Annotated in this window: 220 protein-coding genes, 5 tRNA genes, 3 rRNA genes, 4 pseudogenes and 1 other annotated feature (2 of these 233 only partly in view); of the genes and pseudogenes, 137 read left to right on the top strand and 95 right to left on the bottom strand. The window is 55.1% G+C overall.

All coding sequences use genetic code 11. The features are described 5' to 3' along the window. The 6 genes from araB to rluA form a co-directional block, all read left to right on the top strand. On the top strand, positions 1-1271 hold the 3' portion of the coding sequence (gene araB / locus H7R76_RS19855) for a ribulokinase (RefSeq protein WP_182966223.1). The gene continues 436 nt to the left of window position 1, outside the view; the window shows 1271 of its 1707 coding nt (coding positions 437-1707); the start codon falls outside the window, past its left edge; its stop codon occupies positions 1269-1271. Between the two features lie 11 nt (positions 1272-1282). Then, positions 1283-2785: an L-arabinose isomerase gene (araA, locus tag H7R76_RS19850; protein ID WP_182929478.1), complete on the top strand. Its 1503-nt coding sequence runs from the start codon at positions 1283-1285 to the stop codon at positions 2783-2785. A gap of 109 nt (positions 2786-2894) precedes the next feature. Continuing rightward, positions 2895-3590 (top strand): L-ribulose-5-phosphate 4-epimerase, encoded by a 696-nt coding sequence (gene araD / locus H7R76_RS19845; protein ID WP_106925353.1) that lies wholly within the window; start codon positions 2895-2897, stop codon positions 3588-3590. A gap of 163 nt (positions 3591-3753) precedes the next feature. After that, entirely contained in the window at positions 3754-6111 is a 2358-nt protein-coding gene (polB, locus tag H7R76_RS19840; RefSeq protein WP_227673922.1) for a DNA polymerase II, read from the top strand. Between the two features lie 130 nt (positions 6112-6241). Next, a complete protein-coding gene (gene rapA, locus H7R76_RS19835) occupies positions 6242-9148 on the top strand; it encodes an RNA polymerase-associated protein RapA (RefSeq protein WP_106925351.1) in 2907 nt (968 codons plus the stop codon). 12 nt (positions 9149-9160) lie between these two features. Then, complete coding sequence (gene rluA, locus H7R76_RS19830; protein ID WP_106925349.1) at positions 9161-9820, top strand: bifunctional tRNA pseudouridine(32) synthase/23S rRNA pseudouridine(746) synthase RluA; 660 nt, start codon at positions 9161-9163, stop codon at positions 9818-9820. Positions 9821-9923: 103 nt separating this feature from the next. On the opposite strand, the gene djlA is transcribed toward rluA, so the two are convergent. Further along, entirely contained in the window at positions 9924-10748 is an 825-nt protein-coding gene (gene djlA / locus H7R76_RS19825) for a co-chaperone DjlA (protein WP_106925347.1), read from the bottom strand. Between the two features lie 183 nt (positions 10749-10931). Here djlA and lptD point away from each other — a divergent pair, with 183 nt between their 5' ends. The 6 genes from lptD to apaH are packed head-to-tail and all read left to right on the top strand — an operon-like array spanning position 10932 to position 17670. Next, positions 10932-13295, top strand: a complete 2364-nt coding sequence (gene lptD / locus H7R76_RS19820; protein WP_182929479.1) for an LPS assembly protein LptD — start codon at positions 10932-10934, stop codon at positions 13293-13295. A gap of 53 nt (positions 13296-13348) precedes the next feature. After that, complete coding sequence (gene surA / locus H7R76_RS19815; protein WP_106925342.1) at positions 13349-14635, top strand: peptidylprolyl isomerase SurA; 1287 nt, start codon at positions 13349-13351, stop codon at positions 14633-14635. Beyond that, on the top strand, positions 14635-15624 hold the full coding sequence (gene pdxA, locus H7R76_RS19810) for a 4-hydroxythreonine-4-phosphate dehydrogenase PdxA (RefSeq protein ID WP_106925340.1): 990 nt from the start codon (positions 14635-14637) through the stop codon (positions 15622-15624). The genes surA and pdxA overlap by 1 nt, the downstream gene beginning before the upstream one ends. Next, entirely contained in the window at positions 15617-16438 is an 822-nt protein-coding gene (rsmA, locus tag H7R76_RS19805; protein ID WP_182966221.1) for a 16S rRNA (adenine(1518)-N(6)/adenine(1519)-N(6))-dimethyltransferase RsmA, read from the top strand. The genes pdxA and rsmA overlap by 8 nt, the downstream gene beginning before the upstream one ends. A gap of 3 nt (positions 16439-16441) precedes the next feature. Beyond that, positions 16442-16819, top strand: a complete 378-nt coding sequence (gene apaG / locus H7R76_RS19800; RefSeq protein ID WP_106925336.1) for a Co2+/Mg2+ efflux facilitator ApaG/CorD — start codon at positions 16442-16444, stop codon at positions 16817-16819. A gap of 2 nt (positions 16820-16821) precedes the next feature. Then, positions 16822-17670, top strand: coding sequence for a bis(5'-nucleosyl)-tetraphosphatase (symmetrical) ApaH (gene apaH, locus H7R76_RS19795; protein ID WP_106925334.1), 849 nt, complete (start codon positions 16822-16824; stop codon positions 17668-17670). 103 nt (positions 17671-17773) lie between these two features. On the opposite strand, the gene folA is transcribed toward apaH, so the two are convergent. From folA to H7R76_RS19775, 4 genes are all read right to left on the bottom strand, one after another. Continuing rightward, positions 17774-18253 carry a type 3 dihydrofolate reductase gene (gene folA, locus H7R76_RS19790; RefSeq protein WP_182934518.1) on the bottom strand — a complete coding sequence of 160 codons (480 nt, stop codon included), beginning with the start codon at positions 18251-18253 and terminating at the stop codon, positions 17774-17776. 155 nt (positions 18254-18408) lie between these two features. Further along, complete coding sequence (gene kefC / locus H7R76_RS19785) at positions 18409-20277, bottom strand: glutathione-regulated potassium-efflux system protein KefC (RefSeq protein ID WP_106925330.1); 1869 nt, start codon at positions 20275-20277, stop codon at positions 18409-18411. Then, positions 20270-20803: a glutathione-regulated potassium-efflux system oxidoreductase KefF gene (kefF, locus tag H7R76_RS19780; RefSeq protein WP_106925328.1), complete on the bottom strand. Its 534-nt coding sequence runs from the start codon at positions 20801-20803 to the stop codon at positions 20270-20272. Before kefF ends, kefC begins: the two co-directional genes overlap by 8 nt. 195 nt (positions 20804-20998) lie before the next feature. Beyond that, positions 20999-21232, bottom strand: coding sequence for a YgdI/YgdR family lipoprotein (locus H7R76_RS19775; RefSeq protein ID WP_106925629.1), 234 nt, complete (start codon positions 21230-21232; stop codon positions 20999-21001). A 199-nt stretch (positions 21233-21431) separates the two neighbouring features. Between H7R76_RS19775 and H7R76_RS19770 the strand changes: the two genes are divergently transcribed. Continuing rightward, the gene (locus tag H7R76_RS19770) at positions 21432-22295 is read left to right on the top strand and encodes a MurR/RpiR family transcriptional regulator (RefSeq protein WP_182966220.1); all 864 of its coding nucleotides are present in this window, start codon (positions 21432-21434) and stop codon (positions 22293-22295) included. A 128-nt stretch (positions 22296-22423) separates the two neighbouring features. On the opposite strand, the gene H7R76_RS19765 is transcribed toward H7R76_RS19770, so the two are convergent. Together H7R76_RS19765 and H7R76_RS19760 are read right to left on the bottom strand one after the other, a co-directional pair. Beyond that, complete coding sequence (locus H7R76_RS19765; protein ID WP_035896012.1) at positions 22424-22819, bottom strand: RidA family protein; 396 nt, start codon at positions 22817-22819, stop codon at positions 22424-22426. Further along, entirely contained in the window at positions 22819-24276 is a 1458-nt protein-coding gene (locus tag H7R76_RS19760) for an N-acyl-D-amino-acid deacylase family protein (protein ID WP_182966219.1), read from the bottom strand. Before H7R76_RS19760 ends, H7R76_RS19765 begins: the two co-directional genes overlap by 1 nt. 202 nt (positions 24277-24478) lie before the next feature. Here H7R76_RS19760 and H7R76_RS19755 point away from each other — a divergent pair, with 202 nt between their 5' ends. Then, entirely contained in the window at positions 24479-25699 is a 1221-nt protein-coding gene (locus H7R76_RS19755; RefSeq protein WP_182966218.1) for an amino acid deaminase, read from the top strand. Between the two features lie 58 nt (positions 25700-25757). Here H7R76_RS19755 and H7R76_RS19750 read toward each other — a convergent pair whose 3' ends face one another. After that, positions 25758-26837, bottom strand: coding sequence for a MurR/RpiR family transcriptional regulator (locus H7R76_RS19750; protein WP_182966217.1), 1080 nt, complete (start codon positions 26835-26837; stop codon positions 25758-25760). A gap of 271 nt (positions 26838-27108) precedes the next feature. Between H7R76_RS19750 and H7R76_RS19745 the strand changes: the two genes are divergently transcribed. From H7R76_RS19745 to celB, 3 genes are read left to right on the top strand one after another with little or no spacing between them, the layout of a single operon-like run. Further along, positions 27109-27414, top strand: coding sequence for a PTS sugar transporter subunit IIB (locus H7R76_RS19745; protein ID WP_106925318.1), 306 nt, complete (start codon positions 27109-27111; stop codon positions 27412-27414). A gap of 16 nt (positions 27415-27430) precedes the next feature. Beyond that, positions 27431-28735, top strand: coding sequence for a 6-phospho-beta-glucosidase (locus H7R76_RS19740; RefSeq protein ID WP_182966216.1), 1305 nt, complete (start codon positions 27431-27433; stop codon positions 28733-28735). Between the two features lie 49 nt (positions 28736-28784). Then, positions 28785-30134, top strand: a complete 1350-nt coding sequence (celB, locus tag H7R76_RS19735; RefSeq protein ID WP_035896004.1) for a PTS cellobiose transporter subunit IIC — start codon at positions 28785-28787, stop codon at positions 30132-30134. Between the two features lie 60 nt (positions 30135-30194). Here the strand turns inward: celB and carB are convergent, their stop codons facing one another. The 4 genes from carB to H7R76_RS19715 form a co-directional block, all read right to left on the bottom strand. Beyond that, positions 30195-33419, bottom strand: a complete 3225-nt coding sequence (gene carB, locus H7R76_RS19730) for a carbamoyl-phosphate synthase large subunit (RefSeq protein ID WP_182966214.1) — start codon at positions 33417-33419, stop codon at positions 30195-30197. An 18-nt stretch (positions 33420-33437) separates the two neighbouring features. After that, a complete protein-coding gene (gene carA / locus H7R76_RS19725) occupies positions 33438-34586 on the bottom strand; it encodes a glutamine-hydrolyzing carbamoyl-phosphate synthase small subunit (RefSeq protein ID WP_182966212.1) in 1149 nt (382 codons plus the stop codon). 455 nt (positions 34587-35041) lie between these two features. Continuing rightward, complete coding sequence (dapB, locus tag H7R76_RS19720; RefSeq protein ID WP_182929490.1) at positions 35042-35863, bottom strand: 4-hydroxy-tetrahydrodipicolinate reductase; 822 nt, start codon at positions 35861-35863, stop codon at positions 35042-35044. A 255-nt stretch (positions 35864-36118) separates the two neighbouring features. Further along, the gene (locus H7R76_RS19715; RefSeq protein ID WP_182966210.1) at positions 36119-36751 is read right to left on the bottom strand and encodes an alanyl-tRNA editing protein; all 633 of its coding nucleotides are present in this window, start codon (positions 36749-36751) and stop codon (positions 36119-36121) included. Between the two features lie 92 nt (positions 36752-36843). On the opposite strand from H7R76_RS19715, the gene H7R76_RS19710 reads away from it, so the two are divergent. Further along, positions 36844-37752 carry a LysR family transcriptional regulator gene (locus H7R76_RS19710; RefSeq protein WP_182966208.1) on the top strand — a complete coding sequence of 303 codons (909 nt, stop codon included), beginning with the start codon at positions 36844-36846 and terminating at the stop codon, positions 37750-37752. On the opposite strand, the gene rihC is transcribed toward H7R76_RS19710, so the two are convergent. The 6 genes from rihC to ribF all read right to left on the bottom strand — a co-directional run bounded on the left by rihC (position 37753) and on the right by ribF (position 44582). Then, the gene (rihC, locus tag H7R76_RS19705) at positions 37753-38667 is read right to left on the bottom strand and encodes a ribonucleoside hydrolase RihC (RefSeq protein ID WP_182966207.1); all 915 of its coding nucleotides are present in this window, start codon (positions 38665-38667) and stop codon (positions 37753-37755) included. A gap of 66 nt (positions 38668-38733) precedes the next feature. Beyond that, complete coding sequence (ispH, locus tag H7R76_RS19700; RefSeq protein WP_106925300.1) at positions 38734-39684, bottom strand: 4-hydroxy-3-methylbut-2-enyl diphosphate reductase; 951 nt, start codon at positions 39682-39684, stop codon at positions 38734-38736. A gap of 1 nt (position 39685) precedes the next feature. Further along, positions 39686-40135, bottom strand: a complete 450-nt coding sequence (gene fkpB, locus H7R76_RS19695) for an FKBP-type peptidyl-prolyl cis-trans isomerase (RefSeq protein ID WP_035894914.1) — start codon at positions 40133-40135, stop codon at positions 39686-39688. Positions 40136-40278: 143 nt separating this feature from the next. Beyond that, positions 40279-40767 (bottom strand): signal peptidase II, encoded by a 489-nt coding sequence (gene lspA, locus H7R76_RS19690; protein WP_064547278.1) that lies wholly within the window; start codon positions 40765-40767, stop codon positions 40279-40281. Then, positions 40767-43610, bottom strand: coding sequence for an isoleucine--tRNA ligase (gene ileS / locus H7R76_RS19685; RefSeq protein ID WP_182966206.1), 2844 nt, complete (start codon positions 43608-43610; stop codon positions 40767-40769). Before ileS ends, lspA begins: the two co-directional genes overlap by 1 nt. Before the next feature lie 33 nt (positions 43611-43643). Beyond that, a complete protein-coding gene (gene ribF / locus H7R76_RS19680) occupies positions 43644-44582 on the bottom strand; it encodes a bifunctional riboflavin kinase/FAD synthetase (RefSeq protein WP_182966205.1) in 939 nt (312 codons plus the stop codon). Between the two features lie 328 nt (positions 44583-44910). Between ribF and rpsT the strand changes: the two genes are divergently transcribed. After that, the gene (gene rpsT, locus H7R76_RS19675; RefSeq protein ID WP_003018940.1) at positions 44911-45174 is read left to right on the top strand and encodes a 30S ribosomal protein S20; all 264 of its coding nucleotides are present in this window, start codon (positions 44911-44913) and stop codon (positions 45172-45174) included. 143 nt (positions 45175-45317) lie between these two features. Here the strand turns inward: rpsT and nhaR are convergent, their stop codons facing one another. The 4 genes from nhaR to dnaK all read right to left on the bottom strand — a co-directional run bounded on the left by nhaR (position 45318) and on the right by dnaK (position 50740). After that, the gene (nhaR, locus tag H7R76_RS19670; protein ID WP_106925290.1) at positions 45318-46214 is read right to left on the bottom strand and encodes a transcriptional activator NhaR; all 897 of its coding nucleotides are present in this window, start codon (positions 46212-46214) and stop codon (positions 45318-45320) included. Positions 46215-46252: 38 nt separating this feature from the next. Continuing rightward, the gene (gene nhaA, locus H7R76_RS19665) at positions 46253-47422 is read right to left on the bottom strand and encodes a Na+/H+ antiporter NhaA (protein ID WP_106925288.1); all 1170 of its coding nucleotides are present in this window, start codon (positions 47420-47422) and stop codon (positions 46253-46255) included. A gap of 171 nt (positions 47423-47593) precedes the next feature. Further along, positions 47594-48730, bottom strand: a complete 1137-nt coding sequence (dnaJ, locus tag H7R76_RS19660; protein ID WP_106925286.1) for a molecular chaperone DnaJ — start codon at positions 48728-48730, stop codon at positions 47594-47596. An 87-nt stretch (positions 48731-48817) separates the two neighbouring features. Then, positions 48818-50740, bottom strand: coding sequence for a molecular chaperone DnaK (dnaK, locus tag H7R76_RS19655; RefSeq protein ID WP_106925284.1), 1923 nt, complete (start codon positions 50738-50740; stop codon positions 48818-48820). A gap of 608 nt (positions 50741-51348) precedes the next feature. Between dnaK and satP the strand changes: the two genes are divergently transcribed. Continuing rightward, positions 51349-51915 (top strand): acetate uptake transporter, encoded by a 567-nt coding sequence (gene satP / locus H7R76_RS19650; RefSeq protein WP_106925282.1) that lies wholly within the window; start codon positions 51349-51351, stop codon positions 51913-51915. 251 nt (positions 51916-52166) lie between these two features. Then, positions 52167-53483, top strand: coding sequence for a hypothetical protein (locus tag H7R76_RS19645; RefSeq protein ID WP_182966204.1), 1317 nt, complete (start codon positions 52167-52169; stop codon positions 53481-53483). Positions 53484-53526: 43 nt separating this feature from the next. Here H7R76_RS19645 and H7R76_RS19640 read toward each other — a convergent pair whose 3' ends face one another. Together H7R76_RS19640 and mog are read right to left on the bottom strand one after the other, a co-directional pair. After that, a complete protein-coding gene (locus H7R76_RS19640) occupies positions 53527-54822 on the bottom strand; it encodes an MFS transporter (RefSeq protein WP_182966203.1) in 1296 nt (431 codons plus the stop codon). 125 nt (positions 54823-54947) lie between these two features. Then, positions 54948-55535: a molybdopterin adenylyltransferase gene (gene mog / locus H7R76_RS19635; RefSeq protein WP_106925276.1), complete on the bottom strand. Its 588-nt coding sequence runs from the start codon at positions 55533-55535 to the stop codon at positions 54948-54950. A gap of 193 nt (positions 55536-55728) precedes the next feature. Between mog and H7R76_RS19630 the strand changes: the two genes are divergently transcribed. Further along, positions 55729-56661, top strand: coding sequence for an Rpn family recombination-promoting nuclease/putative transposase (locus H7R76_RS19630; protein ID WP_106925627.1), 933 nt, complete (start codon positions 55729-55731; stop codon positions 56659-56661). A 55-nt stretch (positions 56662-56716) separates the two neighbouring features. Here the strand turns inward: H7R76_RS19630 and tal are convergent, their stop codons facing one another. Continuing rightward, complete coding sequence (tal, locus tag H7R76_RS19625; RefSeq protein ID WP_106925274.1) at positions 56717-57670, bottom strand: transaldolase; 954 nt, start codon at positions 57668-57670, stop codon at positions 56717-56719. Positions 57671-57922: 252 nt separating this feature from the next. Between tal and H7R76_RS19620 the strand changes: the two genes are divergently transcribed. Then, a complete protein-coding gene (locus H7R76_RS19620; protein WP_106925272.1) occupies positions 57923-59353 on the top strand; it encodes an alanine/glycine:cation symporter family protein in 1431 nt (476 codons plus the stop codon). Positions 59354-59419: 66 nt separating this feature from the next. After that, positions 59420-60193, top strand: coding sequence for a peroxide stress protein YaaA (yaaA, locus tag H7R76_RS19615; RefSeq protein WP_182966202.1), 774 nt, complete (start codon positions 59420-59422; stop codon positions 60191-60193). 87 nt (positions 60194-60280) lie between these two features. Here the strand turns inward: yaaA and H7R76_RS19610 are convergent, their stop codons facing one another. The 7 genes and pseudogenes from H7R76_RS19610 to yjjY form a co-directional block, all read right to left on the bottom strand. After that, positions 60281-60601: a DUF2502 domain-containing protein gene (locus H7R76_RS19610; RefSeq protein WP_106925268.1), complete on the bottom strand. Its 321-nt coding sequence runs from the start codon at positions 60599-60601 to the stop codon at positions 60281-60283. A gap of 196 nt (positions 60602-60797) precedes the next feature. Further along, on the bottom strand, positions 60798-62084 hold the full coding sequence (gene thrC / locus H7R76_RS19605) for a threonine synthase (protein WP_106925266.1): 1287 nt from the start codon (positions 62082-62084) through the stop codon (positions 60798-60800). 3 nt (positions 62085-62087) lie between these two features. Then, the gene (gene thrB, locus H7R76_RS19600) at positions 62088-63017 is read right to left on the bottom strand and encodes a homoserine kinase (RefSeq protein ID WP_106925264.1); all 930 of its coding nucleotides are present in this window, start codon (positions 63015-63017) and stop codon (positions 62088-62090) included. 1 nt (position 63018) lies between these two features. Further along, complete coding sequence (gene thrA / locus H7R76_RS19595) at positions 63019-65481, bottom strand: bifunctional aspartate kinase/homoserine dehydrogenase I (RefSeq protein ID WP_106925262.1); 2463 nt, start codon at positions 65479-65481, stop codon at positions 63019-63021. Between the two features lie 25 nt (positions 65482-65506). Beyond that, positions 65507-65624, bottom strand: a sequence feature (Thr leader region). Then, a complete protein-coding gene (gene thrL, locus H7R76_RS25170) occupies positions 65563-65631 on the bottom strand; it encodes a thr operon leader peptide (RefSeq protein WP_072129079.1) in 69 nt (22 codons plus the stop codon). It overlaps the preceding feature by 62 nt. Before the next feature lie 208 nt (positions 65632-65839). After that, positions 65840-66526, bottom strand: a complete 687-nt coding sequence (locus tag H7R76_RS19585; RefSeq protein ID WP_106925260.1) for a tRNA/rRNA methyltransferase — start codon at positions 66524-66526, stop codon at positions 65840-65842. Between the two features lie 400 nt (positions 66527-66926). Beyond that, positions 66927-67068: pseudogene (yjjY, locus tag H7R76_RS19580) on the bottom strand (YjjY family protein). Between the two features lie 96 nt (positions 67069-67164). Here yjjY and arcA point away from each other — a divergent pair. After that, positions 67165-67881, top strand: coding sequence for a two-component system response regulator ArcA (arcA, locus tag H7R76_RS19575; RefSeq protein WP_015966004.1), 717 nt, complete (start codon positions 67165-67167; stop codon positions 67879-67881). A gap of 50 nt (positions 67882-67931) precedes the next feature. Here the strand turns inward: arcA and creA are convergent, their stop codons facing one another. Beyond that, positions 67932-68414 carry a protein CreA gene (gene creA / locus H7R76_RS19570; protein WP_106925258.1) on the bottom strand — a complete coding sequence of 161 codons (483 nt, stop codon included), beginning with the start codon at positions 68412-68414 and terminating at the stop codon, positions 67932-67934. A gap of 211 nt (positions 68415-68625) precedes the next feature. On the opposite strand from creA, the gene robA reads away from it, so the two are divergent. Beyond that, entirely contained in the window at positions 68626-69495 is an 870-nt protein-coding gene (gene robA, locus H7R76_RS19565; RefSeq protein ID WP_182966201.1) for an MDR efflux pump AcrAB transcriptional activator RobA, read from the top strand. Here robA and gpmB read toward each other — a convergent pair. Beyond that, positions 69492-70139, bottom strand: a complete 648-nt coding sequence (gene gpmB, locus H7R76_RS19560) for a 2,3-diphosphoglycerate-dependent phosphoglycerate mutase GpmB (RefSeq protein WP_106925254.1) — start codon at positions 70137-70139, stop codon at positions 69492-69494. The genes robA and gpmB overlap by 4 nt on opposite strands. Positions 70140-70192: 53 nt before the next feature. Between gpmB and yjjX the strand changes: the two genes are divergently transcribed. Next, entirely contained in the window at positions 70193-70711 is a 519-nt protein-coding gene (yjjX, locus tag H7R76_RS19555) for an inosine/xanthosine triphosphatase (RefSeq protein WP_106925252.1), read from the top strand. 129 nt (positions 70712-70840) lie between these two features. Here yjjX and trpR read toward each other — a convergent pair whose 3' ends face one another. Continuing rightward, entirely contained in the window at positions 70841-71164 is a 324-nt protein-coding gene (gene trpR / locus H7R76_RS19550) for a trp operon repressor (protein WP_106925250.1), read from the bottom strand. 63 nt (positions 71165-71227) lie between these two features. Then, entirely contained in the window at positions 71228-73165 is a 1938-nt protein-coding gene (sltY, locus tag H7R76_RS19545) for a murein transglycosylase (protein ID WP_182966200.1), read from the bottom strand. A gap of 221 nt (positions 73166-73386) precedes the next feature. Between sltY and ettA the strand changes: the two genes are divergently transcribed. From ettA to H7R76_RS19520, 5 genes are all read left to right on the top strand, one after another. Next, entirely contained in the window at positions 73387-75054 is a 1668-nt protein-coding gene (ettA, locus tag H7R76_RS19540; protein ID WP_182928394.1) for an energy-dependent translational throttle protein EttA, read from the top strand. A 445-nt stretch (positions 75055-75499) separates the two neighbouring features. Beyond that, entirely contained in the window at positions 75500-76669 is a 1170-nt protein-coding gene (locus H7R76_RS19535) for a capsule biosynthesis protein (protein ID WP_182929500.1), read from the top strand. Positions 76670-76700: 31 nt separating this feature from the next. Next, complete coding sequence (locus H7R76_RS19530; RefSeq protein WP_182966199.1) at positions 76701-78371, top strand: polysaccharide biosynthesis/export family protein; 1671 nt, start codon at positions 76701-76703, stop codon at positions 78369-78371. Between the two features lie 62 nt (positions 78372-78433). Continuing rightward, positions 78434-80455: a capsule polysaccharide biogenesis protein gene (locus H7R76_RS19525; RefSeq protein ID WP_182966198.1), complete on the top strand. Its 2022-nt coding sequence runs from the start codon at positions 78434-78436 to the stop codon at positions 80453-80455. A gap of 18 nt (positions 80456-80473) precedes the next feature. Then, positions 80474-81721 carry a capsule polysaccharide biogenesis protein gene (locus tag H7R76_RS19520; protein WP_182966197.1) on the top strand — a complete coding sequence of 416 codons (1248 nt, stop codon included), beginning with the start codon at positions 80474-80476 and terminating at the stop codon, positions 81719-81721. Positions 81722-81872: 151 nt separating this feature from the next. Here the strand turns inward: H7R76_RS19520 and H7R76_RS19515 are convergent, their stop codons facing one another. The 19 genes from H7R76_RS19515 to thpR form a co-directional block, all read right to left on the bottom strand. Continuing rightward, positions 81873-82514, bottom strand: a complete 642-nt coding sequence (locus H7R76_RS19515; RefSeq protein WP_182966196.1) for an acyltransferase — start codon at positions 82512-82514, stop codon at positions 81873-81875. Positions 82515-82905: 391 nt separating this feature from the next. Beyond that, positions 82906-83682, bottom strand: coding sequence for a stealth family protein (locus tag H7R76_RS19510; protein WP_182966195.1), 777 nt, complete (start codon positions 83680-83682; stop codon positions 82906-82908). Positions 83683-83746: 64 nt separating this feature from the next. Then, positions 83747-84187, bottom strand: coding sequence for a hypothetical protein (locus H7R76_RS19505; protein ID WP_182966194.1), 441 nt, complete (start codon positions 84185-84187; stop codon positions 83747-83749). A gap of 19 nt (positions 84188-84206) precedes the next feature. Further along, positions 84207-84566 (bottom strand): hypothetical protein, encoded by a 360-nt coding sequence (locus tag H7R76_RS19500; RefSeq protein ID WP_182966193.1) that lies wholly within the window; start codon positions 84564-84566, stop codon positions 84207-84209. A gap of 92 nt (positions 84567-84658) precedes the next feature. After that, complete coding sequence (locus tag H7R76_RS19495) at positions 84659-84982, bottom strand: glycosyltransferase (protein WP_227673987.1); 324 nt, start codon at positions 84980-84982, stop codon at positions 84659-84661. 48 nt (positions 84983-85030) lie between these two features. Beyond that, positions 85031-86151 (bottom strand): IS3-like element ISSen4 family transposase gene (locus H7R76_RS19490; protein WP_182966187.1). Its coding sequence is split into 2 segments (ribosomal slippage): positions 85031-85893 and positions 85893-86151, totalling 1122 coding nucleotides; the frame shifts between segments, so codons are not numbered across the junction. A 658-nt stretch (positions 86152-86809) separates the two neighbouring features. After that, positions 86810-87385: a fimbrial-like protein gene (locus H7R76_RS19485; RefSeq protein WP_106925497.1), complete on the bottom strand. Its 576-nt coding sequence runs from the start codon at positions 87383-87385 to the stop codon at positions 86810-86812. 6 nt (positions 87386-87391) lie between these two features. Beyond that, positions 87392-87982 carry a fimbrial protein gene (locus H7R76_RS19480; protein WP_227673921.1) on the bottom strand — a complete coding sequence of 197 codons (591 nt, stop codon included), beginning with the start codon at positions 87980-87982 and terminating at the stop codon, positions 87392-87394. A gap of 15 nt (positions 87983-87997) precedes the next feature. Next, a complete protein-coding gene (locus tag H7R76_RS19475) occupies positions 87998-88570 on the bottom strand; it encodes a fimbrial protein (RefSeq protein WP_182966183.1) in 573 nt (190 codons plus the stop codon). 16 nt (positions 88571-88586) lie between these two features. Then, complete coding sequence (locus H7R76_RS19470; protein WP_182966181.1) at positions 88587-91187, bottom strand: outer membrane usher protein; 2601 nt, start codon at positions 91185-91187, stop codon at positions 88587-88589. 29 nt (positions 91188-91216) lie between these two features. Then, a complete protein-coding gene (locus H7R76_RS19465) occupies positions 91217-91960 on the bottom strand; it encodes a fimbrial chaperone (protein ID WP_182929446.1) in 744 nt (247 codons plus the stop codon). Between the two features lie 80 nt (positions 91961-92040). After that, positions 92041-92637, bottom strand: a complete 597-nt coding sequence (locus tag H7R76_RS19460; protein WP_182966179.1) for a fimbrial protein — start codon at positions 92635-92637, stop codon at positions 92041-92043. A gap of 453 nt (positions 92638-93090) precedes the next feature. Then, positions 93091-93681, bottom strand: coding sequence for a fimbrial protein (locus H7R76_RS19455; RefSeq protein WP_182929444.1), 591 nt, complete (start codon positions 93679-93681; stop codon positions 93091-93093). 612 nt (positions 93682-94293) lie between these two features. Further along, positions 94294-94773 carry a 2-amino-4-hydroxy-6-hydroxymethyldihydropteridine diphosphokinase gene (gene folK, locus H7R76_RS19450; protein WP_182966178.1) on the bottom strand — a complete coding sequence of 160 codons (480 nt, stop codon included), beginning with the start codon at positions 94771-94773 and terminating at the stop codon, positions 94294-94296. Further along, positions 94770-96167, bottom strand: a complete 1398-nt coding sequence (gene pcnB, locus H7R76_RS19445; RefSeq protein WP_106925643.1) for a polynucleotide adenylyltransferase PcnB — start codon at positions 96165-96167, stop codon at positions 94770-94772. The genes folK and pcnB overlap by 4 nt, the downstream gene beginning before the upstream one ends. Positions 96168-96222: 55 nt before the next feature. Then, positions 96223-97119, bottom strand: coding sequence for a tRNA glutamyl-Q(34) synthetase GluQRS (gene gluQRS, locus H7R76_RS19440; RefSeq protein ID WP_182966176.1), 897 nt, complete (start codon positions 97117-97119; stop codon positions 96223-96225). A 68-nt stretch (positions 97120-97187) separates the two neighbouring features. Further along, on the bottom strand, positions 97188-97643 hold the full coding sequence (gene dksA, locus H7R76_RS19435) for an RNA polymerase-binding protein DksA (protein ID WP_001155227.1): 456 nt from the start codon (positions 97641-97643) through the stop codon (positions 97188-97190). Positions 97644-97799: 156 nt separating this feature from the next. Beyond that, positions 97800-98525, bottom strand: coding sequence for a DNA/RNA nuclease SfsA (gene sfsA / locus H7R76_RS19430; protein ID WP_106925515.1), 726 nt, complete (start codon positions 98523-98525; stop codon positions 97800-97802). 13 nt (positions 98526-98538) lie between these two features. Further along, entirely contained in the window at positions 98539-99069 is a 531-nt protein-coding gene (gene thpR / locus H7R76_RS19425) for an RNA 2',3'-cyclic phosphodiesterase (protein ID WP_182966174.1), read from the bottom strand. Between the two features lie 73 nt (positions 99070-99142). On the opposite strand from thpR, the gene hrpB reads away from it, so the two are divergent. The 6 genes from hrpB to fhuB all read left to right on the top strand — a co-directional run bounded on the left by hrpB (position 99143) and on the right by fhuB (position 110436). After that, a complete protein-coding gene (gene hrpB, locus H7R76_RS19420; RefSeq protein WP_182966172.1) occupies positions 99143-101575 on the top strand; it encodes an ATP-dependent helicase HrpB in 2433 nt (810 codons plus the stop codon). 168 nt (positions 101576-101743) lie between these two features. Further along, positions 101744-104275, top strand: coding sequence for a bifunctional glycosyl transferase/transpeptidase (gene mrcB, locus H7R76_RS19415; protein WP_106925521.1), 2532 nt, complete (start codon positions 101744-101746; stop codon positions 104273-104275). Positions 104276-104516: 241 nt separating this feature from the next. Continuing rightward, positions 104517-106721 (top strand): ferrichrome porin FhuA, encoded by a 2205-nt coding sequence (fhuA, locus tag H7R76_RS19410; RefSeq protein WP_182966171.1) that lies wholly within the window; start codon positions 104517-104519, stop codon positions 106719-106721. Between the two features lie 48 nt (positions 106722-106769). After that, complete coding sequence (fhuC, locus tag H7R76_RS19405; protein WP_182929438.1) at positions 106770-107567, top strand: Fe3+-hydroxamate ABC transporter ATP-binding protein FhuC; 798 nt, start codon at positions 106770-106772, stop codon at positions 107565-107567. Beyond that, positions 107567-108457, top strand: a complete 891-nt coding sequence (gene fhuD / locus H7R76_RS19400; RefSeq protein WP_182966169.1) for a Fe(3+)-hydroxamate ABC transporter substrate-binding protein FhuD — start codon at positions 107567-107569, stop codon at positions 108455-108457. The genes fhuC and fhuD overlap by 1 nt, the downstream gene beginning before the upstream one ends. Then, positions 108454-110436, top strand: coding sequence for a Fe(3+)-hydroxamate ABC transporter permease FhuB (gene fhuB / locus H7R76_RS19395; RefSeq protein ID WP_182966167.1), 1983 nt, complete (start codon positions 108454-108456; stop codon positions 110434-110436). Before fhuD ends, fhuB begins: the two co-directional genes overlap by 4 nt. 95 nt (positions 110437-110531) lie before the next feature. Here the strand turns inward: fhuB and hemL are convergent, their stop codons facing one another. Continuing rightward, the gene (gene hemL, locus H7R76_RS19390; protein WP_106925529.1) at positions 110532-111812 is read right to left on the bottom strand and encodes a glutamate-1-semialdehyde 2,1-aminomutase; all 1281 of its coding nucleotides are present in this window, start codon (positions 111810-111812) and stop codon (positions 110532-110534) included. A 168-nt stretch (positions 111813-111980) separates the two neighbouring features. Beyond that, a complete protein-coding gene (locus H7R76_RS19385) occupies positions 111981-112715 on the bottom strand; it encodes a GntR family transcriptional regulator (protein WP_106925532.1) in 735 nt (244 codons plus the stop codon). Positions 112716-113177: 462 nt separating this feature from the next. On the opposite strand from H7R76_RS19385, the gene tkt reads away from it, so the two are divergent. From tkt to erpA, 6 genes are all read left to right on the top strand, one after another. Beyond that, positions 113178-115169 carry a transketolase gene (gene tkt, locus H7R76_RS19380; protein ID WP_182966165.1) on the top strand — a complete coding sequence of 664 codons (1992 nt, stop codon included), beginning with the start codon at positions 113178-113180 and terminating at the stop codon, positions 115167-115169. A gap of 38 nt (positions 115170-115207) precedes the next feature. Then, complete coding sequence (locus tag H7R76_RS19375; RefSeq protein ID WP_106925536.1) at positions 115208-115672, top strand: PTS sugar transporter subunit IIA; 465 nt, start codon at positions 115208-115210, stop codon at positions 115670-115672. Positions 115673-115705: 33 nt separating this feature from the next. After that, positions 115706-115978 carry a PTS sugar transporter subunit IIB gene (locus H7R76_RS19370; RefSeq protein ID WP_106925538.1) on the top strand — a complete coding sequence of 91 codons (273 nt, stop codon included), beginning with the start codon at positions 115706-115708 and terminating at the stop codon, positions 115976-115978. A gap of 40 nt (positions 115979-116018) precedes the next feature. Further along, positions 116019-117386, top strand: coding sequence for a PTS ascorbate transporter subunit IIC (gene ulaA, locus H7R76_RS19365; protein ID WP_182966163.1), 1368 nt, complete (start codon positions 116019-116021; stop codon positions 117384-117386). 278 nt (positions 117387-117664) lie between these two features. Beyond that, positions 117665-119083 carry a H(+)/Cl(-) exchange transporter ClcA gene (gene clcA, locus H7R76_RS19360; RefSeq protein WP_182966161.1) on the top strand — a complete coding sequence of 473 codons (1419 nt, stop codon included), beginning with the start codon at positions 117665-117667 and terminating at the stop codon, positions 119081-119083. Between the two features lie 82 nt (positions 119084-119165). Next, positions 119166-119510: an iron-sulfur cluster insertion protein ErpA gene (gene erpA / locus H7R76_RS19355; RefSeq protein ID WP_106925544.1), complete on the top strand. Its 345-nt coding sequence runs from the start codon at positions 119166-119168 to the stop codon at positions 119508-119510. A 158-nt stretch (positions 119511-119668) separates the two neighbouring features. On the opposite strand, the gene H7R76_RS19350 is transcribed toward erpA, so the two are convergent. Genes H7R76_RS19350 through mtnN form a run of 3 tightly spaced genes read right to left on the bottom strand, consistent with a single transcriptional unit; the run spans position 119669 to position 121798 of the window. Continuing rightward, positions 119669-120292 carry a TRIC cation channel family protein gene (locus tag H7R76_RS19350; protein ID WP_106925546.1) on the bottom strand — a complete coding sequence of 208 codons (624 nt, stop codon included), beginning with the start codon at positions 120290-120292 and terminating at the stop codon, positions 119669-119671. 14 nt (positions 120293-120306) lie between these two features. Next, entirely contained in the window at positions 120307-121107 is an 801-nt protein-coding gene (gene btuF, locus H7R76_RS19345; RefSeq protein ID WP_182929435.1) for a vitamin B12 ABC transporter substrate-binding protein BtuF, read from the bottom strand. Next, positions 121100-121798, bottom strand: coding sequence for a 5'-methylthioadenosine/S-adenosylhomocysteine nucleosidase (gene mtnN / locus H7R76_RS19340; RefSeq protein WP_182929434.1), 699 nt, complete (start codon positions 121796-121798; stop codon positions 121100-121102). Before mtnN ends, btuF begins: the two co-directional genes overlap by 8 nt. A gap of 97 nt (positions 121799-121895) precedes the next feature. Here mtnN and dgt point away from each other — a divergent pair, with 97 nt between their 5' ends. The 3 genes from dgt to cdaR all read left to right on the top strand — a co-directional run bounded on the left by dgt (position 121896) and on the right by cdaR (position 126297). Then, on the top strand, positions 121896-123410 hold the full coding sequence (dgt, locus tag H7R76_RS19335; RefSeq protein WP_182929433.1) for a dGTPase: 1515 nt from the start codon (positions 121896-121898) through the stop codon (positions 123408-123410). A gap of 134 nt (positions 123411-123544) precedes the next feature. Further along, positions 123545-124981 (top strand): serine endoprotease DegP, encoded by a 1437-nt coding sequence (degP, locus tag H7R76_RS19330; protein WP_106925554.1) that lies wholly within the window; start codon positions 123545-123547, stop codon positions 124979-124981. 158 nt (positions 124982-125139) lie between these two features. Then, positions 125140-126297, top strand: coding sequence for a DNA-binding transcriptional regulator CdaR (gene cdaR, locus H7R76_RS19325; protein ID WP_106925556.1), 1158 nt, complete (start codon positions 125140-125142; stop codon positions 126295-126297). Between the two features lie 137 nt (positions 126298-126434). Here cdaR and H7R76_RS19320 read toward each other — a convergent pair whose 3' ends face one another. From H7R76_RS19320 to map, 4 genes are all read right to left on the bottom strand, one after another. Continuing rightward, entirely contained in the window at positions 126435-126821 is a 387-nt protein-coding gene (locus H7R76_RS19320; protein WP_182966159.1) for a DUF3461 family protein, read from the bottom strand. A gap of 108 nt (positions 126822-126929) precedes the next feature. After that, positions 126930-127754: a 2,3,4,5-tetrahydropyridine-2,6-dicarboxylate N-succinyltransferase gene (dapD, locus tag H7R76_RS19315; RefSeq protein WP_052285401.1), complete on the bottom strand. Its 825-nt coding sequence runs from the start codon at positions 127752-127754 to the stop codon at positions 126930-126932. A gap of 33 nt (positions 127755-127787) precedes the next feature. Beyond that, entirely contained in the window at positions 127788-130460 is a 2673-nt protein-coding gene (glnD, locus tag H7R76_RS19310; RefSeq protein ID WP_182966157.1) for a bifunctional uridylyltransferase/uridylyl-removing protein GlnD, read from the bottom strand. A gap of 60 nt (positions 130461-130520) precedes the next feature. Continuing rightward, positions 130521-131315 carry a type I methionyl aminopeptidase gene (gene map, locus H7R76_RS19305; RefSeq protein WP_106925562.1) on the bottom strand — a complete coding sequence of 265 codons (795 nt, stop codon included), beginning with the start codon at positions 131313-131315 and terminating at the stop codon, positions 130521-130523. Positions 131316-131646: 331 nt separating this feature from the next. On the opposite strand from map, the gene rpsB reads away from it, so the two are divergent. From rpsB to tilS, 20 genes are all read left to right on the top strand, one after another. Next, positions 131647-132372, top strand: a complete 726-nt coding sequence (rpsB, locus tag H7R76_RS19300; protein WP_064547569.1) for a 30S ribosomal protein S2 — start codon at positions 131647-131649, stop codon at positions 132370-132372. A 136-nt stretch (positions 132373-132508) separates the two neighbouring features. Next, positions 132509-133360 carry a translation elongation factor Ts gene (gene tsf / locus H7R76_RS19295; protein ID WP_106925564.1) on the top strand — a complete coding sequence of 284 codons (852 nt, stop codon included), beginning with the start codon at positions 132509-132511 and terminating at the stop codon, positions 133358-133360. A 173-nt stretch (positions 133361-133533) separates the two neighbouring features. Further along, positions 133534-134259 carry a UMP kinase gene (gene pyrH / locus H7R76_RS19290; RefSeq protein ID WP_001748944.1) on the top strand — a complete coding sequence of 242 codons (726 nt, stop codon included), beginning with the start codon at positions 133534-133536 and terminating at the stop codon, positions 134257-134259. A 152-nt stretch (positions 134260-134411) separates the two neighbouring features. After that, positions 134412-134969: a ribosome recycling factor gene (frr, locus tag H7R76_RS19285; protein WP_106925566.1), complete on the top strand. Its 558-nt coding sequence runs from the start codon at positions 134412-134414 to the stop codon at positions 134967-134969. An 87-nt stretch (positions 134970-135056) separates the two neighbouring features. Then, a complete protein-coding gene (ispC, locus tag H7R76_RS19280) occupies positions 135057-136253 on the top strand; it encodes a 1-deoxy-D-xylulose-5-phosphate reductoisomerase (RefSeq protein WP_182966155.1) in 1197 nt (398 codons plus the stop codon). 237 nt (positions 136254-136490) lie between these two features. Next, on the top strand, positions 136491-137249 hold the full coding sequence (gene ispU / locus H7R76_RS19275) for a (2E,6E)-farnesyl-diphosphate-specific ditrans,polycis-undecaprenyl-diphosphate synthase (RefSeq protein WP_106925570.1): 759 nt from the start codon (positions 136491-136493) through the stop codon (positions 137247-137249). 12 nt (positions 137250-137261) lie between these two features. Then, on the top strand, positions 137262-138119 hold the full coding sequence (gene cdsA / locus H7R76_RS19270) for a phosphatidate cytidylyltransferase (protein WP_106925572.1): 858 nt from the start codon (positions 137262-137264) through the stop codon (positions 138117-138119). 11 nt (positions 138120-138130) lie between these two features. Next, positions 138131-139483 (top strand): sigma E protease regulator RseP, encoded by a 1353-nt coding sequence (gene rseP / locus H7R76_RS19265; RefSeq protein ID WP_106925574.1) that lies wholly within the window; start codon positions 138131-138133, stop codon positions 139481-139483. A 31-nt stretch (positions 139484-139514) separates the two neighbouring features. Beyond that, positions 139515-141926: an outer membrane protein assembly factor BamA gene (bamA, locus tag H7R76_RS19260; protein WP_106925576.1), complete on the top strand. Its 2412-nt coding sequence runs from the start codon at positions 139515-139517 to the stop codon at positions 141924-141926. A 124-nt stretch (positions 141927-142050) separates the two neighbouring features. Further along, positions 142051-142536, top strand: coding sequence for a molecular chaperone Skp (gene skp / locus H7R76_RS19255; protein WP_106925578.1), 486 nt, complete (start codon positions 142051-142053; stop codon positions 142534-142536). Between the two features lie 3 nt (positions 142537-142539). Beyond that, positions 142540-143565, top strand: coding sequence for a UDP-3-O-(3-hydroxymyristoyl)glucosamine N-acyltransferase (lpxD, locus tag H7R76_RS19250; protein ID WP_106925580.1), 1026 nt, complete (start codon positions 142540-142542; stop codon positions 143563-143565). A 103-nt stretch (positions 143566-143668) separates the two neighbouring features. Beyond that, positions 143669-144124 carry a 3-hydroxyacyl-ACP dehydratase FabZ gene (gene fabZ, locus H7R76_RS19245; protein ID WP_052285413.1) on the top strand — a complete coding sequence of 152 codons (456 nt, stop codon included), beginning with the start codon at positions 143669-143671 and terminating at the stop codon, positions 144122-144124. 3 nt (positions 144125-144127) lie between these two features. Next, entirely contained in the window at positions 144128-144916 is a 789-nt protein-coding gene (gene lpxA, locus H7R76_RS19240; protein ID WP_106925582.1) for an acyl-ACP--UDP-N-acetylglucosamine O-acyltransferase, read from the top strand. Next, entirely contained in the window at positions 144916-146064 is a 1149-nt protein-coding gene (gene lpxB, locus H7R76_RS19235; RefSeq protein WP_106925584.1) for a lipid-A-disaccharide synthase, read from the top strand. The genes lpxA and lpxB overlap by 1 nt, the downstream gene beginning before the upstream one ends. Continuing rightward, positions 146061-146657, top strand: coding sequence for a ribonuclease HII (gene rnhB / locus H7R76_RS19230; protein WP_182966153.1), 597 nt, complete (start codon positions 146061-146063; stop codon positions 146655-146657). Before lpxB ends, rnhB begins: the two co-directional genes overlap by 4 nt. A 36-nt stretch (positions 146658-146693) precedes the next feature. Beyond that, positions 146694-150176, top strand: a complete 3483-nt coding sequence (gene dnaE, locus H7R76_RS19225) for a DNA polymerase III subunit alpha (RefSeq protein ID WP_182966151.1) — start codon at positions 146694-146696, stop codon at positions 150174-150176. 12 nt (positions 150177-150188) lie between these two features. After that, on the top strand, positions 150189-151148 hold the full coding sequence (accA, locus tag H7R76_RS19220; RefSeq protein ID WP_106925590.1) for an acetyl-CoA carboxylase carboxyl transferase subunit alpha: 960 nt from the start codon (positions 150189-150191) through the stop codon (positions 151146-151148). A 104-nt stretch (positions 151149-151252) separates the two neighbouring features. Further along, positions 151253-153406 (top strand): lysine decarboxylase LdcC, encoded by a 2154-nt coding sequence (locus tag H7R76_RS19215; protein ID WP_182929428.1) that lies wholly within the window; start codon positions 151253-151255, stop codon positions 153404-153406. A 47-nt stretch (positions 153407-153453) separates the two neighbouring features. Beyond that, positions 153454-153843 (top strand): VOC family protein, encoded by a 390-nt coding sequence (locus H7R76_RS19210; RefSeq protein ID WP_106925594.1) that lies wholly within the window; start codon positions 153454-153456, stop codon positions 153841-153843. 63 nt (positions 153844-153906) lie between these two features. Beyond that, entirely contained in the window at positions 153907-155208 is a 1302-nt protein-coding gene (gene tilS / locus H7R76_RS19205; protein ID WP_182968041.1) for a tRNA lysidine(34) synthetase TilS, read from the top strand. Positions 155209-155224: 16 nt separating this feature from the next. Here tilS and rof read toward each other — a convergent pair whose 3' ends face one another. Both rof and H7R76_RS19195 read right to left on the bottom strand, forming a co-directional pair. Next, the gene (rof, locus tag H7R76_RS19200) at positions 155225-155485 is read right to left on the bottom strand and encodes a Rho-binding antiterminator (protein WP_106925596.1); all 261 of its coding nucleotides are present in this window, start codon (positions 155483-155485) and stop codon (positions 155225-155227) included. Continuing rightward, the gene (locus H7R76_RS19195) at positions 155472-155672 is read right to left on the bottom strand and encodes a YaeP family protein (protein ID WP_106925598.1); all 201 of its coding nucleotides are present in this window, start codon (positions 155670-155672) and stop codon (positions 155472-155474) included. The genes rof and H7R76_RS19195 overlap by 14 nt, the downstream gene beginning before the upstream one ends. A gap of 166 nt (positions 155673-155838) precedes the next feature. On the opposite strand from H7R76_RS19195, the gene H7R76_RS19190 reads away from it, so the two are divergent. Genes H7R76_RS19190 through nlpE form a run of 3 tightly spaced genes read left to right on the top strand, consistent with a single transcriptional unit; the run spans position 155839 to position 157532 of the window. Next, positions 155839-156384 (top strand): YaeQ family protein, encoded by a 546-nt coding sequence (locus H7R76_RS19190; protein ID WP_182966149.1) that lies wholly within the window; start codon positions 155839-155841, stop codon positions 156382-156384. Further along, on the top strand, positions 156381-156794 hold the full coding sequence (gene arfB / locus H7R76_RS19185) for an alternative ribosome rescue aminoacyl-tRNA hydrolase ArfB (protein WP_106925602.1): 414 nt from the start codon (positions 156381-156383) through the stop codon (positions 156792-156794). Before H7R76_RS19190 ends, arfB begins: the two co-directional genes overlap by 4 nt. 36 nt (positions 156795-156830) lie before the next feature. Beyond that, positions 156831-157532, top strand: coding sequence for an envelope stress response activation lipoprotein NlpE (gene nlpE / locus H7R76_RS19180; RefSeq protein ID WP_182966147.1), 702 nt, complete (start codon positions 156831-156833; stop codon positions 157530-157532). 174 nt (positions 157533-157706) lie between these two features. On the opposite strand, the gene proS is transcribed toward nlpE, so the two are convergent. From proS to metN, 6 genes are all read right to left on the bottom strand, one after another. Beyond that, a complete protein-coding gene (gene proS, locus H7R76_RS19175) occupies positions 157707-159425 on the bottom strand; it encodes a proline--tRNA ligase (protein ID WP_106925606.1) in 1719 nt (572 codons plus the stop codon). Between the two features lie 113 nt (positions 159426-159538). After that, positions 159539-160246 carry a tRNA (N6-threonylcarbamoyladenosine(37)-N6)-methyltransferase TrmO gene (gene tsaA, locus H7R76_RS19170; protein ID WP_106925608.1) on the bottom strand — a complete coding sequence of 236 codons (708 nt, stop codon included), beginning with the start codon at positions 160244-160246 and terminating at the stop codon, positions 159539-159541. Next, positions 160243-160647, bottom strand: coding sequence for an envelope stress sensor lipoprotein RcsF (gene rcsF / locus H7R76_RS19165; RefSeq protein WP_106925610.1), 405 nt, complete (start codon positions 160645-160647; stop codon positions 160243-160245). Before rcsF ends, tsaA begins: the two co-directional genes overlap by 4 nt. Positions 160648-160757: 110 nt before the next feature. After that, positions 160758-161573: a methionine ABC transporter substrate-binding lipoprotein MetQ gene (gene metQ / locus H7R76_RS19160; protein ID WP_182966145.1), complete on the bottom strand. Its 816-nt coding sequence runs from the start codon at positions 161571-161573 to the stop codon at positions 160758-160760. A 40-nt stretch (positions 161574-161613) separates the two neighbouring features. Next, a complete protein-coding gene (locus tag H7R76_RS19155) occupies positions 161614-162267 on the bottom strand; it encodes a methionine ABC transporter permease MetI (RefSeq protein WP_106925615.1) in 654 nt (217 codons plus the stop codon). Beyond that, the gene (metN, locus tag H7R76_RS19150; protein WP_106925617.1) at positions 162260-163291 is read right to left on the bottom strand and encodes a methionine ABC transporter ATP-binding protein MetN; all 1032 of its coding nucleotides are present in this window, start codon (positions 163289-163291) and stop codon (positions 162260-162262) included. Before metN ends, H7R76_RS19155 begins: the two co-directional genes overlap by 8 nt. Positions 163292-163479: 188 nt before the next feature. On the opposite strand from metN, the gene gmhB reads away from it, so the two are divergent. The 8 genes from gmhB to dkgB all read left to right on the top strand — a co-directional run bounded on the left by gmhB (position 163480) and on the right by dkgB (position 170645). Beyond that, positions 163480-164043, top strand: a complete 564-nt coding sequence (gene gmhB / locus H7R76_RS19145) for a D-glycero-beta-D-manno-heptose 1,7-bisphosphate 7-phosphatase (RefSeq protein WP_106925619.1) — start codon at positions 163480-163482, stop codon at positions 164041-164043. Positions 164044-164421: 378 nt separating this feature from the next. Then, a 16S ribosomal RNA gene (locus H7R76_RS19140) occupies positions 164422-165960 on the top strand. 70 nt (positions 165961-166030) lie between these two features. Then, positions 166031-166107: transfer RNA gene (locus H7R76_RS19135), tRNA-Ile, on the top strand. 38 nt (positions 166108-166145) lie between these two features. Beyond that, positions 166146-166221: transfer RNA gene (locus H7R76_RS19130), tRNA-Ala, on the top strand. A 206-nt stretch (positions 166222-166427) separates the two neighbouring features. Further along, positions 166428-169334 (top strand): 23S ribosomal RNA (locus tag H7R76_RS19125). 95 nt (positions 169335-169429) lie between these two features. Beyond that, positions 169430-169545 (top strand): 5S ribosomal RNA (gene rrf / locus H7R76_RS19120). Together the 16S, 23S and 5S rRNA genes with 3 tRNA genes alongside form the textbook arrangement of a ribosomal RNA operon. A 55-nt stretch (positions 169546-169600) precedes the next feature. Further along, positions 169601-169677: transfer RNA gene (locus H7R76_RS19115), tRNA-Asp, on the top strand. A 164-nt stretch (positions 169678-169841) separates the two neighbouring features. Next, positions 169842-170645, top strand: a complete 804-nt coding sequence (gene dkgB, locus H7R76_RS19110; RefSeq protein WP_106930412.1) for a 2,5-didehydrogluconate reductase DkgB — start codon at positions 169842-169844, stop codon at positions 170643-170645. A gap of 62 nt (positions 170646-170707) precedes the next feature. Here dkgB and yafC read toward each other — a convergent pair whose 3' ends face one another. Then, a complete protein-coding gene (gene yafC, locus H7R76_RS19105; protein ID WP_106930410.1) occupies positions 170708-171595 on the bottom strand; it encodes a DNA-binding transcriptional regulator YafC in 888 nt (295 codons plus the stop codon). 104 nt (positions 171596-171699) lie between these two features. Here yafC and H7R76_RS19100 point away from each other — a divergent pair, with 104 nt between their 5' ends. Both H7R76_RS19100 and H7R76_RS19095 read left to right on the top strand, forming a co-directional pair. Beyond that, on the top strand, positions 171700-172875 hold the full coding sequence (locus H7R76_RS19100) for an MFS transporter (protein ID WP_182929422.1): 1176 nt from the start codon (positions 171700-171702) through the stop codon (positions 172873-172875). A gap of 142 nt (positions 172876-173017) precedes the next feature. Further along, positions 173018-173812, top strand: a complete 795-nt coding sequence (locus tag H7R76_RS19095) for an endonuclease/exonuclease/phosphatase family protein (protein WP_106930406.1) — start codon at positions 173018-173020, stop codon at positions 173810-173812. Positions 173813-173870: 58 nt separating this feature from the next. Here H7R76_RS19095 and mltD read toward each other — a convergent pair whose 3' ends face one another. Then, complete coding sequence (mltD, locus tag H7R76_RS19090) at positions 173871-175232, bottom strand: murein transglycosylase D (RefSeq protein ID WP_106930404.1); 1362 nt, start codon at positions 175230-175232, stop codon at positions 173871-173873. Between the two features lie 71 nt (positions 175233-175303). Continuing rightward, positions 175304-176059 (bottom strand): hydroxyacylglutathione hydrolase, encoded by a 756-nt coding sequence (gene gloB / locus H7R76_RS19085; protein WP_182966143.1) that lies wholly within the window; start codon positions 176057-176059, stop codon positions 175304-175306. 31 nt (positions 176060-176090) lie between these two features. Between gloB and H7R76_RS19080 the strand changes: the two genes are divergently transcribed. Then, on the top strand, positions 176091-176816 hold the full coding sequence (locus H7R76_RS19080; protein ID WP_106930400.1) for a class I SAM-dependent methyltransferase: 726 nt from the start codon (positions 176091-176093) through the stop codon (positions 176814-176816). Here H7R76_RS19080 and rnhA read toward each other — a convergent pair. Then, positions 176813-177280 carry a ribonuclease HI gene (gene rnhA, locus H7R76_RS19075; protein ID WP_106930397.1) on the bottom strand — a complete coding sequence of 156 codons (468 nt, stop codon included), beginning with the start codon at positions 177278-177280 and terminating at the stop codon, positions 176813-176815. The two genes, H7R76_RS19080 and rnhA, sit on opposite strands and share 4 nt — an antisense overlap. A 64-nt stretch (positions 177281-177344) precedes the next feature. On the opposite strand from rnhA, the gene dnaQ reads away from it, so the two are divergent. Continuing rightward, the gene (dnaQ, locus tag H7R76_RS19070; protein ID WP_146145740.1) at positions 177345-178076 is read left to right on the top strand and encodes a DNA polymerase III subunit epsilon; all 732 of its coding nucleotides are present in this window, start codon (positions 177345-177347) and stop codon (positions 178074-178076) included. 130 nt (positions 178077-178206) lie between these two features. After that, positions 178207-178283: transfer RNA gene (locus tag H7R76_RS19065), tRNA-Asp, on the top strand. A gap of 109 nt (positions 178284-178392) precedes the next feature. Here the strand turns inward: H7R76_RS19065 and H7R76_RS19060 are convergent. After that, positions 178393-179163 (bottom strand): amidohydrolase, encoded by a 771-nt coding sequence (locus tag H7R76_RS19060; protein WP_106930391.1) that lies wholly within the window; start codon positions 179161-179163, stop codon positions 178393-178395. Between the two features lie 180 nt (positions 179164-179343). On the opposite strand from H7R76_RS19060, the gene ivy reads away from it, so the two are divergent. Next, positions 179344-179790 (top strand): Ivy family C-type lysozyme inhibitor, encoded by a 447-nt coding sequence (gene ivy / locus H7R76_RS19055; protein ID WP_106930389.1) that lies wholly within the window; start codon positions 179344-179346, stop codon positions 179788-179790. 97 nt (positions 179791-179887) lie between these two features. Here ivy and fadE read toward each other — a convergent pair whose 3' ends face one another. Then, positions 179888-182332, bottom strand: coding sequence for an acyl-CoA dehydrogenase FadE (gene fadE, locus H7R76_RS19050; RefSeq protein ID WP_106930387.1), 2445 nt, complete (start codon positions 182330-182332; stop codon positions 179888-179890). Positions 182333-182570: 238 nt separating this feature from the next. Here fadE and lpcA point away from each other — a divergent pair, with 238 nt between their 5' ends. Together lpcA and H7R76_RS19040 are read left to right on the top strand one after the other, a co-directional pair. Then, a complete protein-coding gene (gene lpcA / locus H7R76_RS19045) occupies positions 182571-183152 on the top strand; it encodes a D-sedoheptulose 7-phosphate isomerase (protein WP_182966141.1) in 582 nt (193 codons plus the stop codon). Positions 183153-183194: 42 nt separating this feature from the next. Continuing rightward, positions 183195-183962: a class II glutamine amidotransferase gene (locus H7R76_RS19040; RefSeq protein ID WP_106930383.1), complete on the top strand. Its 768-nt coding sequence runs from the start codon at positions 183195-183197 to the stop codon at positions 183960-183962. On the opposite strand, the gene dpaA is transcribed toward H7R76_RS19040, so the two are convergent. After that, the gene (gene dpaA / locus H7R76_RS19035) at positions 183933-184673 is read right to left on the bottom strand and encodes a peptidoglycan meso-diaminopimelic acid protein amidase (protein ID WP_106930381.1); all 741 of its coding nucleotides are present in this window, start codon (positions 184671-184673) and stop codon (positions 183933-183935) included. The two genes, H7R76_RS19040 and dpaA, sit on opposite strands and share 30 nt — an antisense overlap. 559 nt (positions 184674-185232) lie before the next feature. Here dpaA and H7R76_RS19030 point away from each other — a divergent pair. The 9 genes from H7R76_RS19030 to H7R76_RS18990 all read left to right on the top strand — a co-directional run bounded on the left by H7R76_RS19030 (position 185233) and on the right by H7R76_RS18990 (position 192890). Then, the gene (locus H7R76_RS19030; protein WP_182966139.1) at positions 185233-186576 is read left to right on the top strand and encodes a Na(+)-translocating NADH-quinone reductase subunit A; all 1344 of its coding nucleotides are present in this window, start codon (positions 185233-185235) and stop codon (positions 186574-186576) included. A 3-nt stretch (positions 186577-186579) separates the two neighbouring features. Next, on the top strand, positions 186580-187818 hold the full coding sequence (locus H7R76_RS19025; protein WP_106930414.1) for an NADH:ubiquinone reductase (Na(+)-transporting) subunit B: 1239 nt from the start codon (positions 186580-186582) through the stop codon (positions 187816-187818). Next, complete coding sequence (locus H7R76_RS19020) at positions 187811-188605, top strand: Na(+)-translocating NADH-quinone reductase subunit C (RefSeq protein ID WP_106930377.1); 795 nt, start codon at positions 187811-187813, stop codon at positions 188603-188605. The genes H7R76_RS19025 and H7R76_RS19020 overlap by 8 nt, the downstream gene beginning before the upstream one ends. Beyond that, on the top strand, positions 188598-189236 hold the full coding sequence (locus tag H7R76_RS19015; protein WP_106930375.1) for an NADH:ubiquinone reductase (Na(+)-transporting) subunit D: 639 nt from the start codon (positions 188598-188600) through the stop codon (positions 189234-189236). Before H7R76_RS19020 ends, H7R76_RS19015 begins: the two co-directional genes overlap by 8 nt. Positions 189237-189242: 6 nt before the next feature. Beyond that, the gene (nqrE, locus tag H7R76_RS19010) at positions 189243-189839 is read left to right on the top strand and encodes an NADH:ubiquinone reductase (Na(+)-transporting) subunit E (protein ID WP_106930373.1); all 597 of its coding nucleotides are present in this window, start codon (positions 189243-189245) and stop codon (positions 189837-189839) included. Between the two features lie 12 nt (positions 189840-189851). Beyond that, positions 189852-191075 carry an NADH:ubiquinone reductase (Na(+)-transporting) subunit F gene (gene nqrF, locus H7R76_RS19005; RefSeq protein ID WP_182966137.1) on the top strand — a complete coding sequence of 408 codons (1224 nt, stop codon included), beginning with the start codon at positions 189852-189854 and terminating at the stop codon, positions 191073-191075. 2 nt (positions 191076-191077) lie between these two features. Then, on the top strand, positions 191078-191293 hold the full coding sequence (gene nqrM, locus H7R76_RS19000; protein WP_181358053.1) for a (Na+)-NQR maturation NqrM: 216 nt from the start codon (positions 191078-191080) through the stop codon (positions 191291-191293). 95 nt (positions 191294-191388) lie between these two features. Next, positions 191389-192444 (top strand): DNA polymerase IV, encoded by a 1056-nt coding sequence (dinB, locus tag H7R76_RS18995; RefSeq protein WP_182966135.1) that lies wholly within the window; start codon positions 191389-191391, stop codon positions 192442-192444. A 2-nt stretch (positions 192445-192446) separates the two neighbouring features. Further along, positions 192447-192890, top strand: a complete 444-nt coding sequence (locus tag H7R76_RS18990; RefSeq protein WP_227673985.1) for a GNAT family N-acetyltransferase — start codon at positions 192447-192449, stop codon at positions 192888-192890. Between the two features lie 90 nt (positions 192891-192980). Here the strand turns inward: H7R76_RS18990 and pepD are convergent, their stop codons facing one another. Further along, the gene (gene pepD, locus H7R76_RS18985) at positions 192981-194438 is read right to left on the bottom strand and encodes a cytosol nonspecific dipeptidase (protein WP_106930364.1); all 1458 of its coding nucleotides are present in this window, start codon (positions 194436-194438) and stop codon (positions 192981-192983) included. A 256-nt stretch (positions 194439-194694) separates the two neighbouring features. On the opposite strand from pepD, the gene gpt reads away from it, so the two are divergent. The 3 genes from gpt (at position 194695) to crl (ending at position 196963) form a co-directional block, all read left to right on the top strand. Further along, positions 194695-195153, top strand: coding sequence for a xanthine phosphoribosyltransferase (gene gpt, locus H7R76_RS18980; protein WP_106930362.1), 459 nt, complete (start codon positions 194695-194697; stop codon positions 195151-195153). A gap of 106 nt (positions 195154-195259) precedes the next feature. Further along, positions 195260-196504 (top strand): esterase FrsA, encoded by a 1245-nt coding sequence (gene frsA / locus H7R76_RS18975; RefSeq protein WP_106930360.1) that lies wholly within the window; start codon positions 195260-195262, stop codon positions 196502-196504. 57 nt (positions 196505-196561) lie between these two features. Beyond that, positions 196562-196963, top strand: coding sequence for a sigma factor-binding protein Crl (crl, locus tag H7R76_RS18970; protein WP_106930357.1), 402 nt, complete (start codon positions 196562-196564; stop codon positions 196961-196963). Between the two features lie 86 nt (positions 196964-197049). On the opposite strand, the gene phoE is transcribed toward crl, so the two are convergent. Next, entirely contained in the window at positions 197050-198135 is a 1086-nt protein-coding gene (gene phoE / locus H7R76_RS18965) for a phosphoporin PhoE (RefSeq protein WP_182966131.1), read from the bottom strand. Positions 198136-198421: 286 nt separating this feature from the next. On the opposite strand from phoE, the gene proB reads away from it, so the two are divergent. From proB to H7R76_RS18950, 3 genes are all read left to right on the top strand, one after another. Then, on the top strand, positions 198422-199525 hold the full coding sequence (proB, locus tag H7R76_RS18960) for a glutamate 5-kinase (RefSeq protein ID WP_106930353.1): 1104 nt from the start codon (positions 198422-198424) through the stop codon (positions 199523-199525). Positions 199526-199535: 10 nt separating this feature from the next. Continuing rightward, positions 199536-200786, top strand: coding sequence for a glutamate-5-semialdehyde dehydrogenase (proA, locus tag H7R76_RS18955; protein WP_182966129.1), 1251 nt, complete (start codon positions 199536-199538; stop codon positions 200784-200786). 113 nt (positions 200787-200899) lie between these two features. After that, positions 200900-200975 (top strand) — tRNA-Thr (locus H7R76_RS18950). A 14-nt stretch (positions 200976-200989) separates the two neighbouring features. Here H7R76_RS18950 and H7R76_RS18945 read toward each other — a convergent pair. The 12 genes from H7R76_RS18945 to H7R76_RS18890 all read right to left on the bottom strand — a co-directional run bounded on the left by H7R76_RS18945 (position 200990) and on the right by H7R76_RS18890 (position 207885). After that, entirely contained in the window at positions 200990-202147 is a 1158-nt protein-coding gene (locus H7R76_RS18945; RefSeq protein WP_227673984.1) for a site-specific integrase, read from the bottom strand. Then, positions 202030-202377 (bottom strand): helix-turn-helix domain-containing protein, encoded by a 348-nt coding sequence (locus tag H7R76_RS18940; protein WP_072011928.1) that lies wholly within the window; start codon positions 202375-202377, stop codon positions 202030-202032. The genes H7R76_RS18945 and H7R76_RS18940 overlap by 118 nt, the downstream gene beginning before the upstream one ends. Before the next feature lie 41 nt (positions 202378-202418). Beyond that, positions 202419-202658: a DUF4060 family protein gene (locus H7R76_RS18935; protein ID WP_029139424.1), complete on the bottom strand. Its 240-nt coding sequence runs from the start codon at positions 202656-202658 to the stop codon at positions 202419-202421. Positions 202659-202660: 2 nt separating this feature from the next. Next, positions 202661-203566, bottom strand: coding sequence for a DNA adenine methylase (locus H7R76_RS18930; RefSeq protein WP_227673920.1), 906 nt, complete (start codon positions 203564-203566; stop codon positions 202661-202663). After that, positions 203563-203721, bottom strand: coding sequence for a DUF1317 family protein (locus H7R76_RS18925; RefSeq protein ID WP_021242889.1), 159 nt, complete (start codon positions 203719-203721; stop codon positions 203563-203565). The genes H7R76_RS18930 and H7R76_RS18925 overlap by 4 nt, the downstream gene beginning before the upstream one ends. Next, on the bottom strand, positions 203718-204449 hold the full coding sequence (locus H7R76_RS18920; protein WP_021242890.1) for a single stranded DNA-binding domain-containing protein: 732 nt from the start codon (positions 204447-204449) through the stop codon (positions 203718-203720). The genes H7R76_RS18925 and H7R76_RS18920 overlap by 4 nt, the downstream gene beginning before the upstream one ends. A 16-nt stretch (positions 204450-204465) precedes the next feature. Then, on the bottom strand, positions 204466-205134 hold the full coding sequence (locus tag H7R76_RS18915; RefSeq protein WP_000537165.1) for a DEAD/DEAH box helicase family protein: 669 nt from the start codon (positions 205132-205134) through the stop codon (positions 204466-204468). Next, the gene (exoX, locus tag H7R76_RS18910) at positions 205134-205805 is read right to left on the bottom strand and encodes an exodeoxyribonuclease X (protein ID WP_182966125.1); all 672 of its coding nucleotides are present in this window, start codon (positions 205803-205805) and stop codon (positions 205134-205136) included. Before exoX ends, H7R76_RS18915 begins: the two co-directional genes overlap by 1 nt. Before the next feature lie 201 nt (positions 205806-206006). Beyond that, positions 206007-207122 carry a leucine-rich repeat domain-containing protein gene (locus H7R76_RS18905; protein ID WP_182966123.1) on the bottom strand — a complete coding sequence of 372 codons (1116 nt, stop codon included), beginning with the start codon at positions 207120-207122 and terminating at the stop codon, positions 206007-206009. 82 nt (positions 207123-207204) lie between these two features. Beyond that, positions 207205-207477 carry a hypothetical protein gene (locus H7R76_RS18900; RefSeq protein WP_182966121.1) on the bottom strand — a complete coding sequence of 91 codons (273 nt, stop codon included), beginning with the start codon at positions 207475-207477 and terminating at the stop codon, positions 207205-207207. 10 nt (positions 207478-207487) lie between these two features. Then, positions 207488-207685, bottom strand: coding sequence for a DUF1482 family protein (locus tag H7R76_RS18895; RefSeq protein ID WP_182966119.1), 198 nt, complete (start codon positions 207683-207685; stop codon positions 207488-207490). Then, positions 207685-207885 (bottom strand): hypothetical protein, encoded by a 201-nt coding sequence (locus H7R76_RS18890; protein WP_021241757.1) that lies wholly within the window; start codon positions 207883-207885, stop codon positions 207685-207687. The genes H7R76_RS18895 and H7R76_RS18890 overlap by 1 nt, the downstream gene beginning before the upstream one ends. 188 nt (positions 207886-208073) lie before the next feature. Between H7R76_RS18890 and H7R76_RS18885 the strand changes: the two genes are divergently transcribed. Then, a complete protein-coding gene (locus H7R76_RS18885) occupies positions 208074-208301 on the top strand; it encodes a hypothetical protein (RefSeq protein WP_227673919.1) in 228 nt (75 codons plus the stop codon). 29 nt (positions 208302-208330) lie between these two features. Here the strand turns inward: H7R76_RS18885 and H7R76_RS18880 are convergent, their stop codons facing one another. Then, positions 208331-209101, bottom strand: a complete 771-nt coding sequence (locus H7R76_RS18880) for an XRE family transcriptional regulator (protein ID WP_182934497.1) — start codon at positions 209099-209101, stop codon at positions 208331-208333. An 84-nt stretch (positions 209102-209185) separates the two neighbouring features. Here H7R76_RS18880 and H7R76_RS18875 point away from each other — a divergent pair, with 84 nt between their 5' ends. The 19 genes and pseudogenes from H7R76_RS18875 to H7R76_RS18790 all read left to right on the top strand — a co-directional run bounded on the left by H7R76_RS18875 (position 209186) and on the right by H7R76_RS18790 (position 218005). After that, complete coding sequence (locus H7R76_RS18875) at positions 209186-209431, top strand: helix-turn-helix domain-containing protein (protein WP_182945167.1); 246 nt, start codon at positions 209186-209188, stop codon at positions 209429-209431. Between the two features lie 36 nt (positions 209432-209467). Then, complete coding sequence (locus H7R76_RS18870; protein WP_000426372.1) at positions 209468-209788, top strand: CII family transcriptional regulator; 321 nt, start codon at positions 209468-209470, stop codon at positions 209786-209788. A 3-nt stretch (positions 209789-209791) separates the two neighbouring features. Continuing rightward, positions 209792-210046, top strand: a complete 255-nt coding sequence (locus H7R76_RS18865) for a hypothetical protein (RefSeq protein WP_182968077.1) — start codon at positions 209792-209794, stop codon at positions 210044-210046. Between the two features lie 73 nt (positions 210047-210119). After that, positions 210120-210266 carry a hypothetical protein gene (locus H7R76_RS18860; RefSeq protein WP_178328224.1) on the top strand — a complete coding sequence of 49 codons (147 nt, stop codon included), beginning with the start codon at positions 210120-210122 and terminating at the stop codon, positions 210264-210266. Positions 210267-210318: 52 nt separating this feature from the next. After that, entirely contained in the window at positions 210319-211146 is an 828-nt protein-coding gene (locus tag H7R76_RS18855) for a replication protein (RefSeq protein WP_262112995.1), read from the top strand. Beyond that, positions 211143-212540 carry a DnaB-like helicase C-terminal domain-containing protein gene (locus H7R76_RS18850; RefSeq protein WP_182966117.1) on the top strand — a complete coding sequence of 466 codons (1398 nt, stop codon included), beginning with the start codon at positions 211143-211145 and terminating at the stop codon, positions 212538-212540. Before H7R76_RS18855 ends, H7R76_RS18850 begins: the two co-directional genes overlap by 4 nt. Next, positions 212540-212830 (top strand): DUF4406 domain-containing protein, encoded by a 291-nt coding sequence (locus H7R76_RS18845; RefSeq protein WP_062856095.1) that lies wholly within the window; start codon positions 212540-212542, stop codon positions 212828-212830. The genes H7R76_RS18850 and H7R76_RS18845 overlap by 1 nt, the downstream gene beginning before the upstream one ends. A gap of 134 nt (positions 212831-212964) precedes the next feature. Further along, positions 212965-213306: pseudogene (locus tag H7R76_RS18840) on the top strand (ead/Ea22-like family protein); the annotation flags it as partial. Continuing rightward, positions 213303-213497: a hypothetical protein gene (locus H7R76_RS18835; protein ID WP_181626464.1), complete on the top strand. Its 195-nt coding sequence runs from the start codon at positions 213303-213305 to the stop codon at positions 213495-213497. The pseudogene H7R76_RS18840 and the gene H7R76_RS18835, both read left to right, overlap by 4 nt. Positions 213498-213556: 59 nt before the next feature. Beyond that, positions 213557-213829, top strand: a pseudogene (locus H7R76_RS25295) (dATP/dGTP pyrophosphohydrolase domain-containing protein); the annotation flags it as partial. A gap of 132 nt (positions 213830-213961) precedes the next feature. Continuing rightward, entirely contained in the window at positions 213962-214126 is a 165-nt protein-coding gene (locus H7R76_RS25290; protein WP_410705849.1) for a DUF551 domain-containing protein, read from the top strand. Further along, a complete protein-coding gene (locus H7R76_RS18825) occupies positions 214126-214410 on the top strand; it encodes a DUF4752 family protein (RefSeq protein ID WP_181626462.1) in 285 nt (94 codons plus the stop codon). Before H7R76_RS25290 ends, H7R76_RS18825 begins: the two co-directional genes overlap by 1 nt. Next, positions 214403-214741, top strand: a complete 339-nt coding sequence (locus H7R76_RS18820; RefSeq protein WP_181626461.1) for a hypothetical protein — start codon at positions 214403-214405, stop codon at positions 214739-214741. The genes H7R76_RS18825 and H7R76_RS18820 overlap by 8 nt, the downstream gene beginning before the upstream one ends. 239 nt (positions 214742-214980) lie before the next feature. After that, on the top strand, positions 214981-215424 hold the full coding sequence (locus H7R76_RS18815) for a recombination protein NinB (protein ID WP_096890205.1): 444 nt from the start codon (positions 214981-214983) through the stop codon (positions 215422-215424). Then, entirely contained in the window at positions 215421-216212 is a 792-nt protein-coding gene (locus tag H7R76_RS18810) for a hypothetical protein (protein ID WP_021241744.1), read from the top strand. Before H7R76_RS18815 ends, H7R76_RS18810 begins: the two co-directional genes overlap by 4 nt. Continuing rightward, positions 216212-216493 (top strand): DUF1364 family protein, encoded by a 282-nt coding sequence (locus H7R76_RS18805; RefSeq protein ID WP_021241743.1) that lies wholly within the window; start codon positions 216212-216214, stop codon positions 216491-216493. Before H7R76_RS18810 ends, H7R76_RS18805 begins: the two co-directional genes overlap by 1 nt. Further along, positions 216490-216972: an Lrp/AsnC family transcriptional regulator gene (locus H7R76_RS18800; protein WP_052674422.1), complete on the top strand. Its 483-nt coding sequence runs from the start codon at positions 216490-216492 to the stop codon at positions 216970-216972. The genes H7R76_RS18805 and H7R76_RS18800 overlap by 4 nt, the downstream gene beginning before the upstream one ends. Further along, positions 216963-217325: a RusA family crossover junction endodeoxyribonuclease gene (locus tag H7R76_RS18795; RefSeq protein ID WP_058690041.1), complete on the top strand. Its 363-nt coding sequence runs from the start codon at positions 216963-216965 to the stop codon at positions 217323-217325. The genes H7R76_RS18800 and H7R76_RS18795 overlap by 10 nt, the downstream gene beginning before the upstream one ends. Then, the gene (locus H7R76_RS18790) at positions 217322-218005 is read left to right on the top strand and encodes a hypothetical protein (RefSeq protein ID WP_121927001.1); all 684 of its coding nucleotides are present in this window, start codon (positions 217322-217324) and stop codon (positions 218003-218005) included. Before H7R76_RS18795 ends, H7R76_RS18790 begins: the two co-directional genes overlap by 4 nt. Positions 218006-218201: 196 nt before the next feature. Here the strand turns inward: H7R76_RS18790 and H7R76_RS18785 are convergent, their stop codons facing one another. After that, positions 218202-219410 (bottom strand): IS256 family transposase, encoded by a 1209-nt coding sequence (locus tag H7R76_RS18785; protein WP_182966115.1) that lies wholly within the window; start codon positions 219408-219410, stop codon positions 218202-218204. Between the two features lie 141 nt (positions 219411-219551). Here H7R76_RS18785 and H7R76_RS18780 point away from each other — a divergent pair, with 141 nt between their 5' ends. The 16 genes and pseudogenes from H7R76_RS18780 to H7R76_RS18710 form a co-directional block, all read left to right on the top strand. Beyond that, a complete protein-coding gene (locus H7R76_RS18780) occupies positions 219552-220022 on the top strand; it encodes a hypothetical protein (RefSeq protein ID WP_227673917.1) in 471 nt (156 codons plus the stop codon). After that, positions 220016-220957 (top strand): hypothetical protein, encoded by a 942-nt coding sequence (locus H7R76_RS18775; protein WP_182966111.1) that lies wholly within the window; start codon positions 220016-220018, stop codon positions 220955-220957. The genes H7R76_RS18780 and H7R76_RS18775 overlap by 7 nt, the downstream gene beginning before the upstream one ends. A 125-nt stretch (positions 220958-221082) precedes the next feature. Beyond that, complete coding sequence (locus H7R76_RS18770; protein WP_021241738.1) at positions 221083-221415, top strand: phage holin, lambda family; 333 nt, start codon at positions 221083-221085, stop codon at positions 221413-221415. Then, the gene (locus H7R76_RS18765; RefSeq protein ID WP_182966109.1) at positions 221412-222026 is read left to right on the top strand and encodes a glycoside hydrolase family 19 protein; all 615 of its coding nucleotides are present in this window, start codon (positions 221412-221414) and stop codon (positions 222024-222026) included. Before H7R76_RS18770 ends, H7R76_RS18765 begins: the two co-directional genes overlap by 4 nt. Continuing rightward, positions 222023-222292, top strand: a pseudogene (locus H7R76_RS18760) (DUF2570 domain-containing protein); the annotation flags it as partial. The gene H7R76_RS18765 and the pseudogene H7R76_RS18760, both read left to right, overlap by 4 nt. Further along, entirely contained in the window at positions 222234-222578 is a 345-nt protein-coding gene (gene lysC, locus H7R76_RS24955) for an Rz1-like lysis system protein LysC (RefSeq protein WP_420259142.1), read from the top strand. The pseudogene H7R76_RS18760 and the gene lysC, both read left to right, overlap by 59 nt. Then, positions 222559-222744, top strand: a complete 186-nt coding sequence (locus H7R76_RS18755; RefSeq protein WP_182966107.1) for a hypothetical protein — start codon at positions 222559-222561, stop codon at positions 222742-222744. Before lysC ends, H7R76_RS18755 begins: the two co-directional genes overlap by 20 nt. A 2-nt stretch (positions 222745-222746) precedes the next feature. Next, on the top strand, positions 222747-222944 hold the full coding sequence (locus H7R76_RS18750; RefSeq protein ID WP_182966105.1) for a hypothetical protein: 198 nt from the start codon (positions 222747-222749) through the stop codon (positions 222942-222944). Positions 222945-223012: 68 nt separating this feature from the next. After that, a complete protein-coding gene (locus tag H7R76_RS18745) occupies positions 223013-223633 on the top strand; it encodes a putative metallopeptidase (protein ID WP_182966103.1) in 621 nt (206 codons plus the stop codon). A 31-nt stretch (positions 223634-223664) separates the two neighbouring features. Beyond that, complete coding sequence (locus tag H7R76_RS18740) at positions 223665-224138, top strand: DUF2280 domain-containing protein (RefSeq protein WP_182966101.1); 474 nt, start codon at positions 223665-223667, stop codon at positions 224136-224138. A gap of 2 nt (positions 224139-224140) precedes the next feature. Further along, on the top strand, positions 224141-225763 hold the full coding sequence (locus H7R76_RS18735; protein WP_180258128.1) for a TerL protein: 1623 nt from the start codon (positions 224141-224143) through the stop codon (positions 225761-225763). Next, a complete protein-coding gene (locus H7R76_RS18730; protein WP_182966099.1) occupies positions 225763-227232 on the top strand; it encodes a DUF1073 domain-containing protein in 1470 nt (489 codons plus the stop codon). Before H7R76_RS18735 ends, H7R76_RS18730 begins: the two co-directional genes overlap by 1 nt. A gap of 13 nt (positions 227233-227245) precedes the next feature. Further along, complete coding sequence (locus H7R76_RS18725; protein WP_001435593.1) at positions 227246-227854, top strand: phage head morphogenesis protein; 609 nt, start codon at positions 227246-227248, stop codon at positions 227852-227854. 14 nt (positions 227855-227868) lie between these two features. Then, positions 227869-229101: a DUF2213 domain-containing protein gene (locus H7R76_RS18720; RefSeq protein WP_182966097.1), complete on the top strand. Its 1233-nt coding sequence runs from the start codon at positions 227869-227871 to the stop codon at positions 229099-229101. 4 nt (positions 229102-229105) lie between these two features. Beyond that, positions 229106-229609: a structural cement protein Gp24 gene (locus H7R76_RS18715; RefSeq protein ID WP_182966095.1), complete on the top strand. Its 504-nt coding sequence runs from the start codon at positions 229106-229108 to the stop codon at positions 229607-229609. 11 nt (positions 229610-229620) lie between these two features. Beyond that, positions 229621-229884: the 5' portion of a DUF2184 domain-containing protein gene (locus tag H7R76_RS18710; RefSeq protein ID WP_182966093.1), read on the top strand. The gene runs 678 nt beyond the window's last position; only the first 264 of its 942 coding nucleotides appear in the window; it begins with the start codon at positions 229621-229623; its stop codon lies beyond the right edge, outside the window.

Here is a 229884-nt window from a genome sequence, read left to right as displayed (position 1 = left end):
ACATCGGCGGCATTTATTCCAGCGAATGGTTCTGGGCCAAGATCCTCCACGTCACCCGCGCAGACCGAGCGGTGGCGAAGGCCGCCGCTTCATGGATAGAGCTGTGCGACTGGGTTCCGGCGCTGCTTTCCGGCACCACCCGTCCAGAGGATATTCGCCGCGGGCGCTGCAGCGCCGGGCATAAATCTCTGTGGCACGAAAGCTGGGGGGGTCTACCGCCAGCCGCGTTCTTTGACGAACTGGACCCCATTCTCAACCAGCACCTGCCGCATCCGCTGTTTACTGAAACCTGGACTGCCGACGTGCCGGTGGGCACGCTGACCGCCGAATGGGCGCAGCGCCTGGGCCTGTCTACGCAGGTCACCATCTCCGGCGGCGCATTTGACTGCCATATGGGGGCGGTTGGCGCGGGCGCGCAGCCTAATGCGCTGGTGAAAGTCATTGGCACCTCAACCTGCGACATCCTGATTGCCGATAAAGCAAGCGTGGGCAGCCGCACGGTAAAAGGCATCTGCGGCCAGGTCGATGGCAGCGTCGTGCCGAATTTCATCGGGATGGAAGCGGGCCAGTCCGCGTTCGGCGATATCTACGCCTGGTTTGGCCGCGTGCTCGGCTGGCCGCTAGAACAGCTTGCCGCGCAGCATCCGGAACTGAAAGCACAGATCAAGGCCAGCCAGAAACAGCTGCTGCCCGCGCTGACGGAAGCCTGGGCCGCCAACCCATCGCTGGATCATCTGCCGGTGGTACTGGACTGGTTTAACGGCCGCCGCACGCCGAATGCGAACCAGCGCCTGAAAGGCGTCATTACCGATCTCAACCTCGCGACCGACGCGCCGGCGCTGTTTGGCGGCCTGATTGCCGCCACCGCCTTCGGTGCGCGCGCCATTATGGAGTGCTTCACCGAACAGGGAATTCCCGTTAACAACGTCATGGCCCTGGGCGGTATCGCGCGTAAAAACCGCGTCATCATGCAGGCCTGCTGCGATGTTCTGAACCGTCCACTGCAAATTGTCGCCTCCGATCAGTGCTGTGCGCTGGGGGCCGCTATTTTTGCCGCCGTCGCTGCGGGCGTTTACGGTGATATTCCTGCCGCGCAGCAGCATATGGCCAGCCGCGTCGAACACACCTTACAGCCGCGTCCGGCGCAGGCGCAGCGCTTTGAAGAGCTCTACCAGCGCTACCTGCAGTGGGCCGTGACGGCCGAACAACACTATCTCCCTGCCGCGCTATCGGAAAAAACCGCCGCTGGCCGCGCCGCTCTGACTCATTAAAGGATACGAACATGACCGTTTTTGATAATTACGAAGTATGGTTTGTCATTGGTAGCCAGCACCTGTATGGGCCGGAAACGCTGCGTCAGGTGACGCAAAACGCCGAACACGTGGTCAATGCCTTAAACGCCGAAGCGAAGCTGCCGTGTAAACTGGTGCTGAAACCGCTGGGCACGCGCCCGGACGAAATCACCGCAATCTGTCGCGACGCGAACTACGACCAGAAGTGCGCCGGGATGGTCGTCTGGCTGCATACCTTCTCTCCGGCGAAGATGTGGATCAACGGCCTCACTCAGCTCAATAAACCGCTGCTGCAGTTCCATACGCAGTTCAACGCCTCCCTGCCGTGGGACAGCATCGATATGGACTTTATGAACCTGAACCAGACCGCGCACGGCGGCCGCGAGTTCGGCTTCATCGGCGCGCGTATGCGCCAGCAGCACAGCGTGGTCACCGGCCACTGGCAGGACAAACACGCGCAGGAACGCATTGGTTCCTGGATGCGTCAGGCAGTATCCAAACAGGATACCCGCCAGTTGAAAGTGTGCCGCTTCGGCGACAATATGCGTGAAGTCGCGGTGACCGACGGCGATAAAGTCGCCGCGCAGATCAAGTTCGGTTTCTCCGTCAACACCTGGGCCGTCGGCGACCTGGTGCAGGTGGTTAACGCGGTGACCGACGGTGAAATCAGCGCACTGGTCGACGAATACGAGAGCAGCTATCGCTTTACGCCGGCCACTCAGATCCACGGCGATAAACGCCAGAACGTGCTGGACGCTGCGCGTATTGAGCTGGGCATGAAGCGCTTCCTCGAAGAGGGCGGCTTCCACGCCTTTACCACCACTTTTGAAGATTTGCACGGCCTGAAACAGCTGCCGGGTCTCGCCGTGCAGCGCCTGATGCAGCAAGGTTACGGCTTTGCTGGCGAAGGCGACTGGAAAACCGCCGCCCTGCTTCGCATTATGAAAGTGATGTCGACCGGTCTACAGGGCGGCACCTCATTTATGGAAGATTACACCTACCACTTTAACGGCGGTAACGATCTGGTCCTCGGCTCGCACATGCTGGAAGTGTGCCCGTCGATTGCCGTCGAAGAAAAACCGCTGCTCGACGTTCAGCACCTCGGCATCGGCGGCAAAGCCGATCCTGCGCGCTTGATCTTCAATACCCAGACCGGCCCGGCGGTTGTCGCCAGCCTGATCGATCTCGGCGATCGCTATCGCCTGCTGGTCAATACCATCGAAACCGTGAAAACCCCGCATGACCTGCCGAAACTGCCGGTCGCCAATGCGCTGTGGAAAGCACACCCGAATCTGGAAACCGCGTCTGAAGCGTGGATCATCGCCGGCGGCGCGCACCACACGGTGTTCAGCCATGCGCTGACGCTGGACGATATGCGCCAGTTTGCCGAGCTGCAGGATATCGAAATTGCCGTCATCGATAACGACACGCGCCTGCCGGCATTCAAGGACGCGCTGCGCTGGAACGAAGTGTATTACGGGTTTAAACGCTAAGCCGCTTTCCCCTCACCCTAACCTTCTCCCCCAGGAAGAGGGCCGGGGTGAGGGAAATCCAGTTTGTAGGCCGGACAAGCGAAGCGCCATCCGGCACTCAGGAGTTAACATGTTAGAAGATCTTAAACGCCAGGTACTGGAAGCCAATCTGGCACTCCCCAAACACAATCTGGTCACCCTGACCTGGGGCAACGTCAGCGCCGTCGACCGCGAGCGCGGCGTGATGGTGATTAAGCCGTCCGGCGTCGACTACAGCGCCATGACCGCTAACGATATGGTGGTGGTCAGCCTCGACACCGGCGAGGTGGTTGAAGGAACGAAAAAGCCCTCTTCCGATACTCCCACCCATCGCCTGCTGTATCAGGCATTCCCGACGCTGGGCGGCATCGTGCACACCCACTCGCGCCACGCCACCATCTGGGCACAGGCGGGGCAGTCCATCCCCGCCACCGGCACCACCCACGCCGACTACTTCTACGGCCCGGTGCCCTGCACCCGTCTGATGACCGATGCCGAAATCAACGGCGAGTATGAATGGGAAACCGGCGCGGTGATCGTCGAAACGTTCCGCGAAAAAGGGATCGATCCGGCGCAAATGCCCGGCGTGCTGGTGCACTCTCACGGCCCGTTTGCATGGGGAAAAAATGCTGAGGACGCGGTGCACAACGCCATCGTGCTGGAAGAAATTGCCTATATGGGTATTTTCTGCCGCCAGCTGGCGCCGCAGCTTCCAGACATGCAGCAGACGCTGCTCGATAAACACTATCTGCGCAAACACGGCGCCAAAGCCTATTACGGGCAGTAGGCCTGATAAGCGAAGCGCCATCAGGCGGAACGGTACACATTGCCGGATGGCGTCGTAGCGCCTTATCCGGCCTGCGCCCTCGCGCAACACCTGTATAAAACACCAGCTTCTTTATCCAAACCAGGCTATAATCAAGCCTGGTTTTTTGTCGATGAGAACGCGCGTGACGCAGCCACAATCCGGTTTTCTGTTAACCCGTCACTGGCGGGACACGCCTCTGGGCACCGAGCTAACCTTCTGGTTGGCGACCGATGGCGGCCCGCTGTCGGTTACCTTGCCACCGCAGGAATCGGTAGCATTTATCCCCGAAGCCCAGCGCGCGCAGGTTGAACGGTTGCTTCAGGGCGAAAGCGGCCTGCGCCTTGCCCCACTCGCGCTCAAAGATTTTCACCGCCAGCCGGTTTTCGGCCTCTACTGCCGCGGCCATCGCCAGCTGATGAAACTGGAAAAAGTGCTGCGTGAAAACGACATCATCGTTTACGAAGCCGATATTCGTCCACCGGAACGTTTCCTGATGGAGCGGTTTATCACCGCGCCGGTGTGGGTGGAAGGGGAACCCACCGCCGCAGGGCTTCGCAACGCGCGCATGAAGCCTAACCCCGACTATCGTCCGCCGCTAAAATGGGTGTCGCTGGATATCGAAACCAGCCGCCACGGCGAACTGTACTGCATTGGTCTGGAAGGCTGCGGCCAGCGCACCGTCTATATGCTCGGCACCCCACCCGAGCAGACGCCGCAGGTCGATTTTCACCTGGAGTACGTCGCCAGCCGACCGCTGCTGCTGGAAAAACTCAATGCCTGGTTCGCCGAGCACGACCCGGACGTGCTGATCGGCTGGAACGTGGTGCAGTTCGACCTGCGCGTGCTGCAAAAAAGCGCCGAGCGCTACCGGGTACCGCTGCGGCTTGGGCGCGGCGGCAGCGAGCTGGAGTGGCGCGAGCACGGTTTCAAGAACGGTATATTCTTCGCTCAGGCCGCCGGGCGGCTCATTATCGACGGCATTGAAGCGCTTAAGTCCGCCTTCTGGAACTTCACCTCGTTTTCGCTGGAGAACGTCGCCCGCGAGCTGCTGGGCGAAGGTAAGGCGATTGACAATCCATGGGACAGGATGGATGAAATTGACCGCCGTTTCGCCGAAGATAAGCCCGCGCTGGCCACCTATAACCTCAAAGACTGTGAGCTGGTCACCCGCATCTTCCACAAAACCGAAATCATGCCGTTCTTACTGGAACGCGCCACGGTCAACGGTCTGGCGGTTGACCGCCACGGCGGCTCGGTAGCGGCCTTCAGCCATCTCTATTTTCCGCGCATGCATCGCCTGGGCTACGTGGCACCCAACCTCGGCGAAGTCCCGCCGCAGGCCAGCCCCGGCGGCTACGTCATGGACTCCCGCCCCGGGCTGTACGACTCCGTTCTGGTACTCGACTACAAAAGCCTGTATCCATCGATCATCCGCTCCTTCCTGATCGATCCGGTCGGCCTGATTGAAGGGATGGCGCACCCGGATGCGGTGCACAGCACTGAAGGCTTCCTCGACGCCTGGTTCTCACGCGAGAAACACTGTCTGCCGGGGATCGTCAGCCAGATCTGGCACGCCCGCGACGAAGCCAAGCGCCATAAAAACAAACCGCTGTCGCAGGCGCTAAAGATTATCATGAACGCCTTTTATGGCGTGCTCGGCACCAGCGCCTGCCGCTTTTTCGATCCTCGTCTGGCGTCATCGATCACCATGCGTGGCCATGCGATCATGCGTCAGACCAAAGCGTTGATTGAATCGCAGGGCTACGACGTGATTTACGGCGATACCGACTCCACCTTCGTCTGGCTTAAACGCGCCCACGGTGAAGAAGAGGCCGCGACGATTGGCCGTGAGCTGGTGGCGTTTGTCAACCAGTGGTGGGCCGATGAACTGCAAAAAAGCGGCCTGACCAGCGCGCTGGAGCTGGAGTTTGAAACCCACTTCTGCCGCTTCCTGATGCCGACCATTCGCGGTGCCGATACCGGCAGCAAGAAGCGCTATGCCGGGATGATTCAGGACGGCGACGAGCAGCGAATGCTCTATAAAGGGCTGGAGACCGTACGCACCGACTGGACGCCGCTGGCGCAGCAGTTCCAGCAGGCGCTGTATCTGCGCATCTTCCGCAACGAACCCTATCGGGATTTCATCCTCGAAACCATTGATAAGCTGATGGCCGGCGAGCTGGACGAACAGCTGGTGTATCGTAAGCAGCTGCGCCGCCCGCTGGCGGAGTACCAGCGCAACGTGCCGCCGCACGTGCGCGCCGCGCGGCTGGCCGATGAACAGAACGTGCGGTTAGGGCGTCCGCAACAGTACCAGCAGCGCGGCAGCATCCGCTACGTCTGGACCACCAACGGCCCGGAGCCGCTGGCGTATCAGCAGTCGCCGCTGGATTACGACCACTATCTCACCAAACAACTGGCCCCCGTCGCCGAAGGAATTCTCCCCTTTGTCGACGATGATTTTGCTACAATAGTGACGGGGCAACTGGGGTTGTTTTGACAGGTGACTAACGTCCCGCCATCCAGTACCATAGCGCCCTTTCCATTCCTGGACCAAATTCACTCGCCGCCTCCTCTCAGGTGGTGGCTGAATATTGCCTGCAATTTATTAAAGATAGAGCCGAACACATATGCCTTTTACACTTGGTCAACGCTGGATCAGCGATACAGAAAGCGAACTGGGACTTGGTACTGTTGTTGCAATGGATGCACGCACCGTCACCCTGCTCTTTCCGGCAACCGGAGAGAACCGTCTGTACGCCCGAAGCGACTCCCCCGTGACCCGCGTCATGTTCAATCCCGGCGACACGATCACAAGCCATGAAGGCTGGCAGTTGCTCGTTGATGAAGTTAAAGAAGAAAATGGACTGTTGGCCTATATCGGTACGCGCCAGGACACCGAAGAAGCCAACGTCATGCTGCGCGAAGTGCTGCTCGACAGCAAGCTGGTGTTCAGCAAGCCGCAGGACCGCCTGTTTGCCGGGCAAATCGACCGTATGGACCGCTTTGCTCTGCGCTACCGCGCGCGGAAATACCAGAGCGAACAATACCGTATGCCGTGGAGCGGCCTGCGCGGCCAGCGCACCAGCCTGATTCCGCACCAGCTCAACATCGCACACGACGTTGGCCGCCGCCACGCGCCGCGCGTCCTGCTGGCGGACGAAGTCGGCTTGGGCAAAACCATTGAAGCCGGGATGATTCTACACCAGCAGTTGCTCTCCGGCGCCGCGCAGCGCGTGCTGATTATCGTTCCGGAAACCCTTCAGCATCAGTGGCTGGTTGAGATGCTGCGCCGCTTCAACCTGCGCTTCGCCCTGTTCGATGACGAGCGCTACGCCGAAGCCCAGCACGACGCCTACAACCCGTTTGAAACCGAACAGCTGGTGATCTGCTCGCTGGACTTCGTGCGCCGCAACAAGCAGCGTCTGGAGCACCTGTGCGACGCCGAATGGGATCTGATGGTGGTCGATGAAGCTCACCACCTGGTATGGAGCGAAGACGCGCCAAGCCGCGAATACCTGGCCATTGAAGAGCTGGCCGAGCGCGTGCCTGGCGTGCTGCTGCTGACCGCGACGCCTGAGCAGTTGGGAATGGAAAGCCACTTCGCGCGTTTACGCCTGCTTGACCCGAATCGCTTCCACGACTTCGAGCAGTTCGTTGAAGAACAGAAAAACTACCGCCCGGTCGCCGACGCCGTCGCGCTGCTGCTGGCGGGCAACAAGCTGAGCAATGAAGAGCTGAACATGCTCGGCGAGCTGATTGGCGAGCAGGATATCGAAGCGCTGCTGCAAACCGCCAACAGCGATCGCGAAGGCTCCGAAGCCGCGCGTCAGGAACTTATCAGCATGCTGATGGACCGCCACGGCACCAGCCGCGTGCTGTTCCGTAACACCCGTAACGGCGTGAAGGGCTTCCCGAAACGCGAGCTGCACACCATTAAGCTGCCGCTGCCGGCGCAGTATCAAACCGCCATTAAGGTATCCGGCATTATGGGTGCCCGTAAGAGCGCCGAAGAGCGCGCCCGCGATATGCTCTATCCGGAACAGATTTATCAAGAATTTGAAGGCGATACCGGTACCTGGTGGAACTTCGACCCACGCGTTGAGTGGCTGATGGGCTACCTGACCAGCCACCGCTCGCAGAAAGTGCTGGTGATCTGCGCCAAAGCCGCCACCGCGCTACAGCTGGAGCAGGTGCTGCGCGAGCGTGAAGGCATCCGCGCCGCCGTGTTCCACGAAGGCATGTCCATTATTGAACGCGACCGCGCCGCCGCCTGGTTTGGTGAAGAAGACAGCGGCGCGCAGGTGCTGCTGTGCTCAGAAATCGGCTCCGAAGGGCGTAACTTCCAGTTCGCCAGCAACCTGGTGATGTTTGACCTACCGTTCAACCCGGACCTGCTGGAGCAGCGAATTGGCCGTCTTGACCGTATTGGCCAGGCGCACGATATTCAGATCCACGTGCCTTACTTAGAAAAAACCGCGCAGTCCGTGCTGGTGCGCTGGTACCACGAAGGCCTGGACGCGTTCGAACACACCTGCCCGACCGGCCGTACCATCTACGACAGCGTCCACGACCAGCTGATTACCTATCTGGCCGCGCCGGAAACCACCGACGGTTTTGACGATCTGATTAAAGCCAGCCGCGAGCAGCACGACACGCTGAAGGCGCAGCTGGAGCAGGGCCGCGACCGTCTGTTGGAAATCCACTCCAACGGCGGCGAAAAAGCGCAGAAGCTGGCAGAAAGCATTGAAGAGCAGGATGACGATACCAACCTGATCGCCTTCGCCATGAACCTGTTCGATATCGTCGGTATTAACCAGGACGATCGCGGCGAAAACCTGATCGTACTGACGCCGTCCGACCATATGCTGGTGCCGGACTTCCCGGGTCTGCCGGAAGACGGCTGTACCGTGACCTTTGAGCGTGACGTCGCGCTGTCCCGTGAAGATGCGCAGTTCCTGACCTGGGAACATCCGCTGATTCACAATGGTCTGGATCTGATCCTTTCCGGCGACACCGGCAGCAGCACCCTTTCGCTGCTGAAAAACAAGGCGCTGCCGGTCGGTACGCTGCTGCTGGAGCTGATTTACGTGGTTGAAGCCAACGCCCCGAAACAGCTGCAGCTCAACCGCTTCCTGCCGCCGACGCCGGTGCGTATGCTGCTGGATAAGAACGGCACCAACCTTGCCGCCCAGGTCGAGTTTGAGACCTTCAACCGCCAGCTCAGCGCGGTGAATCGCCACACCGGCAGCAAGCTGGTGAACGCGGTGCAGCAGGACGTACACGCCATTCTGCAAAAAGGTGAAACGCAGATTGAGAAAGCGGCGCAGGCGCTGATTGCCGCCGCACGCGAAGAGGCCGACGAGAAGCTCAGCGCCGAGCTGTCGCGTCTGGAAGCGCTGAAAGCGGTGAACCCGAACATCCGCGACGACGAGCTTTCCGCCATTGAAAGCAACCGTCAGCAGGTGATGGAAAGCCTGTCACAAGCGGGCTGGCGTCTGGACGCGCTGCGTCTTATCGTCGTCACTCACCAGTAACAGGAGCCCGTCATGGGAATGGAAAACTACCATCCGCCGCAGGATCCGTGGCTGGTTATCCTCTATCAGGATGAGCACATCATGGTGGTCAACAAGCCAAGCGGCCTGTTGTCCGTACCGGGTCGTCTTGAGGAGCATAAAGACAGCATCATGACCCGCGTGCAGCGCGACTATCCCCAGGCGGAGTCTGTACACCGCCTGGATATGGCGACCAGCGGCGTGATTGTAGTGGCCCTGACCAAAGCCGCGGAACGGGAGCTCAAGCGCCAGTTCCGCGAACGCGAGCCGAAAAAACAGTACGTGGCCCGCGTGTGGGGGCATCCGCAACCTGCGGAGGGGCTGGTGGATTTACCGCTGATTTGTGACTGGCCGAACCGGCCAAAGCAGAAAGTGTGTTATGAAACCGGCAAGGCCGCGCAAACGGAATATGAAGTGCTGGAATATGCGGCGGATAACACGGCGCGGGTGAAGCTTAAACCGATTACCGGACGCTCGCACCAGCTACGCGTGCATATGCTGGCGCTGGGCCACCCGATTCTCGGCGACCGCTTTTATGCGCACGATGAAGCGCTGGCGATGGCGTCGCGTTTGCAGCTGCATGCGGAGACGTTGACCATTACCCACCCGCAGTTTGGTAATAGCATGACGTTTAAGGCGCCGGTGGATTTTTAAGACCGCGCGCGATAGTGCCGGGGGCGCTGCGCTTGCCCGGCCTACCACATCCTGTAGGCCGGATAAGATGCGTAAGCATCGCCATCCGGCAAATCACAACATCTTACTTAAACCCTTTCTGCTCTTTAATCAGCTCGTACGCTTTCTGAATTTCCTGCGCTTTTTGCTTCGCCATCTCCATCATCTCCGGCGGCAGCCCTTTCGCCACCAGCTTATCCGGGTGATGTTCGCTCATTAATTTACGGTATGCGCGTTTGATGGTTGTCGCGTCATCGCCTGGCTTCACGCCCAGCACGTTGCAGGCATCTTCCAGCGTTGGCCCGCGCTGTGCCTGCTGCCAGCCGCCGCCGTGACCGCCCTGCGACTGCTGCTGATAGCCGCCGCCAAACTGCGCGCCGCCCTGCATCATGCGCAGGAACTGATCGAACTGGGCACGGGAGATACCCAGCTCTTCGGCAATCACGTACAGCACATCGCGCTCGTTCGGGTGCAGAGAACCGTCGGCAAACGCCGCCTGAATCTGAATTTCAAGAAACATCCGAATCAGATCGGAACGCCCGAAGCAGACGCTGCGGAACTGACGCATCTTCTCGCGCAGCGGGTAGCTGTCCGCCTTGCCGACGCGGAACGCCTGCTGCGCCGCCGTGCGCGACTCGCCGTGCAGATTCATCCGGTCCATAAACAGACTGGCGATATGAATATCCGCTTCCGTCACGCGCCCTTTCGATTTGGTCAGGTGGCCCATCACTTCAAACGTGGTCGCAAAAAACAGCGACTGACGTTGCTGTTGGTTGGCAAACCAGTTCACGCGACGGCTGCGTGCCTTGTCAAACATGTGGCCTACGAGCAGCCCGAGGACGACGCCCCAGAAGCCGCCGCCCATCATCAGGGCAACCGCCACACCAATCACTTTTCCCCAATACTGCATATACTCCCCAAATCGTCATGCCAGCGGCTAAAATATGCATTATTATACCTGTCATTCAATGCCATGCATAACACCTCTGGCGAGAACGGGCAGGATAAAACTAGCGTCATAACGATGAGTACGTTAGTCTCTGACCGTTTGCATGCCGCAATGCTATAGATGACGGAACAACAAATACAACGTATGAAAAAACGTATTCCCACTCTCCTCGCGACCATGATCGCCAGCGCCTTGTACAGTCAGCAAGGAATGGCAGCCGATCTCGCCTCACAATGTATGCTTGGCGTGCCGAGTTACGATCGCCCATTGGTCAGCGGCCCGGCTAACGAACAGCCCGTCACGATTACGGCCGATCACGCCGACGGCAACTACCCGGATAACGCCGTCTTTAAAGGCAATGTCGATATTAATCAGGGTAACAGCCGCCTGCAGGCGGATGAAGTTCAGCTGCATCAAAAGCAGCCTGAGGGCGTCGCCGTACCGGTGCGCACCGTCGATGCGCTTGGCAACGTCCACTATGACGATAATCAGGTGATTCTGAAAGGCCCCAAAGCGTGGTCAAACCTGAATACCAAAGATACCAACGTCTGGGAAGGTGACTACCAGATGGTCGGCCGCCAGGGCCGCGGCACCGCTGACGTCATGAAACAGCGCGGCGAAAACCGTTACACCATTCTCGAAAACGGCACCTTCACCTCCTGTCTGCCGGGGTCCAACACCTGGAGCGTCGTCGGTAGCGAGGTTATCCACGACCGCGAAGAGCAGGTTGCGGAAATCTGGAATGCCCGCTTCAAAATTGGCCCGGTACCGGTGTTCTACAGCCCGTATCTGCAGCTGCCGGTTGGCGATAAGCGCCGTTCAGGCTTCCTGATCCCGAACGCCAAATACGGCAGCTCCAACGGCTTCGAATTCACGCTGCCGTACTACTGGAACATCGCGCCAAACATGGACGCCACCATCACGCCGCACTATATGGATAAGCGCGGCGGCGTCATGTGGGAAAACGAATTCCGCTATCTGACTCAGGCGGGTACCGGCCTGTTCGAGCTGGACTATCTGCCTTCCGACAGCGTCTACTCTAACGATCACCCGACGGACGATAACAGCCGTCGTTGGCTGTTCTACTGGCGTCATGCCGGGGTAATGGATCAGGTGTGGCGTTTCAACGCCGACTACACAAAAGTCAGCGACCCGGACTACTTTAACGACTTTGACTCCAAATACGGCTCCAGTACCGACGGCTACGCCACGCAGAAGCTGAGCGTAGGCTACGCGGTGCAGAACTTCGATGCCACCGTGTCAACCAAGCAGTTCCAGGTCTTCGACCGCAGCAACAGCAACTCTTATTCCGCAGAACCGCAGCTGGACGTTAACGTCTACCAGAACGACGTGGGGCCGTTTGATACCCACCTCTACGCGCAGGCGGTGAAATTCGTTAACAGCAACGGCAGCCTGCCGGAAGCGACGCGCGTTCACCTCGAGCCATCGATCAATCTGCCGCTGGGCAACCGCTGGGGCAGCCTGAACACCGAAGCCAAGCTGCTGGCCACGCACTACAACCAGACCAATATCGACGACTACAATAGCGACAGCAGCCATAACCAGCTGGCGAGCTCCGTCAGCCGCACCATGCCGCAGCTGAAAGTCGACGGTAAGATGGTGTTCGAGCGCGATATGGTGCTGAGCCCGGGCTACACCCAGACGCTGGAACCGCGCGTTCAGTATCTGTACGTCCCGTATCGTGACCAGAGCAAAATCAACAACTACGACTCCACGCTGCTGCAGTCTGACTACTCCGGCCTGTTCCGCGATCGCACCTACAGCGGCCTCGACCGTATTGCCTCTGCAAACCAGATCACGACCGGCGTCACATCGCGCATTTATGATGACGCCGCCGTTGAACGTTTTAACGTTTCTGTTGGTCAAATCTACTATTTCACCGAGTCTCGCACCGGTGATGACAACATTAACTGGGAGAAAGACAACAAAACCGGTTCACTGGTATGGGCAGGCGACACCTACTGGCGCATCAGCAACAAGTGGGGCCTGCGCGGCGGTATTCAGTACGATACGCGTCTGAACAACATCGCCACCAGCAGCTCGGCCATTGAGTATCGCCAGGACGACGAACGTCTGGTACAGCTGACCTATCGCTATGCCAGCCCGGAATATATCCAGGCGACGCTGCCGACCTACTCCACCGCCGAGCAGTACCGTAACGGTATCTCGCAGGTGGGGGCGACGGCCAGCTGGCCAATCGTCGATCGCTGGTCCGTTGTCGGTGCCTATTACTTTGACACCAACACGCATAATCCGGCCGATCAGATGCTGGGCGTGCAGTACAACTCCTGCTGCTACGCCATCCGCGTGGGCTATGAGCGTAAACTCAACGGTTGGGATTACAACAATGGCGGCACCGGCGGGCAGTCCAAGTATGACAACTCCATCGGCTTCAGTATTGAGCTGCGTGGTCTGAGCTCTAACTACGGTCTGGGCACCCAGCAGATGCTGCGTTCCAACATTATGCCGTACCAAAGCTCACTGTAAGGTAACGAGTTATACACATCATCCGCATTGCGGTTAATTGAAATGGAAAAAGTATGAAGAACTGGAAAACGCTGCTTCTCGGTATCGCCTTAGTTGCGAATACCAGCTTCGCTGCCCCGCAGGTTGTCGATAAAGTAGCAGCCGTCGTAAATAATGGCGTTGTCCTCGAGAGCGACGTCGATGGCCTTATGCAGTCCGTTAAGATGAACTCTGGCCAGGCTGGCCAGCAGCTGCCGGATGATGCGACCCTTCGTCACCAGATCCTGGAACGTCTGATCATGGATCAGATTATCCTGCAGATGGGGCAAAAAATGGGCGTCAAAATCTCCGACGAGCAGCTCGATCAGGCTATCGCCAACATTGCTAAACAGAACAACATGACGCTGGATCAAATGCGCAGCCGTCTGGCCTACGATGGGATGAACTACAACACCTACCGTAACCAGATCCGTAAAGAGATGCTGATCTCCGAAGTGCGTAATAACGAAGTGCGTCGCCGCATCACCGTGCTGCCGCAGGAAGTGGACGCGCTGGCAAACCAGATTGGCACCCAGAACGACGCCAGCACCGAGCTGAACCTCAGCCACATCCTGGTGCCGCTGCCGGAAAACCCGACCTCCGATCAGGTGAATGAAGCGCAGAGCCAGGCTGAATCCATCGTCGACCAGGCCCGTAAAGGCGCCGACTTCGGCAAACTGGCTATCACCTATTCCGCTGACCAGCAGGCGCTGAAAGGCGGCCAGATGGGCTGGGGGCGTATTCAGGAGCTGCCGGCTATCTTTGCCCAGGCGCTGAGCACGGCGAAAAAAGGCGATATCGTCGGGCCGATCCGTTCCGGCGTAGGCTTCCACATTCTGAAAATCAACGACATGCGCGGCCAGTCTCAGAGCATTTCTGTGACCGAAACCCACGCTCGCCACATTCTGCTCAAGCCGTCGCCGGTCATGACCGACGATCAGGCCCGCGCGAAGCTGGAACAGGTTGCAGCGGATATCCGCAGCGGCAAAACCACCTTCGAGAAAGCGGCGCGTGAGCTGTCTCAGGATCCAGGTTCTGCGAACCAGGGCGGTGACTTAGGCTGGGCGACGCCGGACATCTACGATCCGACATTCCGCGATGCGCTGATGAAGCTGAACAAGGGCCAGATTAGCGCCCCGATTCACTCCTCCTTTGGCTGGCACCTGATTCAGCTGCTGGATACGCGCAACGTTGACCGTACCGATGCGGCGCAGAAAGACCGCGCTTATCGTATGCTGATGAACCGTAAGTTCTCTGAAGAAGCGGCTACCTGGATGCAGGAACAGCGCGCCAGCGCCTACGTGAAAATTCTGAGCAACTAATGACTCAACACCGTGTCGTTATCACTCCCGGCGAACCCGCCGGGATTGGTCCGGATCTCGTGATCCAACTGGCCCAGCGCGATTGGCCGCTTGAACTGGTCGTCTGCGCTGATGCCAGCCTGCTTACCGAGCGGGCGAAACTTCTTGGTCTTCCCCTCACGCTTCTCCCCTACGTTTCCGAACAGCCAGCGCAGCCGCAACGTGCCGGTACGCTAACGCTGCTGCCCGTTGCGCTCAACGCGCCGGTCACACCTGGCCTGTTAAACGTGGAGAACGGGCGCTACGTCGTTGAGACGCTGGCGCGCGCCTGCGACGGCTGTCTGAGCGGTGAATTTGCCGCACTGGTCACCGGGCCGGTGCACAAAGGCATTATTAACGACGCCGGCATTCCATTTACCGGGCATACCGAATTCTTTGAAGAACGTTCGGGCGCGGCAAAAGTGGTGATGATGCTGGCAACGGAAGAACTGCGCGTGGCGCTGGCGACAACGCACCTGCCGCTGAAGGCGGTCAGCGATGCCATTACGCCGGATCTGCTGCGAGAAGTGATTACCATTCTGCACGATGATTTGCAGAACAAGTTCGGCCTTGCCGAACCGCACGTCCTGGTCTGCGGCCTGAACCCCCACGCGGGCGAAGGCGGCCATATGGGCACGGAAGAGATCGATACGCTTATTCCCGTACTGGAAGAAATGCGGAAAAAGGGCATGAACCTCAGCGGGCCGCTGCCTGCCGACACCCTTTTTCAGCCGAAGTATCTTGACCATGCCGATGCGGTGCTGGCAATGTACCACGATCAGGGCCTTCCCGTGCTAAAATACCAGGGCTTTGGCCGCGGCGTGAACATTACGCTCGGTTTACCCTTTATTCGCACCTCCGTTGACCACGGCACCGCCCTTGAACTGGCGGGGCTTGGCAAAGCGGACGTCGGCAGTTTTATTACGGCGCTTAACCTCGCCATCAAAATGATTGTTAACTCTAATGAATAATCGAGTCCATCAGGGCCACTTAGCCCGTAAACGCTTCGGGCAAAACTTTCTCAACGATCAATTCGTGATCGACAGCATCGTTGCGGCCATTAACCCGCAAAAAGGCCAGGCCATGGTTGAAATCGGCCCGGGTCTTGCCGCGCTGACCGAACCGGTTGGCGAACGCCTGGACGAACTGACCGTGATCGAGCTTGACCGCGATCTGGCCGCACGTCTGAAAACGCACCCGTTCCTGGGGCCAAAGCTGACGATTTATCAGCAGGACGCCATGACCATGAACTTCGGCGAGCTTTCCCAGACGCTGGGTCAGCCGCTGCGCGTGTTCGGCAACCTGCCGTACAACATCTCTACGCCGCTGATGTTCCATCTGTTTAGCTATACTAATGCCATTGCAGACATGCACTTCATGCTGCAAAAAGAGGTGGTTAACCGTCTGGTTGCCGGGCCGAACAGTAAAGCCTATGGCCGTCTGAGCGTCATGGCGCAGTATTACTGTAACGTGATCCCGGTTCTTGAAGTGCCGCCGAGCGCTTTCACGCCGCCGCCTAAAGTGGATTCCGCCGTCGTACGCCTGGTGCCGCACAGCACGCCACCGTACCCGGTGAAAGACGTCCGCATCCTGAGTCGAATTACGACCGAAGCGTTCAACCAGCGTCGTAAGACCGTCCGCAACAGCCTTGGCAACCTGTTCAGCGTTGAGGTGTTGACGGAACTGGGCATCGATCCGGCGATGCGGGCAGAAAATATCTCTGTTGCGCAGTACTGCCGGATGGCCAACTATCTGTCAGAAAATGCGCCCTCGAAGGAGAGCTAAACCATGATTAATTCGCCACGAGTTTGCGTCCAGGTACAGAGCGTCTACATTGAGACGCACTCCCAGCCGGAAGAAGAGCGTTACGTCTTCGCCTACACGGTCACCATTCGCAATCTCGGGCGAAGCGCGGTTCAGCTTCTGGGCCGTTACTGGCTCATCACCAACGGTAACGGCCGCGAAACCGAAGTGCAGGGCGAAGGTGTGGTTGGCGTACAGCCGCACATCGAGCCCGGCGAAGAATATCAGTACACCAGCGGCGCCGTACTGGAAACCCCATTGGGCACCATGCAGGGCCACTACGACATGGTCGATGTCGACGGCGTACCGTTCTCCATCGACATTCCCGTTTTCCGTCTCTTTGTTCCCACGCTGATTCATTAATCATGTCTACATACCTTATTGGCGACGTTCACGGTTGCTACGATGAATTGATCGCTCTTTTACAGCAGGTGGCGTTTACGCCGGGCAAAGATACGCTGTGGCTCACGGGCGACCTGGTTGCTCGCGGTCCCGGCTCGCTGGAGGTGCTGCGCTACGTCAGATCGCTGGGCGATAGCGTCAAAGTGGTGCTGGGAAACCATGACCTGCATCTGCTGGCGGTGTTTGCCGGCATCAGCCGCAATAAGCCCAAAGACCGCCTGAGCCCGCTGCTGGAAGCACCGGACGCCGACGATCTGCTTAACTGGCTGCGTCGCCAGCCGCTGATGCAGGTGGATGAAGAGAAAAAGCTGGTGATGGCCCATGCGGGCGTCACTCCGCAGTGGGATATCGAAACGGCAAAACAGTGCGCACGCGACGTCGAAGCCGTGCTGTCGAGCGACTCCTACCCCTTCTTTCTTGACGCGATGTACGGCGACATGCCGAATAACTGGTCGCGCGAGCTGAGCGGCCTGGCGCGTCTGCGCTTTATTACTAACGCCTTCACCCGCATGCGCTACTGTTTCCCGAACGGCCAGCTGGATATGTACAGCAAAGAGTCGCCGGAAAACGTGCCCGCCCCGCTGAAGCCCTGGTTTATGCTGCCGGGGCCAATTACCGACGAGTACAGCGTGGCGTTTGGCCACTGGGCTTCGCTGGAAGGGAAAGGTACGCCGGAAAATATCTACGCGCTGGATACCGGCTGCTGCTGGGGTGGCGATCTCACCTGCCTGCGCTGGGAAGACAAAACGTATTTTGTACAGCCGTCGAACCGTAAACTGGCCCCGGGCGAGAGCGAGGCGGTGGCTTCGTAGTTTGGTGCATCCCCATTGAAAAATAAAAAACGCCGGCGTTTCACCCGGCGTTTTTTATTTTAGTGGCCCGGCCAGGCAAAGCGCCGCCGGGAAAGGCTCGGTCTTAGCGCCGCTCAAGCACCTCAAAGCAGTAGCTATGAGAATTCTGCTCGTCGGCATCGTGGAACTCGCTGAACACCGACTCCCACTGATCCGGATCGTAATCCGGGAAATGGGTGTCGCCTTCCACTTCCGCATCAATATGCGTCAGGTACAGCTTCTGCGCCTTCGGCAGGAACTGTTCGTATACGCGGCCACCGCCAATCACCATAATCTCTTCCGCGTCACCGCAGGCGGCAATCGCTTCATCAACCGATTTCACCCACTGCACGCGATCGTCTGTACCGGGCTGGCTGCTGATAACAATGTTCTTACGCCCCGGCAGCGGGCGACCGATGGATTCCCAGGTCAGACGGCCCATAACGACAGGTTTGTTTAACGTATTGCGTTTAAACCAAGCCAGATCGGCCGGCAGGTCCCATGGCATGGCGTTTTCCATACCGATGACGCGATCGACCGCAAGCGCAGCAATCAGACTGATCATTGAGTGTATCCCAGATGCGAAAAAAATTGTCGCCACTATACGGAAAGCTTAATCTTTCGTCGACTGGCAGCCAGGTAAAGAATAAGAAAATTTTCAGATTTGCTGGCAAGTCCACGAAGGCAAAGTGGACAGCCAGCATTACACCTACGAAGCCGTTACAGCGTCGGCTTTACTTCCGGCTCATCTTCAGGGTTGCCGCTGTGCTTCCCTTCTTCCGTGCCCTGCCAGCCGTGACGCTGAATGACCGACAAATGGTTGCGATCTTCGTTGATGATTTCAGTCAACATGGCGCTGGTGCGCTTAAACGCCGCCGCCCGCGAGGAGGCATCAATCTCGGCCATCTCCACCATTTCTTCCATCAGCTGAATATTAAAGCGGCGGAACAGATCGGCACGCTCGCGCGCTTCATATGCCCCCAGCCCCAGCGACTCCAGCGCCTGACGCCCGGACTTCAGCGCCGCTTCGAAGGTTTCACGCTCCGGTGCGCTGACGCCGGCCTGACGCAGCTTGATATAGTGCTCAACGTCACGGGCGCGGGCGATAAGGGTCAGGTTCGGGAAATGCTCTTTCACCAGCTCGGTCAGCGCCAGGCTGGCCTGCGGATCGTCAATGGCGTTAATCAGCACCTCAGCTTTTTCCGCCCCGGCGGATTCCAGCAGATCGGCTCGCGTGGCATCGCCATAAAACACCTTCATGTCGAATTTACGCAGCGTGTCGACGTGATCCGGGTCGTGGTCGAGGACCACCATTTTCACACCGCTGGACAGCAGCAGACGCCCGGCAATCTGACCGAAGCGGCCAAAGCCGGCAATAATCACCCGCGGCTGTTCTTCATCAATTTCATCCGCTTCCCGCGCGTCGCCGGTGCTGGCGCGTTTTTCCAGCCGCGTCAGCAGTACCAGCAGCACCGGCGTTACCGCCATCGATAGCGCTACCGCCAGCGTCAGCGCCTTCGCCCAATCAGCATCCAGCACGTTCGCCATCTGCGCCGCGCCAAAGACCACGAAGGCAAATTCACTGCCCTGCCCCAGCAGCGCCGCAAACCACAGACGCTGCGAGCGCGGTACCTGGAGTGGTTTGGCAATCAGCCACAGCAGCACCGATTTAATCACCAGGAAGCCCACCAGCAGCGTGATGATACGCAGCGGGTGATGAATGAGGGTGCCAAAATCGATCGACATCCCGACGCCGATAAAGAACAGCCCCAGCAGCAGCCCTTTAAACGGCTCAATATCGCTTTCCAGCGCATGGCGGTACTCAGAGCTCGCCAGCAGCACGCCGGCCAGAAATGCCCCCATCGCCATCGAAAGACCAACTTCTTCCAGCAGCAAACCGAAGCCAAACACCAGGAACAGGGCCACGGCGCTGAACACTTCGCGCAGACCCGAGCGCGCAACAAAGCGCAGCAGCGGGCGCGTCACATAGCGTCCTAACACCACCACCAACACCAACGCACCGGCCACTTTCAGCGCTGAAAACGCAAACGCGCCGAGGGTCGTCGAGCCGCCGCTGCTGGCCAGCAACGGAATCATGGCCACCAGCGGAATGGCCGCAATATCCTGGAACAACAGCACCGCGAACGCACTGCGCCCGACCTGGGTCACCGTCAGATTACGTTCATTCATCGCCTGCATGGCGATAGCGGTCGAAGAGAGCGCCAGCGTCATGCCAATCAGCTCCGCCACCTGCCAGCGCAGGCCGAGGAAAATGCAGAACACGCCAATCAGCGCCCCGCACAGCACCATTTGCAGCAGCCCGCCGCCAAATACCGAGACGCGCAGCTTCCATAGCCGCTGCGGATCCAGCTCCAGGCCAATGACGAACAGCATCAGCACCACGCCAATTTCGGCGAAATGCAGAATGGCTTCCGCATCGGTCACCAGACGCAGCCCCCACGGGCCGATAATGCAGCCCGCGATCAGGTAACCGAGCACCGAACCCAACCCCAAACGTACGGCAATCGGCACAATCAGCGCCGCCGATCCCAGGTAGATCAGCGCCTGTATGAGCGTATGGCTATCCATTGTTATGCTCCTCCTGCCAGGCCAAAAGCCGTTGTTTATAGTGACGCGCCTTCGCCTGCAGCGTCTCTTCATCGCAGATAAACGTGCAGTGCACGGCAAACGGCGGCAGCCATTTCATGCCGCAGTAAACGGCGGTAGCCTCCAGCGGCTGACCCAGCACGTCAAAGCCCGGATGTGAACCAATTTCGAAGTGGCTTTCGCCACCGCCGGTCGTTACCGCCCACATCATGTCTTTTCCGTGCAGCGCGGTACCGCCGTGCCCGTAGGCCCAGCCGTGCGCCAGCACTTTATCCAGCCACAGCTTGAGCAGCGGCGGCGTGCTGTACCACTGCATAGGATGTTGCAGAATGACCAGATCGGCACGAGACAGCGCCTCCTGTTCAGCGACAACGTCGATATTAAAATCGGGATAGAGGTGATAAAGAGAGCGAATTTCCACACCGTCGAGCGTCCGCACCTGCTCTAGCATCCGCTTATTCGCATGCGAGTGATGCGGATAAGGGTGCGCATAAACAATCAGAATCATAATTAGCCTGTCTTACTGCATTATTTTATTGCTGAGTTTAGACAGTTAATGAGGACACTTACAGGATCTCTTAACACAACCGCATGAAATAGGGGGCGAGCGCCCCCTTGAAGAGATTAGCGACACATCGTGCGCCGCAATAAGCGTTATACGTTGGCCCCGCGCGGCACCGCGCCGCGAGGCCACGAATAACGTTTAGTTATCCAGCTCGTTCATCGACTGAACCTGGTCACGGTTGATCTGTTCAGTCTTTCCGCTTTCGGCATTTTTGTACGACACCAGGCCAGTGTCCTCATCTACCTGCGGTTTACCATCGGTTACGATAGTCTTGCCATCGGTGGTTTTCAGCGCCTGGTTGGATGAACACCCGGCAACGGTAAAGAGTGCGCCGGCGGTCAGAATTGCTACGGTCATTCGCTTATAGTTCATCATGTTTCCCTCCTGCTTTGCAGCCAAAATTGGTTATCACTCTAACTATTTTAGGTTAGCGGTCAGAACCCGGAAGCGAAACCAGAAAGCTCCGAAGCATTACCGGCACCCTTTCACCGCCGTTTTATGTGAGGCAGATTGTCCGCAGCGTGGGGTTTCTATGGTACAAAGTACCGCTATTTATTTTCAGGGGCCAACCATGTCCGTTTCGATCGACATCATTTCCTGTATTACCGACCGTTTTGTTGAGCTGACCGCCACCGAAAAACGCATCGCGCAGTTCATTCTTGATGACGTGCAGGCCGCCACCACGCTGCCCATTGCTGAAATGGCGCGACAGACCGAAACCAGCCAGGCCTCCATCACCCGCTTTGCCCGGGCGATTGGCTGCAAAGACGTGCGCGAGCTGAAGGTCAAGCTTGCCCAGTCGCTGGCGGTGGGGCAGCGTTTTATTCTCGACGTGCCCGATCTGGAGGGTGTTCAGGGGATCTATGAAACGATCATTAACGTGCTGGAGATCAACCGCCGAGCGCTTAATCCCGAGACGTTAAAACGCGCCGTCGGATGGTTAAGCGGCGCCCGACAGATCCTCGCGATCGGCATGGGTGGCGGTTCGACCATCTGCGCGCAGGAGGTTCAGTTCCGCCTGTTCCGTCTGGGTCTACCGGTGGTAAGCCAGAGCGACGGGCTGCTGGTGAGGATGATGTGCTCAGCGGTGTCGCCAAACGATGTGGTGCTGGCGTTGTCGCTCGGCGGCTATACGCAGGAAGTGGTGGAGAGCGCGGCGATTGCGCGTCAGTACGGTGCGAAGGTGATTGCCATTACCCCGGAAGCCACACCGCTTGCCGAGTACGCCGATTTGGTCCTGCCGCTGATCGTGCGGGAGAACGACTACATCTTTAAGCCCAGCACCTCGCGCTACGCGATGCTGGCGATGGTTGACGTGCTGGCGACGGAATTGGCGGTGGTGAATAAGGCAGAGACGAAAAACCGTCTGCGGCGGATTAAGCTGGCGCTGGATAGCCATCGGGGCGGAGCTGACCGACAGCCGTTGGGGGATTAGCGCGGGTTTTTTCCCCTCACCCTAACCCTCTCCCCGGAGGGACGAGGGGACCGAATGTGCGGTCTTTCCCCCCTCTCCCTTCCAGGGAGAGGGCCGGGGTGAGGGTACAACCCGCACCACCCCACAAGTTACTTCACCCGTTCCGCGTTGTAACAGGTCAAATCCACCTCAACCTTACAATCCACCACCAAATCCGCCACGCAGCACACGCGTGCCGGTGGGTGATCGGCAAAGAACTCACGGAATACCTTGTTAAAGGACTGGAAGTAACGCGCGTCGGTCAGATACACCTTCACATGCACCACGTCTGCCAGGCTGTATCCCGCGTCCTGCATAATATCCACGCAATTCTGAATCGCCAACCGCGACTGCTCGACAATGCCGCCCTCCACCACTTCACCATCCTTCATCGGCGTTTGCCCGGACACATACAGCCAGCCTCCGGCCTCAACGGCCTTGGCAAACGGCAGAGACTGCCCGCCGGTACCGGTGCTGCCACCGACGCCATAACGTTTAATGCTCATTATTGCTGCTCCTTAATTTTTCCGGCTGACCGGCGTAAGAATCGCCCGGCGCGCCCGATAATGTTGTGATTCTGCCCATAGCTCATCACCCCGTTGACCATCACCGCATCGATACCGGCGGCGGGCTGCTGTGGGTCGCTGAAGCTTGCGACATCGCGGATAGTTTCTGGGTCAAAAAGCACCAGATCGGCAAAATAGCCGCGCTTGATGAACCCGCGGTCGGTGAGCTGAAAACGTGCCGCCGACAGGCCAGTCATCTTGTGCACCGCGACGGTAAGCGGGAACAGTTTTTCATCGCGGCTGTAGTGTCCCAGCACGCGTGGGAACGCACCCCACAGGCGAGGATGCGGCATCGGGTCATTCGGTAAGCCGTCCGAACCCACCATGGTCAATGGATAGCGCAGCACCCGCTGCACGTCCTGCTCGTCCATGTTGTAGTAAATCGCGCCAGCAGGCATCAGCCGCTTGCCCGCCTCTTCCAGCGTAAGCGACCAGCTTTGCGCAATCTGCTTTAAGGTCTGCCCGGCCATCTCCGGGTGCGGCGTCGACCAGGTGATAACGATGTCAAAATCGGCGGTAATCTGCTTCATATCCAGCGTCGATGAACTGGCGGAATACGGATAGCAGTCGCAGGAAACGTCCTGCTGCTGGCGGACGTTATCGAACAGCGCCAGGGTTTCCACGGTGCGCCCCCAGTTATTCGCCCCCGCGCATTTGTGGTGCGAGACCACCACCGGTACCTTGCCGTGGCGGCCAATACGGAACGCTTCATCAAGCGCGTCGAGAATGGGCTCAAACTCCGAGCGAAGATGGGTGGTATAAATCCCATTTTCCGCCGCCAGCTCTTCCGCCAGCGCCATCACCTCTTCAGTCGTCGACTGGAAGGCGGAGGCATAGGCTAGCCCGGTGCTGAGCCCTAAAGCGCCCTCCTGCAATGCCAACCGTAGCTGCCTGCGCATGGCTTGAATTTCTTGATAGTTAGCCGGACGAAACAGCGAGTCCATCTGGTTATTACGCAGCGCGGTATGACCGACCAGCGTGCCAACGTTCACCGCCGGACGCGCCTGCATAACCGCGTCGGCGTAAGCGTTAACCGTCGGGTAGATAAACTGTTCCGCATTGCCCAATAGGTTCATCGGATCCGGTACGTCGCCTGCGATCGTCGCGCTCGCGGCGCTGATCCCGCAGTTACCGACGATCACCGTAGTCACGCCCTGGCTGATTTTGGGCAGGTACTCCGGCATGCGGATAACGTTAATGTCGTCGTGGGTGTGAACATCGATAAACCCTGGTGCCAGCACGCGCCCCGTGCCGTCAATCTCATGCTGCGCCTGCCCGTCGATAGCGGGCGCGATCTCCACAATGCGATCGCCCTTGATGGCCACATCGCCGCGATACTGCGGGCCGCCGCTACCGTCGATAACCGTGACGTTCCTGAACAGATAATCGAACTGCATTTCTTCTCTACCCCTGTCGTTCCCTGCCTTGAATTTGACCATTTACAAGCGCTGAAAACAGTGAAAGACTACGCAAAATATGCATTAATTAATGATACTTTTATTCATAAAAATCAATGAAAATAATAAAAATCATTTATTTACAACAAGATGAACAATCAAAGATTCATGATATAAACTAAAAACCTGAAGGATTTATGTTATGAAATACCATGAAAGCCTCATCGTACCCCACAAATCCGCAACGCTTTTTACCCCAACAAACATCCTCAATGAAGACGTTTGCCTGCCCGCCGCGGTCATTAAAAAAACGGCGCTAACCAACAATATTCAGTGGATGCAGCACTACGCCGATACGCGCGGCGTCTCACTCGCCCCGCACGGTAAAACCACCATGACACCGTGGATCTTTTCACAGCAGCAACAAGCAGGGGCCTGGGCCATTGGCGTGGGCAGCGCCTGGCAGGCAAGCATTGCTGCGGCAAGCGGGATCCAACGCGTGCTGATGGTGAACCAGCTCGTCGGCAAGGCCAATATGGCGCTGATCGCCAGACTCAAGACGGAATACCCGGCGGTAGATTACCAGTGCTGCGTCGATAGCATCGATAACGCCCGTGCGCTCTCGGCGTTCTTCGCCGCACAAAACCAGACGCTGGATATTCTGCTGGAACTGGGCGTGCCGGGCGGCCGCTGTGGGTGCAGAACCGCAGAACAGGCGCTCACACTTGCCGAGCAGGTTGCCACTTTACCGGCGCTGCGTCTGCGCGGCCTTGAGCTGTATGAAGGCGTGCTGCACGGCGATAACCCACAGCCGAAGGTGGAAGCGCTGCTGCGCGATGCCGCCGCGCTGGCCTGCCAGCTTGAGCGTTATGTAACGGGCGAGTTTATTCTCACTGGCGCGGGCTCCGTTTGGTATGACGTGGTGTGTAACGTCTGGCTTGCCGAGCCGAAACCGGCCAACTGCCGGGTGCTGATCCGCCCTGGCTGCTATATCACCCACGATGCGGGGATCTATCTGGAAGCGCAGAACGCGATCGTCGCGCGCGACCAGACGGCCTGCGACCTCGGCGGCGATCTGGTTTCTGCGCTGGAACTGGTGGCAATGGTGCAGTCGGCGCCGGAAAGCGGCCGGGCGATCGTCAATTTCGGCAAGCGCGACAGCGCGTTTGATGCCGGGTTACCGCAGCCGGTTGCCCATTATCGTGCGGGGAAATCAGTCACATTAGCGGCAAACAGCATGGAAACCACCGGCATTATGGACCAGCACGCCATGCTGAAGCTGGCACCAGACGTTGACGTGAAGGTGGGGGATATTCTGGTGTTCAGCACTTCGCACCCTTGCCTGACGTTTGACAAATGGAAGGCGCTGCTGTTGGTTGATGACGCGTATAACGTGCTGGATACGTTAGAAACGGCATTCTGAGCCGCCCCGGCGTCGCTGCGCTCGACCGGGCTACAGGCCGGGCGCAACGATGCCGAAGTTACATCGAATCACAGATCAAATCGACAATCAGCAGCGACCCGTAACGCGCGTCGTTGAGCGGTAGCGTGACGTTTTGCTGATGGCTGAGCGCGCTCTCCTGCTGGCCAATCACGATGATATCCGCCCCTGCCCAGCGCGCCTGATGTACGGCGGCAATCAGCGCGCTGCCCGGCGGCGTACCGGCAAAGACCACCAGCACCTGCCCAGCGCCAAGCATCGAGGCGGTAATCCCCATTAACGCCGGATCCTGGCAGACGTTGGCCGGATACCCCTGCGTCAGCAGGCGATACTGCAACACGCTGGCGAACGGGTTATCGGCGGTGCTGGCGCTGAAAATATGCACCGCTTTCGCCTGTTTAAGCAGGCTTGCCGCCAGCTCAACCGCCGCTGGCGATAGTTCGTGAAGCTGCGCGTTCAGCGAATACTGGATCTGGTTTAGCCGCTCGCGCCACGGCCCCGGCATATCGCCGCTGGCAACCGGGGCGCTGGCCTGCGCCAGCTTCATGCGCAAATCGCGAATATCGTCGCAGCCCGCGGCGCGGGCAAAGCGGGTAATGGTCGCCGGGCTGACCCCTGCCGCCGTCGCCAGTTGGTCGATGGTCGCCGAAGCCGCAAACGCCACGTCGCTGAGGATAGTCTGCGCCACGCGAGACTCCTGCTGGCTGAAGTCCTGTAGCCGTTGGCGGATCAGGCTCAGAATGTCATCGCTACCGTCGCGACCGATGGAGTGCGAGAAGCGATCGAGGATCTCGCTGCCAATGCCGGCATTTTTCGCCAGCTTTTGCAGCGTACCGGTGTCCACCCACGCCGCGTCGCCGAGCATCGGCGCCGCCGTCGTTTTCAAACGATTCTCCTGCTGCTGATGGCGCACCTGGCCAATAAAGTCATTGAGGTCGGCACAGCCAATACTGCGCGAGAAATGCTGTAACGTCGCGGGACTCACGCCCGCCTTTGCCGCCAGCTCTTCAATACTTGCCTCAGGTATCTGGGCAAAATTATCGAGGAAAAAGCGCGCCAGCCGGGATTCCTGCGCAGGCAGGCCCGATAGCCCATTCACCAGCTGATAAACAATATCCATAACCAGAGAGTCCTAATGTCGGCAAATTCTGCTCGTTAAAAACATCATAATTTATTGAAATTATTTTTCAATTCATTCGATCAACAGACGCCGACGTCTTCGGTATATGAGTAACAAATATTCGTTTTGCTTACCTTGATCACACTTTCTCGCGGATAACATCCCGTAAAGCAATATTTTAACGCCGATCACACTCATGAAAATAATTTTCATACATGCTACGTAAAACGGCTAATGTGTGAAATATGTTTTCAAGTGAGGGAAAATTGTCATGAAAAAGATCATGTTGTGCTGCGCCGCCGGGATGTCCACCAGCATGCTGGTGCAAAAGATGCGCGCCGAAGCCGAAAAACGGGCGCTGGCGGTCGAGATCAACGCTTATCCGGTTGCCGAAATCGAAAGCATGCTGCCGCAGGCCGACGTGGTGCTGCTCGGCCCGCAGGTGCAGTTCGAACTCTCTCGCCTGCGTGAACTGTCTGCGCCATTGGGCAAGCCGGTCGAGGTGATCGACATGATGGATTACGGTACCATGCGCGGCGATCGCGTGCTCGATAAAGCGATCCAACTGATGGCCTGAGGCCTCGGAGAGAACAATGAAAATTACCGTGATTGGCGGGGGCAGCAGCTACACCCCGGAACTGGTTGAAGGATTAATAGCGCGTCATGCTTCCCTGCCAATGGCGGAGCTGGCGCTGGTTGATGTCGAAGCGGGTCGAGAAAAGGTCGAGATTATTGCCGCCCTCTCCCGCCGCATGCTCGACCGCAACGGTCTGGAGTCGGTGAAGGTATCGGTTCACTTCGATGCCGATGAAGCGATTACCGGCTCAAGCTTCGTGCTCACCCAACTGCGCGTAGGCCAGCTACCGGCCCGCGCCGCTGATGAGCGTCTGGGCTTAAGTCACAGGCTGCTGGGCCAGGAAACCACCGGCGTGGGCGGCTTCGCCAAAGCGCTGCGCACGATTCCCGTGATGCTGGATATCGCCAGACGCGTTGAACGTCTGGCGCCAAATGCATGGATCATCAACTTCACCAATCCGGCGGGCATTGTGACGGAAGCGGTGTCACGCCACAGCAAAGCGAAGATTATCGGCCTGTGCAACGTGCCGGTCACTATGCACCACATGATTGCCGACATGCTGAAGCTGCCTTACGGCGACGTCTCGCTGCGCTTTGCTGGCCTGAATCATATGGTTTGGGTGCATCAGGTGCTGGCAGCGGGTCGCGATGCGACCGACGAGGTTATCGAGATGCTGTGCGACGGCGAGCAGCTGTCGATGAACAACATCAAGGCCATTCCGTGGCCACCGGAGCTACTGCGTGCGCTGCGCGCTATTCCCTGCCCGTATCACCGCTATTTCTGGCAGACCCGCACCATGCTGGAAGACGAGCTGGCGGATGCCGAGAGCAAAGGCACCCGCGCCGAGCAGGTGATGAAGGTCGAAGCGTCGCTGTTCGAACTTTACGTCGACCCGCATCTGGACAAGAAACCAGAGGAGCTGAGTCAGCGCGGCGGTTCGTTCTACTCCGAAGTGGCGGTACAGCTTATTAACGCACTGCACAACAATCTTGGCATTGAGATGGTGGTGAACACCGCCAACAACGGTGCCATTCAAGGACTGCCGGACGACGCGGTGATAGAAACCAACTGCCTGATTGATGCGCTGGGCGCGCATCCGCTGGCCTTTGGCAAACTGCCGCCGCTGATGCACGGCCTGACCCAGCAGGTGAAGGATTTTGAGCGTCTGACCATTGATGCCGCCGTATATGGCGATAAGCAAAAAGCGCTGCTGGCGCTGGTCGCCAACCCGCTGGTCGCCGATGTGAATCTGGCGTCGGCGCTGGTCGATGAAGTACTCACCATCAATAAAGCGTGGCTGCCGCAGTTTAGCCAACAATAAATACAACAATAGCCCGGTCGGCAACGTCTGCGCCGGGCAGGGGGTGTCTGTGAATAAGTCGATAATAGATAAATACGTTTTACCGACCGCGCTCAAAATCGCCGGACAAAAACATGTGCTTTCGGTGCGTGACGGGATCATCCTGAACATGCCGTTTATGCTGATAGGCTCGTTTTTCCTGATCTTCGCCTATCTGCCAGTGCCGGGTTACGGCACGCTGATGACCGAGCTTTTCGGCCCAACGTGGCAGGAAAAAGTGCTCTATCCGGTGAAAGCGACCTACGACATCATGGCGCTGATCTCCAGCTTCGGTATCGCCTACCGCCTGGCAGAGAAGTACCGCACCCTCGACCCGCTGACCGCCGGGGCCGTCTCTCTGGTGGCTTTCGTGATGACCATTCCGCAGCACATCATGTTTACCCCTGCGGGCAGCGACGTGGCGCAGCTGGTGAAAGGCGTGATGCCGATGGGCCAGATTGGCAGCCAGGGGTTGTTCGTGGCTATCCTGATTGCCCTGCTCTCAACGGAAATCTACCGCTTCGTTAACGACCGCAACCTGGTCATTCGCATGCCGGAAGGCGTTCCACCGGCGGTGGCAAAATCCTTCCTCGCGCTGATCCCGGGATTCTGCGTGCTGGCGGTGGTGCTGGCGCTGCGTCTGCTGGTAGAAGCAACGCCGTTTGGCGATATCAACACCATGATTACCGAGCTGGTCGGTATTCCGATGAGCCACGTCGGCGGCTCGCTGCCGGGGATGATTATTTCAGTGCTGCTGATTGGCATTCTGTGGATGCTCGGCCTGCACGGCGACACCATCGTGCTGGTGTTTATCCGCCCGGTCTGGCTCAGCAACATGTCCGAAAACCTGGAAGCGTTCCAGAACGGCCTGCCAATTCCCCACATTATCACCCAGCAGTTCTACGACCTGTGGATTGCGCCGGGTGGTACCGGGGCGCTGTTAGGGCTGGTTATCTTTATGATCCTGCGCAGCCGCAGCGTGCAGATGAAGCAGCTCGGTAAAATTGCCGCACCGGGCAGCCTGTTTAACATCAGCGAGCCGATGGTATTCGGTATTCCGATTGTGATGAACCCGTACCTGGTGGTGCCGTTTATCCTGACGCCGGTGGTGCTGGTGATTGTCTCCTACGTGGCGATGACCACCGGTTTAGTGGCCAAACCGGCCGGAATTGCGCTGCCGTTCACTACACCTATTGTGGTCAGTGGCTACCTGGCGACCGGCGGACATATCTCCGGTTCGGTGCTGCAAATCGTCAACCTCGGGATTTCGCTGGTGATGTATTACCCGTTCTTCCGCATCTGGGATAACCTGAAATTCCGCGAAGAGCAGGCCAGTAAGTCGCAGCAGACCACCGCGGCGATGCCAGCAACGGAACAGTAACCAGGATACAAAAACAAAAACGCCGGGCATCTGCCCGGCGTTTTATTTTATCGCTCGCACTTATTTTTTAATCTGTGCGTGCATTTCCTGTACGGAAGTGACTTTATCTTTCGCGTCCGCATTCAGCGCCATTGCCGTCGCAAAGCCGCCGTTCAGGGTGGTGTCGTAATGCACCTTGTACTGCAGCGCGCTGCGGCGAATCAGCTTGGAGTCTTCAATCGCCTGACGACCAGCGGTGGTGTTGATGATGTAGGTGTATTCGCCATTTTTGATACGGTCCTGAATGTGCGGACGACCTTCATGCACCTTGTTCACCAGGCGCGGGTTGATACCCGCTTCACCCAGTACAATCGCGGTACCGTGGGTTGCATCCAGCTCGAAGCCCTGTTTCAGCAGCTTAGCGGCCAGGTCAACCACGCGCTCTTTGTCGCCTTCGCGAACGGAGAGCAGCGCACGGCCCTGTTTCTTCATGGTGGAGTTACTGCCGAGCTGAGCCTTAGCGAACGCTTCCGCGAAGGTACGGCCTACGCCCATCACTTCCCCGGTAGAGCGCATTTCTGGCCCTAACAGTGGGTCAACGCCTGGGAATTTGTTGAACGGCAGCACCACTTCTTTCACCGAGTAGTACGGTGGGATGATTTCTTCGGTCACGCCCTGCTGCTTCAGGGTTTTCCCTGCCATCACGCGCGCCGCCACTTTCGCCAGCGGTACGCCGGTCGCTTTGGAGACGAACGGTACGGTACGCGCCGCACGCGGGTTGACTTCAATCAAGTAGACTTCGTTGTCTTTCACCGCGAACTGCACGTTCATCAGGCCGCGAACCTGCAGTTCGAAGGCCAGCTTCTGCACCTGCTCACGCATCACGTCCTGAATTTCCTGGCTCAGCGTGTAGGCTGGCAGGGAACACGCGGAGTCACCGGAGTGAACGCCAGCCTGCTCGATGTGCTCCATGATGCCGCCAATCAGCACCATTCCGCCGTCGCAGATGGCGTCGACGTCGACTTCAATCGCATCGTCCAGGAAGCGGTCCAGCAGCACCGGCGCGTCGTTGGAAACGCTGACGGCGGTCTGGAAGTAGCGCTTAAGGTCAGCTTCGTCGTAGACGATTTCCATCGCACGGCCGCCGAGAACGTAGGACGGACGCACCACCAGCGGGTAGCCAATCTCTTTTGCCTTCTCAACCGCTTGTTCAATCGCGGTCACGGTGGCGTTGGCTGGCTGTTTCAGCTTCAGACGGTCAACCGCATGCTGGAAGCGCTCACGGTCTTCTGCGCGGTCGATAGCATCCGGGCTGGTGCCGATCACCGGTACGCCTGCGGCTTCCAGTTCACGCGCCAGCTTCAGCGGGGTCTGGCCGCCGTACTGTACGATAACGCCCTTCGGCTTCTCGATGCGCACGATTTCCAGCACGTCTTCCAGGGTTACCGGCTCGAAGTACAGGCGGTCGGAAGTGTCATAGTCGGTAGAGACGGTTTCCGGGTTACAGTTGACCATGATGGTCTCGTAACCGTCTTCACGCAGCGCCAGCGAGGCGTGTACGCAGCAGTAGTCAAATTCGATACCCTGACCGATACGGTTCGGGCCGCCGCCGAGGACCATGATTTTATCGCGGTCTACGGAAGGATTGGACTCGCACTCTTCTTCATAGGTGGAGTACATGTAAGCGGTGTCGGTAGCAAATTCCGCCGCACAGGTGTCCACACGCTTGTAGACCGGGTGCAGGTTGTACTGGTCACGCAGCTTGCGGATTTCCGCTTCGCGGACGCCCGCCAGTTTTGCCAGACGCGCATCGGCAAAGCCTTTGCGTTTCAGGTGGAACAGGAAGTCAGCGTCGAGGCCGTTGATACCCACTTCCGCCACTTTCTCTTCCAGACGCACCAGCTCTTCAATCTGTACCAGGAACCAGCGGTCGATGTTGGTCAGGTTAAACACGCCATCGACAGAGAGGCCCGCGCGGAAGGCATCGGCGATGTACCAGATACGCTCAGCGCCTGCGTCTTTCAGTTCGCGGCGGATTTTGGTCAGCGCTTCAGGGTCATCGAGGCTCACTTTCGGGTCGAAGCCGGTCGCGCCCACTTCCAGACCGCGCAGCGCTTTCTGCAGGGATTCCTGCTGCGTGCGGCCAATCGCCATCACTTCACCGACAGATTTCATCTGCGTGGTCAGACGGTCGTTAGCGCCAACGAATTTCTCGAAGTTGAAGCGTGGAATCTTCGTCACAACGTAGTCGATGGACGGCTCGAAGGAAGCCGGGGTACGGCCGCCGGTGATGTCGTTCATCAGTTCATCGAGGGTGTAACCCACTGCCAGCTTGGCAGCCACTTTAGCAATCGGGAAGCCGGTCGCTTTCGAGGCCAGCGCCGAGGAGCGGGATACGCGCGGGTTCATTTCGATAACAATCAGGCGACCGTCTTTCGGGTTCACCGAGAACTGCACGTTAGAACCGCCGGTTTCTACGCCGATTTCACGCAGTACCGCCATCGAGGCGTTACGCATGATTTGGTATTCTTTGTCGGTCAGGGTCTGCGCTGGCGCCACGGTGATGGAGTCACCGGTGTGGATGCCCATCGCATCGAAGTTTTCGATAGAGCAGACGATGATGCAGTTGTCGTTTTTATCACGCACCACTTCCATCTCGTACTCTTTCCAGCCGATCAGCGATTCATCAATCAGCAGCTCGTTGGTTGGCGAGAGATCCAGACCGCGTTCACAGATTTCTTCGAACTCTTCGCGGTTGTAGGCGATACCGCCACCGGTGCCGCCCATGGTGAAGCTTGGGCGGATGATGCATGGGAAGCCGACGTCAGCGGCAACCGCCAGCGCCTCTTCCATGGTGTGCGCGATACCGGAACGCGCGGTGTCGAGGCCGATTTTCTTCATCGCGACGTCGAAACGGCGACGGTCTTCTGCTTTATCAATCGCATCAGCGGTAGCACCAATCATGGTCACGCCGAACTCTTCCAGCACGCCCTGACGCTCCAGCTCCAGCGCACAGTTCAGCGCGGTCTGGCCGCCCATGGTCGGCAGCACCGCATCCGGGCGCTCTTTTTCGATGATTTTACGCACCACTTCCCAGTGAATCGGCTCGATGTAGGTGGCATCGGCCATTTCCGGGTCGGTCATGATGGTGGCCGGGTTGGAGTTCACCAGAATGACGCGGTAGCCCTCTTCGCGCAGCGCTTTACACGCCTGGGCACCGGAGTAGTCAAACTCACACGCCTGACCGATAACAATCGGGCCCGCGCCCAGAATCAGGATACTTTTTATGTCTGTACGTTTTGGCATGGCTCTTATTACTCCTGATTATTTCGCGGACTGACGGTATTGCTCAATAAGCTCGATAAAGTGGTCGAACAGCGGTGCCGCATCGTGCGGGCCTGGGCTCGCCTCTGGGTGGCCCTGGAAGCTGAACGCCGGTTTATCGGTACGGTGAATCCCTTGCAGGGTACCGTCGAACAGAGATTTGTGGGTCACGCGCAGGTTGGCTGGCAACGAGTCTTCATCAACCGCAAAGCCGTGGTTCTGCGCGGTGATCATCACCACGTTCTTATCCAGGTCTTTCACCGGGTGGTTACCACCGTGGTGACCAAACTTCATTTTGATGGTCTTCGCACCGCTCGCCAGCGCCAGCAGCTGATGGCCGAGGCAGATGCCAAACACCGGAACGTTGGTCTGGAGGAATTTTTCAATCGCGTCGATGGCGTAGTCGCACGGTGCCGGGTCGCCAGGGCCGTTAGACAGGAACACGCCGTCTGGATTCATCGCCAACACTTCTTCAGCGGAGGTTTTCGCCGGCACCACCGTCAGGCGGCAGCCGCGGTCAACCAGCATACGCAGGATGTTGCGCTTCGCGCCAAAATCGTAGGCAACGACGTGGAACGGCAGCTCTTCTTCGGACTTGGCTTCCGGCAGGTCACCCGCCAGCGTCCAGCTCCCCTGCGTCCAGCTGTAGGATTCAGCCGTGGTCACTTCTTTTGCCAGGTCCATACCGTTGAGGCCCGGGAACGCTTTGGCGTTTTCCAGCGCCAGCGCGGCATCGAGGTGGTCACCCGCGATGATGCAGCCGTTCTGAGCGCCCTTCTCGCGCAGCAGTCGCGTCAGCTTACGCGTATCGATATCGGCAATCGCCACGATGTTATGGCGTTTGAGGTAAGAAGAGAGGTCTTCGGTGTTGCGATAGTTGCTGGCAATCAGCGGCAGGTCGCGAATAACCAGACCCTGAGCGTGAACCTGAGAGGACTCTTCATCGGCGGCGTTGGTGCCGACATTACCGATATGGGGATAAGTAAGGGTGACGATTTGGCGAGAATAGGAAGGATCAGTGAGGATTTCTTGATAACCGGTCATTGAAGTATTGAAAACGACTTCCCCAACCGCCGAACCCGTTGCCCCTATGGCCCGACCGTAAAACTGGGTTCCGTCTTCCAGAACCAATAGCGCTGACTTAATCAAAACACCCTCCAGAGAATATTTACTCGCTTTATTTGCATATTAATTCATAACAATGGCACAAATCAATGCAAATCTGCTTACCGATGAATTTCTGGCAAACGGCGGCATTCTAGTGACAGCCTCGGCAAATGTCTACCTTAAAGGACAATTTTTATTATTATTTTGCGCCACTGGATAACTAAGCCGCCTCCAGGCATCAAAATGATCAACTAACTAAGAGGAGAAAACGCTTGCGGAGCAGGAAGATTGTCAAATCATGAAGAAGAGAGCAAAAAAGTAGACCAGATGGTCAAAATTTACATTTAACCAACACGTTTATGATAGATAACCTATAAAAACAGGCATCTCAATGTAAAATCATAAAATTAAAGATAAAATAAAGGGCAATAAAATATTGCCCTGTGTAATCAAGTAATTATGACTACAATAACCACATCACGATGGGTAATAAATACTTATAGTTCATTCAAATTCAACACATCACGCATATCAAAAAGACCATTTTTCTTTGATTTAAGCCAAAGAGCCGATCTTACCGCACCGTTAGCAAACGTCATGCGGCTGGAAGCCTTATGCGTAATCTCCACGCGTTCACCAATATCGGCGAACATCGCGGTATGTTCACCGACAATGTCACCCGCACGGACGGTAGCAAAACCAATCGTGCCCGGTACGCGTTCTCCGGTATAACCTTCACGCGAGTAGACCGCGCAGTCTTTCAGATCTTTATCCAGCGCCCCGGCGATCGCTTCACCCATCGCCAGTGCCGTACCTGATGGCGCATCCACTTTGTGGCGGTGGTGTGCTTCAATAATTTCGATATCGGTATAGTCGCCCATCACCTTCGCCGCTTTCTCCAGCAGCTTCAGCATCACGTTGACGCCAACGCTGAAGTTAGCGGCAAATACGATAGCAATGTCCTGAGAGGCATCACGAATGGCCTGTTTACCGGCATCATCAAACCCGGTGGTGCCAATCACCATCCCCTTCCCATGCTGGCGGCAGAAAGCCAGATGCGTCAACGTGCCTTCCGGACGGGTAAAATCGATAAACACGTCAAAATCATCTTTTACCGCTTCCAGGCTGCTCTGAACGGTGACGCCTGCTTTCCCTGCCCCCGCCAGTTCACCGGCATCGCTGCCCAGTAAGCTGGAGCCTTCACGCTCCAGCGCCGCACCCAGTTGTACCCCTTCCATCGCCATCGCGGCCTGGATTAACTGCCGTCCCATGCGGCCACCGGCGCCGGCAATGGCGACGCGGATTTGTGCATCATGCATAGCTATTCTCTTTTGTTAAAATTGCGTAAATCGTTTTCAGAGTAACCAGCGCACAACAGGGTCGCCAGCCGAAAACGCCGATAATTAGAATTTAATGATAAACAGAGAGGAATATCAGTAAAAGACATGATTCATCCCACAGGATGAATCATTGCCGCGATGCAGGAAAGAAGTCAAACGCACTCAGAATGATGCGTAAGCCTAGGGAAATGACGCCAAAGCCATCGTAAACCAATCGATTAGCGTGATTACTTTTCAGGGCAGTAACGTGTAGTGAACGAGCATCCGCCCTTTTTTCATTTTCACATCGCTAATCTTTACCTCACCAATATCGGATAACCGCGCAACGTGCGTCCCTCCGCAAGGATAGGCGGGAAGATCGCCAAAACCGACCCGGCGTAATTCGCCCTCTACGCTGACCCTGCGCGGGAGATCGGCCAACTGCCATGCGCTGATTATCGCCAGCAGCGCTTGGGCCTCAGGCAGCGCGCTTTGTGCCGCAGGCACAAACGTGATCCGTCCTTCACCAGGCCAGTGGTGTGCCTTCACCGGCTGCCAGCCGCAGCGCTCTCCAGCCAGGCCAATCAGATGTCCGGCGGAGTGCAGTCGCGCGTGCTGCTGGCGGACGGAGGCATCCACACAAAGAGTGACCGGCCCCAGCGGCAACGGCTGCGATACGATATGCGCCACGCTGTCGCCGCGTGCGACAACGCCTTCCACCGGCGTCTCATCAATCCAGCCTGCGTCCGCTGGCTGCCCGCCGCCCTGCGGATGGAACAGCGTACGGTCCAGCTCGACGGCGTAGCGGCCGTCGGCTTCTGGCATGCAGCGCAGCACGCATGCCGGCGCTTGAGTATCATCGCGGGTGTAATAAAGTCGTTCGGTCATGGTTGTTCTCCTCTTGATGAGCAGAGTATATTCACTTTACCAACGGTGATAATCCCGCTCTCATTCAATGCATCTTTGCCTGGTATGCACAAATGAATCCAAACCTGCTTCCCGATCTGGCCACCTTCGTGCTGATCGTTGACCACGGTAGCTTCTCTGCTGCCGCCAAAACGTCGGGCGCGACGCCTTCCGCTATTAGCCGCAGCGTTACCCGTCTTGAACGCGCGCTCGGCAGCAAACTGCTACACCGCACCACCCGCAAACTGGCGCTGAGTGAAACAGGAAAAATGGTGTATGAGCACGCGCAGGAGATGCTGAACGCCGCACAATTGGCACTCGACTCCGGCAGCAGCCAGCAGCAGATCGCGCAGGGGAAACTCACGCTCAGCGTGCCCAAAGCGGTGGGGCGTTTTGTTATCCATCCGCTCATGGCCGAATTTTTTACGCGCTTTCCACAGGTGGACGTTTGTCTGCGGCTGGAAGACCGGTATATGGATTTGATTGACGATGGCGTCGACCTGGCGCTACGCATCAGCCAGTCGCCCTCTCCCGGCCTGTACGGCCGCCCGCTAATGCCGGTCAGCCACGTTATTTGCGCCACTCCGGAGTATCTGCGCCAGCACGGCATGCCGGAACACCCGCAGGCGCTGCGCGACCATTGCTGCATCAGCCTTGGCGAGACGCCCGCTGATTCACGCTGGAAGTTTCGGCGCGGCGAAACCGTGGAGACGATTCAGACCCACGGGCGCTATGCCGCTAACCATACCGGCGTGCGGCTGGATGCGGTAAAGCATCATCTTGGTATCGGCAGCCTGCCGCTGTTCACCGCCCGCGAAGCGCTCGCCAGCGGAGAGATTGTGCAGGTTCTGCCGGATTGGGAATTTATCAGCGACTACAGCGGCGAGCTGTGGCTACTGTGGACGCGCAATAAGCATATGCCCGCCAGAATGCGGGCCATGATTGATTATCTGAGTGAAAAACTGCCGCAGTATGGCGAGTGATTACGGCGCACGGGCAAAAACTTCAGCCACCCACTGACGGAACCCCTCCACGTCCAGCGCTAGCGCCACCTGCGCGTTGGCCGGCTGTCCCAATCGCCCTTCGATATCCACCACCGTCGTGCCCGCCGTGTATTGCCCCTGAGTTTCTATCGCCACAAAGCAGCTTTGCAGCGTAAACAGTTCGGGGCGCACCAGCCAGGCAATCGCGCACAGGTCGTGCATGCGCAGGCCGCTCTGCATGCTGCCGCTGCGGTAGTGGCTGAACAGCGCGTGAAGCATGGCGCCGGTTTTATTCAGCGCGGGCAGAGAGGCTAGATATTCCGGCGAAAGCAGCGCCTGGTTGGTGACGTCCAGCCCGCACATCACAATCTCCAGGCCGCTGCGGAACACCAGCGCCGCGGCTTCCGGGTCAATGGCGATATTAAACTCGGCGTTGGGGGTAAAGTTACCGCGCCCGGCGGAACCGCCCATGATCACCAGTCGACGAATATTGAAGCGGCATTCCGGATACTGCGTCAGCAGTAGCGCAATATTGGTCAGCGGGCCAATCGCCACTAGCGTCACCGGCTGCGGCGCGTGCATCAGCGCATCGCGAATGGCCTGAAACGCCGGTTTTGCCAACGGCTGACGGTTATGCTCGACAAAGTCATAGCCCTCCATGCCGGATTCGCCGTGCACCGATGCAGCGTCGCGCAGCGGGCGAACCAACGGGGCAGCCGCCCCCTGCGCCAACGGAACGTCGGCACCCCAGAAGTGCAGGAGTTGCAGACCGTTACGAGTGGTTTTTTCGACCGAAACGTTGCCGGCTACGGTGGTCATTAACTGGAGATCCAGCTCGGGGGCAAAAAGCGCAGCGGCAATCGCTGCGGCGTCGTCGATACCGGGATCGGTATCCAGGAAAATAGGCAGGCGCATGATTTCTCCCTAAAAAAATGCCAGACGTTAAGCCTGGCATTTTTTCATATCTGCGGGAGGATTAATTTATTCGACTTCACGAACATCCACACGCAGCTCGCGCGGCACTTCGAAAACAATGTTTTCTTCACGCCCTTCAAGGGTGATGGCTTCGCCGCCGCCCAGCCCTTGCAGGCGGGCAATCACGTTCTGCACCAGAATATCCGGCGCAGAAGCCCCGGCGGTAACGCCCACGCAGGCCACATCTTTCACCCACGCTTCCTGAATATCTGCGGCGTCATCAATCAGATAGGCGGCTTTGCCCATCCGCTGCGCCAGTTCAGCCAGACGGTTGGAGTTCGACGAGTTTTTCGACCCTACGACCAGCACGACGTCGGCCTGCTGAGCGAGCGATCGCACGGCCTCCTGACGGTTAGTGGTGGCGTAGCAAATGTCGTCTTTACGCGGGCCAACAATTTTCGGGAAACGGACACGCAGCGCGTCAATAACGTCGGAGGTATCGTCCACCGACAGCGTAGTCTGGGTCATAAACGACAGCTTGCTTTCGTCTTTCACCGTCAGCTTCAGTACGTCTTCCGGCGACTCAACGAGGTACATGCCCCCTTTCGGGTTGCTGTACTGGCCCATGGTGCCTTCGACTTCCGGGTGACCGGCGTGACCGATAAGAATCGACTCTTCGCCGCGACGACTGGCGCGCGCCACTTCCATATGTACTTTGGTGACTAGCGGGCAGGTCGCGTCAAAGACCGTCAGGTCGCGACTTTTCGCTTCGTTACGCACGGCCTGAGAAACGCCGTGGGCAGAGAAAATCAGGATCGCGCCGTCCGGCACTTCGCTAATCTGCTCGATAAAGATAGCGCCGCGTGCGCGCAGGCTGTCCACCACGTAGCGGTTATGCACCACTTCATGGCGAACATAGATTGGCGCGCCATAGATGGCGAGCGCATTTTCAACAATGCTGATAGCGCGGTCAACGCCTGCACAAAAGCCGCGTGGGTTGGCCAACAGGATCTGCATGTTACGCCTCCAGTACCGGATCGACTTCCAGTACTTCAATATCAAAATGAACGGTATGGCCCGCCAGCGGGTGGTTGAAATCAACCGTGATGGAGTCACCGTTAATCTCGCGGATCACGCCTGGCATCTCGCTGCCGTCCATTGCGGTGAACAGCATGATAGCGCCGATTTCCGGTTCGCCCGCATCCATAAATTCGCGGCGGGAGAAATACTGGATAAGATCTGGCGTAGAGATACCAAACGCCGCATCCGGCTCCAGAGAGAAGGATTTTTTATCCCCGGCCTTCAGGCCGAGAAGATGCTGCTCCAGCCCTTCAGACAGGGAGGCATCGCCCAGACGAAACAGCGCCGGTTTGCCGTTGTTACGGGTCGACTCAGCGGTAGAGCCATCGTCCAGTTTCAGCGTGAAGTGCACCAGCACTGCGCTATTGCTTTGAATCGAATCAGACATGCAGGGACAGCCTTTTATCTTACGACATTGGAATGACGATTATTGTTATACGTTCAGCGCCGTCTGCGTGCCCGGTGGCGCTACGCTTACCGGGCCTACACAAAACGGTAGGCCGGATAAGCGCGGCGCCATCCGGCACCAGGCTACGCCTGTTTTTTCGGCAGGAAACCTTCCAGCACGATCAGCGCAGCACCGATACAGATTGCGGTATCGGCCAGGTTGAAGGTGGCAAAGTGCCAGTCGCCGACGTAGAAATCGATCATGTCGACAACGAAACCGTGCCACAAACGGTCGAACAGGTTACCCAGCGCGCCGCCAATAATCAGCGCGTAGGCAATGTTGTTCAGCTTTTGCGTGGCCTTAGAGCGATACATCAGCACCGCCAGCGCGACGCAGATACCGATAGCGATACCCGCAAAGAACCAGCGCTGCCAGCCGCCGCTGTCGGCCAGGAAGCTGAACGCGGCGCCATAGTTACGCGCATAATGCAGATTAAGCGACGGGAACAGCGACACCGTATCCCCCAGAGCAAAATTCTGGAGGATCAGGTATTTGCTGCCCAGATCGATAATCAGCACGGCGACAACCAGCCACAGCCAGCGTAACCCTGTTGAACAAATCGATTTACTCATCAGGCAAACTTACGTTTTTCGCCGTCACCGGCCACATTGCTCACACAGCGGCCACAGATGTGCTCCGCTACCTTGCCAACATCAGTGGTGTAGTGCCAGCAGCGCGGGCACTTCTCACCTTCGGCTTTATTCAGCGCCACTTTCAGCCCTTTCAGCAGTTCGCTCTGCTGGGCATCAGCGGTTGCCGCTTCATAATCCGCAACGGTCGCCCCAGAGGTCAACAGGACAAATCGCAATTCGTCGCCGAGCGCGTTCAGCTTAGCCGCCAGTTCCGGCTGGGCGTACAGGGTCACTGCCGCTTCCAGAGAACCACCGACTTTCTTATCAGCACGCGCCTGCTCGATGACCTTGTTCACTTCGCCACGAACCTGCAGCAGTTCTTCCCAGAACGCATCGTTCATCGCTTCGCTGTCGGCCAGGCCAAACAGACCTTCATACCACTCGCCGGTGAAGACGTACTTCTCGCGGTTACCCGGCAGGTAGCCCCAGATTTCATCAGCGGTGAAGGACATGATAGGCGCCATCCAGCGAACCAGCGCTTCTGCGATATGGTACAGCGCAGTCTGGCAGCTACGACGCGCCACGCTGTCCGCTTTCGCGGTGTACTGGCGGTCTTTGATGATGTCGAGGTAGAACGAGCCCATTTCGACGGAGCAGAAGCGCATCAGGCGCTGTACCACTTCGTGGAAGTCATAGGATTCGTAGGCTTTCATGATGTCAGCCTGCGCTTCCTGTGCGCAACCTACGGCCCAACGATCCAGCACCACCATATCTTCCGGTTTCACCATGTCTTTCAGCGGATCGAAACCGTTCAGGTTCGCCAGCAGGAAGCGCGCGGTGTTACGGATACGACGATAGCTGTCGGCAGCACGTTTCAGAATTTCATCCGATACCGCCATTTCGCCGGTGTAGTCGGTTGATGCCACCCACAGACGCAGGATATCCGCGCCCAGTTTGTTCATCACGTCCTGCGGAGAAACGGTGTTACCGATAGATTTAGACATCTTACGGCCCTGACCATCGACGGTGAAGCCGTGGGTCAGTACCTGGCGATACGGCGCTTTGCCTTTCATGGCAACGCTGATCATCAGGGAGGACATGAACCAGCCACGGTGCTGGTCAGAACCTTCCAGATACATGTCCGCAGAATGACCGCCGAACTCAGGGCGCGCATCCACAACGGAGTAGCTGGTTGAACCGGAGTCGAACCACACGTCCAGGGTATCTGGCACTTTCACGTAGTTGTCTGCGTCGTCGCCGAGGATTTCACGCGGGTCGAGATCCCACCACGCCTGAATACCGTCTTTCTCAACGTACTTGGCTACCGCTTCCATCAGTTCAGTGGTGCGCGGGTGCAGCTCTTCGGTGTCTTTATGCACGAACAGCGCCATTGGCACGCCCCAGGTACGCTGACGGGAGATACACCAGTCAGGGCGGTTTGCGACCATGGATTCGATACGTGCTTTACCCCAGGCCGGGATCCAGCCGCTCAGATCTTCTTTCGCCAGGCCTTCCTGCTCGATGCGGTCGATCTCTTTGAGAGACTGAATACGCAGGCCTTTTTTATCCATGCTGACGAACCACTGCGGGGTCGCACGGAAGATGATCGGTGACTTGTGACGCCAGCAGCATGGGTAGCTGTGCTGCATTTTTTCGACATGCAGCAGTGCGCCTTTTTCGGCCAGCAGCGCAACGATTTTGTCGTTAGCTTTGAAGACGTTCACGCCGTCCAGCTCTGGGTAGGTGCCCGCCAGGTATGCGCCATCAGGGCCAACCGGGTTAGCGATTTCCAGACCGTATTTCTGGCTGATCACGTAGTCGTCAGGGCCGTGGCCACCGGCGGTATGTACCGCACCGGTACCGGCATCCAGCGTCACGTGGTCGCCCAGAATCGCCGGAACGTCGAAGCCCATGAACGGGTGGGTGAAGCGCAGCAGTTCCAGCTCGGCGCCTTTGACGGTGCCCAGAATGGTGTAGTCGCTCACGCCGATGCGCTTCATTACGCTCTCAACGAGGTCGCTTGCCAGAATCAGCGCCTGGCCGTCTACCTGCACCAGCGCATAGTCGAAATCAGGCGCCAGAGAAATTGCGCGGTTCGCTGGCAAGGTCCACGGCGTGGTGGTCCAGATAACCAGCGAGATTGGGCCGGTCACGTTAGCGGCACCAAATTTCGCTTTTACCGCATCCTGGTCAGCGGCGTGGAACGCCACGTCGATAGACGGGGAGGTTTTGTCGTAATACTCAACTTCCGCTTCCGCCAGCGCAGAACGGCAGTCAACGCACCAGTGCACCGGCTTCGCGCCTTTGTGCAGGTGGCCGTTAGCCACGATTTTGCCCAGCGCACGAATGATGTTGGCTTCGGTTTTGAAGTCCATCGTCAGGTATGGCTTCTGCCAGTCGCCCAGCACGCCCAGACGGATAAAGTCGGTACGCTGACCGTCAACCTGGGTTGCGGCGTATTCGCGGCATTTGGCGCGGAACTCGGCGGCGGTAAATTTCTCGCCCGGCTTGCCAAACTCCTGCTCAACTTTCAGTTCAATAGGCAGGCCGTGGCAGTCCCAACCAGGCACGTACGGAGAGTCATAACCGGAGAGCCCTTTGGACTTCACGATAATGTCTTTCAGAATCTTGTTTACCGAGTGACCAATATGAATGTTGCCGTTCGCATAGGGAGGGCCATCATGCAGAATGAACGTTTTCTTGCCTTTTTTGGCTGCACGAATGATGCCGTACAGGTCATCATCAGTCCAACGCGCCAGCATTCCCGGTTCGCGCTTGGCGAGATCGCCGCGCATCGGGAACCCTGTTTCCGGCAAATTCAGGGTTGATTTATAGTCACTCATCAGATTCTCGGTTCCGTATATTTACGTAGGCATTTAAGCCGGGTTTGAAAGCCCAAAAAACTCGCGGGCCGTTAATTCATCACGCGCAATCTGCGCTTTTAGTTCATCCAGCGAAGCAAATCGCTGTTCATTGCGTATTTTTTTACGCAGCACTACATCTATATGGCGACCGTAAAGGTCCATTACAACGTCGAGCAAATGCACTTCCAGCTGCTGGCGAACGCCAGCAACGGTCGGGCGCGTACCAATGTTCGCCACGCCCGGCAGGGGCTTATCACCGAGCCCCGTCACTTCCACCGCATAAACCCCTTTTACCGGGGAAACCTGACGACGCAGCGGTAAATTCGCCGTCGGGAAACCAATAGTGCGGCCCAGTTCATCACCGTGCACGACGCGCCCGGAGATAATAAACGGGTGCCCCAGCAGGCTTTCGGCCTGTTCAAGGTTATCGTTGGCCAGCGCCTGGCGCACCGCGGTGCTGCTAATGCGCACGCCGCCGTGGCAGAAGGTTTGCGTACTGGTGACGTCAAAACCGAAATCAGCGCCCGCCTTCTGTAATAACAAGAAATCACCCTGACGACCAGCGCCAAAGCGGAAATCATCGCCGACCGCGAGGAACTGAACGCCAAGCCGTTTGACCAGCAGTTCGCTGATAAAGTCCTGCGCGGTCAGCGCGGCAAAGCGGCGGTCAAAGCGCAGACACAGAACGTAGTCCACCCCACTCTCGGCCAGATAGCACAGCTTCTCACGCAGGCGCGTCAGGCGGGCCGGGGCTTTATCAGCCGCGAAAAGCTCCAGCGGCTGCGGTTCAAAAATCATCACCACCACAGGCAAACCGCGCGATCTGCCCTCGGCACGTAAGCCTTGCAGTAACGCCTGATGCCCACGATGCACACCGTCGAAATTACCAATGGTCAGAACGCACCCGTGTGGGGCCTGACTGAGATTATGTATGCCGCGTATCAGCTTCATGTCTGGCTCAAAAGAGTGAAAATCGTCAGAGTATACCTTGTACAGCAGTCAAGGTTAACCCGCGATTACACCTCATAACGGAAAGAGGGAATGATTTCATCAGCATCCGTTAAAAAGGCAAGAAAATATAGTCGAGCCGCGTGATTTTTGTGCCGGAAAGACTGTATTCGTCTGTCACAAGCTGGTAGAATCCTGCGCCATCAATACGTAATGCAGCGTTGTCAAATTAACGGCGCTTATTTGCACAAATCCATTGACAAAAGAAGGCTAAACGGGCATATTCCTCGGCCTTTGAATTGTCCATATAGAACACATTTGGGAGTTGGCCTTGGCTAATATCAAATCAGCTAAGAAGCGCGCCGTTCAGTCTGAAAAGGCTCGCAAACACAACGCTAGCCGTCGCTCTATGATGCGTACTTTCATCAAGAAAGTATACGCAGCTATCGAAGCTGGCGACAAAGCTACTGCACTGAAAGCATTTAACGAAATGCAACCGATCGTGGACCGTCAGGCTGCTAAAGGTCTGATCCACAAAAACAAAGCTGCACGTCATAAAGCAAACCTGACTGCACAGATCAACAAACTGGCTTAATCGCCTGCTTGTTATCAGCTTTGAAAAAAACCCGCTTAATGCGGGTTTTTTTATGCCTGCTATTCCGTCTGCAGGCAGGATAAAGCAAAGCCGCCATCCGGCATCGTGCACCGAATTGCCTGATGGCGCTTCGCTTATCAGACCTACGCCGGCTCAGCAAACAGCGCCGAATAATCGCGATGGCAAATTCGCTGCACCGCCGGATGCTGAATCATCCTTTCGGCAAAAATTGCGTGATACTCTTCCATGACGTTATCCATGCGGCCAATTTCCACAATGCTGTCGTCCGCATAGAAATCATGGGCATACAGCGTTGGCGCAACAAAGATAGCGTTGTGCGCGGCGCCGAATGCTTTCATCAGCGCGGCATCATCAAACTCGCCGAGGATTTCAACGTTAAGCCCCTGCACGTTAAACCAGTTCAGTAGCTTGCGCCCTAGCATGGAACGACGGCCGGGAATCAGCAGACGTCGCTCCTCAAGGCACGCAGGGAAGGGTTTTTCCGGCGGCGGATTCATACACCAGAAGCTCACGCTACACTCACCAATCTTCACCGAGAACAGCCCCTCCTGCTGCGTGGAATCAATCGGGCAGTCGGAGATAATCATATCCAGCTTGTGCTGGCTGAGCTGCTCCAGCAGCATCTCATGCGTCGATTCAAAGCAGCGCAGGTGAATCTGTTCATCCTCAACCACCGCCGCGTCAAGCACCCCGCTAACCAGTCGTTTCGAAAGCGCATCGGCCACGCCGACGTCGAACAGCAGGTTGGACTCCTTACGGTAGTTCACGATATCCAGCATCTCCTGACTGAGGGTGAACATTTTGTCCGCGTAGCGGAACACCAGCTCACCCAGTTCACTCGGCTCAATACCGCGGCCTTTGCGCTTGAATAACTTCCCCTGCAGACGTTCTTCCAGCGCTTTGATTTGCCCGGTAATGGTCTGCGGCGTAAGGTACAGCGCCTCCGCCGCGCCAACAATGGAGCCTTCCTTGTAGACATGCCAGAAGTAGTAAAGATGGTTGTAGTTAATATGCGACATGCCCTGTGCTCCCCTCTCCTTTGATCATCATTTTTCGCTTACGCCATCACCGGTTTTAAACGGGCGCGCAGCAAGCTGTATCCCACCACAGCCGACAGGACGGAACCTATCAGAATACCAAGCTTGGCCCAGTTAATCAGCGATGGATCGATATTGCCAAACGCCAGGCTGGCGATAAAGATAGACATGGTAAAGCCTATCCCGCACAACAGGCCAACGGCCATAATTTGTGTGAAACTGGCCCCTTCCGGCAGCTTCGCCAGCTTCAGCTTAAGTGCCAGCCAGCAGAACAGGCTGATGCCCAGCGGCTTGCCGATAAACAAACCGGCAATAATGCCCAACGGCAGCAGCGAGGTCAGCCCCTCCAGGGTCACGCCCTGCAGCGAGACGCCCGCGTTAGCGAAAGCGAACAGCGGCAGAATCATAAAGGCCACCCACGGATGCAGCACATGCTCAAGCTGTTTCGCCGGCGATTTGCCGCCCTGCTCGCGCAGCGGAATAAAGAAGCCAACAATCACGCCAGCCAGCGTCGCGTGTACGCCGGACTTCAGTACCGCCGTCCACAGCACAACGCCAACCAGAATATAGAGCCCGGTACGGCGTACGCCGCTCAGGTTTAGCACTGCCAGCACCGCAATGGCAGCACCGGCTACGGCGAGCGACAGCAGGGACAGATCGCTGGTGTAGAACAGCGCGATAATCACAATGGCGCCCAGATCGTCGATAATCGCCAGCGCCATCAGGAAGATTTTCAGCGACGCCGGCACGCGGCTCCCCAGCAGGGCCAGGACGCCAAGCGCGAACGCAATATCCGTTGCCGCCGGAATGGCCCATCCGCTGCTTGCCACCGGGTCCTGCGCGTTAAACGCCAGATAGACCAGCGCCGGCACCACCATACCGCCAACGGCAGCAATCACCGGAAAAACCGCCTGACGGCGGGTTGCCAGCGAGCCTTGCATCAGTTCGCGCTTAACCTCCAGGCCAATCAGCAGGAAAAACACGGCCATCAGGGCATCGTTAATCCACAGCAGCATGTTTTTGTCGATGGCTAAGGCGCCAACGCGCAGCTGAACCGGCGTCTCAAGGAAGGCATGATACAGGCCGCTGGTTGCGCCCAGGTTCGCCAGCAGCATGGCCAACGCTGCGGCAATAATCAGGATGATACCCCCTGAGGCATCATTGCTAAAAAAACGCTGAAGATGCTTCACTTTTACTCTCTCTATTGTGTTTTATACATCGATAAAACCATAGTATCGCGTTTAAAGACTCGGAAAAATCAGGTTATTTCTGGATGATAATTCAGTTTAGCCGATGAAATAAAAAAACCCGAAGCGCAATGCCCCGGGTTTTTTATTCAGCCCTCGCCTTACGGCGAAAGATTAACGAGTCAAATCGTCAAAGAACTTTTTCACGCCGTCAAAGAAGCTTTTCGAACGCGGGCTGTTGTTTTCCCCGGTTGGGCCGCCGAAGCTTTCCTGCAGGTCTTTCAGCAGCTGTTTCTGCTTCTCGTTCAGGCCTACCGGCGTTTCAACGACCACGCGGCACAGCAGGTCGCCCTGCGCGCCGCCGCGCACGGACTTCACGCCCTTGCCGCGCATGCGGAACAGTTTGCCGGTCTGCGTTTCGCCCGGAATTTTCAGCTTCACGCGACCATCCAGCGTCGGCACTTCTATCTCGCCGCCCAGCGCAGCCATCGAGAAGTTGATCGGCACTTCGCAGTACAGGTTGTTACCTTCACGCTCAAAGATAGCGTGCTGTTTCACCTGCACCTGAACGTACAGATCGCCTGCCGGTGCGCCATGCTCACCCGCTTCGCCTTCACCGCTCAGACGAATACGATCGCCGGTGTCCACGCCTGCCGGAATCTTCACGGACAGGGTTTTGGTTTTCTCAACGCGACCGTGGCCGTGACATTTATTGCACGGATCTTTAATCAGCGTACCGCGACCCTGACAGTGCGGACAGGTCTGCTGTACGGCGAAGAAGCCCTGACGCATCTGCACCTGGCCTGAACCATGACAGGTTGGACAGGTCTGCGGCTGTGAGCCCGCCTTGGCACCGCTGCCGTGGCAGACGTCACACTCTTCCAGCGTCGGGATGCGGATCTCTTTGGTGACACCGCGCACCGCTTCTTCCAGCGTCAGATCCATGTTGTAGCGCAGATCTGCACCACGGGACGCGCGCTGACGACCGCGACCGCCGCCAAAGATATCGCCGAATACGTCACCAAAGATATCGCTGAAGTCTGCGCCGCCGCCGAAACCGCCGCCACCGCCGCCCATACCGCCCTGTTCAAAGGCCGCATGGCCGTACTGATCGTAGGCCGCACGCTTCTGCGCGTCGGTCAGGATCTCGTACGCTTCTTTGATCTCTTTAAACTTGGCTTCGGCCTCTTTATCACCCTGGTTACGGTCCGGGTGGTACTTCATGGCCAGGCGCTTGTACGCCTTTTTGATTTCACGCTCTTCCGCTGTTTTGGAAACGCCCAAAATCTCGTAATAGTCTTGCTTTGCCATTGGTTTTTTTCAGCCCCTTAACATGCGAGCACGGGCGGAGAGGAAACCTCTTCGCCCGTGCCGATTAATTACCCTGCATCAGGGCGATTATTTTTTGTCTTTCACTTCTTCGAACTCTGCGTCAACAACGTCGTCGTCTTTCGCATTGTTCGCGGAAGCGTCAGCGCCTGCGGCACCCGCCTGCTGCTGTGCGTGCTGCTGCTGAGCGATTTCCATCAGTTTCTGGGAAACCTGCGCCAGCGCCTGCATTTTCGCTTCGATGTCCGCTTTGTCTTCGCCTTTCAGAGACGCTTCCAGCGCGGTCAGCGCAGACTCGATAGCAGTTTTGTCGTCAGCCGGCAGCTGTTCGCCTGCTTCTTCAACCTGCTTACGAGTGCTGTGCAGCAGATGGTCGCCCTGGTTACGGGTCTGAACCAGCTCTTCAAACTTACGGTCAGCTTCGGCGTTAGCTTCGGCGTCACGAACCATTTTCTGAATTTCTTCTTCGTTCAGACCGGAAGAAGCCTTAATGGTGATCTTCTGCTCTTTACCGCTGTTTTTGTCTTTCGCGGAAACGTGCAGGATACCGTCAGCATCGATATCGAAGGTCACTTCGATCTGCGGCATGCCGCGCGGTGCCGGGCTGATACCGTCCAGGTTGAACTGACCCAGTGATTTGTTATCGGATGCACGTTTACGTTCACCCTGAATCACGTGGATAGTTACCGCAGACTGGTTGTCTTCAGCAGTAGAGAACACCTGGCTGTGCTTGGTCGGAATGGTGGTGTTTTTGTTGATGAGCGCAGTCATCACACCGCCCATGGTTTCGATACCCAGAGACAGCGGGGTAACGTCCAGCAGCAGCACGTCTTTAACTTCACCGGTCAGAACGCCGCCCTGAACCGCTGCACCGATAGCAACAGCTTCGTCCGGGTTAACGTCTTTACGCGGTTCTTTACCGAAGAACTCAGCAACTTTCTTCTGCACCATTGGCATACGAGTCTGCCCACCGACCAGGATAACGTCCTGGATATCGGATACGGACAGGCCAGCATCCTGCAGCGCAACTTTCAGCGGCTCGATGGAACGGTTAACCAGGTCTTCTACCAGGCTTTCCAGTTTCGCACGGGTCACTTTGATGTTCATGTGCTTAGGACCGGTCGCGTCTGCGGTGATGTACGGCAGGTTCACGTCGGTCTGCTGAGCGGAAGACAGTTCAATCTTCGCTTTCTCAGCGGCTTCTTTCAGGCGCTGCATCGCCAGCGGGTCATTGCGCAGGTCGATGCCCTGATCTTTCTTAAACTCGTCAACGAGGTAGTTGATCAGGCGGGTATCGAAGTCTTCACCACCCAGGTGGGTATCACCGTTGGTTGCCAGAACTTCAAAGGTTTTTTCGCCATCAACTTCGTCGATTTCGATAACGGAAATATCGAAGGTACCACCACCGAGGTCGTAGACCGCGATAGTACGGTTGCCGACTTCTTTATCCAGACCGTAAGCCAGTGCAGCTGCGGTTGGTTCGTTGATGATACGTTTGACTTCCAGACCTGCGATACGACCGGCGTCTTTAGTTGCCTGACGCTGAGCATCGTTGAAGTATGCAGGTACGGTGATAACCGCTTCAGTTACCGGTTCACCCAGGTAATCTTCAGCCGTTTTCTTCATTTTCTTCAGCACTTCAGCAGAGATCTGCGGCGGTGCAGTACGAGTGCCTTTCACATCAAGCCATGCGTCACCATTATCTGCGGCAACAATTTTGTATGGCATGATAGAAACGTCACGCTGAACTTCTTCGTCCTGGAAGCGGCGACCGATCAGGCGTTTAATCGCAAACAGGGTGTTTTGCGGGTTTGTCACTGCCTGACGTTTAGCCGGCTGACCAACCAGAGTTTCACCATCCTGGGTATAGGCAATGATAGAAGGCGTGGTGCGATCGCCTTCGGCGTTCTCCAGCACGCGTGCAGTAGTGCCATCCATAATCGCTACACAAGAGTTGGTAGTACCCAGGTCGATACCAATAATTTTACCCATCTAAACGTCTCCACTAAAAATTCAGTCAACATGTGGTTGTGATTCTGTAATAAGGGCGAAACCTACGGTTTCAACAGCCCTGAATCGTTTTTTTTCAGACTCACTCACTGCGGTTGACTACAAGATGGGGTCGCAACGTCATCCATCAAGGGGCAGCGTTAAAAATTTTTCATTCAGTGCGATTTTATTTCTGCCGCCTTGACTGCACACACTCATCAACAGAACCTTAAAAAACCATTACATTCAGTACATTAAATTCATAAAGCACTGTGATTCAGCGCTAAAAGTCGCGCTGCTATGGGATCAAATCCCCCGGCAACATTTCACTCACTGAAATGAGTGCCCTGGTAATAAAAACAATGAAAACCCTTTTAAGCGTCACGATAAGCCCGGCGATCGGCATGATCCAGGCCGCTCCACCATCCCTGCCGTGCAGCATATTGCCCACCAGCGTCGTTTAATTGCCCGCACGGGGAATGAGTTAAAGGGGGAAAATAGTTCATTTTCCCCCGATGAGATCATAGACAGCCCGTTTACTCCTGATTATCATGCCGCGCCCCCCAGCACTGGGGAGATTATTTCACCATTCAATGATGATTTGAGGAATTATGGGCAACACTAAGTTGGCTAACCCGGCACCGCTGGGCCTGATGGGCTTCGGCATGACCACCATTCTGCTTAACCTGCATAACGCCGGTTTCTTCGCCTTTGACGGCATTATTCTCGCTATGGGTATTTTTTACGGCGGTATCGCGCAGATTTTCGCGGGCCTGCTGGAATACAAAAAAGGGAATACTTTCGGTCTGACCGCTTTTACCTCCTACGGCTCTTTCTGGCTGACCCTGGTGGCCATTCTGCTGCTGCCGAAGATGGGGATGAGCGAAGCGCCAAACGCACAGTTCCTCGGCGTGTATCTTGGCCTGTGGGGCGTGTTCACGCTGTTCATGTTCTTCGGCACGCTGAAAGCTGCACGCATGCTGCAGTTCGTGTTCCTCAGCCTGACCGTGCTGTTCGCTCTGCTGGCGGTTGGCAACATTAACGGCAACGAAGCGATTATCCACGTGGCTGGCTGGGTAGGCCTGATCTGTGGCGCAAGCGCCATTTATCTGGCAATGGGTGAAGTGCTGAACGAACAGTTCGGCCGTACCGTACTGCCGATTGGTGAAAAGCACTAATCCTCGCCTCATCTGAAAAACGCCGGCCTGTCCGGCGTTTTTTTTTGCCTGAAAACTACCGTTCCTGGGATTATCACTTCCACGTTATCTGCGCTATTTTCAATAACTTCTCATGATGAAAAGGATGATTGATGATGCGCCTCACGTCTGTATATCCCCTGCTTCTGGCCTGCGGTGCCTTGCTACCCGCGAGCGCTCATGCGCTACCCACGCCCGAAGTCAGAAGCGTTGATTGGGATAAGGAAAACACCGTGCGCGTAGGGAACAGTATCAATACCGTTTACCACATTACGATGTCAGAGGGCTCGCAAAATAATCTGTGGCTAAACGTCGATTGCCAGACCCGGACAAAAACGCTGCTGTATATGAATCTGCAGACGCTGACGGGGAGTCATATCCGCGCCTACGGCGGTAATTCTTTCGCCCGCTACGTTCCCGGCGTGCCTTTCGAGCCCGACGCCGATAGCTTAATGAACACCGATCCCGCGCTGGATGTCTGTAAGCAAAACGTCGTACAGCCTCGCTGGGTAGGGCTGACCAACGCGGATAAGAACGGCGACCAGCCGTTTATCGATCTCAATAACAGCCATCGTCAGGGCAATCAGCTTAACCTGCGCATCGGTACGGATTACGCCCAGGTGCATCGCGAAAAACAGTATGACGCGCCCTACGACTTTAAAATTAGCCAGATACAGGTGAATTGCGATAACCAACAGGCGCGCATTGCGCGAACATTCTCGCTAAATGCCACCTTCGTTACCGACAACGCCACCCCGGCGGAGACGGCCTTCACGTCGCTCCCCTCCTCGCTTATCGCACCGGTAGCAAAACTGTGCGCCTTACAGGATCTTAACCAGTTCACCGGCAGCGGCGCGTGGGTTGCCCGACCAAAAAATGAAGCGGATGCCCCATTGGTAATCCCCGATTTTGAACACAACGATCCGAACGCATTAGCCCGCTACCCGCAGCCAGAAGCGGTAAGCAAGAGCGTGATGACGATACTAAAGAATGGCCATGATGTGCCGACCTTTACCCGCCTCACTTTTACGCCGGTGTGGCCTGGTGATGCGGACATCAGCGGTAAGACCCGCATCGACAGGCTGCCAGACGGCAGCACGTTAACGCTCGATACGCTGGTGCTTAAAGGCGTGACGTTCTATAGCCAGTACCAGCGATTATTCAATCTCGTCGACCTGAAGCAATGGGATTCGATGCAAAACAGCCCGCTTATCGCCCGAACGCTGGAAACCAACGTTAGCGCAGCACCTGTGGTAGGCAAGCAGTATCACTGGCACGCGGTGCTGCAAAACGAGGGCAGCCCGGAGAAAAGCAAATCGAAGCGTCAGGATTGTCGTGCAGAGGGCCCGTGGCGCGATGCCGCGATGCTGAATGAGGCTTTACCTGGCCGCTATATTGAGCTTATCTGCACCGACGACCGGGGCGATGGGAAAGCGATGAGCAGCGATTACGCCTGGCTGGAAGATTTGCGCGTCTTCATTCGTATCGGCTATCAGGAAGCGGGGGAGAAAAAACGGTTTACGTTTAAGGACGTCGCCATTATTCATTAAGGCACATGACGCCGGGGTTGGCGTCACGTGCCCCTGCGTTGGCTTACGCCTCAGCCGGACTACGGCTGGCTGCCTGTCGCTCTTTACGCAGCCAGATACCAAGCCCCAACCCCATCAACGACAGCGCCAGCACGTACCAGGCTGGCGCCATCGGTGATACGCCCATCAGCATGGTGACGGCAATGGGCGTCAGGCCGCCGAAAATGGCATAGGAGACGTTGTAAGAGAAAGAGATGCCGGTAAAGCGTACCTCCGCCGGGAAAGCGCGTACCATCACGTACGGCACCGCCCCTACCACGCCAACGCACAGCCCCACGAGCCCGTACAATAAGAACAGCTGCTCGGGGTGCGTTCCCGCAAGGTGATAGAAAAACCAGCTTGAGCAGGCGAGCAGAATGCTGCCAACGATAAACGTTTTACTGGCACCTATGCGGTCCACAATCAACCCCGCCAGCAGGCAGCCGATACAGAGCATAACCGTTGCGACGCTGTTCGCCTGTAAGGTCAGCGCGGGGGCGAAGCCGTACTGTTTTTGCAGCCACACTGGCGACATCAGAATCACCACTACAATGCCAGCTGAGAGCAGCCAGGTCAGCAGCATCGACACGACCACCGCCGGCTTATGCTTGAGCACCACCGACTTGATGGGCAACTCCTGCGCCAGCGCTTTACGCTGCTGCATTTCAAGAAAAATGGGGGTTTCCTGCAACCAACGGCGCAGGTACATCGCCACCAGGCCAAACGCGCCGCCCAGCAGGAACGGAATACGCCAGCCGCCGTCGTGGATTGCCTGCACGCTCAGTTGGGTATTAATCAGCGTCGCCACCACCGAGCCCAGCAGAATTCCCACCGTCAGCCCTGCCGTCAGCGTCCCGCAGGCAATGCCGATACGACGCGCCGGCACATGCTCGGCCACAAACACCCAGGCCCCCGGTACTTCACCGCCAATCGCTGCGCCCTGTAAAATACGCATGAACAGCAGCAGCAGCGGCGCGGCCAGCCCGGCGCTGGCATAAGTTGGCAGCAGGCCAATCGCTAACGTAGGCACCGCCATCAGCAGGATACTGAGGGTAAACATTTTTTTGCGCCCGACCAGATCGCCGAAGTGCGCCATGATGATGCCACCCAGCGGACGAGCAAGATAGCCTGCAGCGAAGATGCCGAAAGTCTGCACCTGACGCAGCCACTCAGGAATGTCCGCCGGGAAGAAGAGCGCCCCCACCACCGCGGCGAAGAAGACGAAGATGATGAAATCATAAAACTCCAGCGCGCCGCCTAGGGCCGCCAGCGTTAGGGTTTTATAGTCTTGTCGATTCAGAGGTCGGGTGTAATGTGACATAACAAACCATTCGCAAAGTGGAAGTGTTGATATAAGTTTACGTTTTGTGTAAAGCAAAAATGACTATACCGTAAACCCGATCGCGCTCCAGCAGAATGATAGGTTATGTCAGAAAAGAATCACATTCAGGATAAAGTCTCGCGACGAGCGCTCTTAGGGCGGAAAGCTGCTACGACATCGCGGTTCGTTTCAATATAAGGCCCCTCCAGCAACTGTACACAATACGGTACACTTGCAAAGATGCCGTTCACCAGCACGTTGCCCTCTGCGTCTTTCACCCCTTCCAGCGTTTCCTGAATCGCTTTCGGCTGGCCCGGCAGGTTAAGAATGAGGGCCTGTTTGCGAATAACGCCTACCTGGCGTGAGAGAATGGCCGTCGGGACAAAGTGCAAACTGACCTGGCGCATCTGCTCGCCAAAGCCCGGCATGACGCGGTCGGCAATCGCCAGCGTCGCATCCGGCGTCACATCGCGCCGCGCCGGCCCCGTACCACCGGTGGTCAGCACCAGATGGCAGCTCATCTCGTCCACCAGCTCACACAGAGTTTGCTCAATAATGGTTTGTTCATCCGGGATCAGGCGAGTTTCCACCTTAAAAGGGGTCGTCAGCGCCGATGCCAGCCACTCTTCCAGTGCCGGAATACCTTTGTCCTGATAAACGCCGCTGGAAGCGCGGTCAGAGATAGAAACTAAGCCAATGCGTAAAGTGTTCATGATTATTCCGTTAAAACCGTAGCGTTAAGCAGAATAATACACGCGAATGGGCAGCAATACTAAGACCCCTGACGGGTTATCCTCCGGGTTTCCCGAGGCGCGCCGCAAAATGAAAAAGCCAACGGATATTTCTCTGTCGCACGAAGATGCGCAGTGGCAGACTCCGCGAACAGAATTCCATGGAGGGCTGGATATGCGTAAAAACAGGACGCCTACGCCGCATGATTTAGTGTTTAAAACGTTTCTCTCAACGATGGAAACCGCACGGGATTTTATTGCGATTCATCTTCCCCCTGCCCTGCTGCGACTGTGCGATCTGTCAACGCTGAAACTGGAATCGGGTAGCTTTATCGAAGAGGATCTTCACCCCTATTACAGCGATATGCTCTATTCGCTAAAAACAGCCTGCGGCGACGGCTACATCCACGTGCTTATTGAACATCAAAGCTCACCGGATAAGCATATGGCCTTTCGCTTAATGCGTTACGCCATTGCCGCCATGCAGCGCCACCTTGAGGCCGGCCATAATAGGCTACCGCTGGTCATCCCTATTCTGTTTTATCAGGGGCGAAAAAGCCCTTATCCCCACTCAATGAACTGGCTGGATAATTTTACCGACCCGGCGCTTGCGAGACATATCTATAGCCAGAATTTTCCTTTGGTCGATATCACGGTAATTCCCGATGATGAAATTATGCGCCACCGCAGTATGGCTGCGCTGACGCTGATTCAAAAACATATCCGCCAGCGCGATCTCACCCGCTTTCTCGATAAGCTTGCCGGGCTATTAACCCGCAACCACATCAGCGGACAGCAGGTCATTGCGCTGGTAAACTACATGCTCCAGGCGGGAGAAGCACACGATGCCCGTACATTGCTGTATGAAATGGCGCTACGCGCACCACAGTATGGAGACGAACTGATGACATTAGCAGAAGAGTTAAAGCAGGAAGGACGGATAGAAGGAATACAGCAAGGAATTCAACAGGGTATGCAAGTCGGCGAACGCGAAGCCGCGCGGAAAATTGCCCGAGCCATGCTAGAAAAAGGTATCCCGGTCGCCGAGGTGATTGAAATGACCGGCATCGCCGCAGACGAACTTCCCTCCCTGCACCACCATGAATAAAAAAACAGCCCGCTCTCTTTAGAGAAGCGGGCTGTTATCAGGCAAACAGGCTGAATTACAGCAGGTCGCCGATCATTTTTTCCAGTTTTTCCTGGTCAATAGCAAACTTACGGATACCTTCCGCCAGTTTATCAACCGCCATCGGATCCTGGTTGTGCTGCCACAGGAACTCAGACTCGGTGATGCGGCTCGGACGCGCTTTCACTTCACCGGTAAAGGTCAGCTTACGTTCCAGAGGGCCTTCGCTTTCTGCCAGTTCTTTCAGCAGCGCCGGGGCGATGGTCAGGCGGTCACAGCCTGCCAGCTCAAGGATTTCACCGATGTTACGGAAGCTTGCGCCCATCACCACGGTTTCATAACCGTGCTCTTTGTAGTACTGGTAGATTTCGCTAACCGAAACCACGCCCGGATCTTCCGCAGGCGCGTATTCTTTCTTATCGGTATTGGCTTTGTACCAATCCAGAATACGACCGACGAACGGGGAGATCAGGAACACGCCCGCTTCCGCACAAGCGCGCGCCTGCGCGAAGGAGAACAGCAGAGTCAGGTTACAGTTGATGCCGTCTTTTTCCAGCTGCTCCGCTGCGCGGATGCCCTGCCAGGTAGAGGCCAGTTTAATCAGAATGCGATCGTTGCTGATGCCAGCATCGTTGTACATTTTGATCAGGCGCTTCGCTTTCGCGATAGACGCTTCAGTGTCATAGGACAGGCGCGCATCAACTTCGGTAGAGATACGGCCCGGGACCAGTTTCAGAATTTCCAGACCGATATTTACGGCCAGTTTATCGGTGGCATCGACAACCTGCTGTGCGCGGTCGCTGCTCTGGCTACGCGCCCATGCTACCGCATCGTCGATCAGTTTACGGTACTCAGGGATCTGTGCTGCGCCCAGAATCAGGGAAGGGTTGGTTGTCGCATCCTGAGGCTGATACAGCTTCATTGCCGCGATGTCTCCGGTGTCAGCCACTACGGTTGTGTACTGACGCAGAGATGTCAATTTATCCGTCATGATAGTGTTTCTCTTTAAACAGCTGTTAGGGGGATGTAACCGGTCTGCCCCGATAATATCACGCCGCTCTCTCAGCGCAACCGCCGACGTCATGAGACCGCAGAGTATGATAAACTGAAGTATCTGACTTTCAGGACCCGGCTTTCTGCATCCTGATTGTGGTAACGCTTACATTGGCTGAATCGAATCGTGCGAAGCAACGTTGCTTCCTGGGTTCGGCCGCTCATTTCGGCATAGACAAGAGGACGTTTAATGCCTGATTTCCTGTCTTTTATCAGCGAAATTTTGTGGGGCTCGGTGATGATTTACCTGCTCCTGGGATGTGGTATCTGGTTTACATGGAGAACCGGCTACATCCAGTTTCGCTACATCCGTCAGTTTAGCAAAAGTCTGAAAAGAAGCCTGGCACCCTGCGAAGGCGGGTTAACCTCGTTCCAGGTTCTGTGTATTAGCCTGGCCGCACGCGTTGGCAGCGGTAACCTTGCCGGCGTCGCGCTGGCGATCGCCGTCGGCGGCCCCGGTGCGGTCTTCTGGATGTGGGTAGCCGCAATTATCGGCATGGCCAGCAGCTTCGCCGAATGTTCGCTGGCCCAACTCTACAAAGAACGTGACGCCAACGGGCAGTTTCGCGGCGGTCCTGCATGGTATATGTCGCGCGGGCTCGGCATGCGCTGGATGGGCGTACTCTTTTCGCTGTTTCTGCTGCTGGCCTACGGGCTTATCTTTAACACCGTGCAGGCCAACTCCACCGCGCACGCGCTGAAATATGCCTTCGACGTCCCCAGAAGCGCGACCGGCATCGTAATGGCCTTCTTCGCCCTGCTGGTGATGGTCCGCGGCATCAAGGGCGTCGCGCGGCTGAGCCAGTGGCTGGTGCCGTTTATGGCGCTGTTGTGGGTATCGGTCTGTCTGCTGATTACCCTTTGGCACATTGTTGAAATGCCCGCCATCATCAGCATGATCGTGCGTAGCGCCTTTGGCTGGCAAGAAGCTGCTGCCGGTGCCGTGGGCTATAGCGTCAGCCAGGCCATTACCAGCGGCTTTCAGCGCAGCATGTTCTCTAATGAAGCCGGCATGGGCTCCACGCCTAACGCGGCGGCGGCGGCAGCCTCCTTCCCACCGCATCCGGCGGCCCAGGGTATTGTGCAGATGATCGGCGTGTTGCTTGATACCGTCGTTATCTGCAGCGCCAGTGCGATGATCGTGCTGCTGGCGGGTCACGGCACAAAAACCACCAGCTATGATGGAATCCAACTGGTGCAACACGCCATGAGCGTGCTGGTCGGTAGCTGGGGCGCTAGCTTTGTGGCGGTGGTGATGATTATGTTCGCCTTTAGCTCCATCGTGGCTAACTATATCTATGCCGAAAACAACCTGATCTTTCTGCGCTGGAATAAGCCATGGGCCATCTGGCTGCTGCGGCTGTGCACGCTGCTGATGGTATTCATCGGCAGCCAACTGAGCCTACCGGTGGTCTGGCAAATGGCGGATGTGATTATGGCGCTGATGGCCATTACCAACCTGTCGGCCATTCTGCTGCTCTCACCGGTGGTCAGAATTATCGCTCTGGATTATCTGCGCCAGCGAAAACTGGGCGTGACGCCGGTGTTCGACCCGGACTATTACCCCGAAATCGCCCGGCAGCTGGCGCCGGAAAGCTGGGATCAGCCGCCGCGCCAATAGCAGCAATCGATCACCTGTGGCCGTTTTTTTGTTAAAGTTGAGTGAAATTTTCTGCAAGGACTGGATATGCTGATTCTGATTTCGCCTGCTAAAACGCTCGATTACCAAAGCAAGCTTGCCACCACCCGCTATACCCAGCCCATGCTGCTGGAGCACGCTCAAACGCTGATACGAGAAGCGCGAAAGCTTTCTGCTCCGCAAATTAAAGCGCTGATGGGGATTAGCGACAAGCTAGCGGACCTAAACGCTACCCGCTTCCACGACTGGCATCCGGACTTCACGCCGGATAACGCCCGTCAGGCGATTCTGGCCTTCAAAGGCGACGTCTACACCGGGCTACAGGCAGAAACCTTTAGCGATGCTGATTTTGACTTCGCTCAGCAGCACCTGCGCATGCTTTCCGGCCTTTACGGCGTGCTGCGTCCGCTGGATCTGATGCAGCCGTACCGTCTGGAAATGGGCATTCGCCTGGAGAACCCGCGCGGAAAGGATCTGTACCAGTTCTGGGGAGAGGAAATCACCCAGACGTTGAACGCCGCACTGCGTGAACAGGGCGACGACATCGTCATCAACCTGGCGTCAGACGAGTATTTCCGTTCGGTAAAACCGAAAGCACTGAAGGGAAGCATCATTAAGCCCGTGTTCCTCGACGAGAAAAACGGCAAATTCAAGGTGATCAGCTTCTATGCCAAAAAAGCGCGCGGGCTGATGAGCCGCTATATCATTGAAAATCGCCTGTCGAAACCTGAACAGCTGACCGGATTTGATAGCGAAGGGTATTTCTTTGATGCGGAAAGTTCGAGCGCCGAAGAGCTGGTCTTCAAGCGCCACGAACAGTGATAACCCCGCGGGCCTGATAAGCAAAGCGCCATCTGGCAGATCGATAGCGATTGCCGGATGGCGGCGTTGCCTTAGTCGGCCGACAAGTTAGTGATGGTCATTGGGCGGTGGCAGGCGACGATCGTCGCCATGTCCACGCTCGTTATGACCCCGATCGTCATGGCGGTCGTCGCGATCGCGTTTATCATGATGCGGCGGCGTATGAGGATTCCAGCGGTTGTCGCGCCATTCATAATGATCGTTCCACCAGCTATGGTCACGCCAGTGGCCGCCATCCCAGTAACGCCCGTCATTATCCTGGTCGCCAATTTGCAGCTTCACCGCCGGGACCAACGTGATCTCTGCGGCCTGAGTCATAACCGGAGCCGCCAGCATCATAGCCAGTGCCAACATCGCAGGTTTTAACATGGGTAACTCCTTGATTCTTCGTTCGCCAGTATGGCCGATGAACAAAGCTTACCGCCGTAGAACCCGCGTTGTTATTCTCCGCAATCCTATAATCTAACGCCCCGCATTTATTGGGAATATCTCCTTTTTCCCTGCGGAATGTCTGCATAATTTCTCCCTATTTCCCCCTCCACAGGGAAGGAGGAAACGGAGAAGATTACGCGTTGCGCATCATCAGCTGGCGCAGTGCGGCATAGTCGGCCGGCAGGTTGTGAGACAGCAGCGGCAGGTCGGCGCGGTCTGCCAGCGCTTTAGGCAGCGGCAGGGTTTCGCCCAGGATCGCTTCCACGCTTTCCTTAAACTTCGCCGGATGCGCGGTACCGAGGAACAGACCATATTCACCCGGCTGCAGCTGGTCACGCAGTGCACGGTAGGCAATCGCCGCGTGCGGTTCGGAGGTGTAGCCCAGCGACTGCAGTTCACGCATAGTGGCCTTTGTCGTTTCGTCATCCACCGCCGCATAACCCAGTTCGTTCAGGCGCCAGATTTTACGGCGGAACAGCTCTTCTACACGCGGCCAGTTGTTCGGCTGGCTCACGTCCATTGCGTTCGACAGCGTCGCCTGAGTGGCCTTCGGCGCCCACTTCCCATCCTGCAGGAAGCGCGGCACGGTGTCGTTGGCATTGGTGGCGGCGATAAAGCGTTTCACCGGCAGGCCCAGCGATTTAGCCAGCAGGCCCGCGGTCAGATCGCCGAAGTTACCGCTCGGCACGGAAATCACCAGCTGGTTACGCGCTTCCTGTGGCAGCTGCGCTACCGCTTCGAAGTAGTAGCAGATTTGCGCCAGCAGGCGGCTGATGTTGATGGAGTTTGCGGAGTTCAGACCCAGTGCAACCTTCAGTTCTTCATCATCGAAGGCCTGTTTCACCAGCGCCTGGCAGGCGTCAAAATCACCGTCAATGGCGACGGTTTCAATGTTGCCGCCCAGCGTACAGAACAGCTTCTCCTGCAGCGGGCTGATTTTGCCGCGCGGGTACAGAATCACCACGTTGACGTTCGGCAGGCCGTAGAACGCATGCGCCACGGCAGCACCGGTGTCGCCGGAGGTTGCCGTCAGGATGGTCACCGGCTTATCGCCTGCAATATGGGTCAGCATCTGCGCCATAAAGCGGCCGCCGAAGTCTTTAAACGCTAGGGTCGGACCGTGGAACAGCTCCAGGCAGCCAACGTCTTCCTGCACCTTGTTCACCGGCGCCGGGAAGGTAAATGCCGTCGCAATGCGCGCAGCGAGCTCATCCTGTGGGATCTCATCGCCGATAAACGCGGAGAGTATTTTCGCGCTGCGGGTGACGAAATCCTGCGTTAACAGGTCATCAATGTCGGTCAGGTTGAATTCCGGCAGATCGTGCGGGAAAAACAGCCCCTGTTGCTTGCCAAGGCCTTGCGTAACGGCCTGCGCGAAGCTGACCTGTTCATTGTGATCTTTTAAGTTATAGAGTTTCATCGGTTATCCCACGACTCGTGCGCCGGCTGTATCCAGACGGCAAATATGAACAAAACCTTCTTGATTTTGCAGGTAATTCTGGCCAAGCCAATCGGCCACTCGCTGTGCGGTATCGGGTTTATCACACAGCGCAAACAGCGTTGGGCCGGAACCGGAGATCCCGCAGGCAACGGCGCCAATGCCCGCCACCGCCTGACGCGCCTCGCTGAAGCCCGGCAGCAGTTTGGTACGGTATGGCTCGGCAATCACGTCTTTCATCAGTTTCGCGGCCAACTGGGGCTGGCGTGAGTAGCAGGCGTGAATAAACCCAGCCAGATGGCGGCCATGCGCGATGCAGTCCTGACGGCGATACTGCGCAGGCAGAATCGCGCGCGCCTCCGCCGTTGAGACCTTGATCCCCGGATAGGCCAGCACCCACAGCCACTCATCAAAACAAGGAACCTGCTGGCTGATAATCCCGTTCTCTTCGATCATCAGCTGCATGCCGCCCAGATAGCACGGCGCAACGTTATCGTAGTGCACGCTGCCGGAGATGCGCCCTTCCAGCTCGCCCATCAGGGCCAGCATGCGGGTTTCGTCCAGCGGCTTACCGCAGTGTTCATTCATCGCTACCAGCGCAGCGACAACGGAACAGGCGCTGGAGCCCAGCCCTGAACCAATCGGCATATTTTTTTCCAGCGTCATCGCCACCGGGATTTCTTTGCCTATTTCCTGGCAGAAGCGCTCCCAGCATTGATAAACAATATTTTCCTGGGCCACGCTCGGCAGTTTATCCGCAAAGCGCCCCACATTTTGCAGGCTGAAACGGTCTGCCGCTTCAACCGAGACGTTATCGCCCAGCAGGCTGCCGTCAACCGGCGTGACGGCGGCACCCAGTACATCAAACCCGACGCTCATATTGGCACTGGAAGCCGGGGCATACACCTTAACCATTTTAAACTCCTAACTTCCATGACAATGTGCGCAGCAAATCGGCAAACACCCCTGCCGCCGTCACGTCGTTGCCTGCGCCATAGCCGCGCAGCACCAGCGGCAGCGGCTGGTAGTAGTGGCTGTAGAACGCCAGCGCGTTCTCGCCGTTTTTTACTTTGAACAGCGGATCGTTGCCGTCAACGGCGGCAATTTTCACCCGGCAGACGCCGTCTTCCTCGATGTTGCCCACGTAGCGCAGCACTTTGCCTTCATCACGCGCTTTAGCGACGCGCGCGGAGAATTCATCATCCAACTGCGGCAGACGCGCCATAAAGCTGTCGGTATCGCCCGAGGCGTCGAAGCTCGACGGCAGCACCGATTCGACCACGATATCACTCAACTCAAGGCTGCGCCCGGTTTCTCGCGCCAGAATGAGCAGCTTACGCGCCACGTCCATACCGGACAGATCGTCACGCGGGTCCGGCTCGGTATAGCCCAGCTCGCGCGCGACGGCGGTCGCCGCGGACAGGCTCATGCCTTCATCAAGCTTGCCGAAAATAAACGACAGCGAGCCAGAAAGAATGCCGGAGAAATGCTGCAGCTCATCGCCCGCATTCAGCAGATTTTGCAGGTTCTCAATCACCGGCAGACCTGCGCCGACGTTAGTGTCGTAGAGGAATTTACGCCGCGATTGCCCTGCCGCATGACGCAGTTGATGGTAGTAATCCATCGACGATGTATTGGCCTTTTTGTTCGGCGTCACCACGTGGAACCCTTCGCGCAGGAAGTCGGCGTACTGATCGGCTACCGCCTGGCTGGAGGTGCAGTCAACGATCACCGGATTCAGCAGGTGATACTCTTTCACCAAGCGAATCAAGCGGCCCAGGTTGAACGGCTCTTTGGCTTCCGAAAGCTCCGACTGCCAGTTCTCAAGATTCAGCCCGTGCACGTTGGTCAGCAGCGCGCGCGAGTTGGCAACGCCGCAGACGCGCAGGTCAATGTGCTTCTTCTTCAGCCACGCCTGCTGACGTTTGATCTGCTCAAGCAGCGCACCGCCTACCCCGCCAACGCCCACCAGGAACACTTCAATGACCTGATCGGTGTTAAACAGCATCTGGTGCGTCACGCGCACGCCGGTCGTGGCGTCGTCGTTGTTCACCACTACGGAGATAGAACGCTCGGAAGATCCCTGAGCAATGGCCACAATGTTGATATTGGCGCGGGCAAGCGCCGCGAAAAACTTCGCTGAGATACCGCGCAGCGTGCGCATGCCGTCGCCAACAACGGAGATAATGGCCAGACGCTCCATGATAGACAGCGGCTCCAGCAGCTCTTCTTTCAGCTCCAGATAGAACTCATCCTCCATAGCCTTGCGCGCACGCGCGCAGTCGCTTTGCGGCACGCAGAAGCTGATGCTGTATTCGGAAGAGGACTGGGTAATCAATACCACCGAAATGCCCGCGCGGGACATGGTGGCAAACACGCGCGCCGCCATGCCGACCATGCCTTTCATGCCCGGGCCAGAGACGTTGAACATCGCCATGTTGTTGAGGTTAGAGATACCCTTCACCGGCAGCGAGTCATCGTCGCTGCTGGCGCCGATGAGCGTGCCCGGCGCCTGCGGGTTACCAGTATTTTTGATCAGGCAAGGAATCTGGAACTGAGCGATAGGGGCAATGGTACGCGGGTGAAGGACTTTCGCACCAAAGTAGGAAAGCTCCATTGCTTCCTGATAGGACATGCTTTTCAGCAGCACCGCATCCGGCACCTGGCGCGGGTCGCAGGTGTAGACGCCGTCGACATCGGTCCAGATTTCACAACAGTCTGCACGTAGACAGGCAGCCAGCACGGCGGCAGAGTAGTCAGAACCGTTACGCCCCAACACCACCAGCTCGCCTTTTTCATTGCCGGCGGTAAAGCCCGCCATCAGCACCATGTGATCCGCCGGTATCTGGCTGGCCGCAATGCGACGAGTTGATTCAGCAATATCGACTGTAGATTCAAGGTAATGGCCAACGGCCAGCAGTTTCTCAACCGGGTTAATCACCGTGACCTTGTGGCCACGTGCGCTCAGCAGCCCCGCCATGATGGCGATAGACAGCTTCTCGCCGCGGCAGATCAGGCCCGCGTTGACGCTGTCAGGGCACTGCCCAAGCAGGCTGATACCGTGGAGAATATGTTTGATCTGGGCAAATTCGAGCTCAACGGCCGCCTTCAGTTCCGCCAGCGGGAATCCCGGCTGAGCGGTAGCAAGCCCTTGAAGAAGTTCAGCAAAGATACGTTCGGCGTCGGCGATATTGGTCAGCGCGTCCTGGCCGCCAATGGTTTTTTCAATCATCGCCACCAGATGGTTGGTGATTTTTGCCGGGGCAGAGAGCACGGTTGCTACCTGCCCCTGCCTGGCGTTACTTTCCAGAATGTCGGCAACACGCAGAAACCGTTCCGCATTTGCCACTGATGTACCGCCGAACTTCAAGACTCGCATGGTTTTTACCCCTTGATCTTCAGTCGAAAAAAAAGCCCGCACTGTTTAGGTGCGGGCTTTTTTCTGTGTTTCCTGTACGCGTCAGCCCGCACCGTTACCTGTGGTAATAGTGGTGGTGGTAATGGTCATAATGCTGCTGATGCGAATCATGGATGTTGTGTGCTCTGTTATTTAGCTGTCTGTGCTATACCTATATTGGTTAAAGTATCTGGCCATCTAAGTCAATGTATTTTTAACTTCGTCACGTTTCGCAACCACTTCACATACGCCCATACAGCCCGCAACAAACCACCAATATAGCCATAAGACAGACACATTACCGGGTAATAACACCATAAAGAAATCAAATGACAGAACTTTACTCTGGAATATTTTTTTCAATATCATGCAGTAATCTGTGCAACATTGCCGTATCACGTTGCTCGAGTAAGCCAATACGTTGTTGCAGCCAGTCGGCCAGTTTTACATCTCCAGCCACCTCGAGTCGTTCAAGCAAACGCGTGATACGCGCTCTTAACGCAATCAGCTGATTTTCGTCACTCTCCGTGACTACCGGGTTTGCCGTTTGTAACAGTGACGAGAGCTGATAACAATAAACCATCACCGCCTGCCCGAGATTCAATGAAGGATAATCAGCCACCATCGGTACGCCGGTTAACACATCGGCTAACGCCAGCTCATCGTTGGTGAGCCCGGAATCTTCACGACCAAACACCAGCGCCGCATGGCCCATCCACTGCGCTTTTTCCGCCAGCATCGGCACCAGCTCCTGCGGCGTCGCGTAGTAGTGAAAGCGTGCGCGGCTGCGCGCCGTCGTGGCAACGGTGAAGTCCACATCGTGAAGCGCCTCTGCCAGCGTGGGATAGCAGGTAATGCCTTCGAGGATGTCAGAAGAGCCGTGAGCGACCCACCCGGCCGCCGGTTCCAGATGGGCAACGCTATCGACAATACGTAGGTCGTTAAATCCCATCGTTTTCATGGCCCGGGCGGCGGCGCCGATATTTTCGGCCCTTGCTGGCGAAACCAGCACAATAGATAAGCGCATTTAAAGTTCTCTTAATTTGCTGTCTTCAGGCAATAATGTGATGTACTTCAACATATTGCGCAGCGCGAATTTACAAAAATGCAACAAAAATCACTGAAATGATGTTTCACAATACATAAAAGACGCTAAACTATTTACGGCAATATATGGCGTATTTTATGTTAACAGATAGCAGATATCTTACTGTTTATATGAACTATTTCCATTCGCGCTGAACGATAGTAATTGGATTCATCACATTTATCAGTTAACCTGTGCAACTACTTGAGTTGTGGAAAAAATGTGATAGGCGTTATCATTCCGGAGTGATGATTTCACCAAACTGTTAACGTGCTACAATTGAACTTGATATATGTCAACGAAGCGTAGGTTTATTGGCGGTCTGGTGCCTCTTTACCTGTTATGTTGCTGTTAAAATGGTTAGGATGACAACCGTTTTTGACACTGTCGGGTCCAGAGGGAAGAGTACCCACGACCAAGCTAATGATGTTGTTGACGTTGATGGAAAGTGCATCAAGAACGCAATTACGTACTTTAGTCATGTTACGCCGATCATGTTAATTTTCGACATGCATCAGGCAGGTCAGGGACTATTGGTACTTCCTGTTTCGATTTAGTTGGCAATTTAGGTAGCAAACATGCAGACCCCGCACATTCTTATCGTTGAAGACGAGTTGGTAACACGCAACACGTTAAAAAGTATTTTCGAAGCAGAAGGCTACGATGTTTTCGAAGCGACCGATGGCGCGGAAATGCATCAGATCCTGTCTGAAAATGATATCAACCTGGTAATCATGGATATCAACCTGCCAGGGAAAAATGGCCTGCTGCTGGCGCGCGAACTGCGTGAGCAAGCGAACGTTGCCCTGATGTTCCTGACCGGCCGCGACAATGAAGTCGACAAAATCCTCGGTCTGGAAATTGGCGCAGATGATTACATCACCAAGCCGTTCAACCCGCGTGAACTGACCATCCGTGCGCGCAACCTGCTGTCCCGTACCATGAACCTGGGTACCGTCAGCGAAGAACGCCGTAGCGTAGAAAGCTACAAGTTCAACGGCTGGGAGCTGGACATCAACAGCCGCTCTCTGGTGAGCCCGAACGGCGAGCAGTACAAGCTGCCGCGCAGTGAATTCCGCGCGATGCTGCACTTCTGTGAGAACCCGGGCAAGATTCAGTCTCGTGCTGAACTGCTGAAGAAAATGACCGGCCGTGAGCTGAAGCCGCACGACCGTACGGTTGACGTGACCATTCGTCGCATCCGTAAGCATTTTGAGTCTACGCCGGATACGCCGGAAATCATCGCCACCATTCACGGCGAAGGTTACCGCTTCTGCGGCGAGCTGCAGGAATAAAAAATAAAAACGGCGCGTTAAGCGCCGTTTTTATTTGCCTTAATCCTATCCTACTTCGCTTCGACGCCCCACGGCATAATAGGTACCGCGCTGATCGCATTCTTTGGCGAACCGTCAACGACTTTGTCTGAATAGGCTAAGTAGGCCAGCACGTTACGTTTCTTATCGTAGAACCGCACAACCTGTAGTGATTTAAACACCAGCGACGTGCGCTTTTTAAAGACCACGTCACCGTCCGCTTTGCCATTCTTAATTTTGTCGCTGAGGGTAACCGGCCCAATCTGCTGGCAGGAAATCGCCGCATCTGAGGTGTCTTCAGCCAGCCCCAGCCCCCCTTTAATACCGCCAGTCTTCGCTCGGCTCACGTAGCAGGTGACATTCTGCACGTCCGGATCGTCAAACGCTTCTACCACGATTTTATGATCGGGCCCGAACATTTTGAAAACCGTATCAACAGAACCAATCTGCTCCGCGTGGGCCGCCAGGCTGGAGACGCTGAGCAACAGGCCAGCCATTAATTTCTTGTATTTCATATTGTTACCATTTCCGTCGATTGAGTCGGGTGATTATTCAATATCTAATTAGAAAATGTTTAAAGATCACAGCTTTACAAAAAATAGGGCAATATCGAGTGTTAAAACGCATTTATGCATAAAAAAAACACCGAATGCTAAAACAGCAAAAGATGCTATTATCCGCTACTTTGGTAACAGGCACATAAGATTTTAAGGATGAGGGCATTTTATGGATCAAGCTGGAATTATTCGCGATCTCCTCGTTTGGCTGGAAGGCCATTTGGATCAGCCTCTATCGCTGGATAATGTGGCGGCAAAAGCGGGTTATTCTAAATGGCATCTGCAGCGTATGTTCAAAGATGTCACCGGCCATGCCATCGGTGCCTATATCCGCGCCCGCCGTCTGTCTAAATCTGCTGTTGCACTGCGCCTGACCGCTCGCCCGATCCTTGATATCGCGCTGCAGTATCGTTTTGACTCTCAGCAGACCTTTACACGGGCGTTCAAAAAGCAGTTTACGCTGACGCCGGCGCTGTATCGTCGTTCGCCGGACTGGAGCTTCTTTGGCATGCGGCCGCCTCTGCGCCTGGGCGAGTTTACGATGCCAAAATACGAGTTTATTACACTGCCAACTACCCATCTGCTGGGCGTAACCCAGAGCTATACCTGCAAGCTGGAAGAGATCTCCGATTTCCGCCAGCAGATGCGCGTCCAGTTCTGGACCGATTTCCTCGCCAACTCGCCGTCCATCCCGCCGATTCTGTACGGGCTGCACGAGCCTCGCCCTAGCCTGGAGAAAGACGACGAGCAGGAAGTGTTCTATACCACCGCGCTGACGCCAGAGATGGCCAACGGCCACGTGGACGACGTGCATCCGGTTATCCTTGAAGGCGGCGAATACGTGATGTTTACCTACGAAGGATTGGGAACCGGGGTGCAGGAGTTTATTCTGACGCTGTACGGTACCTGTATGCCAATGCTTAACCTGACGCGTCGTAAAGGTCAGGACATCGAACGCTTCTTCCCGCAGGACGAAGCGCGGAATCAGGAGCCGCCGATTATGCTGCGCTGCGAGTATCTGATTCCAATCCGTCGTTAACGCTGTAGCTCATCCAACGCAGGGGTATCGAGATGTGAGATATCCCCTGCCGTTTCAACCACCCATCCCGGCGCCAACCACAGGCTTTCCTGATAATCCACCCGCGAGATAGAGCAGTTACGCAGACGCAAGCGGCGCTCCGCGTGCGCAGGCAGCCCCAGAATAGTGCTCACCAGACAGCCTAGCGCGATACCGTGGCTCACCAGCAGCGGGCGACTGCCGGTTGGCAGATCGAGACAGGCGGCCAGCGCCGCATGCATACGCTCGCTCAGCTCCTGCATAGATTCGCCCTGCGGAATACGCCCGTCCGGCGTGCCGTTAACCACCTGACGACGCCACAGCTCTTCCTCCGCGGTTAATGAATCGAGGTGGCGCTGCTCCAGCACCCCCATATCTAACTCGCGCAGGCGCGCATCCAGCGTGACACCACAGCCGCAGGCATCGGCAATGATCTCAGCGGTACGGCGCGTACGGCCCAGATCGCTGGCAATGACGTGGGTGATGCCGTAGGTGCGCACGCGCTCGCCTACCTGCATCGCCTGCTGCTCCCCTTTCTCCGTCAGGGGGCTATCGGACTGACCCTGAATACGCCGCTCGGCGTTCCAGCGGGTTTCGCCATGGCGAACAAGATATACCTGTAACATGTTTTTTATCCGTTATACTGCGATGACATTTTTTTATCTGAGTTGTGTAGATTATGCATCAAGTTGTCTCCGCTACCACCAATCCTGCCAAAATTCAGGCAATTCTTGCGGCATTTGACCAGATTTTTGGCGAAGGATCCTGCCAGGTCGATGCGATCTCCGTTGATACCGGCGTCCCGGAACAGCCGTTCGGCAGCGAACAAACGCGCGCAGGCGCACGTAACCGGGTCGCTAACGCGCGAGCAGCACGTCCGGACGCTGATTTTTGGGTGGCCATTGAAGCCGGAATTGATGAAGGTGCCACCTTTAGTTGGGTGGTTATTGAGAGCAGAGACCAACGCGGCGAGGCGCGTTCCGCCACCTTGCCTCTGCCGGAGACAATCCTCGAGCAGGTGCGCGCGGGGGAAGCGCTGGGGCCGGTGATGTCGAAGTACACCGGCATCGATAAGATTGGCAATAAAGAAGGCGCTATCGGCGTTTTCACCGCCGGCGTATTAACCCGCAGCAGCGTTTACCATCAGGCGGTGGTGCTGGCGCTTAGCCCGTTCCATAACGACCTGTATCACCGATAGATACTGATATCAGGCAAGCCATTGCGCACTGCCGGATGGCGGCTTCGCCTTATCCGGCCGACAACTGCAGGTAGGCCTGATAAGCGTAGCGCCATCAGGCAAGCCATCGCACACTACCAGATGACGGGCTTAGGTTTTAGGTAGGGTTTGTTCCAGCCACTGGCGCAGCTCTACTGGCGCCGATTTCAGGCTGTTCGATCCACGAGTGATCGTCGCGATCCCCGCGCCCAGCTCGTTTTTCAGCTCACGCTGGCTCATTTCGCCGCGCAGCAGTTCTTCGATAATACGCACGCGAGTACCCAATGCTTCGCGCTCGTCCGGGGTCATGATTAAATTAAGCAGCGGCTGTGCAAGATCGTCGGTATATGCCAGACGCAGAAGCTCCACAAAGCGAAGCCACTCCTGGTTACGCTGCTCAGCCATCGTCGCTGAATAAGGGGATTGTTGGGTCATGTCAGGCCACCATGTTATGCATGTACTCTTAAACGAGTACAAGCATAACACAGGTCTTACCTATCAGTAACGTCGTTGCCACTCATTACTGCTGAGCACATCCTCTTTCTGGCCCATAAAGTGACGGTAATAGGCATCGTAGGCCAGCACGTTCTTCACGTAACCGCGCGTTTCAGAGAACGGAATGCTCTCGATAAACGCGACCGCATCGATGCGCCCGGCGCTGTTGCCAAGCCAGGTGCGCACGCGACCCGGCCCGGCGTTATACGCCGCAGAAGCAAAAATACGGTTATTTTCAAACTGCTGGTAAACGTATTGCAGGTAGCTGGTGCCAATATTGATATTGGTTTCCGGATCGAGCAGCTGCGCAGGATTGCTGTAGCCCGGCAGATTAAACATTTTAACCGTATGGGTCGCAGTGCCCGGCATAATCTGCATCAGCCCGCTGGCACCTACCGGTGATTTCACCTTCGGGTTCCACGCGCTTTCCTGACGTGCAATCGCCATCGCGTAGCTTTGTGGCACGTCTTTACCTGCGGTGTAACGCACGAACAGGTCGTTATAGGCCAGCGGGAAACGTTCCTGCAAATTGTCCCACAGCTTGCCAGCGATGGTTGCCTGTACGCTAAGATCCCACCATTGGCGATCGAAAGCATAGCGAGCCAGCTGCGCCTGCTCGGTTTGATTACGGCTGCTCACCAGGTTTGCCCACTCGCTACGCGCAGTGTTGTCCTGATTCCAGTACATCAGTTCGCGCACGCGCGCCATTTCTGCGCCGTCGGTCAGCGTTGCGGAGATAGCCCCCGGCGCTTTATCGATACGCAGCATATAAGGCTCGCCCAAACGCTGCGCCGCCACCATCGGGTAGAACCCGCGCTGCTGCATCAGCGACAGCAAAATGCCGCGCGCTTCGTCATCGCGCCCTCGCTCCATCAACAAATCGGCCTGCCAGTAGCGCCACTCGTCTTTCTCTTTGGCCTCCATCGGCAACCGTGCCAGCCAGGTGTTCAGCCCGGTACGGTCGCCGGTACCCAGAGCCATACGCACGCGGCGTTCAATGAGCGAGGTCGACTGCGAACGCATAATGGCGTCATCCCGCCAGCGCGCCTGTTCATCGGTCACGTCAGTGCCCATCAGCCGCCAGGCGACAATATCGCGCAGCTCCTGAGTTTGTTCTTCATTCAACTGCTGCGCCTGCACCAGCGTGGGAATCATCAGCCGTGCGTTTTCCACATCCTGGCGGGCAACGCTGCTAAACGCGACCGCCGCCAACTGACGGGTAAAGTCAGTCGCCCCGGTGGTACGGGCAAAAGTCAGCACGTTGTTGGGATTGTTATTCAGATCGGTAATCGCGCTGGCGATCGTTTGATATTCGGCCGGCATTTGCCCGGCCAGCACGTTCACCAGCCCCGTATTGCCAGCCTTCATCGCCAGACGAATGCGCTCCAGGTAAGCCAGCGGATCCTGAGTACCGGACGCGCGCCAGGCGCTAAACAGCGGATCGCAGGCATTGGGCCGACTTTGACCGGTAAGCCACAGGCTTTTTGCCCCCTCCCAGGCGCCCTGGGTATCGCCCACGTTATATTTGGCATAGTAATAGTTACACTGCGCCTCCGCAGTGCCGGGCTTATCGGGGCTAAACGCCAGCAGCCCGCGCCAGTCCTGGCGTCGGGCGAGCTCATTCACGAAGCGATTTTTTAACGTTCTGGCAGGCGGCAGCGTCGGGTTCGCCTGCACAAACTGGGTGACAGACAGCGCGGGCGTGTTCATCAGATCGCCGGAAAGCTGGCGGTATTCCTGGTACGGGTACAGCGGGTAGTCGCGCAGGGTCGGCATGAGCTGCGCCACCACCTCCATCTGGCCGTTGTCCCAGGCCTGTTTGATTTGCGCATAGCGGCTGCGCTGCTGGTCCAGCGAATCGGCGCGGGCAACGCTACTGACGGTCAGCAGGCAGATACCTGCTGCCAGCAGATGCCACGTAAATTGTTGGGCTTTTTGCACAAGCTCTTCCTCGTTGTCACGTTACGTCGGTGCAGCATCATGCCGCGTAATAAATTGATGCTAACGACTGATCGCGCAATGCGCCACGCCGTGAACACTTTTTTACGTTTTATCTGCGATGTCGCGCAGCTGAATTTGCCTGCTGGGATTGGACGGTGAAAACAGCTACACTTCGCCTTTGAAAAAACTCTATTCATCACGATAAAGAGGCGAAGTCCAACGTGGCTCAATTCGTTTATACCATGCATCGTGTCGGCAAAGTGGTTCCGCCGAAACGTCATATTCTTAAAAACATCTCGCTGAGCTTCTTCCCTGGCGCAAAAATCGGTGTTCTGGGTCTGAACGGCGCCGGTAAATCTACCCTACTGCGCATCATGGCCGGTATTGATACCGACATTGAAGGTGAAGCGCGCCCGCAGCCGGGCCTTAAAATTGGCTACCTGCCGCAGGAGCCGCAGCTGAATCCTGAACATACCGTTCGTGAATCCGTTGAAGAAGCCGTTGCCGAAGTGGTTAACGCGCTGAAAGGCCTGGACGAAGTGTACGCCAAGTACGCTGAACCGGACGCCGACTTCGACAAGCTGGCTGCCCAGCAGGGTAAGTTCGAAGAAATTATCCAGGCGCACGACGGCCACAACCTGAACGTGCAGCTTGAGCGCGCCGCTGATGCGCTGCGTCTGCCGGACTGGGACGCTAAAATCGAAAAACTCTCCGGTGGTGAACGCCGCCGCGTCGCGCTGTGCCGTCTGCTGCTGGAAAAACCAGACATGCTGCTGCTCGACGAACCCACTAACCACCTGGATGCGGAATCCGTCGCCTGGCTGGAACGCTTCCTGCACGACTTCGAAGGCACCGTTGTGGCGATTACCCACGACCGTTACTTCCTCGATAACGTTGCCGGTTGGATCCTCGAACTTGACCGCGGTGAAGGTATTCCGTGGGAAGGTAACTACTCCTCCTGGCTGGAGCAGAAAGATCAGCGTCTGGCTCAGGAAGCCTCTCAGGAAGCGGCTCGCCGTAAATCCATCGAGAAAGAGCTGGAGTGGGTTCGTCAGGGCGCGAAAGGCCGTCAGTCTAAAGGCAAAGCACGTCTGGCGCGTTTTGAAGAGCTCAACAACGTTGAGTATCAGAAACGTAACGAAACCAACGAACTGTTCATTCCACCTGGCGCACGTCTGGGCGACAAAGTTGTGGAAGTCAGCAACCTGCGTAAGTCCTATGGCGACCGCGTGCTGATCGACGACCTGAGCTTCTCCGTGCCGAAAGGCGCGATTGTCGGGATCATCGGCCCGAACGGCGCGGGTAAATCGACCCTGTTCCGCATGATGTCTGGCCAGGAACAGCCTGACAGCGGCTCAATCACCCTGGGTGAAACCGTGAAGCTGGCTTCGGTTGACCAGTTCCGCGATGCGATGGATAACAGCAAAACCGTGTGGGAAGAAGTGTCCGGCGGGCTGGATATCATGAAGATCGGCAACACCGAGATGCCAAGCCGCGCCTACGTTGGCCGCTTTAACTTTAAAGGCGTCGACCAGGGCAAACGCGTTGGCGAGCTGTCCGGCGGTGAGCGCGGTCGTCTGCACCTGGCGAAGCTGCTGCAGGTGGGCGGCAACGTCCTGCTGCTCGATGAACCGACCAACGACCTGGATATCGAAACCCTGCGCGCGCTGGAAAACGCCCTGCTGGAGTTCCCGGGCTGCGCAATGGTTATCTCGCACGACCGTTGGTTCCTCGACCGTATCGCGACCCACATTCTGGACTATCAGGATGAAGGTAAAGTGGAGTTCTTTGAAGGTAACTTCACCGAATACGAAGAGTACAAGAAACGCACACTGGGCGCGGATGCGCTGGAGCCGAAGCGTATTAAGTACAAGCGTATTGCGAAGTAATGCGGTTCAAGCGGGTGGCGAAAGCCATCCGCTTTAATATTACTTAATACATAATAAAGAAATAATAAAAATATTCAGACGGATTTTAAATCATCTTTTTTAAATCAATAACGCTCACTATCTCTCCTTAAAATATAGCATCATCAAATACATCCTCCTTAAGAAAACCCTCTCATATATAATCACTATTGTTATGCCTTAACGACTGTGCTAAAAATGCCGCATGAATTTTGCTTTGCGATTATTCATAAAAACAATTTATGGATAGGAATCCATTTGAAATAAAAATACCATTTGATAATACACAAAGGAATGCAATGTCTTATCACATTATTTCCCATGCGTTATTCCGTTTGAACTCACGAAATAAAGGGTATGGATGAGAACTGGCTCACCACTGAAAATATATAAACCAACCCCATTAATTAAGTTCAATAAATAGCCCATGAATATGAATAAAGTGCTGTCTAGCCGTTTTATTGCCAGAAAAAAAAGGCTGGCTCGCTCGGTAATAAAAAAAATCCGACAAATCGATATTCAGCGCCATCTGTGGAAGGCCATTATCGCCGCCCCGATGTGCCTGTTGATTATCTATCTGGCGGTTTTCAGCCAGCCGCGCTACGTCAGTGAGTCTAAGGTCGCGGTTAAGCGGCCCAACGAACTCGACAGTTCCAACCTGAATTTCGGCCTGCTGCTGGGGGCCTCTAACCCGTCATCCGCCGAAGATTCGTTGTACCTGAAAGAGTACATTAACTCACCGGATATGCTGCAAACGCTGGATAAGAAACTCAATTTTCATCACGCGTTTAGCCAAAGCGGCTGGGATTTCTTGTTCCACCTCCCCGCCGATATCACCGCAGAGCGTTATCTGGATTACTACCGCTCGCGCCTGAGCGTAAATTACGATGAAAAAACCGGCCTGCTGTCTATTGAAACGCAGGGGTTTACCCCCGAATTCGCACAGGCATTTAACCAGGCGGTGCTGAAAGAGTCCGAGCGTTTTATTAACGAGCTATCGCACAAAATCTCGCGCGAGCAGATGCAGTTTGCCGAAGAGCAGCTGCAGGAAACAAAGGATCGTCTGAGCGCAAGCAAAACCCAGCTATTAGCCTACCAGAATAGCAACAATGTGCTCGACCCGGCGGCGTCGGCGGAAGCGGCCACCACGTTGGTCAATACGCTAATCGCAAAGCGAATCGATATGGAAGCGGAGCTGCGTAATCTGCTGACCTATTTACGCGAAGATGCACCGCAGGTGGTCAGCACCAAAAATGCGATTAAGTCTTTACAGGCCCAGATTGACGTTGAGCAAAACAAAATCACCGCGCCGGACGGTAAGAAACTGAATAGCATGGCCGCTGATTTTGAAGATCTGAAAACCACGGTGAAATTCGATAACGATCTGTATGCGCTGGCGTTACAGGCTATTGAAAAAACGCGTCTGGAAAGCGCGCGTAAATTAAAAACGCTGTCGGTGATTAGCTCACCGCAGCTGCCGCAAGAATCCAGATTTCCCAATGTACTGTATCTCTTAGCCAGTTGGTTATTGGTGTGTTGTCTGCTTTTTGGCACGGCCAAATTATTGATCGCCATTATTGAAGATCACAAAGACTAATTAACCGCCAATATCATTAACAGAGTCTATTATGAAATTAGTTAAAACGATTCTTGTATTGAGTATCCTGCAATCCTGCCAGGCGCTGGCGGTTGGGATTACCGCCGATCCGCAGCTGACGGGCGCGGCCGGGCTGCCTCAACTGCTGGCGGCCAAAGCACAAAGTACCGATAGCAGCGGCTTCGATAACACCCCAATTGCCCTGCCCGCACCGCCGTTGAGCCGTATGTTCGGCGCACAGCTCTTCAATGGCTCCACGGCAGACAGCGGCACCAGTATTGGTTTCAACCCGGGTTATATCATCGGCTTAGGCGACACTATTCAGATTCGCCTGTGGGGCGCATTTAATTTCGACGGCGCGCTGCCCGTTGACCCGAAAGGCAATATTTTCGTGCCCAACGTCGGTCCGCTGAAGGTGAACGGCGTCAGTAACGGTCAGCTCAATAGCCTGGTCACGGCAAAAATCAAAGAAGTCTATCAGTCGAATGTCAACGTCTATGCCTCGCTGCTTCAGGCACAGCCGGTGAAAGTGTTCGTCACCGGCTACGTCAGAAACCCGGGGCTTTACGGCGGCGTGGCCTCCGACTCGCTGCTCTCCTATCTAAGCAAGGCGGGTGGTGTCGACAGCGAGCGCGGCAGCTATGTCGATATCACCGTGAAGCGCGGTAAAAGCGTGCGCTCGCACATCAACCTGTACGACTTCCTGCTCAACGGCTCGCTGAATCTGTCACAGTTTGCCGATGGCGATACCATCGTGGTCGGCCCGCGCCAGTATACCTTTAGCGTCGAAGGCGACGTGTATAACAGCTATGACTTCGAGTTTCACGATAGCAGCATCCCGGTAAACGAAGCGCTGCAATGGTCGCGGCCCAAGCCGGGCGCAACGCACTTTACCATTATCCGCCAGCAGGGTGCGATGAAGCGGACCGAGTACTACCCGCTTAGCAGCGCCTCCGGAAAAATGCTGCAAGACGGCGATAAACTGATCGTCAGCTCTGACCGCTATGCCGGAACAATCCAGGTCCGTATTGAAGGTGCCCACTCCGGCGAACACGCGGTGGTACTGCCGTATGGCTCGACCATGAAGCAGGTGCTGGCGCAGATAAAAACTAACAGCATGTCACAGCTCAGCAGCATACAGCTCTACCGCCACTCGGTGGCCGTACGCCAGAAAGAGATGCTCAATACTTCGCTGCAGAAGCTGGAGGAAACCTCGCTTTCATCGCAGTCAGCGACTCAGGAAGAGGCTCGGCTGCGCGTGCAGGAAGCGCAGCTCGTCAGCCGCTTCGTCGCCAAAGCGCGCAACGTGGTGCCTAAGGGCCAGGTAGTGCTTAACGAGAGCAACCTCGACAGCGTCATTCTGGAAGACGGCGACGTTATCACCATTCCGGAAAAAACCTCGCTGGTCATGATCCACGGTTCGGTGCTGTTCCCCAACGCAATCTCCTGGGATAAGAAGTTCGATGTCGATGACTACATTGAGAAGTGCGGCGGCCTGACGCAGAAGTCGGGGCAGTCAAAAATTATCGTTATTCATCAGGATGGTTCCGCAGTCGATGCCGACGATGTCGATGACGTGAAGCCCGGCGATGAAATTATGGTCCTGCCGAAGTACGAAACGAAGAATCTGGAAGTGACGCGCGGTATCTCCACCATCCTTTACCAGATGGCGGTGGCGGCGAAGGTTATTTTGGATCTGTAACACATAGGGCGTGGCGGAGAGACTCCGCCACCGAAAGATCACCCATATGGAAGCCGTTCAGGATGATAGGCATCTACTCTTCAGGCATCTGGCAACTCCCGCATCTTCAGCGTTTTTTAGGCGAAGCATGCTGCAAACTGACCCCGCTATCTTCTCTCCCGGGCAACGTGGATGCCATTGCCGTTTGGGGCGAACGCCCTTCTGCCCAGCGCCCAATTGAACGGGCGCAAAAAGCCGGGTTGCCCGTACTGCGCCTGGAGGATGGATTCACCCGCTCGTTAGAACTTGGGGTAAACGGCGCACCGCCGTTGGGCATCGTGGTGGACGATCTCGGTATCTATTACGACGCCCGTCGCCCCAGCCGTCTGGAAATACTGATCAAACAAGAAGCCGAAACCCCAACGTTGAAAAACGAAGCGCTGCGTGTCGCCGCGTTTATTGTTGAAAACGATCTTTCAAAGTACAACCATGCCCCACGCTTCAAAGAAACGCATCATGCCAACGTGACGCTGGTTGTCGATCAAACCTACGGCGACGTCTCCGTTACGCTCGGTGGAGCAACCGAGCGCCAGTTTGCGGCGATGCTTTCCTGTGCGAAGAAGGAGCACCCGCACGGTGAGATTTGGGTTAAAACCCATCCGGATGTGCTGACAGGAAAAAAGAAAGGCTATTTTGAAGCGCTGACCGCCGATCCCCGCATTCGGCTGATAACGAAAGATTTCAGCCCGCAGTCCCTGCTGCGCCAGGTTTCGCACGTTTATACCGTGACCTCGCAGTACGGAATTGAAGCATTAATGGCGGGTAAGAAAGTGACCTGTTTCGGCCTGCCGTGGTATGCCGGCTGGGGGTTAACCGATGACCGTCATCCTCAATCACAGGACATTGCCGCCCGCCGTGGCAACGCACCGCTCAGCGCCCTGGTTGCCGCCGCATGGCTGCAATACACCCGCTACGTTGACCCGCACACGGGTGAAGCTAGCACGCTACCCGATGTACTGGAGTACCTGCGTCTACAGCGTCAACATTTGCTGGCCCGTAGCGGCCAATTGTGGGCCCCCGGAATGACGCTGTGGAAGAGCAGTATCGTTCGACCCTTTCTAAAAACATCCGGCAACAGCGTTGATTTCTCGCATAAGGGAAAAGAAGCCAGCGCCTGCGTCGTCTGGGGAATTAAGGGTGAGCAGCGCTGGCGGCAGAAGGCTTCCCAGTACGATATCCCGGTATGGCGGATGGAAGATGGCTTTCTCCGCTCTTCAGGGCTGGGCTCAGATTTGCAGCCACCGCTATCTCTGGTGCTGGACAAAACCGGCATTTACTACGATGCCAGTCGTCCCAGTGACCTTGAAAATTTGCTCATACATTCTGACCTGGTGCCGGAACAGCAGCGGCGGGCAGAGGCTTTACGGCAGAAGCTTATCGCAAACAAACTGAGTAAATACAACCTTGGCGCCAGCTGGCAGATACCCGTCGGAGCCGCAGGTAAGCGTAGGCTGCTGGTGACGGGACAGGTGGAGAATGATGCCTCCATCGCGAGTGGAACCGCAACGATCAGAACAAACCTGTCGCTGCTGAGCACCGTACGAGCACGCCATCCCGATGCATTTATTATCTACAAGCCCCACCCGGACGTCCTGGTTGGCAACCGACCGGGCCATATTCCGGATGAGGAAATGCACCGCCTTGCCGACTGCGTCGCGCTGGACGCCGATATCATCGAATGTATTCAACAGGTTGATGAAGTGCACACCATGACTTCGCTATCAGGGTTTGAGGCCCTGATGCACGGCAAGGCTGTTTATTGTTACGGCATGCCCTTCTACGCAGGCTGGGGGCTAACCACCGACGAATACGCCTGCGAACGACGTCAGCGTTTACTGACCATTAGCGACTTGCTCTACCAAACGCTTATCGGCTACCCCACCTACATTCATCCGGCATCTAAACAGTGCATCTCACCGGAGATGGCCATGGACTGGCTGCTTGCACAAAAGCGGCAGGTGATGGGGGTAAAACGCGGCGCAGGTCAGTATTTGCAGCGGCAGGGTCGCAAGCTGCACATGCTGATGAAAACGATGAAGAACTAGCATCGAGAAGGATTCTCCATGAACAGTAATACGATTAATACGCTCCTCTCAGGAAAGCGCTACCTGCTTTTGCAGGGGCCAATGGGCCCGTTCTTCAACGATATGGCGGAATGGCTGGAGTCCCAGGGCCGCGAGGCTATGAATGTCGTCTTTAACGCCGGCGATCGTTTTTACTGCCGTACTAGGCAGTACTTAACGTACAAGCAAACGCCAGGAGAGTTTCCGCACTGGCTAAAAGAGACATGGCAAACCTATCCCTTCGATACCATCCTTTGTTTCGGTGACTGTCGCCACCTCCATCAGGCTGCAAAGCGCTGGGCACAAGCCAAAGGCGTGCGCTTCCTGGCATTCGAAGAGGGCTACCTACGGCCACACTTTATTACCCTGGAAAATGGGGGCGTAAACGCTTATTCATCCCTTCCCCGCGATCCTGAATTCTATCGCCAGCTCCCCGAGCAAGCAGAACTTGAGGTACACAGTTTGAAGCCCTCAACCAAGCTGCGTATCTGGCACGCCACATGGTATTACCTGGTCAGTTGGTATCATCGAGAGCAATTCCCCCAGTATCGCCATCACAAGGTGTTTTCACCCTGGTATGAAGGTAAATGCTGGATCCGTGCCGGCTGGAGAAAACAGTGGTATCGCTATAAAGAACGCCACGTGATGGGCATGCTAAAGAGCAAGCTGGATAAACGTTATTTTCTCGCCATTCTTCAGGTTTACAACGACAGCCAGATACGCAACCACAGTCCTTATAAGGATGTGCGTAACTACATCAACGACGTGATGTATTCGTTTTCGAAGAAGGCATCACCGATGGATTTTCTGGTGTTTAAGCACCATCCGATGGATCGTGGGCATCGACTATATGGGCCGTTGATTAAAAAGCTGAGCAAACAGTATGGCGTGAGTAGCCGGGTTATTTATGTTCACGATCTGCCAATGCCCAAAATGCTGACGCATGCGAAGGCGGTTATCACGATTAACAGCACGGCAGGAATTTCTGCGCTGATCCACAACAAACCGTTGAAAGTAATGGGGCAGGCGCTGTATGACATTAAAGGGCTGACGTACCAGGGGCATTTAAACCAGTTCTGGACGGGACATTTTAATCCTGATATGAAATTGTTTAAGAAATTTAGCATTTATTTGCGGGCTAATACGCAGATTAATGCGGTGTTTTATGGACGGAAGTCACCTGAAATGGTGCAGTATCAGGTGACTCACGAAGAGAAGGTTATGGAGGGGAAGTGGTTTTTGCAGTGAAAGGGTGTTCGAGTATAACAATAGAATATTTGTTATTACCTTTTAAATAATAGACCAAATTTTATAACATAGAAACACCATTATATAAGATCAACCAATACAACATTGAAAAATATAAAATACAAATATTAGAAGAGAGAAAAATTATAATTCATAACACACGAACAGGAAGTGGCTCCATTGATATTAATTCTCTTTGCCATTTAACATTCTCTTTAATTACTTTCGCGGGAATCCCCACAGACAAGGTGTTCTTAGGTAGTGGTTTCGTCACAATAGATTTTGCGCCAATTATACTTCCGCTACCAATTGTTACGCCTTTCTGTACGATAACTCCTTCTCCAATCCATACTGAGTCATCAATTTTCACATCACGAGCCGGATTAATTCTCTCACCAGTCTCAATACTTATTATTGAATGCCAATCCGTTGTAGATATTGAGATATCAGAAAAAAGACACCCATCTCCAATCAGTATGTTAGCCTTTTCCATAGCCGTGAACAACGCATGTCTATTCATGACTGTTTTCTGACCAATAATAATCTTAGAGTCTGAGCCTATGTAGTAACGCCCACGAATATAGGTTGAAGAACCAATGTCTAAAAGACCGTTGCCTTGTTCTAGATTCAATGAAAAATTATTTAAAATACATCCATTACCAAATATAATTTTTGACCCGTTGCTTTTCCCATAAGTGAGAGAAAACACACCAGTAACTCTGGATGGCCGACCGACAACCTCATTTCCAGCCGCGATGAATCGTGCAATTTGTTGTTCTATATCTTCATTCATGTTACACCGCCAATAAGTTTATTTAAAAAATAAAAAAATCAAGTTTAGATTAAAAATCACACAATGCCTCTACCTATAAAAATCTTTTAAAAAATCTGACAATGCATTGCAGTAACTATTATCTGAAAATTCATTTGAACTAAAATCATTTGCACAAAAAGAGTGTGGCAAATTATTATTTTTTTTTGCACTTAGCAAATAGTTATAAAAACTTTTAGCCGATGGAGACCTTATATTAAAGTAAACACTAATATCAATATTAGGGGATGCATCTCCAAAATAATATTGCAGATACGGAACTAAGAAAGTAGCAAGATTCAAATCCTCCCCTGATCTAAAATTATTTTTAGAAAACGCGTTTATCCTATCACCAAATAGTTCAAATGCAAGGTTATAATATTTTTTTGAGCGGAACATAAGTATGAGTTATTGCCCTATCATATTTAACGTTAAGTTTCCTTTTGAATAATTCATTAACATTATTGCATGCAGAGAGCGTCGCAGTCCTCCTCCCAATATCATTCATAGAAATTATACTTTTTGCACTCGCGAATAAACTGGCATGTCCATTAGATCTAAAGAAATGAGATGAATCCATCTCTCTAGCAACAAAAAAATCGTCATTAAAATAAATGAAATCATCAGACAGCCCAGGTATTTTATGTAAATAGACTTCAATAACATGAGAATTAAATGTTGGGAGAAACTCAGTCGGAATAATTTCTTTGTGATCAATAATTTTTACTTTATTTAAGAAGAGAGCAGGAAGCTCCGGAATTTGCTCATCCGTTACAACATATATATTATTAACCCAAGGAAGATACTTATTTACACTAAGAATAGAGAAATAAAGTTCATTATGATCAGTATATCTTGAATCCTCCGTTGCATACAATTCAAAATCGCCTACATTTGATATATAGCTATTCTTTTTTTCTACCCACGATGAATCATTTAAAGAAACCCATGTATACACAACATCAATGTTACAACTGGGAGAAAAACCCTTATTAATATTAAATTCGGTATCGTAAATGATGTTTTCCGTTAATGATTGAACATCACATTGATTTAAGACAAGAGGAAATTTATTAATTAATGCATCTCTAACATACAGGCCTGGATGTGATATAAACTTCCTAACTTTCCTATTAATTTTTAAATTCATAAATCAATCACCAACAGAGTTCATTCTAATGAGGAGAGGTCCCCCTCCCCTCATATATCAAGGGTTAATTATCTAAAATAATTTCGTTCTCAGATATTGACTCATGGGGTACAATATCATTAAGGAAGGTATCGAAATCAGCTTTATCCTTGATTGCATGGTTAAATGTAATTGCCAATGGACAGCGCTTAGAACCATGTACTGATTTTATCCATACAAATTTCTCCATGTAACCATAACTAAGATTTGCATATTGTACAGGAGTAGCCTTTACAGTGTCCTTGCCAACCAAAGAATTAACAACTGGTAAAAAATCAAAAAGATAGAATGCATTGTTATCAATATCTTTAGCAATGTCGTTGTAATGGACCAATTGCATATTATCAATACAGCAATAGTTATTTATTGAGGAGAAATTAACTGAAGCCCCTGGCAATAATTGGCCAAGAACATCCATTAGCCTTTCATCTTTTTTAAATTGCTTTGTTATATAAGTAAATGGCACTCCTGCGTTACTTATAAAGTCAGAAACATTGACATTTCGTAAAAAAAAAGAAATTCATATCAATGAATACGAAAATTTCTTTTTTTGGAGATATTCGCAACACAACCTTTTCAAAAAAATCCTGATACGTCTCATATATAACATAATTATTATTTAGAGTTTTTATGTTTTTTGAAATATAATATACCCGATTGAAATTGGTGTATTTTTCAATAGAGCGGCATTGATATTTCAATATATCAGACTTTGCAATATTATCAGAAATAACATCAACAACAACCAAATTAACTTTAACTGCCTCAAGGTTATATTTAAGTAAAGGTATATTTGCTTGCGCATCATTGTTCTTTTTACTTACTTCACTTGCTTTTCCGTTCATTACTATTTTCCTTTGAGTCTTATTAAATCGTTTTGATAACGCATCATTGAAAAACAACTTTGGATTGTGAACTAATTTTCTCATTTTTGACATTAATCACAGACCTCCAAGAACCTTTCTACAACTTTAGATATCTCATATCGTTCGATATAGGTTTTCCTTGCATTTACTCCCAGCCTATCTAATAAATCATTATCATTTATTAAGCGTTCCATTTGAGAAGCTAAATGATGAACATCAAAACAAGGAGAAACCAGAGAGTTAAACTCATGTTTGAGAAATTCCTTTGGCCCATACTCAATATCAAAACTGACGACTGGTTTACCCATGCTGAAACTTTCAATATAGACCATACCAAAACCTTCCCTAGAAGAGGTCAAGGCACAAAAATCGCTATTATATATTTCCTCATACACTAAAGAAGTTGGTGGGCAGTGACCTGCCCCCACGATTAGATACAACACTCAGTTAGTAACGTCGGAATCTTCATTCTCAGAATGACCCTTTCTCCAGCCCGCTGCAAATTCAGACGGTGTCTGATAATTCAGCGTGGAGTGCGGGCGGCATTCGTTATAATCCTGCCGCCAGTCATTAATAATTTTCCTGGCATGAACGATATCGCTGAACCAGTGCTCATTCAAACATTCATCGCGAAATCGTCCGTTAAAGCTCTCAATAAATCCGTTCTGCGTTGGCTTGCCCGGCTGGATTAAGCGCAACTCAACACCATGCTCAAAGGCCCATTGATCCAGTGCACGGCAAGTGAACTCCGGCCCCTGGTCAGTTCTTATCGTCGCCGGATAGCCTCGAAACAGTGCAATGCTGTCCAGAATACGCGTGACCTGAACGCCTGAAATCCCAAAGGCAACAGTGACCGTCAGGCATTCCTTTGTGAAATCATCGACGCAGGTAAGACACTTGATCCTGCGACCGGTGGAAAGTGCGTCCATGACGAAATCCATCGACCAGGTCAGATTGGGCGCCGCCGGACGGAGCAGCGGCAGACGTTCTGTTGCCAGCCCTTTACGACGTCTTCTGCGTTTTACGCCCAGGCCACTGAGGTGATAAAGCCGGTACACGCGCTTATGATTAACATGAAGCCCTTCACGGCGCAGCAACTGCCAAATACGACGGTAGCCAAAACGCCTGCGCTCCAGTGCCAGCTCAGTGATGCGCCCTGATAAATGCGCATCAGCAGCCGGACGGTGAGCCTCATAGCGGCAGGTCGACAGGGATAAACCTGTAAGCCTGCAGGCACGACGTTGCGACAGACCGGTCGCATCACACATCAACATCACGGCTTCCCGCTTCTGGTCTGTCGTCAGTACTTTCGCCCAAGAGCCACCTGAAGCGCCTCTTTATCCAGCATGGCTTCGGCAAGCAGCTTCTTGAGTCTGGCGTTCTCTTCCTCAAGCGACTTCAGGCGCTTAACTTCAGGCACCTCCATACCGCCATACTTCTTACGCCAGACGTAAAACGTGGCATCGGAAATGGCATGCTTGCGGCAGAGTTCACGGGCGGGTACCCCAGCTTCGGCTTCGCGGAGAATACTGATGATCTGTTCGTCGGAAAAACGCTTCTTCATGGGGATGTCCTCATGTGGCTTATGAAGACATTACTAACATCGGGGTGTACTAATCAACGGGGAGCAGGTCACCACTTCTTAACGGTAATGTGTCACCGGTGATGGTAATATTATAGGAACTAAACGATCGTAATGTGACAGAGGCATATAACCCAGTAATGTTAGTTTTAAATATCTCTACGTTACCGTAAAAGCCTGCTGAAATTAGCCCTGACTCTATTGAAAGTCCATTCCCTGTCCCTTGGTTTGACTGCGTACAAAAAAGACTATTGGTATTCGTACTTGATGAACCATGGTTTGCATTCCAGTTTATGGTGACATTCGCGGGGGCAAGTTGGGATGTCCTGCTAAAATAGACCGTTCGGCCAGTGGGATAGCTCATTGCATTGTAACCATCACCAGTCGGGCCACCATGATCCCAGTTTTCAACATAGTTTCCTAAGGTAAAGGTTTCTGTTGCGTGAGCATTAGGCATTAGAATTAGTAGTATTGCTAATAGTGGTGCCAGAGCGTGGCGTACAATCTCCCCTCTTTGGGGACTCGTTTGGTATAATTCCACTGTCGAGATCTTTTCCATTATCATTAGACCTTGTCTAAAAAGTATCCATACTGTCATCGTCGAATGTTGTATGGCTGTGAGATTTGGTTAGCTCATTGCTTATTCATAATAAACCGACACCAGTACGCTGGACTTTACCGGGCCGCTGACGATGGACTGGCCGGACTGTATTTTCTGCATCCTGGCGTAAAACGAATAGCGGCTGTCGGCGTAGCTGGCGGCGGTAACGTCGTAGCGGCTGCGCGGCGTCCCGTCGGTGTTCATCACGTTGTAAACGTTATTGGCGTCGTTAACCGAGAAAATCACCACTCCCACGTTTTTTGCGCCGTCGGCTTCGTCGTTGGCGAAAATTTGCGTTGAGCCCACGGCGAAGCTGCCGGACAGCGGCGAAAAATGGACGGTGAGCGTTGAGGGCGTTTTACCGCTAACCGGCATACAGTCTTTGACGTGTACGTAGAAGGTGCTGCCGCCTTTATAGAGATCTTCTGCGGTGATACCGCTGGCAAAATAGTCGATGCCCCAGGTGCCGAGGCTGACCAGCCCGTTATTGTCGACCGAGACCTGACAGGTGGTGTTGACGATGTTGGCTTTGATTTCGACGTCGGTATCGGCCTGGCTCAGCGGGGACAGAAGCAAGAGGCCAACCGCCGCTGCGCCGCACAATAGTTTGCTCATCGCACGTTACTCATAGGTAATGGTAAACAGGCCCTGGGTCGAAAACGAGCCGGTGTGTAAATCAGCAATCGTGCTGCCCGAGGCCAGCACGATGCGGGCGCTGAGCGGCCAGACGACGGTGGTGGTATCGCTGGCTTCGGCGAGATCGATTAACTGCTGCGTCGGGCTGGCGCAGCGCAGCTGCTTGCTGCCGCTGGCTTCAGGCATGGCGCCCGTCCAGATTTCCGCTGACACGCCAGCGGCGTCATCGCTGCCGCTCAGCGCGTTGCGAAAACCATTACCGCCGCCGGAGGCACCGTCGCAGCCGGTTTTGGCCGTTAGCGTGACGGTTGCCTGCTTTTTGGCCAGCCCAATGCAGTCGCTGAACACCAGCGAAAAGGGGCGCGATTTGCTCTTATTGACGATCTGTGGAATATAGACGTCGCCCATATCTACAGTCGTATTCGCCGTGCCGCTGTCGTCGTGCAGGGTAGCCAGGCAGGTTGAGGGCGTAATGGTGGTGGAAACCGTTAACTCCAGCGAGTTAGAGCCCGCAAGGCCTGGCGCCGCGTTCAGAAGCAGCGCCAGCGCGGTACACGGCGGTAACAGATATCGCATCAATGCAGCCCTCGGTTATTCATAGGTAAACGTAAAGAGCGCCTTGGCCTGAAAGTCGCCTGGCGTTGGGGTCAGCGAGGTGCTGGCGCGGCGGAAAAAAGCGTTCAGCTCCATACCGTTGGCGATCTGGCTGGCGCTCCAGTCGATTTTTTCCGTGCCGTCGACCTTAAAGCGGCTGCCCTCATCGCTGCCGTTGGGCTTAAAGCCCAGCCCAACGTTTTCGGCGTTGCCGCTGGTGAGCGTGTTTTTCAGCATAAAAAGGGTATTTGACAGCGTGATGCCTTTCACGGTCATCGTTAGCGAGGTGATCTCGTTGTTGCACTCCTTAGGTAGCAATTTAAAGCTGGCCTCGGTGCTGGCGGTGATGTTTAAAAGCTCAGCGATCCCGAAGTTTGGAATGGTGAGATCGTATTGCGTTCCGCTGCCGCTGACCGAGGCATTATTGAGGCTGACGACGCTCATGACGCAGGTGGTCTCTTCAATCACCGCGGTGAAATCCAGGCTTAACCCCTGGGTCGTGGCGAAGCCCGGCGGCGCCAGCAGCGCGGCGGCGAGCGTCAGCGAGCGGATTACTCGGTAAGTTCTCATCCTTGATCCTCGCAATTTATTGCATTTGGCAGGGCACGGCGCCCAGGACGATGGTTTTACCCATCTGCTTGTCGTTGCCCGACGCCACCTGGTAGCGCGCGCGGCAGCGCTGCGTTTGATTCTGCTTACTCCAGCGCACTTCAAGTTCGCCGCTTTCGCCGATGCCGCGTACGAAGGCCTGGCTACCCTGGCCTACCGTGCCCAGCAGGTTGTTGCTGAGATCGTACACTTCGGCGGTGAACGGCACCGGCTGGCGGTCGCTGCGCACCAGGTTGAGAATGGCGGATTTCCCCTGGTCGGTTTCGAATTTGCTGACCACCACCGCGCCGCGTCTGGGGATCACGGTGGCGCTGGTGCTCTTCATTTCAACGTCGTTATCCAGCTCGTTGACATCAAGCGAGACGATATTTTCCCGGTACGGGGTTAATGAACTGCCAATACCGTAACCAAAGCGGTCAACGGTGCTGTTGCCGTAGTCGATACGTGCGCCCTGCGCGCCAGGGGCGTCGATCACCACCAGCGTATCGCTGTCGCCAAAGCTCTGATTACTGAAGGTTAAGCCGCCGCTGTGCAGCACAAAGCCGCCGTCGGTATTTAATGAATACTGACGCGAACTGTCGTTGCTGGCCGACGCCGAGGCGGCGACATTGCCGTAACTGGAGTCGTAGCTGACGTAGGAACTGACGGTGGAGAGGTCTTTGCCCTCTTTTTCCATGTTATATGCGGTGCTAACGCTATAGCTCCAGCGGTTGTCGGCGCTGTAGCCGCTGGCGCTGGTATTAAACTGGTTGCTGCCGTCGAAGTCGCTGCTGACGCTGCTGTTCAGGGTGCGGAAGCCGCCGCTGTCACGGTCTGTGCCCAGCAGTTTATCCAGCGGAATGGTCACGCTGAGGTAGACTGAATCGTCGCGATTGTCGTCTTCGTCGTAGGTACGCTGCAGGTTGATGCTGTAGCTGGCCCAGCCGATGCTGTTGCTGTAGCCGGCGGAGAAGCTGCTGCGCGAATCATTGGTCACCCAGTAGTCGGCCCAGCTGCCGGTGAGGTACAGCGAACCGTAGTTGATATCCTCATCCTTCAGGCTCTGGTTGAGGCTGATGGTGAACTGGTTTTTCATTCGCGAGTAGTCGTTCATGCCGCGAGCGTTGTCGCCGCTGCTGTGTTCGGCATCGTCAATAATGCTCAGCGCGTCGCTCAGCCCCAGATAATCTTTGGTGGAATAGCGATAGGCGGCAATGTTCAGCGATGTGTCCGTCGGGGCGAAGAACTTGTTCCAGGAAATACGGTAGCTTTGGCCACGGTAGGTTTTGTCATCGGGGATCTCCGCCTGCGATTGCGTCACGTCAAAGGAGATGGCGCCGACGAGGGTGTTCATCCCAACGCCCAGCAGCCCGGCAAAATAGCCGTTGTCGGTGGCCTGAATGCCGCTAAAGCCGGTGAAGGTGCTGTTGAGGCCGTAGTAGAAGGTACCCTGCGCGAGGCCCGGCTCGTCATGCAGGCTGTCGTCGTTGACCTGGCCGATGCTGATATCCCAGCTGCCGACGCCGGGGTGCATCATTTGTACCAGCGACGAGAAGGCCTGGCTAAAGCTGTGCTTCGAGCCGTCGGCTTCAGTAATGGTGACCTCAAGGTCCGCGCCGTAGCCGGACGGCGAAAGGTCGTCGATCGAAAACGGCCCCGGCGGCACCGTGGTTTCGTAGATTTTGTAGCCGTTCTGCGTGATGGTCACTTTAGCGTTGCTTTTGGCGACGCCGCGAATCGTTGGCGCATAGCTGGCGAGCTGCGGCGGCAGCATCTGCGATTCGCTGTACAGGCGTACGCCGCGCAGGCTGACGGTATCAAAGCTTTCGCCGCTGGTGCTGGCTTCACCGATCACCAGTTGAGAACGCAGCGCGGCAATATCCCGCTGAACGTAGCGGTTCTGGTATTCAATATCGCTGCTGCCGTCTTTTTGCCACGAGTAGTTACCCTGTGCGCGAAAGTGCCATGCGCCAAGGTTGATGCCGCCGTTAAAGCCTGCGTACACGCTGTCTTCGTCACCGTAGTCGTTCTGGCTTTTCCAGGCGCTGACGTCGTAAGACAGCATCGCGGCCGGCACGCCGTCATCCCATAGCGATGGATCGACATAGTTCGAGAAGCCTTTTTGCACCCATATTTGCGGTACGCCCACGTCCAGCCGCTGGTCGCCGCCGTCGAAGTTGAGCGTAGACTGAGGGATCGCCAGCGCGAGGTTAAGGCAGCTGTCCGCGCTGTCTTCCCGGGCTAACAGCAGCGCATTGTCGGGCAGGTCATCGGGCATGCGGATATGCAGCAGGCTTAATATTTTTGGCGTTATACAGGCCTGTGTTTTACCTTTTGCGGTTTCAATAAATTCGACTTTTAGCGTGGTCACCAGATCGTTATTGACGTAGCCGCTCACTTCGTAGACGCCGGGGGAGATCGCGTTACCGTTGGAATAACGGCTGAGATCGACCTGGCTGGCGCCTGGCCCCATTAAAAACGAGCTGTCAAACTCTAGCGTTTCATTTTCGGCCCGCGCAGAGAGACTGCCGGACAGGAGGGTAAAGGCAATAAAACGAGTCAGGAGTTTGATCCTGAATTGTGTTGACCGCTGTTTCATTGGCGCATCCGAAGTATTAAATAAAAGCGTTAAATATCCACCTTGCCATTAATGGCGCCGCCAAAATCGCTGATTGCGACATAGCTAATGCTGGTTTTGGCTGGCGTACCGGTTAACCCCGAAATAGTGAAATCAGATTCGCCTTTGGGGGCGACCATTGAGGCCGAAACGGTATATTTTCGCCCGCCGACCATGGCCTCCACTTTATTAAAGGAGACGAAATAACCGGTGGGGTTGGTGACATGAACGACCGGCTTTCCGGCTTTTTGCTGCATCCGCCACTGTAATTTCTGCGGGGCTTCGGCGGCGGTGCCGTCCAGACCTTCGGGGCGATAAAACAGCTTGATGCGCGTGCGGAACGCCAGCTGGAGAATATTTTTCTCTTTAACGTCCTCGTCTTTCATTTTGGGCGGCACTTCCAGCACGTTAAACCAATAGATGCTTTCGCGATCGTTGGGCAACGAGCGGCTGCCGGTGTAGGTAAACTTGACGGTTTGCCCGCGGCCCGGCTCGATACGGGAAACCGGCGGCGTGGCGTTAAAGGGAACGTTGATTGTGCTCGGGTCGGCATTCTGGTTACCGTCGTCCAGCCAGCTTTGTACCAACGCGGGGCGGGAACCTTTATTTTCCAGACGGATAGAAATGTCTTTCTGCGCTTCTTTATAAATAACGCGCGTGCCGGACAGAACGATATCCGCCATCGCTGAAGGTATGACTGAACAGGCAGCAACGGCAGAAAGAGTGAAATAAAGAGAACGACGCATCCTGGTCATTATGATTCCTCCATGGAGATGATTCAGGGGGAATATTGCGCGTTTAAGCGCACGCTACTCCCCCTCTTAGGTATTAACGATTAGTTATAGGTCAAGGTATACGCGGTGTTGGACTTCACGTAGCCCGCCTTGACTGGCACCGCACCGGACTGCTTGACGTAAGAAACGACGAAGTTGTATTTCGCCACGCCGTCGGCGCCGAAGGTGGTATCATGGATATCGGCAGCATCGTTGATTTTGACCTGTTTGTAGGCCAGCGCCGCGCCGGTACCGTCGACCACGTGGATTGCCAGATTCACGCCGCTTGCCGGGCTGCTGATGGAGTCATCGTTATTCAGCGTACCGCTGCTGTTGCTGAAGAAGGTGGACGCCATGCTCAGGTGAGCGTTGGTGTTGGTATTCGATGAGCCGCAGTCTACGGTGATGTAGAACGACTCTGGCTGTACGCCAACGGCGCCAAGCTGGACGCCCAGATCGGCCTGAATAGCACCCACTTGCGCGGTATTCAGCTGAACCTGACCGTCCTGGCTGCCGCCGTTAACGTGTGGAACGCAGGTGTTATCGCTGACCAGACCGGCGAAATCAACCTGGCCGCCGTCAATGGTAGCAATGGCAGCAAATGCCGAGGTGGAGGCCGCAGACAGAACGAGAGACAGTGCAATTAACTTTAATTTCATTTAGAAATATCCTTGTTAAAAAAATAAATATTACGTCAAGCCGGCGCAATTATAGAGAATACCCGTGCTGTATAAAAATAACTCACATGGATATTTTCTTCGCTTCTTATTTATTTTGTTAATATATTATGTTTGTGTTAGGCCTAATTATGTTGTTTAAGTGTGATGCTTGTTTAATGTAAGGCTGCTTTTTATGTGAATAATGTATTTTGTACAGTATCTGTATTGTTTTATTTGTGAGGTGAGTTTTTTTACTCACTATTATCTGATTTAAGCATGTTTTATTTTTATTGAATTAGATAATCACATTTCATTTTTTACTATTATAAAAAATGAAATGTGGCTGAAGTTGAACTTAAAAGTTTGAGCGTTCGTCATCCCTTCGTTCATCAATCGCCGTACTTTAAAAAGGAGCTACTTCACTGCGTAAAATAGCCCCTTGAAAGGTCTTAATTAATCGTAAACCAGAGTATATGCGGTATTGGACTTCACGTAGCCTGCCTTGATCTGCACTGCGGTTGACTGCTTAACGTAAGAAACCACGAAGTTAAATTTCGCCACGCCGTCAGCACCAAATTTTTGTTTGTGGACGTCGCTGGTGTTGTTGATTTTAACCTGCTTGTAAGCCAGTGCTGCGCCGGAGCTGTCAACCTCATGAATCGCCAGGTTCACGCCAGCCGCCGGGCTGGAGATGGAATCATCGTTATTCAGCGTACCGTTGCTGTTGCTGAAGAACGTAGAGGCCATGCTCAGGTTGGCATTTGCGTTGGTGTTGCCAGAACCGCAGTCGACGGTGATGTAGAATGATTCCGGCTGTACGCCGGCAGCGCCAAGCTGGACGCCACCATCGGCCTGGATATCTGCCACTTTGGCGGTGTTCAACTGAACCTGGCCATCCTGGCTGCCGCCGTTAACGCGTGGGATGCAGGTATTGTCGCTGACCAGACCGGCAAAATCGATCTGGCCGCCGTCGAGGGCGAATGCAGAAGAGGAGAGCAGTGCGGCAGAGACAGCGACCGACAGTGCAATGATGTTTTTCTTCACAACGAATATCCTTATATAGAGTGGTAATAGGTGAATTAAAGCTGTAACAAAATGTTATATTAATTCACGGCTATTAAACCTGATATCGTGCTGGGTTGTAAAATTCACTACATAAATATAAGAATTTTATCCATTGTAATTAAATATGTTATTTTGTTCTTTTATCCCTCAAATAAAGAGATTTTGTCTATGATATTCTCGTTGTCGATCATTTGTTTTGAAAAATACGGGGTAATGTGATGATTTGAGACGATAATTTACGTCGCATATGAATGTTTTGCTGAATAAAATAAAAAAGTGATATGGAAAATTGTTCGGGAAAAGTGAGTTTATTGAAAGGTTTTTCTATGATTTATTTTTGACATTGATGGATATGATGCGTTTAGAATTATTGCATAATGAATTTAAAAAATATTACGCGAAAAGATGACGAATAATGTTTATTATGTAAATTAAACATTAATTGTATTATTTAATATCACACTAAATGTCTTTTTTGTGATGTCCTATTATTACCCTGTGCCTGGTGGCCACGCCAGAAACGCAGCGCGCGCTTTCGCCTTTTCTACCTGTATGTCTGAATCATTGCAGAGAGAATAATCGGTATGCGGTCTACCAGCGGTCGGGGCAGGGCGGGAGCTGGCGTAGGCATTCTGCCAGCGAGCGTTCGTCGTCGGGGAAATGCAGCTCAGGGGCAATTTCAAACAGCGGCCACAGCATAAAACCCCGGTTTTTCATGTCGTAATGGGGGACGGTCAGGCGCTCGGTACGGATGACCTCATCACCGAACAGCATAATATCGAGATCCAGCGTGCGCGGCCCCCAGCGCTCGGCTTTGCGCACGCGCCCCTGCTGCAGCTCAATACGTTGAGTATGATCCAGCAGTGCTTCGGCGGCGAGAGTGGTTTCCAGCGCTACGGTGGCGTTCAGATAATCAGGCTGATCCTGCGGGCCTAATGGCGGTGTGCGGTAATACGAGGAAACCGCCACGATACGGCTGTCGGGGATGTTGCCGATCGCTTGCACGGCAGCATTAACCTGCTCCAGCGGAGAGGCTAAATTACTGCCGAGCGCAATATAAGCGAGGGTCATGAAGAGCCTTCACGACGCGGCGCGCGTTTACGCGGGCGGCGATGGCGACGGCGAGCGTCAGGCTCATCGCCCAGATCGTTGAGCATCTCTTTCTGTGCCGGCGGCGCAACCACCTGAAACTCGCTCCACCACTGGGACAGACGCTGTAATTCGCCGTTGTGTTCAGCTTCGGCACGCAGCGCCAGCAGATCGTAGGCCGCGCGGAATTTCGGGTGCTCCATGAGCTTCCACGCGCGCTTGCCCTGACGGCGCGACATGCGCAGCTGCAGCTGCCAGATATCCCGCACCAGGGTGGTAATACGTTTCGGAATGGCCAGCGAACGGCAGGCTTCGTCCAGCACTTCATTCATGGCCAGCGCAAAGGCGTCGTAGTAGGCCAGCCCGCTCTCCTGGGCAATTTTCTGCGCCATTTCGAGCAGCGGATACCAGAACATCGCGGCGAACAAGAACGCCGGGTTAACGCGCATATCGTTGTGAATACGGTTATCGGTGTTCTTCAGCACCTGCGCGATGATGCGCTCCATCGGGCTATCGCCGTCTTCGGTGAAGTAGCGGGTGATGGTCGGGAACAGCGGCTGGAACAGGTTGTATTCGCACAGCAGCTTGTAGGTGTCGTAACCATAGCCCGCCTGTAACAGCTTCAGCGCTTCTTCAAACAGGCGCGCCGGCGGCACGTCGTTCATCAGGGTGGCCAGACGCGGAATCGGCTCGGCGGTTTCCGGGCTGATGCGCATACTCAGCTTCGCGGCAAAGCGTACGGCGCGCAGCATACGTACCGGGTCTTCGCGGTAGCGGGTTTCCGGATCGCCGATCAGGCGAATCACGCCGTCGCTGAGATCCTGCATGCCGCCAACGTAATCGCGTACGGTAAAGTCGGCAACGCTGTAATAAAGGCTGTTGATGGTAAAGTCGCGGCGCTGGGCGTCTTCTTCGATGGAACCGAAGATATTGTCGCGCAGCAGCATACCGTTTTGACCGCGCTGCGAGGTGGCGCGATCGGACTGACCATCTTCATGATGCCCGCGGAACGTCGCGACTTCGATGATTTCCGGGCCGAACATGACGTGGGCCAGGCGAAAGCGACGGCCAACCAGGCGGCAGTTGCGGAACAGTTTACGTACCTGCTCGGGCGTGGCGCTGGTGGTGACGTCAAAATCTTTGGGTTTTTTGCCTAACAGCAGGTCGCGGACGCCGCCGCCGACGAGGTAAGCCTCGTAGCCTGCTTTATTCAGACGATAAAGAACCTTGAGGGCGTTCTCGCTGATATCTTTGCGGGAAATAGCGTGCTGCTCGCGCGGAATGACAGTCATAGCAGGTTTCACGATGGCGTTTTCAGCCTCGCTCTCCTCACGGCTTAGCACCTTGCGGCAAAAATTAGCGACTCGGGTAAAAATGGTGCACCTCGGTAATATCAGAATCCAGGACAAAAAAATAGCGGCTAATCATAGCTCAGCATGACGCGTTTGAGAATGGCGGATTGATCTTCGCCGTCTCAGGTACTGACGTTAGCGACCACTGAGCGACCGCATTTTGCAATAAATCGGCCGTGCTAAAATCCTGCCACTGGTCAGTTACCGGCTGGCCTAAAAAACGCAGCGCCGCAATGAGTATCGGGCGCGGGTCGCCGGTAGGTAAAGCAGGTGCATGATTTTGCTTCGAAAGTTTAGCACCTTCTTCATTCAATGCCAGCGGCAGGTGAATGTAGTCCGGTACGGGCCAGCCAAACTGCTGGTACAGGGAAATCTGCCTGACGGTCGGTGCGATAAGGTCTGCGCCGCGCACAATCTCGGTGACGCCCTGGAAATGGTCATCCACCACCACCGCGAGATTATAGGCAAATAACCCATCACGGCGATGAATAATAAAATCTTCCCGCGCCAGACGTTCATCGGCGGTCAGGCGATCGCGCAGTAAATCGGTAAATGCCATCACCGGATGGGTCTGACGCAGGCGCAGCGCAGCGTTTTGCGGGCCGTTGTGTCGGTCACGGCAGTAGCCGTCATAGGTGCCGCCAATCTGCTGAATTCGCGCGCGCGTGCAGGTGCAGTAGTAGCACAGGTTCTGGCTTTTCAGCCACGCCAGCGCTTCTCGGTAGGCGTCGTGGCGCTGCGATTGCCACAGCACGTCGCCGTCCCAGTGCAGGCCGTAATGTTCCAGTTGATGCAAAATGGTGGTTGCAGCACCGGGAACTTCACGAGGGGGATCGATATCTTCGATGCGCACTCGCCAGATGCCCTGCTGAGCGCGAGCCTGGAGGTAGCTGCCTAACGCGGCAATTAACGAGCCGAAATGCAGCTCACCGGAAGGAGAGGGGGCAAATCGCCCGATGTAAGATTGTGATGACATGTTGATAGCAATAAAAACAACAAGGCGGGAAATGACTCCCGCCTTGAAGATAGAGTGTGAGCTTTCTGTTAGCCTGCCATCTGCTTTTCGCGGATTTCTGCCAGCGTTTTGCAGTCAATGCACAGGTCTGCCGTTGGACGCGCTTCCAGACGACGAATGCCAATTTCCACACCGCAAGATTCGCAGTAGCCGAAATCTTCGTCTTCCACTTTCTTCAACGTCTTCTCGATCTTTTTGATCAGCTTGCGTTCACGGTCGCGGTTACGCAGCTCGAGGCTGAACTCTTCTTCCTGCGCGGCACGGTCAACCGGATCCGGGAAGTTTGCAGCTTCGTCCTGCATGTGTGTAACGGTGCGATCGACTTCATCCCTAAGTTGATTACGCCATGCTTCAAGAATACGCCTGAAGTGCGCCAGCTGGGCTTCGTTCATATACTCTTCGCCTGGCTTCTCTTGGTATGGCTCCACCCCAGCGATGGCGAGAATACTCAGGGACGATGTTTTACGGTTTTGCCCTTCTTGCATGTTGCTTCTCCTTAACACGCACTATCGATCCCCGTGTTCGGGGGAAAAATCAGGCCGCTATAAATAGCAGATGCTTTTCCGGATGGCAATTATCTAAACGTAACACTTGACAATGCTGTGAGGAAAAGCGTATTTGCGCCGCAGCCCGAACACTTTCTACTCAACTTCTTCACCCCGCGATAACGAGACGGGTAACGGCGATATCAGAGTCATATTATCGGCAGAAAGTTCCGCCTTATAAGCTAAAACTTCCACCCCCTGTTTCTGTGCTTCTTGTAACAACTCTGCGTATTTAGCATCAATATGGTGCGCTGGAGAGAAATATTCAATGGCTGAGTGCAATATTGCAAACAGCAAAACGGCGCGTTCACCGCCCGCCACAACGCTCATCAGCTCGCGTAGATGCTTTTGTCCGCGCACGGTGACGGCGTCAGGAAAATAGCCGAATTCATTTTCTGCAAGTGTGACTGACTTCACTTCAATATAGCAGGTAGGACGATCATCTGCCTGTAACATGATGTCTATTCGACTGCCTTCCTCACCATATTTCACTTCGCTTTTCAGCGTGTTGTAACCGGTAAGTTCAGGAATACGTCCGGATAAAATAGCGTCTTTTGCTAAGCTATTTGCCCGTAACGTATTTACACAAATAAAATCCCCTTTTTGTGTCTGGGTTAATTCCCAGCTGTGGGGATATTTGCGCTTAGTATTTTCTGACGTGGAATACCAAACGGTATCGCCGGGCGTCGCGCAGCCGGTCATTGCGCCGGTATTGGCGCAATGAAGCGTAAAGGTTTCGCCTGCTGGGGTAACGACGTCAGCGAGAAAACGTTTATAGCGTTTGATCAGCGTGGCGGACTTAAGCGGGGGGATAAACTGCATCAGGTTTCCTTAATTATTCGCTGAGCGTCCAGCGCTGCAAAGGCGTGTAGCGGGTGCGGTGACCGACGACGCGTGATTCGTAGAGCACAAACTCGGTGACCGGAATCTCCCAGTGAAAGCCGGGGGGCGGAATGGGGACCGCCTGCGCGGCGTGGCGCAGCAGCGTCAGGTGCGGGTGGAACGGCTGCGGGCTCTGATAGCAGCCGCTGCGTGCGGCCTGGGCGCGCAGCATATTCGCCAGCTGCAGCAGCCCGCGCGGCGGCTGACGCGTACCGAGCCACACCACTCGCGAGCGCAGCCACTGCCCGGCATCGTCCAGGTGCAGCGTAAAACCCGGCTGACGAATGCGTCCGGCCATGGCGGTCAGCGCCCGCTGTTTTTCCGCGCTGACCTCGCCGAGAAACGCCAGCGTCATATGCATATTGGCGGCGACGACCGGCACGCCCGCATCGGCGGGGAAACGCTCGGCGCGCCATTGCACCAGCTGTTTCTGGATCTTCGGCGGGATAGCAATGGCGAAAAACAGTCTTTTTGACTCAGACATGGTGGGTACTCGGTTATGAATTGTGGCGATGCTACAATGTACGCCGTTTAATGTTAACCCTCTGGAGCTATTCGTGTCCTTGTTGCCGGTCGCCAGCGTCCTTCCTGAACTCCTTCATGCCTTACGCCATGCCCCGCAGGTGCTGTTAAATGCGCCAACGGGCGCGGGTAAATCGACCTGGCTGCCGCTGCAAATTTTGCACGATGGCGGTATCGACGGGCGCATTCTGCTGCTGGAGCCGCGTCGCCTGGCGGCGCGCAACGTTGCGCAGCGGCTGGCTGAACTGTTGAATGAAAAACCAGGCGAAACGGTCGGCTATCGGATGCGTGCGGAAACCTGCGTCGGGCCGAATACCCGGCTCGAAGTGGTGACCGAAGGGATCCTGACGCGCATGATCCAGCACGATCCCGAACTGTCCGGCGTGGGGCTGGTGATCCTTGATGAATTCCACGAGCGCAGTCTGCAGGCGGATTTGGCGCTGGCGCTGCTGCTCGACGTTCAGCAGGGGCTGCGTGACGATCTCAAACTGCTGATTATGTCGGCAACGCTGGACAACGAGCGGCTTCAACGCCTGCTGGCAGAGGCACCGACGATTGTGTCTGAAGGCCGGGCCTACCCGGTCGAGCGCCGTTACCAGTCGCTGCCCGCACAGCTGCGTTTTGACGAGGCCGTGGCGATAGCGACTGCCGAGCTGCTGCGCAACGAGAGCGGTTCGCTGCTGCTGTTTTTGCCCGGCGTCGGTGAAATTCAACGGGTGCAGGAGCACCTGACTGAGCGGGTGGCTGATGATGTACTGCTGTGTCCTTTATACGGTGCGCTGCCGCTAAACGCGCAGCGGCAGGCGATTTTGCCCGCCCCACCGGGAAAACGAAAAGTGGTGCTGGCGACCAATATCGCCGAAACCAGCTTGACGATAGAAGGCATTCGTCTGGTGGTGGACAGCGCTCAGGAACGCGTGGCGCGCTTTGATGCGCGTACGGGGCTAACGCGACTGGTGACGCAGCGCGTCAGCCAGGCGTCAATGACCCAGCGTGCAGGCCGCGCGGGGCGTTTGGCGCCCGGGGTCTGCGTGCATCTGCTGGCGAAAGAACAGGCTGAACGCGCCAGCGCGCAGAGCGACGCGGAAATCTTGCAAAGCGATCTTTCCGCACTGTTGCTGGATGTGTTGCAGTGGGGCTGCGCCGATCCGTCGCAGCTTCGCTGGCTGGATATGCCACCGGCGGCAAACCTGGCGGCGGCGCGCCGTCTGCTAACGCAGCTGCAGGCGCTGGACGGTGAACGCCTGACGGCAAAAGGGCAGAAGATGGCGGCGCTCGGCAACGATCCGCGACTGGCGGCCATGCTGGTGGCCGCAGAGAGTGATGATGAGGTGGCGACGGCAGCCCGGCTGGCGGCGATTCTCGAAGAACCGCCGCGCGGTGCCAGCAGCGACCTGCTACTGGCGTTTTCCCGCCCGCAGGGGAACTGGCAGCAGCGCAGCCAGCAGCTGTGCAAGCGCCTGAACCGCCGCGCCGGGCAGGCCGACGTTGATGCCGTTGCGCCGCTGCTGGCGCAGGGCTTTCCCGATCGTATCGCGCGTCGACGCGGGCTGGAGGGGCGCTACCAGCTGGCAAACGGTATGGGGGCGATGCTCAACGCCGACGACGCGTTAGGCCGTCACGAGTGGCTGATTGCGCCGCTGCTGCTACAGGGGAATGCCTCGCCGGACGCGCGTATTTTGCAAGCCTGCGCGGTGGAGATTGACGGGCTGGTCAGCCGCTGTCCGGTGCTGTTACACCAATCTGACACCATTGAATGGGATGATGCGCAGGGGACGCTAAAAGCGCTGCGCCGCAGCCAGATAGGCCAGTTGACGCTCAGCGTGCGGCCACTGGCGAAGCCGTCCGAAAACGAATTACACCAGGCGATGCTCACCGGTATTCGTGAGAAGGGGTTAAGCGTGCTGAACTGGACGAACGAAGCGGAACAGCTACGCTTGCGGTTACGGTGCGCGGCGCGCTGGCTGCCGGAGGATGACTGGCCTGCGGTGGATGATGCCTCGTTGCTGGCCGCGCTGGAAAGCTGGCTGCTGCCGCATATGAGCGGCGTGCATTCGCTACGCAGCCTGAAATCGCTCGATCTGCGCCAGGCGCTGCTCGATTGGTTGCCCTGGTCATTACGACAACGTCTGGATAGTCAGCTGCCAACTCATTACACTGTGCCGACGGGAAGTCGTATTGCGATTCGCTACGACGAAGATAACCCACCGGCGCTGGCCGTGCGGATGCAGGAGATGTTTGGTGAAGCCCGTACGCCCACTATCGCGGAAGGCCGCGTGGCGCTGGTGCTTGAGCTGCTGTCACCGGCGCAGCGGCCGCTGCAAATCACGCGCGATTTAAGCGCGTTCTGGCAGGGGGCATACCGCGAGGTGCAAAAAGAGATGAAAGGGCGTTATCCGAAGCACGTCTGGCCGGATGACCCGGCGAATACCGCACCAACGCGGCGGACGAAGAAGTATTCCGCCTGATGGCGCTACGCTTATCAGGCCTACCGAGGCACATGCTTTCGTAGGCCGGATAAGGCAACGCCGCCATCCGGCAAAACTGCGGTTGAAAATTGAGAGATATCTTCTTCTGTCTTGTGACGGAAGAACAGAAAATCAGGCCTTTATGCCTGAATGTTGCGGAGAGAAAGCATGGCGGGGAATGACCGCGAGCCGATTGGACGTAAAGGCAAGCCAGCGCGTCCGGCAAAGCAAAAGGTAGACCGTCGACAGCTCAGAGATGATGAGTATGACGACGATTATGATGATGGCTACGATGAAGAAAAGCCGCGCTCGCGTAAAGGCGGCAAGGGGAAAAAACCGCGCGGTAAACACCGCTGGTTCTGGTTCCTGGTTAAGCTCGGTATCGTCTTCGCGGTACTGATTGCCATTTACGGCGTCTATCTGGATCAAAAAATCCGTAGCCGTATTGACGGTAAAGTCTGGCAGCTGCCGGCGGCGGTGTATGGTCGCATGGTTAGCCTCGAGCCGGATATGGCCATCAGCAAGAATGAGATGATTCAGCTGCTGACGGCGACCCAGTATCGTCAGGTGTCGGCGATGACGCGCCCCGGTGAGTTCACCGTACAGGCGAACAGCATCGAGATGATCCGCCGTCCGTTCGACTTCCCGGACAGCAAAGAAGGGCAGGTGCGCGCGCGTCTGACCTTTGACGGCGCGCGTCTGGACAGCATCGAAAACATGGATAATAACCGCCAGTTTGGTTATTTCCGTCTCGATCCGCGGCTGATTACCATGATGTCCTCGCCGAACGGCGAGCAGCGTCTGTTTGTCCCGCGTAGTGGCTTCCCGGATCTGTTGATCGATACGCTGATTGCTACTGAGGACCGCCACTTCTACGAGCACGACGGTATCAGCTTCTATTCTATGGGGCGCGCGGTGCTGGCGAACCTGACCGCCGGGCGTACGGTACAGGGGGCCAGTACGCTGACTCAGCAGTTGGTGAAAAACCTGTTCCTGTCCAGCGAACGTTCCTATTGGCGTAAGGCGAACGAAGCCTACATGGCGCTGATTATGGACGCGCGTTACAGCAAGGACCGTATTCTTGAGCTGTATATGAATGAGGTGTACCTCGGTCAGAGCGGCGACAATGAAATACGCGGTTTCCCGCTGGCGAGCCTTTACTACTTCGGCCGACCGGTGGAAGAGCTGAGTCTCGATCAGCAGGCGCTGCTGGTCGGCATGGTGAAAGGGGCGTCGATTTACAACCCATGGCGTAACCCGAAAGTGGCGCTGGAGCGTCGAAACCTGGTCCTGCGTCTGCTGCAGCAGCAGAACGTGATTGACCAGGAGCTGTACGATATGCTGAGCGCCCGTCCGCTGGGCGTGCAGCCGCGCGGCGGGGTGATTTCACCGCAGCCGGCCTTTATGCAGATGGTGCGTCAGGAACTGCAGGCTAAGCTGGGCGATAAGGTAAAAGATCTCTCTGGCGTGAAGATCTTCACCACCTTCGACTCCGTAGCCCAGGATGCGGCCGAAAAAGCGGCAACGGAAGGCATCCCGGTGCTGAAGAAACAGCGTAAGCTCAGCGATCTGGAAACGGCGATGGTCGTCGTTGACCGCTTCAGCGGTGAAGTGCGCGCGATGGTTGGCGGGGCTGAGCCGCAGTTTGCCGGCTATAACCGTGCGATGCAGGCGCGTCGTTCGATCGGCTCTCTGGCGAAACCGGCGACCTACCTGACCGCGCTGAGCCAGCCGAATCAGTATCGTCTGAATACCTGGATTGCCGATGCGCCGATCGCGCTGCGCCAGCCGAACGGCCAGGTGTGGTCGCCGCAGAACGATGATCGCCGCTACAGCGGTCAGGTGATGCTGGTGGATGCGCTGACCCGTTCAATGAACGTGCCTACCGTTAACCTCGGTATGGCGCTGGGCCTGCCGGCGGTCACCGACACGTGGCTGAAGCTGGGCGCGCCGAAAGATCAGCTGAACGCCGTGCCGGCGATGCTGCTGGGCGCCCTGAACCTGACGCCGATTGAAGTGGCGCAGGCGTTCCAGACCATTGCCAGCGGCGGCAACCGCGCGCCGCTGTCGGCGCTGCGTTCCGTGATTGCGGAAGATGGCACCGTGCTGTATCAGAGCTTCCCGCAGGCCGAACGTGCCGTACCGGCGCAGGCCGCGTACCTGACGCTGTGGACCATGCAGCAGGTTGTGCAGCGCGGCACCGGTCGTCAACTGGGGGCAAAATACCCGAACCTGCATCTGGCAGGGAAAACCGGTACCACTAACAACAACGTTGATACCTGGTTTGCCGGTATCGATGGCCGTGAAGTGGTGATTACCTGGGTAGGGCGCGACAACAACCAGCCGACCAAGCTGTACGGTGCCAGCGGCGCGATGTCTATCTATCAACGCTATCTGGCCAGCCAGTCGCCGATCGCGCTGGAGCTGACGCCGCCGGAAGACGTGGTCAATATGGGCGTTGACGACGGCGGTAACTTTATCTGCGGCGGTGGCGGTACGCGTATGCTGCCGGTGTGGACGACCGATCCCGATGCGCTCTGCCAGCAGAGCCAGCAGCAGATTGAGCAGCAGCAGTCGGCGAACCCGTTTGACTCTTCGACTTCTCAGCCGCAGCAGCAGCAACAGCCTGCTCAGCAGCAGGAGAAGAAAGACAGCGACGGCGTGGCGGGATGGATTAAGGATATGTTCGGCGGTAACTAATACTGTAAATCACGTCATCGCCGATTGAGGCCCAAAGAAGCCCCTGTTAATAACCGGGGCTTCTTTATTTCCAGTTTTTTTCTTTTTTTTAACCTCATTATTTCATCTGTTTATTTCTTAACCCCTTAATTCTGGTAGGGACTTATATCACTTGCTATGGGTCCGCTGCCTGTCCTATCATGTCTTGGTTATAATAATAATTCTCGTTTACGTTATCATTCACTTCATCAGAGATATACCAATGGCGCGTCTTAAAACTGCTCAGCCAAACCTCTCGCTGCGTAAACTCGCGGTCGTAGTAGCCACAGCGGTTAGCGGCATGTCTGTATACGCACAGGCAGCAGAACAACCGAAAGAAGAAACCATCACCGTTACCGCCGCACCGGCTGCGCAAGAAAGCGCCTGGGGCCCGGCACCGACCATCGCGGCAAAACGTTCCGCGACGGCGACGAAAACGGATACGCCAATTGAGAAAACGCCGCAGTCAGTGTCGGTGATTACCCGTCAGGAGCTGGATATGCGCCAGCCGACGACCGTCAAAGATGCGATGGCCTACACGCCGAGCGTTTTCTCTACTCGCGGTAGCTCTTCTACCTATGACGTGGTTTCGATTCGCGGCTTTACCGCGCCGACCACCGTTAACACCAACCAGTATCTGGATGGTATGAAACTGCAGGGCAATAACTACTCTGAAGTTTCCATGGACCCGTATTTCCTGGAACGCGTTGAAGTGATGCGCGGGCCAACTTCCGTGCTGTATGGCAACAGCAACCCGGGCGGCATCGTCAGCATGGTCAGCAAGCGTCCGACCACCGAGCCGCTGCGTGAAATTCAGTTCAAAATGGGTACCGATAATCTCTGGCAGACCGGTTTCGACTTCAGCGACGCGATCGATGATGCGGGCGTGTGGTCCTATCGTCTGACCGGCTTAGGCCGCAGCCAGAATACCCAGCAGGATATGGCCAAATCTAATCGCTACGCGATTGCGCCGTCCTTCAGCTGGCGCCCGGATGACAAAACCGATTTCACCTTCCTGAGCAATTTCCAGAGTGACCCGAACGCGGGCTACTATGGCTGGCTGCCGCGCGAAGGCACGGTTGTGCCGTACATTGATGCCAACGGTAACGCGCACAAGCTGCCGACCGACTTCAACGAAGGTGAGAAAAACAACAAAATGCAGCGCCGTCAGCAGATGGTGGGCTACAACTTCTCTCACGAATTCAACGATACCTTCACCGTGCGCCAGAACCTGCGCTATGACCAGGTCAAAACGCTGTACCGTTCTGTCTACGGTTATGGCTACAGCGCGCCGGGCAAAATCAACCGTCAGTACGTACGTTCTGATGAAGATATGAATGCCTTCACCGTCGATACTCAGCTGCAGTCCAACTTTGCCACCGGCGAGGTTGATCATGTGCTGCTGACCGGCGTTGACTACTCGCGTATGCGTAATGACGTTGACGCGCAGTATGGTTCCGCCAGCTCGCTGGATATGAACAATCCGCAGTATGGTAATGCGAACGTCGCGGTTAACTTTCCCTATGCGGTGCTTAACCGTATGGAGCAGACCGGCCTGTATGCGCAGGATCAGATGGAATGGGATAAATGGGTGCTGACGCTGGGCGGCCGCTATGACTATGCGACCACCTCAACGCTGACGCGTTCTTCCAATTCTCTGGCGCAGAATCACGACCAGCAGTTCACCTGGCGTGGCGGCATTAACTACCTGTTCGATAACGGTATCTCTCCGTACTTCAGCTACAGCGAATCTTTCGAACCGACCTCTGGCTCCACCAAAGAAGGTAAACCGTTCGATCCGTCGCGCGGTAAGCAGTATGAAGCGGGCGTGAAATACGTACCGAAAGATATGCCGGTGGTTCTGACCGCCGCGGTGTACCAGCTGACGAAGAACAAAAACCTGACCTCCGATCCGAACGATTCTACCGGCCTGTACAGCGTGCAGACGGGTGAAATTCGCTCCCGCGGTATCGAGCTGGAAGCGAAAGCGGCGGTTAACGAGAACATCAACGTAACGGCTGCCTACAGCTACAATGATGCGGAATACACTGAAGACACAATCTTCAAGGGCAAGCGCCCGGCGGAAGTACCGCGTAATCAGGCGTCTCTGTGGACCGACTACACCTTCTACGATACGGCCCTGAGCGGTCTGACCTTCGGCGCAGGCGTGCGTTACACCGGTTCTACCGTGAGCTACTACAAAAACGACGCGGCGAAGAAAAACGAAGCGTTTAGCGTAGCCGGTTACGCGGTGGCTGATGCGATGGTGAAATACGACCTTGGCCGCTTCGGCTTACCGGGATCGTCCGTCGCGGTTAACGTGAATAACCTGTTCGATCGTGACTACGTTTCCAGCTGCTATAGCGAATATGCATGCTACTGGGGCGCAGAACGTCAGGTTGTTGCAACCGCAACGTTCCGTTTCTAACCACCTCCAGGGCGCGGGCTTTCCGCGCCCTTTAACATGTTGACGGTTATGCAGGACAACACAATTCATTCTGATACGACCTTTTCTCTCGAACAGGTCGTTTTTCGCGTTCCCGGCCGTACGCTGCTTCATCCTCTCTCGTTAACCTTCCCTGCGGGCAAAGTCACCGGCCTTATCGGCCATAACGGTTCCGGCAAATCGACCCTGCTGAAAATGCTCGGCCGTCACCAGCCGCCGTCGGAAGGGGAGATCCTGCTCGACGGTCAGCCGCTGGCAAGCTGGAACAGCAAAGCGTTTGCCCGCAAGGTGGCCTATCTGCCTCAGCAACTGCCGCCCGCCGAAGGGATGACCGTACGTGAACTGGTAGCGATTGGTCGCTATCCGTGGCACGGCGCGCTGGGACGTTTTGGCGTGGCTGACAGAGAGAAAGTGGAAGAAGCGATTTCGCTGGTTGGCCTAAAACCGCTGGCGCATCGCCTGGTGGACAGTCTCTCCGGCGGCGAACGTCAGCGTGCGTGGATAGCCATGCTGGTGGCGCAGGACAGTCGCTGTCTGTTGCTCGATGAACCGACTTCGGCGCTGGATATTGCCCATCAGGTTGATGTGCTGGCGCTGGTGCATCGTCTGAGCCAGCAGCGCGGTCTGACGGTCGTTGCTGTCCTGCACGATATTAATATGGCGGCGCGCTACTGTGATTATCTGGTGGCGCTTCGCGGCGGTGAAATGATTGCTCAGGGCACGCCGGATGAACTGATGCGCAGCGACACGCTGGAGCAGATTTACGGCATTCCAATGGGCATTCTGCCGCATCCAGCCGGTGCTGCACCGGTAAGTTTTGTCTATTGATGGCTGATTCGAATGTGATAAACCGCCGCCGTTTTCTGGCGGCGATGGCGCTCTCGCCGCTGCTCTGGCAGATGCAAAAAGCGCAGGCTGCGCCGGTGAGTGCCGAACGTATCGTGGCGCTGGAGTGGCTGCCCGTCGAGCTGATGCTGGCGCTGGGCGTAACGCCCTACGGCGTGGCGGATATCCCCAACTACCGCATGTGGGTCAACGAACCGGTGCTGCCGGACTCGGTTATTGACGTCGGGCTGCGTACCGAACCTAATCTTGAACTGCTGACCCAGATGAAGCCCTCTATGCTGGTCTGGTCCGCAGGTTATGGCCCTTCACCGAAGATCCTCGCGCGAATTGCACCGGGCCGAAGCTTTGCCTTCAGCGACGGCAAACAGCCGCTGGAGCAAGCGCGCCGCTCGCTGCTGGAAATGGCAGAGCTGCTCAACAAGCAGGAGGTGGCCCATCGTCATCTGGCGGCGTTTGATGCCTATATCGATAGCCTGAAGCCACGTTTTGCACAGCGCGGCGAACGCCCTCTGCTGATGATGTCGCTGCTCGATTCTCGCCATATGCTGGTGTTTGGCCCGAACTGCCTGTTCCAGGAGATTCTTGACCGTCTGGGTGTCAAAAACGCCTGGCAGGGCGAAACTAATTTCTGGGGCAGCACGGTAGTCGGTATCGACAGGCTGGCGGCCTACAAAGACGTGGACGTTCTCTGCTTTGATCACGGCAATGAGGCCGATATGCGCCGCCTGGCCGCCACGCCGTTATGGCAGGCGATGCCATTTGTGCGCGCCAACCGCGTGCAGAATGTCCCGGCGGTGTGGTTCTATGGTGCGACGCTGTCGGCGATGAACTTCGCTCGCATCCTCGACAATGCATTAGGGGGCCAAGCGTGAAAACGACCCGCTCTCCTTTTGCCTCCATGTTGCTGCTGGCGCTATTTATCCTCGCGCTGGCGCTGACCTGGTTTAACTTCAACCTGGCGCTGCCCAACGCGCTTTGGTTCCAGGCAATGCGTCAGCCGGATATCAACGCCATTGACCAGATGCTGTTCCACTACAGCCTATTGCCTCGTCTGGCCATCTCTCTGTTGGTGGGGGCGGGTCTGGGGCTGGTGGGCGTTCTGTTCCAGCAGGTGCTGCGTAACCCGCTGGCTGAGCCAACGACGCTTGGCGTGGCAACCGGTGCCCAACTGGGGATGACGATAACCACGCTGTGGGCGATACCGGGCGTGCTGACTTCGCAGTTTGCCGCCCTGGCGGGCGCCTGTATTGTGGGGGCGCTGGTGTTTGGCGTGGCGTGGGGTAAACGTCTCTCGCCGGTGACGCTGATTCTGGCCGGGCTGGTGGTGAGCCTGTACTGCGGCGCAATCAACCAACTGATGGTGATTTTCCACCACGACCAGCTGCAAAGCATGTTCCTGTGGAGCACCGGGACGCTGACGCAGACCGACTGGAGCGTGGTACAGCGTCTGTGGCCGCAGCTGCTGGGCGGCGTGATGCTGACGCTGCTGTTGCTGCGCCCGTTAACGTTGATGGGCCTTGATGACGGCGTGGCGCGCAACCTGGGGCTGGCGCTGTCGCTGGCTCGTCTGGGCGCGCTGACGCTGGCTATCGTTATCAGTGCGTTCCTCGTCAATGCGGTGGGGATTATTGGCTTTATCGGCCTGTTTGCGCCGCTGCTGGCGAAGATGCTCGGCGCACGTCGTTTGCTTTCCCGACTGATGCTGGCACCGCTGATTGGCGCGCTGATTCTGTGGCTTTCTGACCAGCTTATTCTCTGGCTCAGCCGCGTGTGGATGGAAGTCTCTACCGGCTCCGTGACCGCACTGATTGGTGCACCGCTGTTGCTTTGGCTGTTACCGCGACTGCGTAGCATGAGCGCGCCGTCAATGAACGCCAGCGATAGCGTGGCAAATGAACGTCAGAACGTGCAGTGGTTTGCGCTGGGCGGTCTGGTGATTCTGCTGGCGGCGATGTTCGTTGCCCTGTCGCTGGGGCGCGATGCGCACAGTTGGCACTGGGCGAGCGGTACGCTGCTTGACGAACTGGCGCAGTGGCGCTGGCCGCGTATTGCGTCGGCGCTGATTGCGGGCGTGATGCTGGCGGTGGCGGGCTGTATTATTCAGCGTTTAACGGGTAACCCGATGGCGAGCCCGGAAGTGCTGGGGATAAGCTCCGGTGCGGCGTTCGGCGTGGTCTTGATGCTGTTTGTGGTGCCGGGCAACGCGTTTGGTTGGTTGCTACCCGCGGGGAGTCTGGGGGCGGCGGTGACGCTGCTGATTATCCTGATTGCCGCCGGGCGCGGTGGATTTTCGCCGCACCGCATGCTGCTGGCGGGGATGGCGCTCAGTACCGCATTCACCATGCTGCTGATGATGCTGCAAGCGAGCGGTGACCCACGTATGGCGCAGATCCTGACGTGGATCTCCGGTTCAACCTATAACGCGACCGGTGAGCAGGTGGTGCAGTCGGCTATCGCGATGGTGATTTTACTGCTGCTGGTGCCGCTGTGCCGTCGCTGGTTAACCATTCTGCCGCTGGGCGGTGAGACGGCGCGGTCTATCGGGATGGCGCTCTCTCCGGCACGTATTGGTCTGCTACTACTGGCGGCGTGCCTGACGGCGGCGGCTACGCTGACCATCGGGCCGCTAAGCTTTGTCGGGCTGATGGCACCGCATATTGCGCGCATGATGGGCTTCCGTCGAACGATGCCGCATATTGTGATTTCCGCGCTAATCGGGGGGCTGATGCTGGTGTTTGCCGACTGGTGTGGACGCATGCTGATGTTCCCGTATCAGGTGCCAGCGGGGCTGCTGTCGACCTTTATCGGTGCGCCGTACTTTATCTATCTGTTGAGAAAGCAGAGCCGTTAAAAAGCCGGATGACGCATGCGCTTATCCGGCCTACAGATTGTGCGATTCACGTAGGCCGGGTAAGGCGAAGCCGCCACCCGGCATGTGTCGCTAAATTACAGCTTCGCAAACACCCGACGCGCCGCGTCAATGGTGTTATCAATATCTTCTTCGCTGTGGGCGATGGACATAAAGCCTGCCTCAAACGCCGACGGCGCCAGATACACGCCTTCGTCCAGCATCAGATGGAAGAAACGCTTAAAGCGCTCAACGTCGCATTTCAGTACGTCCTGATAGCAGGTCACTTCTTTGGCATCGGTGAAGAAAATGCCGAACATGCCGCCGACGTTATTCACCACCAGCGGAATACCAGTATCCTGTGCGGCATCCAGCAGGCCCTGTGCCAGTTGGTTGGTCAGCTCGGTCAGCGTCTCGTGTACGCCCGGCTGCGCCACTTCGGTCAGACAGGCAAAGCCTGCCGCCATCGCGATTGGGTTACCGGAAAGCGTACCCGCTTGATACACCGGGCCGGTTGGCGCCAGGGCGTCCATTACGTCGCGACGGCCACCAAACGCCCCGACCGGCATCCCGCCGCCGATGATTTTGCCCAGGCAGGTCAGGTCCGGCACGACGTCGTAGTAGGACTGCGCGCCAGCCAGCGCTACGCGGAAACCGGTCATCACTTCGTCAATAATCAGCAGTGCGCCAAATTCATCGCACAGCGCGCGCAGGCCCGGCAGGAATTCCGGCTGCGGTGGAATGCAGTTCATGTTGCCGGCAACCGGTTCAACGATGATGCAGGCAATTTCCTGCGGGAACTGCTCGAACGCGGCGCGCACGGAAGCGAGGTCGTTGTAGGTGCAGGTCAGCGTATGTTTGGCGAAATCAGCCGGTACGCCAGGTGAGTTTGGCTGGCCGAGGGTCAGCGCGCCGGAGCCCGCTTTCACCAGCAGGCAATCGGCGTGACCGTGGTAGCAGCCTTCGAATTTGATGATTTTGTCACGGCCGGTAAAACCGCGCGCCAGACGAATGGCGCTCATGGTGGCTTCGGTACCGGAGTTCACCATACGTACCATGTCCATGGTGGGCACCAGTTCAGTCACCAGCTTCGCCATGGTCACTTCCATTTCGGTCGGCGCGCCGAAGCTCAGCCCGCGCGAGGCGGCTTCAATAACCGCATTACGGATAGCCGGGTGGTTATGACCCAGCACCATCGGCCCCCAGGAACCGACGTAATCGATATAGGCTTTGCCGTCGACGTCATACAGATAGGCGCCGTCCGCACGTTCGATAAACAGCGGTGTACCGCCGACGCCGGTGAAGGCGCGGACCGGTGAGTTGACGCCGCCGGGGATAAGTTCACGCGCTGCGCTATAGAGATGTTCAGATTTGCTCATGGCCAGGATCCTGGTTCGTGAAAAATGTTTTGTTGGCTATTCTAAATTATTCCGTAGAGGTTATGAAATTTTTGCCCATTGTGGCGTGAATGTTGAGCAAGAGAAATGATATAGGCTGTTTTTTTATCAGCCGTGATGAGGGTGAGGTAGAGCTGAAAATGACCCGCCTTATGAGCGGGTTGAGTTTTGTCTCAGTGGAAAAATACGCGTGTTGATGATGGCAATATTGACTTCGCAAGGGGTGCCGTCATCCAGGTAAACGGTCTCATCAAGCTCCAGAACGGAGTCATTCTCTTTGAGATTCAATAAATTAAGGATGTCTTCGTCAACCAGGTTGATAGCCGTTAAATTTTGATCGCGGCGCTGGACCTTTTTACCTGTGATGCTTTCGATATAACTATATTTTGATATTTCGAGCTGGCTTAATTCCATGCTGGTAAACATATTAACCGGCAGATGGATATGCTCAAGGGCGACGGGAATATCGTCAAAACACATCAGGCGTAAAATTTTATAGATCTGATCGCTATTTTTTATCCGTAATGATTGGGCGATTTCCGGTGAAGGCACTTTCATTATGCTGAATTTAATGACTTTTCTGACGCCTTTATGGCCGCTCTTCTGCGCCTGAAAATCAAAAGGCGACAGGGCGTGGAATCTGCCGGAATGGTTGCTTTTACCAATGGCGCCAACGAATAAACCGGAGCCTTTCACGCGATAAATCCGCTGCTGCTCGATCAACAGGCGCGTGGCCTCGCGCACCGTGGCGCGCGTGATGCCGATATTTTTAGCAATAGCAATCTCTGTGTCCAGTTTATCCCCTGGCAAAAGGCCATCGGTCTTTATCTTTCTGAGAATGTAATCGACTACCTCTTTTTGCTTCTCTGTAATGCCATCAACCATCGACTTTTTCCTAACCAATGTGGGCGATAACGCCGCTGGATCCTGTTTACATGTATGCCTGACTTTGTTTTCGGTCGACCAGACAGTTAACGTCATATTGTGAGCAAGTTAACGAATTTGAGTGAACAAACGCCACATCTCAATAAAATGCATTTTTGCATATTGTATCTGGACACGTCTATGTGCATCATCAAGATGACTAGACAAATAAAACATGTATAGACTTATGTTGAAAGGCGTAAAGATGCAGTAATAATGAATTTTTTTAAATTAATGCATTGTATTTTAATGTTTATTTTGTTTCTGATTGCCGAAGGAGATTTCAAACCGCGTTGAACCTTATGGCGGAGTGATACAACGATAAAATCTAAGGTTTCTTTCGACATGTCTATTCATGCTGGCGTGGGGAAAACCCCAAAAGCGTTATTGTTGAACGTAAAATCCAGGTAAAAAGAGAGACGTATGAGCAACAGAAAATTAGCGAATGCCATTCGAATTCTGAGCGTTGATGCGATTCAGAAAGCCAACTCCGGCCATCCGGGCGCACCGATGGGTATGGCTGATATTGCCGAGGTCGTATGGCGTCATCACCTTCGCCATAACCCAAAAAACCCGCAGTGGTTTAACCGCGATCGCTATGTGCAGTCGAATGGTCATGGCTCCATGCTGATTTATTCTCTGCTGCACCTCACAGGCTATGACCTGAGCATGAATGACATCCGTGAATTCCGTCAGCTTCACTCTCGTACGCCTGGACACCCGGAGTATGGCTACACGCCTGGCATTGAAACCACCACCGGCCCGTTGGGGCAAGGGGTAGCAAACGCCGTCGGAATGGCCATTGCCGAAAAAGCGCTGGCTGCCGAATTCAATAAGCCTGGGTTTGAGATCGTCGATCACTACACCTGGCTGTTCATGGGTGATGGCTGCCTAATGGAGGGGATCTCCCATGAAGTATGTAGCCTGGCCGGAACGTTAGGGTTGGGTAATCTGATTGCCGTCTGGGACGATAATGGCATCTCTATCGACGGGCACGTTGAAGGCTGGTTCGCTGAAGATACCGCAGCCCGCTTCCGCGCCTATGGCTGGCACGTGATTGAAGGTATTGATGGTCACGACCCGCAGGCGATTGACGCTGCCGTTCGTGAAGCCAAACAGGTCAGCGATAAACCGAGCCTGCTGTGCTGTAAAACCATCATTGGTTTCGGCTCGCCGAATAAAGCAGACAGTCATGAATGCCATGGTTCAGCGCTGGGGGCCGATGAAGTCGCCCTGGTGCGTGAGCGCCTCGAGTGGCCGTATCCGCCGTTTGAAATTCCTGACGATGTGTATGCTGCCTGGGATGCGACCGAAAAAGGGGCTCAGGATGAGCAAGCATGGGACGCGCTGTTTGCTGATTATGCACTGCAATGGCCTGAGCTGGCGGCCGAGTTTTTGCGCTGTATGAAGGGCGAACTGCCTACGCAGTGGGCCGAAAAAATGCAGTTGTACATCGACGAGCTACAGGCTAATCCGGCGTCGCTGGCAACGCGACAGGTGAGTCAGAACTGCTTAAATTTTTTCGCCGGTATGATGCCTGAGTTGATGGGCGGGTCTGCGGATCTTTCGCCGTCTAACCTGACCAGGCATCAGAAGTCTATCGATTTTACCGCCGAGCATGGAGCGGGGAATTATCTCTCTTATGGCGTTCGTGAATTTGGCATGTCAGCCATCATGAATGGCCTGGCGCTGCACGGTGGGTTTATCCCTTACGGCGGTACTTTCCTGATGTTTATGGAATATGCCCGCAATGCGCTGCGTATGGCGGCGCTGATGAAGATTCGTTCCATCTTTGTTTATACCCACGACACCATTGGCTTGGGTGAAGATGGTCCGACTCACCAGCCGGTTGAGCAGTTGGCTTCGCTGCGCCTGACGCCGAATATGGAAACCTGGCGCGGGTGCGATCAGGTGGAAGTGGCGGTCTCCTGGCAGCAGGCGATTGAACGTCAGGACGGCCCATCGGCCTTAGTGCTGACTCGCCAACCGCTTGAACAGCAGGCTCGCAGCGCTGAACAACTTAACAATATTGCTCGTGGCGGCTATGTGCTGGTCGAGTGCGATGGCGAACCTGAGCTGATCCTGATATCTGCAGGTTCAGAGGTCGCCTTGGCGGTTGCCGCCGCCCGTACGTTGCAGCAGGAAGGCCACCAGATTCGCGTGGTTTCTATGCCGTGTACTGAACGCTTTGATAAGCAAGATGAAGCCTACAGAGAGTCCGTATTGCCGAAGCACGTGCGTAACCGTCTGGCGATAGAGGCCAGCATTGAAGGGTTCTGGCAGCGCTACACCGGGCTGGATGGGAAGGTTATCGGCATGGACTCCTTTGGTGAATCTGCGCCAGCGAGCGTCCTGTTTAAATACTTTGGCTTTACGAAAGAGAATGTGACTGAAACTGCCCGTCGCATGCTCTAGTCACCCATTTTTATCATCAAGAACGATAGGTAATATCCATGCCAACATTATCCAACTGGCTGAATAAAAACAAAGTTCAGTATGTTCAATCGGTAAGTGACTGGAAAGAGGCGATCCAGATTGCGGGTCGCCCGCTGCTGGATGAAGGGGCGATTTCACCGGTCTATATCGATTCGATTATCAAACAAAAAGAAGAGATCGGCCCCTACTTCGTGATTGCTCCGCGCATCGCAATGCCGCATACGCGGCCAGAACAGGGCGCGATGGCGCTGGGGCTCTCCATCGTCAAACTGGGGCAGGCGGTTGAGTTCAATTCAGAAGAGAACGATCCGGTGGACGCGATTTTCATGTTCTCCGCTCCGGACAGCAATAGCCACATTGAAATGATTTCGCAGCTCGCCGAAGTGCTGTCAGATGATGAGGTGATGCAGCAGATTTTTAATACGCAAACTACAGAAGAATTGCAGGCGATTTTACTCGGTGAAACGTCGTCTTCTTGTTAATGACACCCCAATCGTAAAAATATGAGGTCTACTATGAAAATTATGGCGGTATGTGGTTCAGGTCTGGGTAGCAGTTTTATGATGGAAATGAACATCAAAAAGGTTCTCAAAAAAATCAATATCACTGCGGACGTTGAACACTCTGATTTAGGTTCCGTAACGCCTGACGTGGCCGATGTTTTCGTTATGGCGAAAGATATTGCCTTCAGCGCTAACTTACCGGCAGATAAAGTTATTGTGATTAATAACATTATCGACCTGAACGAAATTGAACAAAAAATAAAAGACTATTTTGATCAGCAATAATTAAGTCGGGCAAGAAAAATACCCTGCGACAGAGGTTAATATGTTTGTTCAAAACGTTTTACAGCTTATTGTTGATATCCTGAAGGTGCCATCAATCCTTGTCGGGCTGGTGGCGCTGTTCGGCTTGGTTGCACAAAAAAAATCCTTCCCTGATGTCATTAAAGGGACCGTCAAAACGATACTGGGATTCCTGGTATTATCCGGAGGCGCTTTAGTTCTGGTCGGCTCGCTATCGCCGTTAGGTGATATCTTCAAGCAGGCCTTTGATGTGCAGGGTATTATTCCGAACAATGAGGCGATGGTCTCTATTGCGCTGGAAAAATATGGCGCGCCAACCACGCTTATTATGGCGTTCGGTATGGTCGCGAACATTGTGGTCGCCAGATTCACCCGTTTAAAATATATCTATCTGTCCGGGCATGTGACCTTCTACATGGCCTGTATGGTGGCCATTATTCTGTCGGTAGCCGGCTTCGAAGGCGTTCAGCTTATTTATACGGGTTCGCTGGCACTCGGCATGTTAATGGGCTTCTTCCCGGCCATTGCTCAACCTTATATGCGTAAAATTATTGGTAATGACCAGGTTGCTCTGGCGCATACCGGTACGGTTGGCTACGTGCTTTCTGGGTGGATCGGTTCTGTCGTCGGTAACGGTTCTAAATCTACCGAAGAGATGAACATGCCTAAGAACCTGAGCTTCTTGCGCGATAGCACGATCTCTATCTCTCTGACGATGATGATCATTTATCTGGTCCTGTCGATTTCTGCAGGTAAAGAGTACGTCGAAAGCAACTTTAGCCACGGTCAGAACTACCTGGTGTACTCCTTTATTCAGGCAATCACCTTTGCTGCTGGGGTATTTATTATCCTGCAGGGTGTGCGTTTAATTCTGGCGGAGATCGTTCCGGCATTTACCGGTTTCTCCGAGCGCCTGGTGCCTAACGCACGTCCGGCGCTGGACTGTCCAATCGTCTTCCCGTATGCGCCGAACGCGGTGTTAGTCGGCTTTATCTCAAGTTTTGTCGGTGGCCTGGTGGGGCTGTTCATCCTTGGGCAGCTCAAGTGGGTACTGATTCTGCCGGGCGTCGTCCCTCACTTCTTCTGTGGGGCAACGGCTGGGGTATTCGGTAATGCGACCGGCGGTAAACGCGGCGCGATTCTCGGTGCTTTCGCCCACGGTATTCTGATTACTTTCTTACCGGTCGCGCTGATTCCAGTGCTGGGGGCGCTGGGCTTAACCAACACCACCTTCTCCGATACCGACTTCGGCGTGGTGGGGATTATTCTTGGCAACATGGCGCGCTTTATGACGCCAGGCACCATCACCATGACGATTACCGGTATTTTCGCTCTGCTGGTGGCTTACAATTTCCTCGTGAAAAAGAAGCCTGAGCCCGTAGAAGAGTAAGGTACTACACAACATAAAACATGCCTCCGCCGGGAGGCATGTTGACGATAGCTCCTTCTTACCAGACGCAGAGATCCTGACACCAGGGACGTCACCGGTCAGGTCCGTTCAAACAATCTTCTGCGCCACTTTCTCTCTATTCGTACTAACCTGTGATGAACTAAGTTTTTACCCCGTTGCAACAAAGCATTCGTAGCGCAATTTTTTCGCGACGTAGCGCACAGGCTTGGGTAAAATGCCCTCCCTTCCTATTTGTATTACCAATTAGTGATGACGGTATGAAAGCAGAAATACCCCCTTTAGAGGCACAGCGGATAGTGCATAAACGTCGCCGCGATGTGGTGCGTAAATTACTGAACCGCGATAAAACACCGCTGATGGTGCTGCTGATGTCCGCCGTAGTCGGCACGCTTGTTGGGGTGGTTGGCGTGGCGTTCGAACATGCGGTCAGTTGGGTGCAGAACGTGCGCATTGGCACGCTGGCACAGGTGGCCGATCGCTGGTTTATCGTCTGGCCGCTGGCGTTTATTCTTTCGGCACTGCTGGCGATGCTGGGCTATTGGCTGGTGCGTCGCTTTGCCCAGGAAGCCGGTGGTTCCGGTATTCCGGAAATAGAGGGCGCGCTGGAAGAATTGCGCCCGGTACGCTGGTGGCGCGTGCTGCCGGTAAAATTTGTCGGCGGCATGGGCACGCTCGGCGCTGGCATGGTGCTGGGGCGTGAAGGGCCAACGGTGCAGATTGGCGGCAATCTGGGGCGCATGGTGGGGGATATCTTCCGCCAGCGCGGTGAAGAAGCGCGCCATACATTATTGGCAACCGGCGCAGCGGCGGGGCTCTCGGCGGCGTTTAACGCGCCGCTGGCGGGCATTTTGTTCATTATTGAAGAGATGCGCCCGCAGTTTCGCTACAGCCTGATCTCGATTAAAGCCGTGTTTACCGGCGTGATTATGTCGAGCATCGTATTCCGCATCTTCAACGGTGAAACGCCGGTGATTGAGGTGGGCAAGCTGACCAATGCGCCGGTTAACACTCTGTGGCTGTATATGGTGCTAGGGATCGTCTTTGGCTGCTTCGGGCCGCTGTTTAATACCCTGGTGCTGAAAACTCAGGACATGTTCTTCCGCATTCACGGTGGGAATATTAAAAAGTGGGTGCTGATTGGCGGTCTGATCGGCGGCGGCTGCGGCGTGCTGGGGCTGATGCAACCGGCGGCGGCGGGGGGCGGATTTAACCTGATCCCGATTGCCGCGGCGGGCAACTATACCATCGGTGCGCTGCTGTTCCTGTTTATCGCCCGCGTGGTGACCACATTGCTGTGTTTCTCCTCCGGCGCTCCGGGCGGGATTTTTGCGCCCATGCTGGCGCTGGGCACGCTATTGGGCACGGCGTTTGGTACGGCGGCAGCGAGTCTGTTCCCGACCTATCATCTGGATGCGGGCACTTTTGCGATTGCCGGCATGGGGGCGCTTCTGGCGGCCTCGGTACGCGCGCCGTTAACCGGTATTGTGCTGGTGCTGGAGATGACCGATAACTATCAGCTCATTTTGCCAATGATTATTACCGGACTCGGTGCCACGCTATTAGCCCAGTTCCTCGGCGGGCAGCCGCTGTATGCGACCATTCTGGCGCGTACGCTGGCAAAACAAGAAGCAGAGCAAGAGGCGAAAGCTCGGCAGGCGGCCCCGGAGAATACTTGAACGATTTACCAGGGTATTAGATAATGACCCAAAGAGTCGGGTTAATAATTGCCCAGACTAGCTGTAGTAATGGGAGCATAAAATGAGTGATGACGTAGCGCTGCCGCTGGAGTTTACCGACGCCGCAGCCAAAAAAGTAAAAGTCCTGATTGCGGATGAAGAGAATCCAAACCTGAAGCTGCGCGTGTATATCACGGGCGGCGGCTGCAGCGGCTTCCAGTATGGCTTTACCTTTGACGATCAGATCAACGAAGGCGACATGACCATCGAAAAACAGGGCGTAGGCCTGGTGGTTGATCCGATGAGCCTGCAGTATCTGGTGGGCGGTTCCGTCGACTACACCGAAGGGCTGGAAGGTTCACGTTTTATCGTGACCAACCCGAACGCAACCAGCACCTGCGGCTGCGGTTCTTCCTTCAGCATCTGATGAGTCTCTGGTGCAATGCCGGTCACGTTGTAGGCCGAATAAGCAAAGCGCCATCCGGCAGATTCTGCGCAGGTTGCCGGATGGCGGCGTAAACGCCTTATCCGGCCTACCGTGATAGCCTACCTTGCGGTAGGCTATTTTGTTTTATGCATCTGGGGTTAGCGCCCGTTATCGTCCAGTGCGAAGGTCGGCAGCTTCAGGTGCCAGCGAATGGCCGCCAGGCGAATGGCCAGCGTGACCACCATCCCCATCATACTGGCGTTCTCCAGCGGCACGTCGAAGGTGTAGTAGGCCGTCGCGTGGACAATCCCGCCAATAATGCACGCCGTGGCGTAGATTTCGGTGCGCAGGATCATCGGCACTTCGCGCGCCAGCACGTCACGGATGATCCCCCCGCCGACGCCGGTCACCACGCCCATGCAGATGGCAACCAGCGGCCCGGAGTGGGCGAGGAAGGCTTTATTCACGCCGATACCGACGAACACCGCCAGCCCGACGGCGTCGAGCACCGGCAGCACCCATTTCGGCAGACGGCGCGGCTGGCGCACCAGTACGATGGTTAACATACAGGTGACCATTGCCACGACCAGGTCGGTGGGATCTTTTACCCAAAACACCGGGCCGTTAGCGAGCGCCATATCGCGAATGGTGCCGCCGCCGACGGCGGTGACCACGCCGAGCACCAGTACGCCGAACGGGTCCATGCGCAGCTTTCCTGCCAGTAATACGCCAGAAACGGCGAAAACCATGGTGCCAACAATATCCAGCCAGTAAACAAGCATGACCAATTATCCCGTTAATGAACCTGCTCCAGCGCAGTACAGAGTTGTTTTGCGGCAAGGATAATACGTGGGCTCGCGCGTTCAAACCAGTCACTATTCAGCGGAATGACCGGGACTGTGAGCTGGCTAGCCCAGTACTGCTGAATTTTCGGAATTTGACTCTCGTCTCCGGCGGCAACAATCGCCTGCGGCTGACGGGTCAACACCTGCTCGCGGCTGACCTGTGGCCAGGCGACGCGGCTGTCGGCAAAAACGTTCTGCCCACCGCAAATTTCCAGTACCTGGTTTTGAATCGCATTTTTATTACTGGTGAAAATCGGGTTAAAGCCGAACTGCATGAACACGCGTTTTTTCGGCGCGCTGGCGTATTGAGCCTTCAGCTGCGTGTAGTCGTGTAATAAGTCGGCGGCAGCCTGTTCGGCTTTTTGCGGCTGCGGGCTCCACTTTGCCAGCGCGCGCAGCGCGTCGGCAATATCTTCAATACGGTGTGAATCAATCCACAGTACGGTGATGCCCAGCGAGCGCAGCTGATTGACCTGTCGCTCGGCGTTGCCTTCCTTCCACGCCAGCACGACGTCGGGGTGCAGCGCAACGATACGCTCAAGGTTGATACCCTGCCACGAGGCGACCTGTTCAATCTGCTTGGCGGCCGCGGGATAGTCTGACCAGGCGCTGACGCCAACGGGGACGATCCCAGCGGCGAAGGCCAGTTCGGTATTGGCTGGGGAGAGAGAGATAACCCGCGGCGCGGCAGTTAGCCACGCCGGGGCGCTAAACAGCAGGGCCAGCAGCCCGGTGAGAAGCCGCTTAGCCACGCGCCAGCTTCTGCACCAGCGCTTCAACCATCAGGGTTGACTGTTTAGCCGCGACGGCCAGGAACTCGTCAAAGCTGAGGTGAGACTCTTTGTCTGCCACGTCGGAGATGGCGCGCACCACCACGAACGGCACGGCAAAGCTGTGACACACGTGGGCAATTGCGGTCGCTTCCATTTCAACGGCAATCGCTTGTGGGAAGTTGCGGCGGATTTTTGCCAGCCCTTCGGCACCGTTAATGAAGGCATCGCCGCTGACAATCAGGCCGCGAACGGCGTTCAGATCCAGCGCCTTAATGCAGGATTGCGCCGCGGTAATCAGTTTTTCGTCGGCTTTAAACGCTGCCGGGCAACCGGCCATTTGCCCAATTTCGTAGCCGAATGCGGTGACGTCGGCATCATGGTAGCGCGCTTCGTCGGAGACCACGATATCGCCCACTTTCAGCGTCGGCGCCAGGCCACCCGCAGAACCGGTGTTGATCACCACGTCCGGCTGGCAGCGCTCCAGCAGCAGGGCGGCACCCATCGCGGCAGCCACTTTACCAATGCCTGACTTCAGTAGCGCAACGTCAACGCCGTTCAACTGACCGGTGTAGATTTCGCTACCGCCGAGGGTGATAGTTTGACGATTTTCGATTTTGTCACGCAGCAGCGTCACTTCTTCTTCCATTGCGCCAATAATGCCGATTTTCATAGATTTACTCGCGATATGCCATGTTTAAAGGCATAGTTTATCATGCGGTTCGACGGAAGCGCATGTCTTGTAATGAGTGGCTCGCGATGGAGAGGCTATGGCTAAGATTGATTTTCGCAACAAAATTAACTGGCGTCGGCGCTATCGCTCACCGCAGGGCGCGGGCTCGGAGCATGAAATTCTGCGCATTTTTGAAAGCGACCGTGGGCGCATTATTAACTCGCCCGCCATTCGCCGCCTGCAGCAGAAAACCCAGGTGTTCCCGCTGGAACGCAACGCTGCCGTCCGCACGCGCCTGACCCACTCGATGGAGGTGCAGCAGGTGGGGCGCTATATCGCCAAAGAGATCCTCAGCCGCCTGAAAGAGAAAAAGCTGCTGGCTGCCTACGGGCTCGACGAGCTGACCGGGCCGTTTGAGAGCGTGGTTGAAATGGCCTGTCTGATGCACGATATCGGCAACCCGCCGTTCGGCCACTTTGGCGAAGCGGCGATCAACGATTGGTTCAGCCAGCGTCTGGCGCCGAAAGACGCGCTGGGCCAGCCGCTCAGCCACGACCGCTGTGAGGTGGTCAGCCTGCGGCTGCGCGAGGGGGAAGAGGCGCTGAACGGGCTTCGCCGTAAGGTGCGCCAGGATTTATGTCACTTCGAGGGCAACGCGCAGGGCATTCGCCTGGTACACACCTTAATGCGCATGAATCTGACCTGGGCGCAGGTGGGGTGCATTTTGAAATACACCCGCCCGGCCTGGTGGGCGGGCGAGACGCCGGCGACCCACAGTTATTTAATGAAAAAACCGGGCTACTACCTGGCTGAAGAACAGTATATTGCGCGCTTACGTAAAGAACTTGATTTAGCGCCTTACAATCGCTTTCCATTAACCTGGATTATGGAAGCGGCCGATGATATTTCTTATTGTGTCGCTGACCTTGAAGATGCGGTAGAAAAACGCATCTTTAGCGTTGAGCAGCTGTATCAGCATTTATACGATGCCTGGTCGGATCATGCTAAAGGCTCACTGTTCGCACAGGTGGTGGAAAATGCCTGGGATAAATCGCGCGCCAATTCATTAAGCCGCAGTGCTGAAGATCAGTTCTTTATGTATTTACGGGTCAATACGCTAAATAAATTGGTGCCCTATGCGGCACAGCGGTTTATTGATAATTTGTCGCAGATTTATACCGGTGATTTTAATCACGCGCTGCTGGAAGATGAAAGTAGCTATAGTAAATTGTTGGATGTTTATAAAAATGTTGCGAGAAAACATGTCTTTAGTCATCCTGAGGTCGAGCAGCTTGAATTACAGGGCTACCGCGTTATTGGCGGGTTACTGGATATCTATGGGCCGTTGCTTAAATTATCCTTAAGCGATTTCAGCGAACTGGTAGAACAGGAAAGAGTCCGTCACTTGCCGATTGAGTCACGGCTTTTCTGCAAACTTTCAACCCGCCATCGTTTAGCCTATGTTGAGGCGGTAAACAAAATTCCGCGCGAGAGCGTGGAGTTCCCGGTGATGGAATATTATTATCGCTGTCGCCTGTTGCAGGATTATATCAGCGGTATGACCGATCTCTACGCATGGGATGAATATCGACGGCTGATGGCGGTAGAATAATCAGAAGTTTTGTAAAGGCGCTCAATAAATTTTTACTTTTCCAACGCACCGTAAAACGGAACTTAGTGCCATAAAGTGAATCTGATAGTCACGACACAGCAATTTTGCGTAATCTGATATTGAGATTGAAACACATGAAAAAAACCACGTTAGCAATGAGTGCACTGGCTCTTAGTTTAAGTCTGGCTCTGTCTCCGTTGTCCGCTAGCGCGGCCGAGACGGCATCTTCCACCGCATCCGCTGCCCAGCCTATGCCTAGCCTGGCACCGATGCTGGAAAAGGTAATGCCGTCAGTCGTCAGCATTAATGTTGAGGGCAGCACAACGGTAAACACGCCGCGCATGGGCCGTAATTTCCAGCAGTTCTTCGGCGACAACTCGCCGTTCTGCCAGGACGGTTCACCGTTCCAGAGCTCGCCGTTCTGTCAGGGCGCGGGCCCGAGCGCTGGCGGCCAGCCGCAGCAGCAGCAGAAATTTATGGCGCTGGGTTCCGGGGTGGTGATTGACGCGGCCAAAGGCTACGTCGTGACCAACAACCACGTGGTCGATAACGCCAACGTGATTAAGGTTCAACTGAGCGATGGGCGCAAGTTCGATGCCAAAGTGGTCGGTAAGGACCCGCGTTCCGACATCGCGCTGATTCAGATTCAGGACCCGAAAAACCTGACCGCGATTAAGCTGGCGGATTCCGACGCACTGCGCGTAGGTGACTATACCGTCGCCATCGGTAACCCGTTCGGCCTAGGCGAAACCGTGACTTCAGGTATCGTCTCGGCGCTGGGGCGTAGCGGTCTGAACGTCGAAAACTACGAAAACTTTATCCAGACCGATGCGGCGATCAACCGCGGTAACTCCGGCGGCGCGCTGGTTAACCTGAACGGCGAACTGATCGGGATTAACACCGCAATCCTCGCGCCGGACGGCGGCAACATCGGTATCGGTTTTGCTATCCCGAGTAACATGGTGAAAAACCTGACCGACCAGATGGTGAAATTTGGTCAGGTGAAACGCGGTGAGCTGGGCATTATGGGTACTGAGCTGAACTCCGAGCTGGCGAAAGCGATGAAAGTCGACGCTCAGCGCGGCGCCTTCGTCAGCCAGGTGATGCCGAACTCTTCCGCCGCGAAAGCGGGCATCAAAGCGGGCGACGTTATTACCGAGCTGAACGGCAAGCCGATCAGCAGTTTCGCAGCCCTGCGTGCGCAGGTAGGCACCATGCCGGTGGGCAGCAAAATCACCCTCGGCCTGCTGCGCGACGGTAAGCCGGTAACGGTTAACCTTGAACTGCAGCAGAGCAGCCAGAATCAGGTTGAGTCCAGCAGCATCTTCAACGGGATTGAAGGCGCAGAGATGAGCAACAAAGGCCAGGACAAAGGCGTGGTGGTGAATTCGGTGAAAGCCGGCACCCCGGCCGCACAGATTGGCCTGAAGAAAGGTGACGTTATCGTGGGAGCAAACCAGCAGGCGGTGAAAAATATCGCCGAGCTGCGCAAAATCCTCGACAGCAAACCGTCCGTGCTGGCGCTGAATATTCAGCGTGGCGATAGCACTATCTACCTGCTGATGCAGTAATCCTCACCCCAACCCTTTCCCCGCGCGGGGAAAGGGTTTCTTTCTGCGTAATGTGAAGCTTCCCACAACTCCATAGATCTCAATCGTGCTTTGTGCATTTGCACAGTGCGGCGCTTTAGCATCTTTCTTATCATGTAACCTGCTCACAGGAGGGGTTCATGGCTAGCTGGCATCTTGATACAAAAATGGCGCAGGATATTGTGGCGCGAACCATGCGCATCATTGATACCAATATCAACGTAATGGATGCTCGTGGGCGCATTATCGGCAGCGGCGATCGCGAGCGTATTGGTGAATTGCACGAAGGCGCGCTGTTGGTACTGTCTCAGGGCAGGGTGGTGGATATTGACGATGCGGTGGCGCGCCATCTGCACGGCGTCCGGCAAGGCATCAATCTACCGCTGCGTCTGGAGGGGGAAATCGTCGGTGTTATTGGCCTGACCGGTGAACCGGAGACGCTGCGCAAATACGGTGAGCTGGTGTGCATGACGGCGGAGATGATGCTTGAGCAGTCTCGGCTGATGCACCTGCTGGCGCAGGATAGCCGTTTGCGTGAAGAGCTGGTGATGAACCTGATCCAGGCCGAAGAGAACACGCCCGCGCTGACCGAATGGGCACAGCGTCTGGGCATTGACCTCAATCAGCCGCGCGTGGCGGCGGTGGTGGAAGTGGACAGCGGCCAGCTGGGTGTCGATAGCGCGATGGCGGAACTGCAGCAGCTGCAAAACGCGCTGACCACCCCGGAGCGCAATAACCTGATTGCCATTGTCTCGCTGACCGAAATGGTGGTACTGAAGCCGGCGCTCAACCCCTTTGGCCGCTGGGATGCCGAAGATCACCAAAAGCGCGTTGAGCAGCTGATTGCGCGGATGAAAGAAAACGGCCATCTGCGTTTTCGCGTGGCGCTCGGCAACTATTTTACCGGGCCGGGCAGCATTGCCCGCTCGTATCGCACCGCGCGCACCACCATGATGGTGGGTAAGCAGCGGATGCCGGAAAGCCGCAGCTATTTCTATCAGGATTTAATGTTGCCGGTACTGCTCGATAGCCTGCGCGGCGGCTGGCAGGCGAATGAACTGTCGCGTCCGCTAATGCGCCTGAAGGCAATGGACAACAACGGCCTGCTGCGCCGTACGCTAGCCGCGTGGTTTCGCCATAACGTGCAGCCGCTGGCCACGTCAAAAGCGCTGTTTATTCACCGTAATACGCTGGAGTATCGCCTGAACCGTATCTCTGAACTGACGGGATTGGATTTGGGGAATTTCGATGACAGGCTGCTGTTGTATATTGCGCTACAGCTGGATGAGCAGCGGTGATAAAACCCGGTTGTGATATTGATGCATAATTTGTGGTTTGCGTAGACCTGATAAGCGTAGCGCCATCAGGCATGGCACTTGCACATTGCCGGGTGGCGGCTTCGCCTTACCCGGCCTACGAATACATTCACCCGCAGCTACTTACGCGTTAGCTTTTCCAGATCGGCTTCAATTTCGCTGATCTTGTTGGTCACAACGCTTTCGAGGTGACGCAGATCGTCCAGGATCTTACGCTTCAGATCGACTTCTGTGCGATCTCGCTGGCAGAGCTGATCCAGCTCGTCGATCACGTAGCGCAGATTTGGGTTGATTTCCTGCACTTCTTTGAAGCCCTGTCCCACGCCGTCACCGGCGATGGTTTTACGCTGACGTGGATACTTGAACTTGACGCTCTTGGCAAAAAACTCGCCTTTATCCTTCTGGAAATAGATTTTCAGGATATCGTTGTTGGCTTCCTGCCGGAGGCTGTAACGATCGATTTCATCGGGATTGGTAATCCCTAAACTTTTCAGATTATCGTACATAGCGGCACCCCTGATCTAAATTAACTATTGAATAATTAACGAAAAAATCTATTTCCGCCAGCTTACGAATAAAAAAAAGCGGGGTAGCCCCCGCTTTTTCGCATCTTATTAATCGATAGTACGCAGCAGCTCGTTGATACCCACTTTACCGCGGGTCTTCGCATCGACCTTCTTCACGATGACCGCGCAGTACAGGCTGTACTTGCCGTCTTTAGAAGGCAGATTGCCGGAAACGACAACGGAGCCTGCCGGTACGCGACCATAGAAGACTTCGCCGGTTTCGCGATCGTAGATTTTGGTGCTCTGACCGAGGTACACGCCCATGGAGATCACGGAACCTTCTTCAACGATCACGCCTTCAACCACTTCAGAACGCGCGCCGATGAAGCAGTTGTCTTCGATGATGGTTGGGTTCGCCTGCAGCGGTTCCAGTACGCCACCGATGCCGACGCCGCCGGACAGGTGAACGTTTTTACCGATTTGCGCGCAGGAGCCAACGGTTGCCCAGGTATCGACCATGGAGCCTTCGTCAACGTAAGCGCCGATGTTCACATAGGATGGCATCAGTACGGTGTTACGCGCGATATAAGCGCCCTGGCGAACGGCTGCCGGTGGCACTACGCGGAAACCTTCTTTCTGGAAACGCGCTTCGTCGTAGTCGGCGAATTTCATCGGTACTTTATCGAAGTAGCGGCTTTCCGCACCGTCGATAACCTGGTTATCGTTAATACGGAAAGAGAGCAGAACCGCTTTCTTCAGCCACTGGTGAGTGACCCACTGGCCGTCAATCTTTTCAGCGACACGCAGCGCGCCGGAATCAAGCAGGGAAATCACCTGGTTAACCGCTTCGCGGGTTACGGTATCCACATTTGCCGGCGTGATGTCGGCGCGACGCTCAAAAGCGGACTCAATAACGTTCTGTAATTGCTGCATTGTTTCTCTTTCCATTTACTTAAAAAAAATACGTTACCCTTTATCGTTTGGATTGAGGGCTGCTGTCAACCGTTGTTGCACTTCTTGTTGCAGCTCATTATTAAGGGTACGCCGGTCGGCGGTGGCGATTATAAATAAATCTTCTACTCGTTCACCAATTGTCGTAATTCTGGCCCCGTGGAGCGAAATGCCCAGGTCGGCAAACACCTGACCGACGCGGGCGAGCAGCCCAGGTTGGTCGAGCGCGATCAGCTCAAGGAATGAGCGGCGGTCGGTATGGGTCGGCAGGAAATTGACTTCGGTATCCACCGAAAAGTGGCGCAGCTTGGCCGCCTGACGACGCGGCTGCGGCGGCTGCCAGCTGCGCTGGGTAATTGCCTGCTCGAGCCCTAAGCGGATTGCTTCATGACGATCGCTGGACAGCGGGCTGCCGTCCGGTTCGAGCACGATGAATGAGTCCATCGCCATGCCGTCGCGGGTGGTGAAAATCTGCGCGTCGTGCACGCTCAGGTTGCGGCGATCCAGTTCGGCGCACACGGCGGCGAACAGGTACGGCCGATCGGGGCTCCAGATAAAGATCTCGGTGCCGCCGCGTGTGGCCTGCGGGCTGAGCAGGATCATCGGCTGGGTCAGGTCGTGTTTGAGTAGATGACGGGCGTGCCAGGCCAGCTGGTTTGGCGTATGGCGCACAAAGTAGTTGGCGCGACAGCGGTTCCAGATTTGATGCAGCGCCTCTTCGTCGATGTTGTCCATGCGCAGCAGCGCCAGCGCCTGCATCTGGTGATGACGGACGCGTTCGCGCATATCCGGCGTGTTTTGCATCCCGCGGCGCAGCTGTTTTTCAGTGGCGAAGTACAGCTCGCGCAGCAGGCTCTGCTTCCAGCTGTTCCACAGCGTTTCGTTGGTGGCGCAGATATCGGCCACCGTCAGGCACACCAGGAAGCGCAGGCGGTGCTCGGTCTGTACTTCTTCAGCAAACTGCTTGATGACTTCCGGATCCTGAATATCGCGGCGCTGGGCGGTGACGGACATCAGCAGATGCTGGCGCACCAGCCAGGCGACCAGCTGGGTTTCGCGCGAGTTCAGCCCGTGCAGTTCGGCAAACTTCAGCACGTCCTGCGCGCCGAGGATGGAATGGTCGCCGCCGCGGCCTTTTGCAATATCGTGGAACAGGGCGGCAATCAGAATCAGCTCCGGGTGGTTCAGGCGCGGCCACAGGTCGACGCACAGCGGATGGCGCGAGCGGGTTTCTTCGTGAGCGAAACTTTCGAGCTTTAGCAGCACGCGGATGGTGTGTTCATCAACGGTATAGGCGTGGAACAGGTCGAACTGCATCTGGCCGACAATATACGACCACTGCGGCATATAGGCCCACAGCACGCTGTGGCGATGCATTGGCAGCAGACCGCGGCTGACCGCACCAGGGTGGCGCAGCATGTTCAGGAACAGCGAACGCGCCTCGGGGATATAGCACAGCGGCTCGGTAAGATGACGCCGCGCGTGGCGTAGGTGGCGCAACGTAGTGGAATAGATGCCGGTGATATTGCTGTTACGCACCATCATATAGAACATGCGCAGGATCGCCTGCGGCTCGCGAATAAACAGCGTGTCGTCGCGCAAATCGATCAGCGTACCGCGCAGCTGGAAGTCGTCGTCGATGGCGCGTGGCTTTTCGTCTTCGGTCAGCGCCAGGATCGCCTCATCAAACAGCTGCAGCAGCATGTGGTTCAGCTCGCCGACGCGGCGGGTAACGCGATAGAAGTCCTTCATCATGTGTTCGATCGGCTGATTGCCTTCACCGGCATACTTCAGGCGTTGGGCGACGCTAAGTTGACGGTCGAACAGCAGGCGGTTGTCGTAGCGGGTTAGTTCCAGATGCAGGGCAAAGCGAATGCGCCACAGCAGATGCAGACACTCATTGAGTTCGTTACGCTCTGCTTCGGTCAGGAAGCCAAAGCTGACCATTTCGTCAAGCGAGGTGGCGCCGAAGTGGCGGCGGGCGACCCACTGAATGGTGTGGATGTCGCGCAGGCCTCCCGGGCTGCTTTTAATGTCCGGCTCCAGATTGTAGCTGGTGCCGTGGTAGCGCTGGTGGCGCGCCTCCTGTTCGGCCACTTTGGCCGGGAAGAACGTTTCTGACGGCCAGAAGCCTTCGCTGAAAATATGCTTTTGCAGTTCGAGGAACAGCGCGACGTCGCCAATCAGCAGCCGCGACTCAATCAGGTTGGTCGCGACGGTTAAGTCAGATAAGCCTTCCAGCAGACACTCTTCCAGCGTGCGAACGCTGTGGCCCACTTCCAGCTTGAGATCCCACAGCAGCGTCAGCAGTTCGCCGATTTTCTGCGCCTGTTCGTCGGGCAGTTTTTTACGGCTGAGGATCAGCAGGTCGACGTCCGAAAGCGGATGCAGCTCGCCGCGGCCGTAGCCGCCGACGGCAACCAGCGCGGCGTCTTCCACGGCACCAAAACCGTACAGTAGCCATAGCCGCTGTAACAATTGGTCGATGAATTCGGTGCGGGCTTCAATCAGCTGCTCGGCGCTGACGCCATCGTCGAAAGCGACGCCCAGCCAGCGCTGGAAATCGTCCAGCCGGCTTTTAATATCGGTGCAGTTGAGGCTGCTTTCTGGCCACTCAACCGGATTTTCCGGTTGGCCGGGCAGGGCGGGAAGGGGGGTACAAGCCAGTTCAGGTAAGGAGTTACTCATTGCGCCACCCATAAGAAAAAACGATTACCCATAAAAAAGCCGGCGTGCGCCGGCTTTTCGTTAGTCGTTGTGCGAGATTATCGCCGGGATGGTGTCATCCGAGCGTAACGTCAGTATTTCGCAGCCGTTGTCCGTCACCACAATAGTATGCTCGTACTGTGCAGACAAGCTTCGGTCTTTGGTTTTTACCGTCCAGCCGTCTTTCATTGTGCGGATTTCTTTCTTACCGGCGTTGACCATCGGTTCAATGGTGAAGGTCATGCCCTGTTTCAGCACCACGTCGGTTTCGCGAGAATCGTAGTGCAGCACCTGCGGCTCTTCGTGGAAGCCGCGGCCGATGCCGTGACCGCAGTATTCACGCACCACCGAGAAGCCTTCAGCTTCAACGAACTTCTGAATCGCCGCACCGATTTCGCGCAGGTTGATGCCCGGCTTCACCATTTTGAGCGCCAGGTACAGGCTCTCCTGAGTGACGCGGCACAGACGCTCGCCGAGAATGGTCGGTTTGCCGACGATAAACATTTTGGAGGTGTCGCCGTGGAACTCATCCTTAATGACCGTCACGTCGATGTTAACGATGTCGCCGTCTTTCAGGTGCTTTTCGTCATCGGGGATACCGTGGCACACCACTTCATTAATAGAAATACAGACCGATTTCGGATAGCCGTGGTAGCCAAGGCAGGCAGAGATCGCTTTTTGTTCGTTAACGATATAGTCGTTGCAAATGCGATCCAGCTCGCCGGTGGTCACGCCAGGCTTCACGTGCGGGGCAATCATTTCGAGCACTTCGGCAGCCAGACGGCCGGCAACGCGCATTTTTTCAATGTCTTCTGGGGTCTTAATAGAAATAGCCATGGAATATGTCCATCAGTGTCGATTTTTTCGACAATAATTGAGTATTAGTGATGTCAATGTTAACAGCCAGGAGCACTGCCTGCCAAATTGAGAATCATTCTGAACTTCGCCTTTCGTGCCCTGCGGGGCAGATAACAACTGTTGGTGTCTTCACCAATTTTATGGTATAAAGCGCGCCGAACTTCCGTTCATTGTTTTGTCCGGAAGCGACAAATCTCACTTTGTGTAAATAACACACACGTATCGACACATATTCCGGGGTGCCCTTTGGGGTCGGTAATATGGGATACGTGGAGGCATAACCCCAACTTTATCTATAGAGGTTTTAACCATGGCAACTGTTTCCATGCGCGACATGCTCAAGGCTGGTGTTCACTTCGGTCACCAGACCCGTTACTGGAACCCGAAAATGAAGCCTTTCATCTTCGGCGCGCGTAACAAAGTTCACATCATCAACCTTGAGAAAACTGTACCGATGTTCAACGAAGCTCTGGCTGAACTGAACAAGATCTCTTCTCGTAAAGGCAAAATCCTTTTCGTTGGTACTAAACGCGCTGCAAGCGAAGCTGTGAAAGAAGCTGCTCTGAGCTGCGACCAGTTCTTCGTGAACCATCGCTGGCTGGGCGGTATGCTGACTAACTGGAAAACCGTTCGTCAGTCCATCAAACGTCTGAAAGATCTGGAAACTCAGTCTCAGGACGGTACTTTCGACAAGCTGACCAAGAAAGAAGCGCTGATGCGTACTCGTGAGCTTGAGAAACTGGAAAACAGCCTGGGCGGTATCAAAGACATGGGCGGCCTGCCGGACGCACTGTTCGTTATCGATGCTGACCACGAACACATTGCTATCAAAGAAGCGAACAACCTGGGTATCCCGGTATTCTCTATCGTTGATACCAACTCTGATCCAGATGGCGTTGATTTCGTTATCCCGGGTAACGACGATGCAATCCGTGCTGTGACCCTGTACCTGAGCGCTGTCGCTGCTACCGTTCGTGAAGGCCGTTCTTCCGATCTGGCTTCCCAGGCGGAAGAAAGCTTCGTAGAAGCTGAGTAATAAGGCACGCTCGTTAGAGCCCTTATAAACCAGGTAGTAACACGTTTGGTTAGGGGGCCTGTTTATGGCCCCCTTTTTCACTTTTAAATCTGTGCGGTTTCAGGCCGGGCAGATCAAATCTTCCGAGGATTTTAGAATGGCTGAAATTACCGCTTCCCTGGTAAAAGAGCTGCGTGAACGTACTGGCGCAGGCATGATGGATTGCAAAAAAGCCCTGACTGAAGCTAATGGCGACATCGAGCTGGCAATCGAAAACATGCGTAAATCTGGCGCGATCAAAGCGGCTAAAAAAGCAGGCAACGTTGCTGCTGACGGCGTGATCAAAACCAAAATCAACGGCCACGTTGCTTTCATTCTGGAAGTTAACTGCCAGACTGACTTCGTTGCTAAAGATGCTGGTTTCCAGGCATTTGCAGACAAAGTTCTGGACGCTGCTGTTGCGGGTAACATCACCGACGTTGAAGTTCTGAAAGCACAGTTCGAAGAAGAACGTGTTGCGCTGGTTGCTAAAATCGGTGAGAACATCAACATCCGTCGCGTAGCTTCCCTGGAAGGTGACGTTCTGGGCAACTACCAGCACGGTGCGCGCATCGGTGTTCTGGTTGCAGCTAAAGGCGCTGACGAAGAGCTGGTTAAACAGCTGGCAATGCACGTTGCTGCAAGCAAACCAGAATTCGTTAAGCCGGAAGACGTATCCGCTGAAGTGGTAGAGAAAGAATACCAGGTACAGCTGGATATCGCGATGCAGTCTGGTAAGCCGAAAGAAATCGCAGAGAAAATGGTTGAAGGCCGCATGAAGAAATTCACCGGCGAAGTTTCTCTGACCGGTCAGCCGTTCGTTATGGATCCGAGCAAGTCTGTTGGCCAGCTGCTGAAAGAGCACAACGCTGACGTGACTGGCTTCATCCGCTTCGAAGTGGGCGAAGGCATCGAGAAAGTTGAGACTGACTTCGCAGCAGAAGTTGCTGCCATGTCCAAGCAGTCTTAATTGCAGTAAAGGAGCCGCCTGAGGGCGGCTCTCTTTTGTGTCGTAAAGAATCGCAGTACAGAAAGAACATCGTCATGTGGAAATCAGCCAGCTCCTATAGGGGCTAAGTGGCAAGGAACGCATGATGTCACTCGAATTTAACCATCCCATTCGTGACACTCTCAGGAAAGAAAATGGCTACCAACGCAAAACCTGTCTACAAACGTATTCTGCTTAAGCTTAGCGGTGAAGCATTGCAGGGGACTGAAGGCTTCGGTATTGACGCAAGTATTCTTGACCGCATGGCGCAAGAGATTAAAGAACTTGTCGAGCTGGGCATCCAGGTGGGTGTCGTCATTGGTGGTGGCAACCTGTTCCGCGGTGCGGGTCTGGCGAAAGCCGGTATGAACCGCGTTGTGGGCGACCACATGGGCATGCTGGCTACGGTAATGAACGGTCTGGCAATGCGTGACGCACTGCATCGCGCCTATGTGAACGCCCGCCTGATGTCGGCAATCCCGCTGAATGGCGTTTGCGACAACTACAGCTGGGCAGAGGCGATCAGCCTGCTGCGTAACAACCGCGTCGTGATTCTGTCCGCCGGTACCGGCAACCCGTTCTTCACCACCGACTCCGCAGCCTGCCTGCGCGGCATCGAAATTGAAGCCGACGTGGTGCTGAAAGCAACCAAAGTTGACGGCGTATTCACCGCTGACCCGGCGAAAGACCCGTCAGCCACCATGTACGAACAGCTGACCTACAGCGAAGTACTGGATAAAGAACTGAAAGTCATGGATCTGGCTGCCTTCACGCTGGCCCGTGACCACAAACTGCCAATTCGCGTATTCAACATGAACAAACCGGGCGCTCTGCGTCGCGTGGTCATGGGCGAAAAAGAAGGCACTTTAATTACGGAATAATTTCCGTTACTGCCATTTCCGGGTAAGATTCGCTTTTATCTGGCAGAATTCAGATATTCTGTGGCTTGATTTAAACGAGACTATACTTAAGCACATTCTCTGCACTGTGTGGCCGTTTGGTCGACTGAGACTAGTTTTCAAGGATTCGTAACGTGATTAGCGATATCAGAAAAGATGCTGAAGTACGCATGGACAAATGCGTTGAAGCGTTCAAAAACCAAATCAGCAAAATTCGCACGGGTCGTGCTTCTCCCAGCCTGCTGGATGGCATTGTCGTTGAGTATTACGGCACAGCAACCCCGCTGCGTCAGCTGGCGAGCGTCACCGTAGAAGATACCCGTACGCTGAAAATCAACGTGTTCGACCGCTCTATGGGCCCGGCCGTTGAGAAAGCGATCATGGCGTCTGACCTCGGTCTGAACCCAAGCTCTGCGGGTACCGATATCCGCGTTCCGCTGCCTCCGCTGACGGAAGAACGTCGTAAAGACCTGACCAAAATCGTTCGTGGCGAAGCCGAACAGGCGCGCGTTTCCGTGCGTAACGTTCGTCGTGATGCGAACGACAAAGTGAAGGCGCTGCTGAAAGACAAAGAGATCAGCGAAGACGACGATCGCCGTTCTCAGGAAGAAGTACAAAAACTGACTGATGCTGCTATCAAGAAAGTTGAAGCCGCACTGGCAGAGAAAGAAGCCGAGCTGATGCAGTTCTAAGCTGTGTAAGTGGTGCGATGAACGCCGTACAGGAAGCATAAGCGCTTCGCTGGCGGCGTTTTGCATTTTATCAATCCTGGATCTCTCATGAAGCGATTAACTGTTCTGGGCTCAACAGGCTCTATCGGCTGCAACACGCTGGACGTGGTGCGTCATAACCCCGAGAGTTTTGCCGTCACGGCGCTGGTAGCGGGCAAAAATGTCGACCGGATGGTCGAACAATGTCTGGAATTTGCTCCGCGCTATGCGGTGATGGACGATGCCAGAAGTGCCGATGCCCTGAAGCTGGCGCTGCACGAGCGCGGCAGCCGCACCGAGGTGCTGAGCGGTCAGCAGGCGGCGTGTGAGGTTGCGGCGCTTGATGAGGTCGATCAGGTGATGGCGGCAATCGTCGGCGCGGCGGGCTTGCTTCCGACCCTGGCGGCGATTCGCGCGGGTAAAACGATTCTGCTGGCGAACAAAGAGTCGCTGGTGACCTGCGGGCGGCTGTTCCTCGAGGCGGTAAAACAGTCTGGCGCGCGGCTGCTGCCGGTCGACAGTGAACATAACGCTATCTTTCAGAGTTTGCCGCAAAGTTTTCAGTGCGACTTAGGTTACGCTGACCTGACGCAGCATGGGGTGTCGTCCATTCTGCTCACCGGGTCAGGTGGCCCGTTCCGGGAGACGCCTATCGCCGATCTGAGCGCCATGACGCCAGATCAGGCCTGTCGTCACCCGAACTGGTCGATGGGGCGCAAAATCTCCGTCGACTCGGCCACCATGATGAATAAAGGTCTGGAATACATCGAAGCCCGCTGGCTGTTCAATGCATCAGCCCAGCAAATGGAAGTATTGATTCACCCTCAGTCGGTGATCCACTCGATGGTACGTTACCAGGACGGTAGCGTGCTGGCGCAGTTGGGTGAGCCCGATATGCGGACGCCGATTGCTAATACCATGGCCTGGCCGCACCGCGTCGTGTCCGGGGCGAAAGCGCTGGATTTCTGTAAGCTGGGCGCGCTGAGCTTTTCCGAACCGGATTATGCCCGCTACCCTTGCCTGAAGCTGGCGATGGATGCTTTCGAACAGGGGCAGGCTGCGACTACCGCGCTGAATGCGGCTAACGAGATTTCGGTCGCGGCATTCCTCGACGGTCAGATTCGCTTTACCGACATCGCCGCCCTCAATCTGGCGGTGCTGGAGCAGCGCGATCTGTACGAACCTCAGAGCGTAGATGAGGTGCTGGCGATTGATGCGTGGGCGCGTGAAGCGGCGGTGATGCAGACGAAATATTTCGTCAGGTAATGAGAGCGGAATCAGCATACATGCCGTTATGGCATTTGTGAGCATCTGGCTTCAGTGATATAGTCTGCGCCACCCGATCGCTGCGCGTTTTGGCTGGGCGACGGAGAGAGCCGTGATTTAACACGGCTTTTTTGCGAGACAAAGAGACGTAAAATCAATCAGGCTCGCCTGTGCGACAAAGTGTACCGCTGTATTCCGGGGTACCGCTCATCCCTTTTTATGGATTAAAAACGCGTTATGTTGTCTGCTAACCAACCAACCAGTGAGAATCTGCCAGCCCACGGTTGCCGTCATGTGGCAATCATTATGGATGGCAACGGCCGCTGGGCGAAAAAGCAAGGTAAAATCCGAGCCTTTGGGCACAAAGCCGGGGCGAAATCCGTGCGTCGTGCCGTCGCCTATGCCGCGAATCATGGTATTGAAGCACTCACGCTTTACGCGTTCAGCAGTGAAAACTGGAATCGCCCCGAACAAGAGGTGAGCGCTCTGATGGAGCTGTTCGTCTGGGCGCTGGATAGCGAAGTAAAAAGTCTGCACCGTCATAACGTTCGGCTGCGGATCATTGGCGATACCCGTCGCTTTAACTCCCGCCTGCAAGAGCGGATTCGGAAAGCGGAAGCGCTGACGGAACATAATACGGGGTTAACATTGAACATCGCCGCCAACTACGGTGGCCGATGGGATATTGTTCAGGGAGTTCAGCGCTTAGCCGAACAGGTTCAGGAAGGGGAACTCCGCCCCGATCAAATCAGTGAAGAACTGCTTAATCAGCAGGTCTGCATGCATGAACTGGCTCCCGTAGATTTAGTAATTAGGACCGGGGGAGAGCATCGAATCAGTAACTTTCTTATCTGGCAAATTGCCTATGCTGAACTTTACTTTACAGATGTTCTTTGGCCCGATTTCGATGAACAAGACTTTGAGGGTGCACTGCATGCGTTTGCCAATCGTGAACGTCGTTTCGGCGGCACCGAGCCTGGTGGCGACAAGGCCTGATGGGGGTAGCTTTTGCTGAAGTATCGCCTGATTTCTGCATTAATTCTAATACCGGTTGTCATTGCAGCCCTGTTTCTGCTGCCGCCCGGCGGCTTTGCTATTGTGACGCTGGTTGTCTGTATGCTGGCGGCCTGGGAATGGGGACAATTAAGCGGTTTCACCTCGCGCACTCAACGCGTGTGGCTGGCGGTGCTATGTGGCCTGTTGCTGGCGGTGATGCTCTTTATGATTCCGGAATATCACCACAATATTCATCAACCGGTGGTGGAAACATCGCTGTGGGCCTCGATGGTCTGGTGGGTGATTGCGCTGGTATTGGTGCTCTCTTATCCCGCGTCCGCCGCCTTCTGGCGTCAGTCAAAGGTTCTGCGCCTGATTTTCGGTATCGTCACGATTATACCGTTCTTCTGGGGAATGCTGGCGCTGCGCGCGTGGCACTATGATGAAAACCACTACAGCGGCGCGCTGTGGCTGCTTTATGTCATGATCCTGGTCTGGGGCGCAGACTCCGGAGCCTATATGTTTGGTAAGCTGTTCGGCAAGCACAAGCTGGCGCCGAAGGTTTCGCCGGGCAAAACCTGGCAGGGGTTTATCGGCGGCCTGATCACGGCGGCAATTATCTCCTGGGCTTACGGCCTGTGGGCAAATCTGGACGTTGCACCGTCCATACTGTTAACCTGTTCCATCGTGGCAGCGCTGGCTTCCGTTTTGGGTGATCTCACCGAAAGTATGTTCAAACGTGAAGCCGGCATTAAAGACAGCGGTCATTTGATTCCTGGCCACGGCGGGATCCTTGACCGAATCGACAGCCTGACGGCGGCGGTACCGGTCTTTGCCTGCCTGCTGCTGCTGGTTTTCAGGACGATTTAACGGATGGACTTATGCTGAGCATTCTCTGGAACCTGGCCGCGTTTATTGTCGCGTTAGGGGTATTGATCACCGTACACGAATTTGGTCATTTCTGGGTTGCTCGGCGCTGTGGCATCCGCGTAGAACGCTTTTCTATCGGTTTTGGTAAAGCGCTGTGGCGTCGCGTAGATAAGCGCGGCACCGAATTTGTGGTCGCCCTGATTCCGCTGGGTGGCTACGTCAAAATGCTCGACGAGCGCGTTGACGCGGTGGTGCCTGAAATGCGCCACATGGCGTTTAACAATAAAACGGTTGGCCAGCGCGCTGCCGTTATCGCCGCCGGCCCCATCGCTAACTTCCTCTTCGCTATCTTCGCCTACTGGCTGGTGTTTATCATTGGCGTCCCTGGTATTCGTCCGGTTGTTGGTGAAATAACCGCCAATTCCATCGCGGCGGAAGCACAAATTGCACCAGGCACGGAACTAAAAGCCGTCGATGGTATCGAAACGCCTGACTGGGATGCTGTGCGCATGGCGCTGGTGGCGAAAATTGGTGACGAAAGCACCACTCTCACCGTGGCCCCTTTCGGCAGCGAGCAGCGTCAGGATAAAATCCTCAACCTGCGGCACTGGGCGTTCGAGCCGGATAAAGAAGATCCGGTGACCTCGCTCGGTATTCGTCCGCGTGGTGCGCAAATTGAACCGGTGCTGGCAGAGGTGCAGTCTGACTCTGCGGCGCGTAAAGCCGGTTTACAAGCGGGGGATCGGATCGTTACAGTCAACGGTCAGCCGCTGACGCAATGGATGACGTTTGTTACGCTGGTGCGTGATAACCCCGGCAAAGCGTTACAGCTGGAGATCGAAAGGCAGGGCAGTCTCTTGTCTTTAAGTCTGATACCAGATACAAAACACGGTAGCGGAAAAGCGGAAGGGTTTGCAGGGGTAGTACCAAAGATTATCCCGCTGCCTGAGGAATATAAAACAGTGCGCCAGTATGGGCCATTCAGCGCCATCGTCGAAGCCACGGAAAAAACCGGGCAGTTGATGAAGCTGACGGTCAGTATGCTGGGAAAATTGATCACCGGTGACGTCAAACTGAACAACCTCAGTGGGCCGATTTCTATCGCCCAGGGGGCTGGGATGTCTGCGGAGTATGGGCTGATTTACTACCTTATGTTTCTTGCACTCATCAGCGTGAATTTAGGCATAATCAACCTGTTCCCGCTCCCCGTATTAGATGGGGGACATTTGCTGTTTTTGGCGATTGAGAAGCTGAAAGGCGGCCCGGTATCCGAGCGAGTTCAAGACTTTAGTTATCGCATTGGCTCTGTTCTGCTGATGTTGTTAATGGGGCTTGCACTTTTCAATGATTTCTCTCGGTTGTAAGAGAGTTAGTTAGGAAGAACGCATAATAACGATGGCGATGAAAAAGTTGCTTATAGCGTCGCTGCTGTTTAGCAGCGCGACCGTATACGGTGCTGACGGGTTCGTGGTGAAGGACATTCATTTCGAAGGCTTGCAGCGTGTCGCTGTTGGTGCGGCCCTTCTCAGTATGCCAGTACGTCCTGGCGATACCGTCACTGATGACGACATCAGTAACACCATTCGCGCCCTGTTTGCGACGGGCAACTTTGAGGATGTTCGTGTCCTGAGAGACGGCGATGTGTTGCTGGTGCAGGTCAAAGAGCGTCCAACGATTGCAAGCATCACCTTCTCCGGCAATAAGTCGGTGAAAGATGACATGCTCAAGCAAAACCTGGAAGCCTCTGGCGTTCGCGTCGGTGAATCTCTCGACCGCACCACGCTTTCCGATATCGAGAAAGGGCTGGAAGATTTCTACTACAGCGTCGGTAAGTACAGCGCGAGCGTGAAGGCGGTTGTCACTCCGCTGCCGCGTAACCGCGTCGATCTGAAGCTGGTGTTCCAGGAAGGCGTTTCCGCCCAGATCCAACAGATCAACATCGTCGGTAACCATGCGTTCAAAACCGAAGATCTGATCTCCACGTTCCAGCTGCGCGATGAAGTGCCGTGGTGGAACGTGGTCGGCGATCGTAAATATCAGAAACAGAAGCTGTCGGGTGACCTTGAAACCCTGCGCAGCTACTATCTGGATCGCGGCTACGCCCGTTTCAACATCGATTCCACTCAGGTGAGCCTGACGCCGGATAAAAAAGGCATCTACATCACCGTGAACATCACCGAAGGCGACCAGTACAAACTGTCTGGCGTACAGGTGACCGGGAATCTGGCAGGGCACTCGGCGGAAATTGAGAGCCTGACCAAAATCGAGCCGGGCGAGCTGTATAACGGCGCGAAAGTGACCAAAATGGAAGATAACATTAAGAAACTTCTTGGTCGCTACGGCTACGCGTACCCGCGCGTTCAGTCCCAGCCAGAAATCAACGACACGGATAAAACCGTTAAGCTGCACATCAACGTTGATGCCGGCAACCGTTTCTACGTGCGTAACATTCGCTTCGTCGGCAACGACACCTCGAAAGATGCCGTCCTGCGTCGCGAAATGCGTCAGATGGAAGGGGCATGGCTCGGCGGCGACCTGGTTGACCAGGGTAAAGACCGTCTGAACCGTCTGGGCTTCTTCGAAACCGTCGATACCGAAACCCAGCGCGTGCCGGGTAGCCCGGACCAGGTAGACGTCGTCTACAAGGTGAAAGAACGTAACACCGGTAGCTTCAACTTCGGTATCGGCTACGGTACGGAAAGCGGCGTGAGCTTCCAGGCGGGCGTTCAGCAGGATAACTGGTTAGGTACCGGTTACTCTGTGGGTATCAACGGTACCAAGAACGACTACCAGACCTACACCGAGCTTTCTGTGACCAACCCGTACTTTACGGTTGATGGCGTTAGCCTTGGCGGTCGCGTCTTCTACAATGACTTTAAAGCAGATGATGCTGACCTGTCGTCCTATACCAACAAAAGCTATGGTGTCGACGGTACGCTGGGCTTCCCGATTAACGAATACAACTCACTGCGTGCGGGTCTGGGCTACGTCCACAACGACCTGTCCAATATGGAACCGCAGGTGGCGATGTGGCGTTATCTGGACTCCATCGGCCAGACGGCCGGTACGACCAGCGATAATAACGGCTTCTCGGCGAACGACTTCACCTTCAACTACGGTTGGACATATAACAAACTCGACCGCGGCTACTTCCCGACGGACGGTTCACGTGTCAACCTGAACGGTAAAGTGACTATCCCGGGCTCCGATAACGAGTTCTACAAGGTTACGCTGGATACGGCGTCCTACTTCCCGATTGATGACGATCATCAGTGGGTCGTGCTGGGCCGTACCAAGTGGGGTTACGGTGACGGTCTGGGCGGCAAAGAGCTGCCGTTCTATGAGAACTTCTATGCCGGTGGTTCAAGCACCGTGCGTGGCTTCCAGTCCAACACCATCGGCCCGAAAGCGGTTTACTACGGCGCGTCTGGCCTGGATAACTGCGATCAGTCCGGCGGCTACTGTAAGTCTGATGACGCCGTCGGCGGTAACGCCATGGGCGTGGCCAGCCTGGAGCTGATCGTACCAACGCCGTTTATCAGCGATAAGTACGCGAACTCGGTACGTACGTCGTTCTTCTGGGATATGGGTACCGTTTGGGATACCAACTGGCAGAATACGGCGACGATGAAGGCTGCTGGCGTTCCTGACTACAGCGACCCGAGCAATATCCGTATGTCCGCGGGCATCGCATTACAATGGATGTCGCCATTGGGGCCGTTGGTCTTCTCCTACGCCCAACCGTATAAAAAATACGATGGAGACAAATCGGAGCAGTTCCAGTTTAACATTGGTAAAACCTGGTAATTGCTCTTTGCAAAGGAATGCGGGTTCAGTGTAGTTTGCTGGCATAAGGCGATAGCGTCAGGTGGCTTCGGCCACCAAAAGAACAGTACCTTCGGGTACGTATGGGATGGTAAGGAGTATTATTGTGAAAAAGTGGTTAGTCGCAGCAGGTCTGGGTTTAGCAATGGCCGCATCTGCTCAGGCAGCAGACAAAATTGCAATTGTTAATATGGGTAGCCTGTTCCAGCAAGTTGCACAGAAAACCGGCGTTTCCAGCACCCTGGAAAACGAATTCAAAGGCCGCGCTGGCGAACTTCAGCGTATGGAAGGTGACCTGCAGTCTAAAATGCAGCGTCTGCAGTCTATGAAAGCTGGCGCCGATCGCACCAAGCTGGAAAAAGACATCTCTTCCCAGCGTCAGACTTTCTCCCAGAAAGCACAGTCCTTTGAACAGGACCGTCAGCGTCGTACCAACGAAGAACGTGGCAAACTGGTTACTCGTATCCAGACTGCTGTGAAATCCGTTGCTGCTAGCCAGAGTATCGACCTGGTGGTTGACGCTAACGCCGTTGCATTCAACAGCAGCGATGTTAAAGACATCACCGCTGATGTACTGAAACAGGTTAAATAAGTAATGCCTTCAATTCGACTGGCTGACTTAGCTCAGCAGTTGGATGCGGAATTACACGGTGATGGCGATATCGTCATCACCGCTGTCGCGTCCATGCAATCCGCTAAGGCGGGTCATATCACGTTCCTGGTTAACCCCAAGTACCGTGAACACCTGTCCGCTTGTGAAGCGTCGGCGATTGTCCTGACGCAAGATTTACTGCCTTTTGCCAAAGGCGCTGCGCTGGTAGTGAAGAACCCCTACCTGACCTACGCACGCATGGCTCAGATTTTAGATACCACGCCGCAGCCGGCGCAGGATATCGCCCCGAGCGCGGTTGTCAGTCCGTCGGCCACGCTCGGTCATAACGTCTCTATCGGCGCGAACGCGGTGATTGAGTCAGACGTTGTGCTGGGCGATAACGTCGTGATTGGGGCGGGGTGTTTCGTCGGTAAAAAAACAAAAATTGGTGCGGGCTCTCGCCTGTGGGCGAACGTGACCATTTACCACGAAGTCGAGATCGGCGAGAATTGCCTGATCCAATCCAGCACCGTCATCGGTTCTGATGGCTTCGGCTATGCCAACGATCGCGGCAACTGGGTGAAGATCCCGCAGCTTGGCCGCGTGATCATTGGCGATCGCGTGGAGATCGGCGCCTGTACGACGATCGACCGCGGCGCGCTTGACGACACGCAGATCGGCAACGGTGTTATCATTGATAACCAGTGCCAGATTGCGCACAACGTGGTGATTGGTGACAATACCGCGGTCGCAGGCGGCGTGATTATGGCCGGTAGCCTGAAAATTGGTCGTTACTGCATGATTGGCGGCGCCAGCGTGATTAACGGCCATATGGAAATTTGCGACAAGGTTACCGTAACCGGTATGGGCATGGTTATGCGTCCCATTTCCGAGCCTGGCGTATACTCGTCCGGTATCCCGCTCCAGCCGAATAAGGCATGGCGCAAAACGGCCGCACTGGTGATGAATATTGATGAAATGAGCAAGCGTCTCAAAGCCGTTGAACGCAAGCTTGATAATCAAGACTAATTTTCATCCGTATCGCATGATACTTTCCGGCCTGTCGGCATTCTTGTAATCCGGCAGGCCGTGTTATTATTGCCCCTTAGTATATTTTGACAGGAAGAGTATTTTGACAACTGACACTCATACTCTGCACATTGAAGAGATTTTAGAACTTCTGCCGCACCGTTACCCGTTCTTACTGGTAGACCGCGTGCTGGATTTTGAAGAAGGTCGTTTTCTGCGCGCAGTGAAAAATGTTTCCGTAAATGAGCCGTTTTTCCAGGGCCACTTCCCTGGCAAACCGATTTTACCGGGCGTGCTGATTCTGGAAGCGATGGCGCAGGCAACCGGCATTCTGGCGTTTAAAAGCGTTGGTAAACTGGAGCCAGGCGAACTGTACTATTTTGCAGGCATTGATGAAGCGCGCTTCAAGCGTCCTGTCGTGCCAGGCGATCAAATGATTATGGAAGTCACCTTCGAGAAAACCCGCCGTGGCCTGACTCGCTTTAAAGGCGTTGCGCTGGTCGACGGTAAAGTGGTTTGCGAAGCAACAATGATGTGTGCGCGTAGCCGGGAGTCCTAATCTGTGATTGATAAAACCGCCTTTATCCATCCTACCGCCATTGTGGAAGAGGGCGCCGTTATTGGCGCTAACGTTCACATTGGCCCGTTTTGTATTGTGGGTCCTGACGTCGAAATCGGCGAAGGTACCGTACTGAAGTCTCACGTTGTGGTTAACGGTCATACCAAAATTGGTCGTGATAACGAGATCTATCAGTTCGCTTCTATCGGGGAAGTTAACCAGGATCTGAAATACGCTGGTGAACCGACTCGCGTGGAAATTGGCGATCGCAACCGCATTCGCGAAAGCGTCACCATTCATCGCGGCACAGTACAGGGCGGTGGATTGACGAAGGTGGGCAGCGATAACCTGCTGATGATCAACGCCCACGTGGCGCACGATTGTACGGTCGGCGATCGCTGTATTCTGGCCAATAACGCCACCCTCGCGGGCCACGTTTCGCTGGATGATTTCGTGATCATCGGCGGCATGACCGCGGTGCACCAGTTCTGCATTATCGGTGCGCACGTGATGGTTGGCGGCTGTTCTGGCGTTGCTCAGGACGTTCCGCCGTACGTTATTGCCCAGGGCAACCACGCGACGCCGTTTGGCGTCAACATCGAAGGCCTGAAGCGTCGTGGCTTCAGCCGCGAAGCGATCACCGCGATCCGCAATGCCTATAAAGCCTTGTACCGCAGTGGTAAAACGCTGGACGAAGTGAAGCCGGAAATCGCCGAGCTGGCGAAGCAGTACCCGGAAGTTCAGCCGTTTAGCGATTTCTTCGCCCGCTCTACGCGCGGCCTGATTCGTTAATGACTGAACAGCGTCCCCTGACGATTGCCCTGGTCGCCGGAGAAACCTCCGGCGATATTCTTGGTGCAGGCCTCATTCGCGCCCTCAAAGCGCGCGTTCCTGACGCGCGCTTTGTCGGCGTGGCCGGTCCGCGTATGCAGGCCGAAGGCTGTGAAGCCTGGTACGAAATGGAAGAGCTGGCGGTGATGGGTATCGTCGAAGTGCTGGGGCGACTGCGTCGTTTGCTGCACATTCGTGCCGATCTGACTCAGCGCTTTACCGACCTCAAGCCCGACGTCTTTGTCGGCATTGATGCCCCCGATTTCAACATCACGCTTGAAGGTAACCTCAAGAAGCAGGGGATCAAAACGATCCACTACGTCAGCCCGTCCGTATGGGCCTGGCGCCAGAAACGCGTCTTCAAAATTGGCAGAGCCACCGATCTGGTGCTCGCATTTCTGCCTTTTGAAAAAGCGTTTTACGACAAATTTAACGTCCCGTGCCGCTTTATCGGCCACACCATGGCCGACGCCATGCCGCTGGATCCGGATAAAAATGCCGCGCGGGATACGCTGGGGATCGCCCACGACGTTCACTGTCTGGCCATGCTGCCGGGTAGTCGCGGTGCCGAAGTGGAGATGCTCAGCGCAGATTTCTTAAAGACCGCGCAGCTGCTGCGTCAGCAGTATCCCGACCTTGAAGTCGTCGTACCGTTGGTTAACGCGAAGCGTCGCGAACAATTCGAGCGAATCAAAGCGGAAGTGGCCCCCGATCTCGCGGTGCGCATGCTCGACGGCATGGCGCGTGAGGCGATGATCGCCAGCGATGCGGCGCTGCTGGCCTCTGGCACGGCGGCGCTTGAATGCATGCTGGCAAAATGCCCGATGGTGGTGGGCTATCGGATGAAACCGTTCACCTTCTGGCTGGCTAAACGGCTGGTGAAGACCGACTATGTCTCGCTGCCTAACCTGCTGGCGGGGCGTGAGCTGGTTAAAGAACTGCTGCAGGATGAGTGTCAGCCAACGCTGTTAGCCGAAGCGCTACAGCCGCTGCTGGCCAACGGCAAAACCAGCCACGCGATGCACGATACGTTCCGTGAACTGCATCTGCAAATTCGCTGCAACGCGGACGAACAGGCGGCAGACGCGGTGCTGGAGTTAGCACGATGATTGAATTTGAATATCCCCATACCCATCTCGTGGCGGGTGTGGATGAAGTCGGGCGCGGCCCGCTGGTCGGCGCGGTAGTGACGGCGGCGGTCATCCTCGATCCGTCTCGTCCGATTGAGGGTCTCAACGACTCGAAAAAACTCAGTGAAAAGCGCCGTCTGGCGCTGTTCGATGAAATCAAAGAGAAGGCGCTGTGCTGGAGCCTTGGCCGCGCAGAGCCGCACGAAATTGACGAGCTTAATATTCTGCATGCCACCATGTTGGCTATGCAGCGTGCGGTCGCCGGGCTGTCTATTGTGCCGGAATACGTACTTATCGACGGCAACCGCTGTCCGGCGTTGCCGATGCCCTCCATGGCGGTGGTGAAGGGCGATAGCAGGGTGGCGGAAATTAGCGCAGCGTCTATCCTCGCTAAAGTGACGCGTGACGCCGAAATGGCCGAGCTGGACACGGTGTTCCCGCAGTACGGCTTTGCCCAGCACAAGGGTTATCCAACCGCTTTTCATCTGGAAAAGCTTGCGCAATATGGCGCGACCGAGCATCACCGACGCAGCTTTGCTCCCGTCAAACGCGCGCTGGGACTCGTGTCCTGATTCGTGCGTCGAGAATAAGTAAACCGGAATCTAAAGATGGCTGAACCACGTTTCGTGCACCTGCGGGTGCATAGCGACTACTCCATGATCGATGGGCTGGCAAAAACCGGGCCGCTGGTGAAAAAGGCGGCCTCGTTAGGCATGCCTGCGCTGGCGATTACCGATTTTACCAACCTCTGCGGCCTGGTGAAGTTCTACGGAGCGGGCCACGGCGCGGGAATCAAACCGATTGTCGGCGCCGATTTTAACGTGCAGAGCGAACTGTTCGGCGATGAGCTGACCCATTTAACGGTGCTGGCGGCCAATAATACCGGCTACCAGAACCTGACGCTGCTGATTTCCAAAGCCTACCAGCGCGGATACGGCGCGGCTGGCCCGATCATCGATCGTGACTGGCTACTTGAGCTGAAAGAGGGGCTCATTTTGCTGTCCGGCGGTCGTATGGGTGACGTCGGGCGTGCCCTGCTGCGCGGTAATATGGCGCTGGTGGAGCAGTGCGTTGGTTTTTATGAAGAACATTTCCCAAACTGTTATTTCCTCGAGCTGATTCGTACCGGTCGCCAGGATGAAGAGTCATACCTGCATGCGGCGGTGGAGCTGGCGGAAACGCGTGGCCTGCCGGTCGTGGCGACCAACGATGTGCGGTTCCTGGAACCCGGTGATTTTGACGCGCACGAGATTCGCGTTGCAATCCACGATGGCTTTACCCTCGACGATCCTAAGCGCCCACGCAACTACTCCGCGCAGCAGTATATGCGCAGCGAAGAAGAGATGTGCGAGCTGTTCTCGGACATTCCGGAAGCGCTGGAAAACACCGTTGAGATTGCCAAACGTTGTAACGTGACGGTGCGTCTCGGCGAGTACTTCTTGCCGCAGTTCCCGACCGGCGATATGACCACCGAAGACTTTCTCGTCGCGAAGTCAAAAGAGGGGCTGGAAGAACGCCTGGCGTTCCTGTTCCCGGATCCGGAAGTACGCGCCAAGCGCCGTCCGGAATACGACGAGCGTCTGGATATTGAGCTCCAGGTGATCAACCAGATGGGCTTCCCGGGTTACTTCCTGATCGTGATGGAGTTCATCCAGTGGTCGAAGGATAACGGCGTGCCGGTAGGGCCGGGCCGTGGTTCCGGTGCAGGCTCACTGGTGGCTTATGCCCTGAAAATTACCGATCTCGACCCGCTGGAGCTTGACCTGCTGTTCGAACGCTTCCTTAACCCGGAACGTGTCTCGATGCCCGACTTCGACGTCGACTTCTGCATGGAGAAGCGCGATCAGGTGATCGAGCACGTGGCCGAAATGTACGGCCGCGATGCGGTATCGCAGATTATTACCTTCGGTACCATGGCGGCGAAAGCGGTGATTCGCGATGTGGGCCGCGTTCTGGGCCACCCGTACGGTTTCGTCGACCGCATCTCTAAGCTGGTGCCGCCCGATCCGGGTATGACGCTGGCGAAAGCCTTCGAAGCCGAACCGCAGTTGCCGGAAATCTACGAAGCGGATGAAGAGGTGCGCGCGCTCATCGACATGGCGCGTAAGCTTGAAGGGGTCACCCGTAACGCCGGTAAACACGCCGGTGGCGTGGTGATTGCGCCGACCAAAATTACCGACTTTGCGCCGCTATACTGCGATGAGCAAGGTCTGCATCCGGTTACCCAGTTTGATAAGAACGACGTGGAATACGCCGGGCTGGTGAAGTTCGACTTCCTCGGCCTGCGTACGCTTACCATCATCAACTGGGCGCTGGAAATGATTAACGCCCGCCGCGAGCGCAACGGCGAGCCGCCGCTGGATATCGCGGCTATTCCGCTCGACGATAAGAAAAGCTTCGACATGCTGCAACGCTCGGAAACCACGGCGGTCTTCCAGCTTGAATCGCGCGGCATGAAGGATCTGATTAAGCGCCTGCAGCCTGACTGCTTCGAAGATATGATCGCGCTGGTGGCCCTGTTCCGTCCGGGCCCGCTGCAGTCGGGGATGGTTGATAACTTTATCGACCGTAAACACGGCCGCGAAGAGATCTCTTATCCGGACGTGCAGTGGCAGCACGAAAGCCTGAAGCCGGTACTGGAGCCAACCTACGGCATTATCCTGTACCAGGAACAGGTGATGCAGATTGCCCAGGTGCTTTCCGGCTATACCCTCGGCGGCGCGGACATGCTGCGTCGTGCGATGGGTAAGAAAAAGCCGGAAGAGATGGCCAAGCAGCGCGGTGCCTTTGAAGAAGGGGCGAAAAAGAACGGCGTTGATGGCGAACTGGCGATGAAAATCTTTGACCTGGTGGAGAAATTCGCCGGTTACGGGTTTAACAAATCGCACTCTGCGGCTTATGCGCTGGTGTCTTACCAGACGCTATGGCTGAAGGCGCACTATCCGGCCGAGTTTATGGCGGCGGTAATGACTGCCGATATGGACAACACCGAGAAGGTGGTCGGCCTGGTCGACGAATGCTGGCGCATGGGGCTGAAAATATTGCCGCCAGATATCAATTCAGGTTTATATCATTTCCACGTGAATCATGACGGGGAAATCGTGTATGGTATCGGCGCCATTAAGGGCGTCGGTGAAGGCCCGATTGAAGCCATCATCGAAGCGCGTAACAACGGCGGCTATTTCCGCGAGCTTTTCGACCTTTGCGCACGTACCGACACCAAAAAGCTCAACCGCCGGGTGCTGGAAAAGCTGATTATGTCCGGCGCGTTCGATAGGCTTGGTCCGCATCGCGCCGCGCTGATGAATTCGCTCGCCGACGCGTTAAAGGCGGCGGATCAGCACGCGAAAGCGGAAGCGATTGGCCAGGCTGATATGTTCGGCGTGCTGGCGGAAGAGCCGGAGCAGGTCGAGCAATCCTACGCCAACTGCCAGCCATGGCCAGAGCAGGTCGTTTTAGACGGTGAGCGCGAAACGTTAGGTCTGTACCTGACGGGGCATCCGATCAACCAGTATTTAAAAGAAATTGAGCGCTATGTCGGCGGGTATCGACTCAAAGACATGCATCCGACGGAACGTGGGAAAGTGACCACGGCCGCGGGGCTCGTGATTGCCGCGAGGGTTATGGTCACCAAGCGCGGCAATCGTATCGGCATCTGTACGCTGGATGACCGTTCCGGACGCCTGGAGGTCATGCTGTTCTCCGAGGCGCTGGAAAAATACCAGCACCTGCTGGAAAAAGACCGCATACTTATCGTCAGCGGACAGGTCAGCTTTGATGACTTCAGCGGCGGCCTTAAAATGATGGCCCGCGAAGTGATGGACATTGACGAAGCCCGGGAAAAATACGCTCGCGGGCTTGCTATCTCGCTGACGGACAGGCAAATTGATGACCAGCTTTTAAACCGACTCCGTCAGTCTCTGGAACCCCATCGTTCGGGAACCATTCCAGTACATCTCTACTATCAGAGGGCGGATGCACGTGCGCGGTTGCGTTTCGGTGCAACCTGGCGTGTCTCTCCGAGCGATCGTTTACTCAACGATCTGCGTGGCCTCATCGGTTCGGAGCAGGTGGAACTGGAGTTTGACTAATACAGGAATACTATGAGTCTGAATTTCCTTGATTTTGAACAGCCGATTGCAGAGCTGGAAGCGAAAATCGATTCTTTGACTGCGGTTAGCCGTCAGGATGAGAAACTGGATATTAATATCGACGAAGAAGTGCATCGTCTGCGTGAAAAAAGCGTAGAGCTGACGCGCAAAATCTTTGCCGATCTCGGCGCATGGCAGGTAGCCCAACTGGCGCGCCATCCGCAGCGCCCGTACACCCTGGATTATGTCCGTCTGGCGTTTGATGAGTTTGACGAACTGGCCGGCGATCGCGCCTATGCTGACGATAAAGCTATCGTTGGTGGTATCGCACGCCTGGACGGTCGCCCGGTGATGATCATTGGTCATCAGAAAGGCCGTGAAACTAAAGAAAAAATCCGTCGTAACTTCGGCATGCCGGCACCGGAAGGCTACCGTAAAGCGCTGCGCCTGATGGAAATGGCGGAACGCTTCAACATGCCGATTGTGACCTTCATCGACACTCCAGGGGCTTACCCGGGCGTCGGCGCAGAAGAGCGCGGCCAGTCTGAAGCGATTGCCCGCAACCTGCGCGAAATGTCACGCCTGAGCGTGCCGGTTATCTGTACCGTTATCGGTGAGGGTGGCTCCGGCGGCGCGCTGGCAATTGGTGTGGGCGATAAAGTGAATATGCTGCAGTACAGCACCTATTCCGTTATCTCTCCGGAAGGCTGCGCCTCTATTCTGTGGAAAAGCGCCGACAAAGCGCCGCTGGCCGCAGAAGCGATGGGCATCATCGCCCCGCGTCTGAAAGAGCTGAAGCTGATTGACTCCATCATCCCGGAACCGCTGGGTGGCGCCCATCGTAACCCGGAAGTGATGGCGGCCTCGCTGAAAGCACAGCTGCTGGCTGACCTGGCCGATCTCGATGTGCTGAGCAAAGAAGATCTGCTGAACCGTCGCTATCAGCGCCTGATGAGCTACGGTTACGCGTAAGCCATTCGTAAGACGTTCCTGAAAAGGGCCACAGTTTGTGGCCCTTTTTTATTCCCCTCGTTCTAGCTGCGCTATGATAGGTACAGAATTTCCAGGAGGAACGCATGAATATTATCGCCATTATGGGGCCGCACGGCGTCTACTACAAAGATGAGCCCATCAAGGAGCTGGAACAGGCGCTGTTGGCGCAAGGCTTCAAAATTATCTGGCCGCAAAATAGTGCCGACCTGCTGAAGTTTATCGAGCACAACCCGCGTATCTGTGGGGTGATTTTTGACTGGGATGAATACAGCGTCGATCTGTGCGGTGAGATTAATCAGCTCAATGAATATCTACCGCTTTATGCCTTTATCAATAACCATTCGACGATGGACGTCAGCGCACACGACATGCGCATGGCGCTGTGGTTCTTTGAGTATGCGCTGGGTCAGGCTGACGATATCGCGACGCGTATTCGCCAGTACACCAACGAATACCTGGATAACATTACGCCGCCGTTTACCAAAGCGCTGTTCACCTATGTGACAGAAGGCAAGTACACTTTCTGTACGCCGGGGCACATGGCGGGAACGGCCTATCAAAAAAGCCCGGTAGGCTGCCTGTTTTATGATTTCTTCGGTGCCAATACGCTGAAAGCCGACGTGTCGATTTCGGTGACGGAGCTGGGTTCCCTGTTGGATCACACCGGCCCGCACCTCGAGGCGGAGGAGTACATTGCCCGCACCTTTGGCGCCGAGCAAAGCTATATGGTGACGAACGGTACCTCAACGTCGAACAAAATCGTTGGGATGTATGCGGCGCCGAGCGGCAGTACGCTGTTGATTGACCGTAATTGTCACAAGTCGTTAGCGCACCTGCTGATGATGAGCGACGTGGTGCCGCTGTGGCTGAAACCGACGCGTAACGCGCTGGGTATCCTTGGCGGTATCCCCAAGCGTGAGTTTACTCGCGATAGCCTGCAGCAAAAGGTCAATACGACCGACGGCGCGCAGTGGCCGGTGCACGCCGTGATCACCAACTCGACCTATGACGGGCTGCTGTATAACACCAATTGGATCAAACAGACGCTCGACGTGCCGTCGATTCACTTTGACTCGGCCTGGGTACCGTACACCCACTTTCATCCCATTTACCAGGGGAAAAGCGGCATGAGCGGCGATCGCGTGCCGGGGAAAGTGTTCTTCGAAACCCAGTCGACCCACAAGATGCTGGCGGCGCTATCGCAGGCGTCGTTAATTCACATCAAGGGCGACTACGACGAAGACACCTTTAACGAAGCCTTTATGATGCATACCTCTACCTCGCCAAGTTACCCGATCGTCGCTTCGATCGAGACGGCTGCGGCGATGCTGCGCGGCAACCCGGGTAAAAGGCTGATTAACCGCTCGGTAGAGCGCGCGCTGCATTTCCGTAAAGAGGTACAGCGGCTGCGTGAAGAGTCCGACAGCTGGTTCTTTGATATCTGGCAGCCCGAGCAGATAGATCAGGCCGAGTGCTGGCCGGTATCGCCAGGGGAAGACTGGCACGGTTTCAGCGATGCGGATGCCGACCATATGTTCCTCGATCCGGTAAAAGTCACGATTCTGACGCCGGGGATGGATGAACAGGGCAATATGAGCGATGAGGGGATCCCGGCGGCGCTGGTGGCGAAATACCTTGATGAGCACGGCGTGGTGGTCGAGAAAACGGGGCCGTATAACCTGCTGTTCTTGTTCAGCATTGGGATTGATAAAACCCGGGCAATGGGGCTGCTGCGCGGGCTGACGGAGTTTAAACGCGCTTACGATCTCAATCTGCGGGTGAAGAATATGCTGCCGGATCTTTATGCTGAAGATCCTGATTTTTATCGCAATATGCGTATTCAGGATCTGGCTCAGGGGATCCACCGTCTGATTCGTCAGCACGACCTGCCGCGCCTGATGCTGCGCGCCTTTGACGTGCTGCCGGAAATGAAGCTCACGCCGCACCGCGCGTGGCAGCGGCAAATCAAAGGCGACGTCGAAACCGTTGCGCTGGAAGATCTGGTGGGGCGTATCTCGGCCAATATGATCCTGCCGTACCCGCCGGGCGTGCCGTTGCTGATGCCGGGTGAGATGATCACCGAACAGAGCCGATCGGTGCTCGATTTCCTGCTGATGCTCTGTTCGATCGGGCGACATTATCCGGGCTTTGAAACCGATATCCACGGAGCAAAACGCGATGAAAACGGGGTCTACCGGGTGAGAGTCCTAAAAGAGAGTCAGGGGCTTGCGCGATAACGCCCGGCGCGGGTAACGTGCTGAGAAACGGTTAACGGAGAGACAGGATGCTGGGACTAAAACAGATTCATCACATTGCGATTATTGGCACCGACTACGCGAAAAGTAAGGCTTTCTACTGCAATATTCTCGGCTTTACCCTGCAAAGCGAGGTGTATCGAGAAGCGCGCGATTCGTGGAAGGGTGATCTCGCGCTAAACGGCCAGTACGTGATTGAGCTGTTTTCTTTCCCGTTCCCGCCCGCGCGGCCCAGCCGCCCGGAGGCCTGCGGGCTGCGCCATCTGGCCTTTAGCGTTGCGGATATCGACGCTTCGGTGGCGCATCTGGAGGCGCACGGGGTTGCCTGTGAGGCGATTCGCGTCGATCCGTACACCGGCAAGCGCTTTACCTTTTTCACCGATCCTGACGGCCTGCCGCTGGAACTCTACCAGCAGTAAGGCTTGCCAGCGACCGTCCGGCCCGGTAACGTGCCGGGCGAGACTTTTCACGACACGATAACGATGACGCCATCTTCTCTCGAACAGCAGCTTTCCCCCCATCGCCAGTTTCTGGTGGCATTTAGCGGCGGGCTGGACTCAACGGTTTTGTTACATCAGTTGGTGTGCTGGCAACGACAGAACCCAGGCGTTACCCTGCGCGCCATTCATATTCACCACGGCATCAGCCCGCACGCCGATAGCTGGGTCGCACACTGTCAACGGGTGTGCGACGAGTGGCAGGTGCCTCTGGCGGTTACCCGCGTCACGCTGACCGGGCAAGGGGCAGGGCTCGAGGCCGAAGCCAGAGAGGCACGCTACCGGGCGTTTCGTGAGGCATTGCGGCCCGGAGAAGTGTTGCTGACGGCGCAGCATCTGGACGATCAGAGTGAAACGCTGCTGCTGGCGCTTAAGCGCGGCAGCGGGCCTGCCGGGCTGTCGGCCATGCCGCGGCGCGCGGCCTTTGCCGGTACTCAACTTATTCGTCCTTTGCTGAATGAAAGCCGCGCTGCGCTGCTAGGCTGGGCGCAGCAGCACGGGCTGTGTTGGATTGAGGACGAGAGCAATCAGGATGATGCCTACGATCGGAACTTCCTGCGTCTGCGCGTTTTACCGCTGCTGAATGCCCGCTGGCCGCACTTTGCCGACGCGGCGGCGCGGAGTGCGGCGCTGTGCGGTGAGCAGGAGCAACTGCTGGATGAACTGTTGGCCGACGAGCTTGCTCACCTGCTTTCAGAAACGGGCGCGCTGGCGATTAATCCGCTATACGACATGAGCGGGCCAAAGCGTGCGGCATTACTGCGGCGCTGGCTTTCCCACCATGGTGCCGCGATGCCGTCGCGCGAGATGCTGGCGCGGCTGTGGCAGGAGGTCGCGTTAGCGCGTGAAGATGCCGCACCGCGTCTACGTCTGGGGAACTTTGAGGTGCGCCGCTTTCAGCAGCAGCTGTGGTGGGTGCAAGCGCATGAGGGGCAGAGTGGAACGACGTTAGCCTGGGTCAGCCCCGATAAGCCGCTGGATTTGCCGGACGGCCTTGGGCGAGTGAGCCTGATCCCGGGGGGCGAGATTCGACCTCCACGCGCCGACGAGCCGGTTTCTATTCGCTTTAAAGCCCTCGGAATGCTGCATATTGTTGGTCGTCACGGCGGGCGCAAGCTGAAAAAAATCTGGCAAGAGCTCGAGGTACCGCCATGGCAGCGCGATACCACGCCGCTGCTGTTTTATGGTGACACATTGATTGCGGCTGCGGGGCGGTTTGTTACGCTGGATGGGAAGCGTGAAAGCGGAGAAGGGCTACAGTTTTGCTGGCAAAAAACGGGCAGCTGAGCTGCCCGTTTCGCTATTATGACTCGCTGACAACCACGGTGCCGATCTGAGGGTGGCTGAAGCTGGCAATCCGATCGAGACGGAGTTCGCGCTGTTCTCCCGCGTTGTCGACGACCAGATACTCCACGTTCTTACGCGAGAGCAGATCGTGGGCTTTGGCTTGCAGTACTTCGCCATCTTTCAGTTGCAGAGAGAGGACGAGGTGGTGCTGGCAGGCAAGCTCAAGGTTGTCATAGTCATCACAGTTGATGGGTTGATAAGTATCATTCATTGACATAATCGCTCACCAGTAAGTTTGCCGCCGCGTACGCGGCTTTTTCCCTGACTGACTCCGACACGGCGTCATCCGCCGCAACGTCGTTCAAAACTTTCAGTACACAGCCTAGCGCATCCGGGATATACCCTAAATCACCGCTCGCAATTTCGGCGTAGCGTTGGCGAATCAACTCACAATAGTTGCCCACATGCCCTCCTGTCAGCGCTTCAATTAAGCCTATGAAGATAATCTCTGTTTAGCAAGGTGACTATATCACACTCATTTAAGCAATATCAGCGGGATGAGCGGCGGCAGGCGCGCCTTTTGGCGTTGATTTCGTTACAATGACCACCATTTTTTGCAGGAGTTTAGCCATGGCGCTGAAAGCAACGATTTATAAAGCAGTGGTCAACGTCGCAGATATCGACCGTAGCCAGTTCCTGGACGCGTCCTTAACCCTCGCGCGCCACCCGTCCGAAACCCAGGAGCGTATGATGCTGCGCCTGCTGGCGTGGATTAAGTATGCCGATGAACGGCTGCAGTTTACCCGCGGGCTCTCTTCTGACGATGAACCGGAGGTCTGGCTGCGTAACGATCATCTGGGCATCGATCTGTGGATTGAACTGGGGCTGCCGGACGAACGGCGGATCAAAAAAGCCTGTAGCCTGGCGCAAGAGGTGGTGTTGTTCACCTATAATAGTCGTGCCGCAGAGATTTGGTGGCAGCAGAATCAGAGCAAAATGGCAGGCTTTAAAAACCTTAGTATCTGGTATCTCGACGATGAACAACTGGCGAAGCTTAGCGCATTTGCCGAGCGTACGATGACGCTGCAAGCGACCCTTCAGGAAGGCGCAATCTGGCTATCTGATGCTCAGAATAATCTGGAAATTCATCTGACGCCGTGGCAAATCACGGCATGATTACGCTTTCCCGGCAGGTGAGCATTCCGGAGGATGAGCTGACAATCACCGCTATCCGGGCGCAGGGCGCGGGCGGACAGCATGTGAATAAGACCTCAACGGCTATTCACCTGCGTTTTGACATCCGTGCCTCAAGCCTGCCAGAGTATTACAAAACGCGTTTGCTTGAGGCCAGCCATCACTTAATTTCTGCTGATGGTGTGATTATCATTAAGGCGCAGGAGCACCGTAGCCAGGAGATGAATCGCGAAGCAGCGCTTGCCAGGCTGGTGGCGGTGATCCAGACGTTAACCGCAGAACAAAAAAGCCGACGCCCCACGCGCCCGACCCGCGCGTCAAAAGAGCGGCGGCTGAATTCAAAAGCGCAGAAATCTTCGGTGAAGTCCTTGCGCGGGAAAGTTCGCTACTAAGCCGGACGTGGATGTAATAACAATAAGGAATTGAGGGTGAAAAAAGCGATATTAGCCATTGCGGCGACGGGAATGCTGTTCGGCCTGTTCGGGTGTAACCATTCGGAAGTGACTGCCCTCAAGCCGACGCAGCAGGCGGAGTTAACGCCGATGCAGCAGAGCTGGCGCGGCGTATTGCCATGCGCTGATTGCGAAGGCATTGAGACCTCGCTGTTCCTCGAGAAGGACGGTACCTGGGTCATGAATGAACGCTATCAGGGCGTGCGCCGCGAACCGTCGTCATTTGGTTCTTACGGTACCTGGGCGCGTACTGCCGACAAGCTGGTCCTGACCGACAGCCAGGGCGAAAAATCGTACTATCGGGTGAAAGGCGAAAAGCTGGAGATGCTTGACCGTCAAGGTAACCCGATCCAATCGAAGCTGAACTATACGCTGGAGCCCGCGAAGGCCAGCCTGCCGACCACGCCGATAGCGATGCGCGGCATGTACTTCTATATGGCGGACGCGGCGACGTTCACCGACTGTGCAACAGGCCAGCGCCTGGCGGTTGCCAACAATGCCCAGCTGGAACGCGATTATGCCGCGGCGCAGGGCAGCAGTAGCCAGCCGATTCTGCTGGTGGTGGAGGGGCACTTTACCCTTGAGCACAACCCGGATACCGGCGCGATGGTCAAAACGCTAGCGACCGATAAAGCCGGGACATTCTCGCCGGGTAAAGACTGTACCAGCGTGAAATAACGGTATCTGTAGGCCTGATAAGCGTAGCGCCATCAGGCAATTTGGTTCCGCTTGCCGGATGGCGGCGTAAACGCCTTATCCGGCCAGCTATCATAAAAAAGCCTCGCAAATGCGAGGCTTTTTTTGTCGCCCGAACCAGGCGTTAAAGCCTGGTTCGGGAGGGCACCGAGCGGATTAGCCCTTAATCGCTTTCAGCAGATAATCGACGATGTCGCCGGTTTTAATCAGCTGTTTCTCGCCGTTACGACGGTATTTGTATTCGATATCGTCGTTGTCGAGGTTACGGTCGCCCAGCACGATGGTGTGCGGAATACCGATCAGTTCCATATCGGCGAACATCACGCCCGGACGCTCTTTACGGTCGTCCATCAACACGTCAATTCCGTGCGCGCGCAGCTCTGCGTACAGTTTCTCCGCCAGCTCTTGTACACGGTAGGATTTGTGCATGTTCATTGGCAGAATGGCGACCTGGAACGGGGCGATGGCGTCAGGCCATACGATGCCGCGATCGTCAAAGTTCTGCTCAATAGCGGCCGCCACCACGCGAGTCACCCCGATACCGTAGCAGCCCATGGTCAGCGTCTGGTTACGCCCGTCTTCGCCCTGTACCGAGGCCTTCATGGCTTCAGAGTACTTGGTACCCAGCTGGAAGATGTGACCGACTTCGATGCCGCGTTTGATCATCAGCGTGCCTTTGCCATCCGGGCTCGGGTCACCGGCGACCACGTTACGGATGTCTGCCACTTCCGGCGTCGCCACGTCGCGATCCCAGTTGATGCCAAAGTAGTGCTTACCGTCGATGTTCGCACCGGCGGCAAAGTCGCTCATTGCGGCAACGGTACGGTCGATGATAACCGGAATCGGCAGATTGACCGGGCCCAGAGAGCCCGGACCTGCGTTGACCAGCGCACGAATTTCTTCTTCGGTCGCGAAGGTCAGCGGGCTGGCAACCTGCGGCAGTTTTTCCGCTTTGACTTCGTTCAGCTCGTGATCGCCGCGAACCAGCAGGGCAATCAGCGGAGACTTGCTGTCTTCTACCGCTTTCACCAGCAGGGTTTTCACTGTTTTTTCGATTGGCAGGTTGAACTGCTCAACCAGCTCGGCGATGGTTTTTGCGTTTGGCGTATCAACCAGGCTCATTTCCTGGGTCGCCGCCGCGCGCGGTTCTTTCGGTGCAAGCGCTTCGGCAAATTCAATGTTGGCCGCGTAGTCGGAGGAGTCAGAGAAGATCACGTCATCTTCGCCGCTCTGCGCCAGCACCTGGAATTCATGAGAGGCATTGCCGCCGATGGAGCCGGTGTCAGCCTGTACCGCACGGAAATCCAGACCCATACGGCTGAAGATTTTGCTGTACGCGGCGTACATGGCGTCGTAGGTTTCCTGCAGCGATTCCTGAGAGGTATGGAAAGAGTAGGCATCTTTCATCAGGAATTCGCGCGAACGCATCACGCCAAAGCGCGGGCGTACTTCGTCACGGAATTTAGTCTGGATCTGATAGAAGTTCAGCGGCAGCTGTTTGTAAGAGCTCAGCTCGTTACGAATCAGGTCGGTGATGACTTCTTCGTGCGTTGGGCCGAGAACGAAAGAACGGTCACCGCGGTCAGCAATGCGCAGCAGCTCCGGGCCATACTGTTCCCAACGGCCGCTCTCTTCCCACAGTTCGGAAGGCTGAACCACCGGCATTAACACCTCGATCGCACCGGCGTTGTTCATCTCTTCACGCACGATGTTTTCGACTTTTTTCAGGACGCGCACGCCGGTCGGCAGCCAGGTATATAACCCGGAGGCCAGCTTGCGGATCATCCCGGCGCGCAGCATCAGCTGGTGGCTGATGACTTCGGCGTCGGCAGGCGTCTCCTTCAGAGTGGAGAGCAGGTATTGGCTAGTACGCATGTTGTTACGGTTCCAGTTGGACGACAGAACAGGCTCCAGATGAGCCTGGTACAAAACAAAAGTGGTTTAGTTTACCAGCGAGAAAGGGATGTCAAAAGAGTACGCGACGCAAATTAGCGGGCTTCCAGCGCAAAGACCTCAAATCCTGACGGCGTGACGCGCCAGCGGACGTTAAAGTCCAGCAGCCAGACGGCGTAGGTTTTGCCTTCTTCCTCATTTTTACGATAGGCAGGACGCGGGTCCTGCGCCAGCACTTCGGCAATAAACTGGCGAAGGCGCGGGTAGCGCGTTTCCAGCCCGAGCAACTGCTGGGTAATGTCTTCGCTGAAGCTGACGTTTACGCCGGCCTGAGGCGCATCCTGTGCATAGCTGGCACGCGCGTCGGGTAGCGCCTCGGCAAACGGCAGATACGGTTTGATATCAACGACCGGCGTACCGTCGACGAGATCCAGCCCGCCCAGTTCGAGAATCACATGCTCTTTATGGCAGCGAATGCCCCGCAGTTCGACCAGCGACATCCCGATGGGGTTGGGACGGAAGGTGGAGCGGGTTGCAAACACGCCCATTCGTGCGTTGCCGCCGAGACGGGGAGGACGCACCGTCGGGCGCCAGCCGCCTTCCATCGTTTGATGAAAGACAAACAGCACCCACAGGTGACTGAAGTCTTCCAGGCCGCGTACGGCATCGGCCTGGTTGTAAGGGGCAAGCAGGTGCAGCTCGCCGCTACAGCTTTTGACCAGGCCCGGTTGACGCGGCACGGCAAACTTCTCTTTATAAGGAGAGCGGATAACGCCTATTTGCTCGAAGGAGAAGTGGCTCATTTCGCGCTAACGTTGAGGGCCGACCCGATGCAAACCGCCTGACGATAGCAGCCCGGAGCACCGCTGGTCACTTCGCAGCTGTGCAGCAGTACCGCGTTTGCCTTCATTTTAGAGGCATTGATCTGCATACGCTTGCGCGCCGTTGGGATGTTCGGCGGTGAATCCTGGTTAGTTGCCTGGCAAGAGTCACCGGACACTTCGCCTAAGTCGCGGAACGGTTTACCGACCAGATCCTCGGCGTTGGTAATAATGCGTACCGGCGTCGCGCGCGGCGCTTTGGGTTTCGCGGTCTCCGTTTTGACGGGGGTCGCTGTGCTTTGAACGGGTTCAACAGGAGATCTGTTTAGCATGGAGCAGCCACCTAACAGGAGTGCTAATAAACAGACCGGTAAAGCACGCATAGTAATTCCTCTATAAAGGGTAGACCAGGGGGCTATTGAATCAGGTGCTTGCATAAATGACAAGACGGGCATGCGCCCGTCTTGAAAGATACTGCGGAGGGGGAAGGCGATTACCAGCCTTTAACCGCACCGCCGTTAAAGATTTTGTTCGCCGCTTCGTACACTTCGTCAGACTGGTAAGCCTGAACGAATTTCTTCACGTTTTCCGCGTCTTTGTTGTCTTCGCGAGTCACGATCATGTTGACGTACGGAGAGTCTTTACCTTCAACGAAAATACCGTCTTTTGCCGGGGTCAGGTTGATCTGGCTAGCGTAGGTGGTGTTGATGACGGCCAGCGCAATCTGCGCATCGTCCAGGGAACGCGGCAGCTGCGGCGCTTCCAGTTCAACAATCTTCAGGTTTTTCGGGTTCTCTACGATGTCCAGAGAGGTCGGCAGCAGGCCAACGCCGTCTTTCAGTTTGATCAGACCTTCTTTTTGCAGCAGCAGCAGGGAACGGCCGAGGTTAGTCGGGTCGTTAGGCACTGCAATCTGGGAGCCCGGCTGCAGCTCGTCCAGGGATTTGATTTTTTTAGAGTAGCTAGCAATCGGATACACGAAGGTGTTACCCACGGAAACCAGCTTGTAGCCACGGTCTTTGATCTGCTGATCGAGGTACGGTTTATGCTGGAAGGCGTTGGCGTCAATATCGCCTTTGCTCAGCGCTTCGTTCGGCAGCACGTAGTCGTTGAAGGTCACCAGTTCAACGTCCAGGCCGTATTTTTCTTTCGCGACTTTCTGTGCGACTTCAGCAACCTGCTGTTCCGCACCGACGATCACGCCGACTTTAATATGGTTTGGATCTTTCTCGTCCTGGCCGCAACCAACAAGTGCCAGAGAACCAATCAGGGCTCCAACTGCCGCAAAGGTTTTAAAATTGAACGCCATGCTTATTTCCTTAAACTTTTAAGTTGTGTTGTGTGTAACGCTATTTATGAGTGACTGCCCGGACGATACGATCGCCAGATAGTTGAATTAAATAAACCAGAACGACCAGCAATACCAGAACTGTATTCATTACGACCGCATTATAGCCAATGTAGCCGTACTGATAGCCAATCTGCCCCAGACCGCCGGCACCAACGGCACCGCCCATCGCTGAGTAGCCGACCAGGGTAATCAGGGTAATGGTTGCCGCGTTCACCAGGCCCGGCAGCGCTTCCGGCAGCAGGACTTTACGCACGATCTGCATCGGCGTCGCGCCCATTGCGCGGGAGGCTTCAATCAGCCCGGTGGGGATTTCCAGCAGGGCGTTCTCGACCATGCGGGCGATAAACGGCGCAGCGCCGACCGTCAGAGGGACAATTGCCGCCTGCAGACCGATGGATGTGCCCACGATCACGCGGGTAAACGGGATCATCCATACCAACAGGATAATAAACGGAATAGAACGGAAGATATTCACCAGCGCAGAGAGGACGCGGTAGAGCTTGCCATTCTCAATGATTTGCCCTGGACGCGTGGTATAAAGAAGCACGCCGACCGGCAGACCAATCACAAAGCCGAAAAAGCCCGACACAAACGTCATGGCCAGCGTTTCCCAGACGCCGCGCGCCAGTAACCACATCATGGCCTCAGACATAACCCAATACCTCTACTTTTACATGGTGTTGCTGCAGCCAGGCGATGGCTGCCTGCGTATCTTCTGGCGCGCCGTGCATTTCAGTCAGCATAATGCCGAACTTCACGCCGCCCGCGTAATCCATCTGCGCGCTAATAATGTTGTTGTTTACGTTAAAGCGGCGTGCGGTTTCCGACAGCAGCGGAGCGTCGACCGAATGGCCGGTAAACTCCATCCGCAGCATCGGTACGCTGTCGGTGAACGGTTCCGCCTTAAGACGCGCCTGATAATCTTCCGGAATATCGAGGTGCAGCGTGGACTGAATAAACTGCTGCGCCAGCGGCGTTTTCGGATGAGAAAAGACTTCGCTCACCGTATCCTGCTCGATAAGCTCGCCGTTGCTGATGACTGCCACGCAGTCACAGATGCGCTTCACCACGTCCATTTCATGAGTGATGAGCAGAATCGTCAGACCCAGGCGGCGGTTAATGTCTTTCAGCAGTTCGAGGATGGCGCGAGTGGTCGCCGGATCCAGCGCGCTGGTGGCTTCATCGCACAGCAGCACTTTCGGGTTACTGGCTAACGCACGGGCAATCGCCACGCGCTGCTTCTGACCACCGGACAGGTTTGCCGGGTAGCTATCGTGCTTATCGCTCAGACCAACGAGGTCCAGCAGCTCAGTGACGCGACGCTTCACTTCATCTTTAGGGGTGTTGTCGAGCTCGAGCGGCAGCGCAACGTTGCCAAATACCGTGCGTGAAGAGAGCAGGTTAAAGTGCTGGAAAATCATGCCAATCTGGCGACGAGCTTTTGTCAGCGCCGATTCGGACAGCGCCGTCAGTTCCTGGCCGTCAACCTGCACGCTGCCATCAGTAGGACGTTCGAGCAGGTTAACGCAGCGAATCAGCGTACTTTTACCGGCACCGGATGCGCCAATGACGCCATAAATTTGTCCCGCAGGCACGTGCAGGCTAACGTTGTTTAACGCCTGAATAGTGCGGTGGCCCTGCTGGAACACTTTGGTGATATTCGAAAGTTTAATCATTAGATTATTTATTATCGGTTAGGAGTTATCCGCGGCATTTTGTTCTGCCCTGGACGGGCGATGACCGTCAACAAAACGGATGTTAAGGCATCTAGACGTCTAAATCAATCTGATTTATGCGATCGACGCTTTCTTGCCTGTCGAAACATGCGATACTAAGCACACATGCCTTATTCAGGAGCAACACGGTGGCAAAGTCCGTACCCGCTATTTTTCTCGATCGTGATGGCACGATTAATGTCGATCATGGCTACGTTCATGAAATAGATGCGTTTGAGTTTATTGATGGCGTCATTGACGCGATGCGTGAATTAAAAGAGATGGGCTACGCCCTGGTTCTGGTGACCAACCAGTCGGGTATTGCTCGCGGGAAATTTACCGAAGCGCAGTTTGAAACGCTGACGGAATGGATGGACTGGTCGCTTGCCGACCGCGGTGTCGATCTGGACGGTATCTATTATTGCCCGCATCATCCGCAGGGAACAGTAGAAGAGTATCGTCAGGTGTGTGATTGCCGTAAACCGCATCCGGGTATGCTGAAGTCGGCACAGGACTATCTGCACATTGATATGGCTTCTTCTTATATGGTTGGCGATAAAGTTGAAGATATGCAGGCAGCCGCTGCGGCGGGCGTAGGCACGAAAGTATTGGTGCGCACCGGTAAGCCGGTCACCGAAGACGCCGAAAAAGCCGCAGATTGGGTGATTAATAGTCTGGCGGACCTGCCTGCAGCCATCAAAAAGCGGAAATAATCGACAAAAAGGTGAAAAGGTGAGCGGTTGAAAGAAAAATGCATTTTCCCTCTTGTCAGCCAGAATAAACTCCCTATAATGCGCCTCCACTGACACGGAACAACGGATTACAAGCCGCCGGGTCAGCGAGGTTCTCCTGAGAATCTCGGCGGAGAAAAGCGAAATTAAACGCTTGACTCTGAAAGAGGAAAGCGTAATATACGCCACCTCGCAACAGTGAGCGAAAGCCGTGTTGCACTGCTCTTTAACAATTTATCAGACAATCTGTGTGGGCACTCGAAGATACGGATTCTTAACGTCGCAAGACGAAAAATGAATACCAAGTCTCTGAGTGAACACGTAATTCATTACGAAGTTTAATTCACGAGCATCAAACTTAAATTGAAGAGTTTGATCATGGCTCAGATTGAACGCTGGCGGCAGGCCTAACACATGCAAGTCGAACGGTAGCACAGAGAGCTTGCTCTTGGGTGACGAGTGGCGGACGGGTGAGTAATGTCTGGGAAACTGCCCGATGGAGGGGGATAACTACTGGAAACGGTAGCTAATACCGCATAACGTCGCAAGACCAAAGTGGGGGACCTTCGGGCCTCACACCATCGGATGTGCCCAGATGGGATTAGCTAGTAGGTGGGGTAACGGCTCACCTAGGCGACGATCCCTAGCTGGTCTGAGAGGATGACCAGCCACACTGGAACTGAGACACGGTCCAGACTCCTACGGGAGGCAGCAGTGGGGAATATTGCACAATGGGCGCAAGCCTGATGCAGCCATGCCGCGTGTATGAAGAAGGCCTTCGGGTTGTAAAGTACTTTCAGCGAGGAGGAAGGCATTAAGGTTAATAACCTTAGTGATTGACGTTACTCGCAGAAGAAGCACCGGCTAACTCCGTGCCAGCAGCCGCGGTAATACGGAGGGTGCAAGCGTTAATCGGAATTACTGGGCGTAAAGCGCACGCAGGCGGTTTGTTAAGTCAGATGTGAAATCCCCGGGCTCAACCTGGGAACTGCATTTGAAACTGGCAAGCTTGAGTCTCGTAGAGGGGGTAGAATTCCAGGTGTAGCGGTGAAATGCGTAGAGATCTGGAGGAATACCGGTGGCGAAGGCGGCCCCCTGGACGAAGACTGACGCTCAGGTGCGAAAGCGTGGGGAGCAAACAGGATTAGATACCCTGGTAGTCCACGCCGTAAACGATGTCTATTTGGAGGTTGTTCCCTTGAGGAGTGGCTTCCGGAGCTAACGCGTTAAATAGACCGCCTGGGGAGTACGGCCGCAAGGTTAAAACTCAAATGAATTGACGGGGGCCCGCACAAGCGGTGGAGCATGTGGTTTAATTCGATGCAACGCGAAGAACCTTACCTACTCTTGACATCCAGAGAACTTAGCAGAGATGCTTTGGTGCCTTCGGGAACTCTGAGACAGGTGCTGCATGGCTGTCGTCAGCTCGTGTTGTGAAATGTTGGGTTAAGTCCCGCAACGAGCGCAACCCTTATCCTTTGTTGCCAGCGGTTCGGCCGGGAACTCAAAGGAGACTGCCAGTGATAAACTGGAGGAAGGTGGGGATGACGTCAAGTCATCATGGCCCTTACGAGTAGGGCTACACACGTGCTACAATGGCATATACAAAGAGAAGCGACCTCGCGAGAGCAAGCGGACCTCATAAAGTATGTCGTAGTCCGGATTGGAGTCTGCAACTCGACTCCATGAAGTCGGAATCGCTAGTAATCGTAGATCAGAATGCTACGGTGAATACGTTCCCGGGCCTTGTACACACCGCCCGTCACACCATGGGAGTGGGTTGCAAAAGAAGTAAGTAGCTTAACCTTCGGGAGGGCGCTTACCACTTTGTGATTCATGACTGGGGTGAAGTCGTAACAAGGTAACCGTAGGGGAACCTGCGGTTGGATCACCTCCTTACCTTAAAGAAACGTTCTTTGAAGTGCTCACACAGATTGTCTGATGAAAAATAGCAGTAAAGAATCTCTGCAGGCTTGTAGCTCAGGTGGTTAGAGCGCACCCCTGATAAGGGTGAGGTCGGTGGTTCAAGTCCACTCAGGCCTACCAAATTCGTCCCGCGAATTTGAGGGAGATTCATAAACGATGGGGCTATAGCTCAGCTGGGAGAGCGCCTGCTTTGCACGCAGGAGGTCTGCGGTTCGATCCCGCATAGCTCCACCATCTTTACTGCAACAATACAAGAAAACTTCAGAGTGTACCTGAAAAGGTTCACTGCGAAGTTTTGCTCTTTAAAAATCTGGATCAAGCTGAAAATTGAAACGACACACTGTGTCTGTTCTCCGTAATAAGAACAGATAAGCGGTGTGTTCGAGTCTCTCAAATTTTCGCAACACGGTGGTGTTTTACGAAACATCTTCGGGTTGTGAGGTTAAGCGACTAAGCGTACACGGTGGATGCCCTGGCAGTCAGAGGCGATGAAGGACGTGCTAATCTGCGATAAGCGTCGGTAAGGTGATATGAACCGTTATAACCGGCGATTTCCGAATGGGGAAACCCAGTGTGATTCGTCACACTATCATTACGTGAATACATAGCGTAATGAAGCGAACCGGGGGAACTGAAACATCTAAGTACCCCGAGGAAAAGAAATCAACCGAGATTCCCCCAGTAGCGGCGAGCGAACGGGGAACAGCCCAGAGTCTGAATCAGCTTGTGTGTTAGTGGAACGGTCTGGAAAGTCCGACGGTACAGGGTGATAGTCCCGTACACCAAAATGCACAGGTTGTGAACTCGAAGAGTAGGGCGGGACACGTGGTATCCTGTCTGAATATGGGGGGACCATCCTCCAAGGCTAAATACTCCTGACTGACCGATAGTGAACCAGTACCGTGAGGGAAAGGCGAAAAGAACCCCGGCGAGGGGAGTGAAAAAGAACCTGAAACCGTGTACGTACAAGCAGTGGGAGCCTCTTTATGGGGTGACTGCGTACCTTTTGTATAATGGGTCAGCGACTTATATTCTGTAGCAAGGTTAACCGAATAGGGGAGCCGAAGGGAAACCGAGTCTTAACTGGGCGTTAAGTTGCAGGGTATAGACCCGAAACCCGGTGATCTAGCCATGGGCAGGTTGAAGGTTGGGTAACACTAACTGGAGGACCGAACCGACTAATGTTGAAAAATTAGCGGATGACTTGTGGCTGGGGGTGAAAGGCCAATCAAACCGGGAGATAGCTGGTTCTCCCCGAAAGCTATTTAGGTAGCGCCTCGTGAACTCATCTTCGGGGGTAGAGCACTGTTTCGGCTAGGGGGTCATCCCGACTTACCAACCCGATGCAAACTGCGAATACCGAAGAATGTTATCACGGGAGACACACGGCGGGTGCTAACGTCCGTCGTGAAGAGGGAAACAACCCAGACCGCCAGCTAAGGTCCCAAAGTCACAGTTAAGTGGGAAACGATGTGGGAAGGCTCAGACAGCCAGGATGTTGGCTTAGAAGCAGCCATCATTTAAAGAAAGCGTAATAGCTCACTGGTCGAGTCGGCCTGCGCGGAAGATGTAACGGGGCTAAACTGTGCACCGAAGCTGCGGCAGCGACACTATGTGTTGTTGGGTAGGGGAGCGTTCTGTAAGCCGTTGAAGGTGTCCTGTGAGGGGTGCTGGAGGTATCAGAAGTGCGAATGCTGACATAAGTAACGATAATGCGGGTGAAAAACCCGCACGCCGGAAGACCAAGGGTTCCTGTCCAACGTTAATCGGGGCAGGGTGAGTCGACCCCTAAGGCGAGGCCGAAAGGCGTAGTCGATGGGAAACAGGTTAATATTCCTGTACTTGGTGTTACTGCGAAGGGGGGACGGAGAAGGCTATGTTAGCCGGGCGACGGTTGTCCCGGTTTAAGCATGTAGGCGGGAAGTTTAGGTAAATCCGGACTTCTTTTAACGCTGAGGTGTGATGACGAGGTACTACGGTACTGAAGTAACAAATGCCCTGCTTCCAGGAAAAGCCTCTAAGCATCAGGTAACATCAAATCGTACCCCAAACCGACACAGGTGGTCAGGTAGAGAATACCAAGGCGCTTGAGAGAACTCGGGTGAAGGAACTAGGCAAAATGGTGCCGTAACTTCGGGAGAAGGCACGCTGATATGTAGGTGAAGTGGTTTACCCATGGAGCTGAAATCAGTCGAAGATACCAGCTGGCTGCAACTGTTTATTAAAAACACAGCACTGTGCAAACACGAAAGTGGACGTATACGGTGTGACGCCTGCCCGGTGCCGGAAGGTTAATTGATGGGGTTAGCGGCAACGCGAAGCTCTTGATCGAAGCCCCGGTAAACGGCGGCCGTAACTATAACGGTCCTAAGGTAGCGAAATTCCTTGTCGGGTAAGTTCCGACCTGCACGAATGGCGTAATGATGGCCAGGCTGTCTCCACCCGAGACTCAGTGAAATTGAACTCGCTGTGAAGATGCAGTGTACCCGCGGCAAGACGGAAAGACCCCGTGAACCTTTACTATAGCTTGACACTGAACACTGGTCCTTGATGTGTAGGATAGGTGGGAGGCTTTGAAGCGCGGACGCCAGTTCGTGTGGAGCCAACCTTGAAATACCACCCTTTAATGGCTGGTGTTCTAACGTAGACCCGTAATCCGGGTTGCGGACAGTGTCTGGTGGGTAGTTTGACTGGGGCGGTCTCCTCCTAAAGAGTAACGGAGGAGCACGAAGGTTAGCTAATCCTGGTCGGACATCAGGAGGTTAGTGCAAAGGCATAAGCTAGCTTGACTGCGAGAGTGACGGCTCGAGCAGGTGCGAAAGCAGGTCTTAGTGATCCGGTGGTTCTGAATGGAAGGGCCATCGCTCAACGGATAAAAGGTACTCCGGGGATAACAGGCTGATACCGCCCAAGAGTTCATATCGACGGCGGTGTTTGGCACCTCGATGTCGGCTCATCACATCCTGGGGCTGAAGTAGGTCCCAAGGGTATGGCTGTTCGCCATTTAAAGTGGTACGCGAGCTGGGTTTAGAACGTCGTGAGACAGTTCGGTCCCTATCTGCCGTGGGCGCTGGAGAATTGAGGGGGGCTGCTCCTAGTACGAGAGGACCGGAGTGGACGCATCACTGGTGTTCGGGTTGTCATGCCAATGGCATTGCCCGGTAGCTAAATGCGGAAGAGATAAGTGCTGAAAGCATCTAAGCACGAAACTTGCCCCGAGATGAGTTCTCCCTGACCCTTTAAGGGTCCTGAAGGAACGTTAAAGACGATGACGTTGATAGGCTGGGTGTGTAAGTGTAGCGATACATTGAGCTAACCAGTACTAATGAACCGTGAGGCTTAACCTTACAACGCCGAAGATGTTTTGGCGAAATTGAGACGATTTTCAGCATTGATTACAGATTAGATTAACCGGCGAAAAGCGGGTTAATAACAGAATTTGCCTGGCGGCCGTAGCGCGGTGGTCCCACCTGACCCCATGCCGAACTCAGAAGTGAAACGCCGTAGCGCCGATGGTAGTGTGGGGTCTCCCCATGCGAGAGTAGGGAACTGCCAGGCATCAAATTGCAGTAAACCGGGATGAATAATCCGGGTAGTGACAAAGAAATTCGGTGGAGCGGTAGTTCAGTCGGTTAGAATACCTGCCTGTCACGCAGGGGGTCGCGGGTTCGAGTCCCGTCCGTTCCGCCACTTATTAAGAGCCCTGAGCATTTGCTCTGGGCTTTTTTCTTTGTCTTGCATTCAATTATTGCTGTTTTAGCAAAAATCCTCTGCATTTCTCGCCCTTTTTCTCAATCCTCTCGTTCGTCATACTGGTTTCAACTAACCCATACTGATAAATAAAGAGGAAGATCATGACAATCCCTGCATTGGGCCTCGGCACTTTCCGCCTGAAAGATGACGTTGTTATCGCATCCGTAAAAACGGCGCTGGAGCTGGGCTATCGCGCGATCGATACCGCACAAATTTATGATAATGAAGCGGCTATTGGTCAGGCGATTGCTGAAAGCGGCGTAGCGCGCAGCGAGCTGTTTATTACCACTAAAATCTGGACCGAGAACCTCGGTAAAGACAAGCTGATTACCAGCCTGCAAGAGAGCCTGCAAAAACTACGAACTGACTATGTCGATTTGACGCTGATCCACTGGCCGTCGCCGAATGACACGGTTGCGGTTGAAGAGTTTATGGCTGCGCTGCTGGAAGCCAGGACGCTGGGTCTGACTCGCCAGATTGGTATCTCTAACTTCACCATTCCGCTGATGGAACGCGCAATTGCCGCCGTAGGCGCAGACAACATTGCGACGAACCAGATTGAGCTGTCACCTTTCCTACAGAATCGTAAAGTGGTGGACTGGGCCGCTGAGCACGGTATCCACATTACGTCCTACATGACGCTGGCTTATGGTAAGGCGCTGAAAGATGAAACGATTGCCGCGATTGCTGCGAAACATCACGCCACGCCAGCGCAGGTGATCCTCTCCTGGGCTATTGGAGAAGGGTACGCGGTGATTCCATCATCAACCAAGCGCGAAAACCTGGCCAGCAACCTGTTGGCGCTGACCTTAACGCTCGATGCTGAAGATAAACTGGCGATTGCCGCACTGGAGTGCAATGACCGTCTGGTCAGCCCAGAAGGCCTGGCACCACAGTGGGATTGATCCTGCTTCTGCCTTAACCCTCAAACGACCCTCGATAAGCCCGGACGAACTACGCGTCTGGGCTATTTTTTGACATATTCGCTAAGAAAATCAATAAATGCCCGAATTCGTGTGCTCACCGCCCGGTCACTGTAGTAGACCGCGCTAAAGGGCATCTCAACGGGTAGACGCTTATCGGCCAGCAGCTCAACAAACTCCCCGCTGGCAATCTCCTTATCCACCATAAAGTCCGACAGGCAGGCAATACCGTTACCGTGCAGGCACAGCTGCTTGATGGTTTCACCGCTATTGGATGAAATGCCGCAGCTAATCTCCATAAACTGACCGTCACAGCAGTAGACCGGCCACGTGTTAAGAGAAGAGGGCTCGGTGAATCCCAGACACAGGTGTTCCTTCAGATCGATGACGCTCTCAGGCTTGCCATGACGGGCAATGTACTCCGGCGAGGCGACGATTTTTCGATAGCTGCTAAACAGCGGACGCGCGCGCAGACTGGAGTCACTCAATGTGCCAGCGCGAATGGCAACATCGACCTTGCGCTCAATCAGATTGATAAATGTCTCTGAAGAGACCAGCGACAGCGTCACCTCCGGGTACCGTTCACGGAAGGGCTGAACCAGCGGCATCAGCAAATGTAGCATCACCGGCGTGGCGGCGTCGACGCGCAGCAGCCCGCGTGGCGTATTACGCGTATCCAGCAGCTCCGTCTCGGCGGCGGCCATTTCCTGTAGTACCACCTGCATACGGCGGAAATAGCGCTCTCCCTCTTCGGTCAGGCTAAGCTGGCGCGTCGTACGGTTGAGCAGGCTTACGCCAAGCTTGGATTCCAGCTTTTTAACCGCGCGGCTTACCGCCGAGTTAGCCTGGCCCAATTGCTCGGCTGCCCGGCTGAAGCTACCGCTTTCCACGACGGCGACAAAAATGGCGATCTCTTCTGATGTGGCTCTCATTGTTGCACCTGAAGCAAAATTCTATTGAGATTTTGAATATTTTTGTTATTTAAACACCACGGCATACTACGTGTCATCTTAATACTGATGATGTGGAGTTAATTATGCCGCTGGCGCTACTTGCCTTAACGATCAGTGCCTTTGCAATTGGCACAACCGAATTTGTGATTGTCGGCCTGGTCCCGACGATCGCCGAACAGCTGGCTATCTCGTTGCCTTCCGCCGGGATGCTGGTTTCAATTTATGCGCTGGGTGTTGCTATCGGGGCGCCGGTGCTCACCGCTTTGACCGGCAAACTGCCGCGCAAACAGCTGCTGCTGGCGTTAATGGTACTGTTTACCGTTGGTAACCTGCTGGCCTGGCAGGCGCCGGGATACGCCACACTGGTGGTTGCACGCCTGCTGACCGGGCTTGCTCATGGTGTGTTCTTCTCCATCGGCTCAACGATAGCTACCAGTCTGGTACCGAAAGAGAAAGCGGCCTCGGCAATTGCAATAATGTTCGGCGGGTTGACCGTTGCATTGGTGACAGGCGTTCCGCTGGGCACCTTTATTGGCCAGCATTTTGGCTGGCGCGAGACCTTCCTTGCCGTTTCTATGCTGGGCGTGATTGCACTGATCGCTAGCGCCGTGCTGGTTCCGCGGAATATCCCAAGCCGCGCGCCTGCCAGCTTAGCCGACCAGATGAAAGTGCTGACTCACCCGCGTTTGCTGATGATCTATGCGATCACCGCACTGGGCTACGGTGGCGTCTTTACCGCCTTTACCTTCCTGGCACCGATGATGCAAAACCTCGCAGGCTTTACGCCAAACGCGGTGAGCTGGATCCTGCTAGGCTACGGTGTCGCGGTTGCCGTGGGCAACATCTGGGGGGGAAAACTGGCCGATAAACACGGTGCGGTGCCGGCGCTGAAATTTATCTTTGCTGCATTGGCCGCACTGCTGATTGTATTCCAGTTCACCGCCTCTATTCAGTATGCAGCACTGGCAACGGTGCTGGTGATGGGCGTCTTTGCCTTTGGCAACGTGCCTGGACTGCAGGTCTACGTCGTGCAAAAAGCGGAAGAGTACACGCCTGCTGCCGTTGACGTTGCTTCTGGTCTGAATATTGCCGCCTTCAACGTCGGTATTGCGCTGGGGTCTGTCGTCGGCGGGCAAACCGTTGAACATTATGGCCTCGCACAGACTCCGTGGATTGGCGCATTGATTGTGGTGGTGGCGCTGCTGCTGACCGCCCTGAGCGGCCGTCTGGATAAACCCGTCCGCGTGGCGCTAGGCTAGGATTATCTCAGTAAGCGCAGGCTTACATAAGTTCACCTGGCTTTATCACAAATAGCGTTGAAACCGCGGGCAAAAGCCCCTATAACTGAGGGACCCTCCTGGAATCAGGTGGGTTCTTTGGTTATTGAGGTTATAAAAGAAAGTGCGAAAAAATACCTACGCCATGCGCTACATCGCCGGACAACCCGCGGAGCGGATCCTACCGCCGCCGGGGGCGTATTCCGGGCTGAGCGAGGCGTTATCGGTGGGTAAGCCGTTAAGCACTGAAGAGAATATTCGCATCCTGGTGTGGAATATCTTTAAACAGCAGCGTGCAGAATGGCTGTCGGTGCTGAATAAGTACGGCAAAGATGCGCATCTGGTGTTACTTCAGGAGGCGCAAACAACGCCTGAGCTAGTGAAGTTTGCAACCACTAACTATCTGGCGGCCGATCAGGTCCCGGCGTTCGCACTGCCTCATCATCCTTCTGGCGTCATGACGCTGTCTGCCGCTCAGCCCGTTTACTGCTGCCCGCTGCGCGAACGTGAGCCTATTCTGCGGCTGGCGAAATCAGCGTTAGTAACCGTTTACCCACTTCCCGACTCACGCCTGCTGATGGTCGTGAACATCCATGCCGTGAACTTTAGCCTTGGCGTCGATGTTTACAGCAAGCAGCTGATGCCCATTGGCGAGCAAATTGCGTTGCATAACGGCCCGGTGATTATGGCCGGTGATTTTAACGCCTGGAGCCGCCCACGCATGAATGCGCTGTATCGATTTGCACGTGATATGTCGCTACGCCCGGTGTATTTCGATGATGATCAGCGCCGTCGCGCGTTTGGACGCCCGCTCGATTTTGTCTTTTACCGAGGGTTGAATGTGACAGAGGCTTCTGTGCTGGTGACCCGCGCATCGGACCATAATCCGTTGATTGTAGAATTTAGCCCGAGCAGATAGGGCAAGAGACATAAAAAAAGGCACCGGGGAAGACGGTGCCTTTTTTATTGTTTGCCTGTCAGGAGTCAGGACGGTCGCTGTTTTTTACATACAGCGTAAGCTGATCGCCCGGCTGCAAATTGCCTGCGTCGTTATTCCAGCGCATCACATCTTTGATGTTGACGCCGTGACGCTTTGCAATGCTCGACAGCGAGTCGCCTTTACGTACGCGATACGTAATGCTGCTGTTATCGGCAAGACGCGCAGCGCTGCTGCCTGCACCCACCGTTAAGCTTTGCCCTACTTTCAGGCTGCTGCCACGCAGGTTGTTCCACTGCTGCAGATCTTTTGCCGTTACGCCTAAGCGCGATGCAATGCCCGACAGCGTGTCACCTGAGCGAACCTTATAGCTACGGCTGGACATCGGCGTATTATCGGCGACCAGCGTTGGCTGGAGGTCGGCAATTTCACCGGAGGCCAGGGATTCACGCAGCTGGTCTGCATGCTTCTGTGGCACCATCACGTACTTAGGACCGCTTGCACCAAGCGTTGAGCCTTTCACGCCAGCATTGAAGGTCTTAAGCTTATTGACCGGCATACCTGCCATGTCAGCGAGCTGAGAGATCTCAACGGGGCTATCGAGGCGAACACGCGCCAGTGCTCGGCTTTCGTCAGTCGTAGGCAGACGAACGCCATAGCGTTTGCTGTTTTTGAGAATGTCGCTCAAAGCCAGCATCTTCGGTACGTAGACCTTAGTTTCCTGAGGCAATGGGAGAGACCAGAAGTCCGTAGGCTTACCACGGGCCTTGTTCGCTTTCATTGCTTTCATCACACGGCCTTCACCGCTGTTATACGCCGCCACGGTTAATAACCAGTCGCCGTCGAACATTTTGTTCAGACGCTGCATCATATCCAGTGCTGCCGTTGTGGAAGCAACGACGTCACGACGCGCGTCATAACTGCGGGTCTGTTTCAGACCGTAATTTCGCCCTGTGCTCGGAATGATCTGCCAAATACCTGCGGCATTGGCACCAGACGTTGCGTGCGGGTCAAAAGCGCTCTCCACTATGGGTAGTAATACCAGTTCCATCGGCATGTTACGTTTCTTAACTTGCCCGGCTATCCAGTACATATACGGCTCTGCCCGTAAAGTTACATCGTGGAGATAGCTCTTATTTCGTAAGTACTTCTGTTTCTGTTCGCGAACCCGGGTATTATCCGGAATTCCCATCTTTAGCTCGTCGCCAATGTAAGCCCACAAGTCCTGATTCTGCATGTCGAATGTCCCATCGTCCATCCAACGTGCCTGACTAGCGAACTTACTTGCTTCCCCTTGACTAGCCGCAGAAAGGCTCTGTGCGTGCTGTTGGACGTTGCCCTGCTGTGACGCCTGGCACCCCACGAGCAGGACAGAGGCGAGTAATATCGCTTTTGCCTTCATGTGTGTGTCAATAGTTGCTTAAAAGACGACCGATAATAACGACGAACTTTCGAAAACGCAACCCGGAAGTATCAGAAGTTATCTTTCTTTGCCCGTAACCATGCAAAACGCTCTTCAGATTGTAGCAATTTTGTTTCTTTGCCTATTTCATTAATTAAATCAATATCATCCGTTCTTAAAAAGAGATTAATCTGTCGCTCTTTTTTCAGAGTTGTGGGGAGTGTTATTTGTTTTTTTGCACGTAACTCCTTAACTTCTCGATAGTATTCGTTAATGAACAAATCATGCGGTAAAACGCTCAGGGCAAACGTCATGTTGGAGAGCGTGTACTCATGTGCGCAACAAATTAGCGTCTCTTCCGGCAGGCTGTTAATGTGCTGCAACGAGCGGTACATCTGGGCTGGCGTACCTTCAAATAATCGCCCGCAGCCCCCGGAAAATAGGGTATCGCCACAAAAAAGCCAGGGGGCGCTGTAGAAACAGACATGTCCTGAAGTGTGTCCCGGAGTAGCAAAAACGTGAAATTCCTGGTCAAGTACGCGGATGCGATCGCCGTCGGCAACTATTTTTGTTGTGCCTTTGTTACGTGTCTCTTCTGGGCCATAAACGATCAAATTCGGAAAACGCCTATGCAGATCCGCCACGCCGCCGACGTGATCGTGATGATGATGGGTTAACAGGATGGCTTCCGGCTGCCAGCCGTGACGATCGATAGCGTCCAGTACGGGGGCGGCTTCGCCAGGATCGACGATCAGGCAGCGACCTGTTTGATCGTTAAGAACCCAGATGTAGTTGTCCTGAAACGCTGAAATACTGTTAAGATTCATTCGTTACCTCTTACGCGTAGGGAAGGTTGTGATGAAACCGGCAAGGATACCTCAAACAGTCTCAGCGCCTGTCTCGTGGGCACAAATGCCCTGGGGTGAATATTATCGTGAGGCCATCGATCGTCAACTGAAACCCTGGCTGGGTAAGCTCTACGGCTTTCACCTGCTTAAGGTGGGCAATCTGAGCGCGGAGATCAACACCGAAGCGTGTGCTATCTCCCATCAGGTGAATATCTCGCTAGAGGGCAGCCCAATGCAGGTGATGGCCGATCCGCTGCATTTGCCGTTTGCCGAGAAATCGGTCGATGCCTGTCTGCTTGCCCATACGTTGCCCTGGTGCAGCGATCCTCACCGAATGCTGCGCGAGGCTGACCGAGTGTTAATTGACGATGGCTGGCTGATCATCAGCAGCTTCAACCCGGTTAGTCTGATGGGGCTGCGCAAGCTGTTTCCGGTGCTGCGCAAATCTGTGCCGTACAACAGCAGGATGTTTACGCTGACGCGTCAGCTTGACTGGCTGTCGCTGCTGAATTTTGAAGTGCTGCACCAGGGCTGTTTCCAGGTGCTGCCGTGGGCGAAGCAGGGGGGCGTGATGTTAAGCACCCATCTACCTGCGCTGGGCTGCCTGCAGGTTATCGTCGCGCGTAAGCGCACGATCCCGCTGACGCTAAACCCGATGCGGCAAAATAAAGCGAAAAGCCGCATCACGCAGGCGGTCGGCGCAACGCGGCAGTATCGCAAACCGCCGGACGCTTAAGCTTCCGGCTGGTAGCCCGTATCGTCTTGCGTTGGCGCGGAGGCTGCGGCACGCGCCAGCTCATCGCAGCGTTCGTTCTCGGGGTGCCCGGCGTGGCCTTTAACCCACTCCCAGCGAATTTCATGCTGACCAAGCGCCGCATCAAGTCGTTGCCAGAGATCGACGTTCTTCACCGGCTTTTTATCCGCCGTCTTCCAGCCTCGCTTTTTCCAGTTATGAATCCATTGGGTGATCCCCTGACGAACATACTGGCTATCGGTGCTTAGCACCACGGTGCACGGCTCTTTCAGCGCTTCGAGCGCGACAATCGCCGCCATCAGCTCCATGCGGTTGTTGGTGGTCAGGCGATAGCCTTCATTAAAGGTTTTTTCCCGCTGGCGATAGCGTAAAATAGCGCCATAGCCGCCGGGGCCTGGGTTACCAAGGCAAGAGCCATCGGTGAAAATTTCTACCTGTTTAAGCATCTCTGGTAGACTTCCTGTATCTGCAATCGAAAGTAAAACGGCAAGTCTGACATAAATGACTGATATGAGCACTGCAATTACGCGACAGATCGTTCTGGATACCGAAACCACCGGTATGAACCAGATCGGCGCCCACTATGAAGGCCACAAGATCATCGAGATCGGTGCCGTCGAAGTGATCAACCGTCGTTTGACCGGCAACAACTTCCACGTTTACCTCAAGCCGGACCGGCTGGTGGATCCTGAAGCCTTTGGCGTTCACGGTATTGCCGACGAGTTCTTGCTGGATAAACCCACTTTTGCCGACGTGGCCGATGAGTTTCTTGACTACATCCGCGGCGCGGAGCTGGTCATTCATAACGCATCGTTCGATATCGGCTTTATGGACTACGAGTTTAGTAAGCTTAATCGTGGTATTCCAAAGACCGATACTTTCTGTAAGGTGACCGATAGCCTGGCGCTGGCGAGGAAAATGTTCCCCGGTAAGCGTAACAGCCTTGATGCGTTATGCTCGCGCTATGAAATAGATAATACTAAGCGTACGCTGCACGGCGCATTACTCGATGCCCAGATTCTGGCCGATGTTTATCTGACGATGACCGGCGGACAAACCTCCATTAAATTTGCGATGGAAGGTGAGGGGCAGCAGCAGGCGGGTGATACCGGCATCCAGCGCATTGTGCGTGCCGCAAGCAAGCTGCGTGTGGTTTATGCCACGGACGAAGAGCTGGTGAATCACGAATCGCGCCTCGACCTGGTGCAGAAAAAAGGCGGAAGCTGCCTCTGGCGGTCATAAACAGGCCATTTTTGCTGTGAAAATAGCCGGTTGGGCGATTTTTGCAGCAAACGATTCAAAAGTAGAGAAAAAGCGTTGACGGTTTCCCAGGGAATCCGTAATATTCGCCTCGTTCCCAAGGGAACACAGCGGAGCGGTAGTTCAGTCGGTTAGAATACCTGCCTGTCACGCAGGGGGTCGCGGGTTCGAGTCCCGTCCGTTCCGCCACTATTCAGAAAGCCCGAATCAGCAATGATTCGGGCTTTCGTCGTTTCTGACGTCGAAATAGACGTATCTTACCATTCGCCCCTCCGTGCGGAGAGGCGCGTTGTGACTTTCAGCCTAGCGCAAACGGATCGGCATCCTGCCAGGCAGGAAATTTCTCGCGGTACTCCTGCAGCAGCGTCATCGAGAGCTCGCCGTCAATACGGGTGGCCTGATGCGCTTCGGCAGCCGCGAGGATTTCGCCCTGTGGGGTGATGATTCGGCTGTCGCCGCGGTAGTGATGGCTGTTGCCATCGGTACCCACGCGGTTACAGCCCGCGACGTAGGCCTGATTCTCGATCGCTCGGGCCATCAGCAGCGATTGCCAGTGGTGTGAGCGCGGGGCAGGCCAGTTGGCGACGTACAGCGCCAGATCGTAGTCGTTGCGGTTTCGCGACCATACCGGGAAGCGCAGGTCATAGCAGACGAGCGGCAAAATGCGCCAGCCGCGCCATGTCAGCACGATGCGCTGGTCGCCGGCAAGATAGTGGTGATGTTCCTCGGCCATGCGGAACAGATGTCGCTTGTCGTAGGCGTGCACCCGGCCTTCCGGCTCAACGAGCAGAAAACGGTTAACCGCGCCGCGAGATGTTTGCAATGCAGCGCTACCGGCAATGAGGGCGTTGGTACGCTGCGCCTGCTGTCGCATCCAGGCAATAACGTCGGTTTCCACCATTGACTGCTTCGCGGCTTCCATTGCGAAACCGGTAGTGAACATCTCTGGTAGTACAATCACGTCTCGCCCGACAATCTCTTCCATCAGCCGGCCAAAATGGCGCAGGTTCGCCGGGCCGTCCATCCATACTAGCGGTTGTTGCAAAAGGGTTATCTTTAAACCTGGCACGGCGATTGGCTCCTGTCGTATGGGCTCTTTTTTAACTTTAACACCTTATCAGGTCGTTGCCGCGCTACGGAATATTTTGCTAATAAATCGCATATCAGAAATGACTGATTTGCTTTTTACGCGTAGCCGCTCACGCTTAACAAGATGAAAACTAAGAGCAGGATAGGCTCGGGAGGAATAATGTTAAAAGTCATTACCACGATAGCGCTATTGGTTGGCGCATCCAGCGCGATGGCGCAGGGCGATGTGACTATCAGCAGCCTGGCGAAAGGCGAAACCAGCAAAGCCGCGTTTAATCAAATGGTCAAAGGGCATAAGCTGCCCGCGTGGGTCAGCAACGGCGGGACATTTTCGCCAGCTAAAACGGTGACGTTGGGCAACGAGTCCTGGCAAGTGCTGAGCGCCTGTAAACCGCATGACTGCGGCTCGGAGCGCGTGGCGGTACTGTGGTCAGAAAAATCGCAGCAAATGTCAGGCGTCTTCTCTACGGTGAATGAAAAAACCACCCAGGAGAAGCTTACCTGGCTGAACGTGAGCGACGCGTTGTCAATTGATGGTAAAACGGTGCTATTTGCTGCGCTAAGCGGGAGCCTGGAAAACCACCCCGATGCGTTTAATTACAAGTAGCAAACGCTGAATAGAAAACGGCGCAAAGCCAATAAAAAACGGAGCCGATGGGCTCCGTTTTCGTTGTTACTGCAAATGCCCTCAGGGAGGATTGATGCTACGCGGCTTCAACCTTGCGCACGTTGTCCGGCAGCTTTACCGGCTTGGTCGCCAATTCTTCCGGTGCAAAGTCATCCACGTTAATGCTGCGCAGACGGCTCGCTTCAGCTTTCGTCAGAATGGCGGCTTCGGTCTGATCGATAAGCCCCTTCGCCAGTGCGTTACGCGCCAGTTCATCCAGGCGGGTAAACGGCAGATTTTTGCCAATTTCTTTGCAGATCCGCTGGTGGATTGGATCCGCCGCCATCACATCAACTAACGCCTCTTCCAGCAGGCCAACCGGGTTATGCTCGCTCGGCGTCAGGTACTGACCGCGGCCGATACGGGAACGGGTGGCACTCGGCGTTTGCAGGATCTTCGCCACGCTATGGTCGAGCTTATCGGACGGTGCATCGTAATGACGGCCGGTCGGGAAGATCGCCACGCGCAAAGCGCCTGCAACAAAACGGTTAGGGAAGTTTTTCAGCAGATCGTCAATCGCCTGCTCGGCTTGATGCAAGGCATCCTGAACGCCCCAATGAACCAGCGGTAAATCGGCTTCATTACGGCCTTCATCGTCATAGCGCTTCAGCACCGCCGAGGCCAGATACAGCTGGCTTAAAACATCCCCCAGACGTGCGGAGATACGCTCACGACGTTTCAGGCTCCCGCCCAGTACCGCCATCGAAACATCGGACAGCAGCGCAAGGTTGGCGCTCAGACGGTTCAGGTGCTGATAGTAACGCTTAGTCGCATCGCGGGTTGGCGTCGCGCTGGTTAAGCCGCGAGTGATACCCAGCCAGAAGCTGCGGACCTTGTTGCTGCCGACGTGGCCGATGTGTTTGAACAGCAGTTTGTCGAACGCGTTGACGTCTTTATTCTGTGCCGCAGCCATCTCTTCCAGTACGTACGGATGGCAGCGAATAGCGCCCTGGCCGAAGATCATCATGCTGCGGGTCAGTATATTTGCCCCTTCCACGGTGATAGCAATGGGTGCGCCTTGGTAAGCACGCGCCAAGAAGTTGCCTTCGCCCAGCATGATACCTTTACCGCCGGCGATATCCATCGCGTCAACGATCGACTGCTGGCCGCGGTGAGTACAGTGGTATTTAACGATAGCCGACAGCACCGCCGGTTTTTCACCGAGCATAATGCCGTAGGTAATCAGGGTCGCAGCGGCGTCCATCACGTAGGCGTTGCCCGCGATACGCGCCAGCGGCTCTTCAATCCCTTCCATTTTACCGATGGACACTTTGAACTGACGGCGAATGTGCGCGTAGGCTCCGGTGGCCAACGCGACGGACTTCACGCCGCCGGTGGAGTTCGATGGCAGGGTGATACCGCGGCCAACGGAGAGACATTCAACCAGCATACGCCAGCCCTGACCGGCCATTTTGGGCCCGCCGATGATGTAGTCGATCGGCACGAAAATATCCTGACCGCGTGTTGGACCGTTCTGGAACGGCACGTTCAGTGGGAAGTGGCGACGGCCAATTTCAACGCCCGGGGTGTTGGTTGGGATCAGCGCACAGGTAATACCTAAATCTTCCGCGCCGCCCAGCAGTTTATCCGGGTCAGACAGCTTAAAGGCCAGGCCCAGCACGGTGGCAATAGGCGCGAGCGTAATGTAGCGTTTGTTCCAGGTCAGGCGCATGCCCAGTACCTGCTCGCCCTGCCAGTCGCCCATGCAGACCACGCCGGTGTCTGGAATCGCGCCTGCGTCAGAGCCAGCCTCCGGGCTGGTCAGCGCGAAGCAAGGGATTTCCAGACCACGCGCCAGACGCGGCAGATAGTGATTTTTCTGGTCTTCGGTGCCGTAGTGCTGCAGCAGTTCGCCCGGGCCTAAGGAGTTAGGTACGCCCACGGTGATGGCCAGAATGCCGGAAACGCCGGACAGCTTCTGCAGAACGCGCGCCTGAGCATAGGCTGAGAACTCCAGTCCGCCGTACTCTTTCTTAATGATCATCGCGAAGAAACGATGCTCTTTCAGATACGCCCACAACTCCGGCGGCAGATCCGCCATTTCATGGGTGATCTGGAAATCGTTCGCCATCCGACAGGCTTCTTCCACCGGGCCGTCGATAAAGGCTTGTTCTTCGGCGGTCAGCTGCGGACGCGGATAGTTGTGCAGTTTTTTCCAGTCCGGGTTGCCGCGGAACAGATCGCCTTCCCACCAGGTTGTACCTGCGTCGATCGCTTCTTTTTCGGTGCGCGACATAGGCGGCATCACCTTGCTGAACATGCGGAAGACCGGCGCGGAGATCAGCGCTTTACGCATTGGCGTAAAGTTGAACGGCACGAGGATAATGGCCAGCGGCACCAGCAGCCATAAATTCCACAGACCTGACGCACCCAGTGCAGCAGTCCAGGCCAGTAAAATCAGGCTACCGAGCGTTAAACTGACACGGTGATAGAAGAGTGCACCGAGTAAAGCAATGGTTAAAACAATACTCAAAATCATCATAGAGAAATGCCCCTGTCTTGTATGAGGTCTGACCACTTGTGATGATATGGTTGTAGTTGATGTGATTTTAATTAGCAATATGTTTACAAGATAATTACAACTCAGTTCACATTGTTGATGCTTTTTAGCGCACCAAAAATTCAAACATTCGGTGAATAAATGGGCCCTTGCTTCTCTGTACTGGCGCTATCCGGTACACTACGGACGACAATTTTATTAATGCTGAAGGATTATCCTCATGTACCAGGATCTTATTCGTAACGAACTGAATGAAGCGGCCGATACGCTGGCAAACTTTCTAAAAGATGATGCCAATATCCATGCTATTCAGCGCGCAGCAGTCCTGCTGGCAGACAGCTTTAAAGCCGGTGGTAAAGTGCTTTCCTGCGGTAACGGTGGCTCCCACTGCGACGCGATGCACTTCGCTGAAGAGCTGACCGGCCGCTATCGTGAAAACCGTCCTGGCTACCCGGCGATTGCGATCTCCGACGTCAGTCATCTCTCCTGCGTGAGTAACGATTTCGGTTATGAATATGTTTTCTCTCGTTACGTCGAGTCTGTCGGCCGCGAGGGTGACGTGCTGCTGGGTATCTCTACCTCGGGCAACTCTGCGAACGTGATTAAAGCTATTGAAGCGGCGCGCGCGCAGGGAATGAAAGTGATCACCCTGACCGGTAAAGACGGCGGCAAAATGGCCGGTTCCGCGGATATCGAGATTCGCGTTCCGCACTTTGGCTACGCCGATCGCGTGCAGGAAATTCACATTAAAGTGATTCATATCCTGATCATGCTGATCGAAAAAGAGATGGTTAAAGGCTAAGTACGACGGGGCCATCGGCCCCGATTTCGCTGGGGGTGTACTATGTGCGAACTGCTCGGGATGAGCGCCAATGTGCCGACCGATATTTGCTTCAGTTTTACCGGGCTGGTTCAGCGCGGTGGAGGGACTGGGCCGCATAAAGACGGCTGGGGTATTACCTTCTATGAAGGTAAAGGCTGTCGCACCTTTAAAGACCCGCAGCCCAGCTATCAGTCACCGATTGCTAAACTAGTGCAGGACTATCCGATCAAATCCTGTTCGGTGATCGCCCATATCCGCCAGGCCAATCGCGGTATGGTGGCGCTGGAAAACACACACCCGTTCACCCGCGAGCTGTGGGGGCGCAACTGGACCTACGCGCACAACGGGCAGCTTTCTGGCTATAAATCGCTGGAGACTGGGCACTTCCGTCCGGTTGGCGAAACCGACAGCGAAAAAGCGTTCTGCTGGCTGCTGCACAAGCTGACTCAGCGCTATCCTCGTACTCCGGGCAATATGCAGGCGGTATTTAAATATATTGCTTCGCTTGCCGATGAGCTGCGCGAGAAGGGCGTGTTTAACATGCTGCTATCAGACGGGCGTTATGTGATGGCGTTCTGCTCCACTAACCTGTATTGGATCACCCGTCGTGCGCCGTTTGGCGTGGCGAAGCTGCTGGATCAGGACGTGGAAATTGATTTTCAGCGGGAGACAACCGCCAACGATGTGGTGACCGTGATTGCCACCCAGCCGCTGACGGGGAATGAAACCTGGCACAAGATTATGCCAGGTGAGTGGCGCTTATTTTGCCTCGGGGAGCGCGTAGTTTGATGCCAGCTGCGGCTGCACCACTTCGTGGCTCAGCGGCTTGCTCACTACGTAGCGGCCGTCAATGACCGAGACGACAGGCGGTTTGTGCGTCTGCTGGAAGTAGTCGTAGCCCGGCTTTAGCTGCTGCCAGAAGTCATGGTAGTAAGAGTATTTGTGGCGCTGCATGTTGGCATCGTTCATTCTGAACGGATAGATGCTGACCTGCACGCTCTGCTGGCCAAACACCAGCGCGCCGGTGACAAACTGGAAGATCTCATCAATACCTGAGTCGGTCATGGCATAGCAGCCAATCGACACACAGGCACCGTGAATCATCAGATATTTCCCTTCATAGCCGTGCGCACGGTCATAGGCGTTCGGGAAGCCGATGTTAATTGCTTTATAGAAGCGGCTATCCGGCTTCAGCTGGCTACGCTGTACGGAATAAAACCCTTCCGGGCTTTTGAAATCGCCCTGGCGCTGCTTTGGCCCTAAGCCGCCGGAGTAATTACAGATTTTGTAGCTATCAAGGAGTTGGTAGGTTTCGCCCATTTTCACGAAGAGGTCAAGCGTACGCTCTTCCTTGAAAATCTGGATATACACCGGGGAGCCCATCAATTGCTGCTTATATTCTTTGCTAACAGGCGTCGTCGGGCTGCTGCTGCTCATTAACCCAGCAAACGAAACGCACGGCATTAAAAGCATCGCAATAAATAATGCGATTTTGCGCATACTACTTGTTCCTTGATAAAAAATAACTACACGCCAGGAGAGGCAACAGGGAGAAAAAAGCAGACAAATCTGTTTTTTGTGCGCTCACCTTAGCACCACCGCATTTTTTCGCAAGTAGGGCATTCGGCGTTTACAATTTCGTGTTGCATTCCCGCGGTCGGCCGGTGCGTTGTGCTACCGGTCCGATGGACGGGGCCTCGTACGAAGAGTGTAGGATAAGCTGATGATTCGCTAGCTATCTTTATCCTAATCCACAGAAGTTTGCGTATCAGCTCGCAATTTGGCAGGTTGAAATGCAGAACTGCTGCATCAGGGAAAGAGAAAATGGTAAACTTTCGTTACGTAATCATTCGGTGAAAAATAGGCAAATGAATGCCTGACGGATGATTCAGATAGTAATTCTCTAAACAGTGTAAGAAAGGATACTTCAGTTTCTCGTCATGCCTGGTCATGGATTGCGAAGAGCTTTCAGGCGCACCTCCTTTCTTTTGTCTCGTTAACCAAAACGCTGGCCTCAGCGCTGAGTTGACGTCGTCGTTAACGGATACCTGCGAACAGTATGATTAAAATAACCAAAGGTCTCGATCTGCCTATAGCTGGCCTGCCCGATCGGCAACGTATTGATGACGTTACCGTGAATCGCGTGGCGGTCAAAGGCGAAGAATATGTCGGGTTGCGCCCTTCAATGGCGGTAAAAGAGGGGGATCGCGTTGTCAAAGGGCAGCTGCTCTTTGAAGACAAAAAGATTCCCGGCGTACGCTTTACCGCCCCGGCCAGCGGCACGGTCAGTGCTATTCATCGCGGCGAGCGGCGAGTGCTGCAGTCGGTCGTCATCGATATCGACGGTGATGCCTCGTTGAACTTTACCGCCTATTCCGCCGACGACCTGGCAACACTCCCGCGTGAGGTGGTTGCCGCGCAGCTGATCGAATCCGGCATGTGGACCGCAATGCGCACGCGCCCGTTCAGCAAAACCCCCGCTCCGGGGACGGCGCCGGCGGCGATATTCGTCACCGCCATGGACACCAACCCGCTGGCCGCAGACCCTCAGCCGATTATCCTCGCCCAGCGTGAAGCCTTTAACGCGGGTCTGACCGTGCTGACGCGTCTTACCGACGGCAAAGTGCACGTTTGCCAGAGCAGCGGCGGCAAGCTGGGCGGCCACCCGCAGGGGCAGGTGACCTTCAATCAGTTCACCGGCCCGCATCCGGCGGGGCTGGTTGGCACGCACATACACTTCCTTGAGCCGGTAAGCCTGAACAAACAGGTGTGGCACCTGAACTATCAGGACGTGATTGCCTACGGCAAACTGTTCCTCGAAGGCGTACTGTGGACGGAGCGCATTATCGCGCTCGGTGGCCCGCAGGTGAAACAGCCACGTCTGCTGCGCACCTGCCTTGGCGCCGATCTCGATGCGCTGGTGGAGGGCGAACTGCACGAGGGCGAAAATCGCGTGTTGTCCGGCTCCGTACTCAACGGCTCACGGGCCGCAGGCCCTCAGGCGTTCCTTGGCCGCTTCCATCTGCAGGTCAGCGTCCTGAAAGAAGGGCGTGAAAAAGAGCTGCTCGGCTGGGTTGCGCCGGGGCGTGACAAGTATTCAATCACCCGCACCACGCTCGGTCATTTCCTGAAGAAGAAATTGTTTAACCTCTCTACGGACACCCACGGCGGCGAACGCGCGATGGTCCCGATTGGCAACTATGAGCGCGTGATGCCGCTGGACATCCTGCCGACCATGCTGCTGCGTGATCTGCTGGCGGGCGATACCGACAGCGCGCAGGCGCTAGGCTGTCTCGAGCTTGATGAAGAAGACCTGGCGCTGTGTACCTACGTTTGTCCGGGGAAATACGAATACGGGCCGGTGTTGCGCCACGTATTAACGCAAATTGAGCAGGAAGGCTAAGTGATGGGCTTAAAACAGCTGCTGGAAAAAGTTGAGCCGCACTTCACGCAGGGCGGCAAGCTGGAAAAATACTACCCGCTGTATGAAGCAACGGCGACGTTGCTCTACACGCCGGGCCACGTCACCAAAGGTGCGGCGCACGTCCGTGACGCCATCGACCTGAAGCGCATGATGATCCTCGTGTGGTTCGCCGTCTTCCCGGCGATGTTCTGGGGGATGTACAACGTTGGGCTGCAAACGATCCCGGCGCTGCACAAACTGTACGGCGCGGAACAGCTGCAGCAGGTCATCGCCGGTAACTGGCACTACAGCGTGGCGCAGGCGCTGGGCGTCAGCTTCGCGGCGGACGCCGGCTGGCTCAGCATGATGACGCTGGGTGCGGTGTTCTTTCTTCCTATTTACGCCACGGTATTCCTGGTAGGCGGTTTCTGGGAAGTGCTGTTTGCGATTGTGCGTAAGCATGAAGTGAACGAAGGTTTTTTCGTCACCTCTATTTTGTTTGCGCTGATTGTTCCGCCGACGATGCCGCTATGGCAGGCGGCGCTCGGCATCTCCTTTGGGGTGGTGATAGCCAAAGAGATCTTTGGCGGTACCGGACGCAACTTCCTTAACCCGGCGCTGGCCGGGCGCGCGTTCCTGTTCTTTGCCTATCCGGCACAAATCTCCGGCGATCTCGTCTGGACCGCTGCCGACGGATTCTCCGGCGCAACGCCGCTTTCCCAGTGGGCAAGCCACGGTGGAGAAGCGCTGGTCAACGTCGTCACCGGTCAGCCGGTAAGCTGGATGGACGCCTTTATCGGCAACATCCCGGGTTCAATTGGCGAAGTATCGACGCTGATGATCCTGCTCGGTGGTGCGCTAATTATTTTTGGTCGCGTAGCTTCCTGGCGCATTGTCGCCGGGGTGATGGTTGGCATGATTGCCTGTGCGACGCTGTTTAACCTGGTTGGCTCTGACACCAATCCAATGTTCGCCATGCCGTGGTACTGGCATCTGGTGCTGGGCGGCTTCGCCTTCGGCATGATGTTTATGGCTACCGACCCGGTCTCCGCGTCGTTTACTGATAAAGGGAAATGGTGCTACGGCGCGTTGATTGGCGCAATGTGCGTGCTGATTCGCGTGGTTAACCCGGCCTATCCGGAAGGGATGATGCTGGCGATTCTGTTCGCCAACCTCTTTGCACCGCTGTTCGATTATCTGGTGGTGCGGGCCAATATTAAGCGGAGGAAGTCGCGTGGCTGAGAATAAAAGTAACGATAGCATCGGCAAAACGCTGCTGGTGGTGCTGGTGCTTTGTCTGGTCTGCTCTATTGTGGTGGCCGGCTCAGCCGTTGGCCTGAAGCCGCTCCAGCAGGAGCAGCGCGCGCTGGATAAACAGCGCAATATCCTGGCGGTGGCCGGGCTGATGCACGATAAGATGACGGCTGACGAGGTGGCTGAAGTGTATGCCAGCCGCGTTACGCCACGGCTGGTAGACCTGAAAAGCGGTGCGATGCTTGATGCCGATCCGGCAAAGTTTAACCAGAGCCAGGCCCTGAAAGATCCCCAGCAAAGCATTGCGCTGGCGTCCAGCGAAGACCCTGCCGGTATTCGTCGCCGCAGCAATGTGGTGGAAATTTACCTCATTAAAGACGAAAAACAGCAGATTCAGGAGATCGTCTTACCGGTTTACGGTAACGGCCTGTGGTCAATGATGTACGCTTTTGTGGCACTGGATACCGACGGGCGCACCATCAAAGGCATCACCTATTATGACCAGGGGGAAACCCCGGGGCTGGGCGGTGAAATTGAAAACCCGAACTGGCGTGCGCAGTTTGTGGGTAAGCGCGTCGTTAACGACGAAGGTCATCCTGCGTTAAGAGTGATGAAGGGCGCTGCGCCGCAGGGCGACCTGTACGCGGTGGATGGCTTATCCGGCGCAACGCTGACCGCCAAAGGCGTCCAGCATAGCTTTGATTTCTGGATGGGCGAACTGGGCTTTGGCCCATTCCTGAAACAGGTGCGAGAAGGAGGGCTGAACCATGGCTGAACAGGGTGAAATGAAAGAGATGAAACGCCTGCTGGTTGGGCCGCTCATTGCCAATAACCCCATCGCGCTACAGGTCCTCGGCGTCTGTTCTGCGCTGGCGGTGACGACCAAGCTGGAAACGGCCTTCGTGATGACAATTGCGGTCACGCTGGTGACGGCGTTTTCCAGCATGTTTATCTCGATGATTCGTCATCATATTCCGAACAGCGTGCGCATCATCGTGCAGATGGCGATCATCGCTTCGCTGGTTATCGTGGTCGATCAGCTGCTGCGCGCGTTTGCCTATGAAACGTCAAAACAGCTGTCGGTCTTCGTCGGGCTGATCATCACGAACTGTATTGTGATGGGGCGCGCGGAAGCGTATGCCATGAAGTCTCCGCCGCTGGCGAGCTTTATGGACGGTATCGGCAACGGTCTGGGTTACGGCGCCATTCTGCTGATTGTTGGCTTCCTGCGTGAACTGATCGGCAGCGGCAAGCTGTTTGGCGTCACGGTGCTGGAAACGGTACAGAACGGCGGCTGGTACCAGCCTAATGGCCTGTTCCTGCTCGCGCCGAGCGCGTTTTTCATTATCGGTCTGCTGATCTGGGCGCTGCGTAGCTGGAAGCCGGAACAGCAGGAAAAGGAGTAACCGATCGTGGCTCACTACATTAGTCTGTTTGTTCGCGCCGTGTTCGTTGAAAACATGGCGCTGGCCTTCTTCCTTGGAATGTGTACATTCCTGGCGGTTTCAAAGAAAGTCTCCACGGCTTTTGGTCTTGGCGTAGCGGTAACGGTGGTTTTGGGCCTTGCCGTACCGATCAACAACCTGGTGTATAACCTGGTGCTGCGCGACGGCGCGCTGGTTGATGGCGTGGATCTTAGCTTCCTCAACTTCATCACCTTCATCGGAGTGATTGCCGCGTTGGTGCAGATTCTCGAGATGATCCTCGATAAATACTTCCCTTCGCTGTACACCGCACTGGGCATCTTCCTACCGCTGATCGCCGTAAACTGCGCCATCTTCGGCGGGGTTTCCTTCATGGTGCAGCGTGATTACAACTTCGGTGAGTCCATTGTTTACGGCTTCGGCTCGGGCATTGGCTGGATGCTGGCGATTGTTGCTCTGGCGGGAATTCGTGAAAAGATGAAGTATTCAAACGTGCCTGCGGGACTGCGCGGCTTAGGGATCACCTTTATCACCACCGGGCTGATGGCGTTAGGCTTTATGTCATTCTCCGGTGTGCAGCTATAAGGGCCGTTAATCATGGAAATTATACTTGGCGTAGTGATGTTTACGCTGATCGTGCTGGTACTGTCGTTGCTGATTTTGTTGGCGAAATCGAAGCTGGTTAATTCCGGCGATGTGGTTATCGAAATCAACAATGAAGCGGACAAACAGATTAAAACTCCGGCGGGTGACAAGCTGCTCAATACGCTGTCCAGCAACGGTATTTTTATCTCCTCCGCCTGCGGCGGCGGGGGCTCATGCGGGCAGTGCCGGGTAACGGTGAAAGAGGGCGGCGGTGATATTCTGCCGACCGAACTGTCACATATTACCAAGCGCGAGGCGAAAGAAGGCTGCCGTCTGGCCTGCCAGGTTGCCGTGCGCCAGGATATGAAAATCGAGCTGCCTGAAGAAGTGTTTGGCGTGAAGAAGTGGGAATGCGAAGTTATCTCTAACGATAACAAAGCCACCTTTATCAAAGAACTGAAGCTGGCTATCCCTGCAGGGGAAAGCGTGCCGTTCCGCGCCGGGGGCTACATTCAGATTGAATGCCCGCCGCATAAGGTTGCTTACGCCGACTTTGACGTGCCCGACGAATACCGCGCGGACTGGGATAAATACAACTTGTTCCGCTATGTTTCCGACGTGAAAGAACCAACGCTGCGTGCTTATTCCATGGCGAACTACCCGGAAGAAAAGGGCATGATTATGCTCAACGTGCGAATCGCGACGCCGCCGCCTTCCGCCCCCGATGCGCCGCCGGGAATCATGTCTTCCTACATCTGGTCGCTGAAGGCGGGCGACAAGGTGACGATTTCCGGGCCATTTGGTGAGTTTTTTGCCAAAGATACCGATGCTGAAATGGTCTTTATCGGCGGCGGTGCGGGGATGGCGCCGATGCGCTCGCATATCTTCGATCAGCTTAAGCGTTTGCACAGCAACCGCCGGATCAGCTTCTGGTACGGTGCGCGCTCGCTGCGTGAAATGTTCTATGAAGAGGAATTTGAACAGCTGGCGCGCGAGAACCCGAACTTTACCTTCCATATTGCGCTTTCCGACGCGCAGCCGGAAGATAACTGGACGGGCTACACTGGTTTCATTCATAACGTGCTGTACGAAAACTACCTGCGCGACCACCCGGCGCCGGAAGACTGTGAGTTCTACATGTGTGGGCCGCCGATGATGAACGCCGCGGTCATCAAAATGCTCAAAGAGCTGGGTGTTGAGGATGAAAATATCATGCTCGATGACTTTGGTGGCTGATGATGTTAACGGTATTCCTGGCCACGTTCTGCATTTTCGCGCTGGTTATCCTCGGCATGTCGCTGGGGTATCTGGTGAAGCGAAAAAGCCTGCAGGGCAGCTGCGGCGGGATCGCGTCACTGGGCATCGAAAAGGTCTGCAACTGTCCTGAACCCTGCGATGCACGTAAAAAACGTATGGCTCGCGAAGCCCAGCGCCAGCAGAACCGTATTCTGTAGTTTGTTCATCGCCCGGCCTGGCCGGGCGATTGACCGCTCTTCTCATTTGCTTAAGTTATGCTGTATACTTATCCAGTGGTAAGTGAGGGCTAACGATGCGCAAAATTATCCATATTGATATGGACTGCTTCTTCGCCGCGGTGGAAATGCGCGACAATCCCGCGCTGCGCGATATTCCCATCGCCATCGGCGGCAGTCGGGTACAGCGCGGTGTTATCAGCACGGCAAACTATCCCGCACGTAAATTTGGTGTACGTAGTGCCATGCCTACCGCTATGGCACTGAAGCTGTGCCCGCACCTCACGCTGCTGCCGGGTCGTTTCGAAGCCTACCGCGAAGCCTCCAATCATATCCGCGAAATCTTCTCCCGCTATACCTCATTAATTGAGCCACTCTCGCTGGATGAAGCCTATCTCGACGTCAGCGACAGCGTTCATTGCCACGGGTCGGCCACGCTGATGGCGCAGGAGATCCGCCAAACGATCTTTAACGAGCTCGCATTAACCGCTTCGGCGGGCGTCGCACCGGTAAAGTTTCTGGCAAAAATCGCCTCCGATCTTAACAAACCCAACGGCCAGTATGTGCTGACGCCTGCCGACGTTCCGGCATTTTTGAAAACGCTGCCGCTGGCTAAAATACCCGGCGTTGGCAAAGTATCCGCAGCGAAGCTGGAAAGCATGGGGCTACGCACCTGTGAAGACGTGCAGAACAGCGATCTTGCCGTGCTGCTTAAGCGTTTCGGTAAATTTGGCCGGATCCTCTGGGAGCGCAGCCGGGGGATTGATGAGCGCGAGATCAACAACGATCGCCAGCGTAAGTCGATCGGCGTTGAGCGTACGTTGATCGAAGACATCCACGAATGGGCGGAGTGTGAGGCGATCGTCGAGCGGCTTTATCCGGAGCTGGAGCGCCGGCTGGCAAAAGTTCGTCCCGATCTACGTATTGCCCGGCAGGGTATCAAACTAAAATTTAATGATTTCCAGCAAACCACGCAGGAACATGTCTGGCCGCAGCTGAATAAAGACGATCTGATCGCGACGGCACACAAAGCCTGGCACGAAAGGCGCTCGCAGCGTGGGGTCCGCCTAGTGGGCCTGCATGTTTCGCTGCTGGATCCACAGCTGGAGCGCCAGCTGCTGTTAGGAATTTAATGATGCAAATTCGCGCCTATTGTGATGATGATTTCTCAGCGCTGTGCCGCATTTTCCAGCGTGCGGTGCGGGAAATTGCCAGCCAGCACTACTCGCCCGCGCAGATAAACGCCTGGGCGCAGGTGGATGACGCGTGCTGGCGACAAAAAATGGCTGACTCGCTGGTTCTGGTGGCAACGGTTGATGAAACGCCTGTCGGTTTTGTCACCGCCGTTGAGCGCTATATCGACCTGCTGTTTGTCGACCCATCGTATGCGCGACAGGGTGTTGCCAGCGCGCTGCTGAACGCGCTGTTCGCCAGAGTACCGACGGGAGCGTTAACGGTAGAATCGAGCATCACGGCCAAAGCGTGTTTTGAACGGCTGGGGTTTGTGGTGTTGGCTGAACAAGAGGTTGAGGCGCGCGGAGAGACGTTTGTGAACTATAGGATGGAAAAAATCAGGTAGGGCGGTGATATTCCCGGCGGCGCTTCGCTTGGCCGGGCTACATTCTACGTAGCCCGGCCAAGCGAAGCGCCGCCGGGAGCGGCTCAGAACTTACTTCGCCGGAATCGCCTTCAGCAGTTCCGTCAGCAGCTGCCAGTACTGGCCAACGCTTTCGATATGAACCTGCTCATCCGGAGAGTGTGGACCGGTGATGGTTGGCCCAATAGAGACCATATCCATGTTCGGGTACGGTTTCTTGAACAGGCCACATTCCAGACCCGCGTGAATGATCTGAATGTTTGGCACCTTGTTGAACAGGCGCTGATAGGTTTCGCGTACCAGCTTCATGACCGGTGAATTCGCATCCGGCTGCCAGCCCGGGTAGCCGCCTTTCGGCTGGGTTTTAGCCCCTGCCAGCGCGCCCAGTGATTCCAGCATGCTCACTACGTAATCTTTACCGCTGTCGAGCAGGGAACGAATCAGGCAGTGAATGGTTGCGGTATCTTCAGTCATGGAAACCACACCGACGTTCAGAGAGGTTTCTACCACGCCTTTCGCCACGTCGGAATTACGAATCACGCCGTTCGGGGTCGCGTTCAGCAGCTGAGTGAAGGCATCGCGAGACGCGGTTGTCAGCGCTTTACCTTCAACGGTCGTCGCTTCCAGTACCAGGGTCAGGTTTTTCTCTTTTGCCGACAGCTCATTTTGCAGAATGTGCAGGTAGGTTTCTACCAGCCCTTTCAGCGCGTCGACTTTGTCTGCCGGAACCGCGATGGCCGCAAACGCTTCTCGTGGAATCGCGTTACGCAGGGTGCCGCCGGTGAAGTCTACCAGACGCAGATCCAGTTCCGCCGCATGAGCGACCAGGAAGCGGGCCAGCAGTTTGTTGGCGTTGCCCAGACCAAGATGAATATCACCACCGGAGTGGCCGCCTTTCAGGCCTTTCAGCGTCAGCTTGAAGGTCTGGAAGCCTGCAGGAATGGCTTCGCGAGTCAGCGGCAGGTTGCTGGTGAAGTCGATACCACCGGCGCAGCCCATGTAGATTTCACCTTCTTCTTCTGAGTCGGTGTTAATCAGGATATCGCCCTGTAGCCAGTTTGGCTGCAGGCCAAAGGCGCCGTCCATACCGGTTTCTTCGGTCATGGTTAGCAGCACTTCCAGCGGACCGTGCTCAACGGATTCATCGGACAGTACTGCAAGCGCTGACGCCATACCGATACCGTTGTCGGCGCCCAGGGTAGTGCCGCGTGCTTTAACCCATTCACCGTCAATGTACGGTTGGATAGGGTCTTTAGCGAAGTCGTGCACGGTGTCGTTGTTTTTCTGCGGCACCATATCGAGGTGAGCCTGCAGCACAACCGGTTTACGGTTTTCCATGCCCGGCGTCGCGCCTTTGCGAATCAGAATGTTGCCGACCTGGTCGCGCTCTGCGTGAAGCCCTTTTTCTTTCGCCCAGCCGACGATGTGTGCGGCGAGCTGTTCTTCATGGTGAGAAGGGTGCGGAATAGAACAGATTTTGGCAAAAATATCCCACAGCGGCTGCGGGGATAATTGAGACAGTTCAGACACGATGAGTCTCCTTACGGCGTTCTGCAAAAGTCGCTTGCAGGTAAAGGGTTAGCATAGACATATACCACAAGCCTGGCTTGCGCGATGGGGTTGAGAATACCACTTTCTGCCTCTTCCGGTAGAATAAACCACGTAAAAAGCGCCGTGGATTCCGCTTAACACTGGTTTTTAGTGCGCCAGATCTCTATAATCTCGCGCAACCTATTTCCCCCTTGAACATTTTTTAAGCCGTATAACACAGGCTGGGACACTTCACATGAGCGAAAAATACGTCGTCACTTGGGACATGTTGCAGGTTCACGCACGCAAACTGGCCGCACGCCTGATGCCTTCTGAACAGTGGAAAGGCATTATCGCCGTGAGCCGCGGTGGTCTGGTACCGGGCGCACTGCTGGCACGTGAACTGGGCATTCGTCATGTCGACACCGTATGCATCTCCAGCTATGACCACGATAACCAGCGCGAGCTGAAGGTTCTGAAACGCGCGGAAGGCGACGGCGAAGGCTTTATCGTTATTGACGATCTGGTCGACACCGGCGGCACCGCGGTGGCGATTCGCGAAATGTATCCAAAAGCGCACTTCGTCACCATCTTCGCGAAACCAGCCGGTCGTCCGCTGGTCGACGATTACGTGGTCGACATCCCGCAGGACACCTGGATTGAACAGCCTTGGGACATGGGCGTGGTGTTCGTACCGCCTATCTCTGGCCGTTAATTCAGTCAATAAATGCGCTCCTCACGCCCGGTTATGCCGGGCGTTGTTTTTTTTAGAGCCCCACGCGTTACAATGGACAAAAGATCGTATCCATGGAGGTTTTGTGATGCCTGAAGCTAATCTCAGCGAAACGCTATTCAAGCCGCGTTTTAAACACCCTGAAACGTCCACGCTGGTGCGTCGGTTTAATACCGGCAGTCCTTCCAGCATGCATTCGGCGCTCAGCGGCAGCACCGTCCCGCACTGGTATCGCATGATTAACCGTCTGATGTGGATCTGGCGCGGCGTAACGCCGCAGGAAATCCTCGACGTGCAGGCGCGTATCGTCATGAGCCAGGCCGAACGCACCGACGATGAGTTGTACGACACCGTGGTAGGGTATCGCGGCGGCAACTGGATTTACGAATGGTCGACGCAGGCAATGCAGTGGCAGCAGAAGGCCATGCAGGAGCAGGATGAAACGCTTAGCGGCCGCCATTGGCTGCACGCTTCCAACCTCTACAGCATTGCTGCCTATCCACACCTGAAGGGCGACGATCTCGCCGAACAGGCGCAGGCGCTGGCCAACCGCGCCTATGAAGAGGCGGCTAAACGCCTGCCGGGCGCCATGCGCGAACTGGAGTTCGCCATTCCTGGCGGTTCGCCGATTACCGGCTTCCTGCATATGCCAAAAGGCGACGGCCCGTTCCCGACGGTGCTGATGTGCGGCGGGCTTGACGGCCTGCAGACCGATTACTACAGCCTGTATGAGCGCTATTTCGCGCCGCTCGGCATTGCTATGCTGACGGTAGACATGCCGTCGATCGGTTTCTCTTCCAAATGGAAGCTCACCCAGGATTCCAGCCTGCTGCATCAGCAGGTGATTAAACAGCTGCGCGATGTGCCGTGGGTGGATCATACGCGCGTTGCCGCGTTTGGCTTCCGCTTTGGCGCGAACATTGCGGTACGTCTGGCCTATCTGGAAGCGCAAAATCTGAAGGCCGTCGCCTGTCTTGGCCCGGTCGTTCATGGCCTGCTGAGCGACCCGCTGCATCAGGGGCGCGTACCGGAAATGTACCTCGACGTGCTGGCCTCGCGGCTGGGCATGCACGATGCCTCTGATGAAGCGCTGCGCGTAGAGCTGAACCGCTACTCGTTAAAAACGCAGGGGCTGCTGGGGCGCCGCTGCCCAACGCCGATGCTTTCTGGCTACTGGGATAACGATCCGTTCAGCCCGGAAGAGGAGTCGCGTTTAATCGTCTCGTCGTCAGCGCAGGGCAAGCTGATGCCGATTCCGTTTAACCCGGTGTACCGTAATTTTGATAAGGCGCTGAAGGAAATTGCAGGGTGGATCAATAATAGATTTTGTTAATATATTGATAAATTCTATTGATTTGGTAAAACAGTTGCATCACTAAAGGAGATCGCAATGACGTTACCGAGTGGACACCCGAAGAGTAGATTGATCAAGAAATTCACTGCGCTTGGCCCCTATATTCGCGAAGAGCAGTGCGAAGATAACCGCTTTTTCTTCGACTGCCTGGCCGTTTGCGTGAACGTGAAACCCGCGCCGGAAAAGCGTGAGTTCTGGGGCTGGTGGATGGAGATGGAAGCGGAAGAGCGCCGCTTTACCTACAGCTACCAGTTCGGCCTGTTTGATAAAGAGGGGACATGGCAGGCGGTTGCGATCAAAGATCCTGAGGTCGTTGAGCGTCTGCAGCAAACGCTGCGCGGTTTTCACGAACGGGCAAGCGAGCTGCTGGCGAGTCTGGATTTAGCGCTGGAGCCAGCCGATGGCTTTGCCAACGAAGCGGTAAAACGTACGGCATAAACAATATCAAGGCCTGCCGAGCGGCTGGCCTTGATATTAAGCCATAAAAAAAAGCCTCCTTCTGGAGGCCTTTTTTCATATAACCGTTAGAACTGGTAGGTCATGCCTACGGCGACCACGTTGTCGGTCATAATGGCCAGACGTTTGGTGACCGCATCTTCGTCAATCAGGTTGATTTTATAATCAACAAATGTCGACATATTTTTGTTGAAATAGTAGGTCGCGCCGACGTCTACATATTTCATCAGATCCTGATCGCCAATTCCGTTGCCCAGGTCTTTGCCTTTCATCTGCACGTAACCCAGAGAAGGACGCAGGCCGAAATCGAATTGATATTGCGCGACGGCTTCAAAGTTTTGCGCTTTATTAGCAAAACCCTGATCCGCGGAAACCAGGCCTTTAATTGGCGTCATATTGCGGGTTTCAGTATAAATCATCGCCAGGTAAATATTATTGGCATCATATTTTACGCCGGTGCCCCAGGACTCTGCGTTCTTGCCGCCTTTGGCGAGAGATTTAGCCTGCTGGATATTGGTGCGGTCAGAGTTGGTGTATGCCGCACTGATAGCGAAGTCGCTGCCGCCGAAATCGTAGGACAGGGAGGAGCCGAAGCCGTCGCCGTTAGCGGTAGCATAGGTGCTGCGGTCATTCTTACCCTGATATTGCAGGGTTAAATCCAGGCCGTCAACCACGCCGAAGAAGTCGGTATTACGGTAGGTTGCCAGGCCGCTGGAACGCTTGGTCATGAAGTTATCGGTTTTCGCGGTGGAGTCGCCGCCGAATTCCGGGAACATATCGGTCCAGGCTTCAACATCGTACAGTGCGCCAAGGTTACGACCGTAATCAAACGAGCCGAAATTTTTTAATTTCAGGCCAGCAAACGCCAGACGCGTTTTCTGGGTAGATGTGCTTTCATCGTTATTACCGGAAAATTCAGATTCCCAGCGACCATAGCCGGTCAGCTGATCGTTAATTTTGGTTTCGCCTTTAAAACCAAAACGCACGTAGGTTTTATCACCGTCTGCGCTGGAGTCATCGCTCATATAGTGCATAGCTTTGACCTTGCCATAGACGTCCAGCTTGTTGCCATCTTTGTTATAAACTTCCGCGGCCATAGCTGAAGAGGACGCAATAATACCCATCATCGTTAATGCCAGTGCTGTTTTTTGCATTTCTCAATCCCGGTTTTTTTATACTTAAAAAGTGCTGTGAAAGACCACTGTGAAAAAACAGGAACGTTTTTATCCCGCACGTGTTAAAAATTTATGACAATCTCCGATTAAGTATAAAAAAGTATGTTTAATTTTTTCTGTCATAAAATTGTCAATAAACCCCATTAGGCTGCCTGATCCCGCGCAATAAAACCCCCGCTTTCTGTCCTGCCTGTTGGCAAGTGACCAGACTCCTGTTACAACGTTTGTTTGGATCGATACTTCTTCTTTTTAACGGCAGAGAATCATGAGTGATAGCCAGACGCTGGTGGTCAAACTGGGTACCAGTGTTTTAACGGGCGGATCGCGCCGCCTGAATCGCGCGCATATTGTTGAACTGGTTCGCCAGTGTGCCCAGCTTCATGCGGCTGGACATCGAATTGTCATTGTAACGTCAGGAGCGATTGCCGCCGGGCGTGAGCATCTGGGTTACCCTGAACTGCCCGCGACTATCGCCTCAAAACAGCTGCTTGCCGCCGTTGGCCAGAGCCGCTTAATTCAGCTGTGGGAACAGCTCTTCTCTATTTACGGCATCCACGTTGGCCAGATGCTGCTGACTCGCGCCGATATGGAAGACCGTGAACGTTTCCTCAACGCCCGGGATACCCTGCGCGCGCTGTTGGATAACAATATCGTTCCCGTGATTAACGAGAACGATGCCGTGGCAACCGCTGAAATTAAAGTGGGCGATAACGATAACCTCTCCGCGCTGGCCGCGATTCTGGCCGGCGCCGATAAGCTACTGTTGCTTACCGACCAGCAGGGGCTGTTTACCGCTGACCCGCGGAGTAACCCGAACGCAGAGCTGATCAAAGACGTCTACGGCGTTGACGATGCGCTACGGGCGATCGCAGGCGATAGCGTTTCCGGTCTCGGTACCGGCGGTATGGGAACCAAACTTCAGGCCGCCGACGTAGCATGCCGCGCGGGCATCGACACGATTATTGCCGCAGGGAGCCTGCCGGGCGTCATTGGCGACGTGATGGCGAATGTGGCCGTGGGCACGCGTTTCCACGCGCAGGACACGCCGCTGGAAAATCGTAAACGTTGGATTTTCGGCGCACCGCCGGCCGGAGAGCTGACCGTTGACGAAGGCGCGACCTCCGCCATTCTGGAACGCGGAAGTTCATTACTTCCAAAAGGCATTAAAAACGTGACAGGCAACTTCTCTCGTGGTGAAGTGATCCGTATTCGTAACCTTGAAGGTCGGGACATCGCGCACGGCGTCAGCCGCTACAACAGCGACGCGCTGCGCCTCATCGCCGGGCACCACTCGCAGGAAATTGATGCCATCCTCGGCTATGAGTACGGCCCGGTCGCGGTTCATCGTGACGACATGATCACCCGTTAAGGAGTTCAACATGCTGGAACAAATGGGCATTGCGGCAAAGCAGGCCTCTTATAAACTGGCGCTGCTGTCCAGCCGTGAAAAAAACCGGGTTCTGGAAACTATTGCAGACTATCTGGAATCTCATAGCGATGAGATTCTGCGCGCCAACGCAGACGATCTGGCCCAGGCGCGCGAAAGTGGCCTGAGCGAAGCTATGCTGGACCGTCTGGCGCTAACCCCCGCACGCCTGAGTGCGATTGCCAACGACGTGCGCCAGGTGTGCACGCTGGCCGACCCGGTAGGTCAGGTCATTGACGGCGGGCTGCTGGACAGCGGCCTGCGTATCGAACGTCGCCGCGTGCCGCTTGGTGTGATTGGTGTCATTTATGAAGCCCGCCCGAACGTGACCGTCGACGTCGCCGCGCTGTGCCTGAAAACCGGCAACGCAGCGATTCTGCGCGGCGGTAAAGAAACTTACCGCACTAACGCCGCGACCGTCGGCGTTATTCAGCTAGCGCTGAAAGAGTGTGGCCTGCCGGAAGCGGCGGTACAGGCGATTGATAACCCGGATCGTGCGCTGGTCAGTGAAATGCTGCGGATGGACAAGTACATCGATATGCTGATCCCACGCGGCGGCGCAGGCCTGCATAAGCTGTGCCGCGAACAGTCGACAATCCCGGTGATCACCGGTGGTATCGGCGTGTGCCATATTTATGTCGACGACACGGCTGAGATTGACCCTGCGCTGAAGATTATCGTCAACGCTAAAACCCAGCGTCCGAGCACCTGTAACACCGTTGAAACCCTGCTGGTGAACCAGGCTATCGCCGACCGCTTCCTTCCGGCGCTGAGTAAACAGATAGCGACCAGCGGCGTTACGCTGCACGGCGATGAGACCGTGATGCGCACGTTAAACGGCCCGGCGAAGCTGGTGCCGCTGAAAGCGGAAGAGCTGGACAACGAGTTCCTGTCGCTGGATCTTAACGTGGTTGTGGTGGCGGATATGGACAGTGCGATTGCGCACATCCGCCAGCATGGCACGCAGCACTCTGATGCCATCCTGACGCGTACGTTGAGCAACGCTAACCGCTTTATTAATGAAGTGGACTCGTCAGCGGTGTACGTCAACGCCTCCACCCGCTTCACTGACGGCGGCCAGTTTGGCCTGGGCGCGGAAGTGGCGGTCAGCACGCAGAAACTTCACGCTCGCGGGCCGATGGGGCTCGAAGCGCTGACCACCTACAAGTGGATCGGCTTTGGTGAAGATACGATTCGTGCGTAATTGACGGCGGGCGATGCAAAAATAGGCGGTTGATTAATCTGACTATTGACGCATCGCCCGGTTAGTTTTAACCTTTGACCCCGTGATTCACGTTCGTGAACACATCATGCAGGGCCGATATAGCTCAGTTGGTAGAGCAGCGCATTCGTAATGCGAAGGTCGGAGGTTCGACTCCTCTTATCGGCACCACTAACCACGCGGGTTCACGCGATATTCACCAGTTCAGCAAAAGCGCCTTGTGCCATATTTGTGCCATTCCCCGCCAGGAATGAGTCGATTTGCATGGCATGCTGCGTCAGGTGATTCGGTGCCAGATGTGCATAACGCTGTACCATCTCGATACTTTCCCAACCGCCCATTTCCTGTAGCGCACTGAGTGGTACGCCGGACTGAACAAGCCAGCTCGCCCAGGTGTGCCGCAGGTCATGGAAGCGGAAATTTTCTATTCCCGCCCGCCTTAACGCTGCGCGCCATGCCGTGTTAGCATCAGACCGCATTTTGCGCACTGCCTTTGTTCTCGTTCCATCCGGGCGAACGGATGATTCAGTGTGAACAAAGACCCACCGGTTATGTTTCCCCAGTTGCTCCCGCAGCACCTTACAGGCCGATTCGTTCAGGGCGACCCCAATCGCCCTTCCTGCTTTCGCGTCCTCGGGGTGAATCCACGCAACCTTCCTCTGCATATCAATTTGCGACCACTCCAGATCGGTGATGTTCGACCTGCGCAGCCCCGTCGCCAGTGCAAAGATAACAACTGGCTTCATATGTTCGGGAAGCTCCCGGATCAGGTTCGCCGCTTCCTCTTTGGTTAGCCAGCGAATGCGCTTATTTTTCGGCACCGGGCATTTGATGTTCGGCGCTTTGGCTATCCATCGCCATTCGTTGGCCGCGCATCGTAACAGCGCCCGGATGAAAGCAAGGTGTGTCGCCTTCGTCGCCAGCGACGCTGGTTTATCCTTAAATTCAGGAACCGGCTTACCTCTTCGCAGCAGGCTGTCCCGTTTAGCCTCCCAGTTCATTCGATGTTTGCGATTAACCATCGAACTCACCGCCGACAAGATCCTGTCTTCCGTGATTGCTGACAGGTCCATTCCTTTGAAGTGCATCCTCCAGAATCCGATCCGGCTTTTGTCATCGTCCAGGCTTTTCTTGTGCTGCTTTTCGTTAAGCCAGCGAACGCACGCTTCATCAAACGTTCGCGGCTTAAACTCCCCCATCTTATCAACTCGCCATGCTTCAGCTTTCAGCTGATCATAGAGCTCCTGCGCTTGCCTTTTGTCCGTTGTCCCAAGAGACCGTCTAATTCGACTTCCACCAGGCGTAACGAAGTCGCAGTGCCACGTACAGGCACGTTGTTTGATTGACATGCTTTATCCTCCTGCACATCAACCGCATTCACGGGTTGATTGTGGATCGGGTTCTTCACTGCCGCAATACAGTCTGTTTTGCAGATCAGATATGGGCTTTTTTTCTTATGTGGATTTTTTCGGGTAGCAGCCAGGCGACCGGACTTTATCCACTGGGCAATCGTGCCTTTATCCACTTTAAGGAAGGCGGCGGCCTCATCTCTGGTAAATACTTCTTCGTCCATCGATGTTCTCCAGTGGCCCCAGTCGGGGCCGTCATTGTTAATCAGTGTGCCTGTGCTGGCAGGTTTCGAAGTTTACGAACGCCGATCATTGCTGTGGCGACATAGCTGGTGGCGCGGTTGACGACTTCGACGGTGACCTTCATGCCATCCACCTCAACGGTGTAATTTGTCTGGTGCTTCTGCCTGCCGTAATCGCCATATTTTGCGTGGTGCGCCGCCAGCGCAACATCGCAAGCGCGGCGACCAATAGGTGATTGCTTACTGCGATTAATCAGCTTCATCATCACTGCACTCCCAAAGTGGCTACGACATCACTCGCTGTTTCGCGGGTGCTGCCTTTGCTGGATATAGCCCGGCGAGCACTGACGCGGTGCAGAGTGAAGCCGTGCTGTTCGTAAAGTTCAATTACGCGCGGAGCGGTAGAATTGCTGATCACCACTTTCGTCCCCCGCTGGTGGGCTGCCACACAGCTTTCCGCAAGCTCTACCTGGCTATCCCATGAGAACCCACCAGCCGCGTAGTTAGTGAAACCAGCGGTGCCGGGCAGCGGCTCATAAGGCGGATCGCAGTAAACGACGTCACCATCACCTGCCAGCGCGAGCGTGCGCCTGAAGCCTGCATTCATGAATACGCATGCGTGAGCCTTCTGCTTAAATGCCTTGATCTCTTCTTCCGGGAAATATGGCGCTTTATATTTCCCAAAGCCGACGTTAAAAAAACCGTCCAGGTTGTAACGAATCAGGCCGTTGAAGCAGTGCCGGTTGAGGTAAAGGAATGCTGCTGCGCGATCGACCGCATCCAGCCGCTGCGCGTTGAATGCTTCACGAATTACCATGTAGTTTTCGGCATCATTCAGATGCCTGAATGCCTTCATTGCCTCATAGATAACCGAATCGGGGACCACCGCCAGCATCTGATACAGGTTAATCAGGTCAGCGTTGACGTCAGCCAGAAGGAAGCGTTCGTGCTTGTCTGAGTTAAGGAACACCGAGCCGCCACCCACAAAAGGCTCAATAAGGCGCTTACCTGCGGGGATCAGGCGATCCAGTTCCGGCAGCAGCGCATATTTGCCGCCAGCCCATTTAAGGAACGGGCGCTGCCAAATTCGTGATGCGGGATTGTGTGCTGGTGGCAGCTTAACCGCTTCATTGATTTGCTCAACGCAAACATTTACAAATCCGTAATTCATGCTGCCACCTGCTTTTCGTTAAGTTCTTCAGCCAGTCGTTGCGCCTTCAGTGGGTTGGTAACGACATCACCCCACGGCATCAACCATCCGTTTTTCTCTTTGAGCCAGGGCAGGCGCACCGCGCCAACCCTGATTTCGTCCTGTGCGTGTGTCATAACGCATAGATAGAGTGAGAAGGGAACGGGAGACCAATCGGCGCAAATGGGATATCGTCGTCAAAGTCGACCGGTGGCTGACCGCTGTTCTGCTGCAAGCGAGACTGTGGTGCGCCGCCAGTCTGATTTGCATAAGGGTTACCGCCATGTTGGGTATTGCGTGGTCCAGAGAACTGCGCGCCGCCGTGAATACGTTCGTCCTTATCCTTCATCGACATTTCAAGCGCGGCGATCGCTTCTGCTGGGGCGTTCTCAGCGTGTTCGGCGTAGGTCTTACGCGTTCCCGGCTGGAAAACGTGGCGCACTTCGAACTTGTAGCCGTCGCCGCCGTCGTTTTTGGTGTACAGCACCTTCTGGAGGAACAGGCCCACCTTTTTGCCAACCAGTGCCGGGCAGTGCCATTCGATGCCGTTTTGGCCCTGTACCTGCTGCGGTTGCGCCTGTTTGACCTGGGCGACCCACATCAGCGCTGATACCAGCCCCATGCCGAAAGTCTGCTGGCCGTCTTTGCCGAGGAAGTTAATGCGCAGGAAATTCGCCTTGAGCCCGTTGGAATCCAGGCTCAGTTCGAGCGCCTGGGACTGGCTGCCATCTTTCCCGAAGGTGTACACCGCAGAAACGATTTCGCCCTCGTAAGCGCCGGTTTCGCTGATCCCGCCTGTTGCGCCAGCTTTCTTCGCCATCTCAGCAGTTTCGTTGTTCCACATAAAAGTCATTGGTTGGTTCATCGTTAATTCCTCAGAGTTACAATTCGGTCATAAATTCGGTGATAGCCACGTCTACGGCGTGGAGGTCGTTGTCCATTTCCGTCTGATCAGGGAACAGGTCAGGCGGTGCTTTGGCGGTGTCGTTGTCATCGCCTTTGATGAGAAAGACGTGTTTGCCGTCCTTCTTGATGGCGCGCAGCACGATGGAGAAATAGCCCTCTGGCGTCAGCTTTTCGTTGAGCATCTTTCCGGTAGTCTTCATGCGGATCTTTCCCTCGGTCTCTTCGGTGTGAGCCAGGAAATAAACGCGGAAGTCGTCCGGCAGTTCGGTGGCCGCCATGATGATTCGCCAGATGTGATCTGCCATTTCGGTGAACTTGGCATAGCCGGTCTGGTACGCGCGGTTCATGTTTTCGTGCTGCATGACCACCTGGAAATCGTCGATGATCAGGACGCGGCGCGTTTTCGACTGCACCATGCGATAGATGGTGTCCAGCACCGTTTCCCAGTTATCCGAGCGCAGAACGTTACCGCGCTGTTTGCTTCCGTCTGGCAGCAGCTTGCCGTGAAGTTTCCAGCCCGCAGACTTGAACGGCAGCATTTTGGGGATGCACTGGAGCAGCATCACATCGTCCGGATTGAAGTTGCGCAGGCTGTAGGACTTGCCCGCGCCAGAATCACCGAGGATCAGCACTGGAGTACCCATCATTTACCCCCGCTCAGCCAGTGTTCAGCCGTAAACAGCACGTCTTCGTCGTCGCTGTTGGCAACGAGCCAGCGCAGGTAACCCGGTTCTGTTTTTGCCAGCTCTGCGAACGGGACGCCTTTATGCTTACCGAAGCGGAGCGCATGCAGCAGGGAAGGGTTATTGGAGATGGCGCGCATCTCGCCCATCGTCCATTTCGCCAGGCGGCCCATATAGAGCAGCAATTCGGCGGTGACGTAGCAGTCATACAGCGCTCGGTGAGCGTACAGCCCTTCAGGTACTTCCGGTTTCAGCCCGAGGCTGTAACGCAGATACTGGTTGCTGTGGCTCTTGTGCTCCGGCAGGAGCGAACGCGCCAGCTTGGCGGTGCAGATCCATGGAGCGTTCATTGCGGGAAGCTTGGCTTTATCGAACTTCGCGTTGTGGGCGACGTATGCGTCGGCACCCATATAGCGGCCAATTACTTCACTGAGCAGTGGCGCGCCTTCCACCATGTCTTCGGTGATATGGTGAATAGCCATGGCCTCAAAACCGATCGCCACGCCTGGCTTAACGAGGTCGCTAATTGGGTTGCAGATCACGCCGTCGACAATATCGACGCTGGCGATTTCCACCACGGTTTCCGGGCCGCCTTCCAGCCCAGTCGTTTCGGTATCAATGACACGCAGCATTGTTAATCCCCTGTGTTCTGTAATCACAAACTGCATCGAAGTGCGCGAGCTGGTGGGCGATGGCCTCAAGGTCAGCTGGCGATAAGTGGTACATCAGGCACAGCAGCGCGATAAGGTTCATGGCTTGCTGTTGGTTTTCGGAATGCATCGCTTTTTCTCCTGTTCTGGAAGCCCGGCACCGTGTAGGCTGCCGGAATCAATTCAGTCTTTCGGATTTAGCTTTTCTGTCAGTTCAGCCACGCAGTCACGCCCGGCCTTTTTGTATGCTTCGGCTGCGTTGCCGTCATACTTGTCGTCTACTGCCTGTTCGAACTGCTCGATGGAACCGAAGAAGCAACCCGCAGCGATCCGGAACTCTTTGCCGGTCCACATAGCGAAGATGGTACGGCTGGAGTAACCGCAGTTTTCACGGTAAGAAACGTTCGTGATCTTCTCCGGGCGCAGGTAGAGCGAGCCGCCCACGGTCAGATTGTCCGGCAGCGCGGTGATGCTGGTGCCGCGCAGGTAGAGCGAGCCGCCCACGGTCAGATTGTCCGGCAGCGCGGTGATGCTGGTGCCGCGCAGGTCGAGCGAGCCGCCCACGGTCAGATTGTCCGGCAGCGCGGTGATGCTGGTGCCGCGCAGGTAGAGCGAGCCGCCCGCGGTCAGATTGTCCGGCAGCGCGGTGATGCTGGTGCCTTCCAGGTTGAGCGAGCCGCCCACGGTCAGATTGTCCGGCAGCGCGGTGATGCTGGTGCCGCGCAGGTAGAGCGAGCCGCCCACGGTCAGATTGTCCGGCAGCGCGGTGATGCTGGTGCCGCGCAGGTCGAGCGAGCCGCCCACGGTCAGATTGTCCGGCAGCGCGGTGATGCTGGTGCCGCGCAGGTAGAGCGAGCCGCCCGCGGTCAGATTGTCCGGCAGCGCGGTGATGCTGGTGCCTTCCAGGTTGAGCGAGCCGCCCACGGTCAGATTGTCCGGCAGCGCGGTGATGCTGGTGCCGCGCAGGTAGAGCGAGCCGCCCGCGGTCAGATTGTCCGGCAGCGCGGTGATGCTGGTGCCTTCCAGGTTGAGCGAGCCGCCCACGGTCAGATTGTCCGGCAGCGCGGTGATGCTGGTGCCGCGCAGGTCGAGCGAGCCGCCCACGGTCAGATTGTCCGGCAGCGCGGTGATGCTGGTGCCGCGCAGGTCGAGCGAGCCGCCCACGGTCAGATTGTCCGGCAAGGCGTCGACGCCGCTAACATCTTCCAGATCCAGATTGTGGGTGACGGTAATATTCCCGCTATCGGAAACAGTGTGCTGAATATCGTTTTTAACGAGGTGCTTAATTAAGTCGAACATTGCTGATCCTTAAATTTTGGGTGTAGAAGTCCTGTCGCTTGATTAGCCGACCGTTCGGTTAAATTCGGTTTTTCTGGTGGTGTCAGCCCTGAGATTCGCCGCAGAACGGGCAGAAACTCATTTTTACGTTGGTTTCCAGGCGGTTCAGGTTTTTAGCCATTTCGCCGTTTTTCTTTTTGGCCCGGTACGCCAGTTTGTATTTCAGAGTGACGTGTGAGCCGCCATCAGAAAGAGAAAAAAACTGATTTTCCCAACCGCGATCAAGGATGCTTTCACTCACTTCAGCACCCTCCGGAACCTTCTCTTTAAGCCGTGCTTCGATTTGAGCACCGACCTCATTAATGCAGTTGCACATCCCTTATCCCTCAAAATTTCGCGTCATATCCTGCTGGCGTTTCGTCAGCGTGAATGATGCCTTCGACTGGATAGTAGTTAGTGACGCCCATTTGCTCACTCGCTGCCGCTTCACATTGCTGCTGATTGTCGAAAATACCGACAACAGCGTCCTGGTAATCACCGTTCGTCATGGTGATGGTCAGCACTAATGCGTACAGGGCTCCCATCAGTGAGTCCCCGCAGGCACAAGATTTGGTTCGATGGTGCGTGAGGCATAAGGGCGGCGAATGTTGCGCAGGTTGCCCTGCGGTTCGTGCCAGTAGGTGCCGTCGCGGTAGTCGTAGGAAACCTGCCATGCTGCGCCGGTGCGACTGTTGCGCATGACGACTGCACGACCGTTGTTTGGTACTGCGTGGTTAGTTTTCATCTCATCCCCTTACCGTCTTCCCGGCTGCCAGAACTTTTACCCGGGCATTCGCGTTTGAATGCGTTGTTTGGATGAGATGATTATTAACCGTTGGTTATTTTTGGTCAATAACCGATGGTTAATTATTTTTATTTTGGTTAATAACCAACTGAAAAATAGGTTAATTTAGTTTTTAATCGTGGAGTGATATGATGAAAAAAACAGCTATTGAGGTGCTTATGGACTTTAATGAAGAGCGTGCGGGCTTGATTTCTGGGGCGATCGGGATGGCTGTGGTTAATCTTATTGCATTTGGTGTGCCAATCAATAGAGATAACCTTGTCGAAGAGCTGGAACGGGTAAGGCGTGAAACAGGGAACGTGATCGGGAAGGGGGTTAATCGAGATGCTGCGGAGATCGTTAGAAAAGGGGTGTAAAAAAATCCGGCTCAGTGGCCGGATTATGTCTATCTACGGTAACGCAAAACAGAGTACCAGAACACAAATCCGATGATTTCGACGTCGCTTTCGTTTGCCTCTTCGTCATCGTATTCACGATTGATGCTGCGGATTAACACCTTTCCTCCAGGCTTGCGGTAAAGCTGTTTGATTCGCTTTAAATCGCCTTGGTTGATTGCGTACAGTTCACCGTCAACGATTCGTTTATTTCCGGTGTCAACTGCAACGGTTGCACCATCAGGAATAACTGGTTCCATGCTATCACCGGAAGCTGGAAAACACAGAACACCCGAGCCGTCAGTGCTGGCACCTACGCGTCGTAAAGTTGCTTTGGAAAAACGTAACTTGAAACCGTTGTAATCTTCATCAGTGACGCGCCCATCCCCGCAGGCAAATTCGATATCCTTCAAGAACGGCACTTCAACCTCATCTTCTGGTAGAGGGGTATTTCTATCCCAAGATTCGACAGTACCCCACTCACTTACAGGGGGGAGAGCATCATCAGATAATCGTTTTTCAGCGAGCTTTTCGCCTCGCCCATACTCAAGCCACTCTGGAGAAACCCCAAGCCATTTACTTAAAGCCATGATGTTTGTCATATCTGGGATTGCTGCGCCGTTAAGCCATTTCCAGATCCCCGGCTCAGAAACGTCAATACCTTGAGCTTTTAATGCGCTACGAATCCTGCCCGCGAGCCCACGCCCCGCCACACCAGCATCGAGACATGCAGTGTGTAGTCGTTTGGAGAACTCTTCTTTTAAATCTTCTTTTTTAACCATGCGTTAATTATCGAATAGAGTTGACATAACTGTCAGTTAAGAATTAATCTTAACCCGTAGTTAATTTGGTTAATGGAAAACGCTATGAATCCAATGCAATTCGCTATTGAAGCTGTAGGCGGCCAAACAGCAGCAGCTCGCCTATGCGGACTGTCGAATGTGGCTATTCATAAGTGGGTTAAGAACGCAGCCTTACCGCGCACTGAATACACAGAGAAAACCAATTATTCACAGATCCTTGCTGACGCATCTGGTGGGAAGTTCACCTCCGAATGGTTGCGTCAAGCAGCAAACCCAGACCGGGAAAAAGCACCCGATGCCTCCGCTTAATCAGCGGCATATGTTTTTACAAGGGGATTATCACCAATGGAGAACGCAATCGCACGAAAGTTAGACCCGCCAGTTATCAATCCGGTTGAGATCGAAAGCGTCCTGCTCAACCGGCTTGCATCAGTGGGCCAGAAGTCTTACGCCGAGCATATGGGCATCAGCGAGTCGACAGCCAGCAGGCGTAAAGCCGAAGGGCATTTCAGCACCATGGCGAAAGAGCTGGCCTTCCTGGGGATTCAGGCCGCACCACCGGAAGCTGTGCTGGTATCGCGTGAATATCTGGCCTCAGTCGAAACGCTCGCTGATATCGGGCTGAAAGCCGAACGGGCAAGGCCGGGGCCGCTGGGGTGGGATTAAGCCATGAACCATATCGAATTCATCGAAAAGCATGTGCGTGAAGAACTGCTGAAGCTCGGTTTCTCTCTGGGAGTGGCTCAGGGGGGGGAGTTCCAGGCTATCGACATGTACAAGCGCATGAGCCAGGCAAGCAGAAAGGGGAAGATTTTTGATGATGTTTTACGGCACGCAAAGCTGTGGGCGGAGAAGCAGCAGTTACCTGCTGACCGCTTTGAGAAGCGAAAAGTTAAACGGAACGCCCAGCCGGGCCTGTTCTGAAAAGGCGAAAGCCGCTGTGCACGAACACAAGCGGCTCTCAGGTGCAAATGTTCGACCAATTGCAGGAGGAATAATGGCAAAAAACAACCGCTATTACCAGACCGCTGTACATAAAAACAATACCCGCGACCGCTTCGTGCGTTCGATTAATCCGGTAGTGGCCGAGAAGATGCGCGCCATCCTGGAGGAGTTGAAGCGTAAGGAGGAAAGCCGTGGGTAATCTCGCAACAGTCATACCAATCAGACCGGCTCTTACGGTCGTGGAGCGTCGGGTGGCAGATCTTGATGATGGTTTTACGCGCCTGGCAAACATGCTTCTGGAAGAATACGCAGGCGCTGACCTGACGAAGCGACAATTCAAAGTCCTGCTTGCTGTTCTGCGCCTGACTTATGGGTGGAATAAGCCCATGGACAGGATTGCCAATTCTCAGATTGCTCAGATAGCAAGGCTGCCAGAAAAACGCGTGAGTGAAGCGCGCGTCCAGCTCGTCGGAATGAACCTGCTAACCCAGGTTGGAAGGAGTATTGGACCGAATAAAAACACCGCCGAATGGTTACTACCAGCCGGTGAAAGCAGCGATACAGAAAATCCCTCAAAACAGGGGGTAAATGACGAAGAAGAAGAATCCCTCAATTCAGGGGATAATCCCTCAAATCAGGGTATACCTCAAAATGAGGGAAAATCCCCTAAATCAGGGGAAGAAGAATCCCTCAATTCAGGGGAACACCAAAGACATATAAATACATTAAATACTAATACCCCCCAACCCCCAGAGGGGGAGTGTGTCGGGCAGGAAGAAAAATCTGTCTCAAAGAAAACCCCGATCGACTACCAGGCAGTGCTGTCTGCATACAACACCACCCTGGGAGACCGCCTTCCTCAGGCAGAGGCACTAAACGACAAACGTCGCCGTGCTATCAAACGCCTGCTGACCGAACTGAAAGAGCCAACCGTCGAGGCGGTGGAGAATTACTTCGCCGCTTTCGCTGAGCGAGCACCAAAGTTTTACTTCGGTGAGAACGACAGAGGCTGGCGCGCCAGTTTCGATTATCTGTTGCGCTCTGACACCCTGCTGAAAACCAGGGAGAAAGCGCTATGACCGACATGAACATGATCCCGCAGAACATCGAAGCCGAACAAAGTGTGCTGGGCGGCATGATGCTGGATAGCGGTAGCGATCGCTGCCAGACCGCCATGTCGATGCTCAAACCAGAATCGTTCTACATCCGCCCCCACCAGGTGATTTTCGCCGAGATGCGGGAGCTGGCAGCCAACCAGAAGCCTATCGACCTGATCACCCTGATTGAGTCGCTGGAATCTAAAGGGCTTGGCGAGCAGGCTGGTGGCTTCGCTTACATGGCCGAGATATCCAAAAACACTCCCAGCGCGGCGAACATCGTTCACTACGCCATGCTGGTGCGCGAGAAAGCCATGGAGCGTTACGGCATTGACAAGCTGAACAGCGCCACCGAGCTGCTGTATTCCCGCAACGGGATGACCACCAGTCAGAAGTTTGACGCTATTCAGACCCTGTTCACTGATATCGCTGACTACGCGAAAACCGGTAACCGCCGGGGGCTCCGCGAGTTTTCGGAAGTGATGGGCGACTGGGTGGATGAGGTGGAAGCGCGCTGGAGCGACTCAGACGCAACGCGTGGACTGTCGACGGGGATCGGATCGCTGGATAACCTGCTGCAACCGAAAGGGCTGGTTAAAGGCGCTCTGATGGTGATCGGCGCACGTCCAAAGATGGGTAAAACCACGCTGTATAGCCAGCTGGCCATCAACTGTGCCGAGGTCGAAAAACTGCCCGCGCTGATGTTCAGTCTTGAAATGTCTGATAAGCAAATCGCTGAGCGCATGATTGGGCAGGCTAGTGGAGTAAATACCGACGTTTTTTACGCTGACCGTTACGACGACACGCAAGTGGCAATGGCTTTTGCTGCTGGTGGACGTCTGGCCCAGAGCGGAAATCTGTACGTCGACGATACACCCGGAATCACGCTTGCTCACGTCGTAGCTGAGTCGCGTCGTATCAAGCGTGAACGCGGCACTATCGGCATGGTGATGGTGGACTACCTGACTCTTATGACCGCCGACAAGGCTGACCGTAACGATCTGGCCTACGGGATTATCACGAAGGGGCTGAAGAACCTGGCGAAGGAACTGAACTGTATCGTGGTGCTGCTTACCCAGCTGAACCGCGATCTGGAGAAGCGCCCTAACAAACGCCCAACATCGAGTGATTCACGAGAGACAGGGCAGATCGAGCAGGATTGCGATTACTGGTTGGGAATTTACCGCGAAGGATTTTACGACGAAAACGCAGATCAGGCGGCTACCGAATTGCTGTTGCGCCTGAACCGCCACGGCCCGACCGGCGTTGTGTATTGCGACCAGCGCAACGGTGCGATCTACGACTGCGACCAGGCTGCTGCTGAGCAGAAGCGTCGCGCGAATGATGCCAGACCCAACAAAAAGAGGGAATTTTGATGAAAATTTACATTGCTGGGCCAATGACCGGCATCCCGAAATATAACCGCCCTGCGTTCCATTTTGAGGCTTTGCGCCTGGCTTCGGAAGGCCATGTGGTGTTAAACCCCGCGACGCTTCCAGATGGTCTGAGTCAGCCAGAGTACATGGATATTTGTCTCGCAATGCTCCGCTGCGCTGACGGAATTTTCCTGCTGTCCGGTTGGCAGAATTCCGCAGGCGCAAAAGCGGAACATGCTCTGGCTCAAAAGCTGGATCTGGAAATCATTCATCAGGAGAGTGCGGTATGACCAACAAAACTAAAGAACTCGTAGCTGCCGGGCATGCGCTGGCGAAAGAGCTGCATTGCGCTGAGTCTGCCGCACTGGTGCGTGAACTGGCTACGCAACTGGATGTGCAGCGTGCTCGCGCTGATGTGTTGGCTGACGCAGAGAAGCAGAACGCCGAGCTGAAAGACGAGAACGAGTACATTCGGAATCGCTTCAAAGAGCTTGATCGGATGTTCGGTAAGAACCTGATTGTCATGCAAGCGGCTGTTATCGACTGGCGCACCACCGGCGACGCCAAGAACGGGATGGCATGGATTTTTAACACCCTGCTTGGTCCTGGTGAGCTACCCAACGAGGACGAGAAAGACGCTCAGGCCTACTTTGACCGCGAATACGCGCCACTCGACAAAGAGTTAATGGAATTGCACCAGTGGTTTTGGGAGCGCCATAAGCGCATTGAATCCAAAGGTACTGTTATTCAGGAGGCTGCCCAGTGAACGAAGTATTTGTATTGATCAAGATAACCGCGATGGTCATTGGTATTTCTGTCGCTGTGCTGGGGCTGATGTCATTCGTGATGTGGCAAAACCCGTTTCGCTTCATCAAACCGATGTTTGCCGTAAGGGTTTTGGTGGCGTTAGTAGCATACGCATGGTTCCTTTGCTTTATTCCGGGGGCATCACAATGAACAGGAACACCATCAATATCGGCGAGTCAGCATCATCGGCGCAATTACGCAGGTTGATACGTGATCGGCACGCTGCATGGTCACAGGAAACCTTTGGGGATGTTGGTCCAGTCGGTCCGCTGAAACACCTTGCGAAAGAAGCGCTGGAGGCCGCCGCCGCGCCAGATGATTTATCCGAATGGGCGGATCTCCAGTTCCTCTTGTGGGATGCCCAGCGGCGTGCCGGCATCTCTGACGGCGAAATCACAGCAGCGATGGAAGAAAAACTGAAAGTGAATATGGCGCGCCAGTGGCCTGAACCGAAGGACGGAGAGCCGCGCCAGCATATCCAGAACGATTGGCAGAGTTGTAACCATCTTCTCCCGATTGGCGAGTTACTGAAGCGCCTCAATGAGCAAACGGGCGAAGAGTGGGTAAGCACTACAGATTTAGACTATGGGAAATGGGTGAGATGTAGTGATCGCATGCCAGCAAAAAGGGTAAATGTTCTCGTTTCCGATGCTGGTGGCAACAAATTTATTTGCTGTCATGAAAACGGATTTTGGCGCGATTTTAGGGTTGGTTTTAGTCGCTATGAAATCATTCACTGGATGCCACTGCCAGCAGCACCGCAGCAGGAGGTGATGTGATGAACTCTTTCGCGAAATACACAATTATTGACTGGATTGTCCTCTTTCAGGTGGTGCTCATCTGGTTTTTTATGGCTTACAGGGCAGGGAAATGGATTTTCGGCATAGCACTTCGCAAAGGCTGGCGGTGGTGGAATCGTAAGGATGAGAAGTTGCTGGCTTTGGATTCCTTTTACGAGGCGTTTAACCTTGGGGATATCCAGCCGGGGAATGCCATGGTGGTCACCACTGAAAGTGGTATGACTATTCGCATCCACAAGCCAAAGGGGCCGGATAATGGCTAAAACCGCCGCTGAACGCAAAGCTGCCCAGCGCGCCCGGCAAGCCGCAGCTGGTGGGCGTAAATTTGAGCTCATACTTGATACGCAGGAACTGGAGATGCTGGAACGTAATTGTGTATTACGCCGCCCAGGGCGAGCGCCGTATGAAATGAGCGAATACGTCGCAATGCTGATCCGCCAGGACGATGCCCGCGTTCGTGGTCGCATTAAGTCAATCAGCGCGAACCGCTGCGGTAAATGCGGAGATGCGCTGCCGGTTAAGTCGTGTCCGTGCGACGGTGATTCGCAATGCTGGGTTACGCGTGGTTGGCACGAAACCAAATTGACGGCGTGACATGTCACAATGTAATCAATAACATACAAGCCTCTTCGGGGGCTTTTTTGTCGGCGTTAAATTGCTTTTGCCACAATGCCCAGCCATAATATCCCTGTCAGCCTGAACAACTGACACCCGGACATTCGCGCCACGGAGAACACCATGGCGCAGCACCACCAGCTTAAACACAATCGCCTGACGTTATCCGACGTCAGAGATTTGTCGTATCTGTCGCTTAACCTCTTCGGGGGTGACGCGTGAGCCAACAATTCCACCTCGTTAACGAAAGCGTTAAGCAGAACGCTATCAACTACATTCGTCAGTTGCCAGTCGACAGTAAGCGCCCGCTGATACTCGACGTCAAAGAGTCGACGCGCACCGCTATTCAAAATCGCAAGATGTGGCCGCTACTGAAAGATCTTTCCGACCAGGTTCTCTGGTTCGGCAATAAATACGATTCCGACGACTGGAAAGACCTCATCACCGCGCTGGTGGCGAAGACCAAAAAGCAGGAACAGCGAATGGCCCCCGGGCTTGATGGCGGCGTCGTGATGTTCGGCCAGCGCACCAGCAAAATGACCATTCCCCAGATGGTAGAGGTCATCGAGGCGATTTACTGGTTCGGCACCCAGCAGGGCGTCACCTTCAGCGAACAATCCCGCAATGAAATCGAGTGGGCAAAGCGTTGGGGTGAAAAATGATTACTCACTTCCATGGAACCCCTATTTGGGGGGATTCAGGCTCAGTCCACCGAATTGCCGTAACCGGGGCTGGTGCATTTGTCTCTTACGCCCGACCAGATCAGTTAGCCGCTTCAATTAACCATGCAGTAGAGGTTGGAATTGATAATGGTGCTTTCTCGGCATGGAAGCGTGGTCTCGTTATTGATTGGGTCCAATTCTATCAATGGTTGATCAACTGGTATCACCATCCGAAGGTTAAATTCTTCGTTATCCCGGATGTTGTGGAAGGCGGGGAAGAAGATAACGACACTCTGATAAAGCAGGTGCCATCAATGTTCAAGGATAAGGCGGTTCCAGTATGGCACTTGCATGAGAGCATTGATCGCTTAGTTGAATTGTGCCGAAACTGGCCGCGAGTATGCTTTGGGTCTTCTGGTCAATTCGCAGTTATTCGAACCCGCCAATGGCATGCACGTATGACTGAAGCGTTTGAGGCAATTTATTGCCGTCATAACTTCAGGACGCTGATTCATGGTCTGCGCATGCTCGATGGAAGGGTGCTGGGAAATTACCCATTAACAACAGCAGATAGCACAAATTTAGCCTGCAATGTTCCCAAATTCGACAAAAAATACCCCGAACTAACCCGTGCGATCCGGGAGGCAGATTACTCAAAAGGTTTGAGTGAGAAAGAAGTAAAAGCACTCGTCTTGCGTGGAAGATGCGCAATCATGAAAAACACCATTGAATCAGTTCTGCCACCAACTCCAGAGCGGTGGGCATCCTCGTATCGGGAGGCAGCGTAATGGCTATCTACCGTAGCAAAAAATGGCTCGCTGCTGTCGGAAAGATCGAGCAGTGCGTGTTATGCGGTTCATGGGGGACGCAGGTAGCACATCGCAATGAAGGCAAAGGCATGGGCCTGAAAGCTGATGATTGCGCCACGGCGGCGATCTGCGTTTGCTGCCACGACAGCATCGACAACGGGAGCAAGCTATCGCGCGACGAACGTCGCCAGCTTATGGACCGCGCTATCGTTCTGACCGTTATCCAGATCGCCCGCCTTGGGCTGGTGGTGCCAGCATGAAAATTGACAAAACTGGACGATTGCTTAGCGATAACGCACTTAAAAATATGGGTGGCTCTGGGCGCTTCAAGGCTAAGCATGGGATGAAAAACACGCCGGAATACCGAGCGTGGATTGATATGAAAAACAGGTGTTCTAATCCGAATGTAAGGTCTTATTCAAATTATGGAGGTAGGGGGATCACTGTCTGTAAAGAGTGGGTAGAGAGTTTTGAAGAATTCTTCAAATACGTCGGTCCTCGCCCAGATGGTTACAGTCTTGACAGGATTGACACCAATGGGAACTACGAGCCCGGAAACATTAGATGGGTTACGAATCGCAGCCAACAAAATAATAAAAGAAATACCGTCTTTGTAATGTTTGATGGTCAAAAAATATCAGCCAGTGAGTATGCGAGAGCTGTAGGCATGAAGCCGGACACAGTACACGCAAGAATTCGTCGAGGCTTGAAGCTTGATGGGGCGATCATATGCAAGTGATTTATGAGATTACCCCTGTACCTAAGCCAAGACAAACCCGCGCCGACAAATGGAAAACACGGCCTGCGGTCATGCGTTACCGCGCATTCTGCGATGAAGCACGTCTGCGCAAAATCAATCTCCCTGAGTCCGGCGCGCATATCACCTTCGTTATGCCAATGCCTCCGAGCTGGAGCAAAAAGAAGCGTGAACAGCTCAACGGCAAGCCGCACCAGTCAAAACCAGACTGCGACAACATGCTTAAAGCACTGATGGATGCCCTGTTTGATGATGATTCCAGTGTCTGGGATTGTCGCATTACAAAGCTATGGGGCGAGAAAGGCCAGATCATCATTCGGGAGAACGGACAATGACACGCACCGACATTAACAATTACCAGAAAGCGTCTGTTGAGCGTACCAACCCGCAAAACGCCTGGGTGATGCTGGCAGCAGCACCACGCAGATCTTACCTGGGGAAATACCGCCGACTGACACCATCGCAAAGCCGTTGGGTTCGTTCGTTGCTGAACCACTGGGGCGGCATGTATGGAGGCAGCGGAACAGAGCACCTTTCTGGTGGCGGTGGTATGTGGTCAATGATATTGACCGGCTGGACTGGCGAACAGCAGGAGAGGATCGCTACCGTGCTGTCTGGTCTGCGTAAAATTGGCTATACCGGCGATGTGTTGTTTGAGCAGGCTAAAGCCATCATTTGGCCGAAGAAATCACTTTCTGACCTGATCGGCAACGCCGGGGATCAAGAGGAAGCTGCATTCATGGAGGCTATCATCCTGAAGTCCTTCAAGCCGGGGAATCCCGTGTATGAGATAGGGAAGGACTATTACACCTGGCGGAAAACCATCAATGACATGGCTCGATGGATGCAGTATTACTACGCGCCGTTTCTGACCGAAAAGCAGTGCATTGACCGCGTGCGCTGGTGTATTGAGTTGTTCAATTCTGCTGTCTTCTTCACGTTAAAAGATGAATTAGGCTTCGAAAATGCAAAAACTTGCGAAAAAGACTTGAAAACGAGTTTTGAAACTGCATAATTCAGATATGCTCGGACGTCAAAAGCGAAAGAGCTTACCCACCAGCGGAGATGCCTTGCGCGGAGCGGTGGGAACCACATTTAAGCCCTTGCAGAAATGCAGGGGCTTTTTTATTGGCTCAATGCCACCGGGTGAATAACGTATGCACACGGCGATCATCTGGACCCTGTACATGATTCTGTGTAAATGCCTTTTCTCAGAAGTGACCGTCCAGGCGGTCACCGAACTCGATAATAAAGCGGCTCATCGCCATACGCCAGTCCCTCAGCGGCATCGTCCATTTCTGTGATGCAGCCTGGATTGCCAGCCACACCACCTTTTTCACTGCGTCGTCTGTCGGGAACACCTTACGCTTTTTGATGGCATGCCGGATCACGCTATTCAGCGACTCGATGGCATTCGTGGTGTAGATCACCTTGCGGATGTCTGCCGGGTAAGAGAAGAACGTCGCCAGGTTGGCCCAGTTTGCCTGCCAGCTCCGGCTTATCTGCGGGTAGCGACCGTCCCAGGCGCTGGCGAACGCTTCCAGCGCCTGCTGGCCTGCCTCTTCCGTGGGGGCCTGATAGATGGCCTTCAGGTCGCGGGTGACGGCTTTGTAGTCCTTCCAGGAGACGAACCGCAGGCTGTTGCGTACCATATGCACGATGCACAGCTGGATGCGGGCTTCCGGATACACCGTGTTGATGGCGTCCGGGAAGCCTTTCAGGCCGTCGACACAGGCGATGAGGATATCGTTCAGGCCGCGGTTTTTTAGTTCTGTCAGCACATTGAGCCAGAACTTCGCTCCTTCATTTTCGGCCAGCCACATACCCAGCAGATCTTTCTGGCCTTCGATATTGATACCCAGCGCCAGGAACACGGATTTGTTGATGACGCGACTATCTTGCCGAACTTTAATGACGATACAGTCAAGATAAACAATGGGATAGACGGCATCCAGTGGCCGATTTTGCCATTCGACAACCTGCTCAATGACAGCATCTGTCACCTTTGAGACCAGCGCTGGCGAGACGTCGGCGTCATACAGCTCTTTAAACGCGGCGGCGATTTCGCGGGTGGTCATCCCTTTGGCATACAACGATAAAATCTGGTTATCCATGCCGGTGATCCGGGTCTGGTTCTTCTTCACCAGTTGAGGTTCAAAGGAACCTTCACGATCGCGCGGTGTACGCAACTCCAGCGGGCCATCGCCAGTGATAACGGTCTTTTGGGTATAGCCGTTACGGGCGTTGGTGCCCGGTTTTAGCTGATTTTTATCATAACCGAGATGATGGGTCATTTCGGCATTGAGCGCCGCCTCGACGCTGATTTTCTTCAGCAGGCGATCGAACTGGTTGAGATCCTCAGGGGTTTTGAGATTTTTGGCCAGTTCATTAGCCAGAGCCTGCAACTGTTTTTCGTCCATAAATTAACCTGTTTTTGATGTTGGATTGAACATATCAAAATCAGGCAATTACACAAATCTATGTACAGGCTCATCATCTGCGCTTCTGGCCCGTCCCTTACTCCCGTTGACTGTCAAATAGCTGCACGCTCAGGGCTTCCTGTGATAGCGGTTAATTCATCATGGCGAGCCATACCGGAATGCACCCACATTTACGCTGGCGATCTGCGCTGGTGGGATGTGAACATCCCCGCGCTGCCCGATGGCCCCGAACGCTGGTCATGTAACCTGAGAGCACACACCCGATACGGCGTGAGCCTCTTCCCGACAGATACCAGCGGCACATTCAATTCGGGGCAGAGAGCGATCCTGTTCGCTCACTGGCTCGGTGTCATGCGCATCATCCTGCTCGGCTTCGATTGCTCAATATCAAACGGTAGTCACTGGCACGGCGATCATACAGCCCTTGATAACCCGACATCAGCGAACGTAAAGCGCTGGCATGGCGAGTTTGCCCGGGCTGCGGCGCAGCTGCGTGGAAGTGTCAATATCATCAACAGCAGCCGCCAGACGGCGCTTAATTGCTTTCGTCGTTTACCTCTTGAAGCGGCGATCAGCGAGGTTACATGCTGAATCCTCCGATTTACATCGATGGCATGCTGGGAATGGGAGACACCATTTACCAGCGCGCTTTCGTCAAACAGCTGCCTGCGGGGACATTCATTAAGACGGCATGGCCGGAGCTTTACGAAGACCTGCCAGTAAAAGCTGTCCGAAGTGATACCGCGCTCAGAACGCAGCGAAAAAACGAGTTTCGCAGCTTCGCAAAGTTTTATCCTCCGCCATCGGCACGCCAGACGAAGCGAATCTTTTACGGCCCGGATGATCTGCGGCGCGGTTCGATATTTGATGCCATGCGCCGCCAGTTCGGCGTAACGCCAGCAGCGCTTGATTTACCATCCTTTGGCCCGGCGCAGTTTACGCACCAAAAGCCGATCGCCGTTATTCGACCGGCAACGGTTCGTTCTGAATGGCGTAGCGACTCCCGAAACCCTGACCCCGATTACCTCCTGCGTGCATCGAGAATCCTGCGGAAACATTTCTGCGTGATTAGCGTTGCTGATTTGCAGGACGGGGAAGAGTGGCTGGTGGGTGAAGAACCAGAGGCCGATCTGAAAATGCACGCTGGCGAGCTCAATATCAAAGAGCTGATGCGCCTTGTTGAGCATGCCGCTGTGATGGTTACGCCTGTTGGCTGGGCGCTTCCCGCTGCCATTGCGTACAAAACACCTGTTTACGTTGTCGCTGGTGGGCGCGGTGGGCATAACGCTCCCGAAATAGTCACCGATCCGGCGATGGATTTATCCCGCGTTGGCTGGGCAATCCCGGACAATTATTGTCGCTGCGAAGCGTGGGATCACCACTGCGACAAACGCATCTCCAACTTTGATTCAAAATTCGAGGCCTGGCTGAATGAAGTCGTTTTATCAGGAACTGAACAGCGGGCTGGTATTCCTCCCGGAGCTGGGCATCGGTCGTTATCCGGTTCCGGCATCTCGCCCGTATGACGAGCAGTATTTCGCGAAGTATCAGCAGCTGGCCGATACCGAAACGGGGCGAGCATTAACGCAGTCCAGAATTTGGGTTTATTCCAGTTTCGCACACAGCACCCGCAAACAGGCGAGGTGAACCTATGAATAGCTCTCACGGGATTTTTGAACAAACCATGAAATGGATCGCGCTATATCTGCCGTCAGTTTACGCCGGGTTATGCGCTCTGGGCATCTCCGCGCTTATCGACATACGCGCAGGGAAGCCGAAACTCTACACCGCCACTGGCGCGCTAATCTGCGGCATATTCGCGCTGGCTGTTTCCGCATTGCTGGAATACCTGGGGCTGCCTGCTAATTCAGGGGCATTCGTTGGTGCGCTCGTCGGGTTTGTTGGAGCGGATAGACTGCGTGACATGGCGCTCGCTATCGTTGCCAGACGCGCCGGAGTCGGCAGCACTGAGGAAAATAAATGAATCAATCTCAATTTCAAATGGCGGCTGGTATCAGCGCCGGGTTGGCTGCGCGCTGGTTTCAGCCAGTAGATGCGGCGATGAAAGAATTTGGCATTACAGCACCTGCGGATCAGGCCATGTTCATCGCTCAGGTAGGTCATGAGTCAGGCGGCTTTAGCGCTGTAGTAGAAAATTTGAACTACACACCATCTGCGCTGGTGGCGACCTTCGGAAAGAGGATCACACAGCAGCAGGCTGATGCGCTTGGCAGAACAACCGAACACGCAGCCCGCCAGGATGCTATCGCCAATCTGGTGTATAGCAATCGCCTGGGTAACAAAGCGCCCGGCGACGGCTGGAAATATCGCGGCAGAGGGTTAATTCAAATCACTGGCCTCGACAATTATCGCACCTGCGGGGCGGCGCTGAAGTTAGACCTCGTTACTTCACCTGAACATCTCGAACAGGAGCTTCAGGCAGCACGCTCTGCCGCCTGGTTCTACACATCCAAAGGGTGCATGGCCTACGGTGCCGATATTACTCGTGTTACGCGCATCATTAACGGCGGCCTGAATGGCATTGATGACCGCAAGATCCGCTACAACAAAGCGCGGGCGGCGCTGCTGGTATGAAAATGAGTTATTGGGTGCTCATAGTGACGTTTATCGCCTGTATTGCAGGCGGTCTTGTCTGGTCAGCGGATCACTATCATGGAAAGTTTCTGGAGGAACAGCGTCGCGCTGACGATGCAGAACAGCGTGCTGATTCCTCTGAGACCATCACCGCGAATGTCCTGCGCACCGTAGCAATAACGAACATCATTCTGGAGACAAACCAACATGCCAAGCAGCAGATCGCACTGGAGTCACAGAGAGCCGAGAACGATATCAAAGCTGCTGTTGCGGATGATGATTGTGCTGTTCGTGTTGTGCCTGCTGGCGCAGTTAAGCGGATGCACGAATACGCGAACGGTTTACGTTCCGGTTCCGGTAGTTCCGTTACCAACCAGCCTGACGGCTGAAACACCCCAGCCAGATTTACCCGACCCGTTTACGTGGGGAGCAAGTCTTAATCTGAATGTCGCGTTGCTGTCAGCGCTGGCACAGTGCAACAGGGATAAGGCTGATATCAGGACTTTCGAGAACAACAGGACAGGACAAACCGATGGCACGATTAAACGTTGAAGTTATCCCACCAGACAGCGAGGCGCTGAACGGGATTTTTGCAGAGATTGAGCGCAAATATGCAGATAGGCCACTGACCAGAAAGCTTATTGATGAAATGCAGCGCGAAGCTACTCGGCTGGTACGCCGAATGATTACCACCAAAGTAACCTACCTGAGGGACTGAGAGTGAGCGATAAGAAAAGCATTATCTTTAAAGCAAGTTTTGTGCTGAGCGATGGGAAAAGTGTTCACGGTTTTTCGGCTGATAGCGTGCCAATCACCAATGGTCAGTTTTACGTTGTTAAGGCTACAGAGAAACTTGAAGGTTCGGTTGCTGCCAAAATTTCAGACGTTGTTAGTTACTGTTTTGCCCCTCTTCAGTAACGAGAATCAGCAGACATTCCAGAAGCCCTTCACTGAGGGGCTTCGATAATGGAGCACTGGAATTATTCATGAACAGACCACACCCACCAGCGCATTTTACGATGCCACCTGACCCGAAGCCGTACATCAGCATAATGCCCGCCAGTGACGTTGGCGAGTGGCTGAATCAGCACATCCTGAGCGATGAGGGTGACCTCTACAACCCTGATCACCAGCATTTGCTTGAAGCGGATCTGTGCTTTCTCTGGGCGTCGAACGCTTTCGAGAAGAAAGGGCGTTCCGTGCTGGGGCAGGCGGAAGAAGTGGCAATGCGGGCTGGAGGCTGGCAGAAAGCGCGGATGGAGCAGCAGATGTATGAGTGGTTCGGCAGGGTGCCGCATTTCATCATCACGCTGGCCGCCGATTACTGCTCGCAATGTTCCGATCTGGAATTCTGCGCGCTGATAGAGCACGAGCTTTATCACATCTGCCAGGCGACAGATGAATTTGGCGCGCCGAAGTTCACGCAGGAAGGGCAGCCAAAGCTGAAGCTGCGCGGTCATGACGTGGAAGAGTTTGTGGGCGTGGTTCGCCGTTACGGTGCAAGCCGGGACGTGCAGGAAATGATTGATGCGGCGAATCAGCCAGCGGAGGTTGCTCATCTCGATATTGCCATAGCGTGCGGGACGTGCATGCTGCGACTGGCTTAAATACTGGACTGTATAAGACGAATGGTGATTTATGGCTGCATTAAAACCTGATGTGAAAGCCTTCATCATTCAGTCGCTTGCGTGCTATGACACGCCATCGCAGGTGGTCGAGGCTGTCCAAAAAGAATTCGGGATCAAGATCACCCGCCAGCAGGCTGAATCTCACGACCCCACGAAGGCCAGCGGTAAGACGCTCGCCAAAAAGTGGATCGAGATGTTCCACGCGACGCGCGAACGGTTCCTGACCGAAACCAGCGACATTCCGATCGCGAACAAATCCTATCGCCTCCGCGTGCTTGACCGCATGGCAACCAAAACCGAGGGGATGAAAAACTTCTCCCTGACGGCGCAGCTTATCGAACAGGCCGCGAAAGAGGTTGGCGACGCTTACACCAATAAGCTGAAGGTTGAGAGCACTGGCAAGGATGGCGGCCCGATCAAGACCGAGACGACCAACCTCACCGCAGATCAGGTCGCAGAGATTTACCGCAAGATGATGGGGTGATCATGCCTCTCCCGTTTGAATTCGATTTCAGAAACCCTGATTACCAGATGGTTTTTGAATGGCGGATGGAGCGCTTACAGCGCATTCGCCAGAACCCTGAAATGCTGCCAGCGCTAAAGCAGTTTTACCGCACCAACCCGGCACAGTTCATCATCGACTGGGGTATGACGACTGACCCGCGTAACATCGATTATGGCCTGCCGGTCACCATCCCTTTTCTGCTGTTCCCGAAACAGGAAGAGTGGATTCACTGGATCATGGAGCGGCGCGAACGGCTGGAGAACGGCATCACCGAAAAGAGCCGCGAAATGGGGCTCAGCTGGACGGCGATCGGGCTGGCCTGTTCGCTCTGCCTCTTCAACAAAGAGATGGTTATCGGCTTCGGCTCCCGAAAAGAGGAATACGTCGACAGCACCGGTGACCCGAAGGCGCTGTTCTGGAAGGCACGCAAATTCGTGGAAACGCTGCCCGTCGAGTTTCGCGGTTCGTGGGACGAGAAGAAGCACGCGCCGTATATGCGCGTTGAGTTTCCCGAGACTGGCGCGGTCATCAAAGGCGAGGCTGGCGACAATATCGGTCGTGGTGACCGTACCACGCTCTACCTGGTGGATGAGGCTGCATTCCTCCAGCGGCCCCTGCTGATTGATGCGGCGCTGTCGCAAACCACCCGCTGCCGTATCGACCTGAGTTCGGTTAACGGCATGGCGAACCCGTTCGCGCAGAAGCGTCACGGCGGGAAGATACCGGTATTCACATTCCACTGGCGAAATGACCCGCGCAAGGATGAAGAGTGGTATCGCAGGGAATGCGAGAAAATCGACAATCCGGTGGTGGTGGCGCAGGAACTTGACCTGAACTACAGCGCATCTGCGGAAGGCGTCCTGATCCCGTCCGATTGGGTACAGGCTGCCGTCGACGCTCATATTAAGCTGGGCATCCAGCCAACGGGCAAACGACTGGGCGCTATGGATGTCGCCGACGAAGGCCGGGACAAAAACGCCTTTTCGACCCGTCACGGCTTCCTCCTGGAGAACGTGCGGGAATGGTCCGGCGTGGGCAGCGACATTTACCAGTCCGTTGAGAAGGTCTTCGGCTTCTGCGAACAGGACAACCTCGAAGAGTTTCGCTTCGACGAGGACGGTCTGGGCGCTGGCGTTCGCGGCGATGCGCGCGCCATCAACGAACTGCGCAACGCTGCGCGCAGACCGTCAATACTCGCCACACCGTTTCGCGGTAGCGGCGCAGTGTTTGATCCGGACGATGAAGCGGTGCGCGGCGACAACGGACAGGCCGCCCGCCTGAATAAGGACTTCTTCGCTAACGCCAAGGCCCAGAGCTGGTGGCGGTTACGCAAGCTTTTCCAGAACACCTATCGCGCCGTGGTTGAAAAGATGGCTTACAACCCGGACGAAATCATCTCAATCAGCGGCACTATGGCGAACAAAGACAAACTCATCATCGAGCTGTCGCAGCCGACCTACTCCATTAACGGCGTGGGGAAAATCGTTGTTGATAAACAGCCTGACGGCACCAAGTCGCCGAACCTCGCCGACTCGGTGATGATCAGCTACGCGCCAATGAATTCAGCCCTGAACATCTGGGAGCTGCTAGGGAGACAGGCCTGATGACACGAAACAAACAAGCCTCTCAGCGAACGGCGCAGGCCACCGCTGATGGTTATGAGAACTTTGTCGCCCGCGTGGGGATGCAGACGCCTAACCAGCACTCAGCATCGACCTACCGGGCGAACTTCACCAGCCGCAACCGCATGCTGGTGGAATGGTCCTATCGTTCGTCCTGGATCATCGGCGAAGCGGTCGACGCTATCCCGGACGATATGACCCGCAAGGGCATTCGCATCACTTCGGAGATAGACGCCAAAGACCGTGGCACCCTCGAAGCGCAGCTGGATGAGTTGCAGATCTGGGATGCGCTGAACGATGTGCTGAAATGGTCGCGTCTCTACGGCGGCGCGGTTGGCTTCATCATGATTGAGGGGCAGGCACCAATGACCCCGCTGCGGCTCGAAACCATTGGCGAAGGCAAGTTTAAGGGCATTCTCCCGCTCGACCGCTGGATGATTAACCCGGTACTGACCCGCCGCATTAAAGAGATGGGGCCGGATCTTGGAAAACCAGAGTTTTACGACGTGGTGACAACTGCAACGGGCATCCCGGCCTGGCGCATCCATCACAGCCGCCTGATTCGCTTCGACGGGGTGACGCTACCATTCCAGCAGAAGATGACCGAAAACGAATGGGGAATGTCGGTTGTAGAGCGTATCTGGGATCGGCTTACTGCGTTCGACAGCGCCACTGTCGGCGCGGCGCAGCTTGTCTACAAAGCGCATCTGCGTACCTACAAAGTGAAAAAACTCCGTGAGCTTATTGCGCTGGGTGGCCCCGCGTTCGAAGCGCTGCTGAAGAACATCGATCTGATTCGCAAGTTCCAGAGCAATGAAGGCATGACGCTGATGGATTCCGAAGATACTTTCGAAACCCACCAGTACAGCTTCAGTGGTCTGGATGACATTCTTTCGCAGTTCGCTGAGCAGATCAGCGGTGCCGTCGGCATCCCGCTGGTACGCCTGTTCGGTCAGTCCCCGAAAGGCTTCTCTACTGGTGACGCAGACCTCGCCAACTATTACGACCGGGTGAGCTCGTTGCAGGAGCGTCGCTTACGGCTACCGATGCGCCGGATACTGGACATTATGCACCGCTCGGAACTCGGTAAGCCGCTGCCGGACGATTTCACGTTTGAGTTCAACCCGCTATGGCAAATGTCTGACGTTGACCGCTCAACGGTGGCCGTAAACACCACCACCGCGATCAGCACCGCGCTGGGCGACGGATTGATGACGCGTAAGGGGGCGATGACCGACCTGCGCGAAAACTCTGACGTCACCGGCATCGGGGCATCCATTACCGACGAGGACATAGAGAATGCCGAAGACGAAGCGCCGCCAGGCATCGGCGAACTTGGCGACAAACCGCCAGAGTCGCCAGGCGGAGATCCGATATCGAACGAGCCTACGGCAGATAGCGCGGGCAGTCGGGGATATCGTAAATGGGCGCTACGATGGTTCAAACGATAGCGTCACCGAAATAATGGATGCGCTGGAGCGCTACAGCGAAATCATCACCCCCTGGGCGACGAAGGTTGCTGAGAACTTTACCGCCGACATTGCGCGCCAGAATGAAAAGCAGTGGCGTCAGCACAGCCGGAACATCAGCGCAGAGCTGCGCAACATGGTTGACCGCGCCCCGGTAGGCCAGGTGATGAAATCCATCGTCGCCGAGCAAATTAAGTACATCAAATCTCTGCCTCTTGAGGCCGCCGATCGGGTGTATGACATTCAGAACAAAGCCATCGAGGCCGTTGTGACTGGTGGCCGCGCTGAGCCATTCGCGAAAGAGATAGCGGCGTCAGGTGACGTGTCACGCTCGCGAGCGAACCTTATCGCCCGTACCGAGCTTGGACGCGCAACCGGTGCTCTGGATCAAGCGCGTGCGTTGTCAATCGGTTCGAATGGTTATATCTGGCGTACAGCCGAAGATGGCGATGTCCGGCACTCTCATCGTGAAATGGAGGGCAAGTTTGTCGAATGGGGCCGACCTCCAACGCTTGACGGCATGACCGGTCATGCTGGCGAGCTCCCGAACTGCCGCTGTTACAAAGAGATTGTCTTCCCCAACCCTCATTCTTATCTCGCCTGAATCGCAGGTAAACCATGAAATATTTTTTCAATACCCGGCTGGGGGAAACCCGCTATCAGCTGGCTGACGGCTCTCTGTTGTGTAAAGACGTGCCGATAGGTCGAACGGGTAAGCAGCTCTACGGCGCTGCCGATCTGTCAAACCTCAAACCCGATAAGCTCGGTGAGATAGTCGTAACGCGCTCTCCTGAGCAGGTATTCCACCCGGCCACGCTCGCCTCATTCGAAGGGATGAGCATCACGATCCTGCATCCTGAAGATGAAAACGGGAATGTGCGGCTGGTAAATCCCGAGAACTGGAAAGAGCTTGCGGTCGGGCATCTTCAGAATGTCCGGCGCGGGACGGGTGTGCAGTCTGATTTGATGCTGGCTGACCTTATCGTCAAAGACGAAAACGCCATTCAGCTTATCGAAGATGGCCTGCGCGAAGTGTCGTGCGGCTATGACGCGGAGTACGAGCAGACCGAGCCAGGAAAAGCCGAGCAGGTCGATATTACCGGAAACCATGTGGCTCTTGTCCCTAAAGGCAGAGCCGGAAATCGTTGTGCAATTGGAGACAGAGACACAATGGCAAATCAAAAGAAAAGCTGGTGGACCCGCATGCGCACGGCCATCAAAACGGGTGACGCGGACACCATGAACGAACTGCTGGACTCTGCACCAGCGGCGGTAACGGGTGATGAAGGGGATCTGCCGAGCGGTGTTAACCTCAACATTAACCTTTCACCGCAGCAACCATTGCCGGACAAAAAGCCGGAAATGGGCGGAGAGCCAACCGGTGACGGCGAGGACGATATCAAAACCTTGCTCAAAGCCCTGCTGGCTAAGCTGGAAGGAAATGCGACGGGCGACAACGACAATAAGCCTGACGATAAAGATAAAAAAGAACCAACCGGCGACGGCGAGGACGACGAAGAAGAAACCACGATTACCGGTGACTCTGCTTATCGTGCCGAAGTCATCGTTCCGGGTATCGATCTGAGCCGTAAGGTGAAACCGACCGCGTTCAAACGTGATGTGCTGGCCGCCGCTGACAAAACACTGGTTCGCCAGGTTGTCGGCGATGCGGATATTCGCAAATTGCCTAAGCAATCGGTCGATATGGCGTTTAACGCTGTGTCTGAGATTGCCAAAGGGCGAAACACCCGCAGCACCACGGGCGATGCACAACGCCCAAATATGGGCATGACCAGTATCGCTTCCCTGAACAAACAAAACGCCGACTTCTGGTCTAACCGCAAAGGATAATCCAATGACTGCATATCTGTACCGGATGCCTGTTGGCATTGCCGGGGCTATCTCTCGCCCGCAGGATTTAACCGTCGAACCGGTGATCCTTAAATCCGCTAACGCCTTCGCTGCCTATGGCCTGGCTGGCAAATACGACGCTGACGGCTTTTTCGTACCGCTGGCGGACGGTGACACCGCCGACAAGGTGAAGGGTATCTACGTTCGCCCGTATCCGACCACATCGCAGCCAGACATGGTTCGCCAGGTGGGGACGGATAAGAACTTCCCGGGCAACGCCATGAAACGTGGCTACATGACCGTTAACCTCGGATCTGGCTTCGATGCCAGCACCATCAAAAAAGGCGCGCCTGTATACGTGGTTGTTTCGCTCGATTCGACCATTCACGTGCCGCTGGGCGGCTTTATGTCCACGTCCGTCAGTGGCAAAAACGTGGCGCTGACTAACGCCGAATTCACAGGGGCCGGTGACGCTTACGGCAATGCAGAAATCTCCTGGAAGATTTAAGGAACAGACGAATGATTACTTTTGATCAGGCAACCGTTGATAGCTCTGGTGCCTTTCTCATCGGGGAGCTGGAACGACTCGACCAGACGCTAAACCTGCCGCTGGCGGGTTACACCTGGACCCGCGACATTCAACTGCGTGAAGACGTTTCTATCGCAGATGACATTTCCAGCTGGACTAACACCAGTTTTGGCGCTGCGGGTACTGGCGCAAATCCGAACGGTAAAAACTGGGTAGGCAAAGACTCCACTGCTATTGCTGGCGTGAACGTTGAT

This window comes from Klebsiella sp. WP8-S18-ESBL-06, assembly GCF_014169755.1.
GTDB lineage: Bacteria > Pseudomonadota > Gammaproteobacteria > Enterobacterales > Enterobacteriaceae > Kluyvera > Kluyvera ascorbata_B.
Note: the sequence above shows the minus strand (reverse complement) of the source record. Positions and strands in the feature narration are given on the sequence as shown.

What these genes read in the sequence shown, in the direction of transcription:
- araA (WP_182929478.1), top strand. Translation starts at nt 1,283, where the DNA reads ATGACCGTTTTTGATAATTACGAAGTATGGTTTGTCATTGGTAGCCAG.
- araD (WP_106925353.1), top strand. Translation starts at nt 2,895, where the DNA reads ATGTTAGAAGATCTTAAACGCCAGGTACTGGAAGCCAATCTGGCACTC.
- rapA (WP_106925351.1), top strand. Translation starts at nt 6,242, where the DNA reads ATGCCTTTTACACTTGGTCAACGCTGGATCAGCGATACAGAAAGCGAA.
- rluA (WP_106925349.1), top strand. Translation starts at nt 9,161, where the DNA reads ATGGGAATGGAAAACTACCATCCGCCGCAGGATCCGTGGCTGGTTATC.
- djlA (WP_106925347.1), bottom strand. Translation starts at nt 10,748, where the DNA reads ATGCAGTATTGGGGAAAAGTGATTGGTGTGGCGGTTGCCCTGATGATG.
- lptD (WP_182929479.1), top strand. Translation starts at nt 10,932, where the DNA reads ATGAAAAAACGTATTCCCACTCTCCTCGCGACCATGATCGCCAGCGCC.
- surA (WP_106925342.1), top strand. Translation starts at nt 13,349, where the DNA reads ATGAAGAACTGGAAAACGCTGCTTCTCGGTATCGCCTTAGTTGCGAAT.
- pdxA (WP_106925340.1), top strand. Translation starts at nt 14,635, where the DNA reads ATGACTCAACACCGTGTCGTTATCACTCCCGGCGAACCCGCCGGGATT.
- rsmA (WP_182966221.1), top strand. Translation starts at nt 15,617, where the DNA reads ATGAATAATCGAGTCCATCAGGGCCACTTAGCCCGTAAACGCTTCGGG.
- apaG (WP_106925336.1), top strand. Translation starts at nt 16,442, where the DNA reads ATGATTAATTCGCCACGAGTTTGCGTCCAGGTACAGAGCGTCTACATT.
- apaH (WP_106925334.1), top strand. Translation starts at nt 16,822, where the DNA reads ATGTCTACATACCTTATTGGCGACGTTCACGGTTGCTACGATGAATTG.
- folA (WP_182934518.1), bottom strand. Translation starts at nt 18,253, where the DNA reads ATGATCAGTCTGATTGCTGCGCTTGCGGTCGATCGCGTCATCGGTATG.
- kefC (WP_106925330.1), bottom strand. Translation starts at nt 20,277, where the DNA reads ATGGATAGCCATACGCTCATACAGGCGCTGATCTACCTGGGATCGGCG.
- kefF (WP_106925328.1), bottom strand. Translation starts at nt 20,803, where the DNA reads ATGATTCTGATTGTTTATGCGCACCCTTATCCGCATCACTCGCATGCG.
- H7R76_RS19775 (WP_106925629.1), bottom strand. Translation starts at nt 21,232, where the DNA reads ATGAACTATAAGCGAATGACCGTAGCAATTCTGACCGCCGGCGCACTC.
- H7R76_RS19770 (WP_182966220.1), top strand. Translation starts at nt 21,432, where the DNA reads ATGTCCGTTTCGATCGACATCATTTCCTGTATTACCGACCGTTTTGTT.
- H7R76_RS19765 (WP_035896012.1), bottom strand. Translation starts at nt 22,819, where the DNA reads ATGAGCATTAAACGTTATGGCGTCGGTGGCAGCACCGGTACCGGCGGG.
- H7R76_RS19760 (WP_182966219.1), bottom strand. Translation starts at nt 24,276, where the DNA reads ATGCAGTTCGATTATCTGTTCAGGAACGTCACGGTTATCGACGGTAGC.
- H7R76_RS19755 (WP_182966218.1), top strand. Translation starts at nt 24,479, where the DNA reads ATGAAATACCATGAAAGCCTCATCGTACCCCACAAATCCGCAACGCTT.
- H7R76_RS19750 (WP_182966217.1), bottom strand. Translation starts at nt 26,837, where the DNA reads ATGGATATTGTTTATCAGCTGGTGAATGGGCTATCGGGCCTGCCTGCG.
- H7R76_RS19745 (WP_106925318.1), top strand. Translation starts at nt 27,109, where the DNA reads ATGAAAAAGATCATGTTGTGCTGCGCCGCCGGGATGTCCACCAGCATG.
- H7R76_RS19740 (WP_182966216.1), top strand. Translation starts at nt 27,431, where the DNA reads ATGAAAATTACCGTGATTGGCGGGGGCAGCAGCTACACCCCGGAACTG.
- carB (WP_182966214.1), bottom strand. Translation starts at nt 33,419, where the DNA reads ATGCCAAAACGTACAGACATAAAAAGTATCCTGATTCTGGGCGCGGGC.
- dapB (WP_182929490.1), bottom strand. Translation starts at nt 35,863, where the DNA reads ATGCATGATGCACAAATCCGCGTCGCCATTGCCGGCGCCGGTGGCCGC.
- H7R76_RS19715 (WP_182966210.1), bottom strand. Translation starts at nt 36,751, where the DNA reads ATGACCGAACGACTTTATTACACCCGCGATGATACTCAAGCGCCGGCA.
- H7R76_RS19710 (WP_182966208.1), top strand. Translation starts at nt 36,844, where the DNA reads ATGAATCCAAACCTGCTTCCCGATCTGGCCACCTTCGTGCTGATCGTT.
- rihC (WP_182966207.1), bottom strand. Translation starts at nt 38,667, where the DNA reads ATGCGCCTGCCTATTTTCCTGGATACCGATCCCGGTATCGACGACGCC.
- ispH (WP_106925300.1), bottom strand. Translation starts at nt 39,684, where the DNA reads ATGCAGATCCTGTTGGCCAACCCACGCGGCTTTTGTGCAGGCGTTGAC.
- fkpB (WP_035894914.1), bottom strand. Translation starts at nt 40,135, where the DNA reads ATGTCTGATTCGATTCAAAGCAATAGCGCAGTGCTGGTGCACTTCACG.
- lspA (WP_064547278.1), bottom strand. Translation starts at nt 40,767, where the DNA reads ATGAGTAAATCGATTTGTTCAACAGGGTTACGCTGGCTGTGGCTGGTT.
- ileS (WP_182966206.1), bottom strand. Translation starts at nt 43,610, where the DNA reads ATGAGTGACTATAAATCAACCCTGAATTTGCCGGAAACAGGGTTCCCG.
- ribF (WP_182966205.1), bottom strand. Translation starts at nt 44,582, where the DNA reads ATGAAGCTGATACGCGGCATACATAATCTCAGTCAGGCCCCACACGGG.
- nhaR (WP_106925290.1), bottom strand. Translation starts at nt 46,214, where the DNA reads ATGTCGCATATTAACTACAACCATCTTTACTACTTCTGGCATGTCTAC.
- dnaJ (WP_106925286.1), bottom strand. Translation starts at nt 48,730, where the DNA reads ATGGCAAAGCAAGACTATTACGAGATTTTGGGCGTTTCCAAAACAGCG.
- dnaK (WP_106925284.1), bottom strand. Translation starts at nt 50,740, where the DNA reads ATGGGTAAAATTATTGGTATCGACCTGGGTACTACCAACTCTTGTGTA.
- satP (WP_106925282.1), top strand. Translation starts at nt 51,349, where the DNA reads ATGGGCAACACTAAGTTGGCTAACCCGGCACCGCTGGGCCTGATGGGC.
- H7R76_RS19640 (WP_182966203.1), bottom strand. Translation starts at nt 54,822, where the DNA reads ATGTCACATTACACCCGACCTCTGAATCGACAAGACTATAAAACCCTA.
- mog (WP_106925276.1), bottom strand. Translation starts at nt 55,535, where the DNA reads ATGAACACTTTACGCATTGGCTTAGTTTCTATCTCTGACCGCGCTTCC.
- H7R76_RS19630 (WP_106925627.1), top strand. Translation starts at nt 55,729, where the DNA reads ATGCGTAAAAACAGGACGCCTACGCCGCATGATTTAGTGTTTAAAACG.
- tal (WP_106925274.1), bottom strand. Translation starts at nt 57,670, where the DNA reads ATGACGGATAAATTGACATCTCTGCGTCAGTACACAACCGTAGTGGCT.
- H7R76_RS19620 (WP_106925272.1), top strand. Translation starts at nt 57,923, where the DNA reads ATGCCTGATTTCCTGTCTTTTATCAGCGAAATTTTGTGGGGCTCGGTG.
- yaaA (WP_182966202.1), top strand. Translation starts at nt 59,420, where the DNA reads ATGCTGATTCTGATTTCGCCTGCTAAAACGCTCGATTACCAAAGCAAG.
- H7R76_RS19610 (WP_106925268.1), bottom strand. Translation starts at nt 60,601, where the DNA reads ATGTTAAAACCTGCGATGTTGGCACTGGCTATGATGCTGGCGGCTCCG.
- thrC (WP_106925266.1), bottom strand. Translation starts at nt 62,084, where the DNA reads ATGAAACTCTATAACTTAAAAGATCACAATGAACAGGTCAGCTTCGCG.
- thrB (WP_106925264.1), bottom strand. Translation starts at nt 63,017, where the DNA reads ATGGTTAAGGTGTATGCCCCGGCTTCCAGTGCCAATATGAGCGTCGGG.
- thrA (WP_106925262.1), bottom strand. Translation starts at nt 65,481, where the DNA reads ATGCGAGTCTTGAAGTTCGGCGGTACATCAGTGGCAAATGCGGAACGG.
- H7R76_RS19585 (WP_106925260.1), bottom strand. Translation starts at nt 66,526, where the DNA reads ATGCGCTTATCTATTGTGCTGGTTTCGCCAGCAAGGGCCGAAAATATC.
- arcA (WP_015966004.1), top strand. Translation starts at nt 67,165, where the DNA reads ATGCAGACCCCGCACATTCTTATCGTTGAAGACGAGTTGGTAACACGC.
- creA (WP_106925258.1), bottom strand. Translation starts at nt 68,414, where the DNA reads ATGAAATACAAGAAATTAATGGCTGGCCTGTTGCTCAGCGTCTCCAGC.
- robA (WP_182966201.1), top strand. Translation starts at nt 68,626, where the DNA reads ATGGATCAAGCTGGAATTATTCGCGATCTCCTCGTTTGGCTGGAAGGC.
- gpmB (WP_106925254.1), bottom strand. Translation starts at nt 70,139, where the DNA reads ATGTTACAGGTATATCTTGTTCGCCATGGCGAAACCCGCTGGAACGCC.
- yjjX (WP_106925252.1), top strand. Translation starts at nt 70,193, where the DNA reads ATGCATCAAGTTGTCTCCGCTACCACCAATCCTGCCAAAATTCAGGCA.
- trpR (WP_106925250.1), bottom strand. Translation starts at nt 71,164, where the DNA reads ATGACCCAACAATCCCCTTATTCAGCGACGATGGCTGAGCAGCGTAAC.
- H7R76_RS19535 (WP_182929500.1), top strand. Translation starts at nt 75,500, where the DNA reads ATGAATATGAATAAAGTGCTGTCTAGCCGTTTTATTGCCAGAAAAAAA.
- H7R76_RS19530 (WP_182966199.1), top strand. Translation starts at nt 76,701, where the DNA reads ATGAAATTAGTTAAAACGATTCTTGTATTGAGTATCCTGCAATCCTGC.
- H7R76_RS19525 (WP_182966198.1), top strand. Translation starts at nt 78,434, where the DNA reads ATGATAGGCATCTACTCTTCAGGCATCTGGCAACTCCCGCATCTTCAG.
- H7R76_RS19520 (WP_182966197.1), top strand. Translation starts at nt 80,474, where the DNA reads ATGAACAGTAATACGATTAATACGCTCCTCTCAGGAAAGCGCTACCTG.
- H7R76_RS19515 (WP_182966196.1), bottom strand. Translation starts at nt 82,514, where the DNA reads ATGAATGAAGATATAGAACAACAAATTGCACGATTCATCGCGGCTGGA.
- H7R76_RS19510 (WP_182966195.1), bottom strand. Translation starts at nt 83,682, where the DNA reads ATGAATTTAAAAATTAATAGGAAAGTTAGGAAGTTTATATCACATCCA.
- H7R76_RS19500 (WP_182966193.1), bottom strand. Translation starts at nt 84,566, where the DNA reads ATGAACGGAAAAGCAAGTGAAGTAAGTAAAAAGAACAATGATGCGCAA.
- H7R76_RS19485 (WP_106925497.1), bottom strand. Translation starts at nt 87,385, where the DNA reads ATGAGCAAACTATTGTGCGGCGCAGCGGCGGTTGGCCTCTTGCTTCTG.
- H7R76_RS19480 (WP_227673921.1), bottom strand. Translation starts at nt 87,982, where the DNA reads ATGCGATATCTGTTACCGCCGTGTACCGCGCTGGCGCTGCTTCTGAAC.
- H7R76_RS19475 (WP_182966183.1), bottom strand. Translation starts at nt 88,570, where the DNA reads ATGAGAACTTACCGAGTAATCCGCTCGCTGACGCTCGCCGCCGCGCTG.
- H7R76_RS19470 (WP_182966181.1), bottom strand. Translation starts at nt 91,187, where the DNA reads ATGAAACAGCGGTCAACACAATTCAGGATCAAACTCCTGACTCGTTTT.
- H7R76_RS19465 (WP_182929446.1), bottom strand. Translation starts at nt 91,960, where the DNA reads ATGACCAGGATGCGTCGTTCTCTTTATTTCACTCTTTCTGCCGTTGCT.
- H7R76_RS19460 (WP_182966179.1), bottom strand. Translation starts at nt 92,637, where the DNA reads ATGAAATTAAAGTTAATTGCACTGTCTCTCGTTCTGTCTGCGGCCTCC.
- folK (WP_182966178.1), bottom strand. Translation starts at nt 94,773, where the DNA reads ATGACCCTCGCTTATATTGCGCTCGGCAGTAATTTAGCCTCTCCGCTG.
- gluQRS (WP_182966176.1), bottom strand. Translation starts at nt 97,119, where the DNA reads ATGTCATCACAATCTTACATCGGGCGATTTGCCCCCTCTCCTTCCGGT.
- dksA (WP_001155227.1), bottom strand. Translation starts at nt 97,643, where the DNA reads ATGCAAGAAGGGCAAAACCGTAAAACATCGTCCCTGAGTATTCTCGCC.
- sfsA (WP_106925515.1), bottom strand. Translation starts at nt 98,525, where the DNA reads ATGCAGTTTATCCCCCCGCTTAAGTCCGCCACGCTGATCAAACGCTAT.
- thpR (WP_182966174.1), bottom strand. Translation starts at nt 99,069, where the DNA reads ATGTCTGAGTCAAAAAGACTGTTTTTCGCCATTGCTATCCCGCCGAAG.
- mrcB (WP_106925521.1), top strand. Translation starts at nt 101,744, where the DNA reads ATGGCGGGGAATGACCGCGAGCCGATTGGACGTAAAGGCAAGCCAGCG.
- fhuA (WP_182966171.1), top strand. Translation starts at nt 104,517, where the DNA reads ATGGCGCGTCTTAAAACTGCTCAGCCAAACCTCTCGCTGCGTAAACTC.
- fhuC (WP_182929438.1), top strand. Translation starts at nt 106,770, where the DNA reads ATGCAGGACAACACAATTCATTCTGATACGACCTTTTCTCTCGAACAG.
- fhuD (WP_182966169.1), top strand. Translation starts at nt 107,567, where the DNA reads ATGGCTGATTCGAATGTGATAAACCGCCGCCGTTTTCTGGCGGCGATG.
- hemL (WP_106925529.1), bottom strand. Translation starts at nt 111,812, where the DNA reads ATGAGCAAATCTGAACATCTCTATAGCGCAGCGCGTGAACTTATCCCC.
- H7R76_RS19385 (WP_106925532.1), bottom strand. Translation starts at nt 112,715, where the DNA reads ATGGTTGATGGCATTACAGAGAAGCAAAAAGAGGTAGTCGATTACATT.
- tkt (WP_182966165.1), top strand. Translation starts at nt 113,178, where the DNA reads ATGAGCAACAGAAAATTAGCGAATGCCATTCGAATTCTGAGCGTTGAT.
- H7R76_RS19375 (WP_106925536.1), top strand. Translation starts at nt 115,208, where the DNA reads ATGCCAACATTATCCAACTGGCTGAATAAAAACAAAGTTCAGTATGTT.
- H7R76_RS19370 (WP_106925538.1), top strand. Translation starts at nt 115,706, where the DNA reads ATGAAAATTATGGCGGTATGTGGTTCAGGTCTGGGTAGCAGTTTTATG.
- ulaA (WP_182966163.1), top strand. Translation starts at nt 116,019, where the DNA reads ATGTTTGTTCAAAACGTTTTACAGCTTATTGTTGATATCCTGAAGGTG.
- clcA (WP_182966161.1), top strand. Translation starts at nt 117,665, where the DNA reads ATGAAAGCAGAAATACCCCCTTTAGAGGCACAGCGGATAGTGCATAAA.
- erpA (WP_106925544.1), top strand. Translation starts at nt 119,166, where the DNA reads ATGAGTGATGACGTAGCGCTGCCGCTGGAGTTTACCGACGCCGCAGCC.
- H7R76_RS19350 (WP_106925546.1), bottom strand. Translation starts at nt 120,292, where the DNA reads ATGCTTGTTTACTGGCTGGATATTGTTGGCACCATGGTTTTCGCCGTT.
- mtnN (WP_182929434.1), bottom strand. Translation starts at nt 121,798, where the DNA reads ATGAAAATCGGCATTATTGGCGCAATGGAAGAAGAAGTGACGCTGCTG.
- dgt (WP_182929433.1), top strand. Translation starts at nt 121,896, where the DNA reads ATGGCTAAGATTGATTTTCGCAACAAAATTAACTGGCGTCGGCGCTAT.
- degP (WP_106925554.1), top strand. Translation starts at nt 123,545, where the DNA reads ATGAAAAAAACCACGTTAGCAATGAGTGCACTGGCTCTTAGTTTAAGT.
- cdaR (WP_106925556.1), top strand. Translation starts at nt 125,140, where the DNA reads ATGGCTAGCTGGCATCTTGATACAAAAATGGCGCAGGATATTGTGGCG.
- H7R76_RS19320 (WP_182966159.1), bottom strand. Translation starts at nt 126,821, where the DNA reads ATGTACGATAATCTGAAAAGTTTAGGGATTACCAATCCCGATGAAATC.
- dapD (WP_052285401.1), bottom strand. Translation starts at nt 127,754, where the DNA reads ATGCAGCAATTACAGAACGTTATTGAGTCCGCTTTTGAGCGTCGCGCC.
- glnD (WP_182966157.1), bottom strand. Translation starts at nt 130,460, where the DNA reads ATGAGTAACTCCTTACCTGAACTGGCTTGTACCCCCCTTCCCGCCCTG.
- map (WP_106925562.1), bottom strand. Translation starts at nt 131,315, where the DNA reads ATGGCTATTTCTATTAAGACCCCAGAAGACATTGAAAAAATGCGCGTT.
- rpsB (WP_064547569.1), top strand. Translation starts at nt 131,647, where the DNA reads ATGGCAACTGTTTCCATGCGCGACATGCTCAAGGCTGGTGTTCACTTC.
- tsf (WP_106925564.1), top strand. Translation starts at nt 132,509, where the DNA reads ATGGCTGAAATTACCGCTTCCCTGGTAAAAGAGCTGCGTGAACGTACT.
- pyrH (WP_001748944.1), top strand. Translation starts at nt 133,534, where the DNA reads ATGGCTACCAACGCAAAACCTGTCTACAAACGTATTCTGCTTAAGCTT.
- ispC (WP_182966155.1), top strand. Translation starts at nt 135,057, where the DNA reads ATGAAGCGATTAACTGTTCTGGGCTCAACAGGCTCTATCGGCTGCAAC.
- ispU (WP_106925570.1), top strand. Translation starts at nt 136,491, where the DNA reads ATGTTGTCTGCTAACCAACCAACCAGTGAGAATCTGCCAGCCCACGGT.
- rseP (WP_106925574.1), top strand. Translation starts at nt 138,131, where the DNA reads ATGCTGAGCATTCTCTGGAACCTGGCCGCGTTTATTGTCGCGTTAGGG.
- bamA (WP_106925576.1), top strand. Translation starts at nt 139,515, where the DNA reads ATGGCGATGAAAAAGTTGCTTATAGCGTCGCTGCTGTTTAGCAGCGCG.
- lpxD (WP_106925580.1), top strand. Translation starts at nt 142,540, where the DNA reads ATGCCTTCAATTCGACTGGCTGACTTAGCTCAGCAGTTGGATGCGGAA.
- lpxB (WP_106925584.1), top strand. Translation starts at nt 144,916, where the DNA reads ATGACTGAACAGCGTCCCCTGACGATTGCCCTGGTCGCCGGAGAAACC.
- rnhB (WP_182966153.1), top strand. Translation starts at nt 146,061, where the DNA reads ATGATTGAATTTGAATATCCCCATACCCATCTCGTGGCGGGTGTGGAT.
- dnaE (WP_182966151.1), top strand. Translation starts at nt 146,694, where the DNA reads ATGGCTGAACCACGTTTCGTGCACCTGCGGGTGCATAGCGACTACTCC.
- accA (WP_106925590.1), top strand. Translation starts at nt 150,189, where the DNA reads ATGAGTCTGAATTTCCTTGATTTTGAACAGCCGATTGCAGAGCTGGAA.
- H7R76_RS19215 (WP_182929428.1), top strand. Translation starts at nt 151,253, where the DNA reads ATGAATATTATCGCCATTATGGGGCCGCACGGCGTCTACTACAAAGAT.
- H7R76_RS19210 (WP_106925594.1), top strand. Translation starts at nt 153,454, where the DNA reads ATGCTGGGACTAAAACAGATTCATCACATTGCGATTATTGGCACCGAC.
- tilS (WP_182968041.1), top strand. Translation starts at nt 153,907, where the DNA reads ATGACGCCATCTTCTCTCGAACAGCAGCTTTCCCCCCATCGCCAGTTT.
- rof (WP_106925596.1), bottom strand. Translation starts at nt 155,485, where the DNA reads ATGTCAATGAATGATACTTATCAACCCATCAACTGTGATGACTATGAC.
- H7R76_RS19190 (WP_182966149.1), top strand. Translation starts at nt 155,839, where the DNA reads ATGGCGCTGAAAGCAACGATTTATAAAGCAGTGGTCAACGTCGCAGAT.
- arfB (WP_106925602.1), top strand. Translation starts at nt 156,381, where the DNA reads ATGATTACGCTTTCCCGGCAGGTGAGCATTCCGGAGGATGAGCTGACA.
- proS (WP_106925606.1), bottom strand. Translation starts at nt 159,425, where the DNA reads ATGCGTACTAGCCAATACCTGCTCTCCACTCTGAAGGAGACGCCTGCC.
- tsaA (WP_106925608.1), bottom strand. Translation starts at nt 160,246, where the DNA reads ATGAGCCACTTCTCCTTCGAGCAAATAGGCGTTATCCGCTCTCCTTAT.
- rcsF (WP_106925610.1), bottom strand. Translation starts at nt 160,647, where the DNA reads ATGCGTGCTTTACCGGTCTGTTTATTAGCACTCCTGTTAGGTGGCTGC.
- metQ (WP_182966145.1), bottom strand. Translation starts at nt 161,573, where the DNA reads ATGGCGTTCAATTTTAAAACCTTTGCGGCAGTTGGAGCCCTGATTGGT.
- H7R76_RS19155 (WP_106925615.1), bottom strand. Translation starts at nt 162,267, where the DNA reads ATGTCTGAGGCCATGATGTGGTTACTGGCGCGCGGCGTCTGGGAAACG.
- metN (WP_106925617.1), bottom strand. Translation starts at nt 163,291, where the DNA reads ATGATTAAACTTTCGAATATCACCAAAGTGTTCCAGCAGGGCCACCGC.
- dkgB (WP_106930412.1), top strand. Translation starts at nt 169,842, where the DNA reads ATGACAATCCCTGCATTGGGCCTCGGCACTTTCCGCCTGAAAGATGAC.
- yafC (WP_106930410.1), bottom strand. Translation starts at nt 171,595, where the DNA reads ATGAGAGCCACATCAGAAGAGATCGCCATTTTTGTCGCCGTCGTGGAA.
- H7R76_RS19100 (WP_182929422.1), top strand. Translation starts at nt 171,700, where the DNA reads ATGCCGCTGGCGCTACTTGCCTTAACGATCAGTGCCTTTGCAATTGGC.
- mltD (WP_106930404.1), bottom strand. Translation starts at nt 175,232, where the DNA reads ATGAAGGCAAAAGCGATATTACTCGCCTCTGTCCTGCTCGTGGGGTGC.
- gloB (WP_182966143.1), bottom strand. Translation starts at nt 176,059, where the DNA reads ATGAATCTTAACAGTATTTCAGCGTTTCAGGACAACTACATCTGGGTT.
- H7R76_RS19080 (WP_106930400.1), top strand. Translation starts at nt 176,091, where the DNA reads ATGAAACCGGCAAGGATACCTCAAACAGTCTCAGCGCCTGTCTCGTGG.
- rnhA (WP_106930397.1), bottom strand. Translation starts at nt 177,280, where the DNA reads ATGCTTAAACAGGTAGAAATTTTCACCGATGGCTCTTGCCTTGGTAAC.
- dnaQ (WP_146145740.1), top strand. Translation starts at nt 177,345, where the DNA reads ATGAGCACTGCAATTACGCGACAGATCGTTCTGGATACCGAAACCACC.
- ivy (WP_106930389.1), top strand. Translation starts at nt 179,344, where the DNA reads ATGTTAAAAGTCATTACCACGATAGCGCTATTGGTTGGCGCATCCAGC.
- fadE (WP_106930387.1), bottom strand. Translation starts at nt 182,332, where the DNA reads ATGATGATTTTGAGTATTGTTTTAACCATTGCTTTACTCGGTGCACTC.
- lpcA (WP_182966141.1), top strand. Translation starts at nt 182,571, where the DNA reads ATGTACCAGGATCTTATTCGTAACGAACTGAATGAAGCGGCCGATACG.
- H7R76_RS19040 (WP_106930383.1), top strand. Translation starts at nt 183,195, where the DNA reads ATGTGCGAACTGCTCGGGATGAGCGCCAATGTGCCGACCGATATTTGC.
- dpaA (WP_106930381.1), bottom strand. Translation starts at nt 184,673, where the DNA reads ATGCGCAAAATCGCATTATTTATTGCGATGCTTTTAATGCCGTGCGTT.
- H7R76_RS19030 (WP_182966139.1), top strand. Translation starts at nt 185,233, where the DNA reads ATGATTAAAATAACCAAAGGTCTCGATCTGCCTATAGCTGGCCTGCCC.
- H7R76_RS19025 (WP_106930414.1), top strand. Translation starts at nt 186,580, where the DNA reads ATGGGCTTAAAACAGCTGCTGGAAAAAGTTGAGCCGCACTTCACGCAG.
- H7R76_RS19015 (WP_106930375.1), top strand. Translation starts at nt 188,598, where the DNA reads ATGGCTGAACAGGGTGAAATGAAAGAGATGAAACGCCTGCTGGTTGGG.
- nqrF (WP_182966137.1), top strand. Translation starts at nt 189,852, where the DNA reads ATGGAAATTATACTTGGCGTAGTGATGTTTACGCTGATCGTGCTGGTA.
- nqrM (WP_181358053.1), top strand. Translation starts at nt 191,078, where the DNA reads ATGTTAACGGTATTCCTGGCCACGTTCTGCATTTTCGCGCTGGTTATC.
- dinB (WP_182966135.1), top strand. Translation starts at nt 191,389, where the DNA reads ATGCGCAAAATTATCCATATTGATATGGACTGCTTCTTCGCCGCGGTG.
- H7R76_RS18990 (WP_227673985.1), top strand. Translation starts at nt 192,447, where the DNA reads ATGCAAATTCGCGCCTATTGTGATGATGATTTCTCAGCGCTGTGCCGC.
- gpt (WP_106930362.1), top strand. Translation starts at nt 194,695, where the DNA reads ATGAGCGAAAAATACGTCGTCACTTGGGACATGTTGCAGGTTCACGCA.
- frsA (WP_106930360.1), top strand. Translation starts at nt 195,260, where the DNA reads ATGCCTGAAGCTAATCTCAGCGAAACGCTATTCAAGCCGCGTTTTAAA.
- crl (WP_106930357.1), top strand. Translation starts at nt 196,562, where the DNA reads ATGACGTTACCGAGTGGACACCCGAAGAGTAGATTGATCAAGAAATTC.
- phoE (WP_182966131.1), bottom strand. Translation starts at nt 198,135, where the DNA reads ATGCAAAAAACAGCACTGGCATTAACGATGATGGGTATTATTGCGTCC.
- proB (WP_106930353.1), top strand. Translation starts at nt 198,422, where the DNA reads ATGAGTGATAGCCAGACGCTGGTGGTCAAACTGGGTACCAGTGTTTTA.
- proA (WP_182966129.1), top strand. Translation starts at nt 199,536, where the DNA reads ATGCTGGAACAAATGGGCATTGCGGCAAAGCAGGCCTCTTATAAACTG.
- H7R76_RS18940 (WP_072011928.1), bottom strand. Translation starts at nt 202,377, where the DNA reads ATGGACGAAGAAGTATTTACCAGAGATGAGGCCGCCGCCTTCCTTAAA.
- H7R76_RS18935 (WP_029139424.1), bottom strand. Translation starts at nt 202,658, where the DNA reads ATGAAGCTGATTAATCGCAGTAAGCAATCACCTATTGGTCGCCGCGCT.
- H7R76_RS18930 (WP_227673920.1), bottom strand. Translation starts at nt 203,566, where the DNA reads ATGAATTACGGATTTGTAAATGTTTGCGTTGAGCAAATCAATGAAGCG.
- H7R76_RS18925 (WP_021242889.1), bottom strand. Translation starts at nt 203,721, where the DNA reads ATGACACACGCACAGGACGAAATCAGGGTTGGCGCGGTGCGCCTGCCC.
- H7R76_RS18920 (WP_021242890.1), bottom strand. Translation starts at nt 204,449, where the DNA reads ATGAACCAACCAATGACTTTTATGTGGAACAACGAAACTGCTGAGATG.
- H7R76_RS18915 (WP_000537165.1), bottom strand. Translation starts at nt 205,134, where the DNA reads ATGGGTACTCCAGTGCTGATCCTCGGTGATTCTGGCGCGGGCAAGTCC.
- exoX (WP_182966125.1), bottom strand. Translation starts at nt 205,805, where the DNA reads ATGCTGCGTGTCATTGATACCGAAACGACTGGGCTGGAAGGCGGCCCG.
- H7R76_RS18905 (WP_182966123.1), bottom strand. Translation starts at nt 207,122, where the DNA reads ATGTTCGACTTAATTAAGCACCTCGTTAAAAACGATATTCAGCACACT.
- H7R76_RS18900 (WP_182966121.1), bottom strand. Translation starts at nt 207,477, where the DNA reads ATGTGCAACTGCATTAATGAGGTCGGTGCTCAAATCGAAGCACGGCTT.
- H7R76_RS18895 (WP_182966119.1), bottom strand. Translation starts at nt 207,685, where the DNA reads ATGGGAGCCCTGTACGCATTAGTGCTGACCATCACCATGACGAACGGT.
- H7R76_RS18890 (WP_021241757.1), bottom strand. Translation starts at nt 207,885, where the DNA reads ATGAAAACTAACCACGCAGTACCAAACAACGGTCGTGCAGTCGTCATG.
- H7R76_RS18885 (WP_227673919.1), top strand. Translation starts at nt 208,074, where the DNA reads ATGATGAAAAAAACAGCTATTGAGGTGCTTATGGACTTTAATGAAGAG.
- H7R76_RS18880 (WP_182934497.1), bottom strand. Translation starts at nt 209,101, where the DNA reads ATGGTTAAAAAAGAAGATTTAAAAGAAGAGTTCTCCAAACGACTACAC.
- H7R76_RS18875 (WP_182945167.1), top strand. Translation starts at nt 209,186, where the DNA reads ATGAATCCAATGCAATTCGCTATTGAAGCTGTAGGCGGCCAAACAGCA.
- H7R76_RS18870 (WP_000426372.1), top strand. Translation starts at nt 209,468, where the DNA reads ATGGAGAACGCAATCGCACGAAAGTTAGACCCGCCAGTTATCAATCCG.
- H7R76_RS18865 (WP_182968077.1), top strand. Translation starts at nt 209,792, where the DNA reads ATGAACCATATCGAATTCATCGAAAAGCATGTGCGTGAAGAACTGCTG.
- H7R76_RS18860 (WP_178328224.1), top strand. Translation starts at nt 210,120, where the DNA reads ATGGCAAAAAACAACCGCTATTACCAGACCGCTGTACATAAAAACAAT.
- H7R76_RS18850 (WP_182966117.1), top strand. Translation starts at nt 211,143, where the DNA reads ATGACCGACATGAACATGATCCCGCAGAACATCGAAGCCGAACAAAGT.
- H7R76_RS18845 (WP_062856095.1), top strand. Translation starts at nt 212,540, where the DNA reads ATGAAAATTTACATTGCTGGGCCAATGACCGGCATCCCGAAATATAAC.
- H7R76_RS25290 (WP_410705849.1), top strand. Translation starts at nt 213,962, where the DNA reads ATGCCAGCAAAAAGGGTAAATGTTCTCGTTTCCGATGCTGGTGGCAAC.
- H7R76_RS18825 (WP_181626462.1), top strand. Translation starts at nt 214,126, where the DNA reads ATGAACTCTTTCGCGAAATACACAATTATTGACTGGATTGTCCTCTTT.
- H7R76_RS18820 (WP_181626461.1), top strand. Translation starts at nt 214,403, where the DNA reads ATGGCTAAAACCGCCGCTGAACGCAAAGCTGCCCAGCGCGCCCGGCAA.
- H7R76_RS18810 (WP_021241744.1), top strand. Translation starts at nt 215,421, where the DNA reads ATGATTACTCACTTCCATGGAACCCCTATTTGGGGGGATTCAGGCTCA.
- H7R76_RS18805 (WP_021241743.1), top strand. Translation starts at nt 216,212, where the DNA reads ATGGCTATCTACCGTAGCAAAAAATGGCTCGCTGCTGTCGGAAAGATC.
- H7R76_RS18800 (WP_052674422.1), top strand. Translation starts at nt 216,490, where the DNA reads ATGAAAATTGACAAAACTGGACGATTGCTTAGCGATAACGCACTTAAA.
- H7R76_RS18795 (WP_058690041.1), top strand. Translation starts at nt 216,963, where the DNA reads ATGCAAGTGATTTATGAGATTACCCCTGTACCTAAGCCAAGACAAACC.
- H7R76_RS18790 (WP_121927001.1), top strand. Translation starts at nt 217,322, where the DNA reads ATGACACGCACCGACATTAACAATTACCAGAAAGCGTCTGTTGAGCGT.
- H7R76_RS18785 (WP_182966115.1), bottom strand. Translation starts at nt 219,410, where the DNA reads ATGGACGAAAAACAGTTGCAGGCTCTGGCTAATGAACTGGCCAAAAAT.
- H7R76_RS18775 (WP_182966111.1), top strand. Translation starts at nt 220,016, where the DNA reads ATGCTGAATCCTCCGATTTACATCGATGGCATGCTGGGAATGGGAGAC.
- H7R76_RS18770 (WP_021241738.1), top strand. Translation starts at nt 221,083, where the DNA reads ATGAATAGCTCTCACGGGATTTTTGAACAAACCATGAAATGGATCGCG.
- H7R76_RS18765 (WP_182966109.1), top strand. Translation starts at nt 221,412, where the DNA reads ATGAATCAATCTCAATTTCAAATGGCGGCTGGTATCAGCGCCGGGTTG.
- lysC (WP_420259142.1), top strand. Translation starts at nt 222,234, where the DNA reads ATGCCAAGCAGCAGATCGCACTGGAGTCACAGAGAGCCGAGAACGATA.
- H7R76_RS18755 (WP_182966107.1), top strand. Translation starts at nt 222,559, where the DNA reads ATGGCACGATTAAACGTTGAAGTTATCCCACCAGACAGCGAGGCGCTG.
- H7R76_RS18745 (WP_182966103.1), top strand. Translation starts at nt 223,013, where the DNA reads ATGAACAGACCACACCCACCAGCGCATTTTACGATGCCACCTGACCCG.
- H7R76_RS18740 (WP_182966101.1), top strand. Translation starts at nt 223,665, where the DNA reads ATGGCTGCATTAAAACCTGATGTGAAAGCCTTCATCATTCAGTCGCTT.
- H7R76_RS18735 (WP_180258128.1), top strand. Translation starts at nt 224,141, where the DNA reads ATGCCTCTCCCGTTTGAATTCGATTTCAGAAACCCTGATTACCAGATG.
- H7R76_RS18730 (WP_182966099.1), top strand. Translation starts at nt 225,763, where the DNA reads ATGACACGAAACAAACAAGCCTCTCAGCGAACGGCGCAGGCCACCGCT.
- H7R76_RS18725 (WP_001435593.1), top strand. Translation starts at nt 227,246, where the DNA reads ATGGATGCGCTGGAGCGCTACAGCGAAATCATCACCCCCTGGGCGACG.
- H7R76_RS18720 (WP_182966097.1), top strand. Translation starts at nt 227,869, where the DNA reads ATGAAATATTTTTTCAATACCCGGCTGGGGGAAACCCGCTATCAGCTG.
- H7R76_RS18715 (WP_182966095.1), top strand. Translation starts at nt 229,106, where the DNA reads ATGACTGCATATCTGTACCGGATGCCTGTTGGCATTGCCGGGGCTATC.